The organism is Haloarchaeobius pelagicus, from assembly GCF_051207375.1.
GTDB lineage: Archaea > Halobacteriota > Halobacteria > Halobacteriales > Natrialbaceae > Haloarchaeobius.
Window position 1 is genome coordinate 721,005 of record NZ_JBPJZD010000002.1, and the last position, 223,591, is coordinate 944,595.

The 223,591-nt window shown below is 65.8% G+C and carries 226 protein-coding genes, 2 tRNA genes and 1 pseudogene (2 of these 229 only partly in view); 108 read left to right on the forward strand and 121 right to left on the reverse strand.

All coding sequences use genetic code 11. The annotated features are described in order from the left end of the window. Positions 1-402: the end of an MMPL family transporter gene (locus ACSC1S_RS16240; RefSeq protein ID WP_435365202.1), read on the forward strand. The gene continues 3,072 nt to the left of window position 1, outside the view; the window shows 402 of its 3,474 coding nt (coding positions 3,073-3,474); the start codon falls outside the window, past its left edge; the stop codon is at positions 400-402. A 655-nt stretch (positions 403-1,057) separates the two neighbouring features. After that, positions 1,058-1,288: a hypothetical protein gene (locus ACSC1S_RS16245; RefSeq protein WP_435365203.1), complete on the forward strand. Its 231-nt coding sequence runs from the start codon at positions 1,058-1,060 to the stop codon at positions 1,286-1,288. Between the two features lie 426 nt (positions 1,289-1,714). On the opposite strand, the gene ACSC1S_RS16250 is transcribed toward ACSC1S_RS16245, so the two are convergent. Both ACSC1S_RS16250 and ACSC1S_RS16255 read right to left on the reverse strand, forming a co-directional pair. Continuing rightward, entirely contained in the window at positions 1,715-2,302 is a 588-nt protein-coding gene (locus ACSC1S_RS16250; RefSeq protein WP_435365204.1) for a hypothetical protein, read from the reverse strand. A gap of 148 nt (positions 2,303-2,450) precedes the next feature. Then, the gene (locus ACSC1S_RS16255) at positions 2,451-4,232 is read right to left on the reverse strand and encodes a vWA domain-containing protein (protein WP_435365205.1); all 1,782 of its coding nucleotides are present in this window, start codon (positions 4,230-4,232) and stop codon (positions 2,451-2,453) included. A gap of 111 nt (positions 4,233-4,343) precedes the next feature. On the opposite strand from ACSC1S_RS16255, the gene ACSC1S_RS16260 reads away from it, so the two are divergent. From ACSC1S_RS16260 to ACSC1S_RS16275, 4 genes are all read left to right on the forward strand, one after another. After that, positions 4,344-4,664, forward strand: coding sequence for a DUF5783 family protein (locus ACSC1S_RS16260; RefSeq protein ID WP_435365206.1), 321 nt, complete (start codon positions 4,344-4,346; stop codon positions 4,662-4,664). A gap of 323 nt (positions 4,665-4,987) precedes the next feature. Next, a complete protein-coding gene (locus ACSC1S_RS16265) occupies positions 4,988-5,356 on the forward strand; it encodes a NifU family protein (protein WP_435365207.1) in 369 nt (122 codons plus the stop codon). Positions 5,357-5,429: 73 nt separating this feature from the next. Next, positions 5,430-6,959, forward strand: coding sequence for a sulfatase family protein (locus ACSC1S_RS16270; protein ID WP_435365208.1), 1,530 nt, complete (start codon positions 5,430-5,432; stop codon positions 6,957-6,959). Position 6,960: 1 nt separating this feature from the next. Next, a complete protein-coding gene (locus tag ACSC1S_RS16275; protein WP_435319871.1) occupies positions 6,961-7,998 on the forward strand; it encodes a lysylphosphatidylglycerol synthase transmembrane domain-containing protein in 1,038 nt (345 codons plus the stop codon). A gap of 15 nt (positions 7,999-8,013) precedes the next feature. Here the strand turns inward: ACSC1S_RS16275 and ACSC1S_RS16280 are convergent, their stop codons facing one another. From ACSC1S_RS16280 to ACSC1S_RS16300, 5 genes are all read right to left on the reverse strand, one after another. Continuing rightward, positions 8,014-8,934 carry a ketopantoate reductase family protein gene (locus tag ACSC1S_RS16280; RefSeq protein WP_435365209.1) on the reverse strand — a complete coding sequence of 307 codons (921 nt, stop codon included), beginning with the start codon at positions 8,932-8,934 and terminating at the stop codon, positions 8,014-8,016. Positions 8,935-8,967: 33 nt separating this feature from the next. Continuing rightward, on the reverse strand, positions 8,968-9,264 hold the full coding sequence (locus ACSC1S_RS16285) for a DUF7130 family rubredoxin-like protein (RefSeq protein ID WP_435319873.1): 297 nt from the start codon (positions 9,262-9,264) through the stop codon (positions 8,968-8,970). Positions 9,265-9,394: 130 nt separating this feature from the next. Then, a complete protein-coding gene (locus tag ACSC1S_RS16290) occupies positions 9,395-12,940 on the reverse strand; it encodes a DNA polymerase II large subunit (RefSeq protein ID WP_435365210.1) in 3,546 nt (1,181 codons plus the stop codon). A 1-nt stretch (position 12,941) separates the two neighbouring features. After that, on the reverse strand, positions 12,942-13,361 hold the full coding sequence (locus ACSC1S_RS16295) for a PPC domain-containing DNA-binding protein (protein WP_435319875.1): 420 nt from the start codon (positions 13,359-13,361) through the stop codon (positions 12,942-12,944). 134 nt (positions 13,362-13,495) lie between these two features. Next, complete coding sequence (locus tag ACSC1S_RS16300) at positions 13,496-13,666, reverse strand: DUF7556 family protein (protein ID WP_435319876.1); 171 nt, start codon at positions 13,664-13,666, stop codon at positions 13,496-13,498. 521 nt (positions 13,667-14,187) lie between these two features. Here ACSC1S_RS16300 and ACSC1S_RS16305 point away from each other — a divergent pair. The 12 genes from ACSC1S_RS16305 to ACSC1S_RS16360 all read left to right on the forward strand — a co-directional run bounded on the left by ACSC1S_RS16305 (position 14,188) and on the right by ACSC1S_RS16360 (position 29,804). After that, complete coding sequence (locus ACSC1S_RS16305) at positions 14,188-16,047, forward strand: ABC transporter substrate-binding protein (protein ID WP_435365211.1); 1,860 nt, start codon at positions 14,188-14,190, stop codon at positions 16,045-16,047. 158 nt (positions 16,048-16,205) lie between these two features. Next, positions 16,206-17,300, forward strand: a complete 1,095-nt coding sequence (locus tag ACSC1S_RS16310) for an ABC transporter permease (protein ID WP_435365212.1) — start codon at positions 16,206-16,208, stop codon at positions 17,298-17,300. A gap of 1 nt (position 17,301) precedes the next feature. Then, the gene (locus tag ACSC1S_RS16315) at positions 17,302-19,092 is read left to right on the forward strand and encodes an ABC transporter permease (protein WP_435319879.1); all 1,791 of its coding nucleotides are present in this window, start codon (positions 17,302-17,304) and stop codon (positions 19,090-19,092) included. Beyond that, entirely contained in the window at positions 19,092-20,477 is a 1,386-nt protein-coding gene (locus ACSC1S_RS16320) for an ABC transporter ATP-binding protein (protein ID WP_435319880.1), read from the forward strand. Before ACSC1S_RS16315 ends, ACSC1S_RS16320 begins: the two co-directional genes overlap by 1 nt. Beyond that, a complete protein-coding gene (locus ACSC1S_RS16325; protein ID WP_435365213.1) occupies positions 20,474-22,138 on the forward strand; it encodes an ABC transporter ATP-binding protein in 1,665 nt (554 codons plus the stop codon). The genes ACSC1S_RS16320 and ACSC1S_RS16325 overlap by 4 nt, the downstream gene beginning before the upstream one ends. Positions 22,139-22,141: 3 nt before the next feature. Continuing rightward, positions 22,142-22,651 (forward strand): DUF7555 family protein, encoded by a 510-nt coding sequence (locus ACSC1S_RS16330; protein WP_435365214.1) that lies wholly within the window; start codon positions 22,142-22,144, stop codon positions 22,649-22,651. 56 nt (positions 22,652-22,707) lie between these two features. Further along, positions 22,708-23,292: a DUF7529 family protein gene (locus tag ACSC1S_RS16335; RefSeq protein ID WP_435365215.1), complete on the forward strand. Its 585-nt coding sequence runs from the start codon at positions 22,708-22,710 to the stop codon at positions 23,290-23,292. A 160-nt stretch (positions 23,293-23,452) separates the two neighbouring features. Beyond that, complete coding sequence (locus ACSC1S_RS16340) at positions 23,453-24,304, forward strand: CBS domain-containing protein (RefSeq protein WP_435319884.1); 852 nt, start codon at positions 23,453-23,455, stop codon at positions 24,302-24,304. Continuing rightward, positions 24,297-26,027, forward strand: coding sequence for a glycine--tRNA ligase (gene glyS / locus ACSC1S_RS16345; protein ID WP_435365216.1), 1,731 nt, complete (start codon positions 24,297-24,299; stop codon positions 26,025-26,027). The genes ACSC1S_RS16340 and glyS overlap by 8 nt, the downstream gene beginning before the upstream one ends. 1 nt (position 26,028) lies before the next feature. Next, positions 26,029-26,625: a dolichol kinase gene (locus tag ACSC1S_RS16350; RefSeq protein WP_435365217.1), complete on the forward strand. Its 597-nt coding sequence runs from the start codon at positions 26,029-26,031 to the stop codon at positions 26,623-26,625. Between the two features lie 501 nt (positions 26,626-27,126). Beyond that, on the forward strand, positions 27,127-29,610 hold the full coding sequence (locus ACSC1S_RS16355; RefSeq protein WP_435365218.1) for a DEAD/DEAH box helicase: 2,484 nt from the start codon (positions 27,127-27,129) through the stop codon (positions 29,608-29,610). Next, the gene (locus ACSC1S_RS16360) at positions 29,607-29,804 is read left to right on the forward strand and encodes a hypothetical protein (RefSeq protein WP_435365219.1); all 198 of its coding nucleotides are present in this window, start codon (positions 29,607-29,609) and stop codon (positions 29,802-29,804) included. The genes ACSC1S_RS16355 and ACSC1S_RS16360 overlap by 4 nt, the downstream gene beginning before the upstream one ends. Positions 29,805-29,808: 4 nt before the next feature. On the opposite strand, the gene ACSC1S_RS16365 is transcribed toward ACSC1S_RS16360, so the two are convergent. Together ACSC1S_RS16365 and ACSC1S_RS16370 are read right to left on the reverse strand one after the other, a co-directional pair. Beyond that, a complete protein-coding gene (locus tag ACSC1S_RS16365) occupies positions 29,809-30,438 on the reverse strand; it encodes an Sjogren's syndrome/scleroderma autoantigen 1 family protein (RefSeq protein ID WP_435365220.1) in 630 nt (209 codons plus the stop codon). Between the two features lie 44 nt (positions 30,439-30,482). After that, positions 30,483-31,361: a hypothetical protein gene (locus ACSC1S_RS16370; protein ID WP_435365221.1), complete on the reverse strand. Its 879-nt coding sequence runs from the start codon at positions 31,359-31,361 to the stop codon at positions 30,483-30,485. Positions 31,362-31,524: 163 nt separating this feature from the next. Here ACSC1S_RS16370 and mdh point away from each other — a divergent pair, with 163 nt between their 5' ends. Beyond that, on the forward strand, positions 31,525-32,439 hold the full coding sequence (gene mdh, locus ACSC1S_RS16375) for a malate dehydrogenase (protein ID WP_435319891.1): 915 nt from the start codon (positions 31,525-31,527) through the stop codon (positions 32,437-32,439). 18 nt (positions 32,440-32,457) lie between these two features. On the opposite strand, the gene ACSC1S_RS16380 is transcribed toward mdh, so the two are convergent. From ACSC1S_RS16380 to ACSC1S_RS16400, 5 genes are all read right to left on the reverse strand, one after another. Beyond that, entirely contained in the window at positions 32,458-32,601 is a 144-nt protein-coding gene (locus ACSC1S_RS16380; protein WP_435319892.1) for a hypothetical protein, read from the reverse strand. An 83-nt stretch (positions 32,602-32,684) separates the two neighbouring features. Next, complete coding sequence (locus tag ACSC1S_RS16385) at positions 32,685-33,701, reverse strand: Brp/Blh family beta-carotene 15,15'-dioxygenase (protein WP_435365222.1); 1,017 nt, start codon at positions 33,699-33,701, stop codon at positions 32,685-32,687. Further along, on the reverse strand, positions 33,692-34,417 hold the full coding sequence (locus tag ACSC1S_RS16390) for a lycopene cyclase domain-containing protein (RefSeq protein ID WP_435365223.1): 726 nt from the start codon (positions 34,415-34,417) through the stop codon (positions 33,692-33,694). The genes ACSC1S_RS16385 and ACSC1S_RS16390 overlap by 10 nt, the downstream gene beginning before the upstream one ends. An 87-nt stretch (positions 34,418-34,504) precedes the next feature. Next, on the reverse strand, positions 34,505-36,478 hold the full coding sequence (locus ACSC1S_RS16395; protein ID WP_435365224.1) for a bacterio-opsin activator domain-containing protein: 1,974 nt from the start codon (positions 36,476-36,478) through the stop codon (positions 34,505-34,507). Positions 36,479-36,567: 89 nt separating this feature from the next. Next, positions 36,568-36,816: a ferredoxin gene (locus tag ACSC1S_RS16400; RefSeq protein WP_435365225.1), complete on the reverse strand. Its 249-nt coding sequence runs from the start codon at positions 36,814-36,816 to the stop codon at positions 36,568-36,570. 283 nt (positions 36,817-37,099) lie between these two features. Between ACSC1S_RS16400 and ACSC1S_RS16405 the strand changes: the two genes are divergently transcribed. The 9 genes from ACSC1S_RS16405 to ACSC1S_RS16445 all read left to right on the forward strand — a co-directional run bounded on the left by ACSC1S_RS16405 (position 37,100) and on the right by ACSC1S_RS16445 (position 45,300). Continuing rightward, on the forward strand, positions 37,100-37,396 hold the full coding sequence (locus ACSC1S_RS16405; protein ID WP_435319897.1) for a GYD domain-containing protein: 297 nt from the start codon (positions 37,100-37,102) through the stop codon (positions 37,394-37,396). Positions 37,397-37,666: 270 nt separating this feature from the next. Then, entirely contained in the window at positions 37,667-38,131 is a 465-nt protein-coding gene (locus tag ACSC1S_RS16410) for a DUF6653 family protein (protein ID WP_435365226.1), read from the forward strand. A 26-nt stretch (positions 38,132-38,157) separates the two neighbouring features. Next, positions 38,158-40,575: an ATP-dependent DNA helicase gene (locus ACSC1S_RS16415; protein WP_435365227.1), complete on the forward strand. Its 2,418-nt coding sequence runs from the start codon at positions 38,158-38,160 to the stop codon at positions 40,573-40,575. Further along, positions 40,575-41,096, forward strand: coding sequence for a KEOPS complex subunit Cgi121 (gene cgi121 / locus ACSC1S_RS16420; protein WP_435365228.1), 522 nt, complete (start codon positions 40,575-40,577; stop codon positions 41,094-41,096). Before ACSC1S_RS16415 ends, cgi121 begins: the two co-directional genes overlap by 1 nt. A gap of 207 nt (positions 41,097-41,303) precedes the next feature. Continuing rightward, positions 41,304-42,731: a selenium-binding protein SBP56-related protein gene (locus ACSC1S_RS16425; protein ID WP_435365229.1), complete on the forward strand. Its 1,428-nt coding sequence runs from the start codon at positions 41,304-41,306 to the stop codon at positions 42,729-42,731. Beyond that, the gene (locus ACSC1S_RS16430; RefSeq protein WP_435365230.1) at positions 42,728-43,054 is read left to right on the forward strand and encodes a 2Fe-2S iron-sulfur cluster-binding protein; all 327 of its coding nucleotides are present in this window, start codon (positions 42,728-42,730) and stop codon (positions 43,052-43,054) included. The genes ACSC1S_RS16425 and ACSC1S_RS16430 overlap by 4 nt, the downstream gene beginning before the upstream one ends. Positions 43,055-43,095: 41 nt before the next feature. Next, positions 43,096-43,680: a class I SAM-dependent methyltransferase gene (locus tag ACSC1S_RS16435; protein ID WP_435365231.1), complete on the forward strand. Its 585-nt coding sequence runs from the start codon at positions 43,096-43,098 to the stop codon at positions 43,678-43,680. Positions 43,681-43,714: 34 nt separating this feature from the next. Next, positions 43,715-45,016, forward strand: coding sequence for an oxidoreductase (locus tag ACSC1S_RS16440; protein ID WP_435365232.1), 1,302 nt, complete (start codon positions 43,715-43,717; stop codon positions 45,014-45,016). Positions 45,017-45,147: 131 nt separating this feature from the next. Next, the gene (locus ACSC1S_RS16445; protein ID WP_261649080.1) at positions 45,148-45,300 is read left to right on the forward strand and encodes a hypothetical protein; all 153 of its coding nucleotides are present in this window, start codon (positions 45,148-45,150) and stop codon (positions 45,298-45,300) included. 174 nt (positions 45,301-45,474) lie between these two features. Here ACSC1S_RS16445 and ACSC1S_RS16450 read toward each other — a convergent pair whose 3' ends face one another. From ACSC1S_RS16450 to ACSC1S_RS16465, 4 genes are all read right to left on the reverse strand, one after another. Further along, positions 45,475-47,691 carry an LUD domain-containing protein gene (locus tag ACSC1S_RS16450; RefSeq protein ID WP_435365233.1) on the reverse strand — a complete coding sequence of 739 codons (2,217 nt, stop codon included), beginning with the start codon at positions 47,689-47,691 and terminating at the stop codon, positions 45,475-45,477. Next, positions 47,688-48,197, reverse strand: coding sequence for a LutC/YkgG family protein (locus tag ACSC1S_RS16455; protein WP_435365234.1), 510 nt, complete (start codon positions 48,195-48,197; stop codon positions 47,688-47,690). Before ACSC1S_RS16455 ends, ACSC1S_RS16450 begins: the two co-directional genes overlap by 4 nt. 72 nt (positions 48,198-48,269) lie before the next feature. Then, complete coding sequence (locus ACSC1S_RS16460; RefSeq protein WP_435365235.1) at positions 48,270-49,994, reverse strand: L-lactate permease; 1,725 nt, start codon at positions 49,992-49,994, stop codon at positions 48,270-48,272. Positions 49,995-50,388: 394 nt separating this feature from the next. After that, a complete protein-coding gene (locus ACSC1S_RS16465; RefSeq protein ID WP_435365236.1) occupies positions 50,389-51,501 on the reverse strand; it encodes an oxidoreductase in 1,113 nt (370 codons plus the stop codon). A 114-nt stretch (positions 51,502-51,615) separates the two neighbouring features. Here ACSC1S_RS16465 and ACSC1S_RS16470 point away from each other — a divergent pair, with 114 nt between their 5' ends. Together ACSC1S_RS16470 and ACSC1S_RS16475 are read left to right on the forward strand one after the other, a co-directional pair. Beyond that, positions 51,616-52,383, forward strand: a complete 768-nt coding sequence (locus tag ACSC1S_RS16470) for a helix-turn-helix domain-containing protein (RefSeq protein ID WP_435365237.1) — start codon at positions 51,616-51,618, stop codon at positions 52,381-52,383. 64 nt (positions 52,384-52,447) lie between these two features. Continuing rightward, positions 52,448-53,035, forward strand: coding sequence for a DUF2391 family protein (locus tag ACSC1S_RS16475; RefSeq protein WP_435365238.1), 588 nt, complete (start codon positions 52,448-52,450; stop codon positions 53,033-53,035). Between the two features lie 359 nt (positions 53,036-53,394). Here ACSC1S_RS16475 and ACSC1S_RS16480 read toward each other — a convergent pair whose 3' ends face one another. After that, entirely contained in the window at positions 53,395-54,405 is a 1,011-nt protein-coding gene (locus ACSC1S_RS16480) for a transcription initiation factor IIB (RefSeq protein WP_435365239.1), read from the reverse strand. Between the two features lie 281 nt (positions 54,406-54,686). Here ACSC1S_RS16480 and ACSC1S_RS16485 point away from each other — a divergent pair, with 281 nt between their 5' ends. Next, positions 54,687-56,384 (forward strand): formate--tetrahydrofolate ligase, encoded by a 1,698-nt coding sequence (locus tag ACSC1S_RS16485; protein ID WP_435365240.1) that lies wholly within the window; start codon positions 54,687-54,689, stop codon positions 56,382-56,384. Positions 56,385-56,516: 132 nt separating this feature from the next. Further along, complete coding sequence (locus ACSC1S_RS16490) at positions 56,517-57,848, forward strand: response regulator (RefSeq protein ID WP_435365241.1); 1,332 nt, start codon at positions 56,517-56,519, stop codon at positions 57,846-57,848. A gap of 4 nt (positions 57,849-57,852) precedes the next feature. Here the strand turns inward: ACSC1S_RS16490 and ACSC1S_RS16495 are convergent, their stop codons facing one another. Further along, the gene (locus ACSC1S_RS16495) at positions 57,853-59,076 is read right to left on the reverse strand and encodes a HEAT repeat domain-containing protein (protein WP_435365242.1); all 1,224 of its coding nucleotides are present in this window, start codon (positions 59,074-59,076) and stop codon (positions 57,853-57,855) included. Between the two features lie 226 nt (positions 59,077-59,302). Here ACSC1S_RS16495 and ACSC1S_RS16500 point away from each other — a divergent pair, with 226 nt between their 5' ends. Continuing rightward, positions 59,303-60,661: a cytochrome P450 gene (locus ACSC1S_RS16500; RefSeq protein WP_435365243.1), complete on the forward strand. Its 1,359-nt coding sequence runs from the start codon at positions 59,303-59,305 to the stop codon at positions 60,659-60,661. A gap of 256 nt (positions 60,662-60,917) precedes the next feature. Here the strand turns inward: ACSC1S_RS16500 and ACSC1S_RS16505 are convergent, their stop codons facing one another. The 7 genes from ACSC1S_RS16505 to dptF all read right to left on the reverse strand — a co-directional run bounded on the left by ACSC1S_RS16505 (position 60,918) and on the right by dptF (position 73,666). After that, complete coding sequence (locus ACSC1S_RS16505; RefSeq protein ID WP_435365244.1) at positions 60,918-62,096, reverse strand: inorganic phosphate transporter; 1,179 nt, start codon at positions 62,094-62,096, stop codon at positions 60,918-60,920. Further along, positions 62,093-62,998: a hypothetical protein gene (locus tag ACSC1S_RS16510; RefSeq protein ID WP_435365245.1), complete on the reverse strand. Its 906-nt coding sequence runs from the start codon at positions 62,996-62,998 to the stop codon at positions 62,093-62,095. The genes ACSC1S_RS16505 and ACSC1S_RS16510 overlap by 4 nt, the downstream gene beginning before the upstream one ends. Positions 62,999-63,431: 433 nt before the next feature. Then, positions 63,432-64,169: a rhodanese-like domain-containing protein gene (locus ACSC1S_RS16515; RefSeq protein ID WP_435365246.1), complete on the reverse strand. Its 738-nt coding sequence runs from the start codon at positions 64,167-64,169 to the stop codon at positions 63,432-63,434. Positions 64,170-64,290: 121 nt separating this feature from the next. Continuing rightward, a tRNA-Gln gene (locus ACSC1S_RS16520) sits at positions 64,291-64,363 on the reverse strand. Positions 64,364-64,546: 183 nt separating this feature from the next. After that, positions 64,547-70,147, reverse strand: coding sequence for an FtsK/SpoIIIE domain-containing protein (locus ACSC1S_RS16525; RefSeq protein WP_435365247.1), 5,601 nt, complete (start codon positions 70,145-70,147; stop codon positions 64,547-64,549). Further along, complete coding sequence (gene dptG, locus ACSC1S_RS16530; RefSeq protein WP_435365248.1) at positions 70,131-71,555, reverse strand: DNA phosphorothioation-dependent restriction protein DptG; 1,425 nt, start codon at positions 71,553-71,555, stop codon at positions 70,131-70,133. Before dptG ends, ACSC1S_RS16525 begins: the two co-directional genes overlap by 17 nt. A gap of 2 nt (positions 71,556-71,557) precedes the next feature. Further along, positions 71,558-73,666, reverse strand: coding sequence for a DNA phosphorothioation-dependent restriction protein DptF (gene dptF / locus ACSC1S_RS16535; RefSeq protein WP_435365249.1), 2,109 nt, complete (start codon positions 73,664-73,666; stop codon positions 71,558-71,560). Between the two features lie 216 nt (positions 73,667-73,882). Between dptF and ACSC1S_RS16540 the strand changes: the two genes are divergently transcribed. Further along, a complete protein-coding gene (locus ACSC1S_RS16540; protein ID WP_435365250.1) occupies positions 73,883-75,076 on the forward strand; it encodes a homing endonuclease associated repeat-containing protein in 1,194 nt (397 codons plus the stop codon). A gap of 18 nt (positions 75,077-75,094) precedes the next feature. Here the strand turns inward: ACSC1S_RS16540 and ACSC1S_RS16545 are convergent, their stop codons facing one another. The 3 genes from ACSC1S_RS16545 to ACSC1S_RS16555 all read right to left on the reverse strand — a co-directional run bounded on the left by ACSC1S_RS16545 (position 75,095) and on the right by ACSC1S_RS16555 (position 78,953). Next, a complete protein-coding gene (locus tag ACSC1S_RS16545) occupies positions 75,095-76,081 on the reverse strand; it encodes an HNH endonuclease (protein WP_435365251.1) in 987 nt (328 codons plus the stop codon). A gap of 492 nt (positions 76,082-76,573) precedes the next feature. After that, complete coding sequence (locus ACSC1S_RS16550; protein WP_435365252.1) at positions 76,574-77,788, reverse strand: outer membrane protein assembly factor BamB family protein; 1,215 nt, start codon at positions 77,786-77,788, stop codon at positions 76,574-76,576. Then, positions 77,781-78,953, reverse strand: a complete 1,173-nt coding sequence (locus ACSC1S_RS16555) for an outer membrane protein assembly factor BamB family protein (RefSeq protein ID WP_435365253.1) — start codon at positions 78,951-78,953, stop codon at positions 77,781-77,783. Before ACSC1S_RS16555 ends, ACSC1S_RS16550 begins: the two co-directional genes overlap by 8 nt. 175 nt (positions 78,954-79,128) lie before the next feature. On the opposite strand from ACSC1S_RS16555, the gene ACSC1S_RS16560 reads away from it, so the two are divergent. The 4 genes from ACSC1S_RS16560 to ACSC1S_RS16575 all read left to right on the forward strand — a co-directional run bounded on the left by ACSC1S_RS16560 (position 79,129) and on the right by ACSC1S_RS16575 (position 80,136). After that, positions 79,129-79,272, forward strand: coding sequence for a hypothetical protein (locus tag ACSC1S_RS16560; RefSeq protein WP_435319921.1), 144 nt, complete (start codon positions 79,129-79,131; stop codon positions 79,270-79,272). A 78-nt stretch (positions 79,273-79,350) separates the two neighbouring features. Further along, a complete protein-coding gene (locus tag ACSC1S_RS16565; protein ID WP_435365254.1) occupies positions 79,351-79,539 on the forward strand; it encodes a hypothetical protein in 189 nt (62 codons plus the stop codon). A 38-nt stretch (positions 79,540-79,577) separates the two neighbouring features. Then, entirely contained in the window at positions 79,578-79,748 is a 171-nt protein-coding gene (locus ACSC1S_RS16570) for a hypothetical protein (RefSeq protein ID WP_435319923.1), read from the forward strand. A gap of 13 nt (positions 79,749-79,761) precedes the next feature. Next, a complete protein-coding gene (locus tag ACSC1S_RS16575; RefSeq protein WP_435365255.1) occupies positions 79,762-80,136 on the forward strand; it encodes a hypothetical protein in 375 nt (124 codons plus the stop codon). Positions 80,137-80,141: 5 nt separating this feature from the next. On the opposite strand, the gene ACSC1S_RS16580 is transcribed toward ACSC1S_RS16575, so the two are convergent. Next, a complete protein-coding gene (locus ACSC1S_RS16580) occupies positions 80,142-80,903 on the reverse strand; it encodes a hypothetical protein (protein ID WP_435365256.1) in 762 nt (253 codons plus the stop codon). A 207-nt stretch (positions 80,904-81,110) separates the two neighbouring features. Here ACSC1S_RS16580 and ACSC1S_RS16585 point away from each other — a divergent pair, with 207 nt between their 5' ends. Then, positions 81,111-81,785 (forward strand): DUF2306 domain-containing protein, encoded by a 675-nt coding sequence (locus ACSC1S_RS16585; protein ID WP_435365257.1) that lies wholly within the window; start codon positions 81,111-81,113, stop codon positions 81,783-81,785. 75 nt (positions 81,786-81,860) lie between these two features. Then, on the forward strand, positions 81,861-82,442 hold the full coding sequence (locus ACSC1S_RS16590) for an IMP cyclohydrolase (RefSeq protein WP_435365258.1): 582 nt from the start codon (positions 81,861-81,863) through the stop codon (positions 82,440-82,442). A gap of 1 nt (position 82,443) precedes the next feature. Here the strand turns inward: ACSC1S_RS16590 and ACSC1S_RS16595 are convergent, their stop codons facing one another. Beyond that, positions 82,444-83,403 (reverse strand): patatin-like phospholipase family protein, encoded by a 960-nt coding sequence (locus tag ACSC1S_RS16595; RefSeq protein ID WP_435365259.1) that lies wholly within the window; start codon positions 83,401-83,403, stop codon positions 82,444-82,446. After that, positions 83,403-84,257, reverse strand: a complete 855-nt coding sequence (locus ACSC1S_RS16600) for an SDR family NAD(P)-dependent oxidoreductase (protein WP_435365260.1) — start codon at positions 84,255-84,257, stop codon at positions 83,403-83,405. The genes ACSC1S_RS16595 and ACSC1S_RS16600 overlap by 1 nt, the downstream gene beginning before the upstream one ends. 86 nt (positions 84,258-84,343) lie before the next feature. On the opposite strand from ACSC1S_RS16600, the gene ACSC1S_RS16605 reads away from it, so the two are divergent. Next, positions 84,344-85,003 (forward strand): metallophosphoesterase family protein, encoded by a 660-nt coding sequence (locus ACSC1S_RS16605; RefSeq protein ID WP_435365261.1) that lies wholly within the window; start codon positions 84,344-84,346, stop codon positions 85,001-85,003. 191 nt (positions 85,004-85,194) lie between these two features. Here the strand turns inward: ACSC1S_RS16605 and ACSC1S_RS16610 are convergent, their stop codons facing one another. The 3 genes from ACSC1S_RS16610 to ACSC1S_RS16620 all read right to left on the reverse strand — a co-directional run bounded on the left by ACSC1S_RS16610 (position 85,195) and on the right by ACSC1S_RS16620 (position 88,003). Beyond that, a complete protein-coding gene (locus ACSC1S_RS16610; RefSeq protein WP_435365262.1) occupies positions 85,195-85,683 on the reverse strand; it encodes a hypothetical protein in 489 nt (162 codons plus the stop codon). A gap of 53 nt (positions 85,684-85,736) precedes the next feature. Further along, on the reverse strand, positions 85,737-87,080 hold the full coding sequence (locus tag ACSC1S_RS16615) for a tryptophanase (RefSeq protein ID WP_435365263.1): 1,344 nt from the start codon (positions 87,078-87,080) through the stop codon (positions 85,737-85,739). Positions 87,081-87,223: 143 nt separating this feature from the next. Further along, positions 87,224-88,003, reverse strand: a complete 780-nt coding sequence (locus ACSC1S_RS16620) for a PHP domain-containing protein (RefSeq protein ID WP_435365264.1) — start codon at positions 88,001-88,003, stop codon at positions 87,224-87,226. Positions 88,004-88,169: 166 nt separating this feature from the next. Here ACSC1S_RS16620 and ACSC1S_RS16625 point away from each other — a divergent pair, with 166 nt between their 5' ends. Next, positions 88,170-89,189, forward strand: coding sequence for an NADP-dependent oxidoreductase (locus ACSC1S_RS16625; protein WP_435365265.1), 1,020 nt, complete (start codon positions 88,170-88,172; stop codon positions 89,187-89,189). Between the two features lie 65 nt (positions 89,190-89,254). On the opposite strand, the gene ACSC1S_RS16630 is transcribed toward ACSC1S_RS16625, so the two are convergent. Next, positions 89,255-90,283 carry an LLM class flavin-dependent oxidoreductase gene (locus ACSC1S_RS16630; RefSeq protein ID WP_435365266.1) on the reverse strand — a complete coding sequence of 343 codons (1,029 nt, stop codon included), beginning with the start codon at positions 90,281-90,283 and terminating at the stop codon, positions 89,255-89,257. Positions 90,284-90,397: 114 nt separating this feature from the next. Continuing rightward, positions 90,398-91,576: an aspartate kinase gene (locus tag ACSC1S_RS16635; RefSeq protein WP_435319938.1), complete on the reverse strand. Its 1,179-nt coding sequence runs from the start codon at positions 91,574-91,576 to the stop codon at positions 90,398-90,400. A 164-nt stretch (positions 91,577-91,740) separates the two neighbouring features. Here ACSC1S_RS16635 and ACSC1S_RS16640 point away from each other — a divergent pair, with 164 nt between their 5' ends. Beyond that, complete coding sequence (locus tag ACSC1S_RS16640; RefSeq protein ID WP_435365267.1) at positions 91,741-92,178, forward strand: hypothetical protein; 438 nt, start codon at positions 91,741-91,743, stop codon at positions 92,176-92,178. A 27-nt stretch (positions 92,179-92,205) separates the two neighbouring features. Here ACSC1S_RS16640 and ACSC1S_RS16645 read toward each other — a convergent pair whose 3' ends face one another. Further along, positions 92,206-93,771 (reverse strand): DNA-directed DNA polymerase II small subunit, encoded by a 1,566-nt coding sequence (locus tag ACSC1S_RS16645; protein WP_435365268.1) that lies wholly within the window; start codon positions 93,769-93,771, stop codon positions 92,206-92,208. Positions 93,772-93,891: 120 nt separating this feature from the next. Here ACSC1S_RS16645 and ACSC1S_RS16650 point away from each other — a divergent pair, with 120 nt between their 5' ends. After that, positions 93,892-94,896, forward strand: coding sequence for a S24/S26 family peptidase (locus ACSC1S_RS16650; protein WP_435365269.1), 1,005 nt, complete (start codon positions 93,892-93,894; stop codon positions 94,894-94,896). A 398-nt stretch (positions 94,897-95,294) separates the two neighbouring features. On the opposite strand, the gene ACSC1S_RS16655 is transcribed toward ACSC1S_RS16650, so the two are convergent. Continuing rightward, the gene (locus ACSC1S_RS16655) at positions 95,295-96,851 is read right to left on the reverse strand and encodes a Cdc6/Cdc18 family protein (protein WP_435365270.1); all 1,557 of its coding nucleotides are present in this window, start codon (positions 96,849-96,851) and stop codon (positions 95,295-95,297) included. Positions 96,852-98,751: 1,900 nt separating this feature from the next. On the opposite strand from ACSC1S_RS16655, the gene ACSC1S_RS16660 reads away from it, so the two are divergent. The 5 genes from ACSC1S_RS16660 to ACSC1S_RS16680 all read left to right on the forward strand — a co-directional run bounded on the left by ACSC1S_RS16660 (position 98,752) and on the right by ACSC1S_RS16680 (position 102,050). Further along, positions 98,752-99,399: an Era-like GTP-binding protein gene (locus ACSC1S_RS16660; RefSeq protein ID WP_261649126.1), complete on the forward strand. Its 648-nt coding sequence runs from the start codon at positions 98,752-98,754 to the stop codon at positions 99,397-99,399. 3 nt (positions 99,400-99,402) lie between these two features. Continuing rightward, positions 99,403-99,789: a DUF2073 domain-containing protein gene (locus ACSC1S_RS16665; protein WP_261649127.1), complete on the forward strand. Its 387-nt coding sequence runs from the start codon at positions 99,403-99,405 to the stop codon at positions 99,787-99,789. Further along, entirely contained in the window at positions 99,789-100,802 is a 1,014-nt protein-coding gene (locus tag ACSC1S_RS16670) for a Zn-ribbon domain-containing protein (protein ID WP_435365271.1), read from the forward strand. Before ACSC1S_RS16665 ends, ACSC1S_RS16670 begins: the two co-directional genes overlap by 1 nt. Before the next feature lie 370 nt (positions 100,803-101,172). Then, entirely contained in the window at positions 101,173-101,271 is a 99-nt protein-coding gene (locus tag ACSC1S_RS16675) for a hypothetical protein (RefSeq protein WP_435365272.1), read from the forward strand. Continuing rightward, positions 101,271-102,050: a DUF7089 family protein gene (locus tag ACSC1S_RS16680; protein ID WP_435365273.1), complete on the forward strand. Its 780-nt coding sequence runs from the start codon at positions 101,271-101,273 to the stop codon at positions 102,048-102,050. Before ACSC1S_RS16675 ends, ACSC1S_RS16680 begins: the two co-directional genes overlap by 1 nt. A 98-nt stretch (positions 102,051-102,148) precedes the next feature. Here the strand turns inward: ACSC1S_RS16680 and ACSC1S_RS16685 are convergent, their stop codons facing one another. Next, positions 102,149-102,727 carry a DUF7090 family protein gene (locus ACSC1S_RS16685; RefSeq protein ID WP_435365274.1) on the reverse strand — a complete coding sequence of 193 codons (579 nt, stop codon included), beginning with the start codon at positions 102,725-102,727 and terminating at the stop codon, positions 102,149-102,151. 109 nt (positions 102,728-102,836) lie between these two features. Then, positions 102,837-103,301, reverse strand: a complete 465-nt coding sequence (locus ACSC1S_RS16690) for a DUF2391 family protein (protein WP_435365275.1) — start codon at positions 103,299-103,301, stop codon at positions 102,837-102,839. Positions 103,302-103,404: 103 nt separating this feature from the next. Here ACSC1S_RS16690 and ACSC1S_RS16695 point away from each other — a divergent pair, with 103 nt between their 5' ends. The 3 genes from ACSC1S_RS16695 (at position 103,405) to ACSC1S_RS16705 (ending at position 105,040) form a co-directional block, all read left to right on the forward strand. After that, entirely contained in the window at positions 103,405-104,085 is a 681-nt protein-coding gene (locus ACSC1S_RS16695; RefSeq protein ID WP_435365276.1) for a class I SAM-dependent methyltransferase, read from the forward strand. Next, positions 104,082-104,303, forward strand: a complete 222-nt coding sequence (locus ACSC1S_RS16700; protein ID WP_435365277.1) for a hypothetical protein — start codon at positions 104,082-104,084, stop codon at positions 104,301-104,303. The genes ACSC1S_RS16695 and ACSC1S_RS16700 overlap by 4 nt, the downstream gene beginning before the upstream one ends. Before the next feature lie 65 nt (positions 104,304-104,368). Then, the gene (locus ACSC1S_RS16705; RefSeq protein WP_435365278.1) at positions 104,369-105,040 is read left to right on the forward strand and encodes an SdpI family protein; all 672 of its coding nucleotides are present in this window, start codon (positions 104,369-104,371) and stop codon (positions 105,038-105,040) included. 5 nt (positions 105,041-105,045) lie between these two features. Here ACSC1S_RS16705 and ACSC1S_RS16710 read toward each other — a convergent pair whose 3' ends face one another. Further along, positions 105,046-105,600: a DUF1684 domain-containing protein gene (locus tag ACSC1S_RS16710; RefSeq protein WP_435319951.1), complete on the reverse strand. Its 555-nt coding sequence runs from the start codon at positions 105,598-105,600 to the stop codon at positions 105,046-105,048. Positions 105,601-105,858: 258 nt separating this feature from the next. Here ACSC1S_RS16710 and ACSC1S_RS16715 point away from each other — a divergent pair, with 258 nt between their 5' ends. Beyond that, the gene (locus ACSC1S_RS16715) at positions 105,859-108,228 is read left to right on the forward strand and encodes an ATP-dependent DNA helicase (RefSeq protein WP_435365279.1); all 2,370 of its coding nucleotides are present in this window, start codon (positions 105,859-105,861) and stop codon (positions 108,226-108,228) included. A gap of 278 nt (positions 108,229-108,506) precedes the next feature. Here ACSC1S_RS16715 and ACSC1S_RS16720 read toward each other — a convergent pair whose 3' ends face one another. The 4 genes from ACSC1S_RS16720 to ACSC1S_RS16735 form a co-directional block, all read right to left on the reverse strand. Beyond that, positions 108,507-109,523 carry an ABC transporter ATP-binding protein gene (locus tag ACSC1S_RS16720; RefSeq protein ID WP_435365280.1) on the reverse strand — a complete coding sequence of 339 codons (1,017 nt, stop codon included), beginning with the start codon at positions 109,521-109,523 and terminating at the stop codon, positions 108,507-108,509. Continuing rightward, positions 109,520-111,436 (reverse strand): ABC transporter permease, encoded by a 1,917-nt coding sequence (locus ACSC1S_RS16725; RefSeq protein ID WP_435365281.1) that lies wholly within the window; start codon positions 111,434-111,436, stop codon positions 109,520-109,522. The genes ACSC1S_RS16720 and ACSC1S_RS16725 overlap by 4 nt, the downstream gene beginning before the upstream one ends. Beyond that, complete coding sequence (locus ACSC1S_RS16730; protein WP_435319955.1) at positions 111,437-112,585, reverse strand: thiamine ABC transporter substrate-binding protein; 1,149 nt, start codon at positions 112,583-112,585, stop codon at positions 111,437-111,439. It abuts the gene before it with no gap. Positions 112,586-112,671: 86 nt separating this feature from the next. Next, positions 112,672-113,220 (reverse strand): NUDIX hydrolase, encoded by a 549-nt coding sequence (locus ACSC1S_RS16735; protein WP_435365282.1) that lies wholly within the window; start codon positions 113,218-113,220, stop codon positions 112,672-112,674. A 101-nt stretch (positions 113,221-113,321) separates the two neighbouring features. Between ACSC1S_RS16735 and ACSC1S_RS16740 the strand changes: the two genes are divergently transcribed. Beyond that, entirely contained in the window at positions 113,322-114,470 is a 1,149-nt protein-coding gene (locus ACSC1S_RS16740; protein ID WP_435365283.1) for an AI-2E family transporter, read from the forward strand. Positions 114,471-114,507: 37 nt separating this feature from the next. Here the strand turns inward: ACSC1S_RS16740 and ACSC1S_RS16745 are convergent, their stop codons facing one another. Beyond that, a complete protein-coding gene (locus ACSC1S_RS16745; RefSeq protein WP_435365284.1) occupies positions 114,508-115,290 on the reverse strand; it encodes a sulfurtransferase in 783 nt (260 codons plus the stop codon). Between the two features lie 279 nt (positions 115,291-115,569). Here ACSC1S_RS16745 and ACSC1S_RS16750 point away from each other — a divergent pair, with 279 nt between their 5' ends. Together ACSC1S_RS16750 and ACSC1S_RS16755 are read left to right on the forward strand one after the other, a co-directional pair. Beyond that, positions 115,570-116,424 carry a sulfurtransferase gene (locus ACSC1S_RS16750; protein ID WP_435319959.1) on the forward strand — a complete coding sequence of 285 codons (855 nt, stop codon included), beginning with the start codon at positions 115,570-115,572 and terminating at the stop codon, positions 116,422-116,424. A 138-nt stretch (positions 116,425-116,562) separates the two neighbouring features. Beyond that, a complete protein-coding gene (locus tag ACSC1S_RS16755) occupies positions 116,563-117,168 on the forward strand; it encodes a rubrerythrin family protein (RefSeq protein WP_435365285.1) in 606 nt (201 codons plus the stop codon). A 12-nt stretch (positions 117,169-117,180) separates the two neighbouring features. Here the strand turns inward: ACSC1S_RS16755 and ACSC1S_RS16760 are convergent, their stop codons facing one another. The 4 genes from ACSC1S_RS16760 to ACSC1S_RS16775 all read right to left on the reverse strand — a co-directional run bounded on the left by ACSC1S_RS16760 (position 117,181) and on the right by ACSC1S_RS16775 (position 120,715). Then, positions 117,181-117,450, reverse strand: a complete 270-nt coding sequence (locus tag ACSC1S_RS16760) for a DUF7553 family protein (protein ID WP_435365286.1) — start codon at positions 117,448-117,450, stop codon at positions 117,181-117,183. A gap of 170 nt (positions 117,451-117,620) precedes the next feature. Beyond that, positions 117,621-118,943 carry a twin-arginine translocation signal domain-containing protein gene (locus ACSC1S_RS16765; protein ID WP_435365287.1) on the reverse strand — a complete coding sequence of 441 codons (1,323 nt, stop codon included), beginning with the start codon at positions 118,941-118,943 and terminating at the stop codon, positions 117,621-117,623. 173 nt (positions 118,944-119,116) lie between these two features. Continuing rightward, entirely contained in the window at positions 119,117-119,260 is a 144-nt protein-coding gene (locus ACSC1S_RS16770) for a hypothetical protein (protein ID WP_435365288.1), read from the reverse strand. Between the two features lie 78 nt (positions 119,261-119,338). Continuing rightward, positions 119,339-120,715, reverse strand: a complete 1,377-nt coding sequence (locus ACSC1S_RS16775) for a hypothetical protein (protein WP_435365289.1) — start codon at positions 120,713-120,715, stop codon at positions 119,339-119,341. 324 nt (positions 120,716-121,039) lie between these two features. Here ACSC1S_RS16775 and ACSC1S_RS16780 point away from each other — a divergent pair, with 324 nt between their 5' ends. Next, entirely contained in the window at positions 121,040-121,858 is an 819-nt protein-coding gene (locus ACSC1S_RS16780) for a helix-turn-helix transcriptional regulator (RefSeq protein ID WP_435365290.1), read from the forward strand. A 251-nt stretch (positions 121,859-122,109) separates the two neighbouring features. Here ACSC1S_RS16780 and ACSC1S_RS16785 read toward each other — a convergent pair whose 3' ends face one another. Then, positions 122,110-122,517 (reverse strand): hypothetical protein, encoded by a 408-nt coding sequence (locus ACSC1S_RS16785; protein ID WP_435365291.1) that lies wholly within the window; start codon positions 122,515-122,517, stop codon positions 122,110-122,112. A gap of 375 nt (positions 122,518-122,892) precedes the next feature. Between ACSC1S_RS16785 and ACSC1S_RS16790 the strand changes: the two genes are divergently transcribed. The 3 genes from ACSC1S_RS16790 to ACSC1S_RS16800 all read left to right on the forward strand — a co-directional run bounded on the left by ACSC1S_RS16790 (position 122,893) and on the right by ACSC1S_RS16800 (position 126,579). Beyond that, positions 122,893-123,669 (forward strand): helix-turn-helix transcriptional regulator, encoded by a 777-nt coding sequence (locus ACSC1S_RS16790; protein ID WP_435365292.1) that lies wholly within the window; start codon positions 122,893-122,895, stop codon positions 123,667-123,669. A gap of 90 nt (positions 123,670-123,759) precedes the next feature. Continuing rightward, the gene (gene uvrB / locus ACSC1S_RS16795; RefSeq protein ID WP_435319965.1) at positions 123,760-125,826 is read left to right on the forward strand and encodes an excinuclease ABC subunit UvrB; all 2,067 of its coding nucleotides are present in this window, start codon (positions 123,760-123,762) and stop codon (positions 125,824-125,826) included. 45 nt (positions 125,827-125,871) lie between these two features. Next, on the forward strand, positions 125,872-126,579 hold the full coding sequence (locus ACSC1S_RS16800) for a DUF4013 domain-containing protein (protein WP_435365293.1): 708 nt from the start codon (positions 125,872-125,874) through the stop codon (positions 126,577-126,579). 56 nt (positions 126,580-126,635) lie between these two features. Here the strand turns inward: ACSC1S_RS16800 and ACSC1S_RS16805 are convergent, their stop codons facing one another. From ACSC1S_RS16805 to ACSC1S_RS16820, 4 genes are all read right to left on the reverse strand, one after another. Further along, positions 126,636-126,854, reverse strand: coding sequence for a hypothetical protein (locus tag ACSC1S_RS16805; protein WP_435365294.1), 219 nt, complete (start codon positions 126,852-126,854; stop codon positions 126,636-126,638). A 58-nt stretch (positions 126,855-126,912) separates the two neighbouring features. After that, positions 126,913-127,128 (reverse strand): DUF8015 family protein, encoded by a 216-nt coding sequence (locus ACSC1S_RS16810; protein WP_435319968.1) that lies wholly within the window; start codon positions 127,126-127,128, stop codon positions 126,913-126,915. Between the two features lie 298 nt (positions 127,129-127,426). Next, positions 127,427-127,864 (reverse strand): universal stress protein, encoded by a 438-nt coding sequence (locus tag ACSC1S_RS16815; RefSeq protein ID WP_435365295.1) that lies wholly within the window; start codon positions 127,862-127,864, stop codon positions 127,427-127,429. 39 nt (positions 127,865-127,903) lie between these two features. Further along, positions 127,904-129,016: a TSUP family transporter gene (locus ACSC1S_RS16820; RefSeq protein ID WP_435365296.1), complete on the reverse strand. Its 1,113-nt coding sequence runs from the start codon at positions 129,014-129,016 to the stop codon at positions 127,904-127,906. Positions 129,017-129,305: 289 nt separating this feature from the next. On the opposite strand from ACSC1S_RS16820, the gene ACSC1S_RS16825 reads away from it, so the two are divergent. Continuing rightward, positions 129,306-129,437: a hypothetical protein gene (locus tag ACSC1S_RS16825; protein WP_435319971.1), complete on the forward strand. Its 132-nt coding sequence runs from the start codon at positions 129,306-129,308 to the stop codon at positions 129,435-129,437. A 10-nt stretch (positions 129,438-129,447) separates the two neighbouring features. Here ACSC1S_RS16825 and ACSC1S_RS16830 read toward each other — a convergent pair whose 3' ends face one another. Next, positions 129,448-129,930 (reverse strand): acyl-CoA thioesterase, encoded by a 483-nt coding sequence (locus ACSC1S_RS16830; protein ID WP_435365297.1) that lies wholly within the window; start codon positions 129,928-129,930, stop codon positions 129,448-129,450. A 201-nt stretch (positions 129,931-130,131) separates the two neighbouring features. On the opposite strand from ACSC1S_RS16830, the gene arcD reads away from it, so the two are divergent. Then, on the forward strand, positions 130,132-131,592 hold the full coding sequence (arcD, locus tag ACSC1S_RS16835) for an arginine/ornithine antiporter ArcD (RefSeq protein WP_435365298.1): 1,461 nt from the start codon (positions 130,132-130,134) through the stop codon (positions 131,590-131,592). 23 nt (positions 131,593-131,615) lie between these two features. Here arcD and ACSC1S_RS16840 read toward each other — a convergent pair whose 3' ends face one another. Next, complete coding sequence (locus ACSC1S_RS16840; protein WP_435365299.1) at positions 131,616-132,848, reverse strand: putative manganese transporter; 1,233 nt, start codon at positions 132,846-132,848, stop codon at positions 131,616-131,618. 153 nt (positions 132,849-133,001) lie between these two features. Continuing rightward, positions 133,002-134,768 (reverse strand): excinuclease ABC subunit C, encoded by a 1,767-nt coding sequence (locus ACSC1S_RS16845; RefSeq protein ID WP_435365300.1) that lies wholly within the window; start codon positions 134,766-134,768, stop codon positions 133,002-133,004. 117 nt (positions 134,769-134,885) lie between these two features. Between ACSC1S_RS16845 and ACSC1S_RS16850 the strand changes: the two genes are divergently transcribed. From ACSC1S_RS16850 to ACSC1S_RS16885, 8 genes are all read left to right on the forward strand, one after another. Continuing rightward, entirely contained in the window at positions 134,886-135,191 is a 306-nt protein-coding gene (locus ACSC1S_RS16850; RefSeq protein WP_435365301.1) for a DUF5789 family protein, read from the forward strand. 50 nt (positions 135,192-135,241) lie between these two features. Continuing rightward, positions 135,242-135,505 carry a DUF7967 family protein gene (locus ACSC1S_RS16855; RefSeq protein ID WP_435365302.1) on the forward strand — a complete coding sequence of 88 codons (264 nt, stop codon included), beginning with the start codon at positions 135,242-135,244 and terminating at the stop codon, positions 135,503-135,505. Between the two features lie 102 nt (positions 135,506-135,607). After that, on the forward strand, positions 135,608-136,573 hold the full coding sequence (locus ACSC1S_RS16860; RefSeq protein WP_435365303.1) for an ABC transporter ATP-binding protein: 966 nt from the start codon (positions 135,608-135,610) through the stop codon (positions 136,571-136,573). Then, positions 136,570-137,403 (forward strand): ABC transporter permease subunit, encoded by an 834-nt coding sequence (locus ACSC1S_RS16865; protein ID WP_435365304.1) that lies wholly within the window; start codon positions 136,570-136,572, stop codon positions 137,401-137,403. The genes ACSC1S_RS16860 and ACSC1S_RS16865 overlap by 4 nt, the downstream gene beginning before the upstream one ends. 78 nt (positions 137,404-137,481) lie before the next feature. After that, positions 137,482-138,396 carry an ABC transporter ATP-binding protein gene (locus tag ACSC1S_RS16870; protein ID WP_435365305.1) on the forward strand — a complete coding sequence of 305 codons (915 nt, stop codon included), beginning with the start codon at positions 137,482-137,484 and terminating at the stop codon, positions 138,394-138,396. Then, the gene (locus ACSC1S_RS16875) at positions 138,393-139,250 is read left to right on the forward strand and encodes an ABC transporter permease (protein ID WP_435365306.1); all 858 of its coding nucleotides are present in this window, start codon (positions 138,393-138,395) and stop codon (positions 139,248-139,250) included. Before ACSC1S_RS16870 ends, ACSC1S_RS16875 begins: the two co-directional genes overlap by 4 nt. Positions 139,251-139,331: 81 nt before the next feature. Beyond that, a complete protein-coding gene (locus ACSC1S_RS16880) occupies positions 139,332-140,282 on the forward strand; it encodes an ABC transporter ATP-binding protein (RefSeq protein ID WP_435365307.1) in 951 nt (316 codons plus the stop codon). Next, positions 140,279-141,115 carry an ABC transporter permease gene (locus ACSC1S_RS16885; RefSeq protein ID WP_435365308.1) on the forward strand — a complete coding sequence of 279 codons (837 nt, stop codon included), beginning with the start codon at positions 140,279-140,281 and terminating at the stop codon, positions 141,113-141,115. The genes ACSC1S_RS16880 and ACSC1S_RS16885 overlap by 4 nt, the downstream gene beginning before the upstream one ends. 75 nt (positions 141,116-141,190) lie before the next feature. Here the strand turns inward: ACSC1S_RS16885 and ACSC1S_RS16890 are convergent, their stop codons facing one another. Next, positions 141,191-141,853 (reverse strand): HAD family hydrolase, encoded by a 663-nt coding sequence (locus ACSC1S_RS16890; RefSeq protein ID WP_435365309.1) that lies wholly within the window; start codon positions 141,851-141,853, stop codon positions 141,191-141,193. A 96-nt stretch (positions 141,854-141,949) separates the two neighbouring features. Between ACSC1S_RS16890 and ACSC1S_RS16895 the strand changes: the two genes are divergently transcribed. The 4 genes from ACSC1S_RS16895 to ACSC1S_RS16910 all read left to right on the forward strand — a co-directional run bounded on the left by ACSC1S_RS16895 (position 141,950) and on the right by ACSC1S_RS16910 (position 145,241). Further along, positions 141,950-142,627 carry a helix-turn-helix domain-containing protein gene (locus ACSC1S_RS16895; protein ID WP_435365310.1) on the forward strand — a complete coding sequence of 226 codons (678 nt, stop codon included), beginning with the start codon at positions 141,950-141,952 and terminating at the stop codon, positions 142,625-142,627. Positions 142,628-142,665: 38 nt separating this feature from the next. Next, positions 142,666-143,436 (forward strand): SDR family oxidoreductase, encoded by a 771-nt coding sequence (locus tag ACSC1S_RS16900; protein ID WP_435365311.1) that lies wholly within the window; start codon positions 142,666-142,668, stop codon positions 143,434-143,436. A 311-nt stretch (positions 143,437-143,747) separates the two neighbouring features. Next, on the forward strand, positions 143,748-143,888 hold the full coding sequence (locus tag ACSC1S_RS16905; protein WP_435365312.1) for a hypothetical protein: 141 nt from the start codon (positions 143,748-143,750) through the stop codon (positions 143,886-143,888). A 51-nt stretch (positions 143,889-143,939) separates the two neighbouring features. Then, positions 143,940-145,241: a hypothetical protein gene (locus ACSC1S_RS16910; RefSeq protein ID WP_435365313.1), complete on the forward strand. Its 1,302-nt coding sequence runs from the start codon at positions 143,940-143,942 to the stop codon at positions 145,239-145,241. Between the two features lie 58 nt (positions 145,242-145,299). Here the strand turns inward: ACSC1S_RS16910 and ACSC1S_RS16915 are convergent, their stop codons facing one another. The 4 genes from ACSC1S_RS16915 to ACSC1S_RS16930 all read right to left on the reverse strand — a co-directional run bounded on the left by ACSC1S_RS16915 (position 145,300) and on the right by ACSC1S_RS16930 (position 148,616). Continuing rightward, a complete protein-coding gene (locus tag ACSC1S_RS16915; protein WP_435365314.1) occupies positions 145,300-145,587 on the reverse strand; it encodes a hypothetical protein in 288 nt (95 codons plus the stop codon). Between the two features lie 62 nt (positions 145,588-145,649). After that, on the reverse strand, positions 145,650-147,737 hold the full coding sequence (gene ligA / locus ACSC1S_RS16920; RefSeq protein WP_435365315.1) for an NAD-dependent DNA ligase LigA: 2,088 nt from the start codon (positions 147,735-147,737) through the stop codon (positions 145,650-145,652). Positions 147,738-147,789: 52 nt separating this feature from the next. Then, complete coding sequence (locus tag ACSC1S_RS16925; protein WP_435365316.1) at positions 147,790-148,341, reverse strand: hypothetical protein; 552 nt, start codon at positions 148,339-148,341, stop codon at positions 147,790-147,792. 68 nt (positions 148,342-148,409) lie between these two features. Further along, on the reverse strand, positions 148,410-148,616 hold the full coding sequence (locus tag ACSC1S_RS16930) for a hypothetical protein (protein WP_435365317.1): 207 nt from the start codon (positions 148,614-148,616) through the stop codon (positions 148,410-148,412). 38 nt (positions 148,617-148,654) lie between these two features. On the opposite strand from ACSC1S_RS16930, the gene ACSC1S_RS16935 reads away from it, so the two are divergent. Beyond that, positions 148,655-150,106, forward strand: coding sequence for an aldehyde dehydrogenase family protein (locus ACSC1S_RS16935; protein ID WP_435365318.1), 1,452 nt, complete (start codon positions 148,655-148,657; stop codon positions 150,104-150,106). Position 150,107: 1 nt separating this feature from the next. Here ACSC1S_RS16935 and ACSC1S_RS16940 read toward each other — a convergent pair whose 3' ends face one another. Beyond that, positions 150,108-150,545 carry an SRPBCC family protein gene (locus tag ACSC1S_RS16940; protein ID WP_435365319.1) on the reverse strand — a complete coding sequence of 146 codons (438 nt, stop codon included), beginning with the start codon at positions 150,543-150,545 and terminating at the stop codon, positions 150,108-150,110. Positions 150,546-150,912: 367 nt separating this feature from the next. Between ACSC1S_RS16940 and ACSC1S_RS16945 the strand changes: the two genes are divergently transcribed. Continuing rightward, on the forward strand, positions 150,913-152,199 hold the full coding sequence (locus ACSC1S_RS16945; protein ID WP_435365320.1) for an O-acetylhomoserine aminocarboxypropyltransferase/cysteine synthase family protein: 1,287 nt from the start codon (positions 150,913-150,915) through the stop codon (positions 152,197-152,199). After that, positions 152,196-153,401, forward strand: coding sequence for a homoserine O-acetyltransferase MetX (gene metX / locus ACSC1S_RS16950; RefSeq protein WP_435365321.1), 1,206 nt, complete (start codon positions 152,196-152,198; stop codon positions 153,399-153,401). Before ACSC1S_RS16945 ends, metX begins: the two co-directional genes overlap by 4 nt. A gap of 18 nt (positions 153,402-153,419) precedes the next feature. On the opposite strand, the gene serB is transcribed toward metX, so the two are convergent. Together serB and ACSC1S_RS16960 are read right to left on the reverse strand one after the other, a co-directional pair. Further along, complete coding sequence (serB, locus tag ACSC1S_RS16955; RefSeq protein WP_435365531.1) at positions 153,420-154,055, reverse strand: phosphoserine phosphatase SerB; 636 nt, start codon at positions 154,053-154,055, stop codon at positions 153,420-153,422. A gap of 60 nt (positions 154,056-154,115) precedes the next feature. Further along, complete coding sequence (locus ACSC1S_RS16960; RefSeq protein WP_435365322.1) at positions 154,116-154,760, reverse strand: DUF7504 family protein; 645 nt, start codon at positions 154,758-154,760, stop codon at positions 154,116-154,118. 148 nt (positions 154,761-154,908) lie between these two features. Between ACSC1S_RS16960 and ACSC1S_RS16965 the strand changes: the two genes are divergently transcribed. Both ACSC1S_RS16965 and serA read left to right on the forward strand, forming a co-directional pair. Continuing rightward, on the forward strand, positions 154,909-156,042 hold the full coding sequence (locus ACSC1S_RS16965) for a PrsW family intramembrane metalloprotease (protein ID WP_435365323.1): 1,134 nt from the start codon (positions 154,909-154,911) through the stop codon (positions 156,040-156,042). A gap of 93 nt (positions 156,043-156,135) precedes the next feature. Beyond that, positions 156,136-157,722, forward strand: coding sequence for a phosphoglycerate dehydrogenase (gene serA, locus ACSC1S_RS16970; protein WP_435365324.1), 1,587 nt, complete (start codon positions 156,136-156,138; stop codon positions 157,720-157,722). Positions 157,723-157,772: 50 nt separating this feature from the next. Here serA and ACSC1S_RS16975 read toward each other — a convergent pair whose 3' ends face one another. Then, on the reverse strand, positions 157,773-158,030 hold the full coding sequence (locus ACSC1S_RS16975; RefSeq protein ID WP_435365325.1) for a hypothetical protein: 258 nt from the start codon (positions 158,028-158,030) through the stop codon (positions 157,773-157,775). A 142-nt stretch (positions 158,031-158,172) separates the two neighbouring features. Between ACSC1S_RS16975 and ACSC1S_RS16980 the strand changes: the two genes are divergently transcribed. Then, on the forward strand, positions 158,173-160,014 hold the full coding sequence (locus ACSC1S_RS16980) for a PAS domain-containing sensor histidine kinase (protein ID WP_435365326.1): 1,842 nt from the start codon (positions 158,173-158,175) through the stop codon (positions 160,012-160,014). On the opposite strand, the gene thrC is transcribed toward ACSC1S_RS16980, so the two are convergent. From thrC to ACSC1S_RS17005, 5 genes are all read right to left on the reverse strand, one after another. Further along, entirely contained in the window at positions 160,015-161,274 is a 1,260-nt protein-coding gene (gene thrC / locus ACSC1S_RS16985) for a threonine synthase (protein ID WP_435365327.1), read from the reverse strand. 71 nt (positions 161,275-161,345) lie between these two features. Then, complete coding sequence (locus ACSC1S_RS16990; RefSeq protein ID WP_435365328.1) at positions 161,346-161,558, reverse strand: type II toxin-antitoxin system HicA family toxin; 213 nt, start codon at positions 161,556-161,558, stop codon at positions 161,346-161,348. 106 nt (positions 161,559-161,664) lie between these two features. Continuing rightward, a complete protein-coding gene (locus ACSC1S_RS16995) occupies positions 161,665-161,883 on the reverse strand; it encodes a type II toxin-antitoxin system HicB family antitoxin (RefSeq protein ID WP_435365329.1) in 219 nt (72 codons plus the stop codon). Positions 161,884-161,964: 81 nt separating this feature from the next. After that, the gene (locus tag ACSC1S_RS17000; protein ID WP_435365330.1) at positions 161,965-162,351 is read right to left on the reverse strand and encodes a helix-turn-helix domain-containing protein; all 387 of its coding nucleotides are present in this window, start codon (positions 162,349-162,351) and stop codon (positions 161,965-161,967) included. A 31-nt stretch (positions 162,352-162,382) separates the two neighbouring features. Further along, positions 162,383-162,631 (reverse strand): DUF8001 family protein, encoded by a 249-nt coding sequence (locus tag ACSC1S_RS17005; protein WP_435365331.1) that lies wholly within the window; start codon positions 162,629-162,631, stop codon positions 162,383-162,385. A gap of 190 nt (positions 162,632-162,821) precedes the next feature. Between ACSC1S_RS17005 and ACSC1S_RS17010 the strand changes: the two genes are divergently transcribed. Together ACSC1S_RS17010 and ACSC1S_RS17015 are read left to right on the forward strand one after the other, a co-directional pair. Further along, entirely contained in the window at positions 162,822-163,286 is a 465-nt protein-coding gene (locus ACSC1S_RS17010) for a histidine kinase (RefSeq protein WP_435365332.1), read from the forward strand. An 84-nt stretch (positions 163,287-163,370) separates the two neighbouring features. Continuing rightward, positions 163,371-163,856 carry a hypothetical protein gene (locus ACSC1S_RS17015; protein WP_435365333.1) on the forward strand — a complete coding sequence of 162 codons (486 nt, stop codon included), beginning with the start codon at positions 163,371-163,373 and terminating at the stop codon, positions 163,854-163,856. Here ACSC1S_RS17015 and argF read toward each other — a convergent pair. The 9 genes from argF to ACSC1S_RS17060 form a co-directional block, all read right to left on the reverse strand. Further along, positions 163,834-164,784 (reverse strand): ornithine carbamoyltransferase, encoded by a 951-nt coding sequence (gene argF / locus ACSC1S_RS17020; RefSeq protein ID WP_435365334.1) that lies wholly within the window; start codon positions 164,782-164,784, stop codon positions 163,834-163,836. The genes ACSC1S_RS17015 and argF overlap by 23 nt on opposite strands. Next, complete coding sequence (locus ACSC1S_RS17025; protein WP_435365335.1) at positions 164,781-165,836, reverse strand: [LysW]-lysine hydrolase; 1,056 nt, start codon at positions 165,834-165,836, stop codon at positions 164,781-164,783. The genes argF and ACSC1S_RS17025 overlap by 4 nt, the downstream gene beginning before the upstream one ends. Continuing rightward, positions 165,833-166,969: an aspartate aminotransferase family protein gene (locus tag ACSC1S_RS17030; RefSeq protein ID WP_435365336.1), complete on the reverse strand. Its 1,137-nt coding sequence runs from the start codon at positions 166,967-166,969 to the stop codon at positions 165,833-165,835. Before ACSC1S_RS17030 ends, ACSC1S_RS17025 begins: the two co-directional genes overlap by 4 nt. Next, positions 166,970-167,848 (reverse strand): acetylglutamate/acetylaminoadipate kinase, encoded by an 879-nt coding sequence (locus tag ACSC1S_RS17035; RefSeq protein ID WP_435365337.1) that lies wholly within the window; start codon positions 167,846-167,848, stop codon positions 166,970-166,972. Between the two features lies 1 nt (position 167,849). After that, complete coding sequence (gene argC, locus ACSC1S_RS17040; protein WP_435365338.1) at positions 167,850-168,917, reverse strand: N-acetyl-gamma-glutamyl-phosphate reductase; 1,068 nt, start codon at positions 168,915-168,917, stop codon at positions 167,850-167,852. Next, positions 168,917-169,801 carry a lysine biosynthesis protein LysX gene (lysX, locus tag ACSC1S_RS17045; protein WP_435320004.1) on the reverse strand — a complete coding sequence of 295 codons (885 nt, stop codon included), beginning with the start codon at positions 169,799-169,801 and terminating at the stop codon, positions 168,917-168,919. Before lysX ends, argC begins: the two co-directional genes overlap by 1 nt. Positions 169,802-169,805: 4 nt before the next feature. Beyond that, on the reverse strand, positions 169,806-169,970 hold the full coding sequence (gene lysW / locus ACSC1S_RS17050) for a lysine biosynthesis protein LysW (protein WP_261649209.1): 165 nt from the start codon (positions 169,968-169,970) through the stop codon (positions 169,806-169,808). Positions 169,971-170,167: 197 nt separating this feature from the next. Further along, positions 170,168-171,625, reverse strand: a complete 1,458-nt coding sequence (argH, locus tag ACSC1S_RS17055; protein WP_435365339.1) for an argininosuccinate lyase — start codon at positions 171,623-171,625, stop codon at positions 170,168-170,170. Positions 171,626-171,630: 5 nt separating this feature from the next. Continuing rightward, the gene (locus tag ACSC1S_RS17060; protein ID WP_435320006.1) at positions 171,631-172,878 is read right to left on the reverse strand and encodes an argininosuccinate synthase; all 1,248 of its coding nucleotides are present in this window, start codon (positions 172,876-172,878) and stop codon (positions 171,631-171,633) included. 302 nt (positions 172,879-173,180) lie between these two features. Here ACSC1S_RS17060 and ACSC1S_RS17065 point away from each other — a divergent pair, with 302 nt between their 5' ends. Further along, positions 173,181-173,375: a DUF7554 family protein gene (locus ACSC1S_RS17065; protein WP_435320007.1), complete on the forward strand. Its 195-nt coding sequence runs from the start codon at positions 173,181-173,183 to the stop codon at positions 173,373-173,375. 43 nt (positions 173,376-173,418) lie between these two features. Beyond that, the gene (locus ACSC1S_RS17070) at positions 173,419-173,919 is read left to right on the forward strand and encodes a 2'-5' RNA ligase family protein (protein ID WP_435320271.1); all 501 of its coding nucleotides are present in this window, start codon (positions 173,419-173,421) and stop codon (positions 173,917-173,919) included. Between the two features lie 208 nt (positions 173,920-174,127). Here the strand turns inward: ACSC1S_RS17070 and ACSC1S_RS17075 are convergent, their stop codons facing one another. Beyond that, positions 174,128-176,314, reverse strand: coding sequence for an ATP-dependent DNA helicase (locus tag ACSC1S_RS17075; RefSeq protein WP_435365340.1), 2,187 nt, complete (start codon positions 176,312-176,314; stop codon positions 174,128-174,130). Positions 176,315-176,432: 118 nt separating this feature from the next. Here ACSC1S_RS17075 and ACSC1S_RS17080 point away from each other — a divergent pair, with 118 nt between their 5' ends. Continuing rightward, complete coding sequence (locus ACSC1S_RS17080) at positions 176,433-176,612, forward strand: DUF8027 family protein (RefSeq protein WP_435320009.1); 180 nt, start codon at positions 176,433-176,435, stop codon at positions 176,610-176,612. 19 nt (positions 176,613-176,631) lie between these two features. Here the strand turns inward: ACSC1S_RS17080 and ACSC1S_RS17085 are convergent, their stop codons facing one another. The 3 genes from ACSC1S_RS17085 to ACSC1S_RS17095 form a co-directional block, all read right to left on the reverse strand. After that, positions 176,632-177,870 carry a S8 family peptidase gene (locus tag ACSC1S_RS17085; RefSeq protein WP_435365341.1) on the reverse strand — a complete coding sequence of 413 codons (1,239 nt, stop codon included), beginning with the start codon at positions 177,868-177,870 and terminating at the stop codon, positions 176,632-176,634. A gap of 174 nt (positions 177,871-178,044) precedes the next feature. Then, a complete protein-coding gene (locus ACSC1S_RS17090; RefSeq protein ID WP_435365342.1) occupies positions 178,045-179,004 on the reverse strand; it encodes a cation diffusion facilitator family transporter in 960 nt (319 codons plus the stop codon). Between the two features lie 43 nt (positions 179,005-179,047). Beyond that, positions 179,048-179,605: a hypothetical protein gene (locus ACSC1S_RS17095; protein ID WP_435365343.1), complete on the reverse strand. Its 558-nt coding sequence runs from the start codon at positions 179,603-179,605 to the stop codon at positions 179,048-179,050. Positions 179,606-179,685: 80 nt separating this feature from the next. Here ACSC1S_RS17095 and ACSC1S_RS17100 point away from each other — a divergent pair, with 80 nt between their 5' ends. Next, entirely contained in the window at positions 179,686-180,219 is a 534-nt protein-coding gene (locus ACSC1S_RS17100) for a metallophosphoesterase (RefSeq protein ID WP_435365344.1), read from the forward strand. A gap of 184 nt (positions 180,220-180,403) precedes the next feature. Here ACSC1S_RS17100 and ACSC1S_RS17105 read toward each other — a convergent pair whose 3' ends face one another. Then, positions 180,404-181,096 (reverse strand): ArsR/SmtB family transcription factor, encoded by a 693-nt coding sequence (locus tag ACSC1S_RS17105; RefSeq protein WP_435320014.1) that lies wholly within the window; start codon positions 181,094-181,096, stop codon positions 180,404-180,406. Positions 181,097-181,193: 97 nt separating this feature from the next. Between ACSC1S_RS17105 and ACSC1S_RS17110 the strand changes: the two genes are divergently transcribed. Beyond that, entirely contained in the window at positions 181,194-181,361 is a 168-nt protein-coding gene (locus ACSC1S_RS17110) for a DUF7859 family protein (RefSeq protein ID WP_261649220.1), read from the forward strand. Positions 181,362-181,384: 23 nt separating this feature from the next. Here the strand turns inward: ACSC1S_RS17110 and ACSC1S_RS17115 are convergent, their stop codons facing one another. Both ACSC1S_RS17115 and ACSC1S_RS17120 read right to left on the reverse strand, forming a co-directional pair. Next, positions 181,385-182,254 carry a VOC family protein gene (locus tag ACSC1S_RS17115; protein WP_435365345.1) on the reverse strand — a complete coding sequence of 290 codons (870 nt, stop codon included), beginning with the start codon at positions 182,252-182,254 and terminating at the stop codon, positions 181,385-181,387. A gap of 86 nt (positions 182,255-182,340) precedes the next feature. Then, positions 182,341-183,357: a threonine aldolase family protein gene (locus tag ACSC1S_RS17120; RefSeq protein WP_435365346.1), complete on the reverse strand. Its 1,017-nt coding sequence runs from the start codon at positions 183,355-183,357 to the stop codon at positions 182,341-182,343. A 417-nt stretch (positions 183,358-183,774) separates the two neighbouring features. On the opposite strand from ACSC1S_RS17120, the gene ACSC1S_RS17125 reads away from it, so the two are divergent. Further along, on the forward strand, positions 183,775-184,872 hold the full coding sequence (locus ACSC1S_RS17125) for an aminopeptidase (protein ID WP_435365347.1): 1,098 nt from the start codon (positions 183,775-183,777) through the stop codon (positions 184,870-184,872). 40 nt (positions 184,873-184,912) lie between these two features. Here ACSC1S_RS17125 and ACSC1S_RS17130 read toward each other — a convergent pair whose 3' ends face one another. The 5 genes from ACSC1S_RS17130 to ACSC1S_RS17150 form a co-directional block, all read right to left on the reverse strand. Next, on the reverse strand, positions 184,913-185,395 hold the full coding sequence (locus ACSC1S_RS17130; protein WP_435365348.1) for a DUF6069 family protein: 483 nt from the start codon (positions 185,393-185,395) through the stop codon (positions 184,913-184,915). A 138-nt stretch (positions 185,396-185,533) separates the two neighbouring features. Further along, the gene (locus ACSC1S_RS17135; RefSeq protein WP_435365349.1) at positions 185,534-185,971 is read right to left on the reverse strand and encodes a MaoC family dehydratase; all 438 of its coding nucleotides are present in this window, start codon (positions 185,969-185,971) and stop codon (positions 185,534-185,536) included. Positions 185,972-186,023: 52 nt separating this feature from the next. Beyond that, complete coding sequence (locus ACSC1S_RS17140; RefSeq protein ID WP_435365350.1) at positions 186,024-186,449, reverse strand: EamA family transporter; 426 nt, start codon at positions 186,447-186,449, stop codon at positions 186,024-186,026. A gap of 487 nt (positions 186,450-186,936) precedes the next feature. Further along, positions 186,937-187,042, reverse strand: a tRNA-Arg gene (locus tag ACSC1S_RS17145). A gap of 115 nt (positions 187,043-187,157) precedes the next feature. Beyond that, positions 187,158-187,535 carry a YccF domain-containing protein gene (locus tag ACSC1S_RS17150; protein WP_435365351.1) on the reverse strand — a complete coding sequence of 126 codons (378 nt, stop codon included), beginning with the start codon at positions 187,533-187,535 and terminating at the stop codon, positions 187,158-187,160. Positions 187,536-187,649: 114 nt separating this feature from the next. On the opposite strand from ACSC1S_RS17150, the gene ACSC1S_RS17155 reads away from it, so the two are divergent. The 3 genes from ACSC1S_RS17155 to ACSC1S_RS17165 all read left to right on the forward strand — a co-directional run bounded on the left by ACSC1S_RS17155 (position 187,650) and on the right by ACSC1S_RS17165 (position 189,618). Then, the gene (locus tag ACSC1S_RS17155; RefSeq protein WP_435365352.1) at positions 187,650-188,222 is read left to right on the forward strand and encodes an AAA family ATPase; all 573 of its coding nucleotides are present in this window, start codon (positions 187,650-187,652) and stop codon (positions 188,220-188,222) included. Next, complete coding sequence (locus ACSC1S_RS17160; RefSeq protein ID WP_435365353.1) at positions 188,219-188,638, forward strand: RNA-binding domain-containing protein; 420 nt, start codon at positions 188,219-188,221, stop codon at positions 188,636-188,638. The genes ACSC1S_RS17155 and ACSC1S_RS17160 overlap by 4 nt, the downstream gene beginning before the upstream one ends. A gap of 335 nt (positions 188,639-188,973) precedes the next feature. Beyond that, a complete protein-coding gene (locus ACSC1S_RS17165) occupies positions 188,974-189,618 on the forward strand; it encodes an HAD family hydrolase (RefSeq protein WP_435365354.1) in 645 nt (214 codons plus the stop codon). Positions 189,619-189,628: 10 nt separating this feature from the next. Here ACSC1S_RS17165 and ACSC1S_RS17170 read toward each other — a convergent pair whose 3' ends face one another. From ACSC1S_RS17170 to ACSC1S_RS17190, 5 genes are all read right to left on the reverse strand, one after another. After that, positions 189,629-190,687, reverse strand: coding sequence for a molybdopterin-dependent oxidoreductase (locus ACSC1S_RS17170; RefSeq protein ID WP_435365355.1), 1,059 nt, complete (start codon positions 190,685-190,687; stop codon positions 189,629-189,631). 327 nt (positions 190,688-191,014) lie between these two features. Then, positions 191,015-192,007, reverse strand: coding sequence for a hypothetical protein (locus tag ACSC1S_RS17175; protein ID WP_435365356.1), 993 nt, complete (start codon positions 192,005-192,007; stop codon positions 191,015-191,017). A 28-nt stretch (positions 192,008-192,035) separates the two neighbouring features. Further along, positions 192,036-193,100, reverse strand: a complete 1,065-nt coding sequence (locus ACSC1S_RS17180) for a hypothetical protein (protein WP_435365357.1) — start codon at positions 193,098-193,100, stop codon at positions 192,036-192,038. A gap of 44 nt (positions 193,101-193,144) precedes the next feature. Beyond that, complete coding sequence (locus ACSC1S_RS17185) at positions 193,145-193,702, reverse strand: magnesium transporter (RefSeq protein WP_435365358.1); 558 nt, start codon at positions 193,700-193,702, stop codon at positions 193,145-193,147. Continuing rightward, a complete protein-coding gene (locus ACSC1S_RS17190; RefSeq protein WP_435365359.1) occupies positions 193,703-194,281 on the reverse strand; it encodes a magnesium transporter in 579 nt (192 codons plus the stop codon). A gap of 124 nt (positions 194,282-194,405) precedes the next feature. Here ACSC1S_RS17190 and ACSC1S_RS17195 point away from each other — a divergent pair, with 124 nt between their 5' ends. Beyond that, a complete protein-coding gene (locus tag ACSC1S_RS17195) occupies positions 194,406-194,990 on the forward strand; it encodes an NUDIX domain-containing protein (protein ID WP_435365360.1) in 585 nt (194 codons plus the stop codon). Positions 194,991-195,207: 217 nt separating this feature from the next. On the opposite strand, the gene ACSC1S_RS17200 is transcribed toward ACSC1S_RS17195, so the two are convergent. Then, positions 195,208-195,435, reverse strand: a complete 228-nt coding sequence (locus ACSC1S_RS17200) for a hypothetical protein (RefSeq protein WP_435365361.1) — start codon at positions 195,433-195,435, stop codon at positions 195,208-195,210. Positions 195,436-195,543: 108 nt separating this feature from the next. On the opposite strand from ACSC1S_RS17200, the gene surE reads away from it, so the two are divergent. From surE to ACSC1S_RS17230, 6 genes are all read left to right on the forward strand, one after another. After that, positions 195,544-196,398: a 5'/3'-nucleotidase SurE gene (gene surE, locus ACSC1S_RS17205; protein ID WP_435365532.1), complete on the forward strand. Its 855-nt coding sequence runs from the start codon at positions 195,544-195,546 to the stop codon at positions 196,396-196,398. A gap of 110 nt (positions 196,399-196,508) precedes the next feature. Next, entirely contained in the window at positions 196,509-197,804 is a 1,296-nt protein-coding gene (locus ACSC1S_RS17210) for an ABC transporter substrate-binding protein (protein WP_435365362.1), read from the forward strand. 3 nt (positions 197,805-197,807) lie between these two features. Then, positions 197,808-198,722, forward strand: coding sequence for a branched-chain amino acid ABC transporter permease (locus ACSC1S_RS17215; RefSeq protein WP_435365363.1), 915 nt, complete (start codon positions 197,808-197,810; stop codon positions 198,720-198,722). Beyond that, positions 198,719-199,762: a branched-chain amino acid ABC transporter permease gene (locus tag ACSC1S_RS17220; protein ID WP_435365364.1), complete on the forward strand. Its 1,044-nt coding sequence runs from the start codon at positions 198,719-198,721 to the stop codon at positions 199,760-199,762. Before ACSC1S_RS17215 ends, ACSC1S_RS17220 begins: the two co-directional genes overlap by 4 nt. Further along, positions 199,759-200,514 carry an ABC transporter ATP-binding protein gene (locus ACSC1S_RS17225; protein ID WP_435365365.1) on the forward strand — a complete coding sequence of 252 codons (756 nt, stop codon included), beginning with the start codon at positions 199,759-199,761 and terminating at the stop codon, positions 200,512-200,514. The genes ACSC1S_RS17220 and ACSC1S_RS17225 overlap by 4 nt, the downstream gene beginning before the upstream one ends. 2 nt (positions 200,515-200,516) lie before the next feature. Then, complete coding sequence (locus ACSC1S_RS17230) at positions 200,517-201,278, forward strand: ABC transporter ATP-binding protein (protein ID WP_261649244.1); 762 nt, start codon at positions 200,517-200,519, stop codon at positions 201,276-201,278. Between the two features lie 82 nt (positions 201,279-201,360). Here ACSC1S_RS17230 and ACSC1S_RS17235 read toward each other — a convergent pair whose 3' ends face one another. The 9 genes from ACSC1S_RS17235 to ACSC1S_RS17275 all read right to left on the reverse strand — a co-directional run bounded on the left by ACSC1S_RS17235 (position 201,361) and on the right by ACSC1S_RS17275 (position 208,484). Beyond that, positions 201,361-202,335 (reverse strand): ornithine cyclodeaminase family protein, encoded by a 975-nt coding sequence (locus ACSC1S_RS17235; RefSeq protein WP_435365366.1) that lies wholly within the window; start codon positions 202,333-202,335, stop codon positions 201,361-201,363. A 159-nt stretch (positions 202,336-202,494) separates the two neighbouring features. After that, positions 202,495-203,682, reverse strand: coding sequence for an MFS transporter (locus ACSC1S_RS17240; RefSeq protein WP_435365367.1), 1,188 nt, complete (start codon positions 203,680-203,682; stop codon positions 202,495-202,497). 1 nt (position 203,683) lies between these two features. Beyond that, positions 203,684-205,090 (reverse strand): signal recognition particle protein Srp54, encoded by a 1,407-nt coding sequence (locus ACSC1S_RS17245; RefSeq protein WP_435320039.1) that lies wholly within the window; start codon positions 205,088-205,090, stop codon positions 203,684-203,686. A gap of 325 nt (positions 205,091-205,415) precedes the next feature. Continuing rightward, positions 205,416-206,615 (reverse strand): signal recognition particle-docking protein FtsY, encoded by a 1,200-nt coding sequence (gene ftsY, locus ACSC1S_RS17250; RefSeq protein ID WP_435365368.1) that lies wholly within the window; start codon positions 206,613-206,615, stop codon positions 205,416-205,418. Between the two features lie 3 nt (positions 206,616-206,618). Continuing rightward, positions 206,619-207,080: a prefoldin subunit alpha gene (gene pfdA, locus ACSC1S_RS17255; protein WP_435365369.1), complete on the reverse strand. Its 462-nt coding sequence runs from the start codon at positions 207,078-207,080 to the stop codon at positions 206,619-206,621. Next, complete coding sequence (gene rpl18a, locus ACSC1S_RS17260) at positions 207,077-207,253, reverse strand: 50S ribosomal protein L18Ae (protein ID WP_435365370.1); 177 nt, start codon at positions 207,251-207,253, stop codon at positions 207,077-207,079. The genes pfdA and rpl18a overlap by 4 nt, the downstream gene beginning before the upstream one ends. A gap of 132 nt (positions 207,254-207,385) precedes the next feature. Then, on the reverse strand, positions 207,386-208,051 hold the full coding sequence (locus ACSC1S_RS17265; protein WP_435365371.1) for a translation initiation factor IF-6: 666 nt from the start codon (positions 208,049-208,051) through the stop codon (positions 207,386-207,388). 2 nt (positions 208,052-208,053) lie between these two features. Then, on the reverse strand, positions 208,054-208,332 hold the full coding sequence (locus tag ACSC1S_RS17270; RefSeq protein ID WP_435320043.1) for a 50S ribosomal protein L31e: 279 nt from the start codon (positions 208,330-208,332) through the stop codon (positions 208,054-208,056). Next, entirely contained in the window at positions 208,332-208,484 is a 153-nt protein-coding gene (locus ACSC1S_RS17275) for a 50S ribosomal protein L39e (RefSeq protein WP_261649254.1), read from the reverse strand. Before ACSC1S_RS17275 ends, ACSC1S_RS17270 begins: the two co-directional genes overlap by 1 nt. 120 nt (positions 208,485-208,604) lie before the next feature. Between ACSC1S_RS17275 and ACSC1S_RS17280 the strand changes: the two genes are divergently transcribed. Continuing rightward, positions 208,605-209,249: a hypothetical protein gene (locus tag ACSC1S_RS17280; protein WP_435365372.1), complete on the forward strand. Its 645-nt coding sequence runs from the start codon at positions 208,605-208,607 to the stop codon at positions 209,247-209,249. Here the strand turns inward: ACSC1S_RS17280 and thpR are convergent. Next, a complete protein-coding gene (thpR, locus tag ACSC1S_RS17285; protein ID WP_435365373.1) occupies positions 209,246-209,800 on the reverse strand; it encodes an RNA 2',3'-cyclic phosphodiesterase in 555 nt (184 codons plus the stop codon). The two genes, ACSC1S_RS17280 and thpR, sit on opposite strands and share 4 nt — an antisense overlap. Before the next feature lie 181 nt (positions 209,801-209,981). On the opposite strand from thpR, the pseudogene ACSC1S_RS17290 reads away from it, so the two are divergent. Then, positions 209,982-210,713 (forward strand): annotated as a pseudogene (locus ACSC1S_RS17290) (tetratricopeptide repeat protein); the annotation flags it as partial. After that, positions 210,706-210,999: a DUF424 domain-containing protein gene (locus tag ACSC1S_RS17295; RefSeq protein ID WP_435365374.1), complete on the forward strand. Its 294-nt coding sequence runs from the start codon at positions 210,706-210,708 to the stop codon at positions 210,997-210,999. The pseudogene ACSC1S_RS17290 and the gene ACSC1S_RS17295, both read left to right, overlap by 8 nt. Positions 211,000-211,020: 21 nt before the next feature. Here ACSC1S_RS17295 and ACSC1S_RS17300 read toward each other — a convergent pair whose 3' ends face one another. Further along, positions 211,021-211,221 carry a hypothetical protein gene (locus ACSC1S_RS17300; RefSeq protein WP_261649259.1) on the reverse strand — a complete coding sequence of 67 codons (201 nt, stop codon included), beginning with the start codon at positions 211,219-211,221 and terminating at the stop codon, positions 211,021-211,023. A gap of 135 nt (positions 211,222-211,356) precedes the next feature. Between ACSC1S_RS17300 and ACSC1S_RS17305 the strand changes: the two genes are divergently transcribed. The 4 genes from ACSC1S_RS17305 to sufU all read left to right on the forward strand — a co-directional run bounded on the left by ACSC1S_RS17305 (position 211,357) and on the right by sufU (position 214,442). Continuing rightward, positions 211,357-212,604, forward strand: coding sequence for an aminotransferase class V-fold PLP-dependent enzyme (locus ACSC1S_RS17305; RefSeq protein ID WP_435365375.1), 1,248 nt, complete (start codon positions 211,357-211,359; stop codon positions 212,602-212,604). A 43-nt stretch (positions 212,605-212,647) separates the two neighbouring features. After that, positions 212,648-213,283, forward strand: a complete 636-nt coding sequence (locus ACSC1S_RS17310; protein ID WP_435365376.1) for an HD domain-containing protein — start codon at positions 212,648-212,650, stop codon at positions 213,281-213,283. Positions 213,284-213,332: 49 nt separating this feature from the next. Next, positions 213,333-213,935, forward strand: coding sequence for a hypothetical protein (locus tag ACSC1S_RS17315; protein ID WP_435365377.1), 603 nt, complete (start codon positions 213,333-213,335; stop codon positions 213,933-213,935). A gap of 78 nt (positions 213,936-214,013) precedes the next feature. Beyond that, positions 214,014-214,442: a Fe-S cluster assembly sulfur transfer protein SufU gene (sufU, locus tag ACSC1S_RS17320; protein WP_435365378.1), complete on the forward strand. Its 429-nt coding sequence runs from the start codon at positions 214,014-214,016 to the stop codon at positions 214,440-214,442. A 231-nt stretch (positions 214,443-214,673) separates the two neighbouring features. Here the strand turns inward: sufU and ACSC1S_RS17325 are convergent, their stop codons facing one another. The 9 genes from ACSC1S_RS17325 to htpX all read right to left on the reverse strand — a co-directional run bounded on the left by ACSC1S_RS17325 (position 214,674) and on the right by htpX (position 220,995). Beyond that, positions 214,674-215,282 carry a helical membrane plugin domain-containing protein gene (locus ACSC1S_RS17325; RefSeq protein ID WP_435365379.1) on the reverse strand — a complete coding sequence of 203 codons (609 nt, stop codon included), beginning with the start codon at positions 215,280-215,282 and terminating at the stop codon, positions 214,674-214,676. A 10-nt stretch (positions 215,283-215,292) separates the two neighbouring features. Then, a complete protein-coding gene (locus tag ACSC1S_RS17330) occupies positions 215,293-216,435 on the reverse strand; it encodes an NAD(P)/FAD-dependent oxidoreductase (RefSeq protein ID WP_435365380.1) in 1,143 nt (380 codons plus the stop codon). Between the two features lie 3 nt (positions 216,436-216,438). Then, positions 216,439-216,678 (reverse strand): sulfurtransferase TusA family protein, encoded by a 240-nt coding sequence (locus ACSC1S_RS17335; protein ID WP_435320053.1) that lies wholly within the window; start codon positions 216,676-216,678, stop codon positions 216,439-216,441. Positions 216,679-216,753: 75 nt separating this feature from the next. Next, positions 216,754-217,164, reverse strand: a complete 411-nt coding sequence (locus tag ACSC1S_RS17340) for a hypothetical protein (RefSeq protein WP_435320054.1) — start codon at positions 217,162-217,164, stop codon at positions 216,754-216,756. A 200-nt stretch (positions 217,165-217,364) separates the two neighbouring features. Continuing rightward, positions 217,365-217,742 (reverse strand): DUF8147 domain-containing protein, encoded by a 378-nt coding sequence (locus ACSC1S_RS17345; protein ID WP_435365381.1) that lies wholly within the window; start codon positions 217,740-217,742, stop codon positions 217,365-217,367. 125 nt (positions 217,743-217,867) lie between these two features. Beyond that, positions 217,868-218,899, reverse strand: coding sequence for a DNA repair and recombination protein RadA (gene radA / locus ACSC1S_RS17350; protein WP_435365382.1), 1,032 nt, complete (start codon positions 218,897-218,899; stop codon positions 217,868-217,870). 123 nt (positions 218,900-219,022) lie between these two features. Then, positions 219,023-219,631 (reverse strand): PspA-associated protein PspAB, encoded by a 609-nt coding sequence (gene pspAB, locus ACSC1S_RS17355; RefSeq protein WP_435365383.1) that lies wholly within the window; start codon positions 219,629-219,631, stop codon positions 219,023-219,025. A 25-nt stretch (positions 219,632-219,656) separates the two neighbouring features. Continuing rightward, entirely contained in the window at positions 219,657-220,094 is a 438-nt protein-coding gene (locus tag ACSC1S_RS17360) for a hypothetical protein (RefSeq protein WP_435365384.1), read from the reverse strand. A gap of 22 nt (positions 220,095-220,116) precedes the next feature. Continuing rightward, positions 220,117-220,995 carry a zinc metalloprotease HtpX gene (htpX, locus tag ACSC1S_RS17365; protein ID WP_435320059.1) on the reverse strand — a complete coding sequence of 293 codons (879 nt, stop codon included), beginning with the start codon at positions 220,993-220,995 and terminating at the stop codon, positions 220,117-220,119. A gap of 95 nt (positions 220,996-221,090) precedes the next feature. Between htpX and ACSC1S_RS17370 the strand changes: the two genes are divergently transcribed. The 3 genes from ACSC1S_RS17370 to ACSC1S_RS17380 form a co-directional block, all read left to right on the forward strand. Next, complete coding sequence (locus ACSC1S_RS17370; protein ID WP_435365385.1) at positions 221,091-221,603, forward strand: hypothetical protein; 513 nt, start codon at positions 221,091-221,093, stop codon at positions 221,601-221,603. A 279-nt stretch (positions 221,604-221,882) separates the two neighbouring features. After that, complete coding sequence (locus ACSC1S_RS17375; protein ID WP_435365386.1) at positions 221,883-222,992, forward strand: 60S ribosomal export protein NMD3; 1,110 nt, start codon at positions 221,883-221,885, stop codon at positions 222,990-222,992. Then, positions 222,985-223,591, forward strand: partial view of a class I SAM-dependent methyltransferase gene (locus ACSC1S_RS17380; protein WP_435365387.1) — the 5' portion only. The gene runs 497 nt beyond the window's last position; 607 of the gene's 1,104 nt are visible here — the first part of the coding sequence; its start codon is at positions 222,985-222,987; its stop codon lies off the right edge, out of view. Before ACSC1S_RS17375 ends, ACSC1S_RS17380 begins: the two co-directional genes overlap by 8 nt.

The following is a 223,591-nucleotide window of genomic DNA, read 5'->3' on the forward strand; positions in this document are numbered from 1 at the left end:
GACGTCTCACCCGAACCCACCCAGGCGATGGCCCACGATGGCGTCGTGTTCGTGGCGTGGGACGGTGCAGGGGATGGGGAGCGTCGCTGCACCTACGAGACGACCATTCCCCAGACCGCGACCGATGGGGACACCACCCGGTTCGCCGGGACTGTCGAGACGGCCGCCAGCCAGACGCACGTCGTGGGGGACGACAGCGTCCACGTCGTCTCGGACCTGTTCGAGCGCGTGGTGTCGCAGGGCCATGCGACCGATGCGGACCTCGCGGTCGCCGCGACCGCGTACGGGCAGGAGGAACTCACTGCAGCGCAGTTCGAGCGTCTCACCCGGGCATGGCTCCGAGTCGAGGGCGGGACCGACGAGGACGAACAGCCGGCACGACTCCCGACGTCGGCGGACTGAGGCCTGGAACCTGCTTCGGACGCGGTTTCGTCGCGCACCCGGTTCGACGAGTCGTGGCCGTCTTCGCAGGCCGGGTGTTCCTCGCGAACCCCGATTTAGTATCGTCGAATATAGTTTATCCAGTCGGCTGGTGTGGTCTGCACCGATCAGCGGAAGAGACCCATACGCTGGTCTGGCGGCCCATCGAAGCCGAAAACGGCTGGTGTCGGCATCTCTGTCAAAATGGTGAGGACGGGTATCGGCCGAGGTGGTTCGATGGGTCTCGCGGTCGACGCAGGGTACTCGACCGTCACCGACCCATCGACCATCGCTGTGGTTCCGCCAGTCACCAGGCCCAGGCCGCGCCACACCTGCGTAATTGCCAGATGCAGGTCGCGCCACACCCGCGAAGCACTACTCCCGCGTGCGAGCAGACCGGTGATTACTCGGGGCGAACCAGACCAGTACCCTCGAACTCGACCGAGAGTGGTCCGCTCCCTCTCTGCAGACACGGTTCGCATCCTGTTCTCGTGGGTTCACGGCCCGGACAGCTCCCTGCGGCGGGCAGCACTCGCCCATCACTGCTGCTGGACGACCGTGGTGACGGACGCCGAACAGAGGATGTGGGCGGATGCCAGTGCACCACACATATCAGCTTTCCCGCACAACAAGACGTATGGCATTCCCACTCGGGACGTCCTCGCCCCTCCTGGAGGCCCTTCGAGACGTGTTTCGCGATGTGTTCGAACACCAGTACGACGACGTGGTCATGTATGCCGACCGCGAGAGCGAGATCGTCCTCCACGAGGGGCCCGTCCGAATGCGTGGTGACGGCTGGCTCGAACTGCCGACTGGTCGGCTCATCTCCCCGGAGGCAGTCCACCACATCGACGTCCGGTCGGCGTGATCGACTGGGGCGAGTACCAGTGTTCTTTCCGCCGGAAACGAGACCCGGGAGTCCACACCAACGGTTCAGCAAGCATCGGTCGATCTGGAGAAGACACGTCCTGACGCCGACGACCCCCGGAGTAGTGCCCACAACGCACCCGGTCGGCCCGTCGTGCTCGCGACTCCAATCTGGACGTACACCCCGGGTCGAGACCGACTGCCAGCCACGCCGACGTTCACGACGGTCAGCGCCGACTTCGATCGATGACGGTGTTCCTGCGGAACCGATTCGGCGTGGAGAGAAGCCAGTGCGCGTCGAATCGGTAGTTCCCTCGATTCACCCCCAAACGGGTGATGAACCCCATTCCACTATACAGAATAGTGGCTGGTCGGCAGAGGCAGTGCTACGAAGCGCTGCTCTTCGACGACCTCGATAGCTTGTGCCTTATCGGCCAGCGTCGTCGTGTTCTCCCACTCGGAACAGCCCGACCCGGTCGTCGAGCGTCGCCACGAGCCACCCGGTCAGTCCCCCGGCAGGCAGCGTGAGCCAGGCACCGACCACGAGGCTGTACGAACTCGCGACCCCCGAGACCAGGAAGACCGCGACGAGCGCGTCGAGAACCCCCGTAACCGTGAGGAGCCCGCCGGGGAGGGAGCCGCCGGGGAGGTAGTGCGCGGCCGAGGACCAGAGAGAGAACGCCGGGCCGAACAGCAGGTGCGCCAGCAGAACAGTCGCCCCACCAAGTCCGGCACCGCTGTATCTCGCGCCGGGGGCGGGGTCGAAACTGTACCAGAGCCACGAGCCGACGACGAAGGTCGACACCGCGCTTATCAGGACCGTCGTCGTGAGGTCGACGACCCTGATTACGTCCAGATACAGGGAGAGAACGTCCACCAGTGCAGACCGTTCCGGCGCAGATTCGAGAGCAGTCAGCAGCGACAGAAGTAGTCCGAGACAGCCGACCGCGGCGATGGAGAACGCGAGGCCTGCACTCGCGGCCCGCCTGCCCCTTGCACTCGGCCAATCGACCATACCGGGGCAGATACGCAGGCAGACATTAGTTATTTTCATACACTTTCGGCGCGTCTTCTGGAAGCCGGAGGGGGACTCGGCCACGGGAACGGAGTGGGGCGAATGGTGGGTAGCGTAGGTCGAACCGTGGTTTCTCGCCCGTGAAACCCTACGAACGCGACCGGGGTGACAGCACCCGGAACAGCCGGGCGGTCGTCGACTCACCTGCCAGCTTTCGCAACACGTCGAGTTCCTGTTGCAATGCGTCGTCGCCGAGCGCGGTCATCTCGGACTCGAAGTGGTCCGAAAACGTGGTGAACCGCTGGCGGTACGTGGGGGAGACGGTGAGCGGGTCGGACTGGCGCTCCCACTTCCCGAGTTCGTACTCGGGGACCTCGATGCCCTCGGCGGGCGGGTCGCCGCCGGACTCGCGTTCGGCGACCATCCAGTTCTTCATGAGGTCGGCGTACCGGGTGAGGAGAACGGCCTTGCGGACCCCGGAGTTCGCGAACTGTTCGGGCCCGCCGTCGGGGAACTGGATGGTGGTCTCGGTGTTCCCTGAGTTGCCGGTCCGGTCCTCCCAGCTGGCCTGGAGGCGGAGCTGGCCCGAACCGCCGGTCTTCTTCACCTTCACGAGCACGACCCCGCCCTTCGTCTTACCCTCGGACGTGGGGGAGGCGAACAGCGTGTTCACCTGCATGAGCTGGCCGGTCGCCTCCTCGGCGGCACTGGAGCCGTACACCTTCTCTATCTCGTACCCGTCGGCGTCGAGTTCCAGCGAGAGGTCGAAGACCAGTGGCGTGACCATGTACTTGAACCCGTCCGTGACCCGTTCCTCGAACTGGTTCGCGGAGTGGACGGAGTAGTAGTTCGCGCCGCGGACGCTGGTTATCTGGTCGATGATGTCGGAGTTGAAGTCGACCCCGATGCCGACGAAGGTGCTGTGGACGTTCGCGTCGGCCTCGCGCGCGAGACGGTCTTTGAGGCTGTCCGCGCTGACGTCGCCGATGTTCGGCATGGCGTCCGTGAGGACGATCATCCGGTTCTCGTAGGTCGTCTGGTCGGCATCGCGGTAGGGTTCGAGGAGACCCGAGGCGTCGCTGAGACCCGCGGAGAGGTTGGTGCCCCCGGTGGCTTTGATGTCTTCGCGGATGTGGCCGCGGATGGCGTCCATGTCGGTCGTTTCGACCGGGTTCATCGGCTTCGCGACGGCGGCGGTGCTGTTGTAGAGGACGACCCCGAAGCGGTCGCCGGGGCGGAGTTGTTTGGTGAGGGAGGCGAGGGCGTCCTTCGCGACCTCTATCTTCGGGCGGTTACCTCCGTCCTCGACCTCCTGCTTGTTGCCGTACTGGTCGTAGTAGTACTGGCTGAACGGCGACCCCATCGACCCGGAGATGTCGAGGACGACCACGAGGTTCAGGCGCTTGCGGTCGAAGTCACTCGCGTCGAGGCCGGAGTTCAGGCCGACCGAGAGGTAGCGCTCGGTCTCGCCCGAGAGCGGGTCGGCGGTGATTGCAGGCGAGTAGGAGGGACAGAACAGCGACTCGCAGGGCTTCGAGGAGCCGGTGTCGAAGTAGTAGTCGTAGAACAGCCCTTCGTACGAGAGGTCCGAGGGGATGGGCAGGTAGCCCTCCTCGACGTTCTGGCGGAAGTTGTTCACGTCCTTCGCGCCACCGGCTGCGAGGCCGACCGACCCGCCGCTCTGGGTCGAGGTGGCCATGGCGGTCGCACCACCCGAGCCGCCGCCTCCGCCACCGGCATCTCCCTGTGCCTGGCTCGGGTCGTACTGCCAGTCGTCGACGAGGCTGCCGGGCGGGGCGGTCGTCGGCAGGTCGTCATCGTCGTCGGTTCGCGGGCCGGTACCCGGGAAGACCTGCGAACAGCCGGCGATGGCGGTTGCGGCTGCGGTCGTGGCGAGCGAGAGGAACGCTCTGCGATTTCGCGGGGACATACAGGTATAGAGGCGAACAAACCGCATAACGTGTGGGCTAGCTGAAACGAGGGTTTCACCGTGACGCAACAAAACGCCCCACTTTTGTCGAGGCTGGTCGTTCCTCCGAGTATGCAAGACCTCGACCCCGAAACCTTCGAGGAGGAGAAGTACGTCGAGTACTTCCCGCGCCTCCAGCAGGCGTACAAGAACGCGTTCAACACGTTCAACGAGAAGTACGACTCACAGCTCATCCACGGCATCGACCAGCAGGTGCTCAACGAGTCCGAACCGCACTACGAGGGCGACGGCGAGTTCACCATCGAACTGCCGGAAGACCCGTACGACCGGCTCACGGCGGTCGTCGTCGACGAGGAGAAGTTCGACGCCATCCTCTCGGAGTACCTCGACGAGATAGAGTCAGAACTGCGTCGGGTCTTCAACATCCGTTAGGAGCGCGGTCGAATCGGCGGTTCCGGTCTGGAGCCGGTGCGGTCAGAAGTCCCGCCCGGTGGCCTCTTCCGCGACCTCTTCGACACCCTCGGAGAGGGCCTCCTCGGTGCCGCCCTCCATGTATCCCTCTACCATCTCCATCAGTACGTTGAGCAGTCCCATAGTTATCCTGTAGTCAATCCACTCTCGCTTAAGTGTTCGGTGTTCGTGAACGTCTTGCACGGTGTGAGGTCGTGGAACCGGGGCTGACGGGGTCGAGTGCCGGGGACCCGAGACGACCCGGGTGCGCAAGGTTTAGGGACAGTGACTCCCAAGCCCTATTCATGAGTACCGACGCTCAGAAGGGCGACGACCTCGAGGAACGAGTCACCAACTTCCTCCGTCGCAACTTCCCACAGATTCAGATGCACGGGGGTAGCGCGGCCATCCAGGACCTCGACCGGGAATCCGGTGAGGTCACCATCCTGCTCGGCGGTGCCTGCTCCGGGTGTGGCATCTCGCCGATGACCATCCAGGCCATCAAGTCCCGTATGGTCAAGGAAATTCCCGAGATCACCGCGGTCCACGCCGAGACCGGCATGGGCGGCGAGGGCGGCCACGGCGGCGGCGATGGCGGCATGTCGCCGTCGTTCCCCGGCGAGACCGTCGACGACGACGCAGAGAACGACGAAGGCCCGCAGGCCCCGTTCTAAACTCGTTCTTCCCCGTTTGCATCTGCTCGGCAAAAACAACAGTACTTAGTCTCCGGTCCCCCCGAGCACCTGTATGGAACGCACCGAGACGGCCGGGCAGAACGTCCTCTTCGTCGTGATGGACACGGTGCGAAAGGACCACCTGTCCGTCTACGGGTACGACCGCCCGACGACGCCAGGACTGGAGGCGTTCGCCGAGGAGGCAGCCGTCTACGAGCAGGCCGTCGCGCCCGCCCCGTGGACGCTGCCGGTTCACGCCTCGCTGTTCACCGGCCTGTACCCGAGTCAGCACGGTGCCAGCCAGGAGAACCCGTACCTTGAGGGGGCGACGACGCTCGCCCAGACGCTCTCGGACACGCACCAGAGCGCCTGTTACTCCTCGAACGCCTGGATCACGCCTTACACGCACCTGACCGACGGTTTCGACGACCAGGACAACTTCTTCGAGGTCATGCCCGGCGACTTCCTCTCCGGGCCGATGGCGAAGGCCTGGAAGACGATGAACGACAACGACAGGCTCCGCAAGATCGCGGACTGGCTCGTCTCGGTGGGCAACATGGCCCACGAGTACCTCGCGTCGGGCGAGGGTGCCGACTCGAAGACCCCACAGGTCATCGACCAGTCCAAGAAGTTCATCGACTCGGCGGACGGCAACTGGTTCCAGTTCGTCAATCTGATGGACGCCCACCTGCCGTACCACCCACCGGAGAAGTACCGCGAGGAGTTCGCCCCCGGCGCGGACCCACAGGAGGTCTGCCAGAACTCCAAGGAGTACAACTGCGGGGCCCGCGACATCGACGACGACGAGTGGGACGACATCCAGGGCCTCTACGACGCCGAGATTCGCCACATCGACGCCGAACTCCAGCGCCTGTTCGACTGGATGAAGGCCGAAGGCCACTGGGAGGACACCCTCGTCGTGGTCTGTGCGGACCACGGCGAACTGTTCGGCGAGCACGACCTGTACGGCCACGAGTTCTGTATCTACGACCCGCTCGTGAACGTCCCGTGTATGGTCAAGCACCCCGACATCGAGCCAGGTCGCTACGACCAGCAACTCGAACTCGTCGACCTCTACCACACCGTCCTCGACCACGCAGGTGTCGAACACGGCGACGAGCAGGCGGTCGACCTCGACCCCGCGCGGTCGCTGCTCTCGGACTCACACCGCGAGGGCGTCGTGCCGCCACGGACCGACGCGGCTGACACCGAAGACGTTGACTTTGGCGAGTACGCGTTCGTGGAGTACTACCGCCCCGTCGTCGAGCTCAAACAGCTCGAACAAAAGGCCAGCGGTGCGGGTATCACGCTCGAGACAGACTCGCGGTTCTACTCGCGGATGCGCGCCGCCCGTCGGCTCGACGGGAAGTACATCCGGAACGAGCGCATCACCGACGAGTTCTACCGCATCGACGAGGACCCCGGCGAGACCGACGACCGCATCGCGGACGACGACCCCGTCAAAGACGAGGTCGAGGCGACCCTCTCCGAGTTCGAGGAGTTGGTCGGCGGCGAGTGGAAGGAGGTCGACGACGACGACGTCCTCGGTGACATGAGCGACGACGCGAAAGACAGACTGCAGGACCTCGGGTACATCGAATAACGTGACGGACCAGAAGGGCGGGTCGTTTGCCGAGATGTTCGGCCGACAGACCCTCGTGAAGATGGGGGTGGGCTTCGTCATCGCCCTCGTCCTCGTCTACCTGCTCGGCACCGTCGTCGGGTGGGAGGAGACCATCACGGAGGTCCGGGAGGCCGACCCGGCGTGGATCGCCCTCGGCTGTCTCTCGACCCTGCTCTGTCTGATGATGTGGGGGCGTGCCTGGCAGATCGTCCTGGGCGTCGGCGGCATCAAGGTGCCGTACCACAAGCTCGTCGTGACGTACTTCGCGGCGACGTTCGCCAACTACGTCACCCCCCTGGGCCAGGCCGGCGGTGAGCCGTTCATCGCGTACGTCCTCTCGCGGGACACCGACGCGGACTACGAGCAGAGCCTCGCGAGCGTCGTCACCGCGGACCTGCTGAACCTGCTCCCCTTCTTCAACTTCGCCGCCGTCGGGGTCGCGTACCTCGTGTTCCAGTCGTCGTTCCAGGGGTCGGAGACCGTCGACAACCTCGTCCTCGGCCTCGGCGCGCTGGCGGTCGGCGTCCCGGCCATCGTCTGGGCGGGCTGGCGACACCGGACCGGGGTCGAGGAGGCGGTCGTCCGTATCATCACCCCACTCTCCCGGCTCACCAGCCGCATCAGCGCCGATGGCATCCGCAACCGCATCGAACGCTTCTATACGGCCATCGAGCGCATCGCGGCCGAACCACGGGCGCTGGCGCGGGCGCTCGGCTACGCCTACCTCGGCTGGTTCTTCTTCACCATCCCGATGTACACCGCGGTCCGGGCGACCGGCGCGGACATGAACGCCATCCTCGTGTTCTTCATCGTGCCTGCCTCGACCATCGCCGGGCTGGTTCCCACGCCGGGTGGCCTGGGCGCGGTCGAGGGCGCGCTCACGGTGTTGCTCTCGCAGGTGGCAGGGCTCTCACAGAGCAGCGGACTGGCCGTCGCGACGCTCTACCGCGTCGAGAGCTACCTGTTCGCGCTGCTCGTCGGCGGTATCGCGGCGCTGTGGGTGACGATTCGCGCCTGAAAAGCGTCGTCGAGCTCAGTCCGGCCGCAGTCCGCGTCCTTCCTCCCACACCCGGAGCAGCCGGGTCGTCGTCTCACAGACCGGGACCGAGACGTGGGCGTCCGGGATTCGGGCGGCCTGCTCGACCACGTAGCCGGTGATAGCGTCGACCTCGGTCCGCTTCACGTCGTGGATGTCCTGGCGCATCGAGGAGGTGTTGGCGGCGGTGGCCTCGGCGACGGCCTCGACCGCCGCGACGGCCTCCCGGTTCGAGAGCGACACGTCGTGGCCGCGGGCGACCCGGGCGGTCTCTTTCGCCGCCGTCGCCGCGAGGCCGTGTGCCTCGCCGCCGAGGAGGTCGCCGTTGTCCACGTCGGCGAGCGCAGTCACCGTGTTGATGCCCGCGTTCACCGCCAGTTTCTCCCAGAGTCGCCGGGGCATGTCAGCCGCGAGTTCCGCGACCAGTCCGCCCTCGGTGAAGGCGGTTTCGAGCTCGGCGTCTTTCGGTCCGGTCCCGCCCTCGTGCGGGCCGAACACGACCTCGCCGACACCGGTGCATTCGACGACCCTCGGCTCGCGCAGGACTGCGCCGTAGGTGACCGTCCCGGCGTACACCGGGCAGTCGAGCTGACGGGCGAGCGTCGCCTCGTTGCCCATCCCGTTCTGGAACGAACAGACCGACCCGAGGTCGCAGTCGGCGAGGTCGCGGGCCGCATCGGCGGTGTCGAACGCTTTCACCGTGACGATGGCGAGGTCGGCCGACAGGTCAGCCGCGTCGGTGGTCGCTCCCACGTCGACCGTGAACTCGTCGTCGGGCGTGATCACCCGGAGTCCCGACTCGCGGACCGCCGAGACGTGCGGGTCGCGGCCAACCAGCGTCACGTCGTGGCCGTGGTGGCCGAGGAGACCCCCGACGAGGCTCCCGAGGCTCCCCGCCCCGTAGATACAGATACGCATACCGGCCCCTCCGCGGGGCGGCGGCAAAAACAGCTAGTCTTCGGTCCAGTAGTAGATGTCCTCCTTGCTCGTACCGCAGTTGGGGCAGTTGTCGGGGATGTCGCTGTCCAGGCGCCCCATCTCGCCGCACTCCCAGCAGCGCCACATCAGCTCGCCCTCACCGAACTCGTGGCCCGCCCGGATGTGCTCGATGCTCATCCCCTCGATACCCTCCTCCGCGGTGACGTAGAAGCCGTGCTCGTCGAACCCGCGGATGGTCCCGACCTTCGTGCCGTCCTCTGTGTAGATGTCGGTGCCGAACCGGAGCTTCGTCTGCTGGCTCTCGCTCATACTGTGGTAGACGGTTGCAAGGGGCTTAAAACAGAGTGCTAACATAGGATGGCCCCGATGCCTGCCAGTGGTTACGTCCATTCAACCCTGATTTCTAAAGTGATTTTACCGGCCCGAGAACGCCGTAGCGTCACATGAAGTCCGCGATGCCCGACTGCTTGTTCTTGTCGTTCTCGAAGATGGAGTTCAACGCCTTCTCCAGCTTCTCGAGGCGCTGTTTCGTGTAGTTCCGGCAGCCGAAGTCGTCGGCGACGTTGATAGCCGTCTGCATGTACTTGTTCACCGAGCCCTGGTGGACCGTGAGGTTCACCCGGCCGCCGCACTCCCGGCAATCCCCGGTCAGGGGCATCCGCCGGTACTTCTCGCCGCAGTCGAGACACCGCGTCTCCTGTCGGGAGAAGGCGCGCAGGTTCCCGATGAGGTCCGGCAGGAAGTGCCCCTCGATGATGCGCTCTGCCACGTCCGTCTCGTCGACCGACCGGAGTTTTCGGGACAGGAGGAGCTGGGCGTCCATCTTGTCTTGCATCGACCCGAGCGTCTTGTACGCCGACAGCGCCGGCCCGAGGTGGATGTTGGTCGTGTCGTGGGTGTGTGCGAACTCGGTGTACTCGCGGTCCGTGCCGAGTGTCTCCTCGGCTATCTTCATGATGTCCTCGACGTCGTCCGGGTCCGCCATCTCCCGGGTCGCCTCGTAGAACTCCCGCGGGTACTCCCACATGATGTCCATGTTGTGCGCCTCGTCGTCGATCTCCGAGGGGTCGATGCGGCTGGACATGACGAGCGGGGCGTCCATCTTCCCGCCGCGCTTGTCAGGGAGGAAGGACTTGCTAAAATTCAAAAGTCCATCGAGCAATAGCATGACGCAGTCTTCGTCGCCGTCACAGTTCCGGCGCTTAGCTGCGTGGAAGTACGGATGGGCGTAGCCCACAGCCGCACTCGTGAACCCGACCACACGCCCCACGGTCGCGGCTGAGGTGTGGGGTGCCATCCCGAAGACGAGTTCGCCGATGAGTTCCTCGCGGTCGTCCATCTCGTAGAACGGTTCGACGCCGTAGTAGGATTCGAGGAGGTCGTCGACGAAGTCGGCGGTCTTGAGCATGTGTTCGGCCGCGCCGTCGGAGAGGACGATGTCCTGCACCTTGAGTTCGACCAGCTGGTCGTCGTGGCGCAGGGGTTCGCCGTGGATGTCCTCCTCGTAGCCGAGGCCGCGGAACTGGTCGGCGGTGGCGTCGAGTTCGACCGGCCGGACCGACGTGACGGGCAGGTCGGTCATGTCGTATCGGACCGTGCCGTCCTTGAACGAGGTGACGCCGTGTTTCGCGCGGAGGACGCCCTTCTCCATGGGTTCGGGGGTCTTGTTCGCCGACATGAGACCCTTGGCACCCTTGAGAATCTTGAAGGCGTTCTCGCGCTCGCCGACTGCATCGAGGGCGTCCCAGTACTCTGCCTTGATGTCGATTTCGGTGACGTCGACGCTGGTACCGTCGCGCTCACAGCGGTCGCAGTAGACGCGGCCGGCCTCGTCGGGTTCGAGTTCCTGCTCGCAGGACGGGCACCAGTAGTACGGTTCGGTGCGGGCGTCGCACTCCGGGCAGCGGACCTTGAAGCTGTGTTCGCCGCACTGGGTGCACTCGCGGTCGCCGACCTGTGCTTCGATGACGCCGGGGGTCGAGCGCATGTCGGGGGCGTGTTTCGCGGCCTCGGCGACCGAGCGCTGGCTGCCACCGGCTTCGCCGACCGGGAACAGGGTGTGGACCGCGGGCGAGAGGTCGCGTGATTCGGACTTCTCCGGGCGGCCCATCCGGGTTCCGATGCGGGTCGGGGCGCGCTCCTGGACCTCGAAGGGGGCGACCTCGTTGACCGCTTTCACCGCGTTACCGCCGCCGTCCCACTGGCGGGCTTCGGGAGAGAGGTCGGCGAGGGTCCACGGCTTCTCGAGGTCGCGGGTGAGGCCGAGACTCCGGACGAAGGGGACCCAGTCGCGCACGAGGAGTTCCTCCTCGGTCTGGGTGTGCTGGAGGAGCATGTGTTCTGCAGTCTCGCGGATGGCATCCGAACTGGGGATGTGCAGGGTACCGTCCTCGACGAAGCCGTCGGCGACCGCCTCGGCGAGTTCCGCGAACTGCTCGACGCCGATGTCGTGCCAGAGGTAGGTGTACTTCGGGTGCAGCGGCGCGTCGTAGGCGTCGGCCCAGTCGAGCGCCTCCTCGGCGCTGGGGTCCGCGAGGTCGACGTGGGGCGAGTCTTCGAGCGCCTGGACGTTGCAGTCGGTCGCGGCGAGGTCCTGTCGCCACCACTCGACGGTGTAGGAGGCCGGGGCGAGGGGATGGTTGTTCTCGACGAACTCGCCGAAGTTGACGAGGTACTCCCCGGCGTCGATGATCTTCTCCACGCCGTTGCGGACTTCGAGCGCCTCCTCGGGGTCGTCGATGCGGCGGACGTCGCCGTTGGCGAGGCGTACCGTGGGTCCCTCGATGCTGTCGACGGGGACAACACCGGCGGCCTTCCCGGGTCGTTCGGTCTTTATCTGGGTGCCCGTCGCGAGGAAGTCGTCGACGAGGTGCATCGTCGCGGGGTGGACGCCCGCGGTCGCGAACCCGTGGTTGCGCGAGCGGCCGTAGCGCAGGCGAAAGGCCCCGGCGCTGCAGGGGTGGCCGAAGACGGGGCGGCCCGCGATGAGGTCGCGCAGGTACTTCGTTGCGGGTTCGACGCGGGGCGGCCCGGTGGGGCCTGTCGGTTCCGGCTCGTCTCCCTCGGCCTCCTGGTCGGCTTCGCCGTCGGCGGCCTCCGCGTCGTCGGCGTCGTCGCTCTCGTCTTCCTCCCCGTGGTCGTCGTCGTAGTAGGTGCCGTCGATGAGGTCCTGGAGCCACGGCCAGTCGACCTCGTCGAGGTTCTTCGTGTAGCGCTGGATCTTCGGGGCCTTGAGCGCGATACCCTCTGCGAGGACGAGACACATCCCACCGCGGGCGGAGTTCGTGTCGACGCGCTCGAGGTCCCGGTAGCCGGAGACCTCCTCGTCGCCGGTCGCCTCCCCGTCCAGCATGATGGGCATGTGCTTGGCGATGAACTTCGTCTCCTTGTCCTTCGGCGAGTACTGGAGGCCGGTCTCCTTGTCGTACAGGCCGATCTCCTCGGCGTAGCGCTCGACCTCCTCGGTGCGAGCTTTGAACTCGTCGATGTCGAGCAGTGCGCGGGCGTAGTCGGCCACGAGCACGGAGAGCGCCTGGGCGGTCCCACCCGCCGAGCGAATCGGGCCGGCGTAGTAGACGTTGACGAACTCGGTCCCGTCGTCGTTCTGGAGCAACTCGACGCGGTCGATACCCTCGATGGGGGCCGCGACGACCCCCTCGGTGAGGAGCGCGACCGCGGTCCGGACCGCGCCCTCGATCTTCCCTTCGCGGGTCTCGTAGTCACCGACTGCGCCCTCGACGAAGTCAGTGACGAGTTCGAGCGCGGCCTCCTCACGGCTCATCTCGCCTTCGAGTTCGCGCACGCGCTCTGCGACCCCGTCGATGCCGAGGATGTTCTCGACGCGGTCCGCCATGTCGCGCGCGGTCGGAATCTCGACCTCGGGCTCGGGGTCGCCGCCGCGCTGTTTGGCGCGCTCGGCGAGCTCGAACGCCTCGTCGAGACGGGATTCGATGCGCTCGAAGTAGCGCTCGTCTTCCTCGCGCATTCTACAACCAGAGGTCGAGGTCGGTGGTCTCGTCGTGTTCGCGCACGAGCGGCTCCTCGAACTCTCGGACGTACAGTTCGCCGGCCCAGACGGTCGCCGCGTCGAGGTGGCCGGCCAGGGCCTGCCCGCTCGGTCGTGAGAGGACCGCGTGCGTGTGAGCGAACGGTTCACCGTTCAGCTCGGAGACGTTGCCGACGCAGGCTGCGACCTCGAGGGGTTCGTCGAAGGTCGCGGCGTCGTACTCCTGGCGCTCCTGGTCGTAGAACCAGACGTCCGCGTCCTGGACTGCGCCGAGCCCGGTGAACCATGCGGCGTCGAGGTCCTCCCGGGCGGCCAGGTCTTCGAGTTGCGCGCGCCAGTCGCCACCCGTCTCGAGCCGAACGACGAACTCACGCGAGGTCGCGACTTCCCGGTAGTGCATACCCACGTGAAAGAGGGTAGATGGGAAAAAAGTAGTGTCCTCGCGCCGACACCGTTCGAGGCGTCGCAGCCGTGGGAACGGGGACACACCGAGCGGTGGCTCGGCGACGAAGAACGACAGAGAACGACCGGCGGTTACCGCCAGTCGGGAAGGTCCGGGGCGTCTTCCGCTCGCATCGAGAGCCAGGCTCCATCGTCTGTGATGTCCGCGATGACGTACTCCTTCGAGGAACCGTCACCGTCGACAGACGCTACCACATCCCGGTCGTCGGCTGAACCCGACGGGCCTGACTCGGATGCTGCCATATGAGTCACTGTCTCATGGTCAGGTATAAACTCATCGACTCGACAGTCGAGTTTCTGAAGAAAACCTATCTAATTCAATATAGTTAACCAGAGATTGTGATTGGGGGATGGTATCAGACATCATGAGAATACATGCCAAGAGTATATAAACCAGTGTTTGTTCAGAAGCCTGTTGCCGTTCATCTATCCACAGAATCGAGATGATTGGAATCGAGAGAGTAACAACGAATACGAATCGGACACCACTCCGGGAGTCCACCGACAGGCGTCACGTCTGCTGGTTCTGCAGGGCACGCAGTCGCTTCTGGCGCCGGCCCAACGTCACACGAACCGAATAAACAGTTTACAATTTGTTCTCAGTTCTTCGTACATATACCCACCCCCTCATGGTAATTGTTACCGTCGTTAGCTCGGTATTCTATATATTCATTCCGCGCGCCAACTTAAACCTTTGGGTATGTAAAATAGCTGCAGACCATAACGGTAATTTTAACCATACTGTCTCCAAAGGGGTGCGTGGGATGACAGACAATACCAGCATCGACCGTCGTCGCTTCCTACAGGCGACTGGCGGCGCAGCATCTGCAGTGGCGGTTGCGGGATGTCTCGGCGGCGGTGGCGAAGGCGACACCGACACCCCGACGGACGAACCGACGGACGAATCCACGGAGACGGCGACCGAGAAGACGACACGGCCGCCGGAAGACCGTGAGAAGCTCGACAAGACGTTCGAGCTCATCAACGCGACGATGAGCACCCTCGACCCCATCAAGGCGACCGACACGGCCTCTGGGACGGTTATCCAGCAGGTCTTCGACGCCCTGATGAACTACCCGAACGGTGAGGTCGAGGTCGAGCCGCTCCTCGCAGAGGACTTCGAGGTCTCGAGCGACTTCCGTACCTACACGTTCAACCTCAAAGAGGACGTCAAATACCACAACGGTGACACCGTCACCGCACAGGACGTCGTCTACTCCTTCGAGCGCCTCGCAGCGTCCGAGAACTCGCGGCGTGACTACTTCATCCTCTCGTACGCGATGAACGTCGAGCACGAGACGGACGGCGACGGCGCCTACGTCCCCGGCTCCCTCAACATGGAGGCCGTCGACGACACGACCTTCGAGATGACGCTGACGAAGCCGTTCGCGTCCGCTGTCGAGATGCTCGCATACACCTCGTTCTCCGTGATTCCGGAGGGCATCGTGGGCGACATCGACGGCTACGACGGCGAGATGTCCCACTCCGAGTTCGCGACGCAGAACCCCGTCGGCGCGGGTCCGTTCGTGTTCGAGAACTGGGAGACGAACACCCAGGCCTCCGTCACGCGTAACGACGACTACCACGGCCCCGTTCCGTTCGTGGCAGGCGTCCACTGGCAGGTCATCACCGACCCCGACGCGGCGTACAACTACGGCCAGAACAAGAACTCCGACCTGGCCTCCATGCCGACGTCGAAGTACGACCCGAGCAAGGTCAACATCGAGACCGAGGACGACAAGGGTCGTAAGATCGGTACCTACGGTCCGATGCGGAACGGCGAGACCGCGAACTACCTCCAGTACGCGACCATCAACACGTTCTACATCGGCCTGAACGCCAAGAACGTCCCCGGTCCGGTCCGGAAGGCCATCGCCTACGCGATGAACCAGAAGGAAGGCGTGGACCAGGTGTTCAAGGGTCGCGGCAAGGCCGCGTACCACCTGACGCCGCCGGGTATCTACCCGGGTCAGGGTCCCGCCTACGACAAGCACGCCGAGGAGAAGTACCCCTACGGGTACAACACGACCGACCTCGAGTCCGCACGCCAGGTCATGGAAGACGCTGGCTACGGCCCGGACAACAAGTACGAGGTCACCTTCACGACCTACCAGTCCGACACCTGGCAGGGTCTCGGGAAGATCCTCCGCGACAAGCTCAGCAGTGCCCACGTCAACATGAAGCTCGAGGAAGCACCGTTCTCGACGCTTCTCAACCGTGGTCGCTCCGGCAACCTCGCCGCGTACTCGCTCGGCTGGATCATGGACTGGCCCGCACCGGACAACTTCCTCGGCCAGATGGTGCCGGAACTCACCGACACCACGGACGGGGCACAGGGCTTCTACCTGGACTGGGACGACGCAGAGGGCGACGCGTCCGACCGCGCTGCCGAGGCGTGGAGCAAAATCCAGGGCAACCCCGAGCCGACCGAGGACGCACAGCAGGCCCGCAACGAGGCTTACATCGCGATGGAAGAAGCCATGTGGGAGGACATGATCCTGCTCCCGACGTACCACAGCGTCTCCGAGCGCTTCGCGTATGACTGGGTTGACATGCCGCGCACCGGTGCCGCCGGTGGCAGCCGCATGAAGTTCAACAACGTCTACCTGAACGACCGGAGCTAACCGGGTTTCATCGGGACCCGATTTTCCATTTTTCGACCGTCTAGCCCCTGCTATAACCTCAATTAACGTAGGAAAAGAACGCAAGACATAACCATGGGTGCAAAATACACTATGAATAGAACAATGGTGATGGAAGTGGATCACCGGAGGGACATGTCATGAGCAGGTGGGGATACTTCGTCCGCCGCCTACTGCTGGCTATCCCTGTGGTACTCTTCGGTACGACAATCACGTTCCTGGTCCTTCGCATGGGTCCACTGGACCCCGTCGCAGCGATCCTCGGACCGAACGTCCCCGCATCGAAGTACGAACAGATAGAACAACAGCTCGGCCTGAACCAACCCCTGTGGGAGCAGTACATCGACTACATGATCGGATTGCTGACATTCGATCTCGGTGAGTCCTACGTCATCAAGGACGGGACCACCGCCATGACGCTCATCGTCCAACACGCGCCACGGACGCTCTGGCTCGGCTTCTGGTCGGTGCTCATCCCGCTGTTCATCGGTATCCCGCTCGGTTTCTACGCAGGTCTCAACCCGAACACGTTCAGCGACTACATCGCGTCGTTCGGTGGGATCGTCTGGCGTGCGATGCCGAACTTCTGGCTCGGTGTCATCCTGCTCTCCGTCCTGAGCCAGTCGAAAGACTACTCCGGGATGTTGACGTTCGGCCTGTTCGAGTTCGAATGGGCCAAACTCTTCGTCAATACGAAGATCATCGGGCAACCGCCGCTCGAGTTCTACGACCCGGCAGGGACGACCGCCATCACGCTCGGCGGGACGACGCTGTTCAACTTCCCGCTGTTCGAGTTCGACAGCACGACGTTCCTGCAAGCCGTCAAGATGGTTCTGCCGCCCGCCATCGTCCTCGGTTCCTCGTCGATGGGGAACGAGATGCGCCTCGGGCGGACCGCCGTGCTCGAAACGGTCAACTCCAACTACGTCGAGACCGCTCGCGCCAAGGGGCTCTCGAACCGGAAGATCGTCTGGAAGCACGTGTTCCGAAACGCGCTGATTCCGCTCGTCCCGATCATCCTGAACGAGGCGTTCCTGCTGATCGGTGGGTCGGTCATTCTTGAAACGATCTTCAGCATCAACGGGCTGGGCTACCTGTTCTTCCAGGCGGCCCTCCAGGGCGACGTGCCGCTGGTCGGCTCGCTGATGTTCATCTTCATCCTCATCATCGTGTTCATGAACATCCTTCAGGACTTCATGTACACGATCATCGATCCACGTGTGGGGTACGAATAATATGAGTCAGGTACAGGAGAACGCGACATTACGAGAGCGGATCTTTGCCCACCCCGAACCGGCACTCATCTGGCTCGGTGGGGCACTGGTGCTACTCGCCCTGGAGTTCGGGGCGTTCGCCAAGACGATGGTGCTCTTTGGCGACCAGTTCAATCCGCTCATCAACGGGAGTACAGAGATCGGTGGCTGGTACGTCGACCAGATGTTCAAGACGTTCGGTACCGCCGGCGGCATCGTCATGTCCGCCCTCGGTGCGATAATCGTCCTGGGCGTCCTGTCGGTGTTCGTCAAGGCCATCTTCATACCGTTCAACCTGGTCGAGAAACTCGGGCTGGAAGACGTCCCGATGTCCGTCGACCTGCTCGAACGGCTCATGATCATGGCTGGCCTCGCCGTCATCTGGGCCGTGCTCATCTACGAACCGCTCGGGATGTTGCTCCCGGCGCTTCCGGTCATCGGTGAGCCCTCGTTCGCGCAGCTGTTCCACGGGTTCGCCCAGACGGCTGCGGGCGTGGGCAACTGGCTCGGGGATACCTTCCCGACGCTGCTCTCGCGGGACCTCATCCCGAACAGCGGCTTCAAGCCGCCGGCGAGCGCGACGGACCAGTACCCGACCGGGGTCCTCGGCCCGTACCACGGGACGTTCCTCGGCCTCGCACCCGCCTACGCCTGGGCGATCCGCGTGGGGCTCGTCTACGCCTACGCGTTCATCTGGATGGCGTGGCTCTGGTTCGGCTACAAGACCTTCCGACGACACTACCGCTACGCCGACTGGACGCCGCGTGACGACATGATCGACCGGCTGAGCACCCACCGCTGGGGCCAGTTCGGGTTCCTGATGGTCTCGATGTTCATCGTGATGGCGTTGTTCGCGCCCGCACTCGGGCCGGTGACGACCCAGGAGAACATCTACGACCCCTACAGCTACACCTTCAAGTACACCGAGGACGGGCAGGTCAAAGAGATCAGTCACGGGACCGCCAACCTCGACAGCGTCTCCCAGGGTGATCCGAACAGAAACGTCGGTCCGATGAGCTACGACGAACACGGCAGGTTCCATCCGTTAGGGACCTTGACAACGGGGAAAGACTTGTTCACCTTCATGGCTGATGGGGCGAGGGTGTCACTGTTCATCGGCCTGCTGTCCATCGTGTTGGGCGGGTTCATCGCGACGGCACTCGCGATGGTGACCGCCTACTACAAGGGTCTCGCAGACCTCCTCGTCGTCATCACCAGTGACTCGATCCAGGCGATGCCAGGGTTGCTGATCTACATCATGCTCTCGGTCGTCTTCGGGAGTCACCCCATCTCGAACGTGTACAACGGTGGGTTGCTCCTGTCGCTCATCTTCGCGGCGACCGGCTGGCCGGGACTGTGGCGCGCCATCCGTGGCCCCGCGTTCCAGGTCTCCGAGCAGGAGTGGATCGACGCCGCCCGCTCGTACGGGCAGCGCCCCACCGAGACGATGAAGAAGCACATGCTCCCGTACGTGGCAGGCTACCTGCTCGTCTACGGGTCGCTCATCCTCGGTGGCATCATCATCAGTGTCGCCGCACTCTCGTTCCTCGGCCTGGGTGTGTCGCCGCCGACCCCCGAGTGGGGCCGCGCGGTGAACGAGGGTCGGTCGTACGTGACGACCGTCTCCTGGCACATCTCCACGATTCCGGGCCTGATGGTCGTCTTCGTCGTCACCGGCTTCAACGCGTTCGGTGACGGTATCCGCGACGCCATCGACCCGCAGTCCGGCGGGGCGAGTGCTGACGAGGCTGCAGCCGCAGGGGGTGGTGGATGATGTCCCTGCAACAGCAGCGTGAGGAGACCATCCTCACCATCAAGAACCTGCAGACCTCCTTCTATACGGACAAGGAGGTCATCCGCGCCGTCGACGGCGTCGACTTCGACATCCGCGAGGGTGAGACGGTCGGTATCGTCGGCGAGTCCGGGTCCGGGAAGTCGGTGACTGCCCGGTCCATCATGGGCCTCGTCGAGAGTCCCGGCCGGGTCCTGCGTGGGAGTTCCATCCAGTTCCGCGACACCGAGACGGTCGAACGGTTCGCGAACACATACACGGGTCGCACGGTCGACCTGACGAAGCTCGAGGAGAAACACGACCTCGCGACCGTCGTGGCCGACGCGATGGACCAGTACGGTGCGAAGCCGGGTGAGCTCACCCAGCACGAGAAGTACGCGAACCTCCCGCCGGAGCGCATCGACCCGACCCAGATGGTCGCAGACGGTGCGGTCCACTGGGACGACCTCATCGCGTCGGGCTACGCCGACGAACTGAACCTCATCTCGGAGACGGACTTCGTCTTCGTCGAGGCGGGCACCAGCGATTCGAACGGCATCCGCGTCGACCGCGGCTTCGTCGAGGTGACGCGCGCACACGAGCGAGGTCTTCGACGCCTCCGTGGCGGGAACATCGCCATGGTGTTCCAGGACCCGCTCACGTCGCTGAACCCGGTGTATACCGTCGGGAACCAGATCAAAGAGGCACTGCGACTCCACCAGGGCCTCCGCGGTTCCGACGCGACCGAGGAAGCCGTCGAACTGCTCGAAGCGGTCGGTATCCCGGACGCTCGTCGCCGGGTCGGGGAGTACCCCCACCAGTTCTCCGGTGGGATGCGCCAGCGCGCCGTCATCGCGATGGCACTGGCGTGTGACCCCGAGCTCCTCATCTGTGACGAGCCGACGACGGCACTCGACGTGACCATCCAGGCACAGATCCTGGAACTCCTGCAGGAACTGCAGGACGAGCGCGACCTCTCGATCATGTTCATCACCCACGACATGGGTGTCATCGCGGACATCGCGGACCGCGTGAACGTGATGTACGCCGGCGAGGTCATCGAGACCGCGCCGGTCGAAGAACTGTTCGGCAACCCGAAACACCCCTACACCGAGGGGCTGCTCCAGTCGATCCCCGGCCGACAGAAAGGTGACCGCCTCGTCACCATCGAAGGTGACGTGCCGACGCCGAACGAGAAACCGACGTACTGTCGGTTCGCGCCACGGTGTCCGAAGGCGTTCGACGAATGCCAGGCCGTCCACCCCGAACTGGTCCAGGCCAACGACGGGGCCAAGGACCACCGGGCCGCCTGTCTCCTCTACCCCGAGGACCAGACGCAGACGGAAGCCATCGAACTTCATAAGGCCAAAGGAGGGAGCAAAGAATGAGCAAGCAAGCGATGTCCCACGCCCAGCAGACAGCACAGACCGAGTCGATGATAGAGATCCGCAACCTGAAGACGTACTATCCGGGTGGCGGCCTCATCAACGACCAGCCGGTGAAGGCAGTCGACGGCGTGAGTTTCGACATCAAGAAGGGCGAAACGCTCGGTCTCGTCGGTGAATCCGGGTGTGGGAAGTCCACGCTGGGCCGGACGCTGGTCCAGCTCGAGGACGCCACCGCCGGCGTCAGCCGCTTCCACAAGCCGGACGTGGTCGAACGGATGGCCAACACGTACGGCCGTCGGACGGTCATGCTGGCCGAGATCTACGACTCGAACGACCCGGTCGACCTCGTGACGAAGCTGTTCGCCGACGACGTGCCGCCGAAGGCCGTCGCCCGCGAGAGCGGCTACGAGAACGTCAGCGCTGACGACATCGACGCCGCACAGTTCGTCAACGAGCAGAACCTCACCGTCCAGGACATCGTCGACGAGGGCTTCGGTGCCAGACTCGGCCTGTTCGGCGAGAAGGACTTCGTGTTCGTCGAGAACGGCCACCGCGACGGCGACGAGATCCGCGTCGAGGAGGGCTACATCGACGTCACGGCCGCGCCCGGTCGGGCACTGAAGAAGCTCCGCGGCCGCCAGCTCGGTATCGTCTTCCAGGACCCCGAGTCGAGCCTCAACGACCGTATGACGGTCGGGGAGATCATCCGCGAGCCGCTCGACGTGCACAGCTGGGGCGACCCCCAGGAACGACGCACGCGCGTCCGTGAACTGCTCGAGACGGTCGGGCTGCGCCCGGAGCACTACTACCGCTACCCGCACCAGTTCTCCGGTGGGCAGCGCCAGCGTATCGGGATCGCCCGGTCGCTCGCGCTCGAGCCGGACTTCCTGGTGCTGGACGAGCCGGTGTCCGCGCTGGACGTCTCGGTGCAGGCGAAGATCCTGAACCTGCTGGAGGACCTCCAGAAGGAGTTCGGGCTCACCTACCTGTTCATCGCCCACGACCTCTCGGTCGTCAAGCACATCTGTGACCGTGTCGCGGTGATGTACCTCGGCAACATCATGGAGATCGGGCCGACGGACGGCCTGTTCGAGAAACCCGGGAACCCGTACACGCACTCGTTGCTGTCGGCGATTCCGGAGCCGGACCCGACCTCGACCAAGGACCGGATCACCTTGCGGGGCACGCCGCCGAGTCCGCGCGACCCGCCGATCGGCTGCCCGTTCAGTACGCGCTGTCCCGTCAAGATCCGCCCCGACGACTACCAGCACCTGGACGACGACGTCTGGGAGCGCATCGAGGTCTTCCGCGAGGTCGTCCGCGAACGGTCCCGTGCGGACCGCTCGCTCACCGACCGCGCCAAGGAGATGCTCGGCCGGCAGACCCGGTTCTCCGACATCACGGAGATCACCGACGAGCTGTTCGGGGACGTGGACGTGCCCACCGAGGTGTCCGAACACCTGCGCGAGGCGTCGGGCCACATCGAGAAAGGCCACGACAACAAGGCTCGCGAGTACCTGTTCGAGCAGTTCGGGAGCATCTGTGACAGGGAACAGCCCAAGCACCACGTCGTCAGCGACGACGCCCGGACCAGCTTCTGTCACCGCCACCAGGACCGCTACGACGAACCAGCAGTCGCGTTCGACCAGCTCCACGACTGATCGATGAGCGACGCTCCGCCCGAAGTGGTCGCCGCCAGACGGCTGACACGGAAGACCCTCGAAGCCGTCGTGTACGGCCTCGTCGTTGCCCTGTTCGTCGCGGGGGCGTCGGCCTTCCTCGAACTCTCCGGGCGGGGGACGCTCTACACCACGAAACACGTCCTGTTCTGGGTCGGATTCGCCCTGCTCGCGTACGCCTCGTTCCAGCTTCGCCCGCCGTCGCCCCGCGCGTCACAGGGGCCCGGGGATAGCACGTTCGTCACCTCGGGTGACGACCGCCAGAAGAAGGCCGAGACGACGGTCGGCGGGCGTCGCGAGACTCGCCTCGAACGGCTGGTCTCGTGGCTGCCGCCGGTGCGCTGGTTCGCCATCGCGCCGGACGACCGCTTCTCGGTCCACGCGAAGCTGTTGCTGGCCGCGGTGTTCATGCTCGCGCTGTCGATGGCGATGGAGTTCGTCTTCGGCATCGCACAGCCCGGGGTCGCCAGCGCGGCAGCTGTATTCATCGGCTGAGGCGCTGCGAGAAACAAAGACACCCTTATCAGACTCCACACCATGTGTGTGGACATATGCCAGACGTGCCCAAGTCCGGTGAGGACATAGATTACGCCGAGCGAATCGCGAGCAACGCGGACGTCCTCTCGAACGCGTGGGAACAGGCACTCGAGGAGATGGAACTGATGGCCGAACAGCGCCGCGAAGAGGGCTGGGAGGCGGTCACGGTTATGGCGGCGAACACAGCGCCGCGGAACCGCCGTGCAGGCGACGACGACGACAACCGGTTCGGCCTGGTGTACGTCGTCCCGTCGAACATGGGTGAGGACTTCAGCGAGGCCTTCGAGGGCAAGCAGTTCCCGAAGTACGAGGTGTACCGCCGCGAGATGGACGGGAACGTGTTCCTCGTCGCCGAGTACATCGACCCCGACACGGAGACGGTCATCTTCATCGCCAGCCAGTACGAGCTCCGCCACGCGGCCGGGATGGTCCACGACGCGGAGGAGGAGGGCGAGTTCTACACGTACGTCCAGACGCTCCCGGGTGACATCCTCGGCGTGTTCAAGCACGACTCCCACGAGAAGTTCGTCCCGCACGCCGACCGCATCGACGACTGGAGCCCGTCAGCGCCCGGCCCGGGCGAGGTCGAGAAGAACTGACGCTGCCCCATATCGCGACGCTCGTGTCCGCTACCGGCCGGCTCGTCGTTCGAGCCTGACATACCCGGCACTGTTTTATATATGCTGTCGCGGGCGAGGGCGTCACGGTTCCGCACACGAAACAGGGGCTTTATGCGGCGATTGAACCTATAGAGCCGATATGAAAGTAGCCGACGCGATGACCCCCCGCTCCGAGCTGGTGACCGTCGAGTTGCCGGGTACCCGTGACGACGTCCTGTCGTACCTGCAGGAGCACGGGTTCTCTTCGGTCCCAGTGGTAAAGCCGACCGAGGACGGCGAGGAGTACCGCGGTCTCGTCTCCCGGGACAGCCTCATCGAGCGACCCGACGAGGACCAGCTGGCCCTCCTGATGGAGGACGTGCCGACGACGACCGACGACACGTCCATCGCGGACGTCGCCCGCCTGATGGTCGAGGAGCGCGCCCGCCGCGTGCCCGTCGTCGACGGCGAACTGGAAGGCATCATCACGGTCACCGACGTGGTCCACGCCATCGCCCGCGGGGACGCCAAGACTGACGCTGTGGTCGGTGACCTGGCCACGAAGGACGTGAACACGACGTACTCGGGGACGCCACTGCCCGTCGCCGAGCGCGAGCTCTACTACGCGAACGTTCCCTACGCGGTCGTCCTCGACGACGAGGCCGACATGGCCGGCATGCTGACCGAGGTCGACATCATCGAGGTCGCCCGCATCGTCGAGGGCGAGGACGACACCGGTGACTCCATCGCCAACGAGGACGACGAGTGGATGTGGGAAGGCATCAAGGCGGTCGGCGGCCGTTACCTGCCGACCCGGAACGTCGAGATTCCGGCCGAGCCGGTCTCGGAGTTCATGACCGAGGACCTCGTGACGGTGTCGACGAAGAAGACCGCCGAGGAGACCGCCCAGTTGCTCATCCGCCACGACATCGAGCAGGTCCCGATGGTGTCGGGCGACCAGCTGGTCGGCATCGTGCGGGACCTGAACCTGCTGGAGGCACTGTATGACTGAGACGGCCACCGTCGTCGAACTCGCCAAGCGCCGGGGCTACTTCTTCCAGTCCAGCCGCGCGTACGGCGGTGTCTCCGGCTTCTACACGTACGGCCCACAGGGTGCGGCCCTCAAGGAGAACATCGAGGACACCTGGCGCGAGCGCTTCACCCTGAAGGAGGGTAACTTCGAGGTCGACGCACCCATCGTGATGCCCGAGCCCGTCTTCGAGGCGTCGGGCCACCTCGACGGCTTCGACGACATGCTCGTCGAGTGCCCCGAGTGTCACGCCAGCCACCGCGCCGACCACATCATCGAGGACAACACCGGCATCGAGGAGGCCGAGAGCCTCCCGATTCCGGAGGTCGAGAACCTGCTCGCCGAGCACGAGCTCACGTGCCCGAACTGCGGCGCGGACCTGGCGGGCCAGGCCATCGAGGAGTTCAACCTGATGTTCCAGACGAGCATCGGCCCGGGCTCCTCCCAGCCCGGCTACCTCCGCCCCGAGACGGCACAGGGTATCTTCGTGGAGTTCCCCCAGCTGAAAGAGTACGCCCGGAACCAGTTGCCCTTCGGCGTCACGCAGATCGGCCCGGCGTACCGCAACGAGATCTCCCCGCGGAAGTCGCTGTTGCGCCTGCGCGAGTTCACGCAGGCCGAGCTCGAACTGTTCATCGACCCCGAAGAGGACGAGCCGGCACTCGACGTGGTTCGTGACGTGGAAGCGCCGCTGTACTCGGCGGAGATGCAGGAATCGGACGACGGCGAGCCCGTCACGATGGCCATCGGCGACGCCGTCGACGAGGGTATCATCTCGGACGCGTGGGTCGCGTACTACCTCGGCCTCGCGAAGCAGTGGTACACCCGCATCGGCATCGACATGGAGAAGTTCCGGTTCCGCCAGCACCTCTCGGGCGAGCTCGCCCACTACGCGGCGGACTGCTGGGACGCCGAGGCGCTGGTCGACGGCGACTGGATCGAACTCGCCGGCTTCGCCAACCGCGGCGACTACGACCTCTCCAAGCACGGCAGCTACAGCGACGAGGACTTCACGCTGTTCAAGCAGTACGACGAGCCAAAGCACGTCGAGCGCGCGACGGTCGACCCCGACATGAGCTACCTCGGTCCCGAGTTCGGTGGCGCGGCCGCCGACATCGGCGAGGCGCTGCAGACGCTCGCCGAGCGCGACCGGAGCGCCTTCGACGGCGACAGCGTCGAGGTCGAGGTCGACGGCGAGGCCTACGAGATTCCGTCCGAGCACGTCAACTTCGAGGTGAGCGAGGAGACCGAGGCCGGCGAGCACATCGTCCCACACGTCATCGAGCCGTCGTTCGGTGTCGACCGGGCCCTGTACACCGTCGTCCACCACGCCTACCGCGAGGACGAGGTCGAGGGCGAAGAGCGCAGCTACCTCGCGCTGAAGCCGGAGGTCGCCCCGACGTTCGTCGGCGTCTTCCCGCTGACAAGCAAGGACGGCCTCCCCGAGACGGCCCAGTCGGTCGCGACGGAACTGCGCGAGCGCGGCCTCTCGGTCGCCTACGACGACTCCGGCTCCATCGGGCGTCGCTACCGGCGACAGGACGAGGTCGGCACCCCGTTCTGTGTGACCCTGGACGCCGACCCGGAGGGGACGGCGACCATCCGCGAGCGCGACTCGACCGAGCAGGTCCGCGTCGACCTCGACGAGCTGGCCGACGTGTTGACCGCGCTCAGAACCGGCGAACGGACGTTCGACACCCTCTGAGATGCGCGACGAGGTGGCCCGACGACTGGTGCACGCGACCGGTGCGGTCCTGCCCACCGCGTACCTCGTGAGCCAGCTCGACGGCGTGCCGACAATCTCCTGGCGAGCGGTCCAGGCGTTCCTGGTCCTCTCGATGGGGGTCGCACTCGTCCTGGAAGCCGTGCGGCTGTTCGTCGGCCTGGACTGGGCCATCTTCGATAAGCTCACCCGGGAGTACGAACAGGACAACCTCGCGGGCTACGCGCTGTACATGATCGGCGGGGCGTTCGCCGGCCTGCTGTTCCCGCCCGCGGTCGCCATCCCTGCGATGTACATGCTGACCATCGGCGACCCCATCAGCGGGCTGCTCTCGTCGGGCGAGTTGCGGAGCGTCAAGCAGCCGCGGGTGCTGGTGGCGATGTTCCTCGTCAGCCTCGCGTTCGCCCTCCCGTTCCTGCCGGCGTTCGTGGCCGTCGCGGCGGCCGTCGCGGCCACCCTGGCCGACGGCGTGAAGCCGGTCATCGGCGGCTACGTCATCGACGACAACCTCACCATCCCTATCGCGGCCACGGTGACGGCGTGGGTGATGCTGGCGCTGACGGGCTCGCTGCCGGTCTGAGCCACACCGGCCCCGTCTAGTTGTGTAGGCCCGACATATTCGATTTCGCAGCGATCAGTCTCTGGTATGACACTGCTCGAACTGCTCGTCGCGGCACTGATCGTCCTCGTACTCCTCGCGATCGTGGCGGCCGTTATCGGCGAGGAGGAGCTACTGCTGGGGCTCGTGCTCGAACTCGTGGACTGAGAGACTCGGCAGATTTATTACGGTACGCGTACTTCCCATTTTCAGCCACGACGATACGCCGACATCTCCGGCGTTCTTGGCGACTTCGTCGCCCAGTCACCGTCGTGGTGAGACGAACGACACCGTGCGGCGGACTCCCCCCAACTCTCCCCCCAACCCGCCGCCTGTCGTTTCACACGGCTGACCGCGCCGTCTCCACTTTCATCGCGGTCGGCCCTTTCACTGGCAGGGAGCGACGGGACCGTCACGAAGCCCGACTTCACTTTCACCCCGGTCGGCGAAGTCTTAAACGGCGGGACGCCGAATTCTCGGGCGATGGCTGCCACCGACGAGGCGTCCGTCGAGCACCCGCTGCTCGCGCCGAACTTCCTCCAGCGCCGGCTCTACCAGTTACAGCTCGCAGGGACGGCGACCGAGGACCACACCCTCGTCTGCCTGCCGACCGGGCTCGGGAAGACGACCGTGAGCCTGCTCGTGACCGCCCGCCGCCTCCACGAGGTCGGCGGGAAGTCGCTGATGCTCGCGCCGACGAAACCCCTCGTGCAACAGCACGCCGAGTTCTACCGCGAGGCACTCCAGATACCGGACGAGGAGATCGTCGTGTTCACCGGCGACGTGCGCCCGGACGACCGCGCCGCCCTGTGGGAGGACGCGACGGTCGTCATGGCGACGCCGCAGGTCATCGAGAACGACCTCGTCGGTGGCAGAATTTCGCTTCGCGACGTGACACACATCGTCTTCGACGAGTGTCACCGCGCGACGGGCGACTACGCCTACAACTACATCGCAGAGCGGTACCACCAGGACGCCGCGGACCCGCTGGTGACGGGCATGAGCGCGTCGCCCGGCGGCGACGAAGAGGAGATTCTGGAGGTGTGTGAGAACCTCGGATTGCGCGAGGTCGAGGTGATGACCGAGGACGACGCCGACGTCTCGGAGTACACCCACGACACCGAGGTCGAGTGGAAGAAGATACAGTTACCAGACGAGGTCATCGAGATTCGCGACGCCCTGAACGAGGTCATCGCGGACCGTCTCGGCAAGCTCAAAGAGATCGGCGTGACGAAGGCGACCTCGCCGGACCTCTCGGAGACCCAGATAAACAAGATATCGGCGCAGTTGCGCCAGATGATGGACAACGACCAGTCGGCGGGGTTCAAGGGCATGAGCCTGCTCGCGGAGATCCGCAAGCTGCGGACCGCGGTCACCTACGTCGAGACCCAGAGCGTGGAGGCGACTCGACGATACTTCGAGCGCCAGCAGAACGCCGCCCGGGCCTCCGGCGCGTCGAAGGCCAGCCAGCGCATGGTGTCCGAGCCGAAGGTCAGGGAGGCGATTCGCAGAACGGAGTCCTTCGACGACATCCACCCGAAGTACCGCGAAGCCAGAATCCTGCTCGCCCAGACGCTCGGCATCGAGGACGGCGAGCGCATCATCGTGTTCACCGAGTCCCGCGACACCGCCGAAGCCCTCACCGAGTTCCTCTCGAACCACTTCGAAACGCGGCGCTTCGTCGGCCAGGGCGACAAGGAGGGCTCGGACGGGATGACCCAGAAGCAGCAACAGGAGACCCTCGAACAGTTCAAGGCGGGCGAGTTCGAGGTGCTGGTCTCGACCTCGGTCGCCGAGGAGGGCCTGGACGTACCGGAGGTCGACCTCGTGCTCTTCTACGAGCCGGTCCCGACGGCCATCCGGTCCATCCAGCGCAAGGGCCGGACCGGTCGCCAGGACGAGGGTCGCGTCGTCGTGCTGATGGCCGAAGACACCCGCGACGAGGCGTACTTCTGGATCTCCCGACGGAAGGAGAAGCAGATGGAGAGCGAGCTTCGCAAGCTCAAGGGCGTCGCGAAGAACGTCGAGGAGCAACTCGACGACTCCCAGCAGAGCCTCGCCGCGTTCGCCGGTGGCGAGTCCGACGGGGGTGACACGGAAGCCGAGGCCGAGGCCGGGGCAGCCGCCGACGGTGGCGCGAGCGCGGACAGCCAGCCCGGCCTGCAGGAGTTCGGCGCTGGTGACGACGCGGACGGCGACGAGGAGGCCGAGACCGACGCGGGCGCGGACGACGGCGACCAGGCGGCAGAGACGGCCGCCCAGTCCGACGCCGACGACGGCGTGGTCGCGGCCGCCGAACCGCAGGACGACGACACCGTCGAGATCGTCATCGACCAGCGCGAGATGGACTCCTCGATTCCGCGGGACCTCTCGACGCGCGAGGGCGTGACGACCCGGCTCGAGACACTCGCCGTGGGCGACTACGTCCTCTCGGACCGCGTCGCCGTCGAGCGCAAGTCGGTCTCCGACTTCCTCGACACCCTGACGGGAAGTGACCGCTCCGTGTTCGAGCAGGTGCGCGACATGGCCGGGCACTACGCCCGCCCCATCCTCGTCATCGAGGGCGACGACAGCCTGCTCGGGTCGCGGGACATCCACCCCAACGCCATCCGGGGCGCACTCGCGTCGCTGGCGGTGGACTTCGGCGTGAGCGTCCTGCGGACCGAGGGCGAGGCCGACACCCGCGACCTGCTCGCGGTCATCGCGAAACGCGAACAGGAAGCGAGCGGGCGCGAGGTGTCGGTCCACGGCGAGAAGTCGAAGAAGACCCTGCCCGAACAGCAGGAGTACGTCGTCTCGGCCATCGCCGACATCGGCCCGGTCACCGCCCGGTCGCTGCTGGCACACTTCGGCACCGTCGAGGAGGTCATGTGCGCGAACGAGGACGACCTCCTCGAAGTGGACGGCGTCGGTCAGGTGACCGCCGAGCGCATCCGGGAGGTCATCGGGAGCCAGTACGAGCCGTGAGCGACGCCGTCCGCGCCGCCGTCCGGAAGACCTTCCCCGGGCTGGTGGTCACGCTGCTCGTCCTGCTCGCGGGGCAGGTGTTCGACCTGCACTGGAGCATCGGCTACGGCGCGGCGCTCGTCGCGTTCACGCTCTGGATGGTCTGGTTCGTCGTGACGTTCGTGCGCTGGTTCGAGTGGGGCGAGGAGAACTGACGAACTACCGCCGGAGCGCGCCGAGCGCTTCTGCCGCCTCCTTCACCGCGGCGAGGCACTCGCGGGCGCGGGCCGGGTCGTCCGTGTTCGCGGCGGCGTCGCTGAAGTAACGGATGGTCTCGGCGATAGAGGCCTCCGCGTCACCGAACTCGCCGGCGAGGGTGGGGCGTGACGCCTGTCTATCGGGGCGTCGCGACGGGGTGTGGCTCTGGACCTGCGAGCTGAAATCGTCGCCGGACTGTGACTGCGAGACGCCCTGGGCATCGGCGTCGGCGACCGACTGGGACGGCTGGTCCGGGGCGTCTGCCTGCTGGTCCTGGGCAGGGTTCTGGGCCTCCTGTGCCTGCTGCTGTTGCTGCGCCTGCTGTTGCTGCGCCTGCTGTTGCTGCGCCTGCTGTTGCTGTGCCTGCTGCTGGCGCTGTGCCTCCTGTCCTGCGGCCTGGCAGCTCGGGCAGAACTGCTGGCCCTTGTGCCGGAAGATGGGGTCGCCACAGGTGTCGCAGTGCTGGTTCGTCATCGTCGCACCCTGCAGGAGGAGTTCGCTCATCCGCTGTGTCGTCTTGCGGTCTTCCTCCTCCTTTGCGAACTTCTCTCGCAACTTCTCGCGCTCTGCCTCCTTGTCGAACTCGCTCATGTCGAGATAGACGACTTTGGGAGAGGAAAGTCCTGCGGGACCGGTCAGAGCTCGCTGGTCTCGCCGTCGCTGCTGACGGTGACGATGCGGCCCGACTGCTCGACGGTGGCGTCGTCGGGCGAGAGATAGCTGTTCCGGAGACCCTGTGGGTTCCGGAGGTACTCCAGAATCGGGTCGGTGACGACGCGCTCGGGGTCGTCGAACACCGAGACGTACGTCGCCTCGTACGTCTCGCCGTCGATGTCCACCGTGGAACCCACGCCGACCATGCCCTCGAACAGGCCATTTGCCGGGTCGGGGTCCGTCACGGGCGACAGCACGAATCCCTTCGGATTGGTCGGCGAGCCGAGCGTGTCGGCGACGGTGGCGAATTCCTCGTCCTCGTCGTACGCCCGCGCACCGTCACCGGCGTGGACGTCGATGGTGGCCCGAACGCCCTCGTCCGTCTGGCCGTGGATGAAGACGCCGTCGGTGACCGCGATTGCGGTGTTCCCGCTGTAGACGGAGTACCCCTCGTACGTCGACTCCTGCATATCGGCGAACTCGTCGATTCCGGACACGTCGCTCGCCGAGAACGACCCGGTGTAAACGGACGTCCCGACGTGTATCGCGGTGTGGAACGCGTCCGTGTTCTCGATGGTGAGTGCGCTGTGATTCGGGATGTAGCGGTACCCGATACCACGCAAGACGCCCTCGGGCAGGTGCGCCTCGTGTGCCCGGAGTTCGTCGATGGCGACGGACTGGAATCCCGTCTCGACGACGTCGTTCGCCGGGCCGCCAGCCGCTGGTGTCCAGTCGACGTACGCCCCGGCACTGCTCCCGTTCCCGCCGAATCCAGGGATGCTGCTGGTACACCCGGCGAGTGTCGCCCCGCCGGCCGTCGCAGCCGTCTGCAGGAACCGCCGTCTGCCGAATCGAACCATGGTCGACCCACCCGGTGACGGTATGTAAAATTTCGTGTCGTATCGGTCGTCGTAACTGCCCGAACGTCCGGGGGGTGAGCGGGGCTGTCCCCCGCCCCGATGTAGACGCAGCACTGCCGACTTCGACACGTTTAACCCGGAATCGGGAGCAGTTTCGGATGTTATGGCGAAAGTTAGCGTAGTCGGCGCGGCCGGCACCGTCGGGGCCGCCGCAGGCTACAACCTCGCGCTTCGTGACGTGGTCGACGAACTCGTCTACGTGGACATCCCGGACCAGGAGGACGTGACAGTCGGCCAGGCCGCGGACGCCAACCACGGCATCGCGTACGACTCGAACACGACCGTCCGTCAGGGCACCTACGCCGACACGGCGGGCTCTGACGTCGTCGTCATCACGGCCGGCATCCCGCGCCAGCCCGGCCAGACCCGCATCGACCTCGCGGGCGACAACGCGCCCATCATGGAGGACATCGGCTCCTCGCTCGCCGAGCACAACGACGACTTCATCACGGTGACGACGTCGAACCCGGTCGACCTGCTCAACCGTCACCTGTACGAGGCCGGCGACCGCGACCGGAACAAGGTCATCGGCTTCGGTGGCCGACTGGACTCCGCGCGCTTCCGCTACGTCCTCTCCGAGCGCTTCGATACGCAGGTCCAGAACGTCGAGGCGACCATCCTGGGCGAGCACGGCGACGCACAGGTTCCCGTGTTCTCGAAGGTGCGCGTCGACGGCGCAGACCCCGAGTTCTCCGACGACGAGAAGGAGGAGATCCTCGGTGACCTGAAAGAGAGCGCGATGAACGTCATCGAGCGCAAGGGCGCGACCGAATGGGGTCCGGCGACGGGCGTCGCCCACATGGTCGAGGCCATCCTGCGCGACACCGGCGAGGTCCTGCCGGCGTCGGTGAAGCTCGAGGGCGAGTTCGGTCACGACGACGTCGGCCTGGGCGTCCCGGTCAAGCTCGGCTCGAACGGCGTCGAGGAGGTCGTCGAGTGGGACCTCTCCGAACTGGAGCGCGACCAGCTCGGCGAGGCCGCCGAGAAGCTCTCCGAGCAGTACGACAAGATCTCGTAAGCACTACAGGACGCGGTCTCAGTTCTCGCGGTCGCCGAGCCGCCGTGGCTCGGCGGTACTGCCGTTCGCACGAGTATCGATAGCGTCCGGAACCTGTTCCCCTATCAGTTCCGCCCACTCCCGAATACGGGACGTGCGGTCGTTGCTCGACATGGTAGTCATGGGATACGTCAACACGGACGTGTATAACTTTTTTCTCGATGTTCCTACAGCTCTGGCGGCGCGAACGGGGCCACTCGACGTGGCTACCAGACGCCCTGCCGGCGGTCCAGCAGCGAAACGACGACGACGTGCGGGAGCGTCAGCACCGCCAGCAGGACGAGGTAGACGGCGACGAGCCCGGTGAGTCCGGCCGGGGTCTGCGGGACCGCGATGGCGAGACCGGCGAGGATGACGAGAGAGATGGCCGTCGTCGGGGTGGCGTCGCGGGCGAAGCCCCGGACTGCGCCGACGAGGTCGCCCCGGGCGAGCGCCGCGACCGAGGGTTCGTCGAGGCCGACGACGCGGACGATGTGACGCAGCGAGTGCCAGACGCAGAAGTACACCCCGATGGCGAGGACGGGCGGGACGACCGCGAAGAAGAACGAGAGCAGCCCGACCTCGGTCGCATCGCGCTTCCAGGTCGCCGGGTCGGGCGAGCGTGCCCCGAGGACGAGCGAGCCGGTGACGAGCACGGCGAAGCCGACCGCGACCGCGAGGCGCGTCTCGGGGGTGAACGCCCACGCGACCGTGCTCGGGTCGGCACCGAAGAGGCCGACCGTGGCCGCGAGAACCGACTCGTACGCGCCCGGAAACGCGACCAGCGGGACCAGCATGGGGAGCGCCCCCCGGACCGCGACCGTCAGGAGTCGGTGGGCTGACGTCGTCGGATACGCCCCGTCGGAGAGCACGTGCAGGCAGTAGAGGTCGCCCTGGCCCCAGTGGGCCCACGTGAGCAGGATGAAGAAGGCGAACGCGGCGACCGGCGCGAGGAACCAGCCGAGCAGGTAGAGTCCCCCGAGCAGCGCGTAGAGCCCACTCACGAGGACGACCGACCGACGGACCGACGTGCCGGGGTCGAGCCGGGCCGGGACGAGGTGGTCGACCGCGCCGTGGGGAAGCCCGAGGACGAGGATGCTCACGAGAAGGGGCAGGTACTCGGCCCAGGGCGGGACCGAGAGCCCGAGCGTGAACGGGAGGGCCACGAACCCGAGCAAGAGCCACTCCGGGCGCAGGAGCCGGTCGACCGCGTGCCGGACCGGGCGGGGGACGGCTACCGCCATCGGTCCACCACCCAGTGATAGAGGACGATGCCCTGGACGACGAGCAGGGTCGTGACGAGGAAGAACACCATCTCCTCGACCGGGAGGCCGAACAGCCCGATTCCGGTGGTGTAGTCGGGCGAGATGGTCCAGATGCCGAGCTCGATGGCGTACCAGTCGACCGCCCAGAGGTACGCCACGGGGAGGACGACGACGGGCGCGAGCGAGCGCCGGGCCGCCCAGAGGTAGTGGCCGCCGACGCCCCACTGCAGGGCGACGACGGGACAGGCCCACGCCAGGATGGCACCGAGGTAGTACGTCGACGAGTCGGTCAGGAACCAGATGCCGAGTGCGGAGACGAAGAGCCAGCCGACGGTCCCGACGAGGCGCGCTCGCCCGGGCAGTGGCCGCTCGGGGTGGACCAGCGGCCAGCGGAGCGTGTAGAACCACAGGGCCGCGAGCACCGGCTGGAAGGCCATGAAGAGGTACTCTTCCAGTGGGGCGAGGCCGACGGTGAGCGCGACGGCGTCAGGGCCGTACCACCAGACGCCCTGCCCGATGAGGTAGTTGTCCCATGGCGTGGTGTACGCCAGGGCGGCGACCACCATGAGCCCGGTCGGGAGCAGGCCTTCGCGAGGAAGGGGGAAATCCTGCCGCCGTGCCGCGACCGAGAGCCCGAAGATGGGTGCCACTACGAACAGCACCAGGAAGGTCGCGTAGGTCAGGGTGGTCGACATCTACCCCGTTCTAGGGGATGCAGAGAGATGGCATAGACGGGGGACGCCTCAGCGAGCCGGAGCGACGGCGACCCGTCAGGCCGGGGCTCAGGGCCGGTCGAAGAACTCGCCGACGAGCTTGCGTTCTGCCGCCCGGAGATGCTGATGGTACGTCGACCGGGCGATACCCATCGAGTCCGCGAGGTCGTCGCCGCTGGTCGGGCGGGGCCACTCGAAGAAGTCGCCGAAGTACGCCCGCTGGAGCGCCGTCAGCTGGCGCTCGGTGAGCTGGTCCTCCAGCGCCGCGATGAACTCCTGTTTGGTCGTCGCGGGGCGCTCGCGCTCGCGGTAGGCGGTGAGGTCGATACCGTCGAACTTGGCCTCGATGGTCTCGACGATGGTCCGGGCGTTCGCGTCGCGCGGGAGTTCCACCTCCACGCTGGCGGTGCCGGGTTTCGCCGTGATGGCCTTCACGTCCGCACCGTAGGCCGCGAGCGTCGAGAGCAGCCCCTCGTTGGCGACGGTGAACTCGATGAGGCTCATGCCCTCGTTCCGGGTGATTATCTTCGTGTCGAGGACGGTGTCGGACTCGCTCGCGATGTCGGCGACCTCGTCGGGGTCCTCCGCTTCGACCGTGAAGAACATCCCCAGCGAGTCGTCGTCGCGGTAGACGGAGCCGGCGTAGGTGAGCGTCGCGTTCGCACGCTCGGCCACGTCCACGAAGAACACCGACCGGTCCGTGACGGTAAAGGAGAGCTGGACGATGTTGTCCGCGGTGAGGGTGCGCCGGGTCTCGGCGGCCGAGATGGCCGTCGCGACCATGCGCCCCAGTGCGGCGAGGATGGTCGCCTCGCGCTCGTCCAGCGCCGCCGGGTCGTCGGTGTAGACCGTCAGCACGCCGTAGCGGGCGTCCCGATAGACGAGGGGGATGACCGCGACCGTCGAGAACGGCTCGTCGGCCCGCGCCTCGTGCCACTCGCGGTCGGCGAGGTCGGCGGCGGCGACGACCTGCACCTCGCCGGTCTCGACCGCCTGCTCGACCACGCCACCGCTCCCGTCGAGCACCATCGCGTCACCCTCCGCGGAGCCGCCGACGATGGCGTTCGGGCGGACGGTGTTGTCCGCGAGGTCGGGTTCGCCCGTCCAGGCACAGGTGAACGGGTCGGTCTCGGCGAGCAACTCGCACATGTTCGTCTCGATCTCGTTCCGGCTGGTCGCCTCGACCAGCGCGCCCATCGTCTCCTGGATGAGCCCGTCGATGCGTTCGAGCAGGTGTTCGAGCCCCTCGCGCTCGGCGGCGAGCTGGGCGGCGCGCTGTTCGGCGGTCCGTTCCGCCTGCACCCGGTCGGTCACGTCCGTCTGGAAGCCCACGAAGTGCGACACCTCACCCGTCTCGTCGCGGATGGGGGCGATATCGACCTTGTTCCAGAAGCGTTCGCCCGTCTTGGTGTAGTTCACCAGTTCGACCGACACCGGCTCCTCGGCCTCGATGGCCTCGCGCATCTGCCGGACCGCGTCGGGGTCCGAATCCTCGCCCTGCAGGAACCGGCAGTTGCGCCCGATGACGTCCTCGCGGTCGTACCCCGTGAGGCGCTCGAAGGCGTCGTTCGTGTAGATGAGCGGCATGTCCGGCGCGTTGGCGTCGGCGATGGTGATGCCGACCGGTGCCTCGTCGAGCGCCCGCTCTTTGAGCTGGTGGTCGGTCGGCTGGACCGCCTGCGCCTCGCGCACCCGTTCCAGCAGCCGCTCCTGCCAGTCGCTCCCCTCGCGCCGGACGTACCCGTCGACCTCGGCGGCGACCGCCCGCTCCGCGATCGCTTCGCTCCCGTCTGCCGTGCACAACACGAACGGCACGCCGCCGTGGACCGCCCGGACCGTCCGGAGGAGTTCGACACCCGTCACGTCGCCGACGTCGAACTCGCAGACGACACAGTGGGGCAGCGCCCGGCCCATGGCCGAGAGCGCCTCGTCAGCGTCTGCGACGACATCGACGGCGAATCCTTCGGTCACGAGCACGTCGGCCGTCTCACCCACACGGCCGTCGTCCCCGTCGACCAGCAGGACCCGCGTCTCTGAATCCATGGCTACTGATATTGACTGACAGGGTAAAGAGGTTCCCTCAAACAGGGGGGTGGTTCAACAGGGAGTATCAGGTTCGGTATTTAATTCTCTCAGGGGATGAGCTGTTCGCCGTCGTCGTCGTACACCCGGATGGCGTCGACCGGGCAGACCCGGGCGGCGAACTTCGCTTCGAACTCGGCGTCCTCCGGAATCTCGCGGACGAAGATGTCGTCGTCGGTCTCCTCGCCGTCGACGAGGACGGCCTTGCCGGCGTCGCGGTCGGCCTCGAAGCCCTCCTCCCACTCTGCCACGCACTGGAACATCCCGATGCAGGTGTCGCGGTCGTACTCGATCTTCATGTAGCGGGGGTTCGCTCGTATAGTGTAAATCGTTGACGGACGGCGGTGTTGTGGATTGTGGCGCGAACTCGTGTTGGTTCGGGCGCGTTCAGGACCGGTGATGGTGGCCTGTCAGCGGATAATCTGGCGCTGTTGAACCCCTCCGTATTTGTGCTGGAGAGAGCCCTGATACTCCGTGACAAACACCTATGTCAGTAGCGAACGAAGTATACGGAGCATGTCTTAGCCCGATGGACCATCGATGGTCGAACGGTGTCGGCTACGGTATGCAGGAGGTATTCCGATGCCGACGTACATCATGCTCGTTACGCTCAACCAGAAGGGGGCAGAGAACATCGATCAGAGTCCTGACCGGCTCGAGATGGTGAAGGAGCGAACCAGATCGCTGGGTGGCGAACCAAAGGAGTTCTACATGACCTTCGGACGATACGACTTCATCTACGTCGCCGACCTGCCCGACGATGAAGCAGCTGCCCACCTCGCGCTCACGTACGAGCGGGGTGGTGCTGGTGAATTCGAGACGCTGAAAGCCTTCACAGAAGACGAATATCGTGAGGTCATCAGAACTCTCCCCGAGTAGACTGCGCACTCTCAGGGACGCTCCACCATTGCCGCGCTGTTTTCGCTCTGACTGACAGATACGCCCGCTGTCTGCAGCACACTCCCTGAGACCAATCCCGGTTGAGCAGTTCAACGAAGCCGATGGTTTCGGTGTCCAATCGACGACTGGTTTCAGTGACGACAGGCGGCGACCTCGCGCGTTTCCGTCTTGGCGGTCTCGCTGTCGCTCGACACGCCCGACAGCACGCGCCGTGGTGATTTATCGGGGTTCTGGCCGTATCCCGAGACGATGCCCTCCGAAGCCGACGCCGGTCCCGGTCTCGCAGAACGCTACTTCTGGGCGGGCCACGCCAACCCGTGGAGCGTCTGGACGTTCGTCGCGACGTATCCACTGCTGGTGCTGGCCATCTACCGGCGCGAGCAGCGCCTGCTGGCCGCGATTCTCCTGTTCGTCGCGGTGAACCCGCTCCTGTCGCCGGAACCCGAGGACGACTCGGCCTTGGCGACGCGGGTCGTACTCGGGGAGCGCGTGTGGCTCGACGACGGGTTGCTGTCGTCGGTGTCGAACCTGCTGTTCGTCGTCGCAACCGCACCCGTGCAGCTGTACACCCTGCGCGCCGCGGTGACGCGCCAGCCCGCCAGAACGGCGGCCGGGACTCTCTGCTCGCTGGTCCTGATGCTCGTCTTCTTCCGGCGGATGGCCCGGCTGTACGAGGAACGTGCGACCGGGTCGCGGGAGATGACGACAGTTTAAACCAGAGCAGGCACCACTCTCCGTCAATGAACACGGCGGACGTGCCCGGCATCCCTGCACCCTTCGTCGAGCACCTGCAGGGCCAGGGCATCGAGGAGCTGTACCCGCCACAGGCGCAGGCGGTCGAGGCGGGCGTCACCGAGGGCCAGAGCGTCGTCGCCTCCATCCCGACGGCGAGTGGCAAGACGCTCATCGCGACGCTGGCGATGCTCTCGGCGGTCGAGCGCGGCGGGAAGGCGCTCTACATCGTGCCCCTGCGGGCGCTGGCCTCCGAGAAGAAGGCAGAGTTCGAGCAGTTCGAGGACTTCGGCGTGAGCGTCGGCGTCTCGACGGGGAACTACGAGTCCGAGGGCGGCTGGCTCGGCGAGAAGGACATCATCGTCGCGACCTCCGAGAAGGTCGACTCCCTCGTCAGGAACGGCGCGCCCTGGATCGACGACCTGACCTGCGTGGTGGCCGACGAGGTCCACCTCATCGACGACCGGAGTCGGGGACCGACCCTCGAAGTGACCCTCGCCAAGCTCCGGCAGGTCAATCCGAAACTCCAGGTCGTCGCGCTCTCGGCGACCGTCGGGAACGCCGACGACCTCGCGGACTGGCTCGACGCGGAACTCGTCGACGACGACTGGCGACCCATCGAGTTGCGCAAGGGCGTCCACTTCGGGAACGCGCTGTCGTTCGACGACGGCTCGCAGAAAGAGGTGCCAGTGCGAGGCAGCGAGAAGCAGGAAGCCGCACTGGTCCGGGACGTGCTCGAAGACGGCGGGGCTTCCCTGGTCTTCGTCAACTCCCGGCGGAACGCCGAGGCCGCGGCGCGACGGCTCGCCGAGGTGGTCGAACCGTTCCTCACGCCTGCCGAGAAGGACGAGTTGGCCGACCTCGCCGAAGAGGTCCGGGGCGTGAGCGACTCCGAGACCAGCGACGACCTCGCCGACGTGGTCGCGAAGGGCGGCGCGTTCCACCACGCCGGCCTCGCCCGGGAACACCGAGCACTGGTCGAGGACGCCTTCCGCGACCGCAAGCTCCGGGTCATCTGTGCGACGCCCACCCTGGCAGCCGGCGTGAACACGCCGAGTCGCCGCGTCATCGTCCGGGACTGGCAGCGCTACGACGGCAGCGGGATGGCCCCCCTGTCGGTCCTCGAAGTCCACCAGATGATGGGCCGGGCGGGTCGGCCGGGGCGGGACCCCTACGGCGAAGCGGTCCTGCTGGCCTCGAACCACGACGACCGCGAGGAGCTGTTCGACCGGTACGTGTACGCCGAGCCTGAGCCGGTGCGGTCGAAACTCGCCGCCGAACCCGCGATGCGGACCCACGTGCTGGCGACCATCGCGTCCGGGTTCGCCCGCACACGGAGCGGCCTGCAGGCGTTCCTCGAAGAGACGCTGTATGCCGCCCAGTCGACCGAGGAGGGGCGGTTAGAACGGGTGATGGACTCGATGCTGGACTACCTCGAACACAACGGCTTCATCGAGGTCGACGGGGAGGAACTGTCGGCGACCGCGATCGGCCACACCGTCTCACAGCTCTACCTCGACCCGATGAGTGCCGCGACGGTCATCGATGGCCTGCGGGCGTGGGCCGGCCAGACCCCCGGAACGAGCAGTTCCAGCACCAGTTTCGACACGAGCGACAGCAGCGCGGGCTTCCAGACGTACAGCATCGGCGACGACGATGGCGACGACGAGCGCGAAGGCGACGGTGTGGACCAGACAGACGACGAGTCCCCGAAGGTCGAAAAACCGACCGCCCTCGGCCTCTACCACCTCGTCTCCAGAACGCCGGACATGTACGAACTCTACCTCAAGTCGGGTGACCGCGACGAGTACTCCGAGGTGTTCTACGAGCGCGAGGCGGAACTCCTCGGCAGTGCGCCCTCGGAGTACGAGGAGCACCGCTGGGAGGACTGGCTCTCGGCGCTGAAGACCGCCCGCCTGCTCGAGGACTGGGCGAGCGAGGTCGACGAGGACCGCATCACCGCCGACTACCAGGTCGGGCCGGGCGACCTGCGCGGGAAGGTCGAGACCGCCCAGTGGCTGCTCGGGGCGGCCGAGCGCATCTCGGGCGAACTCGATTTGCCTGGAAGCGTCACCCGCGGCGTCCGCGACGCCAAGAAGCGGGTCGAGGACGGCGTCAACGAGGAACTCCTCGAACTCGTCGGGGTGCGCGGCATCGGTCGGAAACGCGCCAGACAGCTGTTCGAGGCCGGAATCGAGACGCCCGCGGACATCCGCGACGCCGACAAGAGCGTCGTGCTCGCTGCCCTGGATGGCCGGCGCAAGACCGCCGAGAACATCCTGGAGAACGCGGGCAGAGAGGACCCCTCGATGGACGGGGTCGACGCCGACCCTGAGACCGAGGCGGTGTTCGAGCGAGCGAGTGAGGACGAGACCGAACCGGACGACGAGACGGAAGAGAGCCAGACGAGCCTGGGTGATTTCTGATGCACGTGATAGAAGGGACGGCGACGGTGGACGACATCGACGACTTCGTCGCACGGATCGGCGAGGTCGGAACCGAACACGACTGCGTGGTCCAGGCGTTCGACGCCCGGTACGTGGTGGACCGCGCACATCTCGAGGCAGCGGTCAGGCAGGCCGCCCGGGCGTGGCTCCGCGACGAGGCGGTCGCCCGCGACCCCGCGGTCGAGATTCTGCTGTACGCGGCGGGCCGCCGCCAGATTTCGGAGGCGCTGACCATGGGCGTCGGCGAGGGCGAGACACCCGTCGTGGCGGTCGTGGTCTCGGACTTCCCCGATGCACCGTTCGAGACCGACGACACAGAGATGGCCGCCGCCGAAGCCCTCGCAGCGCTGTTGGAGCCGGCGGCGACCCTGGGGGATGCCGCCGACGAGGCTCGCATCTGCGAGTTCTTCGAGGTGGGTGGGGCGGAACGGGCAGCCACCGACGCGACACTCTCCGAGCTGGTCCGGGAGCGAACCGTGTTGCTGACCGTGAACAAGTAGGTCGCCTCGCCGAGAGATGCAGAGATATTTGCCAGATTGTATGACAATATTTCTGCATTAGCTCGCAAGTACCCCACATTTCGCTGAAGGAAGCGGTCTCTTACCCCGGGTTTCCAGACGGAGTTTCAGTTCTGATGTGTCACAGATAGCGGTAGTCGAGCGACACAACCCGACGAGTTGACCCCTGTGCGTGATATACTCTAACACATGAGCGACGCCCACCAGCCCGACGACGACTCCCACGCCGAGCACGAGCACCACGCAGAACACGCCCAGCACGGCCACCACGAGCACCGCGGGCCAGGGTACGCCACACCGCAGGCCGCCATCGAGGAGGGCGACCGCGAGAAACTCGCGTACGTCATGGGCCTGTACGTCGGCACGGACGTCGACGCCCCGGACTTCCTGGCCGTGGTCGACCTCGACCCCGAGTCCGACACCTACCAACAGGTCGTAAACCGGGTCGAGATGCCGAACAAGGGCGACGAACTCCACCACTTCGGGTGGAACGCCTGCTCCTCGTCGTGTCACATGGAGGGACTGGCCCGGAGCCACCTCCTCGTCCCCGGCCAGCGCTCCTCGCGCCTGCACGTCATCGACGCCACCGACCGCCTGAACCCCGAGCTGGCGAAGGTCATCGAGCCCGAGGAGGTGTTCGCACACGACCTCTCGGCCCCACACACCGTCCACTGCGTGCCCGAGGGGAAGATCCTCGTGAGCATGCTGGGGAACGCCGACGGCGACCTCCCGGGTGGGTTCCTCGAACTGGACCACGACTTCGAGGTCGCGGGCCGGTGGGACGCCCCGGGCGACATCGGTATGAACTACGACTACTGGTATCAGCCCCGCCAGAACGTGATGATCTCGACCGAGTGGGCCGCCCCGAAGACGTACTACCCCGGCTTCGACCTGGAGGACGTGGAAGCGGGCAAGTACGGCCACAAGATCAACGTCTGGGACTGGACCGAACGCGAGGTCCTCCAGACCATCGACCTGGGCGAGGAGGGCCAGATTCCCCTCGAGGTGCGGTTCCTGCACTCCCCGGTGTCGACCCACGGGTTCCTCGGGGCGGCGCTCTCCTCGAACGTCTTCAACTTCTACGAGCAGGGCGGAGAGTACCACGCGGACAAGGTCATCGACGTCGAGCCCCGCGAGCACGACGACTGGGACTTCCCGATGCCCGGCCTCGTCACCGATCTCCTGGTGTCGATGGACGACCGCTACCTGTTCTTCTCGAACTGGCTCCACGGCGAGGTCCGGATGTACGACGTCTCGGACCCGGCGAATCCGCGCCACGTCGACAGCGTCTGGGCGGGCGGGAACTTCGGCCCCCGGCGGCCCCTCGGAGAGGACACGCGGCCGGTCTTCGGCGGCCCGCAGATGCTCCAGCTCAGCCTCGACGGCGAGCGCCTCTACTGGACCACCTCGCTGTTCTCCTCGTGGGACAACCAGTTCTTCCCCGACGAGGGGAAACAGGGGTCGGTGATGCTCAAGGCCGACGTGAACCCACGGAAGGGCACCATGGAACTCGACACCGACTTCATGGTCGACTTCGGCGATATGCCCCACGGTCCCGCCCGTGCCCACGAGATCCGCTGGCCCGACGGCGACTGTACCAGCGACGTCTGGTCGTGAGCCGGCAGCGGTTCACGGTCACGTTCGAGTGGGAGTCCGGTCGGAGCGAGACCTGTGAGGTTCCGAACGAGACAGACCTGGTCACGGCGAGTGAGGAACAGGGTCTGGGCCTCCCCTTCGGCTGCCGGACCGGGGCGTGTGCGACCTGTGCCGCCGAGTTGCTGGCTGGCGAGGTCGAACACGTCCGGCCACCCCGCGGGCTGAAGGAGAAACATCTGGACTCTGGGTACGTGTTGCCCTGCATCGCCCAGCCCCGGAGCGACTGCACGCTTCGGGTCGGAAGCGCGGTGCAGGCCGAACTCGTCTCGAACCCCTGGAAGTAACGCCCCAGAGTGCTTTTACCGGCCAGTCGTCTGCACCACGTATGGCCAAGTTCCAGAACACGGGACAGCCCGACCGCGACTGGTGGAGCGACCTCTGGCCCGACCCGGCCGGAACGCTCCGCGACCTCGGTCTCGCGCCGGGTGACGCCGTCGCCGACGTGGCCTCGGGGAACGGCCACTTCACGCTCCCGGCGGCCCGCATCACCGGTGACCCGGTGTACGCGGTCGACATCGACGCCGACCTCCTCGGTGAACTCGCCGACCGCGCGGCCGAGGCCGGTCTCGACCGCATCGAGACCATCGAGGGCGACGCCCGGGAGTTACCGAATCTCTTGCCCGAACCCGTCGACGTGGTGCTGTTCGCGAACACGCTCCACGGCGTGCCCGAACCCGAATCCTTCCTGCAGAGCGCCCGCGAGGTGTTGCGGGACGGGGGGCGACTCGTCGTCGTCAACTGGCACGACCTGCCCCGCGAGGAGACGACGGTGCTCGAGGAGGTCCGCGGTCCGCCGACCGACCTGCGGCTCTGCGAGGCCGACTGCACCGACCTCGTTCGCGCCGCGGGCTTCGAGGAGGTTCGGACGGTCGACCTGCCGCCGTACCACTACGCCCTCGTCTGTCGGTGACACCTTCTTAGCCGTCCCGCGCGAACCCTCTCACATGCCGCGGCTGGACGACCCCCTCACCATCGGCGACTGCGAGGTACCGAACCGGCTGTATCGCGCGCCACTGCTCGAATGTGCCGGGAACGGCGAGGACGCCGTCGACATCCTCGTCGCGGACCTCGAACCCGCCGCCGAATCGGGTGTCGGACTGGTCTTCCAGGGCGCGACAATCGTCACCGAGGACGGGGGGTGTGCCGCCCCCGGGATGACCCGGGTTCACGACCCCGACTTCGTCTCTCGCCTCTCGACACTGACCGACGCCATCCACGACCACGGTGGGACGATATTCGTCCAGCTCGAACACGGCGGCCTGCGGAGTATGGAGACCTGGCACGCCGGCTACCGCGAGCAGCATCCCGACGAGCAGCAGTTGGCGGTGTCGCGCCCGCCCTGGCAACTCCGACTGCTGGACAGACTGGGCTTCCTCGACTTCGACCCACACGTCATGACCACCGAGGAGGTGTACGACCTCGCGGAATCCTTCGCAGATGCGGGAGAACGCTGCGTCGAGGCGGGCTACGACGGCATCCACCTCGCCGGCGCGAACATGGGCCTCATCCAGCAGTTTCTCTCCCCGTTCTACAACCGACGCGACGACGAGTTCGGCGACGGCGTCCGGTTCCTCGAACTCGTCCACGACGAGTTGCGAGACCGGGTCGGCGACACCCCCATCGTCACGAAGGTCCCCTCCGAGGCACCGGCACCGCCAGTCGTTCGGAGAAAGCTGGGGGACGACGACGCCGTCGACATCGCCCGCCGACTCGCCGACATCGGCTACGACGCCATCGTCCCGGTGCGGACCTCCGTGGTCTGGGACATGAGCATCGTCCGCGGGGAGTACCCAAAGCGGGCGTGGCGCGACGAGTCCTTCCAGGGTGGATATAGCGAGGCGTTCGGTGGCCGCCTGCGGACACGGGGGGTCCGGTTCATGAACTGGCTCGAATCGTTCCAGTTCGACTTCGAGCCGGCCTGGAACGCCGACCTGGCCCGGCGAGTCAGGGAGGTCGTGGACGTGCCGGTCTTGCTCGAAGGCGGGGTCCGCGAGCGCGGCCAGATGAACCGCCTGCTGGGGGAGTCGTGCGACATGGTCGGGATGGCTCGCCCGTTCTACGCCGAACCGAAGCTCGCGGCCCGGCTGCTCGCCGACGAGGCGGGCGACGGCACCCGCGTCGTCTGCGAGAACTGCAACAACTGCACCGTCCCGCAGGTCACCGGGGCGGTCGGCCAGTGTCGAACCCCGTCGGTGTTGCGAAGACGCGGAAAATTCGAGGAAGCAGGCGCGTACGACCGGGATTGAACGGTCTCGAACCAGTCTGAACGGCCGACAGTTCAATAATCGTTGAAGACCCAGTTCCGTGTGACCACTCCGCATGGCTGGCGATGGGTCGCCTGCCTGCGGCCTCGGGGGTCACCAGGGTGACACAACACATGCCACAATGTAACGTCTGCATGGACGACATCGACGAGGAGGAAGACACCCACATAGAGGTGGTCAAACCGATGGAGTTCAAGGGTGCGAAACAGGAGATACGACACTACTACTGCACCATCTCGTGTCTGCTCGACCAGGCACGCGAGTAGCAGTACGGTACCGACACGACGAGCACAGCAGGGGCACTTCTGCAGGGGGAACACCACGGAGCAGCTGGTAGCGGCGTCTCGAGGTGTCCCGCCCGGGAGACTCCAGGCCCGCCGGGTCACCCTCGCCGCGGGCGCGAGAGACCGCAGGATGGAGTGAGCAGCGTCGACGGCGCGCTACCGGCCGCGTCCCGGCGCGAGCAGTTCGACCGGGTGGAGCGGCCGTTCCCCGAACAGGTCGTCTATCTGGTCGGTACAGGAGGTACCCGACGCGACGACGTGGTCGCCGTCGGCCTCCCTGAGCTGCCCCGCGAGGTCCTCACCGAGGTCGACCGAGAGGTCGTAGTACTGCTCCTTGTAGCCGAAGCTGCCGGCCATGCCACAGCACTCGACCTCGCTGGTGGTCACGTCGTAGCCACACTCCGAAAGCACCGCGATGGTGTGCGCTTCGAGACCCATGCTTCGCTGCTGGCAGTGACTGTGGTAGGCGACCGATTCCTCGCCAGACGCGGTCGACAGGACCTCGGCGTCGGCCCCGTTCGCCAGCATGCCGAAGGCGTACTCCAGCACCTCGTAGCTGTTCTCCGCGAGGGGTTCGAACGCCGGGTTCGGTAGCAGGTGGTCGTAGTCCTCGCGGAACATCGCGAGGTCGCTCGGCTCGATGACGACCACGTCCCAGCCGTCGTCGAGGTAGGGCGCGAGCGTGGCCGTGACGCGTTCGGCCTTCTCGGTGGCCGTGTCGATCATCCCCTGCGAGAGCGGGGCGCGACCGGCACCCGGGACCGAGGGCACTGAGACCTCGACGCCGAGTGCTTCGAGCAGGTGGACCGCGGCCTTCCCGCGCTCGACCAGCATGAAGTTCGTGTACACGTCCGGGTAGAGGACGGCCTTGCGGTCGGCGTGGTTCGGGGCCTGCGAGTCCCGGTTCGCGAACCACTCGACCAGCGTCTCGCGCTCGAAGCTGGGGAACTCGCGGCGGCGGTCCACGCCAGCGGTACGTTCGAGAATGGCCTTCGCCGGCGACGAGTTCGCGACCCAGTTCGAGAGCGGGGCGAACGTGCTGCCCGTCTTCGCCAGGGTCTCGAAGTTGCCGAACAGGCGCTTCTGGAGCTCCGGGCCGTCGTCGCCCTCGGCGTCCGGGCTCAGGCCGTCGACGAGGAAGTCGAACGTCTCAGACTCGCCCTCGCGGTTGATGCGGTCGCGGACGACCGTGTTTATCCACGGGATGTCGATCTCGACCGGGCAGGCCGGCTTACAGCGCGAGCAGCCGGTACAGAGGTCGTTGAACTCGGCGGCGGTGTCGAGGCCCTCGATGCCGGCCTCCCAGCCGGTGGCGATGCCTCCCGAATAGGTCTCACCGCCGAAGCCGTGCCCCCCGATTCCCTGGAAGTTCGCACAGGTGTTCGAGCAGGCCGAACACCGGATGCAGTACAGGGTCTCGCGGAGGTGCTCGTCCTCGCGCATGTCGAGGCGACCGTTGTCGATGAGCACCAGGTGGAACTCTCGGCCGGATTCGCCCTCCGTGATAGGCGTCTCCGGGTCGTCGAAGTCGACCGGCGGGGAGTCCACCGGCGGCGTGAGCAGGGAGATGTAGCTCGTGATGTCCTGCCCGGTACCGGAGCGCCCGATGAGTTCGACGAAGGGCTGGAGGTCCTCGACGCTGGGAATCACCTTCTCGACGCCGGCGACGGCTATCTGCGTGTCGGGGACCGTCACCGACTTCCGGGCGTTGCCCTCGCTGGTGACCAGCGCCATCGTCCCCGAGTCGGCCGTGAGGAAGTTCGCACCGGTCATGCCCACGTCGGCCTCCTTGATGTCCGCCAGCAGCTTCTCGCGGGCGAACATCGTCAGCTCCTCGGCGGTCTCTAACTCCGCCTCGGGCTCGAAGACGGCGTTGAACAGGTCCGCGATCTCCGCCCGGGACTTGTGGATGGCGGGCGCGACGATGTGGCTCGGGGCCTCGTCGGCGACCTGCAGCACCCACTCGCCGAGGTCGGTCTCGGTGACGCCGACGCCCCGGGATTCGAGGTGCTCGTTGACCTCGATCTCCTCGCTGGTCATCGACTTGCTCTTGACGACGCGCTCTGCGTCCTGGTCGGCACACACCTCGGCGATGTACTCGTTGGCGTCCGCGGCGTCGTCGGCGATGTACACCGTGCCACCGTTCTCCTCGACCGCCTCGGTGAGCTGGTCGATGAGCTCGGGGAGGCGCTCGATGGCGTCCTCCTTGATGGCCCGGGCCTCCGATTTGAGGTCCTCGTAGTCGTCGAGCTTGCCGACCGAGTCGTACCGGCCCTGGTTGAAGCCACGGGCGTTCTCACCGACGGCGGCACCCTCGGTGTCGAGCAGCTGGCGGATACGGGCGGCCTTCGCCTCCCGCGACTCCGAGCTCATCGAATCACCACCACGTGGACCGCCTTCGGGCCGTGGGCACCCTTGACGAGGGCACCCATGTCGGCCGTGGCCGAGGGGCCGGTCGCGAGGATGGCCGAGTCCCGTGTCTCGCGGAGCTCGTCGCCGAGCCAGTCGAACGCCGCGGCCATGTCGGGGACGACGTCGTCCGCGCGAAGGACCGCGACGTGGAGGTCCGGGAAGACGCTCGCCGGTTCGCTCCCCTCGGGCGTCTGGCGGAGGACGAGACTGCCGTACTCGGCGACGGCGAGCTCGGCCGCCGTGACGCCCGTCTTCGCGGCATCCAGGGCCGCTGGCGTCGGGTTGGTCTGGACGCCCTCGGGGAGGGAGACGTCGTCCCAGGGCAGGGGCGCACCGACCCCCGGGTCGTCGACGAGGTCGGCGATAGCGTCGGACGCCTCGTCGGCGGTGGTCCAGGTCACCTCGACGCCGAAGTCGCCGGCGCGCGCGGCCCACTGCTCGGCGACGTCGCTCTCGACGCCGGTCATCGTCTGTCACCCGCGGAAATCGGGTCGTGCATGTCGTGTGTCATGGGTTCGTGTACGAAAAAACGGCCTCCGTCAGAAGGCCCCGGGTGCGACGACGTAGGCGAACAGGATGGTCAAGACGCCCGTCATCGCGGCGTAGTACAGCAGCGGAATCAGTTCGAGGCGGATGACGCGGCCCTCCTCGCCGACCAGTCCGACGACGGCCAGCGCGGCCACGACGTTGTGGATGGCGACGAGGTTCCCGATGGCCCCACCGACGGCCTGCGCGCCGACGAGGATCTGGGTCGGGACGCCGATGTTCTGTGCGGCGTTGAACTGGAACGTCCCGAACAGGATGTCACTGACCGTGTTCGACCCGGCGATGAACGCGCCGAACGCGCCCACGAGCGCCGAGAAGAACGGGTAGACGCCACCCGCGAGGTTCGCGGTGAAGTCCGAGAGGATGACGAGCATGCTGTCGGTGCCCGCCGCCTGCCCGGAGTTGATCATGATCTGGACGGTCGCGACCGCGAACCACAGCGCGATGACCGCCGGCAGGATCTTCTGGGTGGTCTCCTGCCAGGAGTTCTTGACCTCCTGGCCGTCCATCCCGTGCAGCAGGTACGTGATGACGCTGACGAACACGAAGATGGCACCCGGCAGGTACAGCGTGCGGAACGACCCGCTGAGGCCGGTCCCGAGGATGTTGCTCCACGCGATGACGAGGTTCTCGTTCAGGAAGCTCTGGAGCGGGCTCCAGACGCGGGTGACCACCAGCAGCGCGGCGGTCAGGATGTACGGTGCCCACGCCATGCCCAGCGACATGTCGCGGCTCTCCTGGACGACGCCACCATCGGCGGCGACCTGCTGGCTACCACCGCTGACGGACTCGCCGGGTTCGATGTCGCCGACCCAGTGGCTGGGCCACTGCTCGCGGGGGGCGAAGTCCCACTCCTCGTCGGGGAGCAGGAAGCCCGCCTTGAGCGTCCCGGCCGTGATGAACAGCCCGACCATCGCGCCGAGCAGCGCGGGGAACGTCGGGCCGAGGAAGTACGCGGTGAGCCAGTACGGAATCGCGAAGGAGGCCCACGCGAAGATGGTGAGCGGGAGCACCTGGAGCGCCGGCTTGATGGAGCGCTCCTCGCCGAAGAACCGGGTCATCATCGCGACCCCGATGAACGGGAGCACGATGCCGACGATGGCGTGGATGGAGGCCGCCCAGACCGCCGCGTCCGCGACGTACTGGGTGACGGTCATCCCCTCGGCGTTGATGGCCTCCTGTATCGCCGTGTTCTTGTTGAAGACGTCCTCCAGCCCGATGATGAGCGGCGTCCCGACCGCCCCGAACGTGATGGCCATGATGTTCCCCGTCAGGGCGACCACGACGGCCGCCAGCGGCGGGAAGCCGAGGCCAACGAGCAGCGGGCCGACGATGGCTGCGGGCGTCCCGAAGCCGGCCGCGCCCTCGATGAACGAGCCCATGAGGAACACGAGCAGGACGACCTGCACGCGCCGGTCGTCGCTGATGGACGAGAAGCCGGCGTTGATGGCGTCGAACGCGCCCGATTCCTTCAGCGTGAACAACAGCAGTATCGCACCGAACACGATCCACAGGATCTCCGTGGCCGTGAACACGCCGGCGATGGTCGCCGCCGCGATGAGGTCGGGCGACATCCCCCAGCCGATGAACCCGACGGCTGCCGCCGTCGCCCACGCGATGGGCATGGTGGTCGTCGCGGGCTGGTAGAGCCCGACCATCAGCACCGTGATGGCGACCAGCGGCAGCACCGCCAGCAGTATCATGAGTGGGTCAGCCATCGTGGCTCACCCCCGTGGTCTCGATGTCGCGCAGCTGTTCTACAGCCCCAGTACCAGGGCAGGCCGAGCACCTGCCATCCCGTGTCCATGAATCTGGCATGAGAAAAAGATGAGTTTACTCCGTTAAAGAATCACCGTAGGTTGGCAAATCTCTGTGATGGTCGAAACATTCAAAAGCGGAATGTCGGGTTCAGCGCCTGCCAGGGGGTGTTTGACAGTGTACTGGAGAGTTCAGACCGGAATCATGGCCCCGCCGGGGGCCCGGACACCCTTTACACACAACTGAAATACCTCTTCATACGTGTGCAACCCACCAGTTCACACGACTGTAAAGGGCGTGTTCGAGTGGAAGCGAAGGGGTTCGGGGGCGTGCGCGCCGGACGTACCGGGACCGTCAGTCGTCCGCCGCCGGAGCCGCCGGTATCTCGTGGTCGGCGAGTTCAGCGGTCGGGGCGAGGAAGCGCGCCGGGTCGAACTGGTCGAGCTCCCGGTCTTCGGCGACGCGGGTCGGCCAGTCCGGGTTGGCGAGCGCCCCGGTCCCGAGCGTCAGGAGGTCCGCCCCGGCCTCGGTCGCTTCCCGTGCGGCCGCGGGGTCGCCGAGTCCGCCGTTGGCGATGACGACCGTGTCGTCGGTGACGTGTTCGACCGCCGCCTCGGCGAGCGTCGGCCCGTCGTCGCCGAACGCGGGCGAGGTGACGTCGGGTTCGGTGACGTGGACGTAGTCTGCACCGGCCGCCGAGAGTTCCGGGAAGAACACCGCGGCCGCGTCCTCGCCCTCGGGCCACTCGTACTCGGGGTCGGTCACCTTCGTCTGGGAGACGCGAACGCCGACGACGAAGTCGTCCGGGACCGCCTCGGCGACGGCTGAGACGACCTCGGCGGGGAACCGGACGCGGTCCGCGGGTGCCCCGCCGTACTCGTCGTCGCGCTGGTTCGCGTCCGCGGCGAGGAACTCGTTGAGGAGGTAGCCGTTCGCGCCGTGGACCTCGACGCCGTCGAAGCCGGCATCGTGGGCGTTCTTCGCGGCCTCGACGAAGCCCTCGCGGATGTCGTCGAGGTCGTCGTGGGTGGCCGCGCTGGCGACCGCGAACTCCCCGCTCCCGCCGTAGGGTTCGGCCTTCTCGCCCGGCGGCTGCCACGCCGAGGGCGCGATGGTCTCCTCGCCGTCGACGTGCGGGTTGCCCTGCGTCTGGGCCCCGGCGTGCATCAGCTGGGCGAAGATGGGAGCCTGGGCGTCGTGGACCGCCTCGGTCACCCGGGTCCAGGCCTCGACCTGCTCGTCGGTGACGAGACCGGGCTGGTTCAGGTAGCCCTGGCTGTAGCTGTCGTCGGTGTAGACCCCCTCGGTGACGAGGAAGGAGAACCCACCCTCGGCGAACCGGGTGTAGTACCGGGCCATCTCGGCGGTCGCACGCCCGTCATCGGTGGCGCTGACGCGTGTCATCGGCGCGAGACCGACGCGATTGTCGAGTTCGAGCTCGTTCAGCTCGGTGGTGTCGAACAACATGTACTGGCTCGGTATGGCGCAGAGACCGGTAACCCCCAGTTTGCCATATGCCAAATTCTCTGTGGGTACTTCACACACCGACGAGCTTATTTGGCGATAGCCAAACTCTGTGCCATGCGCGAGTTCGCGTTCACCATCAAGTACGACAGGGGGGCGGACCCACTGATGGACGTCTTCATCGAGCACCCGGAGGCCCACGCCCGGACCATCAACTGCCACGTCTCGCCCAACAGCATGTGGCGCATCGACCGGATCGCCGGCCCCGAGGACGCCCTCGAACGCATCGACGACCTCTACACCGCGCCCGAGCACTGCAACGAGTGCATCGGCTCCCGGCACTGCCACACCGACTGGGAGCACGAGTTCCTCGAACGCGCGCCCTCGCGCCGGACAATCTACACCTTCCGTCCCTCCCCCGGCGACTGCTACTCCATCCCCCAGCTCGCCTGCATGTACCTCGGCGAGGGCTACCTCTGTGCGGCCGAGCGCCGCAACAATCGCTACGAGTGGCGCATCCTGATGCGCGACGACGGCGACGCGATGGGACTCCACGAGGCGTTGAGCGAGGAGTTGCGCGATGGACTCTCGCTTTCCTTCCGCCAGATCGGCGGCCCCTCCTACTGGGCGGAGGAGGCCATCACACTCGCCGAACTCCCCTACGAGCAGCGTGAAGCCATCGAGACCGCCGTCAGGATGGGCTACTACCAGACCCCGCGTGGCACCTCGATGGCCGAGGTCGCCCAGGAACTGGAGATTCCGCGGTCGACGCTGCAGTACCGGCTCCAGCAGGCCGAATCGTGGATCATCGGCTGCTTCGTCTCCCGGTCGGTGTCGGACATCGGCGAACAGTGCTCGCGGCAGCCGGCGGCACCGGAGGTCTGAGGAGCCGTCCCCAGCCCGCACCCGAAGGGGTGGACCTTTCTACGAACGGCCTGCACCGGGTGGTATGAGCAGGAGCGACACGCGTCCCGAGTCGGTGACCCCGTCGACCACCGAACCGGCAATCGACGAGCTACTGTCGAAACTGGAGCGCCTCGAGGGGTCACTCGAGAACCCGGAGGAACGTGAACAGCTCCGCGAGGCGATGGTGTTGGCCGCGCTCGTCTCCCAGCAGGGTGTGTTCGGCCGGGTCGTGGATGGCTTCGACAGGTCTGACCTCGCCGAGGCACTCCTCGGCGCGCTCGTGTTCGGAATCCCGATGTTCGTCGAAGGCGGCACGCTCGAGATCGGTGCGTTCCTCGCGTCGCAGCCCGCCTTTCTGGCCGGCACCTACGTCGTCACCGTGGGCGTCGTCATCAGCATCCTCTACGTCGCCGACTTCCAGGACGTCCGAATCCGGAACCCGATACTGGGCGTCGTCCCGCGTCGACTCGCAGGGGTGATCGGGGTGTCCCTGGTGACGGCGCTGGTCGTGATGACGGCGTGGGGCCGGGTCGACTGGGCGACTCCGCTGCTGGCGTTCGCACAGACGACCGTCGCGTTCGCGCCGATGACCATCGGCGCCGCGCTCGGGGATATCCTTCCGGGGAGCTGAACGACTCGGTTCGACCGCTCACAGACCTGTTCTCAGGGCGTGCAGTCACATCCCGGGGGAGCCTCGGGAGTCCCCCTCGACGCACGCGCCGGGCCCAGCAAGCGAGTCGCAGCCGGACCCGACCTGTCGCTCGCTCCCTCGACCGGCGGATTCCATCCAGTCGGGCCACGTCTCGAAGGTAGAAATACGTCGCCGTGGGGAGCATGACACCAGCGTATATCAGGCCGACCGCCACGCCGGCCTGCAGCGGATGCCCGGCAGGCACCGCCAGCCACGCGACCCCGACCACGCCCGAGAGCGCGAGTGCCGACAGCACGGTGTCTCGCCACCGCGACTCGCTAGCTGCGACGCGACCCGCCTCAGTCGCCATCCGCGACTCGCAGGCTGGAGAGTCGCTTCTGGCCGACGACCTCGAAGAGCTCCTGGTAGCGGTTCCGGATGGTGACCTCGCTGATGTCGGTCACCTCGCTCACCTCGTCCTGGGTCAGTTCCTCGCTCGCGAGCAGCCCACCGGCGTAGATGGCCGCCGCAGCGAGTCCGACCGGGCTCTTGCCGCTGTGGACGCCCTCCTGCTTGGCCGCCTGGAGCAGCTTGCGGGCCGGTCGTTCCACGGTCGCCCCGGCGTCGAGTTCCGAGAGGAACCGCGGGAGGTACTGCTCGGGGTCGGCGGGTTCGACCTTCAGGCCGAGTTCGCGGACGACGTAGCGGTAGGTCCGGCTGAGTTCCTGCTTGTCGACGCGGGACACCTCGCCCACCTCGTCGAGGCTGCGGGGCACGCCGGCCTGTCTGGCGGCGGCGTACAGGGACGCCGTGGCGACGCCCTCGATGGACCGGCCCGGGAGCAGGTCCTCTTCGAGTGCGCGGCGGTAGACGACGCTTCCCGTCTCGCGGACGTTCTCCGGGAGCCCGAGGGCGCTTCCCATCCGCTCGATCTCACCGAGTGCCTGCTTGAGGTTGCGCTCCTTGGAGTCGCGGGTCCGGAAGCGCTCGTTCCAGGTGCGCAGGCGCTGCATCTTCTGGCGCTGGGTCGCCGAGAGCGAGTTCCCGTAGGCGTCCTTGTTCTGCCAGCCGATGTTGGTCGACAGCCCGTCGTCGTGCATCAGCTTCGTCGTGGGTGCGCCGACGCGGGATTTCTCGTCCTTCTGTTTCGCGTCGAAGGCGCGCCACTCCGGGCCGCGGTCGATGACGCCCTCGCGGACGACCTCGCCGGTCTCGGGGTCGACCCACTCGCCGTGACGCTCGTCGTAGACGAGGTCCTCCTCGCTGGGCTGGTCTGACCGCTCGTCGCTCGTCTCGTGCTGTTCCTCTCTGTTGGTTGTCCTGACGCCGGTGGAGGCCGAGCGCCGGGCAGTTCGGGTTGTCTCCGACATCAATTGTATACACAGTCATTGCGGCGTCTCCCCCTTGGAGCCTCGTTTGGCATATGCCAAGATAGTGGTCGCCAGGCTCGCGGTCGAGATGTATCTGAAAGCTGCACGAGGCTGGTTCCGTGCTCTGTATGGCTGTCAGCGGCCGAAAACAGCCGATTCGGAGCAGAAGCCACATTCGTCTATCACCAAGTTATTTCCCGTGGCGATGGGGGGAGCCACTACCAGACCGTGAGAACCAACAATCGAGGTTAACCCCTCCGCAGACGTATCAACAGATACGCATGAGTAGTCACGAGCCGGTCACACAGCGAGAGGTACCGCCCGACATCGAGATCGCGCGCAACGCGACGCGCCGGCCCATCGAGGCGGTCGCCGGCGACCTCGGTCTCGACGCCGACGACCTCGAACCGCGGGGGAACGAGGTGGCGAAGCTGACCTGGGACGCCATCAGCCGGACGCTCGAACAGCCGGCCGACGGGAAACTGATACTGGTGACGGCGATGACGCCGACGCGCCGCGGGGCGGGGAAGACCGTCACGACGGTCGGTCTCGGCCAGGCGCTCGGGCAGCTCGGCGCGTCCAACGCGGTCGCGGTCCGGGAGCCGTCGCAGGGGCCGGTGTTCGGCATCAAAGGTGGTGCGGCGGGCGGCGGCTACAGCCAGGTGCTCCCGATGGAGGAGATCAACCTCCACTTCACGGGCGACATCCACGCCGTCACGTCGGCGCACAACCTCATCGCCGCGATGGTCGACGCGAGCCGGCATCACGGCAATCCGCTGGACATCGACCCCGACCGCGTGGTCTGGGGGCGGGCGCTCGACGTGAACGACCGGGCATTACGCGAGACCGTCGTCGGCCTCGGCGGGACCGCGAACGGCCCGCCGCGGGAGGACTCGTTCTGCATCACCGCCGCCTCCGAACTCATGGCGGTGCTCTGTCTCGCCACCGACATCGCCGACCTCAAGGACAGAATCGGCCGGGTCATCGTCGCCTACGACACCGACGGCGACCCCGTCACCGTCGCCGACCTCGACGCCGTCGGCGCGGTCACCGCGCTCCTGAAGGACGCCCTGCGCCCGAACCTCGTCCAGACCATCGAGGGCACCCCGGCGTTCGTCCACGGCGGTCCCTTCGCCAACATCGCGACCGGGACGAACTCCGTCCTGGCGGACCACCTCGGCCTCCGACTGGCGGACTACCTCGTCACCGAGGCTGGCTTCGGTGCGGATCTGGGCGCGGAGAAGTTCGTCGACATCGTCTCGCGCGAAGGAGTAGCCCCCGACGCGACGGTGGTCGTCGCCACGGTCGAGGCGCTGAAGAAACACGGCTCCGCGACGGTCGACGACGCGGACTCCATCGACGCACTTCGCGCCGGCTTCCCGAACCTCGACCACCACGTCGACAACCTCCGGGCGATGGGGCTGCCGGTCGTCGTCGCGGTCAACCGGTTCCCGGGCGACACCGACGAGGAGATTTCGGCGGTCCTGGCGCACTGCGAGGCCCGGGAGGTCCCGGCCGCGGTCTCGACCGTCTACCAGAACGGCGGCGAGGGTGGGCTCGACCTGGCCCGGCTGGTGAAAACCGCCGCCGACTCGGGCGAGGCCGACCTCCAGCCGACCTACCCACTGGACGCCCCGCTCGACGAGAAGATCCGGGCGGTGGCCACGCAGGTGTACGGGGCCGACGGCGTGGAGTTCACCCCGGCTGCCAGGAGCGACCTGGAACACATCGAGTCCCTGGGACTGGACGACCTGCCGGTGTGTATCTCGAAGACCCCCGCCTCGCTCTCCGACGACGCCGGGCGGGTCGGCGTCCCCCACGGCTGGAACCTCACGGTCCGTGAGCTCTATCCCTCCGCGGGTGCCGGGTTCGTCGTGGCCCTGACCGGGAACGTGCTGACCATGCCCGGCCTGCCCGCCGACCCCGCCGCGACCGACATCGCGGTCGACGACGACGGCACCGTGAGCGGGCTGTTCTGAGCGCGTCGCGGGCGGCACAGCGTCACCCGGAACCGCCCAGGGTCGCGGAATCGCCGACAGAAAACGAACGACCGCGGCCGGGGGCTGCTTTGGGGCAACCTCTTGCTTTCACACGCCCTACGTCCGATAGAGATGAGTGCGGACGGAGACCGAGGAGCGGAGCAGTCAGTTGACCAGAGCCGTCGCATCCACGTGCTCTGTGTCGACGACGAACCCGACCTCGTCGAGCTGACGTCGACCTTCCTGGAACAGGAGAGCGACCGCATCGTCACGACCGCGGCCACGAGCGTCGACGACGCCCTCGACCACCTCGCCTCGGCTCCAGTCGACTGCATCGTGAGCGACTACCAGATGCCCGGACGGGACGGCCTCGCGTTCCTCGACGCCGTCCGTGCCGAGTACGGCGAGCTCCCGTTCGTGCTGTTCACCGGGAAAGGCAGCGAGGAGATCGCCAGCGAAGCCATCTCCAGGGGCGTGACCGACTACCTCCAGAAGTCACGGGGGGCCGACCAGTACACCGTCCTGGCCAACCGCATCCAGAACGCCGTCCGGGGTCACCGGTCGGAAAAACGGGCCGAGAACTACCTGGAAGCGTCTCCCGACGCCATCGTCATCGTCGATGCCGAGGGCGCGATACGGCGGGTCAACGAACAGGCCGAGTCGCTCTTCGGCTACGACCGCTCGGACCTGGCCGGCGAACCGGTCGAGGTGTTGATTCCCGAACAGTTCCGCGAGACGTACGACACCTACCACCAGGAGTACGTCGAGTCACCGTCCCGTCGCGTTCTCGGCGCTGACTACGACCTCGTGGGACGACGCCGTGACGACACGGAGTTCCCAATCGACGTGACACTCAGTCCGATGTCGGTCGACGGCCACGTCGAGGTCGTCGTCGCGGTCCGGGACGCGACGGTCCGACACGAGCACGAACGTGCCCTCGCGGAACTGAACCGCATCAACCGGACGATTCGGGAGACGTCGGCGGGCGTCATCGCGGCAACCACCCGTGAGGAGGTCGAACAGTCCGTCTGTACGACGCTCGCCGACTCCGAGCCCTACCTGTTCGCGTGGATCGGACGAGTGACCGACGAGGTCGAGATCCTCCCGACAGCCTGGGCCGGTATCGAGGCGGGCTACCTCGACGCCATCATCGTTACGACCGACGAAACCCCGACCGGGCAGGGACCCGGCGGGCGAGCCGCCCGGCTCCACGAACCCCAGGCGATGCAGAACGTCAACGAGGACCCGACGTTCGAACCGTGGCGAGAGGAGGCCGGAAAGCGCGGCTTCGAGTCGGTCGCCTCGATTCCCATCCTGCACGAGGACACCTGTTACGGCCTGCTGAACGTCTACGCCGACAGACCGGACGCCTTCGACGAGCGAGAACTCGACGTACTCGCCGACCTGGGCCGGACGACCGGCCACGCCATCCACTGTCTCGAACTGGCCGACAGGGTCGAGTGAGCCGCTACGAGAGGCGGTCGATAGCCCAGGCTGCCTGTTCTCGCACCGTCTCGTCCGGATCGTTCGACGCCAGTTCCCGGAGTCGCTGCAACCCCACCGGAGCCCCGGCCTTTCCGATAAGCACGCAGACGTTCGCCCGGACGTCGGGGTTCGTGTCGTTCAGTGCCGTCCCCAGACTGTCGGCATAGCCAGCGACGGCGTCGGGGTCCACCGAGGCAATCCGCCCGAGTGCGGTCGCGGCGTTCGTCCGGACGGTCTCGTGCTCAGCCAGCAGCGCATCGACCAGCGGCCCCACCGCAGGTGCCACCGCTTCGGGTTCCGCGGCCGTCGCCCGCGTCAGCGCGTACACTGCGAACCGCCGGGTCCCACCTCCTTCCTCCTCGGCGACGGTCGCCAGCGCCGGGACGGCGTCCACCACCGCAGTCGGGTCCGCCGCCGCGACCTCCATCAGGGTGCGACTGCCCTGCTCTCGATAGACGGGACGCGACGCGACGAGCGATGCGAGGTCCGAGACGTGCGGTTTCAGCGGGTCGGGGTCGTCCGCGGCCTCCGTCGCGACGGCATGAAGAACCGCCCGCCCACTCGGGAACCGCTCGCGAGCCAGCAGGTCGAGCGTCGGCTCCACGAGCGGTTCGACCGCGTCACCGCGGTTCTCGACCAGCCAGAGCGCCAGTTTCAGCGCTTCGACCATCCGGTCTCGGTCCCTGGACTCTCGGGCGGCGTCGAGGGCTCGCCGGGCAGCCGAGAGCGAGACCGCTGTGGGGTCGTCCTGGGCGTCCGACAGGAGCGACTCGGGCTGGTCGCCGGCGTCGTCCGGCGTGTCGAGCGGGAGCTCGCCCGCGCGAATCGCGGGCATGAACTCCCAGGAATGGTAGTGGTCCCAGCCGTCGACGTGCGAGAGCTCGAGGTCGTCCACGACGACGTACCCCTCGGCGTCGGGGAACAGCTCCGCGAGTATCTCCAGTCGTCGTTCTCGGACCGGCCACCACTCGTAGCGCCCGCGCTCGTCCTGCTCGCCGAGCGCCGAGATGTCGCCGTCGCGACGTCTGATCGCCTCGACCGTGCCGGGGATGTCGGCCTCCGCGACGAGGTCCTGGTTGCCGATTGCCCAGACCTCGTGGTCGGTCTGGTGTGCCCAGTGCCGGACCCACTCGAGGGGAACCGCCTCCTCGTGGGGATGCGGGTTCACGTCGACGGTCCAGTCGCGGTCGAACGCGAGGACGTACATCAGGGCTCACCTCGGGCGCGTGTCTCGGTGAGGTGACTGCGGCCGGACGGGACGCCGGGACGTCTCGGAACAGCAGTGGATTGCATATTGTTGACAATGGTCCTCCCGCGTCAAAAAGTGTGGGTGGGCGTGAACTATCAGGTGGCTCGGTGCCCGTGGCGCGGGTCCCACAGCGGGGGACTACCGGGTCCGCAACCTCCATACAGATACAAGCGTATATTTCTACATGTCACAGTCGCTGCCGAAGCCACCGGACGCCGGCGTCATCAACGCGGCCCGGTTCGGCACGGACACGTTCCGCTTCATCGAGGGGATGCAGGCACGTTTCCCCGACATCGTCGGGATTCCCATCCCGGGCAGACCGCCCATCGTCCAGGTGACGAACCCCGCCCTCATCCACGACGCGCTCTCGCGACCCGACGAGTTCAGTCGCGTCCCCGCCCAGAAACCCGCCTCGCTCATCGCCGAGCAGGGCCTCGTCCAGAGCGAAGGCGACCTCTGGCGACAGCAACGGAACATCGTGAGCAACGCGTTCGCGGGCCAGCAGGTGCGTGCCTACGCCGACACCGTCGGCGAGCGCGTCGAAGCCCTCTGTGGGGAGTGGCGCAATCGGCTGGCGAGCACCGACGCGGACAGCTTCGAGACGAACCTCCACTTCGACATGACGGCGCTGACGGTCCGGGTCGCCTCCGAGATACTGCTCGGGGAGGACATCGGCCTCCAGCGCGCCGAGCAGTTCTCCGAGTGGATGCAGGTCGCCGGCGACGAGTTCGAGTTCGGCCTCAGCGCCATATTGCCCGCGTGGGTGCCGACCCGGACCTCGCCCGAGTTCAAGGCGGCCGCAACTGGCATCCGCGAACTCTCGGAAGAACTCATCGAACGCCGCCGCGAGTCGATGGCTGCCGGGGAGAACCCGGAGTCGAAGGACATGCTCTCGCTGCTCATCCGGGCCGAGTCGAATCCCGAGGTCGACTTCCCGGAGAACCAGATCCGCGACGAGGTGGCCACCTTCCTCATCGCCGGCCACGAGACGACCGCGCTGAGCCTGACCTACGCCCAGAGCCTGCTGGCGTGGCATCCCGAAGCCCGCGAGCGCGTCCGCGAGGAGGCCGAGGCGGTGCTCGGCGACGACGAACCGCGACACGAACACGTCGAGGACCTCGAGTACACCGGCCGGGTGTTCACCGAGGTGCTCCGGCTGTACCCCGCCGCCTGGGCGGTGTTCCGGCGTGCGTCCAGGGACGTCGAACTCGGTGGCTACCACATTCCTGAAGGGGCCGCCGTCATCATGCCCCAGTGGTCGGTCCACCGCGACAAGCGGTACTTCGACGACCCACACACCTTCGACCCGGACCGCTGGCTCGACCGCTCGCCACAGTCCGTCCCCGCGTACTTCCCGTTCTCCAGCGGCCCCCACGCCTGCATCGGCCGGCAGTTCTCGCTCACGGGTGCGCGGCTCGTGCTGGCGCGCATCGCGAAGGAGTTCGACGTGGACGTCCCCGAGAACGGCCTCGACGACCTGCGGGCGACGCCGACGCTCCGGCCGGGTGGTGGCGTCGCCGCCACGGTCACCGCCGTGGAGTAGTGCGCGTCCCAGAAAGCCTCAGGCCGGTCCCTGGCTGTCCCGGTGCCGGACCCTGACCAGCAACCACGGCCCCCAGCTTCCGTTCGTGGACCGGGCTCACTCGCCCGTTCACAGCCGAAACAGCACTGCCAGCTTCACGACCTGTCCCACCAGAATTCATGCTCGTACGATAGATACCACGAGTATTCCGTCGGTTCGAACGATGCCAGTGATGGTCGTCATCCGGGGCGACCGCAGTGACGCGGGCAGAGGCGGCTCAGAACCCGAATATCGGGATGAACCGGAACGTGAGATAGGAACCGAGCGTCGCGATGGCCGGTACCACGTTCTGCATCAGGACGACCCGGGCGGTCGTCACGGGGTTGAACAGCGCCCCCGGGCTGGGGAGGTCTTCGGCGTCCTCCTCGCCGATGGGTGGGAGTTTCTCGCCCTCCGTGTCGGCCGCCAGCGCGTCGACTCTGACCGGTACTCCTCCGTCGCCGGCGACGACGTCAGGAGCCGTCATCGGTCGGGTCGCCCGACCCCAGCCCAGCCCGACGATGGACATCGTTGCGATGATGACGAAACTCGCGGGGATACCGAGTGCCGAGAGAAAGACGACCAGCGTCGAGGAGACCCCCGCGACCACGATGGCCGCAGTGAGGGGGAGCTCCGTGATGTCACTGCCCATCGTCTCCAGGGTCCGTCGAGCGATGGTGAACGCCCCGATTGTGACGGCGATACCACCGAAGGCGATGGCCGGGTTCATCGCCAGTTCGCCACTGCCGACCAGCGGTGCAACGGCGTTAGCGATGTTCGAGGTGCCCGAGGAGAAGGCCATCAGACAGCCGATGGCGACGACCGTGAACGTCCCGGCCAGCTCCCGGCGATTGGTCGTCCGGTGGACCCGCGGGATGGGGACGAGGCCCGACCGGTCGACGTCGAACAACGGCCCCGTGCTGCGCTCCATCGCGACCATCTCGTTCAGCCGGGCGTAGAAGTACCGGCCGATGACCAGCGAGACCCAGAAGCCGATGATGGGAGAGACGACCCACCAGATGACGATCTGTCCCATCACGGCGATGTCCAGTACGCCACCCGCCAGCCCGAGGCCGGCGATTGCGCCCACGGCCGTCATCGAGGTCGAGGCTGGCACGCCAAAGACGTTCCCGACCAGCAGGGCGATTCCGATGAAAAACAGCACCGCGATGGACGATTCGGGCGTGAAGATACCGGTGTCGACGACCAGTTCAGTCCCGAGTTTCGTCACGACGTTCCGACCGAGCGTCCAGGCTCCGATGAAGAAGAACACGCCCATCAGCCCCGCGGCAACGGGCTTGGAGACGGCATCAGCGCCGACGGCCGGCCCGAACGCCGGGCCCGTGGTCGACCCACCGATGTTGTAGGCGACGAACATCGCGACGATGACGCCAGCGACGAGGAGCAAACTGCTCATCGGTCCTCACCCTCGTCGTCCGCTGTGCTCTCGTCTGCAACCTTTTCTTCCAGGGTTTTCTCCACCGTCTCGCCGACCTTCTCTTCGACCGTCTTCTCGACGGTTTCCCCGACCTTCTCCTCAACAGTTTTCTCCACCGTCTCCCCAACTTTCTCCTCGACAGTTTTCTCGACGGTTTCTCCGACTGTCTCCTCGACGGTCTCTCCAACCGTCTTCTCCACCGTCTCGCCTACCTTCTCTTCGACAGTTTCCCCGACCGTCTTCTCCACTGTCTCACCGACTTTCTCTTCGACGGTCTCTCCAACTTTCTCCTCGACGGTCTCTCCGACCGTCTTCTCCACCGTCTCCTCAACGGTTTCCCCAACTTTCTCCTCGACGGTCTCTCCAACCGTCTTCTCCACCGTCTCCTCAACGGTTTCCCCAACTTTCTCCTCGACGGTCTCTCCGACCGTCTTCTCCACCGTCTCCTCAACGGTTTCCCCAACTTTCGCTTCGACCGTCTCGCCGACCTTCTCGTCGACCGTCTTCTCGACGGTTTCCCCGACCGTCTTCTCCACCGTCTCGCCGACCGTCTCTTCGACGGTTTCCCCGACCGTCTTCTCCACCGTCTCGCCGACCTTCTCATCGACGGTCTTCTCGACAGTGTCTCCAACCGTCTTCTCCACCGTCTCTTCGACCGTCTCGTTGACAGTCTCTTCGACGGTCTCCTTGACCGCCGTCGTCATCCAGTTCGGGTCGAAACGGGCCATCTTCCAGACGACGTGGAGGACGTACGAGACCAACACGCCGAATCCGAACGCCAGCCCGATGGCGTTCCCAGCGACGACTATCAATCCGACCGAGACCGCGATCAACAGGCCGTAGGTTAGGTCGACGAGCGAGTCGACACTGCTCGGGTTCACAACCCACCCAGGTCGAAGACCTGCCCCGGGAGAACGACCCAGGGCTCAATAGCTGATGAAAAACACATGGGCTCTGTAAACCCTGCTCGCTCAAGTAGCTTGGCAAAGGCACCGCTCCCCACCGGGAGTGTCGGAACCGGACGGGGCATACGGACTGTCTGCGCTGCGGGAGAATCGGAACGGGTCGTCTCACTCCATCGATTCTAGTCGGCAGTTGCGCTCCGACGAGCCACAGCTGGGGTCGGTCCGAACCACCCAGAGGCGAGCCCAGAATGACAGCCTCTCCAGACCGAGGACCGCACACCGTATCCACTCGCGACAGAACCAGCGCCAGAATCCCACGCGACGAGACTGTCGCGACCACCGAACACCGCTACCACTCGAGAACACACGCCATAGACGGAGAAGCGGGAACCAGACCGCCGGGAGACGCCTATGCCGTCTTGGAAGCGACTCGCGCCGTGACGACCTGCTCGGTCAACGCCCCGAGGGTCGTCTCCAGCTGGTAGTCCGGAGCCTCCAGCGACACGACCGAATCCGCGGTGACGCCACTGAAGTGGACCGTGATGGCGTACGACCCGTCCTCCTGGATGGGCGCTGCCTCCAGTGGCTGTGTCTCGCCGTCGGCCTGCAACCAGAGCATGACCATCTCGCCAGCGTACGACGAGTCCGTCTGTCCGCGGATCTCGAACTCCTTCTTGGCGGACGAGCCGGTCACCGGGTAGCCGCGCTCCACCCACTCGTAGAAGCCCTCGTCGATGACGTACACGTTCGTGTAGCCCGCCTTCTGTAGCTCCGCCGCCCGGAGCGACGACAGGTGATGGGGGCATCCACAGTACGACACGATTCGCGTGTCCTTCGAGACACCCTCGATCGCCTCTGCCTCGATGGGCGTCTGGACGGGGCTACTCATCGCTTTCGTGATGTGCCCCTGGTTGTACGCCGAGGAGCCACGCGCGTCCACGAACGTCGCCTCCTCGTTCTGGTGCCACTGATGCGTCTCGTCGACGGGGACCAGGGCGATCTGCTCGCCCTCGACCGTAATCGTCTCGTAGCCCTCGGGTGACGTGCCGCTACTCTGCGTGCCGCCGGACCCGGTGAGACCACCGACACAGCCAGCGAGTGCTGTCATCGAGAGGCCGACACCGGAGAGGAACGCCCGTCGTTTCATGTGCGAGATGCTACGGAGTGAATCAAAATAGGGGTGTTGGTAACGGATGAACCCCTTCGTTTCGACTGGAAACCGCAGGATGGCGCGACAGCTCGTGTCGAGTTGAAACGTGGAACAGAAGTAGTTCCACCAGGATTCGAACCTGGGTCGTTGCCCCCAGAAGGCAACAGGATTGGCCACTACCCCATGGAACTTGGAACGCATTCCAAGGTAAACCACGAGACCTAAAGAGTGTTGCGAATCAAAAAACGAGTGTCATAGAGTGCCAAGTGGCCGACGTTCTCACAAGTGTTCGACCAGCAGACTCCGCCACAGGTGTTCCCACAAAACGTGCTTGATAGTGAATTTTGCAAGAATTTTTTAGAGGCGTTACGAGCCTACTCGCCGAGTACCTCCTTGACCGCAATCGCATCTCGTGGATCGAGACGGTAGCCTTGCAAACGGTACTTGTCTTCTTGCGTGTGGACGATCATGTCACCGGCACCGTGCAGGTCCTCAGCCCCGGGTTCATCGAGGATGACGCGCGAGTCCGTGTTGGACGGCAGTCGGAAACTGATCCGGCAGGGGAAGTTCGCCTTAATTTTCCCCGAGACGATGTCCGCGGACGGGCGTTGGGTCGCAAGGAACATCACGATACCATGAGCTCGGCCGACCTGGGCGAGACGGGTGACTGCGTCCTCGAACGCACTCTCGTTATCACCGAGGGACATGATCAGGTCAGCGTACTCGTCGATGATGATCACGTGATACGGCATCGGGTCGTGACCCATCTCGTCGGCGTACTCGTTCAATTCACTGACAGAGGTAAACCCAGTCTCTTGCAGCCGTTCTTTCCGCCTCGGGAGTTCGTCGTCAAGCATCTGCATGAGATACTGGGTACACTCCTCGGGCGTGTCGAGGTAGGTTCCGTTCTGTACGTGAGGCAAGGAAGCGAAGCGGCCGAAGTCGACGCCCTTGGGGTCAAGGATGCTCATCTTGAGGGCGGACGGATCTTGTGTGATCGCGAGACTGGACACGATGGTACTCAGGAAGTTCGATTTCCCAGACCCGGTCGCGCCACCGACGAGGGCGTGTTTCTCTCGGAGCATCGGAAGCGCATGGTGTTCGTTCTCGACATCGACACCGAGAGGCACGGTCACAGGCTCTGTGAGTTCGTCCTGAAGCGCTTCGATTCCATCTCGCAGGTAGATTGACGTGGGTTCGTCGTGTGGGATCTCGAGTCTGACCGCACCCTTCGACGGGTTCGGTGCACCGATGATATCTCCGTGGGCCTGGATGTGAACACTCAGGGAGTTGAGTTTCTGTAGAATGCCTTCGACGGTCTGCCCCTCTTTGGGATGGACGTCGACCCCGATCTTGCGCGGGCCGACAGAGATACTCGCCGGGTTAGGTGGGTGGATCTGGACACCGAGTGACTCGAACTCTCGCTTGAGTTTGTCGACGAGTTTGCTCCGGTCGATCTTCGCTTCGGTCTCCTGACTCTTCGTCATTTTGGACAGGACACTCTGCATCGACTGGTGACCGGTTCGGCCAGCATTCGATCCGGACCGGTCAGAACTGGAGCCCGTGGATAGGTCGTCCGTCAGTTCGGACTCGTCACCGTCGTCAGGAACGTCTTCCGCTCCCACAGAGGCTACGTCTTCGGCCTTCTCCGCGTACTCATCGTCTTCGAAATCGTCGTGTCTATCGTCTTCTTCGGCCTCCGTCCCCTGTGGTTCGGGTGTCTCCTCAGTCACCGGCTCCTCCCGTTCCCTGTGGGGAGTAGTGTGACCGCTTTCCAGTTCGTCGTCTTCGTCTACCCAGGCCCATTCCTCAGTCGAGTCCGCGTCTTCCACCGACTTCTCAGCCTCGACCGAGGCGGTTGGTGATTCGGTCTCTGTGTTGTCTGTCGGCTGTCCAACCTCAGTTTCCTCTGTGTGGGCACCGTTGGACACAGCTGGATCTGCTTCGACCGACTGTCCAGCTGGCTTTCGCTGGCTGTCCAGTGAACCACTGGCGAGATCGAACGCGAGATGTGAGACGTTCAGGTCGGGCAGCACTGATTCGATCGACGAGGCACCGAGCAGGTTCAGACTTTTGAGCGGGACGTTGAGCGTCCGAACCTGGTGGTCAAGCTTGACATCCGATTTGAACGTGTCCTGTTGGACTCGGATGACTTCTCCGACGTGTCCTTTCGCGTCGGTGAGGAACTCGATGTCGAACTCGCCTTCGGTGAGTCGAATCTGGTTGGCGTCGACGACGTCCATTTCGACCGAATCGAGGACGTCGTAACTCTGCATGCGCCGTGCCACGTCAACGACTGCCTTGCCGAATTCGGCGTGGACGAGTGGCGCATCACTGTAATTCGTCTCCGGCTGGAAGATCCCTCGCAGGTTCTCCAGAGCACCGGTCACCTGTTCCCGGCCTTTCTTGAGTGACGACGACCCTCCCTTCGTCTCGACGATCCACAGTTTCACCGAGTTCGACGAGAGGTCTTCCGGGATGCCGACCAGACAGAGATCGTCGCTGGCTGCCCCGCTGTCGTTGTACTGGAGAAGTCCTGGGGTTCCACCCCGGCGCGACCGGTCGTGGCGCGACAGTTCGTTGAGACTGAGCGGGATCCACGCATATCCCTCTGTACTCGTTTCGAGGAGCTGTTTGCTCAGTGCGAGTCCACCGACGAATCCCGTTTTTTCGACGATTTCCTTGGTCTCTGCACGCTGCAGTTCGAGTGCGAGTTCGCCGTCGATCGCTATGAGCGTCGAGAGAACCTTCTCGGGTGGCAGGTGATCCGCCAGGTTTGCCTCTGTGAGCGCTCGTGAGAGCGCCGTAAGGTACGGGTTGTGTTTCGTCGTGGACGTGATCGCGTCGTAGTTCGGTGAGGACGAGTCGTACTGGTCGTTGTAGTGGATCATGACCATCCCGTCGTCCGACCCGATCTCGTTCTCGGACTCGATGTAGAACTCCAGGCCGACGTTCGGCTGGATGTGGACGACCCACAGCGAGTCGTCCCAGAGCGTCTTGAGGTCCGCACGGTGTGACGACTGAATCGTCTTCTTGAGTACGTGGTTATCGAGGTAGCCGTTGTTCGAGGCACCCGCTTCGAGCGTGTTCGCGAGTCTTGAGACACGTGCGGCCGTTCCGGTGTCGGTGCTATCACAGCCATACCCAACGGAGTAGACGGTTCCCGACGGTTTCGTCTGGACGTCAATCGCCTCACGTGGGAGCAACCCGTCAAGGAGCATCCCAGAGGGGAGATCACCGACTTGCGTGATTCCGGCATCTTCTGCGAGGAGGCCACGGAAGAACGTCATGTGCGCCTCCTTGTGTGTGTGCTCGACGTAGTCTCCCTGCCGGACATACGTCAGATTCGACCGGAGTCGGTCGACGATCTCGTCGTTCTTCTGTTCAAGTTGGGCGCGTAATCGGGACTGGGAGCTGTCCCCGAAGAACCGGTCGAGCGCTTCCCCCTCTGCAGGTCCACCATAGATACGGAGCAGGACCTGTGGCGGGTCGAAGTCGCTCTTTTCCACCCGTTTGAAGAACTCGTACAGGCCTTTGATCACTGGGCGGAGGTCGCCCATATTGATCAGGTTGATGACGAAGTTCCGGCTCTCGTGAAGCTCGAAGAGGAGCGGGAACGACTGCATGAAGGAGTCGAGTTTGTCGCGGATGACCCGTTCCATGTACGCCGGGGTTACGGACCCGGGCGACTCGACAGGGGAGTAGACGCCCCAGAGTGGGTTCGATTCGTACAGCAGTCCACGCAGCAGCGTCTTGTCGCCGTCTCCAGAGACGACGTACGGGAGCAGTCCAGTCGGATTGAACTTTTCCACGAACCGTTCTGTACGGAATCCAGCAGTCGCGTTCTGTGGGACGAGCGTCTCGTCACGCCACGTAGCGATACGAAGTCCATAGGCGAGCATGACCGGGTGGAACGGCGTGAGCCAGACTTTCTGTGCGACTTCAGACCGGATCGTCCCGAGTCCTCGCAGTGGTTCGTGTTGACTGAAATCTGGCTGTTCGCCGATTTCGTTGACCGCCTGCTGGTACTGGTCGAGGACGTTCTCAACCAGCTGCACAGTTGCTTCGTCCCAGGAATCGGTCGACGGCGTCCGCCCACGCTCGTCGAAGTGTTCGAACAGGCGGTCGTAGGCCTCTGTCAAGGACGGGAACTCGTCGAGATTGCTCTGTTCGCTAGGTCTCCCGGCCCTGAGTTCTTCGGCGTCGACCAGACGTTGTTGTGGTGACCTATCGTCTATGACCGTCTCCTCGATCTGTATGACCTCGAGGGGCGTCTCTTCGAGTCGGATTCCCTCTTCTGACGGCATGTGGATCTCACCCCTGTCGGTGTCTATCGAGATCGACTCTGGGAGACGAAGGGTATCCGTTCCCCAGCGTCCTGCTTCGGCGATCGCCGCGAGCATCAACGGGAACGTCATCTCCTCGGTCTCGGCAGTCGAGACCTCGGTGAGGAACGTGATCTTCATCGGGATCTCCGTTGCGGGAGCGACCAGGCAGCTCACCCGTTCGACCGCCTCGGGGGGAGACGGATCGAGGATTATCGGACCGTTGAACTCGATCGATGGCGTGTCATCACCCGAGATTTCGATTATCTCGCGTTCTTCGGAGAAGTCGAAGTCGATGCGCTCTGGCGGGTGTAGATGGATCTCATCGTCTCCCTGACGCACGACGGTTTCCCTGTCGACGTCGACGTCGAACGGTGTGTCGCTGGTCGCCTGGAAGAACCATCGGGGAACGACCGCCAGATCGAACTCGTGGGTTGGCTTTCCACCCGTGGTCTTCTTGCCGACGTACATCAGCAATCGACCGTAGAGTGGTTCTTTGGGTGAAAGCGAGGTGAGTTTCGCGGTGAGTTGGCTCTTGTACTTGCTGACAGAGGCCTGGCCGACTTCAGCTTCGTCAGGACCTACGAACTCGAACGGGGTGTCTTCGAGGTCAGCACTGAATTCGGCAGTGAGCTTGATCTCTCCGTTCTTTGGGACGGCGACGACTGCCTTCCGGGTCCGGTTTTCGCCCATCGGGCTGAATATCCTGCTTAGGTCCGCACCTACCTCCAGATTCTGGAACTGGCGACTGGTCCGTTTTTGTTCGTTCTTCTCGGCATCCGTGTGCGAGACGTCTTTCCAGGATGCACTGTCTATAACCTTGTTGACGAACTCTTGTTCGTACTGCCCTCGGAGCTTGGATTCGGTATCCGTGCCGGTACGGTGTGCCCGGCGAAGCTGTCTCGCGTGGTCACGATTGTCCGCGAGGAACTCCTCGGCGGAGTCCACAAGGTCTGCTTTCGAGGCGTTCTGTGTGAACCAGTCCTCACCGATGTAATCTTCCCGGATGAACTCCGGCAGGTCAGCGATGAGTTCAGGAAGTCGCTCGGCGTTCTGTGCTTCGATTTCGTCACGGATCTCACAGAGGGTGTCGAGTACCTCGACGTCCTCAGCGTAGATCGAGTTCGCCTCGAGAACCGAATTGAGCGCTTCGAGCAAGGCCTGTCCCTGCTTGGTCTTGCACGTCTCTGGGTCGAGAACGCTCTTTCGGAACTGTTCGAGGTCCAGTGAGCCACCTTCACCGAACAGGTTATCGGACGCCTCGAGCGTATCGATCGTGGTGTCGGTCTCGAGCACCATCAAGATCGACAGGGGCTGCTCGCTCTGTGCCGAGTCCGAGACGATGTTTCGCATCTTGGTCGCGAACCCCTGAACGATGTCGTGTGGAGCCGGGTCCGCCACAGTGTCACTGTGGACCCTGGCGACGAAGAGTGGCATCCCATCTACGGTTTCGATCGCCGGGAGAGTATCGTCAGTTCCAGGGATCGGATAGTGGTCGTCGTCAGCGAGTTCGACGAGCCCCTCTGCGAACGCATCCGCAGTCTCTGGGTCGTGGAACTCTGCGAGGAGCTTCTGGCCCTCTTTCGGCGGATTGGCGTCGAGGTGCTCGTGGAGCCATGCAGCCAGGCGCGTCTCAAATCGATCGGACATACACAGCCTCCCCGCTGTCACTCTGGCGGTCAATGAGTCCCATTTCGTCTAGTTCTTCCAGTGCGAGCGCCTCGGATTGTGAATCGAGAGACACACCTCGGCGTTGCAGGTACTGAATAAACTGGTCGTAGTGGTGTTCGTCGTGGCTCTTGGCGAAGAGCCGGGCGAAAAACCGGAGTGCACTCCGATTCAGTCGGAGCGTCGGCCCGACACTTCGCTGTGTTCGGTAGTATCGTCGATCCTGTCCCTCACCGAGTTGTCTGATGACATTAATGCCCATGCTGATAGGGGTTTGATTTGACTCCGAACGCGAACTGTAGTAGTCGTTGACCGCTCTGACGAGTCGCGTACTCGCAGACGGTAGATCGAGACCGCGATAACTGTCGTTCTCGACGAACGCGTCGATCTCGTCGACGCAATCCCGCCGAACCGACTGGGGAAGTTCTCGCATCGCTTCACTGAGGTGGTAGCGCTGCTCCTCGCCTTGAGGCGTTGCCTCGGCCGCTATGTCGTTGATGAACCTGAGGACGGCGAGACGACCCCACGAGTCGTACACGAACCGTTCGAGGCCTTCGTCGTCACGCTCACGCCACTCTTTCGAGAAGCGTCTGTCGTGGGTTGCACTCTCGTCCCAGAGACCAAAGTAGATCTCCTGCATTCGGGGTTCGTAGTCGTACGGAGGACCCTCTGAGACGGCAGCAAACTCCTCTCGGAGATTGATCGAGAGCTGAAGGTAGTACATCATGAAGTGGAAGCAAAAGAGGTCCTTCGTGGACTGCAACCAGTTCGTCGAAGAGTCGTAATCGTCTTCGAGCCAGGTACGGAGGTCCGACTGGAAGTTCTCCGCACACGTTACCACATACGGACGAATCGGGGCTGGCTCTTCGCGTTCTGCCTCGGGGGGTTCCAGGGCGGCTGCAGCGTCCACGAAGATCTGTTCGAAGAGATTGGACGGCTCCATCTGTTCGAGCCGTTCGACGAATTCCTCGTGGAGCTCTCGATTGAAGTTCGGAGGCGATCCCGTACTCATGAGCATCCGATACCACTTGCCCCAGTTACGCGTCTCCTTGGGCTTGATCGACTTGGCGATCTGTGGATGAAACGGAAGGACATACCGTTTAGCCTTCTTGCCCCGTGCGCCGCGTTCCCCAGTCGTCGTGTACGATTCCTCGAACACGTCCCAGGCCACGTTCGCGGCGTTATCTCCATCCATAGCCTCAAGCGAACGAACCTCTTCTTCGAGATCTTCGAGGTCGTCCGTCTCTGGTGATGCACCGAGTACCCCAGCGAGAATCTCCGAGAAGATGGATTCTCGGAGTGTCGCAGCCGGTGACATTGGGAAGAACGCTCCCTCGATGACCCGGTTCACTGACCCGTCGAACTCTGGTACTGATTTTTGTGTGCTCATACTCACATTCCCTCCGCTACGTCGAGTTTGATCGTCCCGAAGGTGTCACGGGAGATCTCCAGTACATCTTCTTCAGATTTGTTCTGCACGCGGACGGTGTCCTTCTTGTCCGTGAATTCGGATAGGCGAGAGTGGATGAGCCGTATCCCCTCGGACCGCTCGATGTCTCGTGCATTGGGGCTATACCCTCGGCTGATCCGTTTCATCAACAGATAGAGTTCGAACGTAACCGGTACCGGGATGACGAGCTCTGTCACCCCGGGTTTGAGTACAATCCAGAACTGTCCCGGGATCGTCTCCTCGGCCGTCTGCTGGCGTGAGGCTTCCTTGTCAGGGGTGGGTTTCTCCCACTTCGAGAGGAACTTGTACTCTCCTTTGATACCGTCGACGAACTCGATCCAGTCGCCGTTGTGGTCCGAGCTCCCGGTCCATCCGCGGAGCGCTTTCGTAACGGTCTGCACGGACTCGCTTGCATACCGGGGCGGGACGTTCGAGTCTTCATCCGGTAACGTATCGAAGAACGAGAGTGCGCCAGTGAATTCGGTGAACCAGCTCCAGTCACGGGCAGTCGTCACCGAGGAGTCTCCACAGAGGTACTGCTTTCTGAGTGCAGTTCGGACGCGGTCGTCGAGGTCCTTGGACGACATCGCCGGTGTGTCCCCGAGTGTCGCGTCAAGTGCGCCGGAACCGGCGTTCCATTCGAGCACTAACTCGTCAGCCCGCTTGTCAGCCTGTGCAGCGGGATCCAGATATCCTTCCTGACGGTCTTCGTGTGTCGCCAGTCGCTCGAACACCGAGTTCCAGATGACAACCGAAGAGTCCCACTGCTTGTTGTACTGCGTGGATCGACCGACTGGACACTGACCCGCTTTCTCGCTGACGTTCTGCATCGACTCCGGGACGAGCATCTTCGAGATAACGTCAAGGATCTCCCGCGGGTTGAGGTAGACGTTGTTAATCAGCCCACTTGCTGCGATTAGTTCGACCACCTGTTCTCGGATCTCCGGGTCTGCGAAATGGCGCGCGTTATAGTGGAGCGGGCATTCGTCGTGAGCTGGACATCGCTCTTCCGCCCGTTCGTAGGCGGCGTGGAACGGACTCTCTTCGCGCTCAAAAGCGAACTTCTCTACGATGTCTTCGAGCAGGCCCCGACCCAGTTCATGCGGGGCAGTACTGTACGTTGAACGGTGGCTCAGGTTGATCACGACGATGTCGTCAGTCTCGTGGTGCGCCGTGTTTCGAACGGCATCGATAGCGTCCCAGATCCGCCCAAACTCGTCGCCGTACCCCTGTCGTTCGAAGAAATCGATCGCCAGCCCAAGGTTGATCGCGAGGCCGGTTCGCGGCCCACGACCTGCATCGAGGCACTGCGAGACTGCATCGAGAAACGAAGATAGGGTGTCGTCGTAGGTTTGCTGTTTACCCTCTGAGGCAGTCGCGTCCATGTGGATGTGCCCTGGTTCGATGCCGACGTCCAGCTCCTGTGCCTTCCGGAACGCTCGCGAGAGCAGTGCACTCTTGCCGTCCCCGGCACTGCCAGTGATGATCAGGTGTTTTCCGTCTTCTTCGTAGTTTTCCGCGAAAAATTCCGTAACGACCTCGTCTTCTTCGGTTTCGACGTACAGCTGTTTTCGAAGGTCGTTTCGGTCGAGATGACCACCAACGATCGCCCCTGCCTCTCCCATCTGGCACGACCGAAGGAGCTCGTAGAGCGTCTTCTCTTCCAGATCGGACCCAGTTTGACCTCGATAAGTCGTCTCTGCCATCTGGCTCCCTGACCCGTCAGTCGATGCAGTCGGCTTCGACAATGGCTGTTCGGTATCAGATTCGGACGCTGGTGATCGTCCGTCACTGTCGGACTGTTCTGTCGTCCGGTCGGCTGATCGGAGAACTCTATATTGTCCACTAGATAGAACCTCGACTTCTCCACTGTCGATCAGTTGTTTCAGAACTTGATTTACCGTATTTCCATACGCTTCAGCGTCGGGGAACGCCTCCTCTAGCCTCGGAACCACAGTCTGCAGCACTTCAGGCCTCGTTATCGTCCGTTTTTGTGTGTCCTGACAGTAGTCGTGCAGGGCACGTCGAACGATCTTCTGCCGTTCGTTCATCTGCATAGCAGGTGTGATCGAAACCATATAAATGTGAAAGGCGATCAGGTGTTCAGTCGATACCGCGAACCGTGATCAAGTGAAAACGGTCAAATTGAAAATATCGGTTTGTTAAATTTACCCAAAGAAGGTAAAGTTCGTGCGTGTAACCAGACAAGGTATGTGTGGCATGACTCGGGCGCACGAGGAAGGACCTTCAAACGCTGGAAGCGTTCAATGACGACACAGGAACCGTGTCCGGTACAGACGTGTTCAGCACGAGGGACGATCCACGAACTCGTATCCCACGTCGAGCAAACTGACGACGACAACCACTCCTGGGCGACACTCGGATACAAAGACGCAGACGAATATCGTGGCGACGTGCATCGGAAGCGAAGTGAGACGTTAGAACAGGACGGTCAGGAGTTACTGGACCACGGGAAGTTCGAAGAGGCAGTCGACGCACTGGAAGACGCTCTCTGGCACGCACAACAGACAAACCTGCTCAGAGACGGTGAGGAGAACCAAGAACGGGCACGAGCGCTCCTATCGATGATTGCGGAAGCCGAAACAGCAGCAGAGGTCCAGCGTATCGACGAGCTGGTGGACCAGGCATCGAACGCGCTCGACGCGGGCGAGGAGGCTCACCTCGGTGCGAAGGAGGATGCAGCAGAGGCGTATGATGCTGCTGCCGAACGACTGAGCCAAGCGCGGTCGGTGGCAGTCGACGCCGCTCCAGCTCGCGTTCCAGAACTTGAGCGACGGCTCCAGCAGGTCCGCGTCCGCCAGCAGAGTCTCGATCTCTCGGAGGCACATCGTTCACTCCACGAGCTCGTGGTGGCTGCCAGAATGGCCACTGCAGAGGGCGATCGGGCGTTCCAGAAATCATCGTACGAGGACGCTGTCAAACACTATGAAACCGCCGCCGACCAGTACGAGATACTCGCACGACTCCTGAACGAGTTCTCGTTCGACGGGCATGCAGACGATTCGAACGTGTGTGACGTGTGCCGAGAACGATTCGACTCCGGGCTCGATTCGTGGTCTATCGAACTCGGCCGGACACTACAGGTATGTCCATCCTGCGCCCTGTTCGGTACTGATCGACTCTTACCGAATCCACGAGAGATTGCAACCGAACAACGGTACGTCAAAGAAAATATCGAGAGCATTACCGAGGGAAACACAGGGCTCGAGTGGATGTCCAGTGAGTCTACAACGACAGCTGAGACGGGAAGTAGGGACGTCTCGGCTGGAAACCATGACACCACGAAGATGATCATTCAGCTCACGGGGACCGTCCAGTCCCTGGGTCGCGTACCGACGGCCGAAGATATCGACGAATACACCGACTTCGGCTTCCTGGCATATCGCGACGAGTTCGGGAGTATCAACGCCGCACTTCGCGAGGCAGGGTTCGATGTCTGACCACCTTTTGGTGGGAGGTTAGAGCCATTCGAGCGATGCGTTGTAGGTCCGGAGAAATGCAGAGTCGACATGGCCGTCGAGGACAGAAAGTCGCTCGCCCTCACGGTCGAGAATCGTCTCCTGCAAAATGTCGCTCTGCGTCTCGAAGCTCGGGTTCACGTGGAGTCTGTAGTCCGAATCGATAGTGAAGAGTTCACGGTCGAAGGCGGCGTGGTGGGTCTTGCTGAGCGGAAGGACGTTCGAGAGGTCGGCGCGGTGATCGGGGTAGTCGGCCCAGGAGAGCACGTGCGCGACGTCCAGCAGGCCAGGATGATCGACATCGGAGACGGGGCAGGTACAGTCGTAGCGCGAAAGCACGGTTGCACGGAACTCGGGGTCGATAGCGCGGGCGTGGACAACTGTCTCGTAGGTGCCGGCGGTCTGGTCGTCCGCTCCAGACTGGGATGTCCAGTCGGAGTCTGCCCATTCGGCGACTGCGGTCTCGGTGAACCGTCGGCCTGTGTCGGTGAGTTCGTACTCGCTGTCGTGTTTCTCGACCAGGCCCATGCTGCGGAGCCAGTTGGCGCGTTGTTTCGCCATGTCGGGCTGGTCGCGGCTCCAGCCCAGTCCAGGGTGCGTGTCGAGTTGCTGGTCGCTGATCTCCGCGATTGTCATGGGAGCCAGGGTGAGCGCGTAGAGGAGGCTCCGGAGGCCGACGTTACGGTCGCACATGATGCGGAGGAGCGTCTCCGTGGCGTAGTCACGGGTGTACTCTTCGCCAGCCGCCCCGAGCGCCCACGTACGGTCCGTCTTCTGGAGGAAACCAACCTGCTGGAGGTAGCGGACCCGTCGCATGATGGAATCGCGGCTGGAGACGTTCGCGAAGGTGCCGCGGTGCCAGCCGACGAGTTCGTCCGTCGTGGGTTGGTGGTCGTCGACGAACTGGAGCACGTCGTCGAGGGTATCCACGTAGCGATCGCCCCCGCCGAACAGGGGCACGATGCTCTTGAGTCGGTGCTGTGCCACGGTGTGACAGACGAGAAAGCGAGCGATCTTGGTCGTTTCCCTCCATCCAGGGAGGCGACACGTCACGAGCCGTCGGTTCCGAGCAGGTATGCAATGGCATCGTCACATCAGTTCACAGACAGACACGGGTAGGCGCCCGGAATCGGACCGAATGGTCGTGACACGAGATTTCAGAATCGGTTTCATCTCTCGATTAGGGTACTTTCGTCCATACACAGTTTACTTGAGGACAAGCCTGCCGAGTCACGTTGATTGCGTTCCCTATTATCCATTTTGTCCTCTGACAATCAGTTCACCTACAGTTCGGCAGGTCACCATCCCAGACAGGGAATTTGAGCGTTTGGACAGCCGAGGAGCCGTTAGAATCCGAATGTGTGATTCTCGTTGGCTTCAGACTCGGATAGTTCCACGCAAGGGAGGACTGGGCAGGTATCGTCAGACATGTCATCCTAGCTCAGACCCGAAACTGATCGGGGGAAAGTAACAGCGTCATCAACTGGTCGGGAGCTTCGCGACCTTCCCGCGGTCGATGTTCGAGACGTACACCCCGTCGGGTGCGCCGGCGACCGCGACCCGCCCGTGGGAGTCCGCCTCGTAGGTCCAGCGCGTCTTTCCCGTCTCCCAGTCGAGTGCGGTCAGCGACCGGTTGCTGGCGGCCACGGCCGCGTCACCGGACACCACCAGCCGCTCCAGTGATGGCATTTCGGTCGTCGTCTTCCAGCGACGAGTTCCATCGTTCCCAAAGCAGTCGACGCGGGCGAGTATCCCGCCGTCCGGGTCGTCGACTTCACTGCCGACGAAGACGGCATCGTCGGTCGGTTCGACGGCTGTGACGCGGTAGCCAGCAGTCCGTCGCCAGCGAATCTCCCCGGTCTGACGGTCCAGCGCGACGACCTCGTTCTCGGACGTCCCGTGGAAGGAGTGGAGGTACACGAGCGAGCCGAGGCGCACGGTGTCGAATCCGTCGCGACCGGTGACGGTCGTCTCCCACCGGACGGTCCCCTCGGCCGGGTCGTAGCCAGTCACGTCCGGGCCGCGGGACGCCACGAGCAGCCGGCTGTCTGCCCCGACGGCCGGGTACAGCCGCGACGGCTCGGTCTCCCACCGGACGCTCCCGGCTTGCGAGAGGACCGCGAGGCGGTGGTCGTCGGTCTCGGCCGGGAACACGACCGCGATAGCGTCGCCGGCCTGTTCGGGTGGGCGGTAACCGGCGTGCTCGCGTTCGAACCGTCGTTCGCCCGTCTTCACGTCGTAGCCACGGAGCAGGTCGTCGGTGAGGTCGAGGTCGACGACGAGCGAACCGTACCGGCCGAGGACGCCGCGTTCGTGCAGCCCCTCGACGTGCCAGCGGCGGTCGCCCGACTGGGCGACGGTGTAGAGGTCGCCGTCGGTGCTGTGGACGTGGTACGGGCCGCCGGAGTCGGGCGCGACGGGACGGGCCTCGATGGGGCCGCCGGTCTCGACGCGGAACTGGGTCGTCCCGTCGTCGAGCGCGAGCCCGTACAGGGCCTTGTCCTGCCCGCCGACGAGGACGTGCTGGCCGCCGACGGTCGGCGGGGAGGCACCTCTCGACCGGTCGAGGTCGCGTCGCCAGACGGGGTCGACGCTGTTGCCGGGCAGGACCGACGAGACACAGCCCGCGAGCGTGAGCGAGCCGGTGCCCGCGATGACACCCAGCGCCTCGCGGCGGGAGAGTGGGTTACGCATCGTCGAACACCTCCTCACTGACCCGCGAGAGCGACCGCTCCTGGCCGACGTAGACCGCCTCGCCCATGCGGGCGACCCACATCGGGCTGCCGCCGTCCTGGTAGCCCTCGAACCGATACTCGTTCACCTGCTTGCCCGCCGTATCGTGGACGTACACGGCATCGGGGAAGAACGGGACCGTCCCGCTCGGGCCGCGCTGGTTCACCTGGCCGCCGACCATGGTCACGAGTCGGTCGTCGACCATGACGGGGCCCGACGTGAACGCGCTTGCCGCCTCGGACCGCCACAGTCGCTCGCCGCTCCCGGCGTCGAGGGCGTAGAGGTAGTAGTCGGCCGCCGCGACGTAGACGCGGTCGCCGGCGACCAGCGGGCGGGTGAAGACGGTGTTCTCGAGGGGAGCACGCCACTGCACCTCGCCGGTCGCGGCATCGACCGCGAGCAGTTCCTCGGTCGCGCTGCCGACGTAGACAGTCCCGTCGGCGACCGCCACGTCGGACATCGCTGCGCCCAAATCGAGCCGCCAGTCCTCGGTCCCGTCTGCGGTGATTCGGCGGAGCGTCCCGTCCAGCAGTGGGACGACGAGGCCCGCGCCATCGCGAGCTGGCGCACCGGCGAGCGACGCCGAGAGGTCGTGGGCGAACCGGGTGTCACCGTTCGCTTTCGCGAGGCCTTCGACACGGTCGGGCACGTCGTCCTCGGTGCCGGAGATGGGGACGAACACCTGCTCGCCGGCGGGGACCGGCGCGAACTCGACGACGCCGGGGTCGGCCTCGTCGACCGGTCCCACGTTCGTCTTCCAGACGATTTCGCCGGTCGCGAAGTCGACGGCGAGGGCTTGCTCGGCCTTCGAGAAGACGTAGGCGAAGCGGTCGTCGGCGGCCACGGGGGACCCGCGGCCGTCCCTGCCGGAGACCGTCCACCGCTCCTCCCCGGTTCCGGGGTCGAGGGCACTCAGCATCGGGTCGTTGTTGAAGGGACTCCGGGACCCGACGAGCAGGGGGCCGCCGTCGGGCTGTGCGCCGGGGACCGGGTCGAACTGCTTCGTCTGCCACGCAGTGGAGACGGGGCTGTCGTGGTCCTCCTCGGCGAGGGCGCTACAGCCGGCGAGGCCGACCGCGAGCGCGGGGAGGCTCTTCAGGGCGTCGCGTCGCGAGAGGGAGGGCATCGGTTCGGGCTTCCGAGTCGAGCGGTATCAGTCTTGTCACGCTACCCGACCAGTCTATGGGACCGCCACCGCTCTCGGCGTGCTGTACGCGCGACGGGACGACGACGCCCCTGCATAGCGACCCTTGCTATCTTGGCCCCACAGCCAACGGTCTCGCCAGCGAATCGGTTCCCGTATGCTCGAATCAGAATTCGAGGTGTGTACCGACTGCGGGAACCTCCACATGGAAGGCGGTGCCGCCCCGAAGCGCGTCGACGAGTGCGCGGCTTGCGGCGGCCGCGTGACCGAGGTGGAACTCGACGACCTGGTCGGGCTGTAGTCGGCACCGTCGCCACCAGCCAGTATCGCGCCGGAACCGACCACAAGCTGTTTGTTTCTGGACACGAAAGGGGCCGGTATGGTCCACTGCCCCGCCTGCGAGACGACCCTCGCGGACGCATCTGACGTCGAGTTCACCGAGACCGACGCGACGACCGGCTTCATCGCCGCCTCCAAGCGGTTCTACGTCGCGAGCTGTGCCGAGTGCGGCGAGACGCTCGGGAGCGGCGTGGCCGGCGCGAAGGCCGGCGGCGGCGGTGCCGTCTGAGAAAAAGACATTTATCATACCAGTCAGAAGGGAGGAATATGGCACACTGCCCTGAATGCGAGACAGAGCTCTCCGAGAAGACGGACGTCGAGTTCGTCGAGATGGACGCCACGACCGGCTTCTTCAAGGCCTCCAAGCGGTTCTACCTCGTGGCCTGCAACCACTGCGGTGCCGCCATCGGAAGTGGTGTCGCCGGCGCGAAGGCGTGAGTATCTCGGTCTCATGGACGAGATAGCGAAGCGAATCGTCACGCTCGACCTCGTCATCGCACTGACGAACGTCGGTACCGGCGTCGTGGTCGCCGGCTCGGTCGCGAACCCGGTTGAGTACGTATGGGTCGGTGTCGCGGTCGCCGTCCTCGCCACCGTCCTCGCCGCCGCCTCCGACCGGAGCCGGACCGGGATGTGGGCGCTTGTCGGCGTCGGCACCCTCGGGATCCTCGCCCTCGTGGTTGGCTGGAGCACCGAGACGGTGCCGACGAGCGTCGTGCCCGCGATGCTGGTCGGGCTGGGCGTCGCTCTCGGGGGTCACCGGCTGGTCTTCGGGGTCCTGCGGCCGGTCCCCGACGCCCGGCGGGCCCGCCAGCAGTCCGGCTGACCCCCTCAGGTCCGGACGAACCGCGGTGCGACCATGTTCTGGACCGAGATTCCGTCGCGCTCGAACGCGAAGAACGCCGGTTTCTCCTCGCCGAGTCGGATGGTGACCTCGCCAGCCATCTCCGAGACGATCCTGTCCGTGTAGTCGAGCGAGAGGATGGTCTCCGTCTCGGCGGCCGCGTCGAGAGCAGGGAGTCGGTCGCGGTCGTAGGTGAACTCCAGGTCGTCCACGTCCGCTTCGGCGCGGAAGCTGACCGTCTCGGCGTCGGGGTCGACCGTGACGCGAACCGTGTTCGCCAGCCGGGCGCAGGCACTGATGGCGCGCTGGAGGTCGCTCGCCTCGATGGTGAACTGGTTCGGGAGGTCGGCCGTGGGCACATCGGGGACGTTCCGGACGCTGTCGGGGTGCAGCGGCGCGATGGCGTAGGAGAAGTCCGCGCCGTCGATGGTGAGCTTGCGCGCCTCGGGGTCGAGTGCGAGCGAGATGACGGGGTCGTCGGCGTCGGCGAGCGCGACCGCCTCGGCCAGTTTCCCGATGTCGATGCCGAGCATCCCCCCGTCGCTCTCGTACTGCTCGAACGCGGCGGCGGGGAGGTCGCTCTCGACCATCGCCACCTCCGCCGCGTCGATGACCCGGACGAACAGCCCGTCCTCGCGGAGCTGGAACAAAGCTTCGTCGGCGATGGCGTCGATAATCTGGAGCTTCGCGTCGAGGACTGTCGCGTCGACGGTGGCGGTGAACCGGGAGACCTGCTGGGTGTCCTGCATGGCAAAACCGACAGCCGTCAGCCGGGTAAACTCGAGCCATGGGCGGGGTGAAAGTGAAAGTGGATGTGGCAGCGAGCGTGTCGACTCGGCCCGGCAGGACCCCTGGACAGTGAGTACGCGATGAAACTCGTCGGCCAGCACTGCCCCCACCGAACTCCCGGAAACCCTTACCGATATAGTTATGATTCCAACAGTTGTGTGGGTGATATGAATACAATCGAGTCCGTCGTTCTCGGCGTCCACATCTTCGCCGGCTTCGTCGCACTGCTCACCGGGGCCGGGGCTATCGTCACCGAGAAAGGAGGTCGCCGTCACCGTCGCCTCGGTCGGACCTACGTCTACGGGATGGCCGTCGTCTCCACGACGGCACTGGTGCTGTTGGCTATCGAGCAGTCCATCGGCCGCATCTTCCTGGGCCTGGTCGCCATCTTCAGCTTCTACTTCGCGTACTCGGGCTACCGGGTGCTGTCGCGCAAGCGCCCCGCCGACCGCGCCGAGACCGAGGACTGGATCGCGGTCGCCCTGTTCGGCCTCTCGGGCATCGGCCTCGTGGCCATGGGTGGCTGGTTCTACCTCGAAGGCCAGGCGTTCGCCATCGTCATGTTCGTCTTCGGTGCCATCGCGACCGTCGTCGCCGCCCAGGACGTCCAGCGCTTCCGGTCGGAGACCGCCGAACCCCGCGAGTGGTTCTTCGAGCACCTCCAGCGCATGGGTGGGGCCTACATCGCGACCGTGACCGCCTTCGGCACGGTCAACTTCACGTTCCTGCCGACCATCGCACGCTGGCTGGCCCCGACGCTCGTCGGTGGCATCGCCATCTGGTACACCGCCCGGCAGTACAGACAGCAGTTCGGCACCGAGCGCCCCGCCAGCGCGGACTGAGGGTTCAGTCGCCGAAAGTAGCCCCACCGTGCATACATCGACATCTTCTTACCCCGAATGTGTGCACACTCGTGTATGTACATCGGACGATTCATCGTCGTCGGCCCGGACGTCAGCGCGTATCGAGTCTCCTCCCGGTCCTTCCCGAACCGGCAGGTCTCGGCCCGTGGTGCAGACACCCTGACCGTCGGCCCGACCGAAGACGCCCCCGAAACGGACAACCCGTACATCGCGTACAACTGCGTGCGCGTCACGGAGAACGGTGCAGTGCTGGGTAACGGCTCGCACGTCGACCCCGCCGCCGAGAAGCTCGCGATGGGCTACCCTGCCCGCGACGCCCTGGCGCAGTCCCTGCTGGCGCTCGACTACGAGAAGGACGACTACAACACGCCCCGCATCGCCGGCATCATGACCGACGACGGGCAGGCGTTCATCGGCATCGTCCGCAAGGACGCCCTCATCGTCGAGCAGGTCGAGGAGCCGACACTCGTGGCGACCTACGAGGAGGACGCGCCGACCACGTACACGCTGGACTCGGACACCGCTGCCGAGGCCGCCGCCGAAGTGTACGACGCGGACTACGAGCACGCGGTGTGTGCGGCCGGTCTCTCGCGTGCCGGCGACGGCTTCGAGCTGGCCGTCGAGAACGCCGAGTAAGTCAGGATTCGCGACGGGCCTCGCAGAACTCGCTGGCCCTGTCGTGCCCCCGTCGCTCCAGTTCTTCGAGGAACTCCGGTGACCGGTCGAGCTTCGAGGAGGCGTAGAACTGCTCGTCGATGGCGATGCGGTGTATCTCCGTCTTCTGGAAGTCCGTCTCGGGCAGGTGGCCCTCCTCTATCCAGGCGTTCACCTTCTCGATGAAGTGCAGCTGCTCGTTCAGCGAGATGTTCCCCGAGAGCTCGTTGCGCCGGTCGTATATCTCCCGGAGGCTCTTCGGTTCCTCTTCGATGCGCTGGGGGTTTATCTGGATGATCCACAGCTCCTCGGGTTTGCGCTCGGCGGGAAGGTGGAAGAGGTCGCGGATGGGCGGGTTGTGCGAGAACAGCCCGTCCCAGTGAGTGTGGCCGTGAATCTCGACCGCCGGGTAGAGGTCCGGGATAGCCGCCGAGGCGAGGATGGCCGTCGAATCGACCTCGTCGTCACAGAAGGTCTCGAACTCCCCCGCAGTGACGTTGACCGTCCCGACCGCGAGCCGGGGGGCATCGCCGGTGGCGAGGTCGGGGAAGCGGTCGAAGTCGATGTGGCGGTCGAGCAGGCGCTGGAACTGTCGCTGGCCGGCCCGCGCCATCGGGTTCTGGTAGGGGCTGACCTTCACCGTCGGAAAGCCGCTGGACTCGACGGCCGAACTCATGACGACCCAGTCGTTGAGGAAACGGTCGGTCGGGGAATCGGCGGTGAGGTCGGCCCAGATGTCGTCGAGCAACCCCTGTGGCGTGTGCTCCTCGGAGCGCAGGCCGTACCACGCGGCCGCGGCACAGACCGCACCGCCCGAGGTGCCCGAGAGGCCGACGACCTCGTACTCGTCCTCACACTCCGTGAGGAGGCACTTCAGCGCCCCCGCGGTGAACGCGGTGTGGCTCCCACCGCCCTGGCAAGCGATGGCGACGCGGGTCCCCATCAGTAGGTGGTGAGGTGCCCGCCGTCCCAGGTGAGGTCGCCGCCGTCTAAGTGGCGGCCGTGCTTCGAGAAGCCGAGGACGAACAGGTTCGCGACCTCGACCGGCTCCATCATCTCCTTGACCCGCGCATCGCCGAGCATCACGTCCTCGACGACCTCGCGCTCGGAGATACCGCGTTCCTCGGCAGTATCTGGAATCTGGTCGGTGACGAGGGGCGTCTTCACGTACCCCGTCGAGATGGTGAACGCCCGCAGGGTGCCCTCACCCTCGGCCGCGATGGACTGCGTGAGCCCCCGCAGGCCGAACTTCGAGGTGATGTAGCCCGCCTTGTCCTGGGTGGCGATGTGGCCGTGAATCGAGGCCATGTTCCCGATAGCCCCGACCTGGTCGTCGGTGTCGCGGATGTGGGGCATGACGAGCTTCGAGAGGTAGAACGGGGCTCGGAGCATGATGTCGTGCATCAGGTCGTACTTCTCCATCGGGAACTCGGGGAGCGGGTCGATGTGCTGGAGGCCGGCGATGTTCGCGAGGTAGCGAACCTGGCCGTACTCCGCCGACTCCGCGACGATTCGCTCGATGTCGTCGTCGTTCGTGAGGTTCCCTACGACCGTCTCGACCGTCCCCTCGACCTCGCAGCGCTCGGCCTCCTCGACGGTCTCCGCGAGGCCCTCCTCGTCGATGTCCGTCGCGGCGACGGTGAGCCCGTTAGCCGCGAGTGCGACGGCCGTCGCCCGGCCGATGCCGGACCCCGCACCCGTCACGATAGCGACGGAATCCGTCGTGAAGTGATCGTCGTCGACTGTCAGGACGTCCTCGCGACGCAACTCTGCCGGTTGAATGGAATCGTCCGCCATCGCCCGGAAGTGCGCGCCGGGTTACCAAGAAACTAGGTCCACCCGCCACGGTGAGAACTATACTGCTGGAGCTTCTGTCATAATACATGAAGTTCGGCGTCATCTCGGACATCCACGGGAACAAGGTCGCCCTCGACGCGGTCCTGGGGGACATGCCGCCGGTCGACGGGCTGCTCTGTGCCGGCGACGTCGTCGGCTACGGCCCCTCCCCGGCCGAGTGCGTCGACGTCCTGATGGAGCGCGACGTGCCGACCGTGATGGGCAACCACGACCGGGCGGTCGCCCGCGACACCCGTTTCAGCTTCAACGAACTGGCCCAGGCCGGGGTGAAATACAGCCGCAAACAGCTCGAGAACCGACACATCGAGTGGCTCGGCCACCTCCCCGACGAACGCCGCGAGTGCGACGGCTACGTGAAGATCGTCCACGGCCACCCCGACGACCCCGACCACTACACCCGCCCCCACGAGTTCGCCCCGAACCTCCTGCGGGGCGAAGCCGTCCTCATCCTGGGCCACACCCACGTCCAGCACACCGCCGAGTTCGCCGAGGGCGTCGTGATGAACCCCGGCAGCGTCGGCCAGCCACGCGACGGCGACCCGCGGGCGGCCTACTCGGTGCTCGACATGGATTCGGGCGAGGTCGAAGAACGCCGGGTCGAGTACGACATCGAGACCGTCCAGGAACGGATTCGTGAAGCGGGCCTGCCGGAGCGACTGGCGACCCGGCTGGCGAAAGGCGAGTAGGGTCGAATTTTCACCACTGGCGCGCGCGCTCGACAGTCCCGAACGACAGTGAGGGCTGTCGAGGAGTCGCGCGAGGGACGACTGGAACGAAACGAAGTGGAGTGAAAGGAGTCGGCTGGGGAGGGTGTGGTGCGGATCGGGGGCGGTCATGCCCACCAGCACAAGTCGGCTGCTTGCAGACCGTCGGGCGGCTACTCGTTAGTCACGATGTGAACATCGGTCGGTTCCGAGGGCCAGGGCCTCTCCCGGGTCCAGTACTGGACCATCCGATGGTACGCGAGTTCGGCGTCCTCGTCTTCAGGTTCCACCAGCTGCTGAATACGATACGAGACCGTACCGTCCTCGACGTCCATCGAGTCGACGAGAATCTGGCTCCATTTCGGGAGGACGACCACCACCACGGTCGCGAACTCGACTCCCTGTCTCGAATCGTAGTCGTCGAGAACCCGCGAGTTGGGCTTTGTCTGTGCTGCAAGTTCGGAGCGAGAGTTCGCGAGGAACGACGCGGTCGTTCCTCGTTCGAGTGGCAGGTCATCCTCGATATCGAAGATGGGGCTACGTCCGGTGACTTCGCGCGTCGAGTATCGAGCGACGAACGACCGGGGTTCGAGTACCAGGTACGTCAGCGTCCCTGCACCGACGACAGCGCCAGATTTGAGGAGGAGGTCTCTTCGTCTCACGGGGTGCGATTACATTCCGACAGATAGGTGAAGAAACCCTGGTGTATGCCGGCTCAGGCCCGCGGTTCGAGCTCCGCCGTGAAGTGCCGAATCTCCTTCATCTCGGGCTCCTTCGTGATTTCGAGGCCGGTGACCTCCTCGCGGTGGGCCCAGACCTCCTTCGCCGTCTCGACGATGTGCTCGATGTGCTCCTTGTGGTAGGTCCGGCGCGGGACGGCCATTCTCACCAGCTCGGGCCGGTCGCTGTCCGGGAACGCGAAACTCCCCAGCTCGACACAGCGGACGCCACCCTCGCGGTAGAGTTCGCAGACGAGCGCCTGGCCGGGGAACTCCTCGGCCGGGATGTGCGGGAAGAACTCGCCCGCGTCGAGGTAGACAGCGTGGCCGCCGATGGGCTGGAACACCGGAAGGCCTTCTTCGGCCATGAGCTGCCCGAGGTACTGGACCTGTCCGACGCGGTCGGCGATGTATGCCTCCTCGACGGCCTCGCGGAGACCCACGGCGAGCGCCTCGATGTCGCGCCCGGACATCCCGCCGTAGGTGGCGAAGCCCTCGTAGAGGATGCCGCGCTGTTTCACCTGCTCGAAGAGGGTCTCGTCGTTGCAGGCGACGAAGCCGCCGATGTTCGAGAGGCCGTCCTTCTTACCGGACATGACCGCGGCGTCGGCGTACGAAAGCTGCTCGCGGGCGACCTCGGCGACCGACGAGTCGGTGAACTCCGCCTCGCGCTGGGTGACGAAGTAGGCGTTCTCGGCGAACCGGCAGGCGTCGAGGACGAACGTCGCCCCGATCTCGTCACAGAACTCGCGGACCTCGCGGGTGTTCTCGACCGAGACGGGCTGGCCCGCCGCGGAGTTGTTCGTGATGGTCAGGACGACCGCGGGCACGTTCTCCGCGCCGACCTCCTCGACGACCTTGCGCCCTTCCTCGATGGAGAAGTTGCCCTTGAAGTCGCCCTCGGCGTCGAGGTCGCGGGCCTCGGGAACCGGGCAGTCGACGGGGTCTGCGCCCTGGTTGGCGATGTGGGCCCGCGTCGTGTCGAAGTGCGTGTTGTTCAGGACCGTGTCGCCCTCGTCGACGAGTGCGCCGTAGAGGATGTTCTCCGCGCCGCGGCCCTGGTGGGCCGGGACGACGTACGGGAAGCCCATCACGTCCTCGACAGCGGACTCGAGGTTGTGGAAACTGCGCGCCCCGGCGTAGGACTCGTCGCCGCGAATGAGTGCAGCCCACTGCTGGTCGGACATCGTCCCCGTCCCGGAGTCGGTGAGGAGGTCGATGAACACCGAGTCCGAGTCGAGGTTGAACACGTTGTAGCCGGCCGCTTCCAGGTTGGCCTCGCGCTCCTCCCGGGCGGGGAGATGGATGCGCTCGACCATCTTCGATTTGTACGCTGTCATAGGTCCACTGAGGGGCGAAAATGTGAAAGTCCTAATTGGCGCTGTCTGGCCCCGAGTCGACAGAATCACCGATGGATGTACGAAGATGGGGAGGCGGGAACAGGAGTCGACACCAGCGGCCTGAGTGGACGACGAACGCGGCCTCAGTCGGCCAGTTTCGGCGGCCCGACCGGCTCGATTCCCCGCTCGGCGAGGAACGACTCGAGGAACTCTGCGCGCTCGCCGATCTCGTTCGGGCGGTGTGAGTCCGTGCCTATCGTGACGGCCACGTCGTGCTCGTGGAGGATGTCGAGGAACTCGGGGTCGGGATGGACGAATCCCTCGTCGACGAGGGCGCGCCCCGCATTGATTTCGGGGACCGTTCTGGAGTCGGCGAATGCCTGCACTGCCTGCTCGTAGTGCTCGGTCGTGGCGCGCCCGCGGAGGGGTTCGGTACGTTCGATGAGGTCCGGGTGCGCGGCGATGTCGAACAACTCCGAGTCGGCGAGTGCGACCAGCGCGTCGAAGTAGTCGTCGACGAAGGCGTCGAGTTCGTCATCTGAGAGGCCCTCGAACTGGGGCGGTGCCTGCACGTTGTACTCGCCGACCGCATGGACGCTCCCGATGACGTAGTCGAAGTTCGCCTCGTCGAGGAACGCGCGAATCTCGGCCTCGTCACGCGGGTCGTAGTCCATCTCGACCGCGTCGTAGATGTCGATGTCGGCCCGCTCGCGCACCTTCTCGATGCCGTGGCGGCGGCGCTCGTAGGTCATGTCGAGGTTGAAGCCGTACGCCGCCCGGAACGTCCGGGGGTCCTCTCGCTGCGAGACGTTACAGTGGTCCGCGAAGCCGATTCCCTCGAGGCCGGCCTGTGTCGCAGCGTAGACCATCTGCGTGAGGAAGCGGCCGTCGGAGTAGGTCGAATGGACGTGGAAATCTCTCACACAGTGTCTTCGGCCCCGACGTGATTTTAGCTTGCGGGGCCGTCGCCGGGTCGAGTGTCGCGGCGTCGAGCATCGCCGCTCCGAAGGCGAGACACTACAGGTCTGGGCAAGGCAGACCGACTTCCGGGGACGGAAGGCCCATCCGTCCGACACACCGAGCAAGGCCATGGACGAATCCAACAGAGCGTGGTATCTGGCGGAGCGGCCCGAAGGCGAGCCGGACGCCGACAGCTTCGAACTGCGAGAGGACGACGTCCCGGAGCCAGCGCCGGGGGAACTCCTCGTGCGCGTCCGCTATCTCTCGGTGGACCCGTACATGCGCGGTCGGATGCGAGACAGGGAATCGTACGCGGAGCCGTGGGACGTCGGCGACGTACTGAAAGGCGGCATCGTCGGTGAAGTCGTCACGAGCGAGAGCGACCAGTACGACGCCGGTGACCTCGTGACCGGCGAGGGGACCTGGGCCGACTACAGTCTCCTGGATGCGGACGACGTCGCACCAGTGGACACAGACGTTGCGGGCCTTCCGGCGTATCTCGGGGTTCTCGGGATGCCCGGACGGACGGCCTACTTCGGCTTACTCGAGGTCGGCGAACCGAAGCCCGGCGAGACGGTCGTCGTCTCCGGGGCTGCCGGGGCCGTCGGGTCCGTCGTCGGCCAGATCGCGAAGCTGAACGGCTGCCGAGTGGTCGGCTTCGCGGGCTCCGACGAGAAGACCGAGTGGCTCACCGAGCACCTCGGCTTCGACGCCGCAGTCAACTACAAGACCACCGAGGACTACGGCGCGGCACTGGACGACGCGGCCCCCGGCGGGGTCGACGTCTACTTCGACAACGTCGGCGGACCGATTACGGACGCGGTCTTCACGAAGCTCAACCTGGATGCCCGGGTCGCCGTCTGCGGGCAGATTTCCCACTACAACGACGAGAGCGTCCCGATGGGGCCGCGAAAACTCCCCATGCTCATCGCGCCCAGAGCGAAGGTACAGGGACTCCTCATCAGCGATTACGTCACGCGGTTCGGTGAAGCCAGTACGCAACTGGCGACGTGGGTCGCCAGCGGGGAGCTCGCCCACCGGGAGACGGTCGTGGAAGGCCTCGAACACGCGCCAGACGCGTTCCTCGGTCTCTTCTCCGGCGACAACATCGGGAAGCAGGTGGTGCAGGTGTCGCCGCCCGCGGAGTAGCACCAACCGGTCGGTACCGTTTCTGAGAGCGGACTGGGCGTACTCGAACGAGAGGCGATGGTCTCTCAGGGCGGCGTGAGTCCGACGCCGTCGGCCAGGAGTTCGTGCGAGCGGAGTGCGTCGTCGTGGTCTGCGACGACGTGTTGAATCATCGCTTCGTCGACGCCGACGCGCTCGGTGAGCTGTTCGAGCAGGCCGGAGAGCGTTTCGGGGCTCCCGGATATCGCCCGCGGCCACTCGTCGGCATCCAGCGTGGCAGGGGTCGGCTCGGGCACACCGCCGAGTTCGTCGATGGCCTCCTCGATGGACGGCGTGGTGCCGATGACGCCACGTTCCATCCGTTTGTACGATGCCTCTGCCACCGCCCGGAGCCGCGCTGCCTTCTCGTCGGTCTCCGCACAGACCGCGTTCACCGCGACCATCCCCTGTGGTTCGTCGATACCGCCGGCCAGCTCCGACTGCTGGAAGTGCTCGCGGTACTGCTCGAACGCGTGCGTGGCGAACTGGGGCCGGATGAACGCCGCAAAGCAGTACCGTAAGCCGAGTTCGCCGGCGAGCGCTGCGCTCGACGGGCTCGACCCGAGCACCCAGGGCACGGGTTCGGCGGCACCCGACCGGGGAATCTGGATGTCGCTGTAGGCGTGTTCTGCAGGGTAGTCGTCGTAGAGATGGTTGACGACGGCCGTGATCTTCTCGGCGTGGTCCTCGTCGGGATTCTGGACGTGCCGTTCGGTGCCGAGGGCGCGGTCGACAGCCGGCGAGCCGTTCGCCCGGCCCAGGCCCGCGTCGATACGGCCGGGAGCCAGTGCGTCCAGCGCCCCGAACTGCTCTGCGACCTTGAACGGACTGTAGTGATTGAGCAACACCGCTCCCGAGCCGAGGCGTATCGAGTCGGTCTCGGCGGCGAGATGGCCGAGCAAGACTTCGGGTGTCGTGCCTGCGAGGACGTCTGCCATGCCGTGGTGTTCGGCGACCCACAGCCGCGAGTAGCCGAGTCGCTCTGCCTGCTGTGCGATTTCGACGGTGTTCGCGTAGGCGTCGGTCGCGGTGCCGCCGTCCGGGACCGGCGACAGGTCGACGAGGGAGAGGTCCATATCCGGGTTCTGCGACTGCGAGTGAAAACGGTTTGGCTAGCAGTGGATTCACCCGGCGCTAGTCGTCCGAGAGAGAACAGTCCCGTCGGAGCTCAGAAAACGACTACCTGCGCTTCAGTACAGGTTCTGGAGGATCTCCAGCGTCTGCTCGCGGTCGTCCCAGGTGACGAAGATGGCGACGCTGGTCGCGCTGGTGATGATGTCGTGGACGTTGATGCCCGCGTCGGCGAGCGGGTTGACGATGCCCGCGATGACGCCGGGCTGGTTCGGGAGTTCCCCGCCCGTGATGCGGACGACGGCGATGTTGTCCTCGACGGTCACGGACGAGAGCATCTCGTCTTCGACGACCTCGCGGTGGAGGATGTTCTCGGAGCGCTCGGCCTCCTTCTCGTCGACGTAGAAGGTGATGGAGTCCATGCCGCTGGCGACCGCGTCGATGTTGATGTCGGATTCAGCCAGGGCTTCGGAGAGGCGGTGGAACACGCCGGACTGGTTGCGGATGGCCCGGCCCGCGATGGTGAGACAGGCGAGGGGTTCTTCGAGCATGTCGACGAGGTGCTTGAACTCGCCGGTGATCTGGGTCCCGCCCGAGAGCAGGTCGCCGTGCTGGTAGTGGACGACGCGAACGTCGAGGTTGTCGTCCTTGTAGGAGAGGGCAGACGGCGCGACGACCTCGGCCCCGCGGAAGGAGAGGTTGCGGAGTTCGTCGACCGAGATCTGGCCGACGTTCCGGGCACCCTCGACGACGTGGGGGTCGCCGGTCATGACGCCCTCGACGTCGGTCACGATGACGACCTCGTCGGCGTCGAAGTACTTCCCGAGCATGACGGCCGTGGTGTCCGAGCCACCGCGACCCAGCGTCGTGATGTGGCCGTCCATGGTCTCGGCGAGGAAGCCGGTGATGACCGGGACGACGCCGTCGAGCTCTGCGGCGATCTTGGCGGCGCGCTTTTTCGTCTCCTCGACGTTCACCTCGCCGTTCTCGTTGGCGACGACCGGCCAGTCCGGGTGCCCGGGTTCGAGGAACACGGCGTCGATACCGCGGGCGGTGAGGGCGGCCTTGAGCATCCGGACCGAGGTCCGCTCGCCCATGCTGACGATCTCGGCGCGGTCGGACTCGTCGGCCTCGAAGGTAATCTCGTCGAGCAGGTCGTCGGTCGTGTTACCCATCGCGCTGGCGACCACGGCGATCTCGTGGCCCTCGCGGACGGCGGCGGCGACGGAGTCCGCGGCGCGGTTGATCCGGTCACCGCTGCCGAGACTCGTCCCACCGAACTTCGCGACTACTCGCATACGTTCACCTCGTCGGTGCGAAATCGGTTCATACCACCACCTTTCCTCGTCGGCGGCATAACTATGTCCCTCGTGGGAAAAACCTGCCGCCGAGTGGAAGGTGCCACGAGCGACCGGGGAACCGTTGTCATGTTTTATACCGAATCGGGTCCAAGGTGTGACCGATGCACGTACGGGACGCGGTGGAGGCCGATGCCCCCGCGCTGGCCGCCATCGCCGATGCACCGACGGACGTGATGCGTAATCTCGTCCACGACCGAACCGTGAGAGTCGCCGAAGACGAAAGAATCGAGGTGAACGACCCGAACGCCGACGTCGAGGAGACCGACACACCCGAACTGCTCGGGTTCGTGAGCTTCGACGCCGCGACGGACACCGTCCACATCACCCAGCTGGGCGGCACCGAGGCTGCATGCGAACGCTTGCTGGAGGAGCCGTTGCGGTTCGCCCGGACCGAGGGAATGGCCGTCGAGTTGCTCGTCACCGACGAGGGGTCGCCAGCAGCCGTCGCGGCCGAACAGGCCGGCTTCGAGCGGCAGGGGACGGGGCCGCGCTTCGAGCACAAGCAGACGCTCCGGTACCGGTTCGGGAGCGACGACTGACGGTGGACGAGAGAGTCGAGGCGAGGGTCAGGAGAACTTTCTGACGGTCACGTCGAGCGTGTCGAGGTCGACGATGGGCGCGTAGCCGGAGTCGGGATTGATGTTGACGGACTTCTGGAAGTCGGTCTGTTCCTGCCAGCAGCCGGAGTTGATGGCGAGGACGTTGTGGTACTTCCCGAAGCCGAGCTTGTGGACGTGGCCGGTGTGGAAGATGTCCGGCACGTCCTCGATGACGAGGTAGTCCTTCTCCTCGGGAGCGAGGCGGGTGTGGCCCCCGTACTGCGGGGCGACGTGGCGCTTCTTGAGCAGCTGGTACATCGCCTTGTGTGGCTCCTCGTAGCTCGCCTTGTCCTCGGGGAGCTCCGCGATGACCTCGTCCAGCGAGACGCCGTGGTACATGAGAACGGAGACGCCCTCGATGGTCACCGTCGAGGGGTTGCCCGTGATGCGGGCGTCGTGGGCCGACATGATGCTCCGGAGCTCGTCGTCGAAACCGGGCTGGGGTTCGGCGAGGCGAACCGCGTCGTGGTTCCCCGGAATCATGACGATCTCCAGGTCGCCGGGCACCTGCTTGAGCTTCTCGTTGAACGTCTCGTACTGCTCGTAGATGTCGACGACGTCGAGTTCCTCGTCCTGGTTCGGGTACACCCCGACGCCCTCGACCATGTCGCCCGCGATGAGCAGGTACTCGACGTGTTCGGCCTCCTCGGTGTAGAGCCAGTCACAGAAGGCGTCCCACTCGTCGTGCATGAACTCCTGGCTGCCGACGTGGACGTCCGAGATGAGCGCGGCCTGGACGTGGCGGTCGGCGTAGGACGGTTCGTAGGTGCGGGGCACGTCGGGGAAGTGCATCGCGTCGACGAACACGATGCCCGCGTCGTCCGAGAGGGTCCCCTCGATGGCGATGACCTCGTCACAGAGGAGTTGGTCGACCAGTTCCGCGATGTCGCGGTCTTTCATCACCAGGCAGGGGAACGTCCCCTTGGTATCCTCCAGTTCGACCAGCCAGTGGCCCGAGGCGGTCGAGCGGATGTCGTTCACCATCCCGACGATGGCGACCTCGCTCCCCGGAGCCATCGACTCGATGGTGGTCGTGGGGCGGTGATTGACGCGACCCCGCAGCTTGCTGGAGAGCTTGTCGTAGCGGTCCCGGAACACCTTCACGAAGTCCTTGTACTCGCCCGTTCCCGTGCTCTGGCCGGTGATGTCGCCCGCGATGTCGAGGGAGCGGTGGGAGCGGTCTCCGGAGCGCTCGAACGACCCCCCTGTTTCGACTGGAGCAGCGGCCTCATTCGTGGGTTCGGCGGTGGAATCTCCACCTGAAACGGAGGGGTCGGTGTCTGCGGTATCGGTATCCGTGGTCTCGGTCCCCTGCGGGTCCGGAACCGGCGCAGCCGAGGGGGCTGCGTCGCGGACCGCCTGGACGTCCTCGGCGGTGATGACGATGGTGTCCGGACCGGCCGCATCGACGACTGCGCGGAGGGTTCCAGTCGGGTCGTCGGCCGTCGCGATGAGCGTCACGGCCTCGCGTTCGGCGTTGTAGCCGTGGCTCGCGAGCTCGCCGACGATGCGTGCGGACCCCTCCAGTGGCACATCACTCTCGAACTAGCCGGGCGGGCAAAAGGGTGCCGAAAATCACGACCGACCGACCGCTGGCACGGCCAGAATCCGCAACAGAAGGTTGATTGGCCGCGGGTGACAATCCACGAGCAGATGACCGGACCCGGCAACGCCGACGACCCTGACGACGCCGACCGGCCCGACGGTCGCGACGGCGACCCGGCCGCCCCCGGCGAGGACCAGGGTCCGACAGACGAGTGGGAGTGGGTCAGTGACGAATCGAGTCCCGACGAAGCCGACGGGTCCGAACCGCTCGGAACCACCCCCGAACAAGAGCGGCTCGTCGACGCCGACGCGGACGCCGCCACACCGCCGCCACAGCCGGGCGGGAACGGCGACGACTCGGAGGAGTTCGACGGCCCCATCGACTGGTTCCTCCACACGAGCGACCCGTGGGTCCAGACGATTCGCGACATCGGCAGCAGTGTCCTGACCGTCGCGCTCATCGGGCTCGTCCTGTTCGCCGTCAGCGGCGTCTGGCCGCCACTCGTCGCGGTCGAGAGCGGCAGCATGGAGCCGCACATGCACAAGAACGACCTGGTGTTCATCGTCGACCAGGACCGGTACGCACCCGACGGGGGCATCGAAGGCACCGGGGTGGTGACGTACCAACACGCCAGGACCAACGGCGGCTACTGGAGTTTCGGTGACTACGGGAACGTCATCGTCTACCAGCCCTACGGGGACGTCCGGCGCACACCCATCATCCATCGCGCCATGTTCTACGTCGAGCGCGGCGAGAACTGGTACGACCGGGCGAACCAGAGCTACCTCGACGGCGCGGACTCGTGTGCCGAGATCGCCAATAACGCCTGTCCGGCCCCCCACGCCGGGTTCATCACCAAGGGCGACAACCAGGTGACCAACGACCACTACGACCAGGTCGGCGGCCAGTCCAACATCGTCCGACCCGAGTGGGTCAAGGGGAAAGCGAAGGTCCGCATCCCCTTCCTCGGCTGGGTGCGTCTCCAGTTCGCCAATCTCGCGAGCGCGACCGCCAGCACCGGGCCGGCGACCCTGGCCGGGCTTCGCCTGCAACTCGGCCTGTTCGCGGCTGGCCTCGGGACCGTCGTTTCGCGTCGACGCGGCTGGTTGTAGGTCGGGGGTTCGAGTTCGTGTTCGGGTTTTCGCGGTTTCATCGAATTCTGACCAGCCGACAGGCGCGCGCTGGCAAGCGTGCCGAGTAAAACGAGGCCGCGAGTCGGAGCCGCGCGAGGGATGAGCACTGGAGTGGAGTGCAGCGCAAGCGGAACGGAGCGAAGCGCGCAATCGGCTGGGGAGGTTGTGGTCGCGGTGCTGTGCGGTGGCGGTCCCCATCGCCATCGGCGCGAGTCACCTTCTCCCGGACAGACACCCTTCGGTTCGACTCGAAACGGCAACCACCAGCGCGAAATAGCAACCACCGGCGCGAAACGGCAACCACCGGCGCAGCAAAAACAGCAACCGCAATTAGAACAGCAACGAGAAGGTTAGAACAGCAACGAGAAGGAACGCGCTCAGTTGTTGAACCGGGCCTGCACGAACGGCTGGATGTTCTCGATGTCGCCCAGCCGCGAGTCGCTCATGAGCACGGCTTCCGTCTCGTCGATGGGCACGGAGAGACTGATCTCCTTGGTGCGGCCGTACCGGCCCTTCGAGACGACGACCGCGTTCACGATGCCCAGCATGTCGAGTTCGGAGATGAGGTCGGTGACGCGGCGCTGGGTGAGCACGTCGGCGTCGATCTCCTCGCAGAGGCGCTTGTAGATGTTGAACACCTCACCCGTGTTGATGTTGTGGACGCCGTTCTTCTCCAGGAGGATGATGGCGAACAGGACGAGTTTGCTCTGCGTGGGGAGGGTGCGTACCACCTCGACCACGCGGTCGAGCTCGATCTTGTCCTGGGCCTGCCGGACGTGCTCCTCGTCGACGACCTCGGACTGCGAGCGCTCGGCGAGTTCGCCGGCGGTCCGGAGCAGGTCGAGTGCCCGGCGGGCGTCACCGTGTTCCTGTGCGGCGAAGGCGGCACACAGCGGGATGACGTCACCCGTCAGCGCACCCTCTTTGAACGCCACGTCAGAACGGTGCTGGAGGATGTCCCGGAGCTGGTTGGCGTCGTAGGGCGGGAAGACGATCTCCTCCTCGCCGAGGCTGGACTTGACGCGGGGGTCGAGGAAGTCGGTGAACTTCAGGTCGTTCGAGATACCCATGATGCTCACGCGGGAGTTCTCCAGTTCGGAGTTCATCCGCGAGAGGTTGTACAGCGTGTCGTCACCCGATTTCTCGACCAGCTTGTCGATCTCGTCGAGCATGATGACGACCACGCGCTCCTCGTAGTCGACCGCGTCGAAGAACACGCTGTAGACGCGGTCGGTCGGCCAGCCGGTCATGGGGACGCTCTCGAACTCGTCCTGGTCCTCGCGGAGCGACTCGATGCGGTCGCGAACCGCCTCTCTGGACTCGAACTCCGTCCCGGTCAGTGGGTGTGACTGCCCGGCGCTTCCGTGGTGGTCGTCGGCCGAGTCAGCGACCGACGCCTGCTCGTCGAGGGCGTCCAGCAGCCCTTCGAGCTCGTCGATTCGGCGGTCGATTATCTCCTCGTTCTCGTCGATGAACTTGTTCGCGAGCTGGGCCAATACGCGGTACTGGGTGTCCGTCACCTCGCAGTTGATGTACTCGACGGAACACGGCACCTCGTACTTCTTCGACGTGCTCTCGAGTTCGTTCGAGACGAACTTCGCGCTGGCGGTCTTCCCGGTCCCAGTCTTCCCGTAGATGAGGATGTTGGAGGGGGTCTCGCCACGGAGCGCGGCGACGAGGATGGTCGCCATCTTGTTGATCTGCTCCTTCCGGTGAGGGAGCTCGTGTGGAGTGTAGGACGGGCGAAGCACCTCCTTGTTCTCGAAGATGGGTTCCCCGCTGAGGAGGTCGTCGAACAGCCCCTGTGATTCCTCCTCTTCCTCCTCGTCCAGGACCACGTCGTCGAGGTCGACGCTGAAGTCTCGTGAGGTCTCTATCTTCCCGGGTCGCTCCCGGTCTGGCTCGTCATCGCCGCCATCATCTTTATCGGTCATCTGTTACGTTAACCCCCTTGTTTCAGCTGGAGATTATCTGCTCATGTCGCGCGAGAGGACGTGACACCGCAAATCAGTAGGTCTACAGCATAGAACGCGATGTCGATTCGTCCAGTTGATGCAAACGAACCAGATGAACAGGAGGGTAATAATAGTTGTCCTTCTCCGACCAATTCAGGGGGTATTCCACCCGAAGAAACTGGGGTTGGTGCCGGTGGAAATCGGTTATCCGGGCAGTAGCGGGCTCGAAACAAGATTTTAGATGCGTTCCGTGAAACACGGGGGCCGTCGGTTTCAGGTCGAACCGTAAGTCACGGCCGATATGGGCCGGTCGTAGCCGTTCTTGCCTCGACGAAGTGACCCGAGCGTGGTGGGGTTGGATATGGCACTGGGATCGGCTGTGGTCGTTGGATCACTTGTGGGAGTCGTCTCGGACGTAAGTGGAGCGAACCCGTCCGGGAAGTAGACAGGCTCGACCGGGCGGTGATCGAGTAGCTCGCCGAAGTAGGTCTCGAACGGGAAAACTCGGGTGCTCTCGAACAGGGAAACCAAACGGGAAAACTCGGGTGGACGGGAAGCGAAGGGGTTCGCCGGCGAAGGGGTCAGAGGGATTCGCCCAGTGTTTCCGGTCGAACGGGGGTGACCACAGAATCCGCCGGGATGAGCGAAGAGGAATCCCTGACCGGACTGTGTGGTTCTTACTCGTTGATCCTTACTACGTTATTTCTACCTCGTTATTCTACTATCTCATTATTCTAGTTAGTATGCGCGTGAATGCGTGACTTGACGAGAGATACGTATTGAGGGCTGAGAACTCGAGGAGAGAAACTCGTGGGGAGAGACTCGTGGAGAGAATGTTCTCGGGCAACACCGGGCTCCGCTCGTTGTTCCATTTCGCGAGACGAGCCTAGCATCTCACGCCGCTAGTGTTCGGGTCAGACTATCGTGTAGGGTCGAGTCCGACGAGGACCACCTGTCCGACCTGACTCGGGGCCAGATTCGGTGGGCTTCGGTTCGTGACCAGCGATCAGAGATGCTCACCGGCGATGGTCCGCTCGACAGTTGTCGCCAGGGATAGACCGACGGGAAGCTCGGGATGGGTCTCCACGGGAGTTCGAGTCTCCACGGGAGTTCGAGTCTCCACGAGAGTTCGGGTTTCCACGGAAGTCTGGGGGCGAGTCGGTGGAGTGGACGGGAAACGAAGGGGTGCTAGCACGTGTCTAGGAACCCCCCCACCCCTTTGTTTCGGGTGGAACGGGAGAAAGGTGGGTGGGGGGTCGAGAGGGACTTCTAGTCCCGGAATGTTTAAGACGTTACTCTATAAACAATATCCGCAGTGCCGCATTAATCCAAATGCTACTAGAACTAGTTATATTGTAGACTAGAGGTTGGACGGAACGTGTTTTCTAGCTAGAACGAAATCCCCCAGCTTCCGCCCTCCCACCCCACCACCTCGACAGTTTCCACTCGAAACGAAGGGGTGGGGGGCTGTCACTGCCTCGTGATACCATCTCTCACAACCCGTGCCACCATCCCCCACAACCCGTGCCACCATGCCCCTCAACCTGTTCTCTCCGAGTTGCTTCGAATCGCTCCGGAATCCTCTCCGAGTCGGCCCGAGGTTCTCCCGGGACAACCCCCGGTCGTCTTTCTCGACTCCGACCCGAACCGCGGCGACTGGGACCAGCCACCGTCTGGGGCCTGTTTCGGGTCTGGACCAGGAGTACAGCCAGTCTCCCATATCGCGACACCGTCTCTCGATTTCCGACTCCGCTGCTACCTAACAGTCACCCCAATTATATGTCTGACGTAGGCTTAAGTGAGTCGAGTCCGCTACTATGGTCAGACGCACGTGAATCACGGGTCCACAGGCCCGTCGCGTGTGGGAGGATAGAACAGGATGGGACTCATCTCAGGACTGAAAGACAGCCTCACTCGCGTGAGGGAAAGTCTGTTTGCAGAAGAGGAGCAGCAGAAGCGAATCGGCATCTACGGACCGCCGAACGCTGGAAAAACAACACTGGCGAACCGGATCGCTCGAGACTGGACGGGTGACGCCGTCGGGCCGGAGAGCCACGTTCCACACGAAACGCGCCGCGCACGGCGCAAGGAGAACGTCGAGATCGAGCGCAACGGGAGCTCCGTCAACATCGACATCGTCGACACGCCCGGTGTGACGACGAAGGTCGACTACGAGGAGTTCATGGAGTTCGACGACTTCGACAAGGACGAGGCCGTTCGCCGGTCCCGCGAAGCGACCGAGGGCGTCGCCGAGGCGATGCACTGGCTCCGCGAGGACGTCGACGGAGTCATCTACGTGCTCGACAGCTCCGAGGACCCCTTCACGCAGGTGAACACGATGCTCATCGGCATCATCGAATCGCGCGACCTGCCGGTGCTCATCTTCGCGAACAAGATCGACCTCGACGAGTCGAGCGTCAAGCGCATCGAAGACGCGTTCCCACAGCACGAGACCGTCCCGTTGTCGGCACTCGAAGGCGAGAACATGGACGAGGTCTACGACAAGATTGCGGACTACTTCGGGTGAACAATGCCAGAAGCAAAAACCTCAGACGGCGGCGGGGTCCAGATCGACCTCATCAGTGGCGAGCGGATGGCTAACCTGGCGAGCATGGAGAAGATTCGGATGATTCTCGATGGGGTCCGCGATGGTAACATCGTCATTCTCGAAGAAGGGCTCTCGCCCGACGAAGAGTCCAAGCTCATCGAGGTCACCATGACCGAGATCAGTCCGGACGAGTTCAACGGCATCGAGATCGAGACGTATCCTCGCTCGAAGACCAACGACTCGAGCATCCTCGACCGCATCATGGGTCGCGAGGAGACGTCGAAGCTCACGGTCATCGGACCGGCGAACCAGATAGAGACGCTGCACAAGGACGAGAACCTCATCAGCGCGCTCGTCTCCCGGAAATAATGCCGCACCAGTGTACCGAATGCGGGCGAACGTTCGAGGACGGCTCCAAGGAGATGCTGTCGGGCTGTCCCGAGTGTGACGGGAACAAGTTCCAGTTCATCCCGAAGGGAGCTGTGAACGACGCGACCGCGTCCGCCAGTCCACCGGAACCGCCGGCTCGCGGGTCCGAATCGAGCGCCGTGAGTAAGGCGGCGACGACGGTCCGCGACTGGGTGAACCGGAACTCCCAGGACGAAGACAAGGCCTGGCCCAAATCCGCGACCGAGAACTACGATACGCCCGCGGAGAAGGCGGCGGCTCGGGCGGACGATTCAGCGGCCCCGGCGAACGATTCGGCTCCAACCGAGACAGCCGGTTCGACCAGAACCGGAGGGTCGAGCGGGACCGGTGACCAGTCCGCCACTGCAACGCCGGACTCCCCGGTGGACTCGGCTCCACAGGAAACACCGGCGTCGACCGCCGGGGACACCGGCTCGCCGGGTGCAGCACAGCCGGACCCACCGAGTGCAGGCGAACCAGAGGCGCGGAGTGCAGCAGACGCGGAGGGACTCGATGCAGGCGAGGTCGGACCGGCCCCATCGCCGGAGGACCAGGAAGCCACCGGTGGGATTTCGGCGCGAACGATGTCCACCGAGGACAACGCGCAGGCGAGCGCCCGTTCGGACGTCGTTTCGCCGGACGAACTCCCCGACCCGAGCGAACGGTCGCCCCCGGCGACCAGTGGTGACTCCACGCGACGGGCAGCCCAGGCAACCGAGCGAAGCCAACAGCCACAGCCGACCGACGGCCACGTGGTAGCCGAGCCGAGCGACACCGAGGTCGACGACCGCCCGGACCTGGACGAACTCCGCGAGGAGCTCAACCAGCAGTTCGAGAGCATCAAGATCCTCAACCCCGGCCAGTACGAGCTGAACCTGATGGAGCTGTACGACCGCGAGGAGTACATCATCTCCCTGCGCGAGGACGGTCGGTACGTCATCGACGTGCCGGACAGCTGGCGCGGGAGCGAGTGAGCGCCGTTTCCACCCGAACCCATCCGTCACCTCTCACCGACGACTCGCTATCGACTCTTTGTTGCTGGCAGTTCTCCCGGTCACGATCGGTCACGATTCGTCTGTCTCTCGACCCCGACCACTCCACCACCCCTTCATTTCCTATCGAAGAACCTGCTAGAGGATTCAAATATACGATTCATAGGCGTATCTGGTTCCACTCGAAACGGTGCTGTCCTCGCGCGGGATTCGCCTGCGCACTCGTGCGATTGGTCGAGCTGACATCGACATCGGCGAGCCGAAACCGATAGCGTCGAGACGAAACCGCGGCGGTTCCACGCTCGCGGCCGGAACTGGTGGTTTTAAGCGTTCCCGCTCGTACCTCCCGCACATGAGTGACGCCACGAAGATCGTCCTGACCACTGTCGGAGTCTCTGGAGTGCTCGCTATCGCCCTCGTGCTCGTCTCCCTCGGCGCTGGCGGCGTGTGATGTTCAGCGAACGCGACCTCTCTCCTTCGGTCGAAGCAGTCCGCGACGAGCACGCCCCGGAGGCGCTCGTCCTGGATGCGGCCACCGACTTCGAGACGATTCCGCCAGCACAGGCTGAAGACCTCGGTCTGCTCGTCGACTCGCTCGCGCCCACCGAGTACGACCCGGCGTGGGTACCCGAGGAGGGCCCCGAGCTCTTGCGACGGCTCGCGGGGAACGAGTTCACCATCGGTGCCCCCGGCGACGGCAGCGTCGCGTGGACCCACCAGACGAAGCCACCGGTCGTCATCGTGAAACCCCGCGTCGAGGGCTCACCATCGGAATTCATCGACTTCCTCGTCGCGGAGGCACTGGTCGAGGTCGGCCTCGACGTGCCCGAGCACTTCCTCGGCTTCTTCGGCGAGCACTACCGAGACCTCGCCGCGGCCATGCCGCTCGACCCGAACGCGACCTACCAGGTCGCCGCCGCGCTGTACGACGGCTGGCTCGGGCTACACACACGTGACGTGTTCGCGGAGTGGTTGACGAGCCAGCCCGATCTCGGCGACGCCTGGCAGGACGCCGGCTCCCGTCTGGAAGGGAGACTGGACGGACTCGCCAGAGAGGTCGCGCTCGGCCAGACCGACTTCGCGGACGCGACCGAACTCGCCTGTAGCGGGCTCAAGCACGCCGTCGAACTCCCGGCCCCGTTCGGGGCGCTCGACACCGATGCCTACCGGGACCGTGGTGCGCCCTACGCGGTCAAGTGGGCCGAGAAGACGTTCGAGACGTTACAGTAATCGGCTAGTGGCTCCGTCTCCGACGCGTATTCTTCGCTCGAAGTGCCGCAGTTCTCGTTCTCGCCGGGCCGGAATGGACGGTGTAACCAGCGGATGAATCAGTCGTCGAACTCGACGTTACCCTCGACGTCGAGGTCGATGACGCGGTCGAACAGCTCGCGGTAGCCCTCCTCGACCTCGTCGTCGTGGACCTCGTCGGAGAGGTGGAACAGGCCGACTGCGTCGTGTTCGTCGATGAGTTCGAGGATGCGTTCGACGGCCTCGCGGGCTTCGTCTTCGCCGGCGTAGTAGGCGAGCTCGGTGACGGAGTCGAAGCTGACCCGGAGCTTGCCGTCGTATTCGTCGAAGAAGCGTTCGGTCTGTTCGATGATGCCGTCGAGATCGTCCGGGGCGGAGACGTAGTGGACGTTCTTGCTGGAGCGACGGGAGTAGCCTCGCTCGACGCTCAGGGTGTCGAGGATGACGGCTTTCGTCTCATCGACGTCGTAGTACTCGAGTTTCTGGCTGACCTCCCGTGCTGTTGTGCGTGTGGAGATGACGAAGAAGTGGTCGGTGTCGGTCTTGAGAAACTCCGTGTCGATTCGGTCGGTTTCGCCTGTCGAGGGGTGGACCAGCAAGATGTTGGTACCACCTGGAATCGTCTCGTCGAGTCCGTCTACCGTGAGCTGATAGTCCATATCTTCGGAAACCGGCGGGACGAACTTAATCTTGCGGGTGGAAATTTGAGATACGGTAGCGGGGCGCATTCGGGCCGCTACGTCCGGTCGCCGTTCGACCACGATGGCATCACAGCAGGGAGTCGGCGGTCGCCGCGCCGACCACGCTGAAGATGGCACCGACGCTGATGGCTTTGAGGGTCGTGACCGCGATCTCGGTGTCTGTCGGGGTGGCGTCCGCCGCGGTCGTCAGGATACCGTCGCCATCACCCACGAGGAACGTGTCGGGTGCGGTGAACGCGAGAGCGAGTATCGCGACCGACCCGAACGAGACGACCATCAGGGAGACGAACCGCAGCGGGATGCCGCCGACTTCCATCTCGCGGTCCGGGTTTCGGCCGTCGTCGGCCTTGTAGAGGGCCCCGTACCCGATGGCGAACACGATGGCGACCGTGATGAGGCCGTGCATCGTGCTCATGTTCGACGCGAGAACCCACACCTCCTCGGTGACGACGAACGGCCCGGCGAGCAGGAACCCGCCGACCACCTGCTGAGCGCTGTCGGCGAGCTTGAACCGCTTTCTGGGACCAACCATGGGTGTAGATGGTAGCCGACCCCGGATAAGCGGTACGTTCTCGTGGCTCATGAGTAGCTATCTCCCGAACGGGTTTTGTCCTCTCGCGTCTGAGGGGTTACCCATGAGTGTCCGTGAAGAGTTCGACGCGTGGGCTCAGGACGGCCGCGACAAGGGCATGGAGGACCGCCACTGGCACACCGCAAAGCACGCGCTGGCGCGGATGCCGGTCGAGGCAGGCGACACGGTCGTCGACCTCGGCTGCGGCTCCGGCTACGCTGGCCGTGCGCTCCGCGAGACCAAAGACGCCGGGCGCGTGTACGGGCTCGACGGCTCCCCGGAGATGGCACAGAACGCCAGGTCGTACACCGAGGACGGCTCGCTCGGGTACCTCGTCGGGGACTTCGACGAGCTGCCCTTCGCGACCGACAGTGTCGACCACGTCTGGACGATGGAGGCGTTCTACTACGCCCAGGACCCCGAGCATACCCTGGCGGAGGTCGCACGCATCCTCCGTCCGGGCGGGACGTTCACCTGTGCGGTGAACTACTACGAGGAGAACGTCCACTCCCACGAGTGGCAGGAGTTCATCGAGGTGGACATGACGTTGTGGAGCGCGGCCGACTACCGCCACGCGTTCCGCGACGCGGGCCTCCACGTGGCATCCCAGGACAACGTTCCCGACCGGGACATCGACATCCCGCCGGCCGACGAGTTCCCGACGGACGACTGGGACAGCCGTGAGGACATGGTCGAGCGCTACCGGACCTTCGGCACGCTGGTGACGGTAGGGGTGAGTCCGTGAACGTCCTGGAACTCCTGCTCGGCCTGTTCGGGATGATTGCCATCCTCGGTGTCGGGCTCGCGTTCGTCGCGTTCCCCGAGGAGATGCTGAAGCTCCGGTTCGCCCACCTCCGCTCGACGCGGCGGTACGTCACGAGCACCAGAATCACGTTCTACCGGCTCGTTGGCCTCGGCGTGGTCGTGATGGGGCTACTCGCGCTGTTCGGCTACCTGTTCTGAACCGTTCTGCCCGTCTTCCCCTGTCGACACGCTGATTCTTCATCTGGGCCGCCGTACCCTCTCGTATGAACACTGTCCAGCGGTTCTCGGTGGCAGCTGTGTTCGTCGTCGCTAGCGGCGTCGCCAGTGTCGTCGCCGCCCCGTCGCTCCCCGCCCAGCTCGTCACGCACTGGAACGCGGCTGGCGACCCCGACGGACGGATGTCGAAGACGCTCGCTCTCGCGCTCGTCCCCGCGCTCTCGGCGGCACTGCTGGTGCTTTTCGCCCTGCTCCCGCGGATCGACCCGCTCCGGGAGAACGTCGCGGCGTTTCGCCCGTACTACGACTGGTTCGTGGTCGTCTTCTCGGCGTACCTGTTCGTCATCCACGCGGGAATCCTCGCGTTCAACCTCGGCTACGAGTTCGACTTCACCCTGTTCATCCTGGCCGCGGTCGCCGGGCTGTTCTACTACATCGGCATCCTCCTCGGGCACACCGAGCGCAACTGGTTCGTCGGGATTCGAACCCCGTGGACGCTCAGCAACGAGGAGGTCTGGAAGCGCACCCACGAACTCGGGGGTCGGCTGTTCAAACTCACCGCCGTCGTCTCGCTGGTCGGGCTCCTGTCCGGGGAGTACGCCATCTACTTCCTGCTGGTGCCGGCGCTCGCGACCGCCGTGATAACCATCGTGTACTCGTACTACCTCTACCGGAAACTGGTGGGACGCGACGGGTCGTCACCGGACCCCGGTCTCTGAGACGGTCAGTACCGTTCGCCGGCTTCGACCGTCGTCTCCAGCCAGTTCTCCTCGGGCGGGAGCGGACAGGAGAACGTCTCCGAGAAGGCGCAGAACGGCGAGTACGCCAGGTTGAAATCCAGCGTCACGGTCTCGACCTCGGTCAGGTCGCCGTCGACGTGCAGCTCCATGTACCGACCCTTCTCGTAGGTCTGTTGACCCGTGGTCTTGTCGCGGAAGGGGACGAACAGCGGCTCGGGCTGTCCCTCGCCGGGGCGCTGCTTGTAGCCGTGGAGTTCGTACGACTCGCCGTCGAGGTCGAAGCTGAGCGTCGCGACACGGACGTAGCGCACCTCGGGACCGCTCGTGGTCTCCATCGGCACGGGCTCGGGCTCCGCGTGGTGTGTTAGCTCGGCCTCGACCCGAAACGAGGGGTCGGGGTCGAAGTAGGCGACGCCGTCGAAGTCGTCGCGTTCTTCGGGCGGAATCGGTGACTGCGGGTGCTCGGCGAAGAACTCGTCTTTCTCCTCGCGTTTCTGTTCGAGTTCGGTCCGCCAGGTAGCAGCGTCGAAGTCGCTCATACCCGTCGTTTCGGGTCGAGTCGGGTAGTCGTTGTGCTCTGGGTGCGGTGTTGGTCGGTGGGGTCGTGACGCGATTGCTGGCGGCGACGGAGGATTGCTGGTGCCAGCGAACCACTTGCTCGGCCGGCGGCGGGACCCACGGCGACCCCTCCGGTTCCACTGGAGATGGGTCCCCAGGTCCTCGCAAGTTCGCTCGCCCGTCCCGGAGTTTATCATCGATACCGCGGCCACCAACGACAGGCCTATGGACGGAGGACGATGAAGCAGAGACAGATGAGCGCGCCGTGGCGAGCCGTCTTCGGACACGCGGAACCGTACGACGACCAGGTCGACGGGATCGAGACCGCCATCGAGACGGCCCGAAACGACGGCTTCACCGTCGTCGAGGGTGCCTGCGGGACTGGCAAGACCATGTTGGCGCTGACCGCCGGCATCAACCTCGTGCGCGACCCCGATTCGGACTACGAGCGCGTGCTCGTACTGACGAGCGTGAAACAGCAGCTCCGGCAGTTCGAGGAGGACCTGGAGACCATCAACGCGAACCTCCCGGCGGACTGGGACCCCGTCTCGGGGCTTACCCTGGTCGGGAAATCGGACGTCTGCCCCTACAACCGGGAGAACGCGGGCGGCATCGACGACGGGAACGTGTACGACCGGTGTGACACGCTCCGGGAGAAAACCCGGGACCTCACGGGAGAAGGCGGCGACACCACGGCGGAGGCGCTGACCGCAGTCGCCAGAAGCCAGCAGATAGACCTCGCGAGTTCGGGTGCGGGCGGGGGAGCCGCGTCGTACCTCGAGAGCGCGGGGGAACCGTCGCCCTACCCCCGCACGATGCCCGAGTACGACACCGGGACCACGGACATCGAGTTCTGTCCGTTCTACGCCCGCTTCCTCGCGGATATGCCCGACGACGGCGACCCGGCCGAGGCGGTCCCCTTCGACTTCTCCGATGCCGGTTTGCTCCGCCCCGACGACCTCGTCGGGAAGGGGATGGAGTACGGCACCTGCCCCCACTCGCTGATGGGCGTCCTCCTCGCGCACGCCGAGGTCGTCGTCGGGAACTACTACCACGCGTTCGACCCGACCACGACCTCGTCGTTCACCGGTCCCCTCCTCGACGACTCGACCTTCCTCGTCTGCGACGAGGCACACATGCTCGAACCGCGAGTACGGGACCTCGTCAGCGACGGTGTGGCCGACCGGACACTCAGAGACGCGGAGGCGGAACTCACCCGCGTCATCCAGCCCGTCGCCTTCTCGGAAGGGCGAGGCACCACGAGCCGGCAGACCACCGCCGACGCCGATTTGGTCCGCGGCGAACTGAACGATACGGATATCGAGGTATCCGACCTCGAACACGCCCGGGACTTCGTCGTCGACCTCCGGGAGGAACTGGACCGGCGCGTCACGGCCCATCTCGACCGCGAGCATCGCGGCTGGAAGTCGGACCTGAACGACCTGCCGGACGCCGAGATTCCGCTCCGGGACCCCGAGCATCCTGCGCCCGACGAGATAACCGAGTGGGCCGAGGCGGCGGGGTACGACGGCCGCACCTGGACCGACCTGCCCGACATCGCGGCGGTCACCGCGAGGGTGCTCAACGAGGCCGAAGACGAGGAGAAATCGAGAGCAGTGGAGAGCATGGCTCGCGCGCTCTCGGCGTGGTTCCACCGCGACCACACCGAGTACTTCCGCGAGATCGAACTCGAACGAACCTGGGACGACATGGAGCCGGTCGACTCTTGGCGTCGGGCCTACAACGCCCGGCTGGCCATCCAGAACTGCGTCCCCTCCAGCGTCATCGCCGAGCACCTCGCGGAGTTCGGCGGCGGCGTCCTGATGAGCGCGACCCTCGCACCCATCGACATCTTCGCAGAGGTCACCGGCCTGAACCACCTCGAGAAGGAGGGCCGGCCGGTCGAACAGCGGACCTACGGCCTGCACTTCCCCGAGGAGAACCGCGAATCGTTCGCCGTCGCCGCCCCGAAGTACACCTACGACAACCGGGGCGACGCGGGCGAGGAGAATCGGGTCCGCCAGACCTACATCGACGCCATCTGCTCGGTGGCGTCCTCGCCGGGGAACGTCCTCGTCGGGATGCCGAACTACTACGAAGCGGAGTGGGCTGCCGAGCAGTGCCGAACGCGTCTGGACAAGGAGGTCTTGCTGGACGAATCCAGTGCCGACAGCACCACCGAGGACCTCAAGGACGAGTTCTTCGCGGGCGAGGGGAAGGTGCTCGTGACGAGTCTTCGTGGGACCCTCACCGAGGGCGTCGACTACAAGGGCGACCGGCTGTCGGCCGCCGTGGTCTGCGGGGTTCCCCTCATCAACACCGCCAGCCCGCGAACCCGCGCCGTCAGGAAGGCGTACGACGAGAAGTTCGGCGACGGCTTCGAGTACGCGCTGACGGTGCCCGCGGTTCGAAAAGCGCGGCAGGCCATCGGGCGCGTAATCCGCGGTCCCGAGGAGGTCGGCGTCCGGGTGTTCGTCGACGAACGCTACGCCCGCGAGTCGTGGGATTCGGTCCGGGAGTACCTCCCCGAGCCCGAGCGCGAGGAGTTCCAGCCGGTGAGTCCGGACATGCTGGACTTCGGGCTGGAGCGGTTCTGGTCTCAACAGTGAGTTCTGGGTCAGTCCGGTGAGTCGTCGCTTGAGCCGGTTCGATGAGGGATTCGACCACTATCGCTAGCGCCGATGACCGCCACCGCACACAGCACCGCACACCGCACACCGCACACACCACCGCACCCACACCCTCCCCAGCCGACTCCCTCCACTTCGCTCCGTTTCACTTCGCTTCGCTCCAGTCGTCCCTCGCACGGCTCAGTGTCGGTCGCTCGCTGGCGCTCGCCACCCGACACAGCGCGCGCCAGAGCGGTTGATTCGTCCCAGAAGCAGGATCACACCACGGTCGCATCTGCGGGGTCGAATCCGAGCGTCACCGTCTCGTCCTCGGGCACCGAATCGGTCCGCCACACCACCTGTCGCCCGTCCCAGTCGCAGTACACGCGAACCGATTCACCGAGGAACTCCGTCTGAGTCACTTGCACCGTAAACTGGTTCTCGGGATGGTCACGGCGCAGGTGCTCCGGGCGAACACAGAACGTCACCGAGTCGCCCTGGACCGCCTCTCCAAGCACGAATTCACCCTCGCCAACGCGCACGCGAACCCCCTTCGTTTCGACTGGAGATGTCGCACCAGAGAAGACGTTGTTCTCCCCGACGAACTCCGCGACGAACCGGCTCTCGGGGGCGCGGTACACCTGCTGTGGCGTGCCGACCTGTTCGACCTGCCCGTCGTGCATGACGGCCACGCGGTCCGAGACTGCGAGGGCTTCTTCCTGGTCGTGGGTGACGTAGACCGTCGTGACGCCCAGCTCGGACTGGATGCGCGCGACCTCGCGCCGCAGCGTCTCGCGGAGCCGGGCGTCGAGCGCGCTCATCGGTTCGTCGAGCAGCAACACGTCGGGTTCGGGGGCGAGGGCGCGGGCGAGGGAGACGCGCTGTTGCTGGCCGCCCGATAACTCGTCGGGGGCGCGGTCTTCCATCCCCGCGAGGTCGACGAGGTCGAGCAGTTCCGCGACCCGGGCGTCGTGGTTCGAGTGGTCGGTAAACCGGAGGCCATAGCCGACGTTCTCGGCGACGCTCATGTGTGGGAACAGCGCGTAGTTCTGGAAGACGACGCCCACGTCGCGGTCCTCGGGCGGAACGCCGGCCATGGACTCGTCGCCGAATCGAACCACGCCGGAACTCGGCTCCTCGAACCCGGCGATGGTCCGCAGGGTCGTGGTCTTCCCACAGCCCGAGGGCCCAACGAGTGTAAAGAACTCACCGTCGTCGACGTCGAGGCTCACGTCCTCGAGGGCGGTCGCGTCGCCGTATTCGACCGACACGGAATCGAGGTGGAGGTCGCTCACGGGCGACCACCTCCGTCACCGGACCCGGGGGCCGAGCCGTGGTCGACCCGCCCGCCCAGTCGCCCGACGACCACGAAGCTCGCGGCAGTCACGGCGAGTAGCACCGTGCCCATGGCCATGGCGGGCCCGAACCGCCTTCCGAGGTAGCGTTCGACGGCGACTGGCATCGTGTAGCTGGCCGCGTCGCTGGCCAAAATCACCGTCGAATCGAACTCGCCGATGCTGATGGCGAACGCGAAGGCGGCACCGGCGACGAGCCCGGTCGCCACGAGGGGGAGTTCCACGTCGAGCAGCGCCCGGGTCCGGGTCGCGCCCAGACTTCGGGCCGACTCGACGAGCCGGCGGTCGACCCCATCTAACTGGGGCGCGACGTTCCGGACCACGAAGGGGTAGGCGGCGACCGCGTGGGCCGCGACGATGGCGATGGTGCCGGTCACCTGGATTCGCCAGCCGCCCCACAGCGGGATGCCGAAGACGAGCCCGCGCAGCAGGCCGACCCCGAAGACGACCCCCGAGACCGCGAAGGGGAGCATGGTCAGCGTCTCGACCGCAGACCGGCCACGACCACGATTCTCACCTGTCGTCACCACCGAGACCACGATGCCCATCGGGACCGCCACGAGGACGGTCGCGGCGGCGAAGGTGAGCGAGTTCACGATGGCGGGCAGCGGTTTCGTCTGGAAGCTCGCGCCCGTGGTCTGGCGTTCCAGCAGGAACGCGTAGTGTTTCAGTGTCAGGCCGCCGCCGTCGGTGAGTCCTTCGAGGACCATCGCAGCCAGGGGGCCGACGAACAGCACGACCACGAAGAGTCCATAGAGCGCGATGGCCGCCCGTTTCGGGTCGAGCGCGCCGAACAGCGGCTCACGGCTCGTCCCGGCACCACCACCCATGGCGCGCTGGGCCGCCTCGTACCGCAGGTAGGCGTAGGTCAGCACGAGGGAGATGGCCGTCTCCAGGACCGCGAGCGTCGCGGCTTCCTCGAACTTGAGGTTCGAGACGCGGTCGTACACCCACACCTCGACGGTCGCGAGTTCGAGCCCGCCCAGTGCGAGCACGATGGGGAAGGTGAGGAACGTGAAGATGAAGGTGAGAAGCGCCCCGGTCATGATGGCCGGCTTGAGCTGGGGAAGCACCACGTCGCGGAAGGCCCGGCGGCGACTCGCCCCCAGACTTCTGGCGGTCTCGACCGCGCTCTCGTCGACGGATTCCCAGGCCGCCGTGGTCACCCTGGTCACCAGTGGCGCGTTGTAGAACGCGTGGGCGAGGATGACGACCGCGAGGGGGTGGTTGCCCAGGAAGTTCAGCGGCCCCACACCCACCAGCCCGAGCAGCCAGTTCGCGAGGCCATCACGGCCGAAGGCGGCGTAGAAGCCGCTCGCGACCATGATGCCCGGGAGGACGAACGGGAGGATGGTCAGTGAGCGAAGCGTCCGCCGGCCGGGGAACTCGAACCGGGCGAGGACATAGGCTCCAGGAAGGCCGATGGCGACGCTCGCGAGCGTCGAGAGGAACGCCTGCCAGGCGGTGAACCCGAACAGGCCCTTGCGGAGGGGTGGCAGCGAGAGCGAGCCGCCGGTGAATCGGACGGCGGCGATCCAGTCCAGCACGTTCCCGACGTGGATCCCGACCGCGAGCGGGCGGGCGAAAACGTTCGCAAAAACGCCGGTGTAGAACGGGTCGGTGAGAACCGTCGTGAAGGAGTCGAACGGGGCCGCGCCGCCGAACGCCTCCTCGAAGACGAGCGCGACGGGGAGAAAGAGCATCACGACCAGCACGAGGGCGGTCCCGACCGTGAGGCCCGGCAGACCGTAGCGGTCGAGGACGCCCCGAAGGCGGTCGCTGGCGGTTCGTGTGGAATCGTCCGCGGTCGCCGACCGGCCGAGCGCCTGCTGGAGCCGGTCGGATTCGGACATCTAGTTGCTGGCGATGGTCTTCGCCCACTCCTCGGTCCACGTCGAGAGATTGCCCTTGAGTTCCTCGTACGTGTAGGCGACCGTCTCTGGCGGGCGGAAGGCGTAGTCGTCGAACGACGCGGGGAGCGAGACGTGGTCGTCGCTGACCGCGGGGAACTGGACGTTCCGGACCGCGAGTTCTGCCTGGGTCTCGCTCGCGAGCATGAAGTTCAGGAACTCGGTTGCAAGCCGAGGCTTGTCTGTGTTCTGGAACACCGCCATCCCTTCCGGGTTCGCGTAGCCCTGGTCGTTCAGGAAGCCGACCTGGTGTTTCGACATGTCGAGGTCGTCGCGGTTGGCGTACACCTGGTCGGTCGAGTACGAGACGACCATGGGGCGTTCGCCGTCGAGGTACGCCGAGTACGCGCTCCACCACGAACCCAGAATCTTCACGTCGTTGTTCTGGAGTTCCTTCCAGTAGTCGATGTAGCTGTCCTCGCCCATGGTGGCGACGGTCCACAGCATGAACGCCTGCCCCGAGTCGGTGTTCTGGGCGTTCTGGGCGAGCAGCGTTCCCGAATACGGGTCGGTCGTGAGGTCCTCGAACGTCTGCGGCGCGTCGACGCGGCCCTTGTCGTAGACGAGGCTGATGTAGCCGGTGTCGTACGGGAGGACTCTTCCTTTGGGGTCGTCGAACTCCAGTTCGGAGCGGACGCGGGCCGCGTTCGACACGTCCGAGCGCGGCAGTTCACCGAACAGGCGCTGCTCGCCCAGCGTGTCGTCGATGGTGACGAGGTCGTCGACGTTGAGGCCGACGTACACGTCCGCGTCGACGGAGACGCCCTCGCTGCGACGCTGGACGTACTCGGTGACGCCGTTCTTCGGCGTCTTCCATTCGATGGTCACGTCGTCGTACTGCGCCTCGAACTGCTCTTTGATCCACGCGCCGGGGCTGCTCGACGGGGATTCGACGAACGACTCGTAGGTCGCCACCGTCAGCGTCCCCGACGGTTCCCCCGTCGTGGTGGTCTTCTGTGCTGCCTGGCTGGTCGTCGTCGCGGTTCCGCCACCGTTTCCATCTGCGTCCCCGCTGCCGTCGTTCGTCAGACACCCGGCGAGGCCGAGTCCCCCGGCAGCAGCGACCGCAGATACGAAGTCCCTCCGTCTCATTATCCGGTGGTTCCACCTTGTGGTAGTTAAAAGAACTGGATTGTATTGCCGGGTGATTTGTAGAGAAGAAGTCGCGTCGGTCCCGGTCAGTCCGCCGACAGTGCCAGTTCGATGCGCTCCCGGTCGGAGTCTCGAATCCGGTCCGGCGAGTGTAGCACCTCCTCGATGGGGACGAACGCGGCCTCGAACCCCTCGGCTTCGGGTGTGAGTTCGCCCGCGGTCTTCGCCCGGTCCAGCCGGTACGTGATGAAGTAGAAGCCGCGGTCCGGCAGTTCGACGTGGAGGATGGTCAGGAACTCCAGGTCGTCGGGGTCTGCACGCAGGCCGGTCTCCTCGGCGAGTTCGCGCAGGAGCGACGCTTTCGGGCTCTCGTCGTACTTCGTGTAGCCGCCGGGGAGGCTCCACAGCCCCTCGTGTTGCGGGACCGGTTCGTCAAGCAGCAGCACCTCCTCGTCGTCGTGGACGATGACGTGGACGGCCGGTGAGGGGAGCTGTGAGAAGACCACGTCGCACTCCGGACACCACGGGACCTCTCGGCCTTCCCACTCCTCAGTGCCGAGTTCCGTCCCGCAGCGATGGCAGTACGTCGGTGCGATGGTGACGGCGTCGATCTCGTGTGGCTCGCGCTCGACCATGACTGGTGCTACCACGCAACGTATCGAAACTCTTACTATATCACGACCGACCAGGCGGGACTGGTCCCTACCTATTTACCTGTCCACGGAGTGAATAAACTGTGCAACTGAATCGTCGTGTCGTCCTCGTCTCCCTCGTGCTCGTCGTCGGGGTCGTCACGTGGGTCACGCTCTCGGCCGTGTTCGCGACGGTGTTCTTCGCGCTCACCGTCGCGAGCGTGGTCACGCCGGTCCACCACTGGCTGGTCGGCCGCGGACTCCCCAACTACTGGGCGGGGGTCGCGACGACGATACTCACCTTCGTCGGCGGGTTCACGGTGTTCGCGCCCGTCTTCATCATCGCGTACGTGCGCCGCGATGGGCTGTTCGCGCTCGTCCGCCAGCTGCCGGAAGAGCTGGTGATCGACGTCTTCGGTTTCTACTACGCGGAGAACGTCGCCGACATCCAGGAGGCCGTCATCAACTACCTCTCCGACCTCGTGGTCGTCGTCGCCCGTGCCAGCCCGGACCTTGCGTTCAAGGCGACGCTGTTCGTGATGGTGCTGTTCTCGTTCCTCGTCTCGCAGGACAAGGTGTACCGCTCCAGTATCGCCGTCGTCCCGCCGAAGTACCACGACATCGCCCACGCCCTTCAAGAGCGCGCCAACGACACCCTGCTGGCCATCTACGTCCTCCAGCTCGCGACCGCGCTGGGGACGTTCATCGTCGCGGTCCCGGTGTTCTGGGTACTCGGCTACGACTACTGGGTGTCGATGGCGGTCATCTCGGGCATCCTCCAGTTCGTCCCCATCATCGGGCCGAGCGTCCTCATCGGCGCGACCGCCCTGTGGCACCTGAGCCTCGGGGAGGTCCAGAGTGCCGTCATAATCCTCGTGGTCGGTGGCCTCGTCATCGGCTACCTGCCCGACGCGGTCATCCGGCCGCGGCTGGCCAGCGTCACCGCCGACATGCCGGGCAGCCTCTACTTCATCGGCTTCATCGGCGGGCTCCTGAGCGTCGGCCCCATCGGGGTCATCGCGGGACCGCTCGTCGTGGCGCTGTTCTCGGAGACGATGACGCTGCTCGCGAACGACGTGAACGGCGTGGCAGAACTGGAAGAGGAGTCGGACGAGTCCGGCGAGGCAGCCGCAGCAGCATCCGAAACTGTGCCTGACGACCCTTCGTCCCCCGACGAACCGGTCGAATCAGGTGGGGAATCTACCGACGGACTCGGCGAGGGGTCGCCCGACGGGACCGCTGGCGACGACTGAGTGGCCTGCTGGTGATTCGGGCGGCCGGAACCGGCAGTTACGCAGTCTCGAGTGGGCCGTCTATCTTCTCCCACTCGGTGAGGCTCCCCTCGTAGAAGTCGACGTTGTCGTAGCCGAGCTGGCGCAGGGCGACGTAGGTGTGGCTGATGCGGCGGGCGGTGTTGCAGTAGAGGATGACGCGCTTCTCGGGCGTGACGCCCAGCGATTCGAGCAGGTCGCGGAGTTCGGCCTCTGGCTTGAGCCCGCGGCTCTCCTCGTCGACGAGGTCGCGCCAGTCGAGCATCTGCGCGCCGGGGATGTGGCCCTCCTCGTACTCCCAGTCCTCGCGGGTGTCGAGGATGACGGTGTCGTCCTCGTCGAGCGCGTCGAGGACCGCCTCGGCGGAGATGAGGGGGCGGTCGTCGGGAATCGTCGCCTCGTACTCGGTCGGCTCGACCTCGGGAGCCGCGTTCGTCGTCTCGAACTCGCGGTTCCAGGCGCTGTAGTCGCCGTCCATGAGGTGGACGTCGTCGTGGCCGTAGTTGAGTGCGGTCACCACGAACCGGGCGGCGAACACGCCGTGAGTGTCGTCGTAGGCGACGAGCGTGTCCCCGGGCTCGATGCCGGCCTCGGACATGAGGCGGTTCCACGTCTCGACACCCGGGAGCTTGCCCTCGTCCTCGTCACCGTCGCTTCGGTACTCGTCGAACGGGATGCTCACGGCGTCGGGGATGTGGCCGATGCCGTCGTACTCCCACGCGTCGCGGACGTCGACGAGTCGGACCTCGTCGCGGTTGGCGGCGAGCCACTCGCGCGAGACGACCCACGGAAGGTTCGTCATAGCCTCGGTTTCGTCGGCCCACCTGTAAGGTGTCTCGGTCCCGGCGGATTGGGCGGCCTCATAGATATAAGAAAATATTGCTGGTTCTCGTCGGCCCGGCAAATATATCTGGTAACTGCCCGGTTAGCGCTGACCTGCCCCACGGCACCCGTCCGTGTGAACCGAGTACACGGGCGTGACCGTACCAACTCCCGGCGATTATGTCCGGTTCGACCGACGACCGGCGGCACCTGCCGGGTTGCCATACTGATATACCCCTAGGGTGAGAAGTAGAGGTGTATGACTGAATACGCTAAAGACGTACTCGTTTCAGCGGACTGGGTCGAGAGCAATCTCGACGAATTCCAGAGCGACGACCCCGCCCACCGACTGGTCGAGGTCGACGTGGACACAGAGGCGTACGACGAGAGTCACGCCCCGGGCGCTATCGGCTTCAACTGGGAGACGCAGCTCCAGGACCAGACGACCCGTGACATCCTGACGAAGGACGAGTTCGAGGACCTCCTCGGCTCCCACGGCATCACCGAGGACTCCACGGTCGTCCTCTACGGTGACAACTCGAACTGGTTCGCGGCCTACACCTACTGGCAGTTCAAGTACTACGGCCACGACGACGTCCGTCTCATGGACGGTGGCCGCGACTACTGGCTCGAGAACGACTACCCGCTCACGGACGAGGTCCCCTCGTTCAGCGAGCAGACCTACAACGCCAGCGGCCCGCGCGAGTCCATCCGCGCCTACCGCGAGGACGTCGAGAACGCCATCGAGCGCGGCGTTCCGCTCGTCGACGTTCGCTCGCCCGAGGAGTTCTCCGGCGAGATTCTCGCGCCCCCGGGCCTGCAGGAGACCGCCCAGCGCGGCGGCCACATCCCCGGCGCACAGAACATCTCGTGGGCGGCCGTGACCAACGACGACGGCACGTTCAAGACCTACGACGAGCTGCAGGAGCTCTACGGCGAGTACGGCATCGAGGGCGACTCGACGACCGTCGCCTACTGCCGCATCGGCGAGCGCTCCTCGGTCGCCTGGTTCGCGCTCCACGAGCTGCTCGGCTACGAGGACGCCATCAACTACGACGGCTCCTGGACCGAGTGGGGCAACCTCGTCGGCGCGCCCATCGAGAAGGGCAACTAACGCCACGAATCCATAGCGAATCTTTCTCTTCGACGTCTACCCGCGAGCGGCGGCACCGTCTCGCATCCCGCGTCACAGCCCCCGGCCGATTCCGCCAGCGGCGGTGGTTACAAGCACCGCGACGGCGAACCATCTCGCATGGATTCAGACGACTTCCTCGACACCGTCCGCGACGAGAACCAGACCGCACTCTCCCGGGTCGGCTCCTCGAAATCGCTGTACGCCTTCACCGGCGGCGAGATGAACAGCGACGACGTGGTCGGGGTGGCCGCGACGATGGCGACACAGGGCGCGGCCCGCTTCGGCGACTGGGCCGGCGACGGCCCGGCCGGCGAGTACTTCGCGGCGGTCGCCGACGCCGAGACCGACTGGGCGGACTCCCTCGACGCTGAAGCCGCAGACGAGCCGTACGCCCTCCACGAGGTGCTCGACGACTACGACAACCCGGTCGAGCGCATCGGTGCCTTCGCCGGGTACTCGCTGATCGCCCGGAAACTCGCTGACCAGTTCACGGGCTTCTTCGTCGGGAACGCCGACCCGCAGACGGCCCAGACGTTCCGCGGGCGCAAGGGCGACCTGCAGGAGCGCCTCGACGACCTGGGCGACCAGCTCGCGGCGGTCTGTGAGACCGACGACGACTGGGAGGCTGCAGCAGGCGCAGCGGGCGCTGTGATTCAGGCAGCATACGAAGAATACACCGACCGGCTCGAAGCGATGGGCGTGAACCCGAAGCCGGTCTGTTGAGGCAGCAGTCGTTCAGACGCCCGCGAGCGTGCTGCGGTACTCGTGAATCTTCTCGATTGCCTCGTCGATCTTCGCCTCGACCTCGCCACCTTCCGCGTCGGCGACATCCTTGAGGATGCGCTCGTGCTTCGCGAGACGGCCGTGGTCCGGGCCGCGGTCGGACTCGGCGTGCTTGGCGAACTGGTCGGCCTGTGTCTGGAGTCGTTCCGCGGACTCTCCGGAGGCGGCGTCGGCGGCTTCTCGGAGCAGGGCACTGGCGGACTGGAGTGCGTCTCGTACCATGTTCCCTGATACGTCGGCGAGTGGATAATCGTTTGTGGTGGTGGTACGGTTCGCCGTGGTCGGTGACGGGGGTGTGGACGGTTGGTCTGTGGTTCGGGTGACACGCCGTTCAGGTCAGACCAGCCGTTACGATGGCGGTGTGTGGGAACACCGAACTTCACGAATTCTCACTAACACGATATACCGTGCCAGTAATTCATATAGATCGAATCTCTCTCTAAAGCACAATCGTCCTTATCATGCCATTCATCATAATTTGTTCCCTCGTCCTCGATGAAGCCAGCCTCGTTCTTCGATAGCAGCATCCATTGGGTGCCTACGTTACAATCATTGGCGTCGAGTACGGCGCCACTAGAGAGGTTGTTGTCCTTATCACCCCACCTGAGGTCCTCGTCTATATAGGTTACGTGCCAGTTCACGTGCTCGTTAATCCTGTCCTTATCCTCTTCGATGTCAAGCCCACCCGTATAGTATTGGTCTAATGATGTTGACCACTCTATGTTATCCAGGCTGACGGAAAGCGACTCACCCTGAACGACGGTGTCTCCGCCACCCTCTGGGCGAACCTCATCCAATTCGTGTACAGAGAGATTATCCTCGCCCGTGTAGTTCTTGTCCCAACGGTGAGATACCTTCGCATAGTTGTTTCCCCAGTCGTTACCATGTATTTCCTTTCCACATTTCTGCCAGAACCTCGTGTGAACCTGATATGGATCGGTGGTACCTCCGGAGGTTTCATGGTACATATCCATGTACAACTCTGCATGGCCGAAAGTGTGATCGGGATCCTCCTCAATTACGTCATGGAAGAACGGATTGCCCATGTCAGTTAATTGTCTGTTGGACCGTGAGGCATCATACTCCCGCCGGGATGGCGAGATATCCAACTCTGCTGCATATTTCTGAAGCCTCTCGTTGGTGATGGGCGTCACGCGCCTGGCGTTTCCTACGCCGTTCGGACGCATCGTGTCCACGCGGCCGTTCGGCTTGTGGACTTCGATCTCCGAGCCGTTCTTCTCTGCAAGCAGCTTTGCTCGCGCCATTGCACGGCCGTGAGCGGACCCCGGGTCGTTCTTTGCCAGTGCATGGTAAGACCGCGGAACCCCGTCGTCGGTGACGGTAGTGACGTACGCAACGGTTGGGTTGGTTTTTTGATCTGCTCGTTTGATTCCGCCCTTTCTTCTTGGTGGCTCGCGTCCCCGGTCGATTGCCTCCTCGTGAACCCGGTCGGTGATGTTCTTCCGCCGTTTGAATCCCACGGGGTTGTTAGGCGTCCCCTGGACGACGACGACCGGCGCACCTCTGTTGTTGAGTCCGCCGGGGGAATTCGCCTTCGTGGTGAGCCCTTCGAAGGGGATAACCGTGGCCGCGGCGGCCCCGCCAGAGCCTTTCAGGAGGTCGCGTCTCGATACTCTCGACTCGCTGGTCGTGTTCGCCCGATTCTGCTTCGTCTCTTGCCCATGTCTACAGTGTGGGTCGTTCTCATCCGTCATGAGTATAGTTCACACATCTGGGCCTACAGTCATCTATGTATCTAGTTACCTGACAATTACTCGTCCTCGGTGGGTTGTAACTCTATTAGCAGGGGGACAGGTATGTTGTCCCTCTCGTAACGGATCTGATGCTGAACAGAGTGAACGGAGGGCAACCGATTCGGAACGGGCTACTAACCCCCGTCTCCTGCCGTGGTCGCCGTCGGGGCGTCGGTGGCGGGTATCGTCGTCTCCGGTGCGTCCGAGGTGCCCGAGCAGCCCGCCAGCCCGACGCTGACGGCGCCGAGAACCACGAGGAGGGCTGTGGCTCTGTGCATCGTCGACCGGGAATGAAGGAAAAAGATTGTGAATAATATTTTATTTCCGACATTCGGCGCGACCGCGGGACGGGCGAGCTAACAGCTGTTGTAGTACCAGTGGTACCAGTTCTCGCTGATGGACTCCTCGACGCCGAACCCGTTCTGGAACACGCCCTGGTACCAGGCACGGAAGATGGTCGTGTCCTGGTTGCAGTACGGAGCGTTCTGCTTGGCGAGGCTCGAGGGCTTGAACGAGATGGTGTTCTCACGGACGTCCGAATTCTGTCCGCCGTCGACTTCCATCAGCAACCGTGCTTCCTCCTGGTCGTCGCTGGTCCGTGTGTCGTCGATGACCTTGAGGTTGGGCTGGGAGTACGAGTAACTCAGACCGACACTTCCCCCAAAGGAGTCAGACGAGATGTTCCCCGAGATGCTCACACTGCCCCCGTGGCTGCCCTCCTGGGTGCCGTGCGGTTCCCAGTCCAGGACTTGACACATATGCGCTTCGGGGAAGTCACTGTAGCTGTGCTGATCGAGGCCCCAGTCGTGATGCACGATACCCGTCTCGTTGGCCCACCAGTTGTCGTGAAGTTGCGCGCCGGGGTTCATGGTGAACCGTTCGAGCAGTGCGTACCCCCACTCGTCCGAATAGGGGTCGTCTTCCTCGTACCGGTTCTGCGAGACGTACCACCGTGTCCAGGTCTCCCACCGTCCCCAGTCGTCGTGTTCCTTCTCGCGGATGTCGTCGTAGATCGGGTCCGACTCCATCCCCTCGGTGCTGACGGTCTCCGCCGTCTTCGCCCGGATGTCCTGGATGTTCTGGACGGTGGTCTGGTCGATGGTGGCGGTGGTGGTGCCATCGGCCACGAGAGACATCGGTTTGGCGCTCTTCCCAGCGCCAGCGTCCTTGCCGACGTCGTCGGGGCGGTGGGTGACGACCTCGCCGTTCGGCGTGTGGATTTCGAGAGTCGAGTCGTTCACCTTCGCGTACTCACGGCCGTACGCCATGGCCCGGCCGTGGATAGCCTGGGCGCTCTGGACTCCCGGCGCTCCATCCGTGGACGAGGTCTCGGCGGTGGACGCGATACCCTGATAGCCCTGGACGGTGCCGTCAGGGGCGACCGCCGTGACGAACCCGACGAGCGGGTCGTCCGAGCCGTGTGCCGAGGCCGGATATCCATCGAGGGGGTCGTTACCCTTGTCGACGCGGTCCTGCCGGGTGACCGTCCGCGCTTGCGCTTGCTGCTTTGGCGTCACTGGATTCTGTGGCGTTCCCTGGAGGACGATGACGCGACTGCCCTTCCCGGGTGACCGACCCAGGGTCGGGCTGTCGGTCAGCTGGTTGAACGGTATCGCGCTGACCGCGCCGACTTTTCCCGCGCCTTCGAGGACGCTCCGACGCGAAACGCCGTCGGACTGGTCGTTCGAGTGCTGTTCGCCAGGCGACCTGTGTGGGTCAGTATCTCCTGACATTGCACTCGTCGGTTCGGTACAGGGTTGCATGATTGAACCGAGCGACCTGGGAAGTACGACGGTAAAATCTGGACTAAAGTCCTTCTCTGTTTCCTGCAAATGGCAATAACCATTAGCTACTTTTCAGATTCTCTGGTGGGCGCACAACGGTCTTGTGTCCCAAGCAACCTGGCTGATAGAACCATTACTTTTACCCATCACCACCGGCGATGGCCAAAAGTTTAATCACCAATGGTTATATTTTGCCGGTAGGGGGTGCATTGATTATTCTACCCTTGGTCGACCCTCGAAACAGAGGTACTCGACTACCACACGGTACCACTCATGACTCAGTCCAACAACCGGACGCCGAATGACCAGACGGGTTCACCACATCCACCGTTCGAAGACATCGTCGTCTCGCTCTCCAAGACGGGGGACTTGCTCACGACGCTTCGAGACGGTCCAGCCGGGAAGGCCGAACTCGCCAGTGACCTCGGTGTTTCGAAGTCGACGGTGTACAACTGGACCACCGAGCTGGAAGACCTCGGCATCTGCGAACGGACTGCCGATGGCTATGCGATCACCCGGACCGGCCGGGCACACCTGCGGCTGTACCGTGACTTCGAAGACCTCTCGCGGCGTGTCTACCGGGACAACGAGCTGCTCGATGAGCTCCCCGAGGACTGTGTCCCACCCACGCCTGTCCTGATGGATACGACGGTGACCACGTCCGAGCACGACCCCTACGCGCTCGCGGAGCAGTTCACGACCGCCGTCCGTGACGCCGGCCAGGTCTCGTGTCTCCTCCCGGCGGCGTGCTCGCCCATCCTCTCTGCGTTCTCACGCCGACTCGACGCGGGAGGGTTCGACCTCGAACTCGTCGTCGAACCGCCTGTCTGTGAGTACATCGAGTCGACCCATCCCGAGTTCTGTCGGGCACTCGCCGACGCGGACGGCTCGGCCCTCGTCGAGACCACGGCCACGATTGCGGTCGCACTCTGTGTCTACGACGGCGAGCCCTCGGGCTTCGTCCTCGCCACGTGTAACGACCACGGCTACCTGACGGGCGTTATCACCGCCGACTCGAACGGTGCATACGAGTGGGCGAGCGACCTGTACGACCAGTACCGGGTCGCCGGTGACTCGATGGACACGCCGTAGTGAGGGACAGGTATACGAATCGGCGGGGTGCAGTGGGTGGTCCGACCCAGGTTACTGGCAGACAAGAGACTCTCCAGCTGACGTATCCCTGACAGCCCACCCGGCCGATACTCGTTCGTGGTGGTACGGTTCGTCGTGGCCGGTGACGAGGGTGTGGACGGCTGGTCAGTGGTCGGTTCAGTGGGCGGCGGCAGTCTATCTTCTCAGCTGGAAACAGTGAACGTCGGGCCAGACCTCGAAGGCAGCACCCGTCAGTCTGTGCTCGTGGCAATCTCGTCCGCATCGCCGAGTTCGACGCTGGCGAGGACGAGGAAGCCGCCGACGAAGATGACGTTCTTCAAGACGAACGCCGAGAAGCCGGCAAGTGCCCACGGAAGATCGGCCCCCAGCACCGGTATCGTGAGCCATGGCGGCTGGAACGCCACTTTCGGGATGACGATGAGGGTCGAGAACGCGATGGCCTGGTGTGCGAAGAACATCCAGAAGAGGACTCGAATGCGTTTCAGCATGAACAGCACTCCCATCGTCATCTCGTAGAGTCCGATGAACAGGATCGCCGCACCCAGTGGGATACCGAGCGTCCCGAAGTACTCAGCCAACGGCACGCGCACCGGCGTGAACACCGGCGCAGGTTTCTGGAGGCCGAAGTAGAAGAACACGAAGGCGTACGACCAGTAGGCCAGGGTGACAAGGATGTGATGTCCCTCACAACAATGGTGATGGGAAACAGCGTGAACCGCGGGTGCGACTGACTCGAAGCGAGCTCCGCAGACTTCGCGGAAGCCTTCGCGCAGGATGTATTCTCACCACCACCAGAGATGGTTCAAACCTCCCGACATCGGAACGGTCTAGTCTCACCAACTCGACTCCCGCCAGCGCACGTGTTTTAGGAGACAATGTTTCCGGTAGGGTGGGTACTAAGTACTGATTTGGTGGTCCCTGTTCACACGTATCGCACATGGACTGCCCGATAGAGACAAACCATGACTCAATCATTCAGGCGAACGCCGGATGGGGGAACGGGTGCACAACCAGTGTTCGACGACATCGTCGGTTCACTGTCGAAGACGGTCGACTTGCTCACCATACTTCGAGAGGAGCCAGTTCATAAAGCCGACCTGGCCGACGAGCTGGACGTGTCGAAGTCGACGGTGTACAACTGGACCAGCGAGCTAGAAGCCCTCGGTCTCTGCGAGCGAACCACCGGCGGCTACGCCATCACCCGAATCGGTCGCGCACACCTGCGGCTGTACCACGACTTTGCGGACCTGTCACGCCGCATCTACCGCGACAACGAACTCCTCGACGAACTCCCCGCGGAATGTGTCCCACCGGCCCCTATCCTGATGGATATGAGGGCGGCCACATCGGGACAGGACCCCTACGCGCTCGTGGAACGGTTCACGGCCAGGGCACGCGAGGCCGACAAGATACGGTGTCTCCTCCCGTCGGCGTCCTCGCCGGTCCTCTCCGGATTCACACGCGGCCTCGACTGCGGTGCGTTCGACCTCGAAATCGTCGTCGAATCGTCCGTGCGCGAGTACATCGAGGCGAACCATCCCGAGTTCTGTGCGGCACTGGCCGACGCGGCGGGCGGCACGCTGGTCGAGACCGCGGCAACGATAGAGGTCGGCCTCGGTCTCTTCGAGGGTGAGTCTTCTTGCACCGTTCTCACCGCGTCCAACGAACGTGGGTACGTGACCGGGACACTCACGGGCGAGTCGGATGCCGCACTGAGCTGGGGGACAGACCTCTACGAGCAGTACCGGGCCGAGGGTGAAGCGCTCGACCCGACTGACATCGGCTCCTGACAGTCAGGTTCGTCGTGGACTGGAACACCGGCGCGACGACCGACCGCCGAGCGCACCACTGATACTGCTCGCCCCCATAGCGACTCCCAGATGAGCGACGCCAACTCCGGCCCCCTCTCACCGGACCGACCGGACGCCCAGAAACCGTTCCGGGTGGACGCCCCGTTCGAGCCGGCGGGCGACCAGCCCGAGGCCATCGCGGAACTGGTCGACGGCTACCAGTCGGGCATGCAGGAACAGACGCTGCTCGGGGTCACCGGGTCGGGCAAGACGAACACCGTCTCGTGGGTCGTCGAGGAGGTCCAGGAACCGACGCTGGTCATCGCGCACAACAAGACGCTGGCTGCCCAGCTCTACGAGGAATTTAGAAATCTGTTCCCGGACAACGCGGTCGAGTACTTCGTGTCATATTATGATTACTATCAACCCGAGGCCTACGTCGAGCAGACGGACACCTACATCGACAAGGACGCCTCTATCAACGACGAAATCGACCGACTGCGCCACTCCGCGACGCGCTCCTTGCTGACGCGAGACGACGTCATCGTGGTCGCCTCGGTCTCGGCCATCTACGGGCTCGGTGACCCGCGGAACTACGTCGAGATGGCGATGCGCCTGGAGGTCGGCGACGAGATCGGTCGCGACGAGCTCCTTGGTAGGCTCGTCGACCTGAACTACGAGCGCAACGACGTGGACTTCACGCAGGGGACGTTCCGGGTGCGCGGCGACACGGTCGAGATATTCCCGATGTACGGCCGGTACGCGGTCCGCGTGGAACTCTGGGGCGACGAGATCGACCGGATGATGAAGATAGATACGATGCAGGGCGAGGTCAAAAGCGAGGAACCTGCCGTGCTGGTCCACCCGGCCGAGCACTACTCCATCCCGGAGGAACGCCTCCAGAACGCGATGGACCAGATTCGCGACGACATGGCCGACCGGGTGCGCTACTTCGAGCGCCAGGGTGACGCCATCGCCGCCCAGCGCATCGAGGAGCGCACCACCTTCGACCTGGAGATGATGCAGGAGACGGGCTACTGTTCGGGTATCGAGAACTACTCGCTGTACCTCTCGGACCGTGAAGCCGGCGAGGCACCCTACACCCTGCTGGACTACTTCCCCGACGACTTCCTCTGCGTGGTCGACGAGTCCCACCAGACCCTGCCCCAGATCAAGGGCCAGTTCGCCGGCGACAAGTCCCGCAAGGACTCGCTGGTCGAGAACGGCTTCCGGCTCCCGACGGCGTACGACAACCGCCCGCTGACCTACGAGGAGTTCTTCGAGAAGACGGACAAGCGCCTGTTCGTCTCCGCGACGCCCGGCGACTACGAGACCGAGAACTCCGAGCGTATCGCCGAACAGATCGTCCGGCCCACCCACCTCGTCGACCCGAAGGTGGAGGTCGCACCCGCGACCGGGCAGGTCGACGACCTGATGGACCGCATCGACGAGCGCGTGGAACGCGACGAGCGCGTGCTGGTGACGACGCTCACCAAGCGCATGGCCGAGGACCTCACGGAGTACCTGGAGGAATCGGGCGTGAACGTCGCGTACATGCACGACGAGACGGACACGCTGGAGCGCCACGAACTCGTGCGCTCCCTGCGACTCGGTGAGATCGACGTCCTCGTCGGTATCAACCTGCTGCGTGAGGGGCTGGACATCCCCGAGGTGAGCCTGGTGGCCATCCTCGACGCCGACCAGGAGGGGTTCCTGCGGAGCGAGACGATGCTCGTCCAGACGATGGGGCGGGCGGCCCGCAACGTCAACGGCGAGGTCGTCCTCTACGCCGACGACCCCTCGGACGCGATGGAGTCCGCCATCTCCGAGACCCAGCGCCGCCGGCGCATCCAGCAGGAGTACAACGAGGAGCACGGCTTCACGCCGACGACCATCGAGAAGGAGGTCGGCGAGACGAACCTGCCCGGGTCGAAGACCGACACCGGCGGCATCAGCAGTTCGGGCGAGCCCGAGGACGCCGAGGCTGCGGCCGCCCAGATTCAGCGCCTCGAAGAGCGCATGCAGGAGGCCGCGAACAACCTGGAATTCGAGCTCGCGGCGGACATCCGCGACCGCATCCGGGACCTCCGACAGGAGTTCGACGAACTCGAAGCGCAGGATGACGGCATCGAACCCGAGCCGGACCCCGACTTCTGACCGGCAGACCCAAACTGTTTTTTGTCGATACGTCGAGTGCGAAACGTGCTTGGTGAATCACTGAAGTTCCCCCTGCAAGGAGAAGAGTCGACGAAGACGGTCGCCATCGGTGGGCTGTTGAACCTCGTGGCGCTGTTCATCCCCATCATCCCGCAGCTGTTCATCTACGGCTACGCGCTGCGAGCGATGCGAGCCGGGCTGAACGGTGACCGGACAGCGCCCACGTTCAGCGACTGGGAAGGGTTGCTGAAAGAAGGGGCACTCGTCTTCGGCGTGATGCTCATCTACGTCGGTATTCCCATCTTCCTGTTCGCCATCATCGTCCCGATATTCGGTGGCTTCGCCATCGGTCTCGGGGGCGAGGCCGGCGGGAGTGCCGGCGCAGGCGCGGGTTCGATGGTCCTGATCGCCCTCCTCGGCGTCGGGTTCCTCGTCACGTTCCTCGCGTACTACATGGTGCCGGCGGCGCTGGTCGGCCTCGCCGCCCGCGGCGAGTTCGGTGCCGCGTTCGACCTCCAGTCGGTCAAGCGCCTGGCGTTCAACGGCACGTACTTCGTCGGCGTCGTGGTCTCGTTCTTCGTGCTGCTGATCGGGAGCATCCTGTCGCTCCCGCTGTACATCATCCTGGTCGGGTTCGCCATCCAGTTCATCCTCATCGCTGGGGTCTTCAACTACCTCGGCAGGATCGCGCGCAAGGCCGCGCCGGGGACCCAGAGCCAGCCCGCCGAGGGCCGGCCGCAGACGAGCCTCTGAGGACAGACGGCAGCCGAGAACAGACAGACAGACCCCTCAACAGACAGACAGACCCCTCAGGGGTCGAGCTTCTTCTGGAGACGACGGACACCGACGACCACGAAACCGACGCTGCTGAGCGCTGCGACGACGAGCAGCGGCAGCAACCGCGACGAGTAGGCTGTGCCGTCGAGCGTCGACGCGGCGGCGAAAAGCAGGGCCGCCCAGATGACCGCGTTCGCCAGGATGAGGTCGTCGCCCTGGGTCCGGAACAGGCTGCTACGTTTGAATCCCATACATCCCTGACACCTGTCGCGACGATAACGGTATCGTGGCGACCCAGAGAGTCCGGGGTCAGTTCAGCACGTCGACCTCGTCCGTGAGGTCCTGCGGGTCGTCGATAGGGCCCCTGACGAACAGGCCGTGGCCGATGATGGCCGCGGCGACGAGGCCGGTACTGACGATGGCCATGGACATCGAGACCGTGGTGAGCGTCCCGATACCGACACCGGCGAGCATGCTGGACGCGACAGCCAGCAATACGAGGTCGTAGTACTGCCAGGTGTACATGTGTGAGTGTTGTGAATGTAGGCGGAAAGTGGTTGGGTCTGATTCTATCCGGGAATCCGGGTGTTTCGGTGGGAAGGGATTCGGGGGGAGGTAACGACTAGCAGGTCTCTCGCGCTGGTGGCAGTGAGAGACCGCACCGCCCCGCACAGCACCGCCCCGCACCACGCCCTCCCCAGCCGACTCCCTCCACTCCGCTTCGTTCCGGTCGTCCCTCGCGCGTCTTCGTCGGCAGCCTCTCTCCGTTCGGACTGCCGACTGCACGCGCCACCTGGAAAAATCCGAAAACAGATTCGCGCGCCTAGTTCTCGTCCTCGCGCACCGTCATCACGGGCGCGGGGCACTGCCGGACGACCTTCTCGGCGACGCTCCCGATGAGGTAGTGGTCCAGCCCGGTCCGGCCGTGGGTCGCCATCACGACGAGGTCGATGGGGTTCTCGTCGACGTATTCGAGGATGGCGGTCTTGGGAACGCCTTCCCTGATGACCGTCTCGGTCCGGACGTCGTCGGGGAGGGCCGCTATCGTGGACTCGACGGCGGCCTCGGCGCGCTCGCGTTCGGTCTCCTCCCAGACGGCCGCCGAGATGCCGGCGCTGGGGCTCTCGAAGCGGTTTCGCGTGTCGACCACGGAGAGCACGTGGACGGTCGCGTCGTATCGCGTGGCGAGTTCGGCGGCGTGTTTCGCGGCCGCGGTGGTGCCGTCGCTCCCGTCGGTCGGCAAGAGGATGTGCTCGTACATGCTTGCGAATCGTCCGCGGAGGCCTGAAAAAGGCGGGGATTAGGCCAGGCCTGCGAGAATGTCCAGCATACCCTCGCGGGCGATGATGAACAGTGCGACCGCGATGAGACCGAACAGGACGCCGACGCCGTGTTTGATGGTCTCGGTGTCGAGGGCGGACGCGACGTAGGGGGCGATCTGGCCGCCGGTCACCGTCGCCGGAACCGTCCAGACGACCATGTTCCACGGCGTGCTCGCGATGTCGATGGAGTGCGCGCCGGGGACGAACGAGCCGCCGAAGACGTGGACCAGTGAGGCCAGGATGGCCGTCGAGGCGACGACGATGTGGTTGGTGCCGATGGCGACGCGGACCGGAATCTTCGAGCGCAGCATCGAGATGATGCCGAGTTCGCCGATACCGAAGCCGGCGAGGCCCTGGAAGATGCCACCGATGCTGTAGTTCGCGAAGCGCTCGGTGTAGCCCGAGCGGTCGTAGGTGTAGTCCTCACCGTCGCGGTCGACGCGGGTGACGATGCCGTCGGCGTCGGTCTCGACGCCGGCCGGACCGAGCTTGTCGTCGTCGTTCGGGAGCGCCGACCCGCCGTCGGCGGCGGTCGCGTGGTCATCGCCGTCGGATTCGGCGGGCTCCTCGTGGGCCAGGTCTGCCTTGAACAGCAAGTACGCGGCCGCGAGCAGCGCGATGCCGAGCAGCGACTGGAACACCGGCTCGGGGATGAAGAAGGACAGGACCGCACCACCGACGACGAACGGGACCGCCCCGCCGACGAGGGTGAGCGCGAGCTTGCGGTCGACGAGTCCGTACTGGACGAACGCGAGCGCGGAGCTCGACAGGCCGAAGGACTCGCTGATGAGGCCGACGGCGACGAGCGTCTGCGGTTCGAGCGAGTACCCGGCGAAGAGCGGGAAGATGAAGATGAAGAAGGGTACGAACAGTGCCGAGCCGCTGATACCGACCGTGTTCACGGTGGTCGCCCCGAGGACGAAGAACGGCAGGAGCCACCAGTATTCGAGCCAGTAGCTCGTGCCGCTCCCCTCCGTGGGAGCGAAGAAGAACACGCCGAGGATGAACACCACGGGTGCCAGGAACACGAATACGTGCTGGTACTTTAGAAACGTCTTCTGGATGTTACTGTACGATGAGGACGAGCTCATGTGGTGGTGAAGCCACGGTTTGAGAGTCAGGTATAAGAACGTTACTTTCTCCCGAAAACCGGGTGTTTTCACCTGATTCTGTCCAGTTTTCCGGTTGGTTCCGGACGAATTTTCGGTCGATATGCCGGGCGTGCATACGCTGCTGTCGTCTGCAGAAGAACGAAACCACCCCCTAGCTGTATCCCTAATGTTTATTGGGTATGCACCGGTATGCGTATACGTAATGAGTTTTCGAGAGCGACCTCCCGAGAGAGAGCCAGGTCGATCCGTGCGCGAAGATGCCGATTCGATGGAGCCTCTCGAAGACCCACCCGAACCCGTGCCCACGGGACTCGTCGGTCGGCTTCGGCACCACGTCCGGACCTGGCCACAGCGGTACATCGACATGCAAGTAAACGCGCTCAGCGGCTGGGCCCGCTGAGTCGGCCCTGTCAGGCCACGAGTGCGGTCCGCCGTTTCTCACGCCGTTCCAGTGCTGCCTCGTGGAGCGCCTGCTCCATCTCCGTCTCGCACGCGAGGTCGGGGACCGAGGTCGGGTCACCGTCTTCGCCGAGTGCGACCATCGTGAAGTAGGAGGTGGCGGTCTGTTCGTACTCGCCCTGTTCGGGGCGTTCGGAGCGGACCTCGACCTTGACATCCATGCTCGAGTCGCCGGTCTCGAAGACGTAGGCGGTGACGACGACCACGTCGCCGAGGTCGATCGCGCCCGTGAAGTCCACGTGGTCCATCGCGGCCGTGACGACCTGCCGGCGGGCGAAGCGACGCGCAGCGATGGCGGCACAGATGTCCATCCAGTGCAGGATAGCGCCACCCAGCGCGCGACCCAGGTTGTTCGTGTCGTCGGGCATCAAGATCTCGCTCATCTCGGTGTAGGACTCTGCGAGTGAGGCGGTGTCGGAGTCGTGTTCGTACATGGGCGAACCGCCGCTCTGGCGAACGATAAATCCAGTGGATTTTTCTTAGCTCAAGCTGGCTTGTCCTATGGTCTGTGACGCGCTATTTCGCCCCGTGGGTGGGTCTCTCTTGCTGTTTCTCTCTGGGAGACCTGTCTTTGTTCGATATCTTGTGGTAATACAACAACGGACTTTAATGCACACTGGGAATAGAGCCGGCCGATGACACGCCTCTCGTTCGAACCACTCACGTACGACGACATCCCGGCGGACCGCCGCCCGTCGCTCGGCCAGGCGCTCGTCCCGCTGCTCGGGATGGTCGTGTTCCTGAGCATCGGCGCAATCGTCCTCGGCCTCGACCCCCACCTCCCCATCGTCTGGGGCGCGGTGCTCACGGCGGCCGTCGGGCGCTACTGGCTCGGCATCTCCTGGGAGGAGCTGTTCGAGGGTCTCGTCGACGGCATCCGGATGGGCATGCAGGCCATCCTCATCCTGTTCATTATCTACATGCTCATCGCCACGTGGACGTCGGCGGGGACCATCCCCGGGCTCATCTACTACGGGCTCGAGATACTGACGCCGACCGTGTTCCTGCCCGCGACGGCCGCGCTCGCGACCGTCGTCGCGTTCTCCATCGGCTCCTCGTGGACCACCGCCGGCACCCTTGGCGTCGCGTTCATGGGCATCGGAGCGGGCCTCGGCGTTCCCGCGCCGATGACCGCCGGTGCCATCCTGACGGGTGCCTACACTGGCGACAAGATATCGCCCCTCTCGGACACCACCAACCTCGCGGCCGCGGTCACGAACACGGACCTGATGGAGCACGTCCGGACGATGCGCGTCGGCACGGGCCTCGCGTTCGGCATCTCGCTCGTCTGCTACGCGGCACTCGGGCTCTCCGCGACGGGTGACATCCCGGCGGGCCGCATCGAGACCATCCAGTCCGCCATCGGGGGGAGCTACGCCATCTCGCCCCTCGTCTTCGTCCCGCTGCTGGTGACGTTCGCGCTCGCCCTCTATGGCTTCCCGGCGCTCCCGTCCCTCCTGTCGGGTGTGTTCGCGGGCGTGGGCACGACCATCGCGGTTCAGGGCGTCGGCTTCACGGCCGCCTGGGACATCGCCCAGAACGGAACCGACCCCGCGACCGGCTCCGAACTCGTCAACGGTCTGCTTGGCTCCAGCGGCCTGATGGGCTCGACGTGGACCATCACCATCGTCGTCGCCGCGCTCGCCCTCGGTGGCCTGCTCGAACGCACGGGCGTCATCGCGACCATCGCCCACCACATCGCGGGGTTCGTCAACAGCGTCACGAGCCTCACCCTGGGCACCGGCGTCGCGGCCATCTCGATGAACGTCCTCGCCGCCGAGCAGTACATGAGCATCGTCGTCCCCGGCATGACCCTGCGCGGGCTGTACGACGACTTCGACCTCGAATCGAGGAACCTCTCGCGCGCGGTCGAGGCCTCCGGGACGGTCACCTCCGCCCTCATCCCGTGGAACGCCGGCGGCGCGTACATGTGGAGTGTGCTGGGCGTCCACCCGTTCGAGTACGCGCCGTACTACTTCCTCGGCTTCCTCGCGCCGAGCATCCTCGCCATCATGGCGGTGACCGGCTGGCAGATCACGACGAAGGACGACGCTCCCGCCGCCACGAAGGGCCGCGGCTCGCCGGCCGACGACTGACCCGAAAACACCGTTTTCTCGCCTCAGAGCACGCCGAAGCCGAACTCCGGCAGCCCCAGCACCGGCCCCCAGACGAGGTGCAGCGCCACGCCGACCACGATGGCCGGGACGGTCGTGTAGATGCTCGCGACGATGGCGGCCTTCTTGTCGATGGCGATGAGCGGGAACAGCGCGTCGCCGTCCTGGCTGATGGCGTTCGCCGTCAGCGCCGAGAACGGGATGCCGCCGTTGGCGTACACGCCCGCGAGCACGATCTGGGGCCCACAGCCCGGAATCAGGCCGACCGCGGCACCCGCGATGGGCGCGACGACGCCGGCGGCCTGTGCCGCCGCGGCGATGTCGGCACCGGTCACGAGCAGGAAGTACTCGTACAGCAGGTACGCGCCGATGACCCAGACCGTGACGAAACTGGTCTCCATGGCGGCGTGCTGGAGCGTCTCGTACACCGAGTCGAACGACTCGCGAACGCGGCCAACGTGGCCCTCGCCGATGTAGTGCCGGCCGACGAAGTAGAGGTAGAACGACAGCGTCGTCCCGAGCAGCCCGACCACGGTGAACAGGCCGTCGAAGCCGAGCCCGAGGGTCATCGCCACGTCGGGTGCGCCACGGACCAGGTAGGTCACGCCGAGGACGACCGCGGCCAGCGCGGCGACCCACCAGACGACGTGGGCGGCGTGCGACAGCGGCGTCAGGACCGGTGAGTGGCGGTCCGGGCCGAGTTCGTGCGCGTGGGTCGGGCAGTCACAGCCGTAGTCGTGCGCCGGGTTGGGCGTGACCGTGCTGCGGCGACCGAGTACCGCGGTCCCACCGTCGGTCGTCGCGGGCTGGAGCCGGGCGACCGCGGCGTCGACCCGACCGACCCCGAAACCGACCATGTCGACGAGGTAGCCGAAGATGACCGCCACGGCGAAGGCGATGCCGTACGCCCACAACGCAGCCTCTGGTGCCAGGACGAGGATGACGAAGGCGGCGTCGCCCGCGGTCGCGATGAGCGTCGCGACGACGGTCCCGAACGAGACCGTCCCCCGGACGTACAGCGGCATCATGACGATGGCACCGCCACAGCCGGGCGTCAGGCCCATGAGCGCGCCGAACAGCGGCTGGAGGCGCTCGTTCTCTTCTATCTTCGTGAGCAGCGCGCCGCCGGTCCGGTACTGGACGAGCCCGAACAGGACGACGGTGATGGCGACGAACGCCGACACCTGCACGTAGCCGTCGCGCAGGGACGCGAGCGTCACGTCGACGAACTCGTTCACGGGCGGTGCCTCCCGGTTTTGACTCTCGTAGAATCTAATTTAGACATATCTAATAATTTTGTTTCCCCTTACCAAGAGTACGCTGAGGGAGGGCTAATAGATGCCGGTGGAGACGAAAGCACCCGGGTTCTCGCAGTCGCCCACCCGCCTCGTTCACTCCCCGCCCAGTGCCCGGTGGATGGATTCTGCGGTCTTCGCGCCGACGCCCTCGACCGACTGCAGTTCGTCGAGGCTCGCCGTGCGGACGTTCTCGACGCTGCCGAACCGGCGCAGGAGTCGCTTTCGGGTCTCGGGACCGACCCCGTCGACCCCGTCCAGGACCGTCTCGACCGAATCCCGCAGGGTCTGGTGGTACTGCACCGCGAACCGGTGGGACTCGTCGCGCACGCGCTGGAGCAGGTGGAGGTGGGGGGCGTCGTCGGCCCAGTCATACGTGCGGTCGGGCGTGACGACCTCCTCTTCCTGCTTGGCCAGCGCGATGGCTGGCACGTCCCAGCCCACCTCGTCGAGGGCGTCCAGTGCCGCGTCGAGCTGGCCCTGTCCGCCGTCGATGAGCAGTAGATCGGGGTCGGGCCGGTCGTCGCGCCCTTCGACTGCTCTGGTGGCGCGCCAGCGCAGCAGGGCGCGCATGTTGGCGTAGTCGTCGTTCTCCTCGGTGAGCTTCTTCCGGCGGTAGTCGGACTTCTGTGGCGAGCCGTCGACGAAGGTGACGTTCGAGCCGACGACCGCCTTCCCCTGGGCGTGGCTCACGTCGAAGCCCTCGATTCGGGAGACGCGGTCGAGCCCCAGCGCGTCCGCGAGGGCCGCCGATTCGTCCCGGCGGCCGACGTTCCGGCGGGCGTTCTTCAGCGCGAGTTCGACCAGCTTGGCCTCGCGACCCGCGCCGGGCACCCGGACCGCGACCCCTTCGGCGTCGAGCCACGCCGACACCTCGTCGTCGCCGTGGTATTCGGGCAGGAGGACGGCGTCGGGGAGCCGACGCTCCGCGTAGAACTGCACGAGGAACGCCGCGAGGACGGCCGGGATGGTGTCGCGCTCGTCTTCGGGCTCGTCCTCGGCGACCTCCGGCGCGTCCAGCGTGTGGCGGTCGCGCTCGACCAGTTGCCCACCCTCGGCGTGGAGCCGGGCGACCGTCGCGTCGGTGCCCTGGATGGCCACCCCGAGCACGTCGACGCTGCGCTCGTCGCTCTGCCCGCTGACGGCCTCGCCGCCGCCCCCGTGGAAGGAGTCGACGACGCTGAGCCGGTCCCGGAGGTTCGCGGCCCGCTCGAAGTTCTGCTCGGCGGCAGCGGCCTCCATCTCGCTCCGGAGCGGGTCGGCTAGCACACCCGTCTCGCCGGCGAAGAATCGTTTCACGGACTCCACGTCGGCGAGGTAGCTCGGTTGGTCGATCTCGGCCGTGCAGGGCGCGGTACACAGCCCCATCTCGAAGTCGAGGCAGGGGCGGTCCCGGTTGGCGAACTTGTGGTCCGAGCAGCCCCGAACCCCGAAGGTCTCGCGGAGGGCCTTGACCACGGTCTCGACCCGGCCCTTGTCGGTGTACGGTCCATAGACAGTCGCCTCCTCGCCGGGGTCGCGGGTCACCTCGATGCGGGAGAAGTCGTGGTTCGTGAGCTGTACCAGCGGGTAGGACTTGTCGTCTTTCAGCCGGACGTTGTACCGCGGCTGGTGGCGCTTGATGAGGTTCGCCTCGAGCAACAGCGCCTGCGTTTCGGTGTCCGTGACGGCCACGTCGAGGTCGTCTGCCCGGTCGACCATCCGGCGGATGCGGGCCGACCGGGGGTCGGCGTAGGACCGGACCCGTGCCCTGAGGTCGACCGCCTTCCCGACGTACAGGGTGGTGTCGCCCTCCAGGAACTGGTAGACGCCCGGCTCGGTCGGGAGGTCGCCAGCGCGGTCGCGAAGCGTGGCCGCGTCCATGCTGGTCGCGCTAGGACGTGGGCCCAAATGGGGGTTTCGTTGCCGTCTGGACTCCGTCCCCGACTTGGTCCATAAGGGCTCCTCGCTATCCCCGTCGCCGATTTATAATGATTCGTCATGCAACTCGGCAATCTCGAAGCCTACCTGGAGACGGAACTGCAGTACCCCATCGACCTCGACGCGGTCCTCGACCACATCGGGACGACAGAGGTCGAAGCGCCCGACACGTCCGGGTCCGAGACCATCGCGACCATCCTCAAGCCGCTCGGCACGGACAGCTACAACTCGGCGACAGAGCTGCTGGAGACCATCCTCGGGAACCTGAGCGACGAGTACATCGGGCGGAAGTTCTACGACGACCGCGGTGGGAACCAGCTGGAGGTCAAGATGGGGCCGACCGACGAGGCGGACGTCTCCTTCTGAGTTCGTCGGTTGCGGCAGATACAAACCCGCGCCGGCACAACTCGCCAGCTATGACCGACACGGTCCAGTGCTGGCTGGTCGAGCGCACCTTCGACGACCGGAACCTCGTGACCATCGTGTACGCGACGCCCGACGGCGAGCGCTTCCTGCAGCAGGAGCGCTCGGCGAACTCGCTCACCCGGAACCCCGTCACGGCCGGCAAGGACGTCCCGGCAGAGAACCTCGAACGGACCGACGACGAGGCGACCCGTGACCGCTACGAAAAGGAGGCGACGCGGACCGCGGAACAGCACGACCCGGACGAAGAAATCTGAGACGTATATCTCCGAAGCGGCGATTTCTCCGTTCAGAACTGGTGAGTCGCGTGCTACGACACATCAGTGTATCTATAAATACTTGTCGGCTGTAGTATACGTATGGTTACTGCGATCGAAATTTCTGGAGTCACGAAGCGATTCGGCGAGGACGTCGTCGCGCTCCGTGACCTCGACCTCAGGGTCGAGGAGGGGGAGATATTCGGCTTCCTGGGCCCCAACGGGGCCGGGAAGTCGACGACCATCGACATGCTGCTCGACTACATCCGCCCGACAACGGGCACGGTCAGCGTCCTCGGGATGGACGCCCAGGTCGACAGCATGGCGGTCCGCCAGCGCGTGGGCGTGCTGCCCGACGCCTACCACGTGTACGACCGGCTCACCGGTCTCCAGCACGTGCAGTTCGCCATCGACTCGAAGGGCGCGAGCGACGACCCGATGGCGCTCCTAGAACGGGTCGACATCGCCGAGGCCGCCGACCGGAGAGCGGGCGGCTACTCGAAGGGGATGAAGCAGCGGCTCGTCCTCGCGATGGCCCTCGTCGGCGAACCCGAGCTGCTCATCCTCGACGAGCCCACAACGGGGCTGGACCCCAATGGCGCTCGCGAGATGCGCGAGATCATCCGCGCCGAGGCTGCCCGGGGTGCGACCGTCTTCTTCTCGTCGCACATCCTGGAGCAGGTCGAGGCGGTCTGTGACCGCGTCGCCATCCTCAACAAGGGCGAACTCGTCGCCGTCGACACCATCGAGAACCTCCGCGCCAGCATGGGTGGCGGCGCGACCCTCACCGTCACGGTCGAGGGCGAACTCTCGGACATGGCACTCGACACCGTCGAGCACCTCCCGGGCGTGACCTCGGTCACCGCCTCGGGCTCGACGCTCACCGTCGCCTGTGACACCGGCGCGAAGACGGCCGTCCTCGACGCCCTCGAGTCGAGCGGCCTCGCCGTCACCGACTTCGCCACCGACCAGACCTCGCTGGAGGACCTGTTCATGAGCTTCACCGCCGACGCCCCGGAGACCGAAGCCGAACTTCGGACCGACGGCGACGGGGAGGTGCCCGCATGAGCTTCACCGTCGTCGCCCGGAAGGACTTCGCGGACGCCCGGCGGTCGCGGGCGCTCTGGTTCCTGACGGCCCTGTTCGTGCTATTCGCAGGCGTCATGGCGTACGCCTACGCGACGCTCGACATCCCGATCACCGTGGGGACGGAGACCTACGAGGGGTCGACGCTCGGACTGGTGTTCTTCCTTGTCGCCCCGGCCTCGCTGTTTATCTCGATAACCGCCGTGGTCATCGCGAACAAGGCCATCGCCGGCGAGCGCGAATCCGGCCAGATGAAACTCGCCCTCGGCCTGCCGAACTCCCGGCTGGACTTCGTCCTCGGGAAGGTCGTCGGTCGCGCCGCGGTCCTGCTGGCCGCGGTCGTCATCGGCTTCGTCGTCTCGCTCGGCGTGGTCGTCGCGACGCTCGGTGAACTCGCGCTCGTCCCGTTCGCGACGTTCCTCGGCGTGACCGTCGTGTACGCGCTGGTGTACGTCTCGCTGGTCGTCGCGCTCTCGTCGATGTTCGCGTCGGCCGGTCAGGCGACCTCGGCCGCTGTCGGCCTCTGGTTCCTCCTGGAGGTCCTCTGGGACGTCGTGCCGCTGGGTCTGTACTGGGTCGTCAACGGCTTCTCACTGGACGGGCAGCCCCCGCAATGGATCGGCGGTATCGCCGGCCTCTCGCCGTCGACGGCGTACAACACCGCGCTCACCGCGGTGATGCCCAACGTCAGCCCCATCGCACAGGGCGACGCGTTCTACCTCCAGCCCTGGTTCGGGCTCGTGGTGCTCGCGTTCTGGCTGGTCGTCCCGCTCGCGCTCGGTGCGTGGCGGTTCAACAGCGTCGACCTCTGAGCTGGTTCCCGTTTCCAGTTCAGTGTTCGGGCCTGCGGTCGAATTTTATTACACTGTCTTTCGTATCTCACCCTAGCCATGCCCGCCATCGAACTCGACGGCGTCACCAAGCGCTTCGACGAGGTCCTCGCGCTCGACTCGCTCTCCATGACCGTCGAGGAGGGGGAGGTGTTCGGCTTTTTAGGCCCGAACGGGGCCGGGAAGTCGACGACCATCGATATCCTCCTCGACTTCATCCGCCCGACAGCCGGTGGCTGCCGGGTCCTCGGCATCGACCCGCAGCAGGATTCGGAGGCGGTCCGCCAGCGCGTCGGCGTCCTCCCCGACGGCTACCACGTCTACGACCGGCTCACGGGCCGCCAGCACGTGCAGTTCGCCATCGAGTCGAAGAACGCCGGTGACGACCCGCTCGCGATTCTGGAACGGGTTGGCATCGCCGAGGCGGCCGACAGAAAGGCCGGCGGCTACTCGAAGGGGATGACCCAGCGCCTCGTCCTTGCGATGGCGCTCGTGGGAGAGCCGGACTTGCTCATCCTCGACGAACCTACCACGGGCCTGGACCCCAATGGCGCGCGCCAGATGCGCGAGATCATCCGGGAGGAGTCGGCACGGGGCGCGACCGTCTTCTTCTCCAGCCATATCTTAGAGCAGGTCGAGGCCGTCTGTGACCGCGTCGCCATTCTTCGGTCGGGACAACTGGTCGCCGTCGACAGCATCGACAACCTCCGCGAGGGGATGACCGGGACCGCCGAGACGCTGACCGTGACGACCGCCGAGCCGGTCGACGAGGCGGCCCAGGACGCCGTTCGAGAGATCGAGGGCGTCGCCTCGCTCTCGGTGACCGGTCGGGAACTCACCGTCTCGCTCTCGGCGAACGTGAAGATGGCCGTGCTCGGGACGCTGGAGGAGTGGAACGTCGACGTCCAGGACTTCGCCACGGAGGAGACCTCGCTCGAAGAACTGTTCGTGCGGTACACGGAGGCCGAAGCATGAGCTGGGTCGTCGTCGCGAAGAAGGACTTCCAGGACGCGGTTCGCTCGAAGGTGCTCTGGGGTATCTCGGTGCTGTTCATCCTGCTCATGGCGGGGATGGTGGCGGTGTTCTCGCTCACCGAGGGGCTGTTCGCCGACGGGGCACAGGGGGCGCAACCGGGGACCGCCGGCGTCAACTTCGGCCCGTTCCTCTTCCTCGCCAGTGCGACCACGCTGTTCGTCACCATCACCGCGCTCGTGACGTGTCACAAGTCCATCGCGGGCGAGCGCGACTCCGGGAGCATGAAGCTCCTGCTCGGGCTGCCACACTCCCGGCTCGACGTCCTGCTCGGGAAGACGGTCGGCAGAACCGCGGTGCTCGCGCTCCCCATCCTGCTCGGGTTCGTGTTCTCGTACCTCGTCGCGCTGGGCTACGGCGTCGACTTCCCGTTCGGCCAGTACGTCCTGTTCGCCCTCCTGACCGTGTTGTTCGCGTTCGTCTACGTGAGTATCGTCGTCGGCGTGTCGGCCACGACCGGCTCCAGCTCGCGGGCCACGACCCTCGCGATTGGCATCTTCTTCGTGTTCGAGATCATGTGGGACGTGGTTCCCACGGGAGCGCTGTTCCTGGTGAGCGGCTTCTCGCTCCCGGTAAACCCCGCGGACTACCCGGCGTGGTACTACCTCGTGACGTGGCTCGCCCCCAGCGGGGCGTACAACGCGGCTCGCGAGGCCGTCCTGCCGGAGTCCGCGGCGGTGTCGCTCCCGGCCGACGCCTGGTTCCTCGAGCCCGCTCTCGGCTTCGTCTTCCTCGGGTTCTGGGTCGTCCTCTCGCTCGGGCTGGGCTACCTCCGGTTCAAGCGCGCCGACCTCTGACGGCGGCGACCGGGCCACCGGGCCACCACGCCACCGCGACCCGGAAGAAGACCTATACAACCGGCGAGAGATGACTCGCGCATGGCCGCCATCGACTGCCGCGGCGTCACCAAGCGCTACGGCGCAGTCACCGCCCTCCGCGACCTCGACCTCACGGTCGAATCCGGCGAGGTGTTCGGCTTCCTTGGGCCTAACGGGGCCGGGAAGTCGACCACCATCGACATCCTGTTGAACTACACCTACCCGACCGCGGGCGAGGTGGAAGTCCTCGGCATGGACGCCGAGGAAGAGACGGTCGCGGTGCGCGAACGGACCGGCGTCCTCCCCGACGGCTACGGCCCGCTGGGGGAGATGACCGGACGAGAGCACGTCGAGTTCGCCATCGAGGCGAAACAGGGGTACGAGGAGCCGATGGCCCTGCTGGAGCGCGTCGGCATTCCGGACGCCGCCGACCGGCCCGCCACGGGCTACTCGAAGGGGATGCGCCAGCGCCTCATGCTCGCGATGGCGCTGGCTGGCGAACCCGACCTCCTCATCCTCGACGAACCGTCGACCGGGCTGGACCCGGCCGGCGCACGCGAGATGCGCCAGATCGTCCTCGAAGAGGCAGACCGCGGTGCGACCGTGTTCTTCTCCAGCCACATCCTCGAACAGGTCGAGGCGGTGTGCGACCGCGTCGGCATCCTGAGCGAGGGCCGCCTCGTCGCCATCGACACCATCGACGGACTACGCGATGCGGCCGGCGCGACCGGGCAGGTGACGGTCCACCTGGATTCGGCTCCCGACGGCCTGCCGGGGAGCATCCGGGCGCTCGACGGTGTCTCCTCGGTCGAGGCGTCGGGCCGGACCCTCACCGTGGGCTGTGAGAACCGGGCGAAGGGGATGGTCGTCCAGGCCTGCTTCAACGCCGGCGCGACCGTCGAGAACCTCGAGACGAGTGAGGCCTCGCTGGAGGACCTGTTCGTCGCCTACACCCAGGACGGCGGCGGTCGGCGCGCCCGCGAGACCGCCACCCCGGAGGCGGAGCGATGAGGTGGCGACTGGTCGCCGAGAAGGACTTCCACGACAGCCGGCGCTCGCGGAGCCTCTACGCCGGCGGCGTCCTGTTCGCGCTCCTCGGGCTCGCCATCGGCTACGCCTACGGGAGCAACGCGTCGGCCAGTTCGAGCGGTGCGACGCTCGTCTCGCTGTTGCTGGCCGGCTTCGTCTACCTGACGCCCCTGCTCGGGCTCGCGTTCGCCCAGGGCGACATCGTCACCAAGCGCGCCGACGGCGAACTGAAGGTGTTGCTCGGGCTGCCGTTCTCCCGCGCCGACTTCCTCTTCGGCACGTTCGTCGGCCGCCTCACGGTCGTGCTCACGCTCACGCTGACGCCGTTCGTGGCGTCACACCTCGTCGCGGCGGTGTACCTCGCGCCGTTCGACCTTCCCTATGCCATCCTCGCACTGCTGACGCTGACGGTGCTGGCGGTCGTCTTCGTCGGCCTCGCGACGGCCTTCTCCGCCGCCTTCAGTGGTCGCGCGCTGACCGTCACGGCCGCCTTCGGTGTCTTCTTGCTCTTCTTCCTCCGGGTCTGGCGGTTCATCCCGCTCGTCATCCTCTATGTGGCGAACGGGTTCTCGTTCCCGACCACGACACCAACCTGGGCCCGGGTGTTCGTCGAGTTCGGCCCCCTCACGTCGCTCCGGAATCTCGTCGTCGCGCTCGACCCGAAACTCGGCTTCGGCTTCGGCTTCGTCGGCACCACCGTCCCACCGAACCCACCCTGGTACCAGCAGCCGGCCGTCGCAGCCGTGGTTCTTGGCCTCTGGGCCACTGTCCCGCTCGGAATCGCGTACGTTCGGTTCCGGAAGGCCGACCTCTGAGTGGCCGGGCGAACCCCTCTATTTCCACTGGAGCCTGTGTGCTCTTGTCATGGGCGCTGAAAGAAGGGAGCAGGGTCAGCTACTGACGATGTCGGCCACCCCGTGGAGGTCCGTCACCTCGTAGGTCGCCGCCTCGGTGAGTTCCGTGTCCCGGCTGTGCTCGCGCCGGACGAACACCGAGTCCATCCCGGCGCGGTGGGCCGCGATGACGTCGGTATCGCTGTCACCGACGTAGACCGCCGAGTCGCCACCCAGGTCGGCCATCGCCCGGTCGAGGTAGTGCGTGTTCGGTTTCTTCTTCGTCAGGCTGTCGATGGTCATCTCGCGGCCGTAGTAGGTGTCGAAGACGGTGTGGAGGTCGAAGTGGTCGAGGATGAATTCGATGGTGCTGTGGTGGTTGCTGCTCACGACGCCCATGGGCTGGTCGAGGTCGGTGAGGCCCGTCACGTCGTCGTAGGTGTCACGGGTGCCGTCGCGGAACTTCGCAAACTGCGAGCGCTCGTCGTACTCCTCGCGGGCCGCCCACAGCTCCGCCGGGTCGAGGTCGTATTCTGTGGCGATATCGCGGAGGCCATCGGGGAACACGCCGCCGCAGAGGGACTCGACGTGGTCCTGCTCCGGGGAGTCGACGCCGACCGCGGCGAAGGCGTCCCGGATGGCCGCGGCCTGCGTTTCTGCGGCCGGGGGGTCGACGAGGACGCCGTCGTTGTCGAAGAGGACCGTATCGTACGCTGTCACGTGTCGAGGCTACCGGGGGGTGGCAGTTGGGTGTTTCGGGGGGTGGCCGTGGTTCTCGACGACGAGGACTATGTAGCCCGACGCCGAGTTCCCACCATGGCAATCGTCGCAGAGATACTCCTCCGGTCGCAGGACCTCCCCCTGGTCCGCCTCGCAGGCTCGCTGCCGAACGGCGAGATATCGCTCTCGAACGCCATCCCGATGGAAGACGACACGTACCTGTTCATGGTCAGCGTGGACGAGACCTCACACGAGACGTTCCAGTCGGGACTGCACCGGCAACCCGAGATCGACGACTGGACGGAGATCGGCCGGACAGCGGAGGGCTGGTTCTACCAGGTGTTCGTCGACGCCGACCCGTCGCTGTTCGACGCGCACGACCCGGCCGAATTCGCGGGCGTCATGCTGGAGGCGACCATCACCGGCGAGGGCGTGGTCGAACGGAAGGTGTTCTCGGACTTCGACTCGTTCACCACGTTCCAGGACTGGTGTGCCATGTCCGACCTCTCGCTCGAACTGCTGAACATCGCCACGGACCCCGAGAACCCCGAGGAACGGGCCCGGTTCGGCCTCACCGACAGACAGTACAGAGCGGTGTCGCTCGCGTTCGCTGGCGGGTACTACGACTCGCCGCGGCGGATGTCGACGCAGGAACTCGCCGACGAACTCGGCATCGCGGCGGCGTCGGCGTCGGACCTCCTCCGCCGGGCCGAACACCAGTTGCTGAGCCAGACGCTCGGCCCGAAGCACCACTTAAAGACGCTTACTGCCTAGCAGATGACTCTCCCGTCCGACGCCGGTAGCGATACGTGATGTCAGACGAGACAACTTCGACAGGACTGGCCCAGCGCTCACTCGACGACGACGTGGCAATCGTGACCGGTGCGTCCTCCGGAATCGGTGAGGCGACCGCCGAGGCACTTGCTGCGGCGGGCGCGACGGTCGTTCTCGCGGCCCGCCGCCTCGACGAACTGGAGACCCTCGCGGACCGTATCGAATCTGACGGCGGCGACGCGCTCGTCGTCCAGACCGACGTGACCGAGGAGGACGACATCGACGACCTCGTCGAGACGACCACCGACGAGTTCGGGCGTATCGACATCCTGGTCAACAACGCGGGTGTGATGCTCCTCGAACCGCTCGAACGCGCCGAGCGCTCGAACCTCCGCCAGATGGTCGAGGTCAACCTCCTCGGGCTGATGAACCTCACCCACGCCGTGTTGCCGACCATGCAGGAGCAGGGGACGGGCCACGTCGTGAACGTCTCCTCCGTCGCGGGCCGCCGCGCCCGGGCCAACGTGAGCGGGTACAACGCGACGAAGTTCGGCGTCAACGCCTTCACGGAGGCCGTCCGGCAGGAGGTCACGACCGAGAACATCCGGACGACCATCATCGAACCGGGCGCGGTCGAGACGGAACTGCCCACTCACATCACCGACGAACAGATGCTGGAACAGCTCGCGGAGATGGAGATGCCGACGCTCGCGCCCGACGACATCGCCCGCTCCATCGTGTACGCGACGACGCAGCCAGAACACGTGAACGTGGCCGAGCTGATGGTCATGCCGACCGGACAGGAGTAGCACCGGGCGACTGGGCAGGAGTAGTCCCGGGCGACCGGGCAGGCGTATACGGCGGAGGAGCATTTGTGGGTAGCGCTACCCTCGGTACGCTCGTTCGAGCCGTATTTTCGGTCGAATATCCGTCAGTCACACCGTCTAGTGCGAGAACTCCCCCGTTCTCGAGAACGGCGTATCGCTTGCTGTCGGCCGCGATGGCATTTCGCCAGGTCGCGCCACCACTCAGTTACCCTCGAGTCGCTCGGCGAGGTGTCGACCGTTCGTATATGTTCCACAAATGTCATTATGGTGGCCGAACTGGTCGAGTTGTCGAAATGTCCGCGCTGCCAGCTGCGGTGGTATGCACCATCGCCATGGAGATACTCATCCAGTTCGGCTCGCAGTACTTCGGCTACAGCGACGTACAGAACGAGCTGTGTGACGGGGACCTCATCTCCGAGATCGACCCCTGCTGAACCGAGGGCATCCTAACGAAATCCTTTCGTTCACCACTACCCACACCCGAGATGAAACCTGACATGTTCCGACGCGCCGCGGGTTTCAGTGTCGACGTCGTCGCACTCGCCACCGTCGCCCTCCACCCGTTCCCGTTGTACGTCGTCCTGCTGCTGTACTGGGCCGACGTGGTCGTCGGGACGCTCCGACAGGTCGCGGAGACCGTCGTCGCGGCACCACGCGAGGCGTACTCCCCGACCGACCCGCCGGCGATCAGCCGGAACGGCGACCCGAACCCGTTCCGGTTCCTCGTCCCGAAGCTCGGCACGTTCAGCCCGGTCTCGTTCCTGCCACCCATCGCGGTCCACAACCTCAAACCGGGCGCGGTGGGCGTCTTCGCGGTCTCACTGAGTACGCTCGCCGTCGCACTGACTGCGACGGTGCTCGACCCGCAGTTCGCCGTTGGCGCGTGGCCCACGAGCGGGTTGCTCGTCCTCGGTGGGCTCACCATCGTGGTGAAACACGGCTGGCGGTTCCGGTGCTTCCTCGGCCCGGTCCGCCGACCAGCGACCCGTGCCGTGCCGTTCACGGGGTGGGTGGCGTCGGTCCTGTTGGCGCTCCCGGTCGTCGCCGTCGACACCGTTCACGGGAGTCCTGACGTCGACCCGGCGACCGGCTTCGCCGCGCTCGCGTTCGTGCTCGTCGTCGGGCGAGTCGCCTACGGGGCACGTGGTGAGTCGTCAGGTGACGGAGCGACCCCGTTCGAACTGTCCGAACCCACGGGGGGCCCGACCGGCCGGTTCCGGGCCGACCCGCGTGCGGTTCGAATCGGGGGCGTGATCGACGGCCTCCTCCCGAGACTGGAGTGGAACGTCCTCAACGTCGCTGCCAGGGTCATGGCCCTGCTCACGCTCGCTCTCGGGTGCTTTCTGGCCGCTGGCGCGGGCGGATTCGACCCGGTCCCGTCGCTCGTCGCCGGCGTCACGGTCGCGTTCGTTGTGGCGGCGCTCGCCTTCGGCCTCGCGGGTGTCGTCCACTTCGCACTCGCGTTCGGGGCGATGGAGTACCGACTCTCCGACGAGGAGCTGGTGGCGTACGACACGCGGCTCGATGCTGTCCAGTGGCGCGCGCCGCTGGACGCGGTTCGAGCCGTCTCGGTCGAACGAGGGCTCTGGACGGCACCGCCGGGCACTGATGTGGCGATGGTCACGCTCGACCGCACCGACCTGGACGTCGAACAGTCACCGTACGGGTTCTACCGCCAGACCCTCGCGTACGTCGAGAATCCCGAGCGCGTCGCGGACCGACTTCGGCGCGCCACCGAACGACGGGAGGAGACGAATGCCGTGCACGAGCGTGCCGGACAGGAGTAGCACGGGGTGACCGGTACAGACCGAAACCGGACAGACGGTCGACGACGCTGGTCAGAGGTCAGGCGACTACCGTCTCCGTCTCCTCGAACTCGAACGTGACGCCCGTCAGCTCCTCCGAGACCGCCCCCGAGACCGCCCAGAGCCGGCGCGCCGTTTCGTGGTCGTACGACTTCGCGTTCGACGTGACGCGGGTCGGTGGGCCGCGCATCTCCATGAACCCGCCTGGGCCGAAGTAGTGGCCGCCGTCGACGTTCGTCGCGGTCGTGCCGGTGACGATGACCGTGCGGCCCGTCTGGTCGGGGATATGTGCCGCGGTCCAGTTCGTGTGTGGTTCGGTTGGTGCCATTACCCCAGAGCAGGAGGGCTACCGGCCTGAGAATGACCCTCGCTGGTTAGATCATTTATAAACTACTCGTCGACCCACGCCGTCACGCCGTGGGCTTCCAGCACCGCCCTGAACCCGTCCTCGTCGATGGTCGGCACGTCGTTCGCGTCGGCGTCGTCGCGCTTGGACTGGCCGGGATTGTCGCCGATGACGAGGTAGTCGGTGTTGCCAGACACCGAGGAGGTGGCGCTCCCGCCGTGGCGCTCGACGAGGTCCTGGAATTTGCTCCTGGATTCCGAGAGCGACCCCGTGAACACGAACGTCAGGCCGTCGAGTTCGTCGGCTCCCGCGACCTCGTAGGGCTGTGGATCGACACCTGCCGCGTGCAGGTCGTCGAGGACACGCTCGTTCGCCTCGCTCTGGAAGAAGTCGACGATGGTCTCGGCGACGATGGGGCCGATGTCCTCGATACCCCGAAGACGCGCCTCGTCGCCGGCTTCGGCGGCCTCGCGCAGGGCCTCGAACGTCTCGAACTCGCCGGCGAGGGCGCGGGCGGTCTCGGGACCGACCTTCTGGATGCCCAGTGCGGCGAGGAAGTCCGGCAATTCGGGTGCCTTCGTCTGCTCTATCTCCGCCAGCAGCTTCTCGGCGCTGCGCTCGCCCCAGCCCTCGAGTTCGACGAGGTCCGCCTGGGTGAGTCGATAGAGGTCCGCGATGCCGTCGGTGACCAGCCCCGCTTCGGCGAACTGCTCGACGGTCTCCGCGCCGAGTCCCTCGATGTCGAGGCCGGTGTCGCTCCCGTAGTGCTCCACGGAGCGTTTCAGCTGCGCGGCACAGCCGAGGCCGCCCGAGCAGAACGCCATCGGCCCGTCGCGCTCGATTGCGCTGTCACAGACGGGGCAGGTCTCGGGCAGTTCGAAGTGGCCCTCGCTGTGTTTCTCGACGACTTCGGCGACGTAGGGAATCACGTCGCCGGCGCGTTCGAGGCGGATCTCGTCGCCGACGTTCAGGTTCATCTCCTCGATCTCGCTCGGGTTGTGCAGGCTGGCCCGCGAGACCGTCACCCCGCCCACGTCGACCGGTTCGAGCAGGGCGACCGGGGTGATGCGCCCGGTCCGGCCGACCTGCACCGCGATGTTCGCCAGCGTCGTAACCTCGGTCCGGGCGGGGAACTTGTAGGCGTAGGCCCACCGGGAGGCCCGGGCGGTCGCACCCAGTTCGTCCTGTTTGGCCACGTCGTCGACCTTGATGACCACACCGTCTATCTCGTAGTCGAGGTCGTCGCGCTCCGCCAGCAGCCGGTCACGGTAGGCGATGGCGTCCTCGACGTCGCAGTCGGTCTCGACCCGGTCGTTCAGGGGCAGGCCCATCTCGGGGAACGCCGCCAGCGCCTCGGAGTGGGTCCCCCACCCGTCGGAGGCGTCCAGCACGTCGAAGAAGAAGATGGAGAGGGGGCGTTCCGCGACCACGCTCGGGTCCTGCTGGCGGATGGTGCCCGCGGTCGCGTTCCGGGGGTTCGCGAAGGGGTCGTCGCCGCGCTCGACGCGCTCCTTGTTGTATTCTTGAAACGCTTCCTTCGGCATGTACACCTCGCCCCGGACCGCCAGATAGTCGGGGTAGTCCCCGCGCAGGCGCTGGGGGAGCGCGCCGATGGTTCTCGCGTTTCTCGTCACGTCGTCGCCCTCGTAGCCGTCGCCGCGGGTCGCGGCCCGGGTGAGCGTCCCGTCCTCGTAGATGACCTCGAGGGAGACCCCGTCGAACTTCGGCTCGCAGACGTAGGACACGTCGCCGACGGCCCGGCGAACCCGCTGGTCGAACTCGCGGACGTCCTGTTCCTCCCCCGACGAATCGATGGAGAGCATCGGTGCGACGTGCTCGACCGTCTCGAAGCGGTCGACCGGTTCGCCGCCGACCCGTCGAGTCGGGGAGTCCTCGGTCTGGAGGTCGAATTCGTCCTCGAGTTCCTGCAGGCGCGAGAACAGCACGTCGTAGACGCGGTCCGGAATCACGGGGTCCGCCTGGACGTAGTAGCGCTGGTCGTGGTAACGAAGCGCCGCGCGAAGCTGGGCGGCCTGCTCGCGCGCCGTCTCTTCGTCGACCGCGGAAACCGGCTCGAAGTCTGTCGGTGGGTCCGAAACGTAGGGATTGTCCGCGAGTTCGGCCTCGTTCATTGGTCTCGCCTTCGCTTTGGTCGAATGTAAATGACCCTTCTCGTCCCGACCGTCAGCGGTGCAGCCACCGCCCCAGCACCAGCAGTGGCACCCACACCACGGCGAAGAACAGCGCCGCGACGCCGGCCCCGAGGACGTTGTCGATCGCGCTGTCGAACGACCCCGAGAGTAGCTGCTCGGGGAGCGTCGGGAGCGCGAGACTCACCGGGAAGAACAGGACCGGGAGCGCCAGCAGCTGCAGGGCGAGACCGACCGCGTCCCGCAGGGAGTCCTCGCGGGCGAGGAGGAAGGTCCCGACGACCCACGCCACGAACCCGACGGGCAGCGCGACCCAGCCGAGCGTGATGGTCGCGAGGAACGCGGCGGGCCCGAGGACCAGGCCGGCGAGGACGCCGACCGCACTGGTCCCGAGTTCGGTTCCGAGCCGTTCGTCGCCAGGTGAGTGTGACGCCTCGTCCCGGGTCAGCGCGGCTTTCAGGCGCTCGGCGTCGTCGCGCGGGCCGAAGTCGACCTCGCAGTGCATGCAGTGGCGACTCGTCGTCCCGACACGGCCGCCACACTCCGAGCACCGGTAGTCCGCAGTCACGTGTGGTCCCCCCGCCATAGTTACTGACAGTTCGTGTGCCAGGGTCTTGAGCGTGAAGGGGAGTCTCGCACCCCTCTACGGGCGTGCTACCGTCGCAGCAACCAGCCCGCGACCAGCAAGGGGACCCACACCCCGGCGAGGAAGAGTTCCAGGAACACCAGTGCGGTGAGCCCGCCGACCAGCCCGGCGATGACGCCGACCACGAGGGCTTCGGTGTTCCGGGCTGAGGCTGTGCGCCGGACGCCCGGCACGGGGTAATCGGAACTGGTTACTACCGTGCCATTACTTGCCATCCAGTAAACCTAATTGACTTGCGTTCGAACCTCCATATATGTCCTACGACGGCCCGACACAGCTGTACATCGACGGCGAGTGGACCGACGCCGCGTCCGGCGAGACCATCGAGACGTTCGACCCGGCCACGGAGGAGCAGTACGCGGAGGTGGCCTGCGCCGGCCGCGAGGACGTCGACCGCGCCGTAGACGCTGCAGAGCGCGCCGCTTCGCGCGACTCCGAGTGGCGGCGCATGGGTCCGGGCGAGCGCGGCCGGAAGCTCGACGCGATGGCCGACGCCATCGAGGAGATGAAAGACGAGATCGTCCTCGTCGAGTCCCACGACAACGGGAAGACGCCGTTCGAGGCCGCTATCGACGTGGGGATGGTCGTCAAGACGTTCCGGTACTACGCCGGCTGGACCGACAAGGTGACCGGCTCGACGGTCCCCGTCGACGGCCCGCGCCTGAACTACACCCGCCGCGAACCCCTCGGGGTCACCGCCCACGTCTCGCCGTGGAACTACCCGTTCCAGCTCGCGGGGCGCTCGCTCGCCCCGGCGCTGGCCTGCGGGAACACCTGCATCCTGAAGCCCTCCAGCCAGACGCCGCTGTCGGCGCTGTACTACGCGAAGGCCGCCGAGGAGGCCGGCCTGCCCGATGGCGTGATGAACGTCCTGCCTGGCGAGGGTAGCGAGGCGGGCGACGCCCTGACGACCCACGAGGGCGTCGAACACGTCGCGTTCACGGGCTCGACCGAGATCGGCAAGCGGGTCATGGAGTCCGCCGCCGAGAACGTCACCGGAGTCACGCTCGAACTCGGTGGGAAGGGTCCACAGCTCGTCTTCCCCGACGCCGACCTCGACGACGCGGCCGGCGGCGTCCGCAACGGCATCTTCATGAACTGCGGACAGATGTGCTGGGCCGGCTCGCGCCTGGTCGTCCACGAGGACGTCCACGACGAGGTGGTCGACCGGGTGGTCGAGATGGCCGAGTCCACGCCGCTGGGCTCCGGCATCGACGACGACGGCCGGATGGGCCCGCTCGTGTCCGCCGACCAGTTCGAGACGGTCGCCGAGTACGTGAACGAGGCGAAAGCACAGGGTGCGACCATCGCCACCGGCGGCGGTCGCCCCGCTGACAAGGAGGACGGCTACTTCTTCGAGCCGACGGTCCTCACCGACGTCACGAACGACATGGCCGTCGCCCGCGAGGAGATATTCGGGCCGGTCCTCTCGGTCATCGAGGTCGAGAGCGAGGAGGAGGCACTCGAAATCGCCAACGACTCGCCGTTCGGCCTGATGGCCGGCATCTGGACGAACGACATCACCCGCGGGCACCGCCTCGCGGAGAACCTGGACTACGGGATGGTCTCCATCAACGAGTACCCGGTCACGTTCCCGCAGACGCCCTTCGGCGGCTACAAGCAGTCCGGCAACGGCCGCGAACAGGGAGAAGAGGCCATCCGCGAGTACACGCAGGTCAAGAACGTGAACGTCAACCTCGGCTGAGCTAGAGCACGACCAGCGACTCGGTCCGTTCCTTCAGCGCCCGGTTCATCGCCTCTATCCCGTCACGAATCGACGCCTCGGTGAACATCTGGTCGGCCGAGATACCGGTGAACGAGACGCGCTGGACGACGCGGGTCTCTGCGTCGTCATTCGGGTCCAGCTCGATGGTGTGACGCTCGCGGAACAGCATGGGGGCGAGGTACTCCGCGGTCCATTCCAGCCGGTCGTGCTCCTCGACTGCGGTGAGTTCCGGTTCGAGTCGGATGGTCCGGCCGCCCTGGGCGGCCAGTCGAACCTCGATGCGACTCCCCTCGCTGGCGGTGCCGCGTGCGTCTGTCATGTACGGGTTCCACTCCGAGTACTGCTCGAAATCTGTCAGCACCGTCCAGACGACGTCGGCTGGCGCATCGATGTCGATCGCCGTCTCGACTTTGTTCATGCCCGAGAGACGGGCCCGAGGGTGATGACGATACCGCACGGGCGTGAAACGTACATGTTGGGGAACACGGTCCTCCCGTTCCAAGGGACTGAGAATCGGCCTGACACTCTTTGTCCCTGGCGGGCCGTTTCCTACCTGGGCCGCGACGACCCGTTCGGTGCTCACACCCACCCCGAACTGTCACCGTCGCCCCACCGAACCCAGCGATACTGGGGCCCTGCCCGGTGTCGCGCTGCGAACCCACCGAGCTACCACATCTATCTCACCTTTTCGCGCTTCCATCACTCACCGAGCCACGGCCGTCGGTCCCATCCAATATTGCCGTAACTGTGGGTTATACGAGCATGGAGAAATATGCACCACGTACATGAGCAAGGACGAGGATTCTCGCTTCGACACCCGCGCAGTCCACGCGGGGCAAGAGCCAGATTCGGACACAGGGGCCCGAGCCCCGCCACTGTACCAGACCACGTCGTACGTGTTCCCCGACGCTGACGACGCCGCGGCCCGCTACGCGCTCGACCGGGAGGACTTCATCTACTCGCGCATCTCCAACCCGACCGTCGAGACGCTCGAAGACCGCCTGGCCGCGCTCCACGACGCCCCCGGCGCGGTCGCCACCGCCAGCGGGATGGCCGCCCTCGACGCCATCACGTTCGTGCTCGCGGAGGTCGGTGACAACGTCGTCTGCTCGACCGACACCTACGGCGGCACCACCTCCTACCTCTCCAAGGCGGCCTCTCGTCGTGGCATCGAGGCGCGCTTCGTCGACACGCTCGACCTCGACGCCTTCCGTGAGGCGGTCGACGAGAACACCGCCTACGTCCACCTCGAGAGCATCGGGAATCCCTCACTCGTGACCCCCGACTTCGAGGCCGTCGCCGACATCGCCCACGAGGCCGGCGCGCCCCTCGTCGTCGACAACACGTTCGCCACACCCGCACTCTGTCACCCCGTCGAGCACGGCGCGGACGTGGTCTGGGAGTCCACGACGAAGTGGCTCCACGGCTCGGGGACGACCGTCGGCGGCGTCGTCATCGACGGCGGCACCTTCGACTGGAACGCCCACGACTACCCCGAAATCGGTGGCGAGAACCCGGCCTACCACGGTATCGACTTCTCCGATTTCGACGCCCCGCTCGCCGCCGCGGTCCGCTATCGCTCCGTGCGGACCCTCGGCAACCAGCAGTCGCCGTTCGACGCCTGGCAGACCCTGCAGGGCCTGGAGACGCTGGGCCTGCGGATGCAGCGCCACTGCGAGAACGCCACCATCCTGGCCGAGCACCTCGCCGACCACGAGGACGTGGCGTGGGTCACCTACCCCGGTCTGGAGGAGCACCCGACCTACGGCAACGCCAGCGAGTACCTCTCTGGCTACGGCGGGATGATCGCCTTCGGCCTCGAGGACGGGTTTGAAGCGGGGAAACGCTTCTGCGAGAACGTCGAGATAACCTCGTTCCTCGCGAATATCGGCGATGCGAAGTCCCTCGTCATTCACCCCGCCAGCACCACCCACGCACAGCTCTCCGAGGAGGAACAGCTCGCCGCCGGTGTCAGACCCGACATGCTGCGGTTCTCGGTCGGCATCGAGGACCCGGTTGACATCCTGCGCGACGTCGAGGCGGCCATCGACGCGGCGACGGAGGGAGCATGAGCAACGAACAGGACACGACCTCGCTGGGCGAGTTCACCTTCCAGTGCGGCGAGTCCATCGAGGACCTGGAGATCGCCTACGAGACCTACGGCGAGTTCGACGGCTCGAACGCCGTCCTGGTCTGTCACGCCCTCACCGGCAGCCAGCACGTCGCCCGCCGTCCGGGTGCCGACGAGGGAACCGCCGGCCAGGCTCGCGCCTGGTGGGCGGACGTGGTCGGGCCGGGCAAGGCCATCGACACCACCGAGTACTACGTCGTCTGCGCGAACGTTCCGGGGTCGTGCTACGGCTCCTCCGGCCCGGCCAGCGAGGGCCCCGACGGTGAACCCTACGGGACCGACTTCCCGCCGGTCACGGTCGGCGACTGGACCCGCGCCCAGCGCCGCCTGCTCGACGATTTAGGGGTCGGTCGCCTGCTCGCGGTCGTCGGCGGCTCGGTCGGGGGAATGAACGCCCTCGACTGGGCGGTCCGGTATCCCGACGACGTGCATCGCGTTGCCGCGGTCGCGACCGCGCCCCGGATCGACGCGCAGTGCCTCGCGCTCGACACCATCGCCCAGCGCGCCATCACGGCCGACCCGAACTGGAACGGCGGCCACTACTACGGCGATGACCAGCCGAACCCGGACCACGGCCTCGAACAGGCCCGCCGCATCGGCCACGTCATGTACCTCTCGAAGGCCTCCATGGAGCAGAAGTTCGGCCGCCGCGCCGCCGGCCGCGGGCAGTCCCGCGAGGCCCCCGACCCGGCAGGCGCGTTCTTCCCGTACCGCGACGTGGAGTCCTACCTCGACTACAACGCCGAGAACTTCGTCGAGCGCTTCGACGCCAACAGCTACCTCTACCTGACCCGCGCCATGGACGACTACGACATGTCCGCGGGGTACGAGTCCGATTCCACGGCGCTCGGCGCGTTCGAGGGCGAACTGCTCACGCTCTCGTTTACCGGCGACTGGCACTTCACGACCGGGCAGGCCGAGGCACTCGCGGAGTCGGCCCGCGAGGTCGGTGTCCGGTGTGCCCACCACGTCGTCGAATCCGACCACGGCCACGACGCCTTCCTCGTCGAACCCGGCAAGGTCGGCCCGCCGCTCGCGGACTTCCTCGACGAGGGCGTCGACGGGAAGTCGGTCACCGATACCGTGGAATCAGACGACGAGGGTGACGTGCACGCGCCGGTGCACACCAGCCTGTTCTCGTAGAACGAGTCGGTCTTTCTGTCAGAAGACGCCTTTCTCCGAAAGCAGCTCCTGCAGCTCCGCCATCGTCTTCACCGTCTCGTCACACGACGGGGCGACGGCGGGCTTGGGTTCGAAGCCGACCGCCAGCCCCGCGACCTCGAGCATCGGCAGGTCGTTCGCGCCGTCACCGACGGCGACGGTATCCTCGATGGGGACCTCCATCTCGGCGGCGTAGTTCCGCAGCGCGGTGTCCTTGGTCCCCTCGATGAGCGGCCCCTCGACCCCGCCCGTGAGGACGCCGTCCTCGACCGGCAGGCGGTTCGAGACGATGGCGTCCACGCTGACGCCCTCGCGCTCGAGGGCGGCCTTCACGCCGCGCTGGAAGCCGCCGGTGAAGATGGCGACGACGACGTCGTGGTCGTTCAGTTCGCGGATGAGGTCGGCCGCGCCCTCGCGCAGTTCCACCTCGTCGAAGGCGGCCTGTGCCTCCTCGTCCGCGAGGTCGGCCAGCAGGCCCGCGCGCTGGCGCAGGCTCTCCGCATAACCGATCTCGTCGTTCATCGCCCGCTGGGTGATCTCGGTCATCTGGTCGGCGACGCCCATGCGGTTGCCGAGCAGGACCGTCATCTCCGAGTCCGAGAGGGTGCCGTCGAAGTCGAACGCGACGAGTGTCATGTGCGCCAGTGTGTCGCGGGGGTGCATGAAAACCTCGGTCCCGGCGACGTTTCGCGACGCTCAGAACGAGGTCCAGTGCCGGGGACCGGCGTCGACGCCCCGGACCCGGAGCTGGCGGCCGTCCTCGCCGTCTCTGACCTCGACCAGCCCGTCGAACACCTGCTTCAGCACGTCGAGTGCGTTGTCGGCCGTCGGCGTGTCGAGGATGAAGACGCCGGTGTACCCCGCGGACTCGACGCGGCCGGTCATGACGTGGAAGAACTGGAACACGCGCCGGAGTTCGGTGTACATGAGGACCGTCGAGGAGGTGTGCAGGCCGACACCCGCGGTGTCGACGGACTCGTCCTCGTGGAACCGGCGCAGGAACTCGCTCGCCCGGATGCCGATGCCGGTCAGGTCACCGGCGTTGGTCACGTAACGGCGGTCGGTCGAGTCCTGCGTCCCGTCGAACCCGCGCTGGCGGCTCACGCAGTCGACCAGTCCGAGCTGGGCCACGTCGGGGTCGACGTCCCGGTACTCGCGCTCGATGGTCTCTGCGGCCTTGCGGGTCGTGACGATGGCGGTCGCGTTGGCCACGTCGTCGTCACGGCTGAGTAGCTCGTACATCAGCTGTCGCTTGCTCGTCATCGCGGGGCCAGCGACGAGCAGGTTCGTCCCGGGCGAGAGCGACTCGGCGGAAAGCGACAGGTCGGCGCTTCGACTCACTGCCACGTGTTCGTGCAGGTGGCATTTCAAACCCGCACCTACGTCGATCCCCTCGGCGGCGTGAGCACTGCGAGTCGTTATCGGCGCCGATGCCCTATCTGTCGGCAGTGTCCGCGGTCGCAGACGGCTGCGACCGGACGGGGGGAACATGGCTATCCGACGACTCACCCGACAGCTTCATCGAATCGTCCACTGGTCGGCCCACGACGCACGGGCCGGCCGGGAACCGACGCGGGCGCTCGACGGCGAGCGCGACCTGTACGAGGTGTCCACCTGGGAGCCACGCACGGCGTTCGACCGGTTCGCACTCGGTGCAGAGCGAATCGCCGGCGGGTACTGGAAGGTGCTGTTCCTCGGCATCCTCTTCCTGCTCGCGGCATTCTCCGTCGTGGCGGCCCTGCTCGTGCTCTGGCTGGTGCCCGGTCTCGGGCGCTACACGCTGCTGTCGGTCCTGCTCGCGTTCGCCATCACGGCCTATCTCTGGTACGCGTTCGCCAGCCCGCAGCTGCCGCTGCAGCCGCTGGTGGTCACCTTCGCGCTTGCGCTCCCGCTCACCATCCTGGCGGGGACCTGGAACACGACGTTCCGGGGCGTCGAGACCCTGCCGTTGCTGGGCGTCGTGCTGTACGCGTTCCTGGTCGTCGCGCCGGCCGAGGAGGTCGCGAAACTGCTGGCGGTTCGGCTGTACGCCTACGCCGACGACCGCCAGTTCTCGCGGGTCGTCGACGGGGCGGTGTACGGGGCGGTCGCGGGCCTGGCGTTCGCGACCGTCGAGAACTTCAGCTACATCTTCCAGGAGGCGATGGTCGTCCTGTCGCGACAGCCCTACGCCCCGCTACGTTTCGTGCTGGGCGACGTGGCTGCCACCCGGCTGTTCAGCGCGCCGGGCCACGTCCTCTACAGCGCCTTCGCGGGCTACTACCTGGGGCTCGCCCGGTTCAACCGCGAACACGCCGGCGCTATCGTGGTGAAGGGCCTGCTGGTCGTCATCCTCGTCCACGCGACGTTCAACGTTGTCGTCGCCGAGGCGTTGCCGGACTTACTCGGCTTGGGGGACGTGGGCTGGTCGCTGCTGGTGCTCACCTACGACGGGGCGTTCGGGTACGTGCTGTATCGGAAACTATCGCGGTACCGGGACGCCTACGAGGCCGCGGCCGAGCGTGGGGGGTCGCCGCCGGGTGTCCCGCCGAGCGCCGCCCCACCGGGTGCCCCGACCGACCGGACGCTGGATGCGGTCGCCGGGAGCGGGTCGGTCCCCGAGGACGACGCCCCGCCCCACTGAGAACTGTTCACATCTATCGTGACACAACCTCTCATTCTACGAAATTCAACCGTTACAGGAAGCGTTAACACTGCCGAGGTGGTTGCCACGCGCATGAAGGTACTCGTGACCGACCCCATCGCGGACGCCGGCCTGGCCGTGCTCAGCGATGCGGGCCACGAGGTCGAGACAGCGTACGACGTGGAGGGCGACGCCCTCCTCGAAGCAGTGGCCGACGCCAACGGGCTCATCGTCCGCTCCGGGACGGACGTCTCCCGCGAGGTGTTCGAGGCCGCGGAGGACCTCGTCATCGTGGGGCGCGCCGGCATCGGTGTGGACAACATCGACATCGAGGCCGCGACCGACCACGGCGTCATCGTGGCGAACGCGCCCGAGGGCAACGTCCGCGCCGCGTCCGAGCACACGGTCGCGATGGCGTTCGCCGCCGCGCGCTCCATCCCGCAGGCGCACATCCGCCTGAAGGACGGCGAGTGGGCCAAGGGCGACTACCTCGGCACCGAGGTCAACGGCAAGACCCTCGGCGTCGTGGGCCTCGGCCGCGTCGGCCAGGAGGTCGCCAAGAAGTTCCATAGTTTAGGAATGGACCTCGTCGCGTTCGACCCGTACATCTCCGAGGAGCGCGCCGAACAGCTCGGTGCCGAACTCGTCGACCTCGACGAGTGTCTCGAGCGCGCCGACTTCCTCACCGTCCACGTCCCGCTCACGGACGAGACGGAGAACATGATCTCCGACGACGAACTCGCGAAGCTCGACGGCGGCTACGTCGTCAACTGCGCCCGCGGTGGCGTCGTCGACGAGGACGCGCTCGCCCGCGCCGTCGACGAAGGTACCCTCGCCGGGGCCGCGGTCGACGTGTTCGCGGAGGAGCCGGTCCCCGAGGACAACCCGCTGCTCGACATCGACGACGTCGTCGTCACGCCCCACCTCGGCGCGTCCACCGAGGCCGCCCAGGAGAACGTGGCCGTCTCGACCGCCGAACAGGTCGTCGCCGCCTTTGCGGGAGAGCCCGTCATGAACGCGCTCAACGCCCCGTCCATCGACGAGACGGCGTTCCCGCGTCTCAAGCCGTACGTCGAACTCGCCGAGACCGCCGGCAAGGTCGCCGCCCAGCTGCTCGACGACCGCATCGAGAACATCTCTGTGGTCTACCAGGGTGAGATCGCCGACGAGGACGTCGACTTCGTCACCGCCAGCGCGCTCAAGGGCGTCTTCCAGCCCCTGGAGTGGCAGGTCAACGCGGTCAACGCCCCGCGCATCGCGGAGGAGCGCGGCGTCGAGGTCACCGAGTCCAAGACCCGCTCCGCCGAGGACTTCCAGAGCCTCATCACGGTGAAGGTCTCCGACGGCGACGAGGAGGTCTCGGTGTGTGGAACCCTGTTCGCGGGTGACGACCCGCGTATCGTCCGCGTCGACGGCTACCGCGTCGACGCCATCCCGCACGGCCGCATGGTCGTCGCACGCAACGCCGACGAGCCCGGCGTCATCGGCCTCATCGGCAGCGTCATGGGCGACTACGGCGTCAACATCGCCGGGATGTTCAACGCCCGCGAGACCATCGGCGGGGAGGCACTCACCGTCTACAACGTCGACAGCGAGGTTCCTGAAGACGCGATTCAGGCGCTCCACGACGACGACCGCATCATCGAGGTGCGCCAGATCGTCCTGAACGGCGGCGAGTAAGGGACCACTGTTCTCGTTCGATTCGTTTTCGACCGCCGACCAGCCGAGGCTCAGGCGAGCAGCGACCGGAGACGCGCGAGCACGCCCGGTCCGGCTGCCGGGGTGGGTCGGTCGTCGGTCTCGTCGTGTCCGTCCAGAATCGTCTCGTACCGCTGTCTGAGTGCCTGTACCTGCGACTCGCGGGCGGCGAGGTCGCGTTCGAGTTCGTCGATTCGGGCCCTGAGGGCGGCGGCGTCGTGGTCGTCTCCGGTTGGCGACTGTTCGGCTAGGTCCGCGCCACTGGGAGCTGGGGTGGCGTGCTGTGACACGTATGTGACCAAGTACCACGGGTACAAGAAACGGTGGCAGACCGGCGACGGACGGGCGTCAGACGGGCGCGTTCTCGCCCCTGGGAACGGGCAGCACACATATGTATGACGCTGTGGAATTACAGGCAGATTCCCCCTCGAGATGGTCTCTTCCGAGCGCTTCGACGCGACGGTCTGGTGGTGTGACCGGGCAGATGCACTCCCGGCAGTTCCGGCCGACCTGCGGGTCCGGAAGGTGGGCGTCGAGGCGGCAGCCGACGCCACGTCCCCGGCCGACGTGGTCGTCTGCCCGCACGACCCGCCGGCAGCGGATGCGCGGTCGACCGCCGACGCGGTCGCCGGAGCGGTCGTCGCGGTGGTTCCACCGGACGGCGACCCATCCCCACTGTTCCCCGAGTCGCCGGGGTCGGTGACTGCGAGGGACCAGCGAATCGCGGCGGTCGTCCGTGACGGCCCTGGTGTCGAGACCCAGCTCGCGAACCGTGTGCGGGCCGTCCTCGACCACTCGGTCCGACGGGCGGACAGCGAACTCCTGCGGTCGCTCCTCTCTGACCTGCCCGACCAGATATTCTTCAAGGACGAGTCCTCACGGTTCGTCCGGGTCAGTGCGTCGGCGGCATCGGCGTACGGGCTCGACCCGGCCGACATGGTGGGACTCTCCGACTTCGACCTCATCGAGCGCGAGGACGTCGCCCGGGGGCTGTACGAGGACGAACAGCGCATCATGCGGACGGGCGAGCCCATCGTGAACAAGGTCGAACACTACGTCGGCGAGGACGACCAGGTCCACTGGGTGAGCACGACGAAGGCACCCCGACACGACGAGTCCGGCGCGGTGGTCGGTACCCTCGGGACCACCCGCGAGATAACCGAACGGATGCGCCAGGAACAGCTCATCCGCGCGCTGCATACGGTAACCCCGGACCTGATGGCGGCGACGAGTCCGACCGAGATCGCCCGTGTCATCGACGACGCGTCCCGGGACGTCGAGGACTTCCCGGACTTCCGACTCGCGCTGGCTGACGACGGTGGCGACCTCGAACTCGTCGACTCGGCGCGCTCGCTGCCGGCGCACTTCACGGGGGCGACCGACCCGTTCGAGCGGGCGTTCCAGACGGGGGAGCGACAGTTCGTGCGGGCCGACGGGAGCGCGGCCAGCACGCGGGCCGACGAGACCATCGTCGGGACCGACCAGGCGACCGACGTGGTCGCGGTCACCATCCCGCTCGGCGAGCACGGCGCGCTCGGCGTCTCGCTCGAGAGCGGGTCGTTCACGGCGTTCAGTCTGGACCTCGCGCAGGTTCTCGCGGCGAACGTCGAGGGGGCGCTGGCGCGGGCGCAGCGCGAGGCACTGCTCCGGCGGCGCGAGGCCGACCTGGCACGCCAGAACGAGCACCTAGAGGAGTTCGCGAGCATCGTCAGCCACGACCTGCGGAACCCGCTGTCGGTCGCGAAGGGGTACACCGAGGTCGCCATGGAGACGGGCGACACCGACCGGCTGGTGGACGTGGCCGACGCCCTCGACGAGATGGAGTCGATGACGACGGAACTGCTCACGCTGGCCCGGAAGGGGACGGTCGTCGACGAGACGGAGTCAGTCCGGCTCGACGCGGTCGCCCGGGAGGCGTGGGCGACCGCCGAAACGGGTGCGGCGCGGCTTGTGGTCCCAGAAACGGGGACGGTCGACGCCGACCGCGACCGGCTCGCCGAACTCCTCGGGAACCTGTTCCGGAACGCGGTCGAACACGGCGGGGCCGAGACGGTGACGGTCGCCGAGACGAGCGACGGGTTCCGGGTCGACGACGACGGCTGCGGGATTCCGGCAGACGAGCGCGAGGCCGTCCTCGAACAGGGGTACACCAACAGCGAGGACGGCACCGGCCTCGGGCTCTACATCGTCCGGTCTATCGCGGAAGCCCACGGCTGGTCGGTGGCCGTCGGAGAAACCGAGTCGGGCGGAATGCGGCTGTGGGTCGGTATCTGATTACTCGCCGAGGTGCTCCAGCACGCCCGCGGTGTCGCCCGGGACCGGTTCGGGGTCGGCCCCGGCCTCGGCGGCCGCGTCGGGGTCCTTGAGCAGGTGACCGGTCGTCAGGCAGACGACGCGCTCGTCGTCGTCGACGTCGCCCTGGTCGCGGAGCTTTCGCAGGCCGGCGACGCTCGCGGCGGAGGCGGGTTCGACGCCCACACCCTCGCCCGCGAGGTCGCGCTGTGCCGCGGTGATCTCCTCGTCGCTGACGGCGACGGCGGTGCCCCCGGTCTCGCGGATGCCCGGCAGGGCCTTCGGCGCGTTCACGGGGTTCCCGATGCGGATGGCGGTCGCGATGGTCTCGACCTCGTCCCAGCGGCGGGTCTCCTCGGCACCGTTCTCGATGGCCTCGACCATCGGGGCCGCGCCCTCGGCCTGCACGCCGGTGAGCTTCGGGACGTCCTCGGGCTCGATGGCCCCCGCCTGCACGAGTTCGCGGAAGCACTTGTACAGCGCCGAGGTGTTGCCCGCGTTGCCGACGGGGAGGACGATGCGGTCCGGGTACTCGCCATAGTCCTCCCTGTGCGCTTCGAGAATCTCCAGCCCGATGGTCTTCTGACCCTCCAGCCGGAAGGGGTTGAGCGAGTTCAGCAGGTACGCCTCGCCGCGCGACGCGAGGTCCTGGACGATGTCGAGGCAGGTGTCGAAGTTCCCGTCCACTTCGAGGATGCGCGCACCGTGGAGGGAGGCCTGGGCGACCTTCCCGGCGGCGACTTTTCCAGCAGGGAGGAGGACGAGCGTCTCGAGGTCGGCACGCGCCCCGTAGGCGGCGAGCGCGGCCGAGGTGTTCCCGGTCGAGGCGCAGGCGAGGCGGTCGACGCCGAGCTCCTGCGCGACGCGCACGCCCATGGTCATGCCGCGGTCCTTGAACGAGCCGGTGGGGTTCATCCCCTCGTGCTTGATTCGGAGGCTCTCGACGCCGAGGTCCTCCTCCAGCCGGGGCACCCGGTGGAGTGGGGTATCACCCTCGGGGAGCGTGACACCGACCTCGAAGGGGAGCGCGGCCGAGTACCGCCAGACGCCGCGGCCCTCGAACTCGTCCCAGGTGGGGAGGTCCGCGTAGCGGACTTCGAGCAGCGCGTCGCAGTCACAGGTGTATCGAATCTCGTCGAACGGTGCGTAGGTGTCGCCGCACTCGATGCATTCGAGCCAGACGCCGTCCTCGGCGTCGGCGGGGGCGTCGGGTGCCTCCGCGGTCAGCGAGAGAGAACTCATTATCGGCGGATTGCGCTACGCGGGCAAAAAGACGCAGGTTTCCGCGAAACGCTGCCGTGTCGTTTTTATTCTCATACTAGTTCGTCGATTGCGTCGAGGAACGCCTGAAAGTCGTCAGCGCCGGCCTGTTTCGCGATACTCTGGAGCGTCCCGGTATCGAGTTCGTCGTGCATCGGGACGATGACCGTTCGCTTCTCGTCGGTCTTGGGATGGATATACCGGAGTTTGACGTGGATCCCGGTCTGCCCGACACGCCGGAAGCGCCACTTTTGGAGGGCTTTCACGATTTCTTTTCCGGAATACGTCCCTCTTGTCACTATTGTTGGGCGTTGCGTTTATCGTTTAAAAAGACACCCTTCTATCTCTACTTGATTCTGCAAGGCTGCCTGTTCAGAACCAGGGTGCGTCGGCAGATTCGGACGCATCATCCTCGTCAGCGACAGGCTGTTCGTAGAGTTCGAGTGCTTCCGCAAGGTTCGCAAGTGCCTCTGGCTTCGTCTTGCCCTGGCTGGCGATGCCAGTCCTCTCGTCCGTCGCGACGATATGGTTGTCACCGACGGTAATCGTGATGTTGTCGCCGTCGCCGGAGACGTCCTTGGCATCGACCATCTCAGTCGGTACTAGGACTGACTGCCGACATATGACTTACGCCAGAAGTAGAGCGGATAGCTAGTGCACCTTCAGGACGCTTCACTCCACCAACTCGCCGTCGAAGTCCTCGATGACCTCGTGGACGTTCTCGACCCACTGGTCGAGCGCGGTGTGGAGCCTCTCCTTGGCCTCGGGCAGGGGTTCTGCGGTGTACTGGTAGACGTACCCACCCGAATCGAGCAGGCGACGTTCTCGCGTCGCCAGCCCCCGCTCCAGCAGCGTCGACAGCGACCGGTTGACGTTGCTGCGGTCGCGTTCGAGTTGCGTGGCGAGTTCCTCGACGGTGCTGCCCGGCTGGTCGATGAGTGAGAGGTACGTCCGGGTCTCGTGCTGGTGGATGCCGAAGACACAGCTCATGACCTCGCGGAAGCCCGGATTGGGCTGTTCCATGAGGTCGCCGAGGTCGTCCGGCGTCGCATCTGCCATGGCGTGAGAAAGGAGGTGAATCGCCTAAAGGCTACTCCCCGCGGTCGATATCGATGTATCCCTGCTTCTCGATACACAGCCGCATCTCGTCCTCGGACTCGTGTTTGTGCAGGGTCGTGGGCGTGTCGCAGTAGAAGATCCGGCCGTCGTGGCGCAGGGTGACCTCGTGTTCGACTCCCAGCATCTCCGTCGTGATGAGGACACGTCGCCCATCCTTCATCGCGTCCAGTATCTCGTCTGCGGTGAGTTCTCCGGCGCGTGCGCGCAGTGGCTCCGGCATCGGTGTTCGAGTCGTACTCCGACGGCGCTCTACCTGATTCTTTCGACGCGACCTGTCACGGTAACCTCATGCTCACCTGGGGAGTGCATGGGCCGTGCCAACAAGCACCAGTGATTCCCGTATCCGGTGCCTATCTACTACTATGGCACCGGAAACCACAACTCCCACGACAATCGAAACGACCGAGAAGATGAAGGAATGGCAAGGGGGTGTCGTCGCGGGGCTGCTCGGCGGTGCCGTGTTCGGCATCCTCATGACCCTCCAGACGCCGGGCGTCATCGAGAACGGCATCCCGGCGCTGTTCGGGCTCTCCGGCGGCCTCATCGGGTGGTTCATCCACATGTCGATCGCGGCCGTCCTTGGTGTCGGCTTCGCCGCCGCGGTCCACTACCTGCCGTCGCTCATGTCGACGATGCAGCGCAGTACGCTGGCCGGCCTCGCCTACGGGGCGGTGCTGTGGCTGGTACTCGCCGTGGTCGTCATGCCGGTCTGGCTGTCGGCCGTCGGGTTCGCCGGCGCACCGTCGGTCCCGAACATCAGCATGACGAGCCTCATCGGCCACCTCGCCTTCGGCGGCGTCGTCGGTGCGACGTTCCCGCTCGTCACCTACACGACCGGGACCACCGAAACGGAGACCGGTTCGCAGCCGCAGTGAGCTGCTGGTAATCCCACGACACGGCGTGCGTTCGGGACACACGACCGGGTCACGTCTTTTTATACCCACCCAGTCGTTCACGGTATGTCCACATCGACTGACGTGATCGACCCGATAGAGAGCCGTAACGCGATGGTGCTGGGGGGCGGAATCGCCGGGCTGGTCGCCGGGGTCGCGTTCGGCCTGCTCATCCAGTTCCAGCTCGACCGGATGACCGCAATCGGCGCGATGTACACGCTCGGCGAGCCGAGCCTGAGCCTCGGCTGGGTGGCCCACCTGGCTCACAGCGCCCTCTTCGGGGCGCTGTTCGGGGTCGTCGTCGACCGCGAACCTCTCCGTGAGAAGATAGGTGCGTATCACGTCGGTGCCGGCACGGCCGTCGCCTTCGGCGTCGCGCTGTGGGCACTCAACATCGTGTTCCTGTGGCCGCTCTGGCTGAACAACGTCGGCTTCGGCCCGGGGCTACCGATTCCGAATCTCGCCATCATGCCCCTCGTCGGGCACGTCGTCTACGGGCTGTTGCTCGGAATCGGGCTGGCGATACTCGTCAGAACCCGCGCACTACACTAGTCAGCAGCGCCTTCTGGGCGTGCATGCGGTTCTCCGCCTGCTGCCAGATGAGTGAGCGCTCGCCCTCGATGGTGTCGTCGTCGACCTCCTCGCCGCGGTGGGCGGGCAGGCAGTGCATGACCTTCGTGTCCGAGCCCGAGAGCAGGTCCTCGTTGAGCTGGAAGCCGTCGAAGGCGGCGACCTTCTCCTCGCGTTCGTCCTCCTCGCCCATGCTGACCCAGACGTCGGTGTACACCACGTCGGCGTCGGCGACCGCCTCGGCCGGGTCGTGGGTGACCGTGGGCTCGTCGCCGAGGTCGGCACACGCCTCCAGCGTCTCCTCGCTGAGGCCGTAGCCCTCGGGCGTCGCCACGGTCAGGTCGATACCGGTCATGGCACAGCCCTTCGCGAACGACTGGGCGACGTTGTTGCCGTCGCCGACCCATGCCGCCGTTACCTCGGAAAGGTCGCCGAAGTGCTCCTGGATGGTCTGCAGGTCCGCGAGCGTCTGGCACGGGTGGGCGTCGTCCGTGAGGCCGTTGACGACCGGCACGTCGGCGTAGGCCGCGAGTTCCGACAGGTCCTCGTGGTCGAACAGGCGCGCCATGATGACGTCCACGTAGCCCGAGAGGGCGCGCGCCGTGTCCTTGATCGGTTCGCCGCGGTCGAGTTGCGTGTCGTCCGGGCCCAGGAAGACGGCGTGGCCGCCGAGCTGGGTCATCCCGGTCTCGAAGGAGACGCGGGTGCGCGTCGATGGCTTCTCGAACACCATCGCCAGCGTCTTGCCGGCGAGGTCGGCGTGGGACTCGCCCGACGCGAGCTGTTGCTTGTAGGTGGCCGCCTTCTCGAGGACGGCGGACAGTTCGTCTGCGGTCAGGTCGTCGACGGTCAGGAAGTGCTTCGTGTTCGGTGCTGGCATCGGTGTGGTGGAATCGGTGTGGGTGCTCATTGCAGTTCGTCGGAGACGGTCTCTAGGACCGCGATGGCGTTGTCGTAGTCGGACAGTGCGATACGTTCGTCCGGCGCGTGGTCCAGTGCCGAGTCGCCCGGGCCGTAGGTGGCCATGGGGCAGTCCCACGCGGCGGCGTACAGGTTCACGTCGGCGGTGCCGGTCTTGCGGAGGAGGCGGGGGTCGCCCCCTCGTCGGCGTATCGCGACGCGGAACGCCCGCGCGACCTCGCTGCGGGGGCTGCCCATCACGGGCGGGATGTGGTCGTCCCACGCGATGGTGCCCGTCTCGAGCGCGTCTTCGACCGTCTCCTGGATGCCTGCGGCGTCCGTGCCGGGCGGAATCCGGAACTGTGCATCTATCGTCGACTCGTAGGCGAGGCCGTCGTCGGTGACGCCCCCGTCGATACTGACGGGTTTCGCCGTCACCGAGTCGAACACCTCGCCGTCGGCGGCGGGCGGGAAGGCCTCCTCGATGCGGCCCCACCAGGCCATCGCGTCCTGGATGGCGTTGGGCTCGGGGCGCGAGGTGTGCGCCGAATCGGTGTGTGCGGTGTACGTCGCGGTGAGGAAGCCGCGGTAGCCAAGCGTCACGCCGTCCCAGCCCGAGGGCTCGCCGTTGATGACGGCGTCGGGTTCGTCCCTATCTTCGACGAGGAAGCGCGCGCCGCGCGAGTCGGACTCCTCACCGACGACGCCGACGAAGGAGACGCCGGTGCGGACCGCGGCCACGGCCATCGCACACAGCGGGCCGGTCGCGTCGACGGTCCCGCGGCCCCAGAGCACGTCCTCGCCGTCCTCCTGCTCGATACGGACCGGGATGTCCCCGGGCACCGTGTCGATGTGGGAGGTCAGCAGGACCGAGTCGTCGGCCGGGGCGCGGACGTTCCCGATTTCGTCGATGTACGCGTCCCGGTCGTGGGCCTGGAAGAAGTTCCGGAGGCGCTCGGCGGCCGCCATCTCCTCGCCGGAGGGCGAGGGGATGGAGACCATGGATTCGAGCAGCTCGCGGGCGACCCCGTCGCTGACTGCGGTTGCCATGCTCGTGCTCATTCCTCCGTCCCCAGGATGGCTGTCAGCGCTTCCACAACCTCGTCGGCGTGGGCCTTCGTCATCGTCAGTGGCGGGAGCAGTCTGACGACCGTGCGGCCGGCCGGCAACGCCAGAATCTGGTGCTCGATGGCGAGGTCGCGCAGGACCTTGTTCGCCTTGCGCCCGACCTCGATGCCGACGAGCAGGCCGGAGTTGCGGATGTCACGGACCGGCAGGTCCGCGGCTTCGAGTTCCGAGACGAGGTAGTCGCCCACCGCCTGGGCGTTGCCCGGCAGATCCTCGTCGACGATGACGTCGAGGGTCGCCGACGCGGCCGCAGAGACGACCGGCCCGCCGGAGAACGTCGAGCCGTGCGGGCCCGCGTCCTCGGCGATCCAGTCGGCACACAGCGTCGCGCCCAGGGGCAAGCCATTTGCAAGGCCCTTCGCGCTCGTCACGATGTCCGGGGTGACGCCCGCGGCCTCGCAGGCCCAGAACGAACCCGTGCGGCCGAGACCGGTCTGGACCTCGTCGAACACGAGGGCTGCGCCGTGGTCTTCGGTCGCCTCGCGGGCCGCTTCGAGGAACTCGGTCGTACTCGGATTGACGCCCCCCTCGCCCTGCACGGGTTCGAGGATGACGGCCGCAGTGTCGTCGTCGACTGCCTCGGCGAGTTCCTCCGCGTCGCCGTAGCTGACGAACTCCACGTCCGCAAGGAGCGGCTCGAACGGCTTGCGGTACTTCGGTTTCCAGGTGGCCGACAGCGCGCCCATGGTGCGGCCGTGGAAGCCGCGCTTGGTGGCGACGATCTTGGTACTCTCGGTCGCACTGCGTGCGAACTTGAGTGCTGCTTCGTTCGCTTCGGTCCCGGAATTACAGAGCCAGACGTTGCTCATTCCCTCGGGCGCGAGCGCGCCGAGTTTCTCGTACAGTTCGTCGCGCGAACTCGTCGGGTACGAGCCCTGGACGAACGTGAGGTCTGCGACCTGCTCCTGCACCGCCCCGACCACGTCCGGATGAGAGTGGCCGGCGGGCGTGCAGGCGTAGCTCGCGCCCATGTCCAGGTACTCGGTGCCGTCGTCGGCGTAGAGGAACACGTCCTCGCTGCGTTCGATGCTGATGGGTTTGCGTGAGAAGACGAAGTCGTTGGGCATCTACTGGGTCACCTCCTGCTCGTCGTCGGCTGTGTCGGCGTCGGCCAGTCCGAGGGCACTCGGCAGGATCGTCGTGCCGTCGCCCGCGAGCGCGGACTGGATGGGTTCGTCGTTGTTCGCGGTCGCGACCACGACGGAGGAGGCACCGGTTTCGAGGGCCTCCTTCGTCGCCATCACCTTCTTCGTCATGAAGCCTTCCGCGGCGGCTTCGAGGGCGTCCCAGCCCGCTGCATCGTCGACCACGTCGATACGCGTGGATTCGTCCTCGGGGTCGGCGTAGACGCCGGAGACGTCGGTGAGGACCACGAGGTCCGCGCCGAGTGCGCCGGCGACGTGGGCCGCGGCACGGTCGGCGTCGGCGTTCACCGCGGTGAGCGTTCCGTCACGCTCCTCGCCCAGCATCGGGACGGTCACGACCGGTGTGTAGCCGCCCGACAGCAAGGTGTCGAGGAGGTCGGTGTTCACGGATTCGAGCTTGCCGGAGTGGTCGCCGCGCTTGATCTTCTTCTTCCCGTCCTCGAGGACGCGGACCGCGGACTTGCGCTTCCCCTTCAAGAGACCGCCGTCGACCCCCGAGAGGCCGACCGCGTTCACGCCCTGGTTCTGGAGCCCCTCGACCAGCTGCGTGTTCAGCTTGCCCGGCATGACCATCTGGAACACCTCCATGGTCTCTTCGTCGGTGAACCGTCCGACGACGCCGCCGGGCGTTTCGACGTAGGTGGGCTCCTTGCCGAGGGCTTCCAGCGTCTCGTCGACCGCGGTCGAGCCGCCGTGGACGACCACGACCTGCTCGCCCGCCGCGACGAGGTCTTTCACGTCGGCGAGTGCGCCTTCCGGGTTGACGGCGCGGGCACCGCCGATCTTGACGACCGTCGTCATTTCAGGGACTCCCCACGGGGTGCAGCCCCGTGAACTCCAGTCCGGCAGTCTCCTCGAACCCCAGCGCGACGTTCGCGCCGTGGATGGCCTGCCCGGCCGAGCCTTTCATCATGTTGTCGATGGCCGAGAAGACGACGATGCGCTTGTTCGCGGCGTCGAGTTCGAAGCCGACGTCGCCGTAGTTCGTGCCAGCGACGGCCTTGGGTTCGGGGTAGCGATACGAGCCGGAGCCGCCTGCGACGAGGCGCATGAAGGGTTCGTCCTCGTAGGCCCCGCGGTAGGCGGTCCAGAGGTCGCGCTTCGAGACCGGTCCGTCGGGGAAGACGTGGCAGGTCGCGCTCGCGCCGCGGACCATGTCCACGGCGTGGCAGGTGAAGGAGACCGAGAGTCCGAGCCACTGCTCGATCTCGGCCTCGTGGCGGTGACCCGTCGGCGCGTAGGGCCGGACGACGCCCGAGCGCTCGGCGTGGCTGGAGGCCTCGCCGCCGCCCGCGCCGCCCTCGCTACTGCCGACCTTCACGTCCACGACGACGTGTGCGCCGTCGAGGACACCGGCATCGGCGAGCGGTTTCAGGCCGAGGATGGTGGCCGTCGCGTTACACCCACCGGAGGCGATGATGTCCGCCCCGGGCAGGTTCTCGCGGTTCACCTCGGGGAGTGCGTACTCCGCCTTCTCGAGCTTTTCTGGGCAACTGTGCCCGTCGTACCAGTCGTCGTACTGTCCCTCGGTGGCGAGACGGAAGTCCGCCGAGAGGTCGACGACCGTGTCTGCCGCGTCCTCGAACGCGTCGATGTGCTCCATCGTGACGCCGTGGGGCGTCGCCGCGAACAGCACGTCGACCGATTCGAGGTCGTCAGGTTCGGTGAAACGGAGTTCGGAGCCGCGGAAGTTCGGGTGGATGCTCCCGATGGATTTGCCCGAGTACTGGCGGCTCGTCGCCTGCGTGAGTTCGAAATTGGGGTGGCCGGCGAGCAGGCGGAGGAGTTCCCCGCCGGTGAAGCCGGAGCCGCCGACGACGCTGGCGGAGACGGTCTCACTGTCCTCGTCCGTGGCCGTCGTCACGCCCATCAGGCTGTCACCTCTGCCACGTCGTCTGTCTCGGCGTCCGTCTCGACGACCGATTCGAGCCAGTCGACGACCTTCGCGGGCACGTCGACTTCGGTCGCGTCGTTCAGCGACTTGAACTCGACCGTGTGGTTGACCTCGTGGACGGTGTAGCCGTCTTCGGTCTCCATCAGGTCGATACCGAGCAGGCCGCCCCCGACCGCCTCGGAGGCGCGCTTGACCAGCGCCTTCGCCTCGTCGTCGAGTTCGAACTCCGCCGTTGCTGCGCCCTTGGCCGCGTTCGTGAGCCAGTGCTCGGAGGACCGCGCCATCGCCGCGACCGGCTCGCCGTCGGTGGCGAGCACGCGGATGTCGCGGTCGGGTTTGGCGACGAACTCCTGGATGTAGAACACCTTGTGCTCGTAGTGCCCGAGCGTGGCCTTGTGCTCCAGGATGGCCTCGGCGGCCGAGCGCGAGTCGATCTTCGCCATCAGGCGGCCCCACGAGCCCACGACGGGCTTGAGAACGCAGGGGTAGCCGAACTCCTCGATGGCTTCGAGGGCCGCGTCCGTGGTGAACGCGACCTTGGTCTCGGGCGTCGGGACGCCCGCACCAGCCAGCGCGAGGCTGTTCTTCGCCTTGTCGGCACAGATCTCGGCTGTCTCGGCCGAGTTCACGACCGGGATGCCGTAGGCCTCACAGAACGTGGTGATGTAGAGGCTGCGCGAGGTCGCGACACAGCGGTCGAGCACCACGTCCAGGCCCTCGAAGATGGCTGGCGGTTCGGTGAGGCCGAACTGCTGGGTCCGGACGTCGATCTTGACGACCTCGTGGCCACGCTCGCGCAGTTCCGAGAGGAGCAGCTTCTCGTCCCTGCGAATCCGGGAGTAGAGCAGTCCGACCTTCATCGGCTTATTCCCCCCAGTCCTCTTCGAGCTCGGGTGCCACGTCGAGTTCGACGGGGTCTGTGGCGAGCACTTCCAGCTCGGCACCGCAGGTGGTACAGTCGAGAATCTCTCCGGCTTCCAGGTCGTCGTGCAGGGTCACGTCGGCCCCGCACTCGATGCATTCTGTCATCACGTGTCCATGGGCGATACACTATATTAAAACTTCCGAACTTACCAAAACATTTACACAATCTCTGATGGCTCTAATCGAGGGAGGAAAGCATCCAAAGCCGAACATCCGAAATAAGTTATCGGATTTAGTTCATTTTGTCCCGTCGTGGGACTCGTGGGAGAAGTCGGGGTCGTGGTGGTCGCATGTGGGCCGTCTCAGACATACTCGTTCACCTCTTCCATCAGGGCGGTGTGGGCGTCGTCGAGCGCCCCACGTTTCGCCTCGAGCTCGTCGGTGTCCGCGGTGAGGGTCCCCTCCGCCTCGTCGAGTGCCGCCTTCACGGCCTCGGGCGCGGGGCCCCCCACCGAGTCGCGCATCGCGACGCTCTCGGCCGGGTCGAGGGCTGCCTCGACCGCCGACTTGTCGACGTAGGTGTCGAGCGATTCGCCCAGCACCGACTCGGACGCGGCGTCGAGCGCCGCGTAGTCCGCCCCGTTCTCGCCCGCCCTGGCGACGAGTTCGTGGGCGGTACGGAACGGGACGCCCTCCATCGCGAGCAGGTCCGCGATTCCAGTTGCCGTCGAGAAGTTCGACCCGGCCGCGGCGGCCAGCTCGTCCTCGTTCCAGGTCGCGGTCGCGATTCCACCGGCAGCCACCCCGACCGCCTGGGTCACGGTGTCGACCGAATCCCAGACGTGCGGGGTCGCGTTCTGCAGGTCGCGGTTGTACGCGCGGGGCAGGCCCTTCAGGGTCGTCAGGATGCCCATCAGCCCGCTGTTCGCCTCGCCCGCGACCGAGCGGACGAGCTCGAACGTGTCGGGGTTCTTCTTCTGGGGCATGATCGACGAGGTCGAGGAGTAGTCGTCCGAGAGGTCCAGGTAGCCCTGGTTCGCGAAGATGACCACGTCCTCCGAGAGCCCAGACAGGGTCGTCGCCAGGTTCGCCATCGCGGAGGCGACCTCCACGAGGAAGTCACGCGCCGAGGAGGCGTCCATCGAGTTCGTCAGGACGCCGTCGAAGCCGAGCAGTTCGGCGGTACGGTCGCGGTTCACGTCGAAGGGGGTGCCGGCGAACGCCGCCGCCCCGAGCGGGTTCTGGTTGATGCGTCCGAACGCGTCGAACAGGCGAGCCGTATCCCTGGCAAGAGCCTGCTCGTAAGAGAGCAGGTAGTGCCCGACCGTCGTCGGCTGGGCGTGTTGCAGGTGCGTGAAGCCGGGCATCACCGTGTCGGCGTGTTCGGTCGCGCCCGCAACGAGCGCGGCGCGCAGGTCACACACTGCTTCGATGGCCTCCAGCACGTCCTCGCGGAGGCGCAGGCGGATGCAGGTCGCGACCTCGTCGTTGCGCGAGCGGGCGGTGTGCATCTTGCCACCCTCGGGGCCGACCTGCTCGATGACCGCGCTCTCGATTGCTTCGTGGACGTCCTCGCCGTCGGGGAGCGCCGCGTGCCCCTCGACCTCGACGACGTTCAGCGCCTGCAGGATGGTGCCGGCCGTCTCGTCGTCGATGATACCCTGCTCGGCCAGCATGACGACGTGGGCGCGGTCGACGGCCACGTCGGCCGCGAAGATGCGCTCGTCGGCGTCGAGCGAGGAGAGGAAGCCGCGGGCGGGGCCGCCGCTGAAGCGGTCGCCACGGACAGCCGTCCCCTCGTCGCTCTCGAAGTCCGTCATCTGTCTCAGTCGTCGGCCGGGAGTTCGATGTCGGGCTCGGCCTGCTTCGCGACCGAGTTCGCGAGGCGCGACTGGAAGCCGTGGTACTTCGCCACACCCGTCGCGTCCTCCTGCTCGATGCCGTCGACCGTCTCGGTGTTGAACGAGGCCGCGGACTCGGAGTACACGGCGTAGTCGGACTCGCGGGAGACCACGCGGACCATCCCGCCCTGGAGCTTCACGGTGACGGTGCCCGTCACCTTCGTCTGGCTCTGGTCGATGTAGGCGTTGAGCGACTTCATGAGGGGCGCGTCGACGAGGCCCTCGTAGGCCTTCTGGGCCCACTGGTTCTCGACCTGGGGCTTGAAGTCGCGCTCCTCCTTCGTGAACACGAGCTGTTCGAGGCCCTCGTGGGCGGAGAGCAGGACCGTCGCGGCCGGGTGCTCGTAGTTCTCGCGCACCTTCAGGCCGAGCATGCGGTCCTCCATCATGTCCGTGCGGCCGACGCCGTACGCGCCCGCGAACTCGTTCAGGTACTCGATGAGTTCGACCGGCTCGTAGGACTCGCCGTCGACGGCGACCGGGTAGCCGTTCTCGAACGTGATGTCGACCGTGGTCGTCTCGCCCGTCGGGGCGTCGGTCCACTCGTAGATGTCCTCCGGCGGGATGTAGCTCGGGTCCTCGAGGTTCTTGCCCTCGACCGAACGGCTCCAGAGGTTCGTGTCGATGGACCAGTCGCCCTCGTTGCCACCCTCGACCGGGAGGCCCTTCTCGTCGGCGTACTCCTTCTCCCACTTGCGGGTCAGACCGAGTTCGCGGACCGGCGCGATGACCTCCAGCGAGGAGTCACGCCAGACAGCCTCGAAACGCAGCTGGTCGTTGCCCTTGCCCGTGCAGCCGTGGGCGATGCCGGTGCAGCCCTGCTCCTCGGCGACCGAGAGGATCGCCTTCGCGATGACCGGGCGGGCCATCGCCGTCCCCAGGGGGTAGCCCTGGTAGGTCGCGTTCGCCTTCACCGAGTCCAGACAGAGTTCCGCGAACTCCTCCTTGGCGTCGACGACGTAGTGTTCGAGGCCGAGCGCCTCGGCGGTCTCCTCCGCCTCGGCGAACTCGGCTTTCGGCTGGCCGACGTCGACGGTGACGCCGATGACCTCGTCGTACCCGTACTCCTCCTTGAGGAGCGGGACGCAGACCGTGGTGTCGAGGCCGCCCGAGAACGCGAGTGCTACTTTCTGGTTCGATGCTGTCGTGGTGTCCGATGTGTGTTGTGTCATGCCGTGTCCGTGTTACTGGCGGACTGGCGTCCGCCGACCGATTGTAGTTTGAAACTGTGCGCCGCGATGGTGAGAATGTAGTAGGCCCTAACGGGCCGGTCGTCGTCGCGGTCGTCGGATAGCAACACCGCTCGCGAAGAACGAAGGCGCGAGGTGGCTGCGGTGTTGCTTCATCGTACCCAGAGTTAGATTCACCTTGGTATTAAAACCTTGTGGGGCAGCAAAAGTTACACGTGTGTGAGTGCCACGCACATTCTCGGTTTGGAACTGGTTTTATGTCCAGCCGACCCCCACGTTTCCGTATGTTCGACAACCGTGCGGACCTCGAAGTCGAGTCGTTGCTCCGTATCGTCCTGGTCCTGGTCGTTATCTGGATCGCACTGGAGGTCGTGGGGGAGATAGTTGGCATCTTCGGCGCACTGCTTGGGCCGTTCCGGCCGCTGCTCGGGCTCGCCATCATCGTCCTCATCGTGCTGTGGCTGACCGACCGACTCTGATTCGGACCGTCACGCTCTTTTCGCTCCCCGGCCGATGTCGACCGTGTACAGCGTCAACGTCCCGGTTCCGGGGACCGTCGCCCGCCTCGCCAGCGACCTCCATCCCTTCTTACTCGATTTCGACCGGGTGCGAGAGGACTACACGCTCCTCGCAAAGCGCATCGGCGACCCCGAGCACTTCTCCGTGCGCGAGCACGAGGTCCGGCGAGCCCTGCGCGGCCAACCCGCCTTCGAGGTACAGGTGACTGGCCTCGGCTGTTTCGAACAGCCCACGAAAGGGACTGCGCCGGTGGTCTACTTCGAGGTCGAGAGCCCCGGCCTGTTGGACCTGCACGAGCGCCTCGTCGACGAGTTCGGGGCCATCGGTGGGCTGGAGGGCGAGGACTACGTTCCCCACGTCACCATCGCCCGCGATGCCCCGCAGTCGGCCGCCGATAGGCTACTGGAGCAGGAGATAGAACCGGTGACGTGGACGGTCAATCAGTTAGAAATCTTCGACTCGCGGTACCGGGAAGTGGCGGCGAGAATCAATCTACCGGCGTGAGTCGCGAGTTTTCACGAACCGAGTGGCGCGCGCTTTCGAGTGTGCTGAGCGATAGCGAAGCCACGAGGTGAGGGCGCGCGAGGGACGACCGAAGTGAAACGGAGGGAGTCGGCTGGGGAGGGCGTGGTGCGGGGCGGTTGCGGTCAATGCCACCAGTGCGAGTGAACTGCTCGTCGTCACTGACGGTCACAGTTCTCACTTCTACCGGTCACGGCTGTGGCGGGGGCCCGTCGTACGCCTCCATGTCCTGGTAGAAGTTCATCATCGCGAACTTCAGCTTCTCGGGTTCGATGTCCAGCATCTCGTCGCGCTCCTCGGCCGGGAACGTGTCCCGCACGCTGTACTTGCCCATCTCGCCCTTGCTCTTGGCAGTGTAGCGCTCGTCCAGCAGCACCCGGACGCCGAAGTCATCCGGCGAGCGAATCACCCGCCCGAGCGCCTGCCTGGTCTTGCGAACCGTGGGAATCTCGACCGCGTACTTCCAGCCGGGGTCCTTGTCGGTCGGCCGCCCGAACGCCTTGCCATACGCCTGCTGGACCGCCTCTGCTCTATCATCGAGATGCGGGTAGGGCACCCCCAGCACCGCCACGGTCCGGGCGTCGTCGCCGTCGAAGCTCACCCCCTCTGCCAACGTTCCCCACAGCGAGGTGAGCAGGACCGCGCCGTCGTCGTTGGTGAAGTCCTCGCGCAGGTCCTCGGCGCTGACGCCGGCCTTGTCCAGATACACCGTCGAATCGCCGTGCTTGCGCAGGTGGGCGGCGTAGCGGGCCGCCTCCGAGTAGTTCGGCGTGAACACAAGCGTGTTGCCGGGGGTGAACCGGACCACGTCGTGCAGGGTGTCGCCGACCTCTTTCTGCACGGTGGGGTCGTCGCGGGCACTGGCGAACAGCGCTGGCGTCGAGACGGCGTAGGTCCGGCGTTTCTCCGGCGGGAACTGCAGGCCGTAGGCCATGTTCACCGGGCTGGTGAGGCCGAGCACGTCCTCGGTGACGTGGAAGGGCCTGAGCGTGGCGCTCATCAGCACGGTCGCGTGGACCTCCTCGAACAGCTCCTTCGTGACCTCCTGCGGGATGCAGGTGTAGAGTTCGGCTCTTCCGTACACCTCGTCTGTCCCCTGGTCCCGGCGGACCGAGGCCACTGGATGCAGGCCCTCCTGGGTGCCCTCGCGCATCCACGCGCCGACGAAGGTGGCGGCCTGCAGCGTCTGGCACTCCTGCCGGGTGGTCGCCTCGCCGTTCTTGTACGCCTCCTCGTACCGGTCGTCGAGTTCCTTGCCGAGCATCACCGCGGCCTCCAGGTCGGCCTTGTAGTCCAGCCCGTCGTACTGCTGCTGGAGGAACTCCATCGTCAGGTCGTCCCGCCCGGACTCGTTCGCGACCGCCACGTCCTCCCAGTCGTCGCCGACCTGCTCGCGCTCGCCGAACGAGAACGACTCCTCGTACACCTCGACGAGGGCGTCGCGGTAGGCCCGCAGCACGGTCTCGGCGCGCGTTGCTCGCGAGTCCTCGCTCTCGTCGAGTTCCTCCAGCGCCTGGTCGAGCGTCTGCTCGGTGAGGGTGCGGGTCGCGTGGTCCCGTGCCGCGCCCTCGACGTTGTGCGCCTCGTCGAACACCGTGATGACGTCCTCGGGGTCGCGTCCGAGCCACCGGAAGAACTGCTCGCGGATCATCGGGTCGAGCAGGTGGTGGTAGTTCGCGACCACGAGGTCGACGCCCTCCATCCCGTCTTTCAACAACTCGTACCCGCACATCGTCTGCTGGTGGGCGTACTCGTACACGTCGTCGGGCGTGCGCACGTCGTCGAACAGCCACTGGTAGAACTCCGCGGTGTTCCCGGTCAGGTTGTTCCGGTAGTGGTCACAGACGTTCTTCTCCTCGCTGATGGACTCGGCGCGCTGGCTCACCGCGTCGAGTTCGTCCACCACGGCCTTGCGCGCCTCGGCGGCCTTCTCCTCGCCCTCCTGGGCCGCCGACAGGAGTTCGCGCTCGCGGTCGCGCAGCTGGGCCGCCTCCATGCGCGCGTCGACCAGTTCGCGGGTGTTGTCCCGCAGCACCTGGCACTCCTCGTAGCCCACGTCGATGTGGCACATCGAGGCCTTGCCCTTGAACACCACGGCGCGAATCGGCTCGTGTTTCGTGATGGCGCGGGCCTCCTGGACGAACTGGCGCATCTGCTGGTGGACGTCGGTCGTGATGACGACCGTCTTCTCCGTCTCGCGTGCGTACTCCAGCGCCGGGACGAGCGCCGACAGCGTCTTGCCCGTCCCGCAGGCCCCCTCGAACAGCACGTCCTGGCCCCGTTCGAGCGAGGTGTGGATGCGGTCCATCGCCTCGCCCTGGTTGTCGTAGGGCTCGTCGTAGGGGAAAAAGCGGAGATACGCGTTGACCTCGGACACACCGTGTGATTGCCCGTTCTCGGTCAAAAGGGTTCGGCTGCTGGCTCCGGGTGGGGTGGTCCACCTTGATGAATTCGGGTGTAGTGATAAGGTAACAAGTAACATAGTTGTCCCTGTCATGCCGATTCCGGGATACGACATCGACGATCTCGACGACGACCTCCGCGAGCGCATCGAGGAGAAGAAACTGGACGACCTGCTCACGGACGAGGATAGAAAGCGGTTGAAAGACGGCGAGAGCCTCCTCGACATCCTCTCGGAGGAGGACATCGAGCGACTGCTGGCGGACGACGACTAAGACCGCTGTTTTCGCGGGCTCAGAGGCCGATTTCCTTGAGCGCGCCGTACGGGTTCAGGAACCCTGCGCCGTAGTACGCCTTGTCGTAGTCTTCGGGCATCCACGCGGTCCGCGTGAGGATGCTCTCGACCTGGTTCGCGTTGAGCGACGAATCCTCGCCCTTCAGCAGTGCGACTGCGCCGGCGACCTGCGGGGCGGCCATGGAGGTGCCCGCAGCCCAGCCGTACCCGCCCGGAACGGTACTGAGAACGAGGTCGTACCACCAGCCTGGTAAGTCAGCCAGGTAGGCGTCGATGTCGTAGTCTCCGCCTGGCGCGCCGAGCGTGACCGCGTTCGTCCCGTAGTTCGTGTAGACAGATGGTGAGTACGCGGGCGCCGTTTTCTCCCCGGCGTCCCACCCGAACCCGATGGGACCGGTCGCCGCCACGGAGAGCGCCTGTGCGCCCTCGTTCGGGAGGCTGATGAAGCTCCCATCGTGCTGGAGGTCGGCCGCGTCGTTCCCGGCGGAGATGACGAGGAGCGTTCCCTGGCTGTTCGCCCACGTCATCGTGCGGTTGAGGATCGTCCCGTAGAACTGGGCGAGGTCCGACCGCGGGACGGGGTACGCGCCGAGGCTGAGGTTCGCCACGTCGCTGCCGATGTCCGCCGCGTAGACGATGGCCGCGAGGATGTCCGCGAAGGACGCGCCAGGGCCGGTCGAGAAGACGCGACAGTCGACGAGTTCAGCCTCGGGTGCCACGCCGACGACACCCAACTCGTTGTTCGTGGTGGCTGCCGCGATACCGGCGACGTGGGTGCCGTGGTAGCCGCCTGCAGGTACTCCTTTCCCCAGCCCGTCGCCGGTGAAGTTCTTTGATTCTCCAACGTTCACGTTCAGGTCCTCGTGACTGGCGTCGATACCCGAGTCGATGATGGCGATACGCGCGCCCTCACCCTTGCACATGTCGTGGACGTCGGGCATGTCCATCGCCTGCTTGTCCCACTGGAGACCGTACAATGGGTCGTCGTAGCCCGCCACCGCCGTCGTATCGATGTGCTCGACCGCCGGCAGGTCGAGCTGCATCTCGATATCGGGGGCGTACGTCCCGAGCCGTCGTACGTCACGCTCCTGTCCTTCGACGACGGCGAGTCCCACCTGCGAAAGGTCGTGGACGACGTCCACCTTCCCGAGTCGCGCGTTCGATTTGAGGTCGACGATGTAGCGTGTCGCTGATTCGCGTGCGGTGACGGTCCCCCCTGCTGCGATGCCGCCGAGCACTGCCCCACTGACTGTTAGAAATTCACGTCGGTTGAAACGAGTCATCACTTCGCATCGAGGGTGGGAACCATCTAAGCTAATGACTCGTTCTCTGAGAGTAGACCCTGCCTAGCCGTCGGGTAGGGTGTCGATACCTATGGTGATGTAGAAAGCTAGTAACCGATTGCTAGCACACTACACTGCCGCCGTGTCCTTCAGCTCCGGCTCGATGTACACCTTCTTGATGCGGTCGTCGGCGGCCTGTATCTCCTGTTCGATGGCGGTGATGGCGTCGTCGATGGTTTCGGTGTCCATGTCGGCATCGAAGGCCACGTCGGCGGTGACGATGGCGCGGCCGGGCCCGAAGTAGACCGTCCGGAAGTCCTCGACGTTCGTGACGCCGGTGGACCGGCGGACGATGTCACGGAGCGGGTTCTCGGCCTCGTCGGAGAGTGACTCACCGAGCAGGAGGCGCTTGTTCTCCCACGCCAGCGCGATGGCGAAGCCCATCAGCATGAGGCCGATGAGGAACGCGGAGATGGCGTCGTAGATGCCGTTGCCGGTGACCCGCGAGAGGTAGATCCCGACCAGGGCGATGGCGGCCCCGGCCAGGGCGATGGCGTCCTCGGTCAGGGCCGTCAGCGTCGTCACGTCGCTGGTCTTCCGGAACGCCTCGCGGAACCCCGACCAGTTGTGCTTCTCTATCTGGAGCTTCATCGCCTTGTACGCCTTCGCGAACGCGTAGGTCTCGAAGACGATGGCACCGATGAGGACCGCGTAGCTCACCCAGATGCCGGGGAACTCGTAGCCCGCGAGGTTGACCAGCCCCAGTTCGGGCGGTTTCGGGTGCATAATCGCCTCGAACCCGTGCTTGGCGGACTCCCAGCCCGCGATACCGAACAGGAGCACGCTGACGAGGAACGCGTAGAAGAACTGTGCCTTCCCGTAGCCGAAGGGGTGGCTCCGGGTCGCTTCCTTGCCGGAGTAGCGGATGCCGAAGAGGAGGAAGACCTGGTTCCCGGTGTCGGAGATGGAGTGATACGTCTCGGACAGCATCGCCGGACTCCCGGTGATGCTGAACCCGATGAACTTCAGAATCGCGATCGCGCCGTTAGCGATGAGCGCGGCGATAACGACGGACTTGCTTGAGGCCATCAAATAGGTGCGCGAGGGCCAGTAAAAAAGCGTTTCCGCTCTCCTACGCTGACACGTACTCCCAGGTGCTGCCGTCCTCGCCGGGGCCGGTCACGCCGGGCAGACGGGGGAGTCGAGGCCGGAGGAACGACCACCAGGCTTCGGCGTCGTCGTAGCCGGCCCGGTACTTCGGGAACACCTCCATCTTGAACTCGCGGTCGGTGACGGTGCCCTCCTCGGCGAGGTGGTCCCACGCGGCGCGGACCGCATCGCGTCGCCAGTCGATCATCATCTCGCTCACACCGGGCACGTCCATCTCGGCGACGGCTTCGTCGACGGCCTCCTCGCGGGCCGTCTCCGGGTCGACGTTCGCCGGTGTCCCGTGCAGCGACGCCGGGGCGAAGTAGGCGGTCAGCGTCGCGTCTCCGTCGGTCAGTTCCTTCGCGTGCAGGTCGCCACCCTCGACGAGCCCGTCGAGGATTTCGTCGACGACCTCGAACGAGACGTCCGTCTCGGCGGCGACCTCGGTCGCGGTCCGGGGCGCAGCGTCGTCGAACGTGGCGAGGACGACCGCGTCCGCGACGGCCCGGTGGTTCTCTTGGCGCTCGCGCTCTTTCGACATATGTGCACATACTGGGGGGACCCCCAAATCCGTTTTTGTCCGTCGAAAATCACGTCACCCCTCGCGTCGTAGTGCTGGCCATGCTCGTTATCTGCTCTGATTCGCATGCCAGGACGGGGCACGCCCTCGCTGGCCGGTCCCTCGAGGCGGTCCGCGAGGCCGACCTCGTGGTCCACGCCGGAGATTTCACCACGCCAACAGTTCTCGACGCCTTCCACGAGGAGGCCGACCGGCTGCTCGCGGTCCACGGGAACGCGGACGGGCAAGCCGTGCGAGATCGACTCCCGACAGCGCGGGTGTTCGAGCACGAGGGGTTCACCATCGCGGTCACGCACCGGCGCAACGGCGGGGACCTCGGCCTGCGGATGTTCGGCCGCGAGAAGGGCGCGGACCTCGTCGTCTCCGGGCACACACATCGGCCGCGGTTCGTCGAGACCCAGGACGTCTGTCTGTTGAATCCGGGGAGTCACGCCCAGCCGCGAGGGAACCGGCCGGCACACGCCGAACTCGAATCGACGGCCGACGGGCTCGCTGGAGAACTGGTTCAGCCCGACGGGACCGTCATCGAACGGTTCGTGGTCCCGTCGGATGGCGCGCGTGAGAGTCAGCAGTGAAAGCGGGGACAGGGCGACGGGTGCCGCTGTCGGGACGACCCGACCCCGGGCGGCTGTGTCATGACGGGTGGAGGGCCGAAGTCCCGGGGTGCACCTCTACCTACAGGCTACCTTTCAAAATAGATACCGTAGACTCAAACGTGTATTTTACTTACGAGACCGGTGAAACCGTGGGTTCGTCGGATTACTGGTGCTCGGTGTACCAGTAGGCGAACCCGGCGGCGAGGACGATTGCCCCGCCGAGGAAGAACGCGAGGCCCGGTGAGACCGCGGCTGCGGCGGTGTCCGCGGCGGCACCGGCGGCCTGTGTGGTCGTCTCGACGGCGGTCGTCGCCGTCTCGGTCGTGTTGTTCGCGTTGCCGGCGACCGGTTGCGTGCTCGGTCCCGGTGCGGGTGCCCCGGTGGGGGCGCTCTCGCCACCGAAGAAGTTGGCGAGACCGTCGCCGAGGAACTCCTGTACGGCGACGGCACCGAGTGCGAGCAGGCCGAACGCACCGAGCAGGCGTGAGAGGGCGGTCTTCAGCCCGGTCGACTCCTCTGTGCCACCAGCGAACACGACCAGTGGCTGGTTCGAGGGGGCGTACACCTTCATCTCGCGCCCCTTCGCGGAGTAGGCCGTATCGACGACCTCGATGATGTCCGCGTCTTCGAGCTTCTCCAGGTGGTACTGTGTGTTCTGGAGTGAGGTGTCGACGGCATCGGCGAGCTTCGACGGGGTCGCAGGCTCGTCGTGGAGGGCCGTCAGTAGTTGGCGGGCGGTCGAGGAGGACAACGCCCCGATGAGGTCGTCGGCGTCGTCACTGTCGAGGCCGATGACACGTGGTTCTGCGTCGTCAGCCGCCGACGTGTCCGGAGTGGAGGGCAACAGGTCGGCCATACAGTATGGCTAGTCATCGTTTGGCATCAAGGTTTGTATCTGCTCCAGGTGTCATACTGGCGAAACGCATAAACGTCGTGCTCAAGAACCATCGCGTATGCAGACACCGCTTCCAGCCCAGCTCGGTGGGCTCCTCGAGGACCCGTTCACGCTCATCGTCGTGGGGTTCCTGCTCGCACTCATCTTCTTCTTCTACCTGATGTTCCGCAAGACGATGCTCAGTTTCCGTGAGGGTATGGACAAGGGCTCCGGGAAGAAACGCTGACGAATCGACGCTTCTGCGACTGGCTACTCGACGCGAATCCGCACCTCGATGCCGTCGGGGTCGGTGACCGAGAGTCCCTGCTCCGTCTCCTCGACCGGCTCTCCTGTCGCAGTCAGCCGGTCGGAGAGCGCCGACAGTGAACGCTCGTCAGGCACCACGAGTTCGTACCACGCCAGCCCGCGGTGGTCGCCGCTCTGGGCGGTCCGTCGGTTCCAGGTGTTCAGCCCGAGATGATGGTGGTACCCACCGGCAGCGACGAACGCCGCGCCGTCGTACTCGCCGTTCTCCAGGGTGAACCCGAGGTCGTCGACGTAGAAGTCGAGTGCCCGGTCGAGGTCGGTGATCTCGAGATGGACGTGCCCGATGTCGGTGCCGGGGGGAGCGCGGTCGGCGTCTCTCGTGCCGGGTTCGGCCGCCGTGGCGAGGTCGTCCAGGTCGAGCGGGAGCGTCCGGATGTCGAGCTGTCCGGCGGCCGTCTCGCGCCACTCCTCTCGGGGTCTGTCGCGGTATATCTCGACACCGTTTCCTTCCGGGTCGCGGAGGTACAGCGCCTCGCTGACGACGTGGTCCGACGCGCCCGTCAGGCTCCCATGGGCACGGATACGGGCGAGCGCGTCGGCCAGTGCTGCCCTGTCGGGAACCCGCACCGCGAGGTGGAACAATCCCGCCGCGTCACGGGGACGTTCGGGTGTGTCCGGGTCTTCCGCTAGCACGACCAGCTCTTCGCCGTCGGCCAGCAGTCGCGCCTCGCCCTCGCTTCGAACCACGTCGAGGCCGACCACGTCGCGGTAGAACGGGACGGTCGCGTCGAGGGAGCCGACGCGCAACGCGACCCGGCCGACGTGGGTCGAGTCGGGGAGCGTCGCAGCGGCGTCCGCAGGGTCTGTTGTCACGAGTGAAGGAACGAAGCCACGGCAAAAGGGGTTGTGGGTGCTGGCACGGCGAGTGCACAGCCCCAGTCGTGAGTGAACTCTTCCGACTACAGCACCGACGCGACGCGTTCGATGGTCGTCTCCATGTCCGCCGAATCGACGTCCCAGTGCGTGCAGAAGCGGACCGTCTGCTCGCCGAACTTCGACCCGATGACGTCGACCTCCTCACATGCCGCGAGGAACTCGTCGGCGTCCAGGGCCGAGTCGCTGGTGTCGACGAGGACGATGTTGGTCTCCGGTTCCGCCACGGAGAGCCCCGGCAGGTCGTCCAGTCCCGCAGCGAGCGCCTTCGCGTTGGCGTGGTCGTCGGCCAGTCGCTCGACGTTCCCGAGCGCTTCCAGCCCGGGGCCGGCGATGATGCCGGCCTGGCGCATGCCGCCGCCGAACAGCTTCCGGTTCCGGCGCGCCTTCGCGATGAACGCCTCGGGACCGGCCAGCATCGACCCGACCGGTGCACCCAGCCCCTTCGACAGGCAGAACATCACGGTATCGACCGACTCCGTGACCTCGTGGACCGGCACGTCGAGGGCGACGGCGGCGTTGCACACCCGCGCCCCGTCGAGGTGCACGGGAAGCCCGAGGTCGTGGGCTGCCGCTGCGGCGGCTTCGATCTTCTCGGGCTCGATGGCGACGCCGCCCTTCGAGTTGTGCGTGTTCTCCAGGCTCAGTAATCCCGTGCCGGGCCGGTGGGCGTCCTCCTCGACGTAGCCCTCGCGGACCTGCTCCGGTGTGGGGATGCCGCGGTCGCCGCCGTCGAGGGTGCGGACCTGCAGCGAGGAGAGCTGGGCGAGCCCGCCGAGCTCCCACTTGTAGATGTGGCTCTCGCGCTCGACCAGGATCTCCTGGCCGCGCTCGGTGTGGGTGCGTGCCGCGAGCTGGTTGCCCATCGTCCCCGTCGGGACGTAGAGGGCGGCTTCCTTCCCCACCAAATCGGCGGCCTGGGCTTCGAGTTCGTTCACCGTCGGGTCCTCGCCGTACACGTCGTCGCCGACGTCGGCTGTCAACGCGGCCTCTCGCATCGCCTCGTCGGGCTTCGTCACCGTGTCGCTCCGGAGGTCTATCATGTGTCGCGGGTTCGATTCCGGGGGAGAAATAGGCGGTGGTCCCGATGTTCGAGTGGTCGGGTCGTTGTCTCGTTCTGTGTCCGTTGACTGGGTTCGATTGCACAGACCGTGTGGATGGGTTCGAGTGCTGCTGGTGGGTGTAGCGAGGAGCAGACGACTCGCGCCGATGGCAGTGGAACCCGCAACCGCCCCGCACAGCACCACACCACATCCTCCCCAGCCGACTCCCTCCGTTTCGCTCCACTGCGTTTCGCGTCACTCCGGTCGTCCCTCGCGCGGCTTCTTCTCGCAGTCTCACTTTCGTTCGACATGCTCGAAAGCACGCGCCACCCCTTCGTTTCGCCTCCACCCACCACCCTCTAACTGCCGTGTTTCGCATCGAAAACCGTTTACAATCACTCGGTCGAATACTGGAACATGGACCCACGAGTTCGTGAACATGCCCAGATCGTCGCCAGTCACTCCGCCGACCTGGCCGAGGGTGACAACGTCGTCATCGACTCCCATCCGGTCGCCGAGGACCTCGTCACGGCCCTGTTCGAGGAGTGCGCCGACGTGGGCGCGAACCCGCTGGCAATCAGCCAGCGGACAGGCACCCGCTTCCGCCGGGCGTACCTCCGCAACAGCGACGGTGAGGACTTCGACCTCCCGAGCCACGAGATGGCCCTGTTCGAGGAGATGGACGTCTACATCGCCATCCGGGCCGGCGCGAACATGACCGAGACCGCGGACGTGAACCCCGAGGTCACCGCCGAGTACGAGAAGGCCCGTCGCCCGCTGCTCGACGAGCGCCTCTCGAAGCGCTGGGTGCTCACGCAGTACCCCGCCGACGCGAACGCCCAGCTCGCCGAGATGAGCACCGAGGGCTACGAGAACTTCGTCTGGGACGCCGTCAACAAGGACTGGGACGAGCAGGGCGAGTTCCAGCAGCAGATGGTCGAGATTCTCGACCCCGCCGACGAGGTCCGCATCGTCTCCGGCGAGACGACCGACGTGACGATGTCCGTGAAGGGCAACACGACGCTGAACGACACGGGCAAGCACAACCTGCCCGGCGGCGAGGTGTTCACCGCACCGGTTCCTGACAGCGTCGAGGGCGAGGTGCTGTTCGACAAGCCGCTGTACCACCAGGGCCGTGAGGTCACGGGTGTCCGACTCGTCTTCGAGGGCGGCGAGGTCGTCGAGTACGAGGCCGAGAAGAACGAAGACGTGCTGAAGAACGTCCTCGAGGCCGACGAGGGCGCGAAGCGCCTCGGCGAACTCGGCATCGGGATGAACCGCGACATCGACGTGTTCACCTACAACATGCTGTTCGACGAGAAGATGGGCGATACCGTCCACATGGCCGTCGGCCGCGCCTACGAGGCGACCGTCGGCGAGGACAACGAGCAGAACGAGTCCGCGGTCCACGTCGACATGATCGTGGACATGAGCGAGGATTCGTACATCGAGGTCGACGGCGAGGTCGTCCAGCGCAACGGGACCTTCAGGTTCGAAGACGGATTCGAAGAATAACGATACCTGAAGAAGCCCGCAGAAGCCCGCTTTTCCCCGCTCAGGTCTGTTCCTGCTCGGGATTCTCCTGGTCGGGAGCCTCCCGGTACCGCTCGAACACCTCACTGTGCGTGAGGGCACCGACGCTCGCGACGGCGACGACGGCGTGCATCAGCACCAGTAGCACGAGTATCCCTGGTCCGACGCCCTCGGCCAGTGTCGGCGCGACGACGAACACCGGGACGACGGAGAGGATGAGCACGAACGAGGCGATGCCGGTCATGAGCCTGTCCGTCTCGGTGACGAGTCGGTCGAGGAGGATGTAGACCAGGGTCGCGGCGACCGCGCCGGCAGCGGACGCGGTGACGACAGAGCCGATGGTCAGCGGGTCGAAGCCGGCGGGAATGTCGATGAATCGCTGCCCGACGACGAGCAGCAGGGTGTTGACGATGACGGCGATGCCGGCACCTGTCCCCCCGCGCTCCGCGACGGCGCGGATCGGCTGGACCGACCGCGTCGGCGCGTGAACGGTGGTTGTTCCCATGGCACACTGTACGGCGGCTGGCACGATAACGCTGTTCTGAACTCCAGTCTAGCGAGAATCTCCAGTCAGCTGGGGAACGAAACCGGCCGTTCGGGAACTGTGAACGACCGGGGATTCGCGCGGGTTCTCCGACCCCCGCTACTCGCGTTGCTGGTACAGCACCCGCCCCACGAACGACTGTTTCACCTCGTCGTCCTGGTTCTTCGTCTCGACGCGGCTCAGGACCAGCCCGACGCCCGGTCGGTAGTCAGCCTGCTTCTCCAGCACCTCGGTCTCGACGTGCAGTTCGTCGCCGGGTCGAACCGGGTTGGGCCACCGGAGCTCGTCGACCCCCACGGCTCCCAGCGCGGCCGTGCCGGGGAAGATGCCCTCGACGAGCATTCGCATCGTCATCGAACTGGTGTGCCAGCCGCTGGCGACCAGCCCGCCGAACAGTGACTTCTCGGCCGCCTCGGGGTCGGTATGGTGGGGTTGCGGGTCGTACTGCTGGCCGAAGTCGGTTATCTCCGCCTCCTCGACGACGTAGCTGCCGTGCTCGCGTGTCTCACCGACGTCGAGGTCCTCGAAGTACTCCATGCGATGGGGGTCGCCGCGGTGGGACAAAAGTCTCCGGCTTGCGGGGGTGTGCTCAGCCGGTCGAGACGAGGTAGACCGACACGCCGGCGAGCGCGATACCGGCCAGCTTCCGGGCCGACGCCGGCTCGTCCAGCACGAGGATGCCGATGATGGAACTCGTCACGAGGAACATCGCGAAGATGGGCGAGACGACACTCACCGGTCCCTGCGAGAGCGCCTTGTAGTACGCGAGGATGCCGATGCCGAGACACGCCCCCGCCACGTAGACGAACCCCGCCTTCGGGTGCGTGAGGTACTGAACCGGGTTCTCGCCGGTGTAGGTGACCACACCCATCGTGATGAGAACCAGGACTCCGTTGCCCAGCAGCGTCGCCACGTTGCTCGGAATCGAGGCGTCCCCGTTCGTCGCGATACTCATGAGGGGGGCGACCAGCGTGTAGGCGACCAGCGCCAGGACCGCCCAGAGGAGATAGTTCATTGACGGTGTTCGGGGATAGGTGTGACTAACGGTTTCGAAGTCAGAACGGTGCGGGAGGAGATAGCACGATGGACCGGGAGCGATGGGATTCGAACTTGAGCCAGACGGTCGCCTTCACTTCGCTCCGGCGCTGCGACTGGCAGGGTTCGAATCCCCTCTTAATCCGCTTGCTGTTGCTCACGAGTTGTTCGCAACAGCAAGCGAGCACGATGGGAGTCCCGCGAGCGAAGCGAGGGGGATGGTTCGAGACGGCTTTCCCGTCTCGTCATGCCGAAAATCTCCGATTTTCGTGCACTACATCGTGCGAGTGAGGCGAAGCCGAACGAGCACGATGGGATTCGAACCTCACTCGCTCCGCTTTCGCTTCGCTCACGGTTTCACCGTTCGCTTCGCGGTTCTCGCTACGCTCCGAACCGCGCTTCGCTCCCTGATTCGAATCCCCTCTCAATCCGCTTGCTGTTGCTCACGAGTTGTTCGCAACAGCAAGCGAGCACGATGGGATTCGAACCCACGACCATCGGATGTCTTCCCCCACCACCAGAGATGTGTGGGGATAGAAGTCCGACGCTCTATCCTGGCTGAGCTACGTGCCCTCGAACCCCGCTACGCCTCCCTCGTAAAAAAGCAGTCGGGATTCGGTTTCACTGTCAGAACCGACTATCGATAGCGTGGCACACGAAGTTGAACAGGACCTGTCCCGAGGCGGCGTCACCCGTCGAAGCGGTACAGCGACGTGACGTAGGGCAGGTAGTTGAACATGATGACACCGATGGGCAGGCCGATGATGGAGGCCGAGAAGGCCCACGCGACGTTGGCCCAGAGGAGGCTGAGCCACCAGCCGATGAACAGGAAGTACACCGCCCTGACGAGCAGGCCGGTCTGACTGCGTCCCTCCGCGTCGGGGTCGACGATCTCCCGGCGCTCTTTCAGCGTGAGGATGGTCGGGACGCGATTGATGAGTTTGATACCTAGCGGGAGACCGATGACCGTGACGTTCAGGAACCACGCGACGTTGATGGCGAGGAACGTGAGCCACCAGCCGACGAGGAGGAACCAGAGTGCACGGACGGCGAACGAGCGAGCCATGTCGGCACAGATGCACGCGAGGTGGAAAACGCTAGCGGGAGTGCGCGTCTCCCGAACGGCCCTTCGGGGGCGAGAGCGGTGGGGTTAAGCCGCCGTCACGAATAGGCTCCCCCGATGACCGTCATCGGCACCGTCGGCCTGCCCGGCAGCGGCAAAGGTGAGGCGGCCAACGTCGCCCGCGAGCACGACATTCCGGTCGTGACGATGGGCGACGTCATCCGCCAGGAGTGTCGCGACCGCGGGCTCGACCCGGCCACGCACCACGGCGAGATCGCCACCGCGCTCCGCGAGGAGAACGGTCCGGCCGCCATCGCGGAGCGCTCGCTCCCGATGATCCGCGAGGAACTGGAGACGAGCGACACCGTGCTCGTCGACGGCCTGCGCTCTGGCGTCGAACTCGACGCCTTCCGCGAGGCGTTCGGTGACGACTTCGTCCTCGTCAGCATCGAGGCCCCCTTCGCGGTTCGCAAGGAGCGCCTGGCCGAACGCGGCCGGGACAAGGGCGAGGAGGAAGGCGGCGAGAGCCTCGAAGCCCGCGACGAGCGCGAGCGTGGCTTCGGCATGGACGACGCGATGGCCCGGGCGAACCTCGTCATCGACAACACGGACACGCTCGAGGTCTTCCGAACCAAGATCGAGACCCTGTTCGAGGACGGACCCGAGGCCGTCCAGGAGTTCCAATCATGATATACAGCGTCGACGTCCAGATCACGGCACCCGTCAACGACACCGAGGTCACCGACCGCGTGGCCGATGCCATCACGAACCTGTTCCCCGAGGCCGAGGTCGAAGAGCACCCGGGCGAACTCATGGCGACCACCCATCAGCTCGAACACTTCTCCGAACGCCTGCACGAACAGGAGATACTCGACACCGCCCGCGGACAGTTCTTCAGCAACCAGGAGGGAGACACCTTCTCGTTCGACCTGAAGAAGCAGGCGGCGTTCGAGGGCCGCGTCAACTTCGCGGTCGGTAACCCCGACGAACTGGGCGATATCCACGTCCGGGTCCGGGTGAAAGACCCCAGCGTGGAGGAGTTCGTCGACTACGTCGCCCCGCCGACCCAAGACGGGAAACCGATCGAATCGGGCGACGGGCAGTAATTTCGGACCGGATTCTCGCGATTTCTCATTTCAGGTGGCGCGCGCTGACGAGCGTGGCGAACGGTAGTGAGGCCGCGAGCAGGACGCGCGCGAGGGATGAGGACCGCAGCCGAAGGCGAGGACTGCAATCGGCTGGGGAGGGTGTGGTGTGGTGCTGTGCGGGGCGGTGGCGGGTTCCATCGCCACCGGCGCTCGCGGTCCTGTCTCGTGCACAACCGGGAGTTGCGACGATGGTTCCTTCAGGACCGAACACAGCCTCGCCAGCAACCTTCTGTGAGAACGACAGTCACACCACCGACACCGACTTCCCCCGAACCCAGCAATTCCCAGACAGCATGTCCACAGCAGTCTTCTTCGACCTCGACGGAACCGTCGTCGAGTTCACCCGCGACTACGGCGACGTCATCGCCGACACGCTCACCGACCACTTCGGCCACGCGCCCGAGGACCTCGTCGAACTGTACAACGAGGCCTTCTACGAGCGGTTCATGGCCGTCGAACCGGAACCCGTCCTCGGGGCGATGCAGGAGGTCTGCGAGCAGGCCGACGCCGATGCCGACCCCGAGGCCCTCCGCGAGACCCTCCACGGGTACGAACTCGCGATGACACACGTCTCCGACGACGCCAGAGCCCTGTTCGAGACGCTCGGGGACCGTCACCACCTCGGCGTGCTCACGAACGGCGTCCCGCAGTGGCAGCGCAGCAAACTCGAACACCACGACCTGCTGCCCCTGTTCGACACCGTCGTGACCTCCTACGAGGCCGAGGCGCACAAGCCCGACCCGGCGGTGTTCGAGTTGGCGAGAGAACGCGCCCCCGACGATATCGACCAGTTCGTCATGGTCGGCGACGACTACGAACCGGACGTGCAGGGCGCTCGTGAGGCGGGATTCCAGGCGGTCCACCTCGACCGCGGGAGCGAGGGTGCGCGCGTGGCGAGTCTGGGCGAACTGGGGACGTTGCTGTCGCTGCTGGGCTGAGTTCTCGTCGTCAGTCGAACCCCGAAACCAGCGTCGCCAGCCACTGCGCCGGGTCGTTTTTGTACCGGACCTCGACCGCGTCGACCCACTTCACCCACTGGAACCCCCGCCGTCCGGGGGCGACCAGCCGGACCGGGAAACCGTGGCCGTGGCTCAGTCGCTCGCCGTCGACGTGGGTCGCCAGCACGGCGTCGCGGGCCTCTTCTCTGGGCAGACTCCACCGGTAGCCCGTCACGGCCCGGAAGCGCACCCAGTCGGCGTCGGGGTCGGCCCCGGCGGCGTCGAGGAGGTCTCCCACTCTGACCCCCTGCCAGTCGTGCTCGGAGTACCAGCCGCTGGTGCAGTCGAGCAGGGCGCGGGTCTCGTCACCGGTGCTGTCGCCCGGTTCGGGGAGGTCCGAATACTGGAACTCCCGGGGTGTGTCGACCGCCCCGCGAACCGCCAGCCGCCAGTCGTCCACGGGAATCGGGCCGGGGTCGTCCGCGACCCAGCTCGTCACCGGGAAGGCGTTGCCCTCTCCGGTTCCCTCCTCTCGCGACCCGGTGAACCGCCGGCTCGGGACGAGGTCGTTCGCGACCCCTTGCTGGAGCCGCCAGACCGCCGCGCCGCCCACCAGTAGTCCGCCCATCTTCAGGGCGTTCCGGCGCTCCGTGACGGTCTCGCGGTCGGGAAGCCGGAAGCGCGCGAGCAGGTGGACGAGGAGTACTGGCAGGAGGAGCGCGCCGAGGTAGCCGTGGATGACCAGCAGCGTGAGCCCCGGAACCGGCGAGGTCCCGCCGAGGGTCCAGGCGACCCCGGTGACGAGGGCGGCCACGGCCAGCACCGAGAGCAGGATGGAGACCGCGATTGTCCGATTCAGTCCCCCGGTCACGCGCCGCCACACCCGCCAGAACTTCAGTCCGAGCAGCACAACGAGTGCCAACCCAACGACCCCGTGGACCACGAACAGCCAGCCGTCGTCGGGGCTGGCGGTCAGGCTCCAGAGGCCGGTGACGGCCTCTGTGAGGACCGCGACGAGGATGCCCAGGTCGACGACGCTGGGCGAGGGCGCGAGGGACTGGCGCGGCATTGGCGGTGGCTAGGGAGTGCAGGAAGATGAGCGTGGGGGCGTCGGAATTCCGGTTGTGGCGCGCGCTGACCCGCCCGCCGAACGGCAGTGAGGCGGCGGGTCGAAGCCGCGCGAGGTCCGCACGAGTGGTAGCGAGTGCGGGCTCGTGAGAGCTTGCTCTCACGGTGGACGACCGGAGCGTAGCAGCGCGAAGCGGAGGGAGTCGGCTGGGGAGGGTGTGGTGCTGTTTCCATCGCCATCGGCACGAGCGAGCTGCTCGCTGCCACTAGCAACCGGAACACGACCGACTCCCCTCCGAAACGCACGACCAGGCCAGCGTCGCAGAACTCACGGAACCAACAACACGACCAGTGCCACCGCGATGAACACCACCTTCAGCACCGTGTTCACGACCACGACCTTCGTCCCGAACTCCGCGCCCCAGATACCGAACTGGAAGGGAATCGAGCGCTTGAACGTCGACACCGCGAACGAGACGATACCGCCGACCAGCATGGTCGCCACCGCGGTCTGGGGCGTGAACACGTCGTCCAGCATGGGCGCGATGACCAGCGCGCCACTCGTGGTGTCGATGGCGAAGACGGCAATCACGGCCGCAGCAGCACCCGGCAGCCCGATGAGCGAGGTCACCGGCTCTGCAACGCCCGTCACGGCGGTCAGGTCGGTCGTCTCCGTCACGACCGCCACGAGCGTGTAGACGACGAGCAGGCGCGGGAGGATGTCCAGGATCTTGTCCTTCGTGCTCGCGAGGGCGTCCGTAACCTTCTCGCGGCGGGTCTTCGACGCCTCCTCGCCACCATCCGAGGCCACGTCGCTGGGCATCACGTCGGGGTCGACGTTATCGGACGAGAGCAGGAGTGCGCCCGCCGCGACGCCGGTCAGCGTGATCGCCAGCGAGATGGCCGCCCGCGACCCGACGTAGAGCAGGCCGACCTCCAGCCCTAGAATCGGAATCAGCACCGGGGCGTAGAACGTGAAGATGTGCTGGGCGAAGCCGAAGAAGGTGTTCACAGTCACGGCGACGAGCGTCGCCCGGTCGTCGAGGGTCCCGGCCTCGCGGAACTCCGCGAGCATGCCGTACCCGGCGGTCGGAGAGGCGGTCGTCGCCAGGATGGCCGTCCCGACCTCGTCCGGGAGGTTCGCCGGCCGGGTCAGGGGCCGGGCGAAGCGAGCGATGGCGTCGACCGCCCCGAACTCGACGGCCAGGTTAGCCAGCGTCACGCCGAGGCCGAGGAAGGCCGCGATGGAGAGGACGCGGCCCAGGACCGACACCAGCAGGTCGACCGGGAGGTTCACGTCGCGGCGTTCGTGCCCGAGCAAAAAAGCCCCGTCGGGTCAGGAGTCGGAGTCAGCAGTCGTTGACCTTCTCCAGCTCCGCCTCGGCGGCGTCGCGCTCTTGCTGTGCGGTGAGCGGGTCGCCGTTCTCGTACGCTTCGGCAGCCTTCTCCAGGTGCTCGGTGGCCTTCACGAGGTGGTCGGCCTGGCAGCGAGCCCGTTCGAGGTGGGTGCTGATGTCGACCGTGGCGTCACTGGAGACGCCGTCGAACGTCGTCTCCGCGGCGGTGAAGTGGGTGTTCGCCTTCGAGATGTCCTCCTTGGCGGCACTGGCCTCCTGGTTGTCGAGGTGCGTCTCGGCCTCGGCGAGGTCTTCGCGGCCGAGCAGCATCTCCTCGAAGCCGGTCGCGAGCGTGGAGAAGCCCTCGACGACGGTGTGCATCGCCTCCAGTGGGGGCCGGACCTGGCTGAGTTCGGCCGCGTTGAGTGCTTGCAACCGCTCCGGGTCGACGGCGTCGGCCGCCGACAGGCCCGATTCGAGTTCCGTGGCGGTCTGTTGCATGGTCGACCTGGACTCGCGCAGCATCTCCAGTGCCTGCTCGTAGTTCTCGTTCGCGATGACGGTCTGTATCTCCTCGAGGCGGGCGTTCGGGTCGGTTCCCCGTATCGTCTCGATCGCGTTCGCCAGCGACGCCACGATGGTCGCAAGGTGGCGCAGGGCCTGGATGTCCTTCTCCTGTTCGGCGGTCGCGGTCTCGGCGGCCGCGTCGAGTTCGCTCCGGGCGGACTCCAGTACGCCCCGGGTCGCCTCGATGTCGAACTCGACGTTCGCGGGGTCCTCCTCTATCTGGGTCTCCAGCTCCTGGAGCTTGAACCCGACCTTGTTCAGGGAACCGACTGCCTCCTTGATGTTCCCCTCTGCGAGCTCCTCGGGGGTCGCGGTCGCCGTCTCGTTCGCTTTCTCGTTCCCGCTGCCGTCGCCGTCGCCGTCGTCGCTGCTGTCGCCGCCTCCGTCGCCGCTGCCACTGCCGCCACCGCTGTCCCCACCGGTGGTGTCGGTCTCGTTACACCCTGCGAGGACGGGCGATATCGCTGTCGCGGCCACCGCGAGCGACTGGAGGTACGAACGTCGGTTCATGTTCGGTACTTCCGGTCACCGAACTTGACCTTTTGGGCCCGGTGCTAGAGGAGGAGACTGACCACGCCAAACAGGACGAGGACGCCGAGCACGTCACAGGTGTTCGTGACGACCGGGATGACCACGTCGTCGGGGTCCAGCCCGAGCCGGTAGGCCGCGTAGGTCGCCGTCAGCGTGACGACGATGGCCAGGACTGCCAGCACCGCCCCGGAGCTGAACGCGACGAACACCACGTCGAGCGGTCCGAGGACCGCCCCGACCGTGAGTTCGGTGAGGACCCAGGCACCCAGCCCGACGCCCGGGAACATCGACAGCGCGAGGGCGACGGTGGCGATGGCGTTGCCCGCGAGGGTGTCGTCGGTCGGGTCGAACTCGACGGTCCCGAGGTGGACCGCCGTCGAGAGCCGGGCCGCGAGGATGGAGCCCAGGTTCCCGGCGGTCCCGATGGTCACGGGCACCAGCACCAGCAACGAGGGTTTCGCCAGCAGTGTGTCCTCGATGCTCCGCAGCACGAGTCCGGAGGCGATCTCCACCGTCGAGAGCGCGAGCAACAGCGGGAGCATCGCCCGCGAGATGTCCCGGACGGTCCATTGCTCCGGCATCTATCCCCCTCCCAGACCGAGTACGATGCGGACCGCGAGCAGGAGGAAGGCGACGCCGAAGACGTCGCCCGTGGTCGTCACGAGCGGGCCGACGAGGGTGTCCGGGTTGTGTCCCCGGCGGAAGCCGAGGAAGACGACGACGACGACCGCCACGGTCAGTGCGATACCGGAGAACAGCCCCGCGAGGACGGCGATGGCGAGTAATGTGGGCAGGGGCGCGACCGGTGCCGAGAGCAGGGTCAGGACGACGAACGCCGCGGTCGCGGCGAACAGGCTGACGAAGATACCGTTCGAGAGCGCGGCCGCGATGGCCCCGCGAAGCCGGTCGTTCGAGAGGTCGACGTAGGGTTCGAGCAACCCCTGGTGGAGGCCGGTCGAGAGGCGCGCCCCGAGCGAGCCGAACACGTTCCCGCGGGTCGCCAAAAGCGCCGGGACGAGCACGAGCAGCCCCTGCACGGCTTCGAGTTCGCTGCGCATCCCGCCCAGCACGACGCCCGCGAACAGCCCACCGACCACACTGGCGGCGAGCGCGGGCACCGCCTCGCGGTAGGCTTCCAGCGCGACCTCGCGGACACTCATGTCTGTCCGGTTGCAGGCCGAGGGTATAAAAACAGGTCACGCGGCGAGAAGCGCGGGGCGAGCTGGGGCCGAAACCGTGACACACCTGCACATGATTTTTGCCACGGCCCGCGAACTCCCGGGTATGGACGCTGCCGACCGCCGCGCCATCGCGGACACCCTCCGAGAGCGCGCCCTGGGGATGCGCGAGGACGCCTGCAAGCGGTTCGACGACGCGCCCGAACTGGAGCCCCTGATCACCGAACCGGCGTACTACCAGCCCGACTCCTTTCCCGAATCGGTCGAGGAGCAACTGGACCGGCTCGCGGGCTCCGCGGGCATCGTGGTCGTCGACGACGGTCGGGTCCTCTGCACCGAAATCGGCTACAAGGACGGCTGGATGACCCCCGGCGGGGCACAGGACCCCGGCGAGACGCTGGCTGAGACCGCCGTTCGAGAGACGTACGAGGAGACGAACATCGAAGCCGAGATCACCGGGGTGTTCTACCACCGCGACTACGCCATCGACTACGGCTACGACGAACTGATTCGGATTCCGCTGGTGGTCTACACCGGCCGGAAGGTCGGCGGGCGGCGGGCTGCCCCGGCACACAAGGTTCCCAGTGGCGAACCCGAGATTACGGACGTGGACTGGTTCGGGCCCGAGGAGTTGCCCGAGAATCTGACGGACAGGGAGCGGATTCGGGAGTTGCTGGACGGGTGGGAGTGAGAGGAATTTATACAATGAAGACAGTACCCGTAACCAGCGATGCAGATTCACTCCAACGACAGCATAGACCTGTTTCTCAAATCGATACTGGTCGTTGCATTCGTCTTTCTGGCGACGAATCTGCTCATCTTCCTGGGATACGGGTTCTACTGACCACTGCGATCTCGGGTTGTTGGGCGGGTCGTAGCCGTACTCTCTACCTGTTTATACGCGACTACTATCCCCAGAACTGGGCCGCGGTGTACACGAGGTAGATGACCATCGCCCTCGAGAGCCAGAATCTGCGGTCGTTCTCCGTCAGCGCGTACGCGATGAGGCAAACTGGAAATGCGACCAGCCCGAGCCCGAACGAATCTGGAACCGGGACGACGGTCTGTTCGAGTGTAACGTACCACAGCGGGAACCCGGCGATACCCGCGATAGCCGCACGCGACGCTTCGGACATATTTCAATCTCTTCCAGAGTGAGGAAAAAGGCTGCTGGTGCAGACCTCACCATCCCTCCGAACCTCACGTTCCCGAAGATTTACTCCCCACCGACCGAACCTCTCCGTATCTTGCGCGACCTCGACATCCTCCTGACGAACGACGACGGCATCACGGGCGAGGGGCTGGCCGCCATCCGCCGCGAACTGACCGAACTCGGCGACGTGACCGTCGTCGCGCCCGCCGACAACCAGTCCGGTGTCGGCCGGAAGCGGACGACCTACACCACCCGGACCGAGCACGAGTGGGGCTACGCCATCGCGGGCACCCCGGCGGACTGCGTGGCCTACGGGCTACGCGGCCTCGACAAAGAATTCGACCTCGTCGTCTCCGGCATCAACCACGGCCCGAACATGGGCGCGTACGTCCTCGGGCGCTCGGGGACCGTCGGCGCGGCGATGGAGGCCGCCTTCCTCGGGACCCCCGCGGTGGCCACCTCGGCCTACCACAACGTCGAGTTCTACACGCACCCGCCCGAGGAGTATGACTTCTCCACGCCGGCGCGCATCACCCGCGCCCTCATCGAGGACTGCCTCGACGCCGACGTGTTCGAGGCGGTCGACATCCTCAACGTGAACGGGCCGGTCGACGCGACCGACCCCCGTCTCCGGGTCACGCATCCCCACGGCGACTTCGACGTTCGGGTCGAACACAACGACGTCGACCCCGACGACGAGGACCTGCCAGTCGAGGTCGGCGAGGACGGCGAACTCATCGCCCTGCGCGATAAGTTCTGGCCCCACGTCGAGGGCTACGAGAACCCCTTCCCGGACATGGACGAGGTCCGCGAGCGCTACCCGGTCGGGAGCGACCGCCGGGCCGTCGCCGACGGCGAGGTGAGCGTCTCGCCACTGACCGCCCCCCGCGAGGCGACCCACCACGAGAAACTGGACGCCATCGTCGAGCGCCTGAACCTCACCTGACACTGGGGCGTAGTGTGACCGGCCGCGAGGGCCGCTGAGACGCCCAAAAGTGATAGAAGACGGAAAGAAACGTGGGCAAACTATTTGGGCGGATAGTGTTACGTTCGCCCATGGTTAGAGATAGCAATCGAACGGTCGACCGGAGAACCTTCCTGAAAATCGGCGGTGCGAGCAGTATCGCGGCGACTGCCGGCTGTCTCGGTCTCGGTGGCGGCGGTGGCGGTGGGCCGATCACCTTCGGGCAGCCCGCGGCCCAGACTGGCCAGTGGGACTTCCTGCAGCCGGGCGTCTCGAAGGCGACCGACGTCGCGATCAAGCACATCAACGACGCGGGCGGCCCGCTCGGCCGTGAACTCGTCCTCGAACGCTCGGACACCTCCGTAAACCCACAGCAGGCACGCACAGTGGTCACGCAACTCACCGAGAACGAGGACGCCATCGCGCTGCTCGGGCTGTTCTCCAGCGAACTCGAACCGCTGTATGACTTCCTGCAGGAACAACAGACCCCGGTGGTCACGCCGTGGCCGGGCTCGAACTTCCTCGACACCCGCGGGGGCGACAACGGCACGCCGGAAGACGTGAGCGACGACGGCTGGATCTGGCGGACGGTCATCAGCGACACTGTCCACACGGCCGGTGCAGCACTGCGCGCCCTCGACCAGGGGCACGACACGGTCGGCGTCATCAACGGGACGACCTCCGGCGCACGGAGCTGGGCGAACGGGTTCATCAGCGCCTACGAGGGCAACGGCGGCACCATCGCCGAGCAGGTCGAGGTGGCCCAGGGCGAGTCGAACTACCAGTCCGCGCTCGAACGGCTGTTCCAGGCCGACTTCAGCGCGTTCGCGGTGAGCCTCCCGCTCGAGGACGCCATCACGCTCCTGAGCGACTGGTCGGACGGCGGCTACGGTCGCCAGCCCATCCTCTCGGACCCGCTGGCCCAGAACGACCTCCCCGACCAGGTCGGGAGCGCGCTGAACGGCGCGTGGGCGGCCAGCCCGGGCGAGTCCGGCCCGAACTACGGTGCCTTCGAGAGCGAGTACCAGAGCGGCGAGGGCGACGCCGAGATCAACGCCTGGACGCCGCCGTCGTGGGACGCCACGATGGTCACCGCACTCGCCGTCGAACGCGCCGGCGAGGCCACCGCGGAGGCCATCGAACAGAACCTCGGCCCGGTGTCGCGCGGTCCCGGGACCGAGGTGGCGACCTTCGCCGAGGGGAAGGAGGCACTCGACAACGGCGAGGAGATCACGTACATGGGTGCGGCGACGCCGGTGACGTTCACCAAGTTCGGCAACGTCGTCGGCTCGGTCGTCATCAACGAGGTCCAGAACGGCCAGTTCACGCAGGTCGAGACCATCCCGGCGGACGACCTCCGGGAGTTCGTGCCGGAGGGCGAGTACTAAGCGATGGGACTCGCACAGAACCTCATCTTCGGGCTGGTTACGGGTTCGTACATCGCCATCGCGGCCATCGGGTTCACGCTCATCTACGGCATCGTGGACATGATCAACTTCGCGTACGGCGAGTACATCACCGCCGGGGCGTTCATCGGCCTGCTCGTGGCCGGGTCGCTCCCGCTGCCACTGCCGGTGGCCGTGCTCGTCGCGATGGCTGGCGGCGGTATCGTCAGCCTCCTGCTCGCGAAGGTGTTCTTCACGCCCATCAACCACACCGGCCCGATTCCGATGCTGCTGACGTCCATCGGGCTCGGCCTCATCCTCCGCAACGTGATCCGGCTCTTCGCGGGGCGGAGCGCCCGGTACTACGACACGCAGACGACGACGTGGCAGTTCCAGGACGTCCCGGCGCTGAGCGTCGGGTCCGTCGACCTGCTCGGGAGCTTCTTCGTGACCTCCCAGCAGCTCGTCGTCGTCGGCTGTGCGGTCGGTGTGTTCCTCGTCCTGCACGGGCTGTTGACCCGGACGGACGTGGGCATCGCCATGCGTGCGATGAGCGACGACGAGGCGCTCGCCCGCGTCCGGGGCATCGACACCCAGCTCATCCGCAACAGCGTCTGGGTGCTCGCCGGGATGCTCGCCGGCCTGTCGGGCGTGCTCCTCGGTATCCAGACGAACGTGAGCGTCACGACGGGGTTCAGCCAGATACTCATGATACTGTCGGCCGCCATCCTCGGCGGGGCCGGGAGCCCGTACGGGGCCATCGCCGGCGCGTACGTCATCGGCGTCGTGCTGGCGCTCTCGACGGCGTTCCTCCCCTCGGGGATGACGGGCATCTCGTCGGCGGTCGCGTTCATGATACTCGTCGTCGTCCTGCTCGTCAAGCCGAGCGGTATCGCCGGTCAGGAGGTGCGTGAGGCATGAGCGTGCGCGACTCGCTCCCGGACCGTGATTCGGACCTCGCGCTGGTGATCGGCACCGTCGCCGTCGTACTGGGGCTCGTCATCGCGTTCTCGCCGGTGACGGCGACGATTCCTGGCAACCTCTACGTGTTCTTCGAGGTCGGCATCCTGTTCGTCATCTACGGCATCCTCGTGCTGGGGCTCGACCTCCAGTACGGGCATACCGGCCTCGTGAACTTCGGCCACGTCGTGTTCTTCGCGGCCGGCGCGTACACGATGGCGATGCTCTCGGCCGTGGATTCGTTCGAGGGTATCGCGCTCGGGCTCCCGTGGCCGGTCGGGCTCGTCGCCGCCGTCCTCGTGGCGGCGGTCCTCGGCGCGTTCGTCGGTGCCACGTCGCTGCGCCTGCGCGGGGACTTCCTCGCCATCGTGACGCTCGCCACCGCCGAGATATTCCACACGCTGTTCATCAACTTCACGGACATCTTCGGCGGGTCGACCGGCATCTTCGGCGTGCCGACGCCGCTCGGGGACCTCGCTGGCAGTCGCGACGCGACGCTGGTGGCGACGCTGCTGGTGTTCGGTGGACTCACCGCGCTGACGTTCGCGGTCGTCGCGCGGCTCACGGAAGCCCCCTACGGCCGCGTGTTGCGCGCCATCCGGGCCGACGAACTGGTGGCGCGGTCGGTCGGCAAGTCCACCTTCCGCTACAAGATGCAGTCGTTCGTCTACGGGGCCGCACTCGCCGGCTTCGCGGGTGCCATCTTCGCGATGTACAACGGGGCCATCTCGCCGGACTTCTTCGAGTTGCAGGTGACGGTGACCGTCTGGATCGGCATGCTGCTCGGCGGCGCGTCGAACCACCGCGCGGTGCTCGGCGGCCTCGGCATCATCATGGGCCTCCGGCTGTTCTCGCGGTTCGCACAGGACGCCGCACCCGTCACCGCCGGCGAGTTCGCGTCCATCCGACTCATCGTCGTCGGCCTCATCCTCGTGCTCGTCATCAGGTACCGGCCCGCCGGTATCTGGGGCGACGAACGCGATCTGGAGGTGGACTCGTGACCCTGCTCGACGTCGACGGCCTCGGCAAGCAGTTCGGCGGCCTCGTCGCCATCGACGACCTCTCGCTCTCGTTCGACGCGGGCGAACTGGTCGGGGTGATGGGTCCCAACGGGGCCGGCAAGTCGACGTTCTTCAACTGTGTGAGCGGCGTCGTCGAGCCGGACGACGGGACGGTCGTCTTCGACGGCGAGGACGTCACCGGCGCGGACACCGCCGTGCTCGCACGCGAGGGGCTGGTCCGGACGTTCCAGCACACCCGCCAGCTCGACACGATGACCGTCCGGGAGAACGTCAGGCTCGCCGCCCCGGGACAGCCCGGCGAGCGGACGGTTTCGGCGCTGCTCCGCACCGACGACATGCAGGAGACCGAGGCCGCGGTGGCCGAACGAGCCGACGAACTCATCGAGACGTTCGAACTCACCCGGCTCGCAGACGAGTACGCGAGCAGTCTCTCGGGCGGCCAGCGCAAACTGCTCGAACTCGCGCGCGTGCTGATGCTCGACCCCGACCTGCTCCTGCTCGACGAGCCGTTCGCCGGGGTGAACCCCACGCTCACGAACGAGATCGCGGCCCACATCCGCGACCTGAACGACGACGGGATGACCGTGGTCGTCATCGAGCACGAACTCGAGACGCTGACCGAGCTCGTCGACCGGCTGGTCGTGCTCCAGCAGGGCAGCCTGCTCGTCGAGGGCGACCCCGAGACCGTACTGAACGACGAGCGCGTTATCGACGCCTACCTGGGTAGCTGACCATGAACGACGCAACGACACTCGACGACACGCCGGACGACACCCGCAGCACGCGGGGAGATCACCTGCTCGAGGTCACCGACCTCGATGCGGGCTACGGCGACCTCCAGGTGCTCACCGATGTCGACCTGCACGTCGACGAGGGCGAGTACGTCACCATCGTCGGCCCGAACGGGGCCGGGAAATCGACGGCCATGAAGTCGATCTTCGGTCTCGCGGACCGGATGGGCGGCAGTATCACGTTCGGCGGCACGGACATCACCGACTACCCGCCGGAGGAGGTCATCACGGTCGGGATGAGCTACGTCCCCCAGACGGAGAACGTCTTCCCGTCGCTCACCGTCGGGGAGAACCTCCGAATCGGGGCGTACATCCTCGACGACGTGCCCGAGGAGCGGCGGCAGGCGGTGTTCGACCGCTTCCCCGTCCTCGAAGAGCGCATCGACCAGGACGCCGGCACGCTCTCGGGCGGCCAGCAGCAGATGCTCGCCATGGGCTGTGCGCTCATGCTCGACCCGGACCTGCTGTTGCTCGACGAGCCCTCGGCCGGGCTCGCGCCCGACCTCGTCGACGTCATGTTCGACCGCATCGACGAGGTGAACGACGCCGGCACGTCCATCCTGATGGTCGAACAGAACGCGAAGGAGGCGCTCCGGCGCTGTGACCGCGGCTACGTCCTCGCACAGGGCGAGAACCGCTACGAGGGCCCGGGCGACGCACTCCTGGACGACGACGAGGTGCGGCGGCAGTTCCTCGGCGGCTAGGCCGGGGCCACTGCCGACCCACTTCAGGGCGACTGCCGACGTTCTCAGGACGACTGTTGCTGCTCAGAACGACTGCTCCCGCTCAGAACGACTGTTCGGTCCCGATACCCGCCTCAGTCGCCGATTCGTACACGTCTGCCGCGGTTGCCGCGTCGAGGACCGCCGTTCCGACGCTCTCGACCACCAGTATCTCTTCGTCCGACTCCCGACCAGCCTCGCCCTCGAACACCGCCGACAGCGGAATGAGGTCGTCTTCGGTGAGGTCGGTCGCCAGCAGGTCGCCAATCTCTGCGACCTCCTCGGGCACGTCCGCGAAGACGCGCGCGGCCCGGTCGAACACCGCGGACTCCAGTTCCTGCATCTCGCCGGTGTACGCGCCGACCGCGACGACGAGCGTGCCCGGTGCGAGCGCGTCGGCGGGGAACACGGGCTTCGTGCTGGTCGTCGTCGTCACCACGACGGTCGCGTCCTGCACCGCTGCCTCCGGCGAGTCGACCGCCTCGGCCGGGATGTCGTGGTCGCGGAGGTCGGCGGCGCAGTCCTCGCGCGAGTCGCTTGGCGAGTAGATTTTGACCGAGTCGACGTCACACAGCGCCGCGATGGCACGGGTCTGCCAGCGCGCCTGCGTGCCAGCGCCGAGCACACCGACCCGGACGGGGCCACTCGGTGCCAGGTCGCGCGCCGCCAGGCCGCCGATACAGCCGGTCCGGGCGTTCGTGATGCGTCCGCCGTTCATGAACGAGACGGGCTGGCCGGTTCGCGCGTCGGCGAGGACGACCTGCGCGTGGATGGTCGGCAGCCCGCGGTCGGCGTTGCCCTCGTTGACCCCGACCAGTTTCGTCGCGAAGTGAGGCTCGCCGTGGATGTACGCGGGCATGGCGAGGCCCATCCCCAGCGGCTCCGGCCCGTCGAGGCCGGTTCCGATATCGTAGTGCGGGCGGTCCGGGCGCTCGACCTCGCCACGGCCCTGACTCACGAGTGCGTCCTCGACCACGGGCGCGAGCGACGGGAGGTCGATGAGCGACGCGACCTCCTCGTCGGAGAGTACGAGTACCATGTCCGGGGAGTGGCCGGCGGCCGTGTTAACTGTTTCCGGCTGACTCACTTCGCCAGCCGCGCCCGGTAGTACACCCCGTGGTGGTCCACTTCTGCCACCGTCCACGGCGTGCCGACGCAGGTGGTTCGGTGCCTGGAACGCCGAAAGAACGGTCGTTCGTCAGGGTTCACCGACTGCGAGCACCCCGACCAGCGCAAGCCCCGCAGCAAGCGAGGCCAGAAGAACGGCAAAGGCCGCCTGGAAGCTCGCCACGTCGGAGACGATACCGACGACGGCCGGGGCGACCGCCCCGACGCCCATGAGCAGGGTCCGAACGACCCCCAGACCACCCCCCGCGACCGAATCGGGAATCAACTCGACGAGGTACGCCCCGCGAACCGGTCGGAAGCCGTGGCTCCCGAGGCCGAAGGCGATGACTGCCCCCGCGAGTACCGGGAGTGGACTCTCGGGGACTGCGACGACCAGGGCCAGTCCCGCCGTCGCCAGCGCCAGCGTCCCGCCGATGACCGTCAGCCGGCCGAGGCGGTCGCTCACGTCGCCGGTGACGACCTGCACGAGGCTCACGAGGAACAGCCCCGAGTAGAGGGTTCCGGCGGTCGCGGGCGACAGTCCCGCGGCGTCTTCGAGGTACAGGGGCAGGAACGCGACCGCACCGTTGTAGGTGAACGAGAACAGGATGGTGACGGCGACGAAGACGAGGAACCAGGTATCGGAGAACAGGGCACGGTAGGCGCTCGAACCGCCGGCCTCGCCCTCGGACTCTGGCTCCGGCGGCAGTCGGCTCGGCACCCGCCACCGGAACAGCCCCGCCAGCACCAGTCCCGCGACGCCACCACCGAGGAAGACGACGTGCCAGTCCGCGCCGCCGGCAGCCAGCGCCCAGACCACGGCCGCGGGCGCGACCACGCCGCCGAAGGCTCCGAACGTGTCCATCACGCCCAGCGCCCGGCCGGTTCTGGCGGGATACACCCGCGAGAGCAAGCGTACCGCGACCGTCTTGTGCGCGCCCGTCCCGACCCCGACGAGCACCATCACCCCGACGAGCACGCCGAACGGGAGCGAGATGGTGAGCGCGAGTGACGCCACCGCAGCGACGATGGCCCCAGCAGTCACGACGCGGACCCCGCCGACCCGGTCCGCGAGCAGGCCAGAGGGGAACTGCATCGCGGCGTAGGCCAGCATCAGGGCCGTAAAGGCCGTCCCGACGACCGAATTCGAGACGCTGTAGGTACTCTGGAACGTCCCGAACAGGGGCGGGAACGCATATCTCAGGAACTTCGCGAGGAACCAGATGAGCGCCGTCAGGACGAGCGCGTCGTAGCTGGCGAGGTCGCGGATTCGGGCCACTCTATCCGAACGGCCCACCGCCGCCGCCACCGAGACCGCCCATACCGCCGCCACCGCCGCCCTGCTTTTGCATCTTCTTCATCATCCGCTGCATGTCGCCGTCCATGCCACCCTGGAACTGCTTCAGGGTGCGCTCCATCATCTTGTGCTGCTGGAGCAGTTCACGCACCTTCTCCTCGGGCTGGCCCGCGCCGCGCGCGATGCGCTCGACCTGTTTCTGGCCGATTCCACGCGGGTTCTCCATCTCCTTCTCGGTCATGGAGTCCATGATGACCTCGAAGCTGCGCATGCGCTCCTGGGTCACGTCCATGGCGTCGTCGGGCAGCTGGTCCTTGATGCCCCCGCCGAAGCCCGGAATCATGTCCATGATCTGGTCGAGCGGACCCATCTTGTTCATCGCGTCCATCTGCTTCTTCATGTCCTTCAGGGTGAAGTTCCCCTTCAGCATGTCCTCGGGGTCCCAGTCCTCGTCGTCCTCGGCCTGGGTCTCCTCCATCGCGCGCTCGACGCGCTCGGTGAGCTGCTTGAGGTCGCCCATGCCGAGCAGGCGGGAGATGAAGCCGTCGGGCTCGAAGCGCTCGACGTCCTTGACCTCCTCACCGGTCCCGAGGAAGGCGATGGACGAGCCGGTCTCGTTGACGGCGGCGAGTGCGCCGCCACCCTTCGCGGTCCCGTCGAGCTTCGTGATGACGACGCCGTCGATACCGATGGACTCCTCGAACTTCTGGGCCTGCTCCTTCGCGGACTGGCCCATCGCGGCGTCGATGACGAGCAGGTTCTTGTCGGGATTGGCGACGTCCTCGATGCGTTCGATCTGGTCGATGAGCTCCTGGTTCAGGCCGTCACGACCCGCCGTGTCGACGATGCGGATGTCGGCGTCCTTCGTGGCCTCCATCCCGTCGCGGACGATCTCGAGGGGGTCCTCGGCGTCGTCGTCGCCGTAGAAGTCGACCTCGGCGCGACGCGCCATCTCCTTGGACTGGTCGTACGCACCGGGACGGTCGGTGTCGGTCTGGATGATGGCCGGGCGCATGCCCTTCTTCGAGAACCACCAGGCGATCTTCGCCGCGCTCGTGGTCTTCCCGGACCCGTACAGCCCGGCGAGGAGGATGGTCTGGTTCTCCAGGGGGAGGTCGGTGGAGTCACCGACGAGCCCGACCAGCTCCTCGTAGACGATGCGGAGCACGAAGTCCCGGGCCGGCGTCCCCTTCGGTGGCTCCTCCTCCAGGGCGCGCGTCTTGATGCTGTCCGAGAGGTCCATCACGAGGGAGACGTCGACGTCAGCCTGCAGGAGCGAACGCTGAATCTCCTTGACGATCTCCTCGACGTCTTCTTCAGAGAGACGGGACTTCCCACGGAGCTTATCGAGCGTGCCCCGCAGCGAACTCCCGAGGTCGTCGAGTACCATTTACTGTCCGCTAGTCGCGTCGCGCGTTAAAGCCTTTTTCTCGCCGCTGGCCTGTGGGAACCCCGTCGTGTCGGCCCAGAGGGGTAACTGGTTCCTGCAGAGCTTTATGGTGTGGTGTGGTGTACCATACCTCGTGACTGCGTAACCACACCTGTACTGCCATCCCACTTTCCGCAGTCACCTTCCACCTGGCGACGAGCCTGGGCTCGGGCGGGTGTCTCGCATCTCCACCCGAAACGGTGCCCTTCGAGGACCTGGGTGGTTTCCACTGGAGCGTCCCGGAGAGCGACACCGAAGAAGAAACGCGGTCGAGTTCGACTGCAGCCTACTCCTCGTCTTCCTCGAGCAGCCGTTCGACCATCCGGTCGGGGTCGAACCGCTCGAGGTCGCCGTAGTCCTGCCCCACACCGAGGAACAGGATTGGCTTGCCCGTGACGTGGGCGATGGAGATGGCCGCGCCGCCGTTGGAGTCCGCGTCGGCCTTCGTGAGGATCGCGCCGTCGATGGCGGCCGCCTCGTTGAACTTCTTCGCGCGCTGGACCGCGTCCTGGCCGGCGACGGCCTCGTCGACGAAGATGGTCATGTCCGGCCCGACGACCCGGTCGATCTTCTCGAGCTGGTCCATCAGGCCCTCGTTCGTGTGCAGGCGACCGGCGGTGTCACCCAGGACCACGTCGATGTCGTGGGCCTCGGCGTACTCGACGGCGTCGTAGATGACGGCCGCCGGGTCACCGCCCTGCTCGTGGGCGATGAGCTTCGTGCCGAGGGTGTCCGCGTGCTCGCGGATCTGCTCGTTCGCGCCGGCGCGGTAGGTGTCGCCGTTCGCCAGCACGGACGAGAGGCCGCGCTCCTCGAAGTAGCGCGAGAGCTTCGCGATGCTCGTCGTCTTCCCGACGCCGTTGACGCCGGTGAAGATGATGACGACGGGCTTGTCGGCCTCGGCGACGCGCGCATCGAAGTCGAACTGGCCGACCGAGATGACGTCGTAGAGGGCATCGGCGAGCGCCTCCTCGACGATGTTCCCCGTCGACTCGGTGAACTTCCGGCGTTCGCCGACGAGCTCGCGCTTGATGTTCTCGAGTATCTCGTTGGCGACGCTCATCTCCACGTCGGACTGGATGAGCGCCATCTCGAGCTCCCAGAGCGGGTCCTCGAGGTCCTCCTCCTCGATGACGAACTTGCCCGTGGCGGCCGCCTTCAGCTTGGAGCCGAAGCCGGTCGAGTTCCCGTCCGACTCCTCGACATCGTCGTCCTCGCGGGGGTCGGCCTCCGGGACCGACTCGGTCGACGCTGCCTCGTCGGGCTCGTCGACAGTCCCCTCGACGGTGTCGGCGGAATCGACAGGCTCGTCGTCCACCGTGGACTCGGTTGACGCCTCGGCGTCGGCCGCAGCCACGTCCTCCTCGGCTGCTGGCTCCGCCTCGGCTTCGGGTGCGTCCGCTTCGGCCGCTTCGGCCTTCTCGTCGGCCGTCTCCTCGACGTCCTTGCGGAAGCTACCCAGCTTCTCCTTCAGGTTGTCGAACATCGATTACTCGTCGTCGGCTTCCTCCTGCTGCTGCATCTGCTGCATCTGCTGTTGCATCTGCTGCTGTTGCATCTGCTGCATCTGCGCCTCGATCTCGCTGTTCTCCTCTTCGAGCTCTGCGATCTCCGCTTCGAGCTCGTCGATGTAGTCGTCCAGCGAGTCCTGCTTGTTCTCCAGGGTCTCGATGGCGCCGTCGCGATCGCGCTCTGCGGCGTAGCCGCCGCCGAGGCCGACGATGATCTCGTCGATGTCCTGCACTTCGGCGCGGATGTACGCGTCGCCGCCGAGCGGGACCTGCACGATGGACTCGGATTCGAGCGTGTTCAGGGCCTCGACGGCCTCGTCAATCTCGCTCTTCTCGTTACGGACCTCGGTGATCTCCTCTTCGATCTCCTCGATCTCGGCCTGAATCGCCTGCATCTCCTGCTGAAGCTGCTGGGCCTGACCGCCGCCACCGCCCATCATTGTTCCTCGACCTCCGAGATCTCGACCTGGGTACGCTTCAGGTTGTGCTTGCTGCCGAAGTTCGCGTACGTGTGCTCGAGTGCGACGTTCTCGTTCTCTGCGTCGATCGTCGTCTCGAACGGGCTCGGCCCGTGACGTGTCTGGAACGTCCCGCGGATAGTAAACTGACTCATGCCCGAAACTGCGTGAGCGAGATGGAAGAATCTTCCCTTCTCACCTGCCGTGGCTCGTCGCTCGTTCTCACGCGTGGCGCTACCCGTGGCTGGCGAGGGTGGGAGAAACGGTGGAAACGTCGAAGGGGTCGCTCAGTCGATGAGGCCGAGTGCGTCCTCGATGCGGCCCAGTTCGGGCCCGGTCGTGTCCTCGCCGGCGACGTAGCCGGTGTCGTTGACGACCAGCCCGGAGCCGACGAGCGGGGCACCGTAGTTGATGGTGCCGACGTCGGCGGGAACGCCGAGCAGGTCTTCGAGGTAGTCCAGTTCTGCGTCGGTGGACTTGGGGTGACAGAGCACGCCCTTGTTCGTGGCGACAGCGGCGGTACCGACCGTGCGGACCCCCGCGAGGTCGCCTCGTTCGACGGGCACCTCGAGGGTGTCCTCGACGACGGCGACGGCCTCGTCGGAGAGTTCCGGGTGGACGTACGCACCGGTGTCGTTGGCGAGCACGATGTTCCCGGCGGCGTTGCGCCGACCGGGGAGTTCGCCGATGGTGAGGTCGACGGTCTCTGCGATTCGGTCGCGCTCGCGCTGGGTGACGCGGCTCGACACGACGAGTCCGTTCGAGTTACCGGCGGCTAGCGCGCCGACGGTGGACGAGCCGGCGATGGTCGTCGGGATAGCGGGCACCTCGAGTTCGTCGATCATGGCTTCGAGGACGGACGACTCGATGTCTGGACGGCAGAGGAGACAGTCGTTCGTCGCCCGCGCGAAGACGCCGACGTACGGTGACCCGGCGAACGCGGTACGGAGCAACGTTACTCCGCGTGTTCGGCTTCCACGACGGCCTCGCCTTCCTCGTCGAAGCGGGCGGCACGGACGCGGAGCTTGCTCGGGGGCTTTTTCCGGCCGCGCGACCAGACCGCTTCGTTGATCGAGGGGTCGAGACGGACCGAATCCGCGTCGACCTTGAAGTGCTGGGCGAGGTGCTCGCGGATGAGCGTCATCGCTTTGTCTGCACGCTTGTGCTTCGCTTCTGCGTTCACGTCTCGGAGCGGGACGGTGACGACACGCTCCTCGAAATCACTGGAACTCATTATTCGTCGGTGTCGTTACGTCGCCAGTTGCGGCGCTTGTAGTTACGCTGGACTTCCATGTCGGTCTTGAGCATGACCCACGCCGGAACGCGACTGTTCTGTCGCTCGAGCTTGGCGAGGCGCTTTTTCTTGGCCTTCGATTTCTTACCCATAGTGGCCGGAAGTACCTCTGCCGAGTTTAAAATGTTGTTCTTTTCTGTGCGCCAAACCGAGCCACTAGGTGTCTTGGCGCGGTGGTTTCCCGTCCGGGCGTCGTACCCATAGGCGAGACCATGCCTGATGGCAGTACGCACGACAAGCGAACGCGTCGCGCGGTGCTCAAGAGCGTGGTAACGACAGCGGGCTCGGTCGCCGCCGTCGGGGCCGCCGGGGCGACGGAGACGACGAGCGAGCCGACCAGCCAGTCCACTTCCACCGACTCTCCCACCACCGGCGGGTCAGGTATCCGCCGCCAGATGGCGTTCGAGGCTCCCGACGACGACGAGGGCGACTACGTCGGTGACTTCCTCGTGGTCGCGGACGAGGTCACCGGCGAGGTGGACACGAGCGCGGTCGACCAGTGCGGGCTCACCGACTGGCCTCCGTCGAACACCGTGGTCTACGAGGCGGTCCTCACGACGAAACTCGCCACGGACCCACAGGGCGCGGAGATCCAGATTCTCACGAACGGCGAGAAGGACCACATCGAGTCGGGGGCGGTGTTCATCGTCAGCGACGCCGAGACCTGTGGGAACGGCTACGTCGGGGTCGACACCGAGGCCGTCTCGGACGCCCGAATCCCCGAGGGGTCGGAAACGACAGTCTCACCGACGGCCGACGGCGGTCAGGATTCGATTCCGGGCTTCGAACTCGCGGGGACGGCGGCGGGCATCGCGAGCCTGCTCGGGCTCGCCCGGTGGCGTGACGGAGACGCCTAGAGCCGGAACCGTTCGACGGTCCGGTACTGCGGCCCGTCCGGCGTGAGGACGCTCTCGGTCAGGCGGACCTCCTCGACGTGCATCGACCCCGCATCGGGGTCGTTGTCCCGGACACACGCCTGCACGGTCTCCTTCCCACCGGCGTGTTCCATCCGGGCGAGCGTGACGTGGGGGGTGAACTCGTGTGACTCCGGCGAGAACCCGATGGCGGTGGTCTCGGCCTCGATACCCTCGTGGAGCGCGGTCATCTCCGCGGCCCCCTCGCCGACGCCGAGCCACAGGACGTTGATGTAACTCAGCGACGGGAAGACGCCGAGGCCGCCGAACTCGGCGTCGAACGGGGCGACCTCGGCGTCTCTGACGCCCGCTTCGACAGCGTCTTTCACGGCGGGGAGCCGGGCCTTGCTCACCTCTCCGAGGAACTTCAGGGTGACGTGGGCCTGCGTCGGGTCGACGAACTTCAGGCCGGTCGCCTCCTCGAAGCAGTCCTGGAGGGCCGCCACGTCGTCGGCGATGTCCTCGGGGAGGTCGATACTGACAAAGAGTCGCATGCCAGAACTGACGGCAGTCTGTACCTTGAATGTACCTTCCGTTCAAACCACCAGACTGGGGCGGGGTCATTGCCCACTCATGCTCTGGGGGCACACCGCTCCTGGACGCTGCTGACGGGGGCGATATATGCCGTTTTCGGGTGTCGCAACCCTTACCCGTGTTCACGGCCAACCGCGACTTATGACTGACCGCGAGCGAGACCACAAGTTCTCGGAGGGACAGGGCTTCTCGGACCCGTACGACGAGTTCGACCTCGACCCACCCGAACTCGGTGTGGACCCGACGAAGGTGGACCCCGTCGACTCGCGCGTCCTGACGGACATGCTGGACCAGCGTAACGTCGACGCGGACTCGGTCGACGCGGACGAACTCATCGACGTCGGCCTGAACTACATGGGCATCAATCGCCACGAGCAGGCCGCGGACACGTTCGAGCGCGCCGCCCGGTTCGCCGAGGACGATGCCGTCAAGCAGGAGGGCTGGGTGAACAAGGGCGTCGCTCACGCCGAGATGGAGGAGTGGGACGAATCCATCAGCTCCTACCAGGAGGCCCTCCACATCGACGACGATGGGCGGTTCGCCGCCGACGCGGAGACGAACCTCGCCTACGCACTCTGGGAGTCCGGCGACGTCTCCCGGGCGCTCGAACACGCCGAGCGCGCTGTCGAACTCGACCCGCGCTCGTCCCAGGCGTGGTACAACCGCGGGTTCTTCCTGCTCGAACGCGGGCTGGCCGAGGACGCGCTCAACGCGCTCGACAACGCCATCCGCCTCGGGATGCGCACCGCCGACGTGCTCGGCGAGAAGGCCCGCGCACTCGAAGAACTCGGCCGCGACGAGGAGGCCGAGGAGGTCGCGGAGGAAGCCGAGGAGATTCGCAAACGAAAGGAAGAGGAACTGGTGGATGATCGTTAACGAACGACAGACCGAGGAAGGACTGCTCGTCTCCGTCTGTGACCCGGACGTCATAGGCGAGACGTTCGAGGACGGGGCAGTGTCGCTCACGGTCTCCGAGGAGTTCTACGGCGGCGAACACCGCGAGGAGGCCGAGGTACTGGACAGTCTGCGCCGGGCGACCGTCGCGAACATCGTCGGAAAGCGCTCCGTCGACGTGGCCGTCGAAGCCGGGTTCATCGACGAGGACGCGGTGCTCGACATCGAGGGAACGCTCCACGCACAGTTGCTCCGGTTGGGCTGAGTCGGTCGTTTCTGCGGTCGGTCACCGACGACGGAAGCTGTTTACGAACACGTCTGTTGCGCCGTGGAACACCACGAGGTAGCCCACGACGAGGCTCAGGAGGAACTCGGACTCGACGAGCAGCGAGTCGGCAGACTGCGCGGTGGTGAACAGCACGGTCGGGGCCACGATCAGTGTGAACACGACGACCGTGACGAGCCACACGTCGAAGAGTCGGCGCATGGCTGGCGCGACTCGGCCATCGGATAAAAAACCGCCGTCTCGTTTCCAGTCGTTGCAACTGACCGTCTCTGGGGCCGATAGCAGTCCCGTCCTGTACCGAAGGACAATTGGGTCTCTGGCCCCCAGGGAACAGCAATGAGCACCCAGACGACCGACCCCCTCGACGTCGAACGCATCCGGCAGGACTTCCCGATCCTCCAGCGCCAGTTCGACGGGACGGACCTCGTCTACCTCGACAACGCGGCGACGACGCAGACCCCCGAGCCGGTCGTCGACTGCATCGTCGACTACTACCACGGCTACAACGCGAACGTCCACCGCGGCATCCACACGTTGAGCCAGGAGGCTTCTATCGCCTACGAGGACGCCCACGACCGCGTCGCCGAGTTCATCGGGGCCTCTGGCGGCCGCGAGGAGGTCATCTTCACGAAGAACACGACAGAGAGCATGAACCTCGTCGCCTACGCCTGGGGCCTGAACGAACTCGGCCCCGGCGACGAGGTCGTCACGACCGAGATGGAGCACCACGCCTCGCTGGTTACCTGGCAACAGATCGCCAAGCGGACCGGCGCGGAGGTCAAGTACATCCCCATCGACGAGTCCGGCCAGCTCGACATGGCGGCCGCCGCGGACCTCATCACGGACGACACGAAGATGCTCTCGGTGGTCCACGTCTCGAACACCCTCGGGACCGTCAACCCGGTCTCGGAACTCGCCGACCTCGCCCACGACCACGGCGCCCTCGCGTTCGTCGACGGCGCACAGGCCGTCCCGACCCGGCCGGTCGACGTGGAGGCCATCGACGCCGACTTCTACGCCTTCTCCGGCCACAAGATGTGCGGCCCGACCGGCATCGGCGTCCTCTACGGCAAGAAGCACATCCTCGAGGACATGGAGCCGTACCTCTACGGCGGCGAGATGATCAAGAAGGTCACCTTCGAGGAGTCGAAGTGGAACGACCTGCCCTGGAAGTTCGAGGCCGGCACGCCCAACATCTCGCAGGGCATCGCCCTCGAGGCCGCCATCGACTACCTCGATGACATCGGGATGGAGCGGGTCCAGGCCCACGAGGAGATGTTGGCCGAATACGCCTACGACCGCCTCTCCGAGCACGACGACGTCGAGATCTACGGGCCGACGCCCGAGCAGGGCCGCGGCGGCCTCGTCGCGTTCAACCTCGACACGGTCCACGCCCACGACCTCTCCTCCATCGTCAACGACTACGGCGTGGCCATCCGGGCCGGCGACCACTGCACCCAGCCCCTGCACGACAAGCTGGGCGTCGCCGCCAGCGCCCGCGCCTCGTTCTACATCTACAACACTCGCGAGGAGGTCGACGCGCTCGTCGAGGCCGTCGACGAGGCGCGCCAGCTGTTCGCGTAGGACAACACAACCGTTTTTCCGGTCGGTCGAGACTCGACGCCACATGGACCAGACCGCCCTCCGCGACCGCGCCCGCAGCTACTTCGGCGGGCTCTCGCCCACCCACGACTGGCACCACGTCCAGCGCGTCGTCGCCAACGCCGAGCGACTCGCCGCAGACACCGACCGCGAGGTAGACGAAGACGTCCTCCTGGCCGCGGCGTGGCTCCACGACATCGGCCGGAAGCGCGAGGCCGACGGCGAAATCGACTGTCACGCGGAGTGGGGTGCCGAGGAAGCCCGCGACATCCTGGCCGAATCCGGGGTCGACGCGGAGACGCGGGACGCCGTCGCCCACTGCATCCGCGCCCATCGGTTCTCGAACGACGTCGAACCCGAGAGTTTCGAGGCGAAGCTCCTCTCCGACGCCGACAACCTCGATGCCATCGGCGCGGTCGGCCTCGCCCGGACCTTCGCGCACGCCGGCGAGTTCGAGCGCCCTATCCACGACCCGGAGTTGCCTCCAGCAGCCGACGATTCGGCAGCAGGCGAGACCGCCTTCAACCACCTCCACAAGAAGCTCCTCACACTCGAGTCGCGGATGTACACCGACGCCGGCAGAGAGGTGGCAGCTGGCCGTCAAGACTTCCTGGAGACCTTCGTCAGCCGCTTCGAGGCCGAAGTCACTGGCGAACGCTGATACCTCAGTTCTGCGAAAGTAATACCCGTTCTCGTCACCTCTGTAGGGTATGGACGACACGCTCGAACGACACCTCATGGCGCTGCAGTTCCTCCTGCTGGGACTGCTCGTCATCACGTTCGCCCGGTTCGTCGAGGGGTTGTCGACCGCAGGGTTCGGGGCGGTCGACGCGCTCGCGTTCATCGGGGCGGTCGTCGGGGTGGCCGGCATGCTGGGGGCGCACTGGACGGGGGAAGACGAGGAGGAGGGCACGGAGCCTTCGGAGGGGGTCATGCAAGGAGACGGGGGGTCCGACGTGGACACAGACGCGGGAGAAGACGTGGTAGAACTGGACGATAGCGTGGAAGAACCAGACGACCCGGTGGCCGAGTCAGCTGAGCCGCGGCCGGAGCCAGCGGAAGACCGCCCGAAGCAGGCCGCCGAGCCGACGACTGCAACCCCGTCGAGTCCAGCCCTGGCGGCCCAGTCCGTGCAGGAACCGGTGTCTGAACCTGGAATCCGGGCCCGCCAGCGACGTGCCGACGTGGACAGACAGACCAAATCCGACCTGGTTCCGACGACCGAGGTCGACCCGGTGTCGACCTCACACTACGACCCGGTCGGTCGGGCCACCATCGACCCGGCGACGCGACCCGACGACGACCCGGTCTGAGCCGGGTCGAGCAGAGAGAGACGGTGTCACACCGCTGCGGAACGTTTTTCCGGAGGACTACCCTACCAGCGCACAACAATGGGAATGGGCTCGGACATGTACCGACAGCAGATCCTCGACCACTACAAGAACCCGCGCAACTACGGGGAGATCGAGGATGCGACGTTCACCCACGTCGGCGAGAACCCGATGTGTGGTGACGAGATTCGGATGGACGTGAAACTGGACGACGACGGCGAGACCATCGCCGCCGTGGCGTTCCGCGGCGACGGCTGTGCCATCTCGCAGGCTTCCGCGAGCATGCTCTCGGGGAAGCTCCGCGGGAAGACGCTCGACGAACTCGCCGAGATGGACCGCGACGACGTGGTCGACATGCTCGGCGTCGAAATCTCGCCGATGCGCATCAAGTGCGCCGTCCTCGCGGAGAAGGTCGCACAGGACGGTGCGGAGATATACCTCGGTGAGAAGGACCTGGACAGGACGACGACCGAAGAAGACGACGACTGAGCCTCTCTACCCACTTTTTGGTCCAGCTTTTGGGAGCGAGGCGGAGCCGAGCGAGACAAAAGGTGGTAGCAGAAGGACCTGGACAGGACGACGACCGAAGAAGACGACGACTGAGCCTCTCTACCCACTTTTTGGTCCAGCTTTTGGGAGCGAGGCGGAGCCGAGCGAGACAAAAGGTGGTAGCAGAAGGACCTGGACAGGACGACGACCGAAGAAGACGACGACTGATTTTTACTCTCTTCCGAGCGCCTTCGCGAGCGCGAGCAGGTAGCCAAGCCCTTCCTTGACCTCGGGGTCCCGCGTCGCCTTCGCGAGGCCGATGACCCCGACGGGCTCGGATTCCTTGGCGTTCGCATCCCCGACCGCGTGGAGCATGCGCTCCAGCCCACGGACCGTGTCGGGCTCGGCGGCGGTGTCGGCGAGTTCGCCGAGGCTGCTGCCGGTCCTGGCGAGGCGCATGACCATGTCGTCGTCCACGGCGCCGTTCATGAGCGCGAGCAGGTCGGCCAGCGCCGCGAGGTCGTCGAGGGTGCCGTTGCGCTGGAGTTCCGAGATGGTCTCGACCGCGGCGGCGAGGTCGTCACCGTCGCGGCCGACGGCTTCTGCCAGCCGGACCGTCTCCGGCGTGGCGACCGCGTCGGCGGATTCGGCCAGCGTGGAGCCGGTCTTCGCGAGGCGCATCACCATCTCGTCGTCCATCGCGCTCGTGCCGAGTTCGAGCACGTCGAGCAGCTCGTTCACGGCGTCGAGTCGCGAGACGAACTCGGCGACTGCTTCCGGGTTCTGCTCGATGGCCTCGGCGAGTTCCTCGGCCTCGATCTGCTGGGGTGCTTCTGCCATCTCACTCACCTCAGAGCAGCCCCCTGGCGGTGAGCCAGTAGGACTCGTTGTACGCGAGCTTCGCCCAGTGGACGGGCCGTGACTCGTCGCGGAGTTCGGGCGGGTTCTCGAAGTCGAACTCGACGAACGTCGCCTCGTTCATGCCCGCCTCGATGAAGCAGACGGTCTTCCCGTCGAACGTCGCGGTGGGGAGCTGGCCGCGGACCTTGCTTGCGATGCGGTCCGCGATGACGTCGGCCTCGTAGTGGGCGACGGAGCCGGCCTTGCTGGTCGGCACGTCGGCGGCGTCACCCATGGCGAACACGTCCTCGGCGTGGGTGGCTTCGAGGGTGTGCTTGTCGACCGCGACCCAGCCGTCGTCGCCGAGGCCGGAGTCCGTGATGAGGTCGTCACCGCTGTGGGGCGGGATGGCCACGAGCAGGTCGTAGTCCAGTTCCTCGCCCTCCATCGACCTGATGACGCGGTTCTCGGGGTCGACCTCGTCCGCGTTGAAGAAGGTCACCGTGTTGATGTCCCGGTCGGCGAAGCGCGGCTCCATCCAGTCCGAGACCGGCTGGAGTCCGTGCAATCGCATGATGGGGTAGGTGTACGTGATTTCGACCTGGTCGCGGATGCCGCGCTCGCGGAACCACTCGTCGGCCATGAGCACGAACTCGACCGGCGCGGCCGGGCACATGTGCGGCACGCCGATGACGCTCAGCACGAGGTGCCCCGACTCGAAGTCGGCGAGGGCGTCGCGGAGCTGTTCCGCGCCCTCGGCCCCGTAGAAGTGGTGCCCACCTTCCATGAGGCCGGGCACCTCCTCGGGGACCAGCTTCGCGCCGGTCGCGACGACGAGGTAGTCGTACGACAGCGTGTCGCCGCCGTCCTGCAAGTCCAGGGTCTTGTTCTCCGTATCGATGCCGACGACCCGGTTGATCTCCAGGTTCACCCGCCGGTCGACGAGGTCGGCGAGGGGCCGGACCGCGTCATCCGCGGTCTTCTTGCCGAACGGGACGTACAGGAACGTCGGCTTGTAGACGTGGTCGGGGGAGTCGTTGAGCAGCGTCACCTCCACCTCGCCGGCCGCGACCTCGCGCTCGAGGTCCTCGACGAGCCGGTTGGCGAGGACGGTGCCGCCGGTGCCTCCCCCGACGATGACGATTCGGGTCATGGTTCAGGCCTTCTTGACGTAGATGCTCCAGTAGTCGTCGTGCTCGACCGTCTCGAGGAGGTCGTGGCCGGCCTTCTCGACCCACTCGGGCACGTCGGAGACCGAGCCGCGGTCGGAGGTCTGGAGTTCGAAGACGGTGCCCGAGTCGGCTTTCTTGACCTTCCCGATGAGGTCCATCAGGGGGCCGGGGCAGCCGGAGCCGCGTGCGTCGATCGTTACGTCAGCAGTGAGTTGTTCGGTCATGGGTGGATATCTCGTGATTTGGGTGTCGTGGGTGGTCGGCAGGCGGTACGGTGGTCGCCGGGCGAGCGAGCAGGCTCAGATGAAGATGACCTGCTTGTCGGCGGCCTTGCTCAGGAAGCCGGAGACGCCCAGTTCCCCGTCGAAGATGTCGACGTAGTCGGAGAGTTCGCGGCCCCACATCTCCATGGCCATCGTGCAGGCGTAGAGGCGCATTGGGCCCATCTCCTTGGCGTCACGGAACTGCTCCGTGAACAGGGGAATCTCGGTCTCCTCGCTGGTCAGCATGGCCTCGCCGAGCGGCCCGACGTGGAAGTCGCGGGTCTCGACGACCTCGTGCTCGAACGGCCGGAGCCCGTTCATCGTCACGAAGACGTCGACCGGGATGTCGGAGGCAGCGGCGATGGAGCCGATGATGCTCGCCGCGGTTATCTTCTCGAATTCGTCCGTCGCGATGACGATTGCGTAGCCGTTCATGGTATCGGTCACAGGTGATAGTTGGTGCGAGACGGATATAGTCTTGTACTCTATTTCCAAGATTGTGGGAAAGTACACCCGTGATAACACTTCACTGTAACTCGTGATTTCTGGGGAAATATCTGCGACTAGGTGCGTGTTGGGTGTAAAGACGTCCTGGTATGCCCCGCGAATCTACCGGACCATGATTGTGAAAGTCGGACAATAAAACCTCAGCCACTCGCGTCTCGTCGTTTCCCGGCCCAGTCGCCGACGGCGACCAGCACCGCGATGGCCACGCTGAGCACGAGCTGGAGCGAGAAATCGACCGCGGATCGGAGACCAGCGACGTGGGCGTACCGGAGGAACCAGATGCCGAGGAACGCGTAGCCGAACGCGGCGTACGCCAGCACGAGGCGGGAAACGGTGCTACTGGCGTCGCCGAGTGCGAGCCACACCGCGACGACTGCGAGGAGTCCCGCGAACAGCCCGCCGAAGAACCCGACGATGCCACCCGGGATGTCGGGAATCTGTGACGCGAGGAGGCCACCGACGAGCAGGAACGTGGTCGCCCCGGAACCGAGGGCCAGCAGGAGGCGTCGAAGGTCCATACGAACCTATACGCGTTCTGGGGTAAAAAGCGGTGCCCGGGTAGCGCGGGACGGAAACGGAGCGAAGAACGTGGATGGAACGGCTGACCGCGACGAACCCGGTTAGTCGGGTTTCAGCTGTCCGGTTACTCCGGCTTCAGGCCGCCGTCCTGCACGCGCATGACGGCCTCGCCGTCGGCGAGGTTCGGCGCGTCCACGAGGCGGACGATACGCTTGTCGCCCTTGGACTTGCGGAGGTACATCCGGAAGGTGGACTTGTGGCCGAGGATGTTCCCACCGATGGGCTGGGTCGGGTCGCCGAAGAACGAGTCGGGGTTGGAGGCGACCTGGTTCGTCACGACGATGGCGCAGTTGTAGAGGTTGCCGACCTTGTCGATGTCGTGCAGGTGCTTGTTGAGCTTCTGCTGGCGGTCGGCGAGCTGGCCACGGCCGACGTACTCGGCGCGGAAGTGGGCGGTGAGCGAGTCGACACAGAGCAGTCGGACGGGCCAGTCGGAGTCCTCGTGCTCGCCGGCGAGTTCCTGGGCCTTCTCGGCCAGCAGCATCTGGTGGTTGGAGTTGAACGCTTTCGCGACGTTGATCTTGTCGAGGAAGTCGTTGATCAGCGTCTCCATCGTCTCGTCGTCGTCGATGTCTCCCTCGATGCCGCGGTCCTCGAGGGTCGCCTCGAGCGCTTCGTCCGGGAGGCCGCGGACCATGTCGTCGATACGCTCCGGGCGGAAGGTGTCCTCGGAGTCGATGAAGATGACGGAGCCGTGGAGCCCGCCGACCTCCTGGGGGAGCTGGACGTTGACCGCGAGCTGGTGGGTGACCTGGGACTTGCCGGCCCCGAACTCGCCGTACACCTCTGTGATGGACTGGGTCTCGACACCGCCGCCGAGGAGTTCGTCCACCTCGTCGACCAGCCAGCTGAGCTTACCGATCTCGTTGCGCCGTTCGAGCACCTGCGAGCCGGTCTCGAAGCCGCCGATGTCGGCGTGCTCACGAGCGGCCTGGACGATGTCTGCCGCGCTGGACTCGCCGACGTCTGCCGTGTTGGAGAGTTCCGAGGGAGAGGCCACGGCGATGCCTTCGAACGAGTCAAAGCCTGCATCTTTGAGCTTGTCTGCGGTTGCGGGGCCGACACCGGGGAGTTTCTCGAGGTCTACGTCTGCCATATCTATCCCTGGGGCGGGTTTCCCCATAAACCCTCGTTAACAGGGGAGTGAAAGTGAAAGTGATGGACGTGACGGGGGTGCTGTCGCTCGGTTTGCGAGAGTTCAAAGGGGAAAACGAGCCGGTTACTCCCAGGGATGCGTCCCGGAACTGCTCGGATACATCGGGTACCAGTACTCCTTCTCTTTCTCCACGTCGAGCTCGCCGTCGAGGTTGCTCTCCAGTTTGAATTCGGTTCCACTATCGCGGTCCTTCTCGCCGCGTTTCGGGGCGAACGGGTAGTACGCGCCCCGACGGAAGGAGTACACCCAGTACGCGAGGCGGCCGTCCTTCTCGAACGCGAAGAGGGCGTTGAGCAGGCGCGAGCCGTAGTCGCGCTCGATGAACGTGTCCGCGGCGAAGTGCAGGCTCGTGATGAGGTCCTCCGGGTCGTCGTCGTGGAGCACGACCCAGTGGTAGCCGTGGTCGTCCTCGCGCACCTCGAAGGCGGTGCCCGTCTCCGACTCGCCGGCGGTGAGGATGTCCTCGACCTCGCGGACGGTGTCCGCGAAGTCGGTGCTGTCGACGCTGGAGAAACAGAGCGCCCCGTCGCCGGTACTCGCAAAGCCCAACTCGGCCTCCATGGTGATGTAGGCCGTACTCATCCCGAAGAGGTCGTCGGGGTCGGCGTCGCGGGCAGCGTCGGCCTCGGCCCGGAGGCCGAGCACTTCGCGTATCGAATCCAGCAGGCCCATGGGAAGAACGTGGGACGGGGGTGTCTTAACCGCGGCCCTTCACTTCGACGTCCCAGAGCGTCCGCCCGCCGATGATGGCGAGCAGGACGCCGACCAGCGCGACCAGTGGCGAGACGATGGTGTCGACCCGGTCGAACAGCCCCTCACGCGGGATTACCCGAACCCGGTAGAGTTCGCCCTCCCACCGGAGGTAGTCGTGGGTCGCGAGCGGTTCGATGGCGTCCGCGTCGCTCCCGACCCAGAGGCTCGCCTCGCCGTCGACGCCGGCGGTCTCGACGGCCGCTTGCGCCCGCGGCGGCAGGTCGGTGAAGTTTACAACCTCGTCCTCGGCGACCTCGCGCTCGGTCCGGTCCACGTCGACGAACACCTTCGATTCGCCGGGGTGAACGTCGAGGTAGAGCGGATGCGAGGCGGCGAGCAGTCCGATGACCAGCGCGACGAGGGCGGCGGTGCGCCGGTTCATCGGCGTCTCGAACACCCACACATCAGACTGATTCCATCTCGCGTTCGAGCTGCTGGAGGCGCTCGATGCGGCGCTCGGTCGAGGGGTGCGTGCTGAACAGCCGGGTGATGGCGCTGCCCGAGATGGGGATGATGAAGAACGCGTTCATCTCCGCCTGCTCGCGGATGTCCTCCTTGGGTACCCGGTGCATGTCGCCCGAGATGGTCTGCAGCGCGGACGCCAGCGCCCGGGGTTTGCCCGTGATGATGGCGGCCCCGCGGTCCGCGGCGAACTCGCGGTAGCGCGAGAGCGCCCGGATGAGCAGGTACGAGAATATCCACACCACGAGCGAGACGAGGATGGCGACGATGACGCCGCCCCCGCCGTTGCGGTTGCGCCCGCCGCCGAAGAACGCGCCCCAGCGGACGATGAGGAACGCGATGGTCGAGAGGAACGACGCGATGGTCATGACCATCACGTCGCGGTTCTTCACGTGCGCGAGTTCGTGCGCGAGCACGCCCTCGAGTTCGTCGTCGTCGAGGATGCGCATCAACTCGGTCGTCACCGCGACGGCGGCGTGTTTCTGCGAGCGCCCGGTCGCGAACGCGTTCGGGTTGCGCGAGTCGACGACGGCCACCTTCGGTTTGGGCACGTCGGCCTGCTGGGAGAGGCGCTGGACCATAGCGTGGAGCTTCGGGTACTCCTCTTCGCTGACCTCTTTTGCGCCCATGCTCCACAGGGTGAGCTTGTCGCTGAAGTACCACTGGCCGAGGCTGAACAGGGCGAACATCAGCGCGATGGCGACGAGTGACCCGCCCGAGTACAGCCAGAGTGCGGCGATGAACACGATGTACAGCCCCGCGAGGAGGAACATCGTGAGGAACATCCGGAACTGGAGGCCCCTGTCCGCTTTCCATTGCATGGTCTCAGTGAGGGAACGCGTGGGCTAAAGCCCACCGCCATGTGGCGACCGAACAGCCAACACGCTTAGATACGTGTCGTGTGAGTTATGGACGAATGTCGGCCGGGGAATCGCCGCTGGTCGCGACCGGATTCACCGTCGTGACCGCCTGTATCGTCGGGACAGTGAGCGGTATCACGGTCGTCCTCGGCCCGCCGGTCCTCACCATGCTCATCGTCGCCGTCAGCGACGTGGCCGGGAACTTCTACGCCGGTGTCTTCCTCGGCGTGTTCATCGGCGTCCTCATCAGCGCCTTCACGGCGTTTCTGGTCTATCGAGTGTACCGGCTCCAGCAGACGCATCGCCCGCAGGCACAGGACGGCGTGATGTACGCCTCGTCACAGCAGGGGTACCAGCAACAAGGGTATCAACAGCAAGGGTATCAGCAGGGCGGCTACCAGCAGACCTACCAGCAGCAGGTTACCGGGGGTGACCCGCCCCTGTTCGACATGTACCTCGTCGGGACCGTTGCGGCACTGCTGGTGTCGCTGGTTTTGGGGCCAGTCGTGACGGTCGCGGCCGGTATCGGCGGGGCGCTGGTGAGTGCGAGGTTGTTCGCGGGGGTATGAACCGTTCTGTGACTGTGGTCTCCTCGGTTCGAGTAGTCCGCAACTGCTGGTGTCCATGACCGCCACCGCACAGCACCACCCGCACCACACCCTCCCCAGCCGACTGTGCTCCTCGCTTCGTTTCACTTCGCTGCGGTGCTCGTCCCTCGCGCGACTTCGGACCGGAGGCTCCGTCTCCGTCGCCCCCGGTCCAGCGCGCGCCACGGCGGTTGACGAACCACAGCTCCCCCGAACCCAGACCCGCGTTCCTTTTAGGTGAGAACGGCCAATACCCGTCAAATGAGCGACCAGCGAACGTTCTGTCCGCGCTGTGGCGACCCCATGTCAGACGTCGCCGCGAGCGACCCGCTGGGCAAGTCCGACGTGGGCGTCTGCGACGACTGCTACTTCGAGCAGTTCGAGCTCGTCGACGCGCCCGACCGCATCGAGGTGATGGTCTGTGCGACCTGCGGGGCGGTCCACCGGGGCCGCCGGTGGGTCGACGTCGGTGCCAAAGATTACACCGACGTGGCCATCGACGAGGTGGCCGAGGCGCTGTCGGTCCACGTCGACGCCGAGGACGTGTCCTGGCAGGTCGACCCCGAGCAGGTGGACCAGAACAACATCCGGATGCACTGTTTCTTCTCCGGCATCGTCCGCGGGCAGTTCCGCGAGGCACAGGTGACGGTCCCCGTCCTCATCTCGCGCCAGACCTGTACCCGCTGTGGGCGTATCTCGGGCGACTACTACGCCTCCATCGTACAGGTGCGCGCGGCGGACCGCCAGCCCACGAACGAGGAGATCGAGCGCTCGAAGGAGATCGCGAACAAGATCGTCGCGGACATGGAGGCGACGGGCGACCGGAACGCCTTCATCACGGAGATGGGCGAGGAGAAGGACGGTCTCGACATCAAGGTCTCGACGAACAACATCGGGAAGAAGATCTCGAACAAGGTAACCGAGGAGTTCGGCGGCTCGTGGGAGGACCACGAGACCCTCGTCACGGAGGACGAGGACGGGAACGAGGTCTACCGGGTGACCTACGCGGTGCGCCTGCCGCCGTTCATCCCCGGCGACATCATCGAGTTGCGGGACGAGGACGACTCCGACGGACCCATCCTCGTCCGCAGCGCCCACGGGAACCTGAAGGGCGTGCGGCTCACCACGGGCGAGCGCTACGAGGCGAGTTACTCGGAGGGCGACGCCCCCGAGGCCCGCAAGCTCGGCAGTCTCGAAGACGGCGTCGAGACGCCCCTCGTGACGGTCGAGGACGAGCACGCGGTGCAGGTGCTCGATCCGGAGACGTACGAGGCGAAGACCATCTCGCGACCGGACTACTTCGAGCCCGACGGCGACACGGTCCGCGTGTTCAAGAGTCGCGCCGGCCTGCACGTGTTGCCCGATGAGTGACGAGCTGCCGGATGACGACCCGTCTGCCGACGACCTGCCGGCGGTAGACGACGCCACGAAACCCGACGACTTCGTGAAACCGGGCGACGACGCGGACGACCTCGCCGCGGTCGTCCCCAAGCACAGCACCGAGGTCGCCATCGCGAGCCTGCGCGACGAGGGCGTCTACGACGACGACCGGCGGGTGCAGGAGTACAGCACGGAGACCGTCGCGCTCCCGGTGACCGACCCCCCGAACTCGACCGACGTGCTCGACGTGGTCCGCCAGACCGACCCCGAACCGCGGGCACCTGACCTCGAAACCCTGCTCCGAGAACGCGGCTGGGACGACGAGGCGGTCGCAGCTGCCCCTGCGTCGTGGGCGGTCGTCGGCTCCGTCATCCTGGTCTCGCTCGACGGCTGGACCGACGAGCAAGAACAGGACATCGGCGAGTCCCTGCTGGAACTCCACGGCGAGGCCGACACGGTCTGCGCCCACGGCGGCGTCTCGGGCGAACTCCGCCAGCCCGACACCCGGGTCGTGGCGGGCCTCGGCGACACCGAGACGGTCCACACCGAACACGGGACCCGGTACTCGCTGGACCTCGCGAAAGTCATGT

Coding starts and splice junctions, on each gene's coding strand:
- ACSC1S_RS16745 (WP_435365284.1), bottom strand. CDS start 115,290: ATGACGAACCTTCCGTGGGTCGTCTCGCGCGAGTGGCTCGCCGCCAAC.
- ACSC1S_RS17015 (WP_435365333.1), top strand. CDS start 163,371: ATGTCCACATCGACTGACGTGATCGACCCGATAGAGAGCCGTAACGCG.
- ACSC1S_RS17305 (WP_435365375.1), top strand. CDS start 211,357: ATGAGCACCCAGACGACCGACCCCCTCGACGTCGAACGCATCCGGCAG.
- dptG (WP_435365248.1), bottom strand. CDS start 71,555: ATGAGCACACAAAAATCAGTACCAGAGTTCGACGGGTCAGTGAACCGG.
- ACSC1S_RS16410 (WP_435365226.1), top strand. CDS start 37,667: ATGCCCTCCGAAGCCGACGCCGGTCCCGGTCTCGCAGAACGCTACTTC.
- ACSC1S_RS17130 (WP_435365348.1), bottom strand. CDS start 185,395: ATGGGAACAACCACCGTTCACGCGCCGACGCGGTCGGTCCAGCCGATC.
- ACSC1S_RS16750 (WP_435319959.1), top strand. CDS start 115,570: ATGACTGAATACGCTAAAGACGTACTCGTTTCAGCGGACTGGGTCGAG.
- ACSC1S_RS16885 (WP_435365308.1), top strand. CDS start 140,279: ATGAGGTGGCGACTGGTCGCCGAGAAGGACTTCCACGACAGCCGGCGC.
- ACSC1S_RS16755 (WP_435365285.1), top strand. CDS start 116,563: ATGGATTCAGACGACTTCCTCGACACCGTCCGCGACGAGAACCAGACC.
- ACSC1S_RS17025 (WP_435365335.1), bottom strand. CDS start 165,836: ATGAGCACGAGCATGGCAACCGCAGTCAGCGACGGGGTCGCCCGCGAG.
- ACSC1S_RS17220 (WP_435365364.1), top strand. CDS start 198,719: ATGAGCGTGCGCGACTCGCTCCCGGACCGTGATTCGGACCTCGCGCTG.
- sufU (WP_435365378.1), top strand. CDS start 214,014: ATGGGAATGGGCTCGGACATGTACCGACAGCAGATCCTCGACCACTAC.
- ACSC1S_RS16425 (WP_435365229.1), top strand. CDS start 41,304: ATGAGCGACGCCCACCAGCCCGACGACGACTCCCACGCCGAGCACGAG.
- ACSC1S_RS16325 (WP_435365213.1), top strand. CDS start 20,474: ATGAGCAAGCAAGCGATGTCCCACGCCCAGCAGACAGCACAGACCGAG.
- metX (WP_435365321.1), top strand. CDS start 152,196: ATGAGCAACGAACAGGACACGACCTCGCTGGGCGAGTTCACCTTCCAG.
- thpR (WP_435365373.1), bottom strand. CDS start 209,800: ATGCGACTCTTTGTCAGTATCGACCTCCCCGAGGACATCGCCGACGAC.
- ACSC1S_RS17110 (WP_261649220.1), top strand. CDS start 181,194: ATGCAGACACCGCTTCCAGCCCAGCTCGGTGGGCTCCTCGAGGACCCG.
- ACSC1S_RS16865 (WP_435365304.1), top strand. CDS start 136,570: ATGAGCTTCACCGTCGTCGCCCGGAAGGACTTCGCGGACGCCCGGCGG.
- ACSC1S_RS16355 (WP_435365218.1), top strand. CDS start 27,127: ATGGCTGCCACCGACGAGGCGTCCGTCGAGCACCCGCTGCTCGCGCCG.
- ACSC1S_RS17035 (WP_435365337.1), bottom strand. CDS start 167,848: ATGACGACGGTCGTCAAGATCGGCGGTGCCCGCGCCGTCAACCCGGAA.
- ACSC1S_RS16335 (WP_435365215.1), top strand. CDS start 22,708: ATGCCAGACGTGCCCAAGTCCGGTGAGGACATAGATTACGCCGAGCGA.
- ACSC1S_RS16490 (WP_435365241.1), top strand. CDS start 56,517: ATGAGTGCGGACGGAGACCGAGGAGCGGAGCAGTCAGTTGACCAGAGC.
- pspAB (WP_435365383.1), bottom strand. CDS start 219,631: ATGGGCCTGCTGGATTCGATACGCGAAGTGCTCGGCCTCCGGGCCGAG.
- ACSC1S_RS16780 (WP_435365290.1), top strand. CDS start 121,040: ATGACTCAGTCCAACAACCGGACGCCGAATGACCAGACGGGTTCACCA.
- ACSC1S_RS16310 (WP_435365212.1), top strand. CDS start 16,206: ATGAGCAGGTGGGGATACTTCGTCCGCCGCCTACTGCTGGCTATCCCT.
- lysW (WP_261649209.1), bottom strand. CDS start 169,970: ATGACAGAATGCATCGAGTGCGGGGCCGACGTGACCCTGCACGACGAC.
- ACSC1S_RS16940 (WP_435365319.1), bottom strand. CDS start 150,545: ATGAACAAAGTCGAGACGGCGATCGACATCGATGCGCCAGCCGACGTC.
- glyS (WP_435365216.1), top strand. CDS start 24,297: ATGACTGAGACGGCCACCGTCGTCGAACTCGCCAAGCGCCGGGGCTAC.
- ACSC1S_RS16635 (WP_435319938.1), bottom strand. CDS start 91,576: ATGCGAGTAGTCGCGAAGTTCGGTGGGACGAGTCTCGGCAGCGGTGAC.
- ACSC1S_RS16320 (WP_435319880.1), top strand. CDS start 19,092: ATGTCCCTGCAACAGCAGCGTGAGGAGACCATCCTCACCATCAAGAAC.
- ACSC1S_RS17190 (WP_435365359.1), bottom strand. CDS start 194,281: ATGAGTGTCCGCGAGGTCGCGCTGGAAGCCTACCGCGAGGCGGTGCCC.
- dptF (WP_435365249.1), bottom strand. CDS start 73,666: ATGAACGAACGGCAGAAGATCGTTCGACGTGCCCTGCACGACTACTGT.
- ACSC1S_RS17345 (WP_435365381.1), bottom strand. CDS start 217,742: ATGGACCTTCGACGCCTCCTGCTGGCCCTCGGTTCCGGGGCGACCACG.
- ACSC1S_RS17210 (WP_435365362.1), top strand. CDS start 196,509: ATGGTTAGAGATAGCAATCGAACGGTCGACCGGAGAACCTTCCTGAAA.
- ACSC1S_RS16505 (WP_435365244.1), bottom strand. CDS start 62,096: ATGAGCAGTTTGCTCCTCGTCGCTGGCGTCATCGTCGCGATGTTCGTC.
- ACSC1S_RS16515 (WP_435365246.1), bottom strand. CDS start 64,169: ATGAAACGACGGGCGTTCCTCTCCGGTGTCGGCCTCTCGATGACAGCA.
- ACSC1S_RS17095 (WP_435365343.1), bottom strand. CDS start 179,605: ATGTCGAAAGAGCGCGAGCGCCAAGAGAACCACCGGGCCGTCGCGGAC.
- ACSC1S_RS16570 (WP_435319923.1), top strand. CDS start 79,578: ATGGCACACTGCCCTGAATGCGAGACAGAGCTCTCCGAGAAGACGGAC.
- ACSC1S_RS16715 (WP_435365279.1), top strand. CDS start 105,859: ATGAAGCAGAGACAGATGAGCGCGCCGTGGCGAGCCGTCTTCGGACAC.
- ACSC1S_RS16820 (WP_435365296.1), bottom strand. CDS start 129,016: ATGAGCTCGTCCTCATCGTACAGTAACATCCAGAAGACGTTTCTAAAG.
- ACSC1S_RS16340 (WP_435319884.1), top strand. CDS start 23,453: ATGAAAGTAGCCGACGCGATGACCCCCCGCTCCGAGCTGGTGACCGTC.
- htpX (WP_435320059.1), bottom strand. CDS start 220,995: ATGCAATGGAAAGCGGACAGGGGCCTCCAGTTCCGGATGTTCCTCACG.
- arcD (WP_435365298.1), top strand. CDS start 130,132: ATGACACGCCTCTCGTTCGAACCACTCACGTACGACGACATCCCGGCG.
- ACSC1S_RS17065 (WP_435320007.1), top strand. CDS start 173,181: ATGTTCGACAACCGTGCGGACCTCGAAGTCGAGTCGTTGCTCCGTATC.
- ACSC1S_RS16710 (WP_435319951.1), bottom strand. CDS start 105,600: ATGAGCGACTTCGACGCTGCTACCTGGCGGACCGAACTCGAACAGAAA.
- ACSC1S_RS16845 (WP_435365300.1), bottom strand. CDS start 134,768: ATGGACGCGGCCACGCTTCGCGACCGCGCTGGCGACCTCCCGACCGAG.
- ACSC1S_RS16455 (WP_435365234.1), bottom strand. CDS start 48,197: ATGACCGGCGTCGAGAGCGACGTCGCCGAGCAGTGGGCCGCGCGCGCC.
- ACSC1S_RS17155 (WP_435365352.1), top strand. CDS start 187,650: ATGACCGTCATCGGCACCGTCGGCCTGCCCGGCAGCGGCAAAGGTGAG.
- ACSC1S_RS16850 (WP_435365301.1), top strand. CDS start 134,886: ATGCAACTCGGCAATCTCGAAGCCTACCTGGAGACGGAACTGCAGTAC.
- ACSC1S_RS16875 (WP_435365306.1), top strand. CDS start 138,393: ATGAGCTGGGTCGTCGTCGCGAAGAAGGACTTCCAGGACGCGGTTCGC.
- ACSC1S_RS16260 (WP_435365206.1), top strand. CDS start 4,344: ATGCAAGACCTCGACCCCGAAACCTTCGAGGAGGAGAAGTACGTCGAG.
- ACSC1S_RS17160 (WP_435365353.1), top strand. CDS start 188,219: ATGATATACAGCGTCGACGTCCAGATCACGGCACCCGTCAACGACACC.
- ACSC1S_RS16915 (WP_435365314.1), bottom strand. CDS start 145,587: ATGGCACCAACCGAACCACACACGAACTGGACCGCGGCACATATCCCC.
- ACSC1S_RS17005 (WP_435365331.1), bottom strand. CDS start 162,631: ATGCCGGAGCCACTGCGCGCACGCGCCGGAGAACTCACCGCAGACGAG.
- ACSC1S_RS16330 (WP_435365214.1), top strand. CDS start 22,142: ATGAGCGACGCTCCGCCCGAAGTGGTCGCCGCCAGACGGCTGACACGG.
- ACSC1S_RS16660 (WP_261649126.1), top strand. CDS start 98,752: ATGGGACTCATCTCAGGACTGAAAGACAGCCTCACTCGCGTGAGGGAA.
- rpl18a (WP_435365370.1), bottom strand. CDS start 207,253: ATGAGTCAGTTTACTATCCGCGGGACGTTCCAGACACGTCACGGGCCG.
- ACSC1S_RS16615 (WP_435365263.1), bottom strand. CDS start 87,080: ATGACAGCGTACAAATCGAAGATGGTCGAGCGCATCCATCTCCCCGCC.
- ACSC1S_RS17090 (WP_435365342.1), bottom strand. CDS start 179,004: ATGGCCTCAAGCAAGTCCGTCGTTATCGCCGCGCTCATCGCTAACGGC.
- ACSC1S_RS16305 (WP_435365211.1), top strand. CDS start 14,188: ATGACAGACAATACCAGCATCGACCGTCGTCGCTTCCTACAGGCGACT.
- ACSC1S_RS16300 (WP_435319876.1), bottom strand. CDS start 13,666: ATGGCAGCATCCGAGTCAGGCCCGTCGGGTTCAGCCGACGACCGGGAT.
- ACSC1S_RS16910 (WP_435365313.1), top strand. CDS start 143,940: ATGAAACCTGACATGTTCCGACGCGCCGCGGGTTTCAGTGTCGACGTC.
- ACSC1S_RS16830 (WP_435365297.1), bottom strand. CDS start 129,930: ATGTACGAACACGACTCCGACACCGCCTCACTCGCAGAGTCCTACACC.
- ACSC1S_RS17295 (WP_435365374.1), top strand. CDS start 210,706: ATGATCGTTAACGAACGACAGACCGAGGAAGGACTGCTCGTCTCCGTC.
- ACSC1S_RS16395 (WP_435365224.1), bottom strand. CDS start 36,478: ATGGATTCAGAGACGCGGGTCCTGCTGGTCGACGGGGACGACGGCCGT.
- ACSC1S_RS16580 (WP_435365256.1), bottom strand. CDS start 80,903: ATGCAGGACACCCAGCAGGTCTCCCGGTTCACCGCCACCGTCGACGCG.
- ACSC1S_RS16855 (WP_435365302.1), top strand. CDS start 135,242: ATGACCGACACGGTCCAGTGCTGGCTGGTCGAGCGCACCTTCGACGAC.
- ACSC1S_RS17165 (WP_435365354.1), top strand. CDS start 188,974: ATGTCCACAGCAGTCTTCTTCGACCTCGACGGAACCGTCGTCGAGTTC.
- ACSC1S_RS16555 (WP_435365253.1), bottom strand. CDS start 78,953: ATGCCCTCCCTCTCGCGACGCGACGCCCTGAAGAGCCTCCCCGCGCTC.
- pfdA (WP_435365369.1), bottom strand. CDS start 207,080: ATGATGGGCGGTGGCGGCGGTCAGGCCCAGCAGCTTCAGCAGGAGATG.
- ACSC1S_RS16935 (WP_435365318.1), top strand. CDS start 148,655: ATGTCCTACGACGGCCCGACACAGCTGTACATCGACGGCGAGTGGACC.
- ACSC1S_RS16575 (WP_435365255.1), top strand. CDS start 79,762: ATGGACGAGATAGCGAAGCGAATCGTCACGCTCGACCTCGTCATCGCA.
- ACSC1S_RS16770 (WP_435365288.1), bottom strand. CDS start 119,260: ATGCACAGAGCCACAGCCCTCCTCGTGGTTCTCGGCGCCGTCAGCGTC.
- ACSC1S_RS16670 (WP_435365271.1), top strand. CDS start 99,789: ATGCCGCACCAGTGTACCGAATGCGGGCGAACGTTCGAGGACGGCTCC.
- ACSC1S_RS16450 (WP_435365233.1), bottom strand. CDS start 47,691: ATGAGCTCGGAGTCGCGGGAGGCGAAGGCCGCCCGTATCCGCCAGCTG.
- ACSC1S_RS16255 (WP_435365205.1), bottom strand. CDS start 4,232: ATGTCCCCGCGAAATCGCAGAGCGTTCCTCTCGCTCGCCACGACCGCA.
- ACSC1S_RS16400 (WP_435365225.1), bottom strand. CDS start 36,816: ATGAAGATCGAGTACGACCGCGACACCTGCATCGGGATGTTCCAGTGC.
- ACSC1S_RS17170 (WP_435365355.1), bottom strand. CDS start 190,687: ATGCCGCGCCAGTCCCTCGCGCCCTCGCCCAGCGTCGTCGACCTGGGC.
- ACSC1S_RS16995 (WP_435365329.1), bottom strand. CDS start 161,883: ATGGTCGATGCCAAGGACGTCTCCGGCGACGGCGACAACATCACGATT.
- ACSC1S_RS16280 (WP_435365209.1), bottom strand. CDS start 8,934: ATGCGTATCTGTATCTACGGGGCGGGGAGCCTCGGGAGCCTCGTCGGG.
- ACSC1S_RS16640 (WP_435365267.1), top strand. CDS start 91,741: ATGCACGTACGGGACGCGGTGGAGGCCGATGCCCCCGCGCTGGCCGCC.
- ACSC1S_RS16685 (WP_435365274.1), bottom strand. CDS start 102,727: ATGGACTATCAGCTCACGGTAGACGGACTCGACGAGACGATTCCAGGT.
- ACSC1S_RS16485 (WP_435365240.1), top strand. CDS start 54,687: ATGAGTAGTCACGAGCCGGTCACACAGCGAGAGGTACCGCCCGACATC.
- ACSC1S_RS16285 (WP_435319873.1), bottom strand. CDS start 9,264: ATGAGCGAGAGCCAGCAGACGAAGCTCCGGTTCGGCACCGACATCTAC.
- ACSC1S_RS16600 (WP_435365260.1), bottom strand. CDS start 84,257: ATGGCGGACGATTCCATTCAACCGGCAGAGTTGCGTCGCGAGGACGTC.
- ACSC1S_RS17200 (WP_435365361.1), bottom strand. CDS start 195,435: ATGTCCGAAGCGTCGCGTGCGGCTATCGCGGGTATCGCCGGGTTCCCG.
- ACSC1S_RS16540 (WP_435365250.1), top strand. CDS start 73,883: ATGACGACACAGGAACCGTGTCCGGTACAGACGTGTTCAGCACGAGGG.
- ACSC1S_RS17030 (WP_435365336.1), bottom strand. CDS start 166,969: ATGCCCAACGACTTCGTCTTCTCACGCAAACCCATCAGCATCGAACGC.
- ACSC1S_RS17370 (WP_435365385.1), top strand. CDS start 221,091: ATGTCGGCCGGGGAATCGCCGCTGGTCGCGACCGGATTCACCGTCGTG.
- ACSC1S_RS16265 (WP_435365207.1), top strand. CDS start 4,988: ATGAGTACCGACGCTCAGAAGGGCGACGACCTCGAGGAACGAGTCACC.
- ACSC1S_RS16690 (WP_435365275.1), bottom strand. CDS start 103,301: ATGGTTGGTCCCAGAAAGCGGTTCAAGCTCGCCGACAGCGCTCAGCAG.
- ACSC1S_RS17010 (WP_435365332.1), top strand. CDS start 162,822: ATGAAGGAATGGCAAGGGGGTGTCGTCGCGGGGCTGCTCGGCGGTGCC.
- ACSC1S_RS17325 (WP_435365379.1), bottom strand. CDS start 215,282: ATGGCAGAAGCACCCCAGCAGATCGAGGCCGAGGAACTCGCCGAGGCC.
- ACSC1S_RS16500 (WP_435365243.1), top strand. CDS start 59,303: ATGTCACAGTCGCTGCCGAAGCCACCGGACGCCGGCGTCATCAACGCG.
- ftsY (WP_435365368.1), bottom strand. CDS start 206,615: ATGTTCGACAACCTGAAGGAGAAGCTGGGTAGCTTCCGCAAGGACGTC.
- ACSC1S_RS16295 (WP_435319875.1), bottom strand. CDS start 13,361: ATGCACTACCGGGAAGTCGCGACCTCGCGTGAGTTCGTCGTTCGGCTC.
- ACSC1S_RS16905 (WP_435365312.1), top strand. CDS start 143,748: ATGTCCGCGCTGCCAGCTGCGGTGGTATGCACCATCGCCATGGAGATA.
- ACSC1S_RS16475 (WP_435365238.1), top strand. CDS start 52,448: ATGAGCAGGAGCGACACGCGTCCCGAGTCGGTGACCCCGTCGACCACC.
- radA (WP_435365382.1), bottom strand. CDS start 218,899: ATGGCAGACGTAGACCTCGAGAAACTCCCCGGTGTCGGCCCCGCAACC.
- ACSC1S_RS17125 (WP_435365347.1), top strand. CDS start 183,775: ATGGACCCACGAGTTCGTGAACATGCCCAGATCGTCGCCAGTCACTCC.
- ACSC1S_RS16385 (WP_435365222.1), bottom strand. CDS start 33,701: ATGGCGGTAGCCGTCCCCCGCCCGGTCCGGCACGCGGTCGACCGGCTC.
- ACSC1S_RS17330 (WP_435365380.1), bottom strand. CDS start 216,435: ATGACCCGAATCGTCATCGTCGGGGGAGGCACCGGCGGCACCGTCCTC.
- ACSC1S_RS16470 (WP_435365237.1), top strand. CDS start 51,616: ATGCGCGAGTTCGCGTTCACCATCAAGTACGACAGGGGGGCGGACCCA.
- ACSC1S_RS16730 (WP_435319955.1), bottom strand. CDS start 112,585: ATGAGACGGAGGGACTTCGTATCTGCGGTCGCTGCTGCCGGGGGACTC.
- ligA (WP_435365315.1), bottom strand. CDS start 147,737: ATGAACGAGGCCGAACTCGCGGACAATCCCTACGTTTCGGACCCACCG.
- ACSC1S_RS17230 (WP_261649244.1), top strand. CDS start 200,517: ATGAACGACGCAACGACACTCGACGACACGCCGGACGACACCCGCAGC.
- ACSC1S_RS16595 (WP_435365259.1), bottom strand. CDS start 83,403: ATGGGGACCCGCGTCGCCATCGCTTGCCAGGGCGGTGGGAGCCACACC.
- ACSC1S_RS17120 (WP_435365346.1), bottom strand. CDS start 183,357: ATGATAGACCTCCGGAGCGACACGGTGACGAAGCCCGACGAGGCGATG.
- ACSC1S_RS16630 (WP_435365266.1), bottom strand. CDS start 90,283: ATGGACCTCTCCCTCGTCGACCTGTCGCCGGTCCCGGACGGCGGCACC.
- ACSC1S_RS16460 (WP_435365235.1), bottom strand. CDS start 49,994: ATGGCTGACCCACTCATGATACTGCTGGCGGTGCTGCCGCTGGTCGCC.
- cgi121 (WP_435365228.1), top strand. CDS start 40,575: ATGCACGTGATAGAAGGGACGGCGACGGTGGACGACATCGACGACTTC.
- ACSC1S_RS16825 (WP_435319971.1), top strand. CDS start 129,306: ATGGAGCCTCTCGAAGACCCACCCGAACCCGTGCCCACGGGACTCGTC.
- ACSC1S_RS16980 (WP_435365326.1), top strand. CDS start 158,173: ATGGTCTCTTCCGAGCGCTTCGACGCGACGGTCTGGTGGTGTGACCGG.
- ACSC1S_RS16550 (WP_435365252.1), bottom strand. CDS start 77,788: ATGCGTAACCCACTCTCCCGCCGCGAGGCGCTGGGTGTCATCGCGGGC.
- ACSC1S_RS16860 (WP_435365303.1), top strand. CDS start 135,608: ATGGTTACTGCGATCGAAATTTCTGGAGTCACGAAGCGATTCGGCGAG.
- ACSC1S_RS17100 (WP_435365344.1), top strand. CDS start 179,686: ATGCTCGTTATCTGCTCTGATTCGCATGCCAGGACGGGGCACGCCCTC.
- ACSC1S_RS17280 (WP_435365372.1), top strand. CDS start 208,605: ATGCCTGATGGCAGTACGCACGACAAGCGAACGCGTCGCGCGGTGCTC.
- ACSC1S_RS16815 (WP_435365295.1), bottom strand. CDS start 127,864: ATGTACGAGCACATCCTCTTGCCGACCGACGGGAGCGACGGCACCACC.
- ACSC1S_RS16245 (WP_435365203.1), top strand. CDS start 1,058: ATGGCATTCCCACTCGGGACGTCCTCGCCCCTCCTGGAGGCCCTTCGA.
- thrC (WP_435365327.1), bottom strand. CDS start 161,274: ATGAGTTCTCTCTCGCTGACCGCGGAGGCACCCGACGCCCCCGCCGAC.
- ACSC1S_RS17180 (WP_435365357.1), bottom strand. CDS start 193,100: ATGAACCGACGTTCGTACCTCCAGTCGCTCGCGGTGGCCGCGACAGCG.
- ACSC1S_RS17315 (WP_435365377.1), top strand. CDS start 213,333: ATGGACGACACGCTCGAACGACACCTCATGGCGCTGCAGTTCCTCCTG.
- ACSC1S_RS17080 (WP_435320009.1), top strand. CDS start 176,433: ATGCCGATTCCGGGATACGACATCGACGATCTCGACGACGACCTCCGC.
- ACSC1S_RS16440 (WP_435365232.1), top strand. CDS start 43,715: ATGCCGCGGCTGGACGACCCCCTCACCATCGGCGACTGCGAGGTACCG.
- ACSC1S_RS17195 (WP_435365360.1), top strand. CDS start 194,406: ATGGACGCTGCCGACCGCCGCGCCATCGCGGACACCCTCCGAGAGCGC.
- mdh (WP_435319891.1), top strand. CDS start 31,525: ATGGCGAAAGTTAGCGTAGTCGGCGCGGCCGGCACCGTCGGGGCCGCC.
- ACSC1S_RS16390 (WP_435365223.1), bottom strand. CDS start 34,417: ATGTCGACCACCCTGACCTACGCGACCTTCCTGGTGCTGTTCGTAGTG.
- ACSC1S_RS17105 (WP_435320014.1), bottom strand. CDS start 181,096: ATGGCCGACCTGTTGCCCTCCACTCCGGACACGTCGGCGGCTGACGAC.
- ACSC1S_RS16965 (WP_435365323.1), top strand. CDS start 154,909: ATGGCTATCCGACGACTCACCCGACAGCTTCATCGAATCGTCCACTGG.
- ACSC1S_RS16250 (WP_435365204.1), bottom strand. CDS start 2,302: ATGGTCGATTGGCCGAGTGCAAGGGGCAGGCGGGCCGCGAGTGCAGGC.
- ACSC1S_RS16775 (WP_435365289.1), bottom strand. CDS start 120,715: ATGTCAGGAGATACTGACCCACACAGGTCGCCTGGCGAACAGCACTCG.
- serA (WP_435365324.1), top strand. CDS start 156,136: ATGAAGGTACTCGTGACCGACCCCATCGCGGACGCCGGCCTGGCCGTG.
- ACSC1S_RS16525 (WP_435365247.1), bottom strand. CDS start 70,147: ATGTCCGATCGATTTGAGACGCGCCTGGCTGCATGGCTCCACGAGCAC.
- ACSC1S_RS16435 (WP_435365231.1), top strand. CDS start 43,096: ATGGCCAAGTTCCAGAACACGGGACAGCCCGACCGCGACTGGTGGAGC.
- ACSC1S_RS17060 (WP_435320006.1), bottom strand. CDS start 172,878: ATGACACAACACACATCGGACACCACGACAGCATCGAACCAGAAAGTA.
- ACSC1S_RS17185 (WP_435365358.1), bottom strand. CDS start 193,702: ATGCCGGAGCAATGGACCGTCCGGGACATCTCGCGGGCGATGCTCCCG.
- ACSC1S_RS16495 (WP_435365242.1), bottom strand. CDS start 59,076: ATGTACGTCCTCGCGTTCGACCGCGACTGGACCGTCGACGTGAACCCG.
- ACSC1S_RS16270 (WP_435365208.1), top strand. CDS start 5,430: ATGGAACGCACCGAGACGGCCGGGCAGAACGTCCTCTTCGTCGTGATG.
- ACSC1S_RS16480 (WP_435365239.1), bottom strand. CDS start 54,405: ATGTCGGAGACAACCCGAACTGCCCGGCGCTCGGCCTCCACCGGCGTC.
- ACSC1S_RS17335 (WP_435320053.1), bottom strand. CDS start 216,678: ATGACCGAACAACTCACTGCTGACGTAACGATCGACGCACGCGGCTCC.
- ACSC1S_RS16880 (WP_435365307.1), top strand. CDS start 139,332: ATGGCCGCCATCGACTGCCGCGGCGTCACCAAGCGCTACGGCGCAGTC.
- argC (WP_435365338.1), bottom strand. CDS start 168,917: ATGGGCGTGACGACGGCCACGGACGAGGACAGTGAGACCGTCTCCGCC.
- ACSC1S_RS17000 (WP_435365330.1), bottom strand. CDS start 162,351: ATGGCAGATGCGACGCCGGACGACCTCGGCGACCTCATGGAACAGCCC.
- ACSC1S_RS16945 (WP_435365320.1), top strand. CDS start 150,913: ATGAGCAAGGACGAGGATTCTCGCTTCGACACCCGCGCAGTCCACGCG.
- ACSC1S_RS16445 (WP_261649080.1), top strand. CDS start 45,148: ATGCCACAATGTAACGTCTGCATGGACGACATCGACGAGGAGGAAGAC.
- ACSC1S_RS16805 (WP_435365294.1), bottom strand. CDS start 126,854: ATGGGATTCAAACGTAGCAGCCTGTTCCGGACCCAGGGCGACGACCTC.
- ACSC1S_RS16900 (WP_435365311.1), top strand. CDS start 142,666: ATGTCAGACGAGACAACTTCGACAGGACTGGCCCAGCGCTCACTCGAC.
- ACSC1S_RS17135 (WP_435365349.1), bottom strand. CDS start 185,971: ATGGAGTACTTCGAGGACCTCGACGTCGGTGAGACACGCGAGCACGGC.
- ACSC1S_RS16760 (WP_435365286.1), bottom strand. CDS start 117,450: ATGGTACGAGACGCACTCCAGTCCGCCAGTGCCCTGCTCCGAGAAGCC.
- ACSC1S_RS16465 (WP_435365236.1), bottom strand. CDS start 51,501: ATGTTGTTCGACACCACCGAGCTGAACGAGCTCGAACTCGACAATCGC.
- ACSC1S_RS16625 (WP_435365265.1), top strand. CDS start 88,170: ATGGACGAATCCAACAGAGCGTGGTATCTGGCGGAGCGGCCCGAAGGC.
- ACSC1S_RS16315 (WP_435319879.1), top strand. CDS start 17,302: ATGAGTCAGGTACAGGAGAACGCGACATTACGAGAGCGGATCTTTGCC.
- ACSC1S_RS16725 (WP_435365281.1), bottom strand. CDS start 111,436: ATGTCCGAATCCGACCGGCTCCAGCAGGCGCTCGGCCGGTCGGCGACC.
- ACSC1S_RS17140 (WP_435365350.1), bottom strand. CDS start 186,449: ATGAACTATCTCCTCTGGGCGGTCCTGGCGCTGGTCGCCTACACGCTG.
- argH (WP_435365339.1), bottom strand. CDS start 171,625: ATGACGGACTTCGAGAGCGACGAGGGGACGGCTGTCCGTGGCGACCGC.
- ACSC1S_RS16655 (WP_435365270.1), bottom strand. CDS start 96,851: ATGACCGATAAAGATGATGGCGGCGATGACGAGCCAGACCGGGAGCGA.
- ACSC1S_RS16415 (WP_435365227.1), top strand. CDS start 38,158: ATGAACACGGCGGACGTGCCCGGCATCCCTGCACCCTTCGTCGAGCAC.
- ACSC1S_RS17215 (WP_435365363.1), top strand. CDS start 197,808: ATGGGACTCGCACAGAACCTCATCTTCGGGCTGGTTACGGGTTCGTAC.
- ACSC1S_RS16810 (WP_435319968.1), bottom strand. CDS start 127,128: ATGTACACCTGGCAGTACTACGACCTCGTATTGCTGGCTGTCGCGTCC.
- ACSC1S_RS17360 (WP_435365384.1), bottom strand. CDS start 220,094: ATGAACCGGCGCACCGCCGCCCTCGTCGCGCTGGTCATCGGACTGCTC.
- ACSC1S_RS16680 (WP_435365273.1), top strand. CDS start 101,271: ATGTTCAGCGAACGCGACCTCTCTCCTTCGGTCGAAGCAGTCCGCGAC.
- lysX (WP_435320004.1), bottom strand. CDS start 169,801: ATGAAGGTCGGACTGCTCTACTCCCGGATTCGCAGGGACGAGAAGCTG.
- uvrB (WP_435319965.1), top strand. CDS start 123,760: ATGAGCGACGCCAACTCCGGCCCCCTCTCACCGGACCGACCGGACGCC.
- ACSC1S_RS16590 (WP_435365258.1), top strand. CDS start 81,861: ATGTACATCGGACGATTCATCGTCGTCGGCCCGGACGTCAGCGCGTAT.
- ACSC1S_RS16370 (WP_435365221.1), bottom strand. CDS start 31,361: ATGGTTCGATTCGGCAGACGGCGGTTCCTGCAGACGGCTGCGACGGCC.
- ACSC1S_RS17235 (WP_435365366.1), bottom strand. CDS start 202,335: ATGGTACTCGTACTCTCCGACGAGGAGGTCGCGTCGCTCATCGACCTC.
- ACSC1S_RS16290 (WP_435365210.1), bottom strand. CDS start 12,940: ATGCGCGAGGAAGACGAGCGCTACTTCGAGCGCATCGAATCCCGTCTC.
- ACSC1S_RS17300 (WP_261649259.1), bottom strand. CDS start 211,221: ATGCGCCGACTCTTCGACGTGTGGCTCGTCACGGTCGTCGTGTTCACA.
- ACSC1S_RS16765 (WP_435365287.1), bottom strand. CDS start 118,943: ATGACGGATGAGAACGACCCACACTGTAGACATGGGCAAGAGACGAAG.
- ACSC1S_RS16870 (WP_435365305.1), top strand. CDS start 137,482: ATGCCCGCCATCGAACTCGACGGCGTCACCAAGCGCTTCGACGAGGTC.
- ACSC1S_RS17310 (WP_435365376.1), top strand. CDS start 212,648: ATGGACCAGACCGCCCTCCGCGACCGCGCCCGCAGCTACTTCGGCGGG.
- ACSC1S_RS16585 (WP_435365257.1), top strand. CDS start 81,111: ATGAATACAATCGAGTCCGTCGTTCTCGGCGTCCACATCTTCGCCGGC.
- argF (WP_435365334.1), bottom strand. CDS start 164,784: ATGAGCACCCACACCGATTCCACCACACCGATGCCAGCACCGAACACG.
- ACSC1S_RS16695 (WP_435365276.1), top strand. CDS start 103,405: ATGAGTGTCCGTGAAGAGTTCGACGCGTGGGCTCAGGACGGCCGCGAC.
- ACSC1S_RS17275 (WP_261649254.1), bottom strand. CDS start 208,484: ATGGGTAAGAAATCGAAGGCCAAGAAAAAGCGCCTCGCCAAGCTCGAG.
- ACSC1S_RS16605 (WP_435365261.1), top strand. CDS start 84,344: ATGAAGTTCGGCGTCATCTCGGACATCCACGGGAACAAGGTCGCCCTC.
- ACSC1S_RS16380 (WP_435319892.1), bottom strand. CDS start 32,601: ATGACTACCATGTCGAGCAACGACCGCACGTCCCGTATTCGGGAGTGG.
- ACSC1S_RS16565 (WP_435365254.1), top strand. CDS start 79,351: ATGGTCCACTGCCCCGCCTGCGAGACGACCCTCGCGGACGCATCTGAC.
- ACSC1S_RS16705 (WP_435365278.1), top strand. CDS start 104,369: ATGAACACTGTCCAGCGGTTCTCGGTGGCAGCTGTGTTCGTCGTCGCT.
- ACSC1S_RS16925 (WP_435365316.1), bottom strand. CDS start 148,341: ATGGCGGGGGGACCACACGTGACTGCGGACTACCGGTGCTCGGAGTGT.
- ACSC1S_RS16675 (WP_435365272.1), top strand. CDS start 101,173: ATGAGTGACGCCACGAAGATCGTCCTGACCACTGTCGGAGTCTCTGGA.
- ACSC1S_RS16405 (WP_435319897.1), top strand. CDS start 37,100: ATGCCGACGTACATCATGCTCGTTACGCTCAACCAGAAGGGGGCAGAG.
- ACSC1S_RS16895 (WP_435365310.1), top strand. CDS start 141,950: ATGGCAATCGTCGCAGAGATACTCCTCCGGTCGCAGGACCTCCCCCTG.
- ACSC1S_RS17375 (WP_435365386.1), top strand. CDS start 221,883: ATGAGCGACCAGCGAACGTTCTGTCCGCGCTGTGGCGACCCCATGTCA.
- ACSC1S_RS17270 (WP_435320043.1), bottom strand. CDS start 208,332: ATGAGTTCCAGTGATTTCGAGGAGCGTGTCGTCACCGTCCCGCTCCGA.
- ACSC1S_RS16665 (WP_261649127.1), top strand. CDS start 99,403: ATGCCAGAAGCAAAAACCTCAGACGGCGGCGGGGTCCAGATCGACCTC.
- ACSC1S_RS16930 (WP_435365317.1), bottom strand. CDS start 148,616: ATGGCAAGTAATGGCACGGTAGTAACCAGTTCCGATTACCCCGTGCCG.
- ACSC1S_RS16560 (WP_435319921.1), top strand. CDS start 79,129: ATGCTCGAATCAGAATTCGAGGTGTGTACCGACTGCGGGAACCTCCAC.
- ACSC1S_RS16350 (WP_435365217.1), top strand. CDS start 26,029: ATGCGCGACGAGGTGGCCCGACGACTGGTGCACGCGACCGGTGCGGTC.
- ACSC1S_RS16650 (WP_435365269.1), top strand. CDS start 93,892: ATGACCGGACCCGGCAACGCCGACGACCCTGACGACGCCGACCGGCCC.
- ACSC1S_RS16365 (WP_435365220.1), bottom strand. CDS start 30,438: ATGAGCGAGTTCGACAAGGAGGCAGAGCGCGAGAAGTTGCGAGAGAAG.
- ACSC1S_RS16735 (WP_435365282.1), bottom strand. CDS start 113,220: ATGGTCGAGCGCGAGCCACACGAGATCGACGCCGTCACCATCGCACCG.
- ACSC1S_RS17150 (WP_435365351.1), bottom strand. CDS start 187,535: ATGGCTCGCTCGTTCGCCGTCCGTGCACTCTGGTTCCTCCTCGTCGGC.
- serB (WP_435365531.1), bottom strand. CDS start 154,055: ATGACACTCGTCGCGTTCGACTTCGACGGCACCCTCTCGGACTCGGAG.
- ACSC1S_RS17245 (WP_435320039.1), bottom strand. CDS start 205,090: ATGGTACTCGACGACCTCGGGAGTTCGCTGCGGGGCACGCTCGATAAG.